153 protein-coding genes, 1 tRNA gene and 5 pseudogenes are annotated in these 171,076 nt (G+C 52.0%); 99 read left to right on the top strand and 60 right to left on the bottom strand.

All coding sequences use genetic code 11. The features are described 5' to 3' along the window. Positions 1–243 precede the first annotated feature (243 nt). The 3 genes from CFI03_RS10945 to CFI03_RS10935 form a co-directional block, all read right to left on the bottom strand. The gene (locus CFI03_RS10945; protein ID WP_248757428.1) at positions 244–951 is read right to left on the bottom strand and encodes a DUF7002 family protein; all 708 of its coding nucleotides are present in this window, start codon (positions 949–951) and stop codon (positions 244–246) included. Between the two features lie 456 nt (positions 952–1,407). Continuing rightward, positions 1,408–2,277: an aldose epimerase family protein gene (locus tag CFI03_RS10940; protein WP_248757427.1), complete on the bottom strand. Its 870-nt coding sequence runs from the start codon at positions 2,275–2,277 to the stop codon at positions 1,408–1,410. 85 nt (positions 2,278–2,362) lie between these two features. Then, entirely contained in the window at positions 2,363–3,541 is a 1,179-nt protein-coding gene (locus CFI03_RS10935) for a peptidylprolyl isomerase (protein ID WP_248757426.1), read from the bottom strand. 204 nt (positions 3,542–3,745) lie between these two features. Here CFI03_RS10935 and CFI03_RS10930 point away from each other — a divergent pair, with 204 nt between their 5' ends. From CFI03_RS10930 to CFI03_RS31320, 7 genes and pseudogenes are all read left to right on the top strand, one after another. Further along, positions 3,746–5,797: a bifunctional diguanylate cyclase/phosphodiesterase gene (locus tag CFI03_RS10930; protein ID WP_248757425.1), complete on the top strand. Its 2,052-nt coding sequence runs from the start codon at positions 3,746–3,748 to the stop codon at positions 5,795–5,797. 25 nt (positions 5,798–5,822) lie between these two features. Next, on the top strand, positions 5,823–7,232 hold the full coding sequence (locus CFI03_RS10925; protein WP_248757424.1) for an HD-GYP domain-containing protein: 1,410 nt from the start codon (positions 5,823–5,825) through the stop codon (positions 7,230–7,232). 111 nt (positions 7,233–7,343) lie between these two features. Continuing rightward, positions 7,344–8,333 carry an L-glyceraldehyde 3-phosphate reductase gene (gene mgrA, locus CFI03_RS10920; RefSeq protein WP_248757423.1) on the top strand — a complete coding sequence of 330 codons (990 nt, stop codon included), beginning with the start codon at positions 7,344–7,346 and terminating at the stop codon, positions 8,331–8,333. Between the two features lie 295 nt (positions 8,334–8,628). Then, a pseudogene (locus CFI03_RS10915) lies at positions 8,629–9,146 on the top strand (GrpB family protein). 984 nt (positions 9,147–10,130) lie between these two features. Then, entirely contained in the window at positions 10,131–13,964 is a 3,834-nt protein-coding gene (locus tag CFI03_RS10910) for a response regulator (RefSeq protein WP_248757421.1), read from the top strand. A 103-nt stretch (positions 13,965–14,067) separates the two neighbouring features. Continuing rightward, positions 14,068–14,790: a response regulator transcription factor gene (locus tag CFI03_RS10905; protein ID WP_248757420.1), complete on the top strand. Its 723-nt coding sequence runs from the start codon at positions 14,068–14,070 to the stop codon at positions 14,788–14,790. Positions 14,791–14,958: 168 nt separating this feature from the next. Further along, positions 14,959–16,245: a putative bifunctional diguanylate cyclase/phosphodiesterase gene (locus CFI03_RS31320; protein ID WP_248757419.1), complete on the top strand. Its 1,287-nt coding sequence runs from the start codon at positions 14,959–14,961 to the stop codon at positions 16,243–16,245. 103 nt (positions 16,246–16,348) lie between these two features. Here CFI03_RS31320 and CFI03_RS10895 read toward each other — a convergent pair whose 3' ends face one another. Then, on the bottom strand, positions 16,349–16,567 hold the full coding sequence (locus CFI03_RS10895; RefSeq protein WP_012772454.1) for a hypothetical protein: 219 nt from the start codon (positions 16,565–16,567) through the stop codon (positions 16,349–16,351). A gap of 113 nt (positions 16,568–16,680) precedes the next feature. Beyond that, entirely contained in the window at positions 16,681–16,875 is a 195-nt protein-coding gene (locus CFI03_RS10890) for a hypothetical protein (protein WP_248757418.1), read from the bottom strand. A 191-nt stretch (positions 16,876–17,066) separates the two neighbouring features. Between CFI03_RS10890 and CFI03_RS10885 the strand changes: the two genes are divergently transcribed. Then, on the top strand, positions 17,067–17,888 hold the full coding sequence (locus CFI03_RS10885) for a serine/threonine protein kinase (RefSeq protein ID WP_248757417.1): 822 nt from the start codon (positions 17,067–17,069) through the stop codon (positions 17,886–17,888). Between the two features lie 70 nt (positions 17,889–17,958). Continuing rightward, a tRNA-Thr gene (locus CFI03_RS10880) sits at positions 17,959–18,030 on the top strand. A gap of 176 nt (positions 18,031–18,206) precedes the next feature. Here CFI03_RS10880 and CFI03_RS10875 read toward each other — a convergent pair. Together CFI03_RS10875 and CFI03_RS10870 are read right to left on the bottom strand one after the other, a co-directional pair. Beyond that, positions 18,207–18,593, bottom strand: coding sequence for a hypothetical protein (locus CFI03_RS10875; RefSeq protein WP_248757416.1), 387 nt, complete (start codon positions 18,591–18,593; stop codon positions 18,207–18,209). 116 nt (positions 18,594–18,709) lie between these two features. Then, positions 18,710–18,943 carry a hypothetical protein gene (locus tag CFI03_RS10870; RefSeq protein WP_248757415.1) on the bottom strand — a complete coding sequence of 78 codons (234 nt, stop codon included), beginning with the start codon at positions 18,941–18,943 and terminating at the stop codon, positions 18,710–18,712. Between the two features lie 645 nt (positions 18,944–19,588). On the opposite strand from CFI03_RS10870, the gene CFI03_RS10865 reads away from it, so the two are divergent. Then, the gene (locus tag CFI03_RS10865) at positions 19,589–20,149 is read left to right on the top strand and encodes a superoxide dismutase family protein (protein WP_248757414.1); all 561 of its coding nucleotides are present in this window, start codon (positions 19,589–19,591) and stop codon (positions 20,147–20,149) included. A gap of 54 nt (positions 20,150–20,203) precedes the next feature. Here CFI03_RS10865 and CFI03_RS10860 read toward each other — a convergent pair whose 3' ends face one another. The 3 genes from CFI03_RS10860 to mscL form a co-directional block, all read right to left on the bottom strand. Further along, positions 20,204–20,470, bottom strand: coding sequence for a phage holin family protein (locus CFI03_RS10860; RefSeq protein WP_248757413.1), 267 nt, complete (start codon positions 20,468–20,470; stop codon positions 20,204–20,206). Positions 20,471–21,232: 762 nt separating this feature from the next. Next, positions 21,233–21,865 carry an NUDIX hydrolase gene (locus CFI03_RS10855; protein ID WP_248757412.1) on the bottom strand — a complete coding sequence of 211 codons (633 nt, stop codon included), beginning with the start codon at positions 21,863–21,865 and terminating at the stop codon, positions 21,233–21,235. A 26-nt stretch (positions 21,866–21,891) separates the two neighbouring features. Beyond that, positions 21,892–22,398: a large conductance mechanosensitive channel protein MscL gene (gene mscL / locus CFI03_RS10850; protein WP_201008977.1), complete on the bottom strand. Its 507-nt coding sequence runs from the start codon at positions 22,396–22,398 to the stop codon at positions 21,892–21,894. 239 nt (positions 22,399–22,637) lie between these two features. On the opposite strand from mscL, the gene CFI03_RS10845 reads away from it, so the two are divergent. After that, a complete protein-coding gene (locus tag CFI03_RS10845) occupies positions 22,638–23,405 on the top strand; it encodes a sporulation protein (protein ID WP_244935802.1) in 768 nt (255 codons plus the stop codon). A 264-nt stretch (positions 23,406–23,669) separates the two neighbouring features. Further along, the gene (locus CFI03_RS10840; RefSeq protein WP_248757411.1) at positions 23,670–24,743 is read left to right on the top strand and encodes an FUSC family protein; all 1,074 of its coding nucleotides are present in this window, start codon (positions 23,670–23,672) and stop codon (positions 24,741–24,743) included. Between the two features lie 758 nt (positions 24,744–25,501). Here CFI03_RS10840 and CFI03_RS10835 read toward each other — a convergent pair. The 5 genes from CFI03_RS10835 to CFI03_RS10815 all read right to left on the bottom strand — a co-directional run bounded on the left by CFI03_RS10835 (position 25,502) and on the right by CFI03_RS10815 (position 29,130). Further along, positions 25,502–25,798, bottom strand: a complete 297-nt coding sequence (locus tag CFI03_RS10835; protein WP_248757410.1) for a transposase — start codon at positions 25,796–25,798, stop codon at positions 25,502–25,504. A 22-nt stretch (positions 25,799–25,820) separates the two neighbouring features. Then, positions 25,821–25,964, bottom strand: coding sequence for a hypothetical protein (locus tag CFI03_RS10830; protein ID WP_164775623.1), 144 nt, complete (start codon positions 25,962–25,964; stop codon positions 25,821–25,823). Positions 25,965–26,059: 95 nt separating this feature from the next. Next, positions 26,060–26,656, bottom strand: coding sequence for a TVP38/TMEM64 family protein (locus CFI03_RS10825; RefSeq protein ID WP_236013613.1), 597 nt, complete (start codon positions 26,654–26,656; stop codon positions 26,060–26,062). Between the two features lie 68 nt (positions 26,657–26,724). Then, on the bottom strand, positions 26,725–27,903 hold the full coding sequence (locus CFI03_RS10820) for an MFS transporter (RefSeq protein ID WP_248757409.1): 1,179 nt from the start codon (positions 27,901–27,903) through the stop codon (positions 26,725–26,727). 30 nt (positions 27,904–27,933) lie between these two features. Continuing rightward, positions 27,934–29,130: a diglucosyl diacylglycerol synthase gene (locus tag CFI03_RS10815; protein ID WP_248757408.1), complete on the bottom strand. Its 1,197-nt coding sequence runs from the start codon at positions 29,128–29,130 to the stop codon at positions 27,934–27,936. A gap of 177 nt (positions 29,131–29,307) precedes the next feature. Between CFI03_RS10815 and CFI03_RS10810 the strand changes: the two genes are divergently transcribed. Then, positions 29,308–30,288: an aldo/keto reductase gene (locus CFI03_RS10810; protein WP_127498870.1), complete on the top strand. Its 981-nt coding sequence runs from the start codon at positions 29,308–29,310 to the stop codon at positions 30,286–30,288. 51 nt (positions 30,289–30,339) lie between these two features. Here CFI03_RS10810 and ilvA read toward each other — a convergent pair whose 3' ends face one another. After that, positions 30,340–31,608, bottom strand: a complete 1,269-nt coding sequence (gene ilvA, locus CFI03_RS10805) for a threonine ammonia-lyase IlvA (protein ID WP_248757407.1) — start codon at positions 31,606–31,608, stop codon at positions 30,340–30,342. A gap of 101 nt (positions 31,609–31,709) precedes the next feature. On the opposite strand from ilvA, the gene CFI03_RS10800 reads away from it, so the two are divergent. The 9 genes from CFI03_RS10800 to CFI03_RS10760 all read left to right on the top strand — a co-directional run bounded on the left by CFI03_RS10800 (position 31,710) and on the right by CFI03_RS10760 (position 44,559). Beyond that, on the top strand, positions 31,710–32,255 hold the full coding sequence (locus tag CFI03_RS10800; protein WP_201008972.1) for a hypothetical protein: 546 nt from the start codon (positions 31,710–31,712) through the stop codon (positions 32,253–32,255). 130 nt (positions 32,256–32,385) lie between these two features. Beyond that, positions 32,386–33,393, top strand: coding sequence for a LacI family DNA-binding transcriptional regulator (locus CFI03_RS10795; protein ID WP_248757406.1), 1,008 nt, complete (start codon positions 32,386–32,388; stop codon positions 33,391–33,393). A 1,602-nt stretch (positions 33,394–34,995) separates the two neighbouring features. After that, positions 34,996–36,036, top strand: a complete 1,041-nt coding sequence (locus CFI03_RS10790; RefSeq protein WP_248757405.1) for a LacI family DNA-binding transcriptional regulator — start codon at positions 34,996–34,998, stop codon at positions 36,034–36,036. 82 nt (positions 36,037–36,118) lie between these two features. Then, positions 36,119–37,030 carry an ABC transporter permease gene (locus CFI03_RS10785; RefSeq protein WP_012772474.1) on the top strand — a complete coding sequence of 304 codons (912 nt, stop codon included), beginning with the start codon at positions 36,119–36,121 and terminating at the stop codon, positions 37,028–37,030. Between the two features lie 13 nt (positions 37,031–37,043). Next, entirely contained in the window at positions 37,044–37,931 is an 888-nt protein-coding gene (locus tag CFI03_RS10780) for a carbohydrate ABC transporter permease (protein WP_248757404.1), read from the top strand. A 60-nt stretch (positions 37,932–37,991) separates the two neighbouring features. Then, positions 37,992–39,590 (top strand): extracellular solute-binding protein, encoded by a 1,599-nt coding sequence (locus CFI03_RS10775; RefSeq protein WP_248757403.1) that lies wholly within the window; start codon positions 37,992–37,994, stop codon positions 39,588–39,590. A 115-nt stretch (positions 39,591–39,705) separates the two neighbouring features. After that, complete coding sequence (locus CFI03_RS10770) at positions 39,706–41,688, top strand: glycoside hydrolase family 2 TIM barrel-domain containing protein (protein WP_248757402.1); 1,983 nt, start codon at positions 39,706–39,708, stop codon at positions 41,686–41,688. Further along, a complete protein-coding gene (locus CFI03_RS10765) occupies positions 41,675–43,135 on the top strand; it encodes a glycoside hydrolase family 30 protein (RefSeq protein WP_248757401.1) in 1,461 nt (486 codons plus the stop codon). Before CFI03_RS10770 ends, CFI03_RS10765 begins: the two co-directional genes overlap by 14 nt. Positions 43,136–43,167: 32 nt before the next feature. Further along, the gene (locus CFI03_RS10760) at positions 43,168–44,559 is read left to right on the top strand and encodes a glycoside hydrolase family 30 protein (protein ID WP_248757400.1); all 1,392 of its coding nucleotides are present in this window, start codon (positions 43,168–43,170) and stop codon (positions 44,557–44,559) included. Between the two features lie 51 nt (positions 44,560–44,610). Here CFI03_RS10760 and CFI03_RS10755 read toward each other — a convergent pair whose 3' ends face one another. Next, entirely contained in the window at positions 44,611–45,591 is a 981-nt protein-coding gene (locus tag CFI03_RS10755; RefSeq protein ID WP_248757399.1) for an oxidoreductase, read from the bottom strand. Positions 45,592–45,789: 198 nt separating this feature from the next. Between CFI03_RS10755 and CFI03_RS10750 the strand changes: the two genes are divergently transcribed. From CFI03_RS10750 to CFI03_RS10720, 7 genes and pseudogenes are all read left to right on the top strand, one after another. After that, positions 45,790–46,695: an AraC family transcriptional regulator gene (locus CFI03_RS10750; protein ID WP_248757398.1), complete on the top strand. Its 906-nt coding sequence runs from the start codon at positions 45,790–45,792 to the stop codon at positions 46,693–46,695. Positions 46,696–47,458: 763 nt separating this feature from the next. Beyond that, positions 47,459–47,608 (top strand): hypothetical protein, encoded by a 150-nt coding sequence (locus CFI03_RS10745; RefSeq protein WP_248757397.1) that lies wholly within the window; start codon positions 47,459–47,461, stop codon positions 47,606–47,608. Positions 47,609–47,650: 42 nt separating this feature from the next. Further along, positions 47,651–48,502 carry a hypothetical protein gene (locus CFI03_RS10740; protein ID WP_248757396.1) on the top strand — a complete coding sequence of 284 codons (852 nt, stop codon included), beginning with the start codon at positions 47,651–47,653 and terminating at the stop codon, positions 48,500–48,502. A 64-nt stretch (positions 48,503–48,566) separates the two neighbouring features. Next, positions 48,567–49,017: pseudogene (locus tag CFI03_RS10735) on the top strand (flavodoxin). Between the two features lie 89 nt (positions 49,018–49,106). Continuing rightward, the gene (locus CFI03_RS10730) at positions 49,107–49,412 is read left to right on the top strand and encodes a hypothetical protein (protein ID WP_248757395.1); all 306 of its coding nucleotides are present in this window, start codon (positions 49,107–49,109) and stop codon (positions 49,410–49,412) included. Positions 49,413–49,613: 201 nt separating this feature from the next. After that, positions 49,614–50,462 (top strand): helix-turn-helix transcriptional regulator, encoded by an 849-nt coding sequence (locus CFI03_RS10725; RefSeq protein WP_127498841.1) that lies wholly within the window; start codon positions 49,614–49,616, stop codon positions 50,460–50,462. A gap of 178 nt (positions 50,463–50,640) precedes the next feature. Then, entirely contained in the window at positions 50,641–51,318 is a 678-nt protein-coding gene (locus CFI03_RS10720) for an SOS response-associated peptidase (RefSeq protein WP_127498839.1), read from the top strand. Positions 51,319–51,825: 507 nt separating this feature from the next. Here CFI03_RS10720 and CFI03_RS10715 read toward each other — a convergent pair. From CFI03_RS10715 to CFI03_RS10705, 3 genes are all read right to left on the bottom strand, one after another. Beyond that, complete coding sequence (locus tag CFI03_RS10715) at positions 51,826–52,809, bottom strand: electron transfer flavoprotein subunit alpha/FixB family protein (RefSeq protein ID WP_248757394.1); 984 nt, start codon at positions 52,807–52,809, stop codon at positions 51,826–51,828. Positions 52,810–53,816: 1,007 nt separating this feature from the next. Beyond that, entirely contained in the window at positions 53,817–54,635 is an 819-nt protein-coding gene (locus CFI03_RS10710) for an electron transfer flavoprotein subunit beta/FixA family protein (RefSeq protein ID WP_248757435.1), read from the bottom strand. A 28-nt stretch (positions 54,636–54,663) separates the two neighbouring features. After that, positions 54,664–54,816: a hypothetical protein gene (locus tag CFI03_RS10705; protein WP_248757393.1), complete on the bottom strand. Its 153-nt coding sequence runs from the start codon at positions 54,814–54,816 to the stop codon at positions 54,664–54,666. A 237-nt stretch (positions 54,817–55,053) separates the two neighbouring features. On the opposite strand from CFI03_RS10705, the gene CFI03_RS10700 reads away from it, so the two are divergent. The 13 genes from CFI03_RS10700 (at position 55,054) to CFI03_RS10640 (ending at position 71,628) form a co-directional block, all read left to right on the top strand. After that, complete coding sequence (locus CFI03_RS10700) at positions 55,054–57,288, top strand: (Fe-S)-binding protein (protein WP_248757392.1); 2,235 nt, start codon at positions 55,054–55,056, stop codon at positions 57,286–57,288. 66 nt (positions 57,289–57,354) lie between these two features. After that, positions 57,355–59,772: a 3-hydroxyacyl-CoA dehydrogenase/enoyl-CoA hydratase family protein gene (locus tag CFI03_RS10695; RefSeq protein ID WP_248757391.1), complete on the top strand. Its 2,418-nt coding sequence runs from the start codon at positions 57,355–57,357 to the stop codon at positions 59,770–59,772. A 741-nt stretch (positions 59,773–60,513) separates the two neighbouring features. Then, positions 60,514–61,725: an acetyl-CoA C-acyltransferase gene (locus tag CFI03_RS10690; protein ID WP_248757390.1), complete on the top strand. Its 1,212-nt coding sequence runs from the start codon at positions 60,514–60,516 to the stop codon at positions 61,723–61,725. Between the two features lie 54 nt (positions 61,726–61,779). Continuing rightward, positions 61,780–63,555, top strand: a complete 1,776-nt coding sequence (locus CFI03_RS10685; RefSeq protein WP_248757389.1) for an acyl-CoA dehydrogenase family protein — start codon at positions 61,780–61,782, stop codon at positions 63,553–63,555. 477 nt (positions 63,556–64,032) lie between these two features. Further along, positions 64,033–65,718: a long-chain-fatty-acid--CoA ligase gene (locus CFI03_RS10680; protein ID WP_248757434.1), complete on the top strand. Its 1,686-nt coding sequence runs from the start codon at positions 64,033–64,035 to the stop codon at positions 65,716–65,718. 26 nt (positions 65,719–65,744) lie between these two features. After that, on the top strand, positions 65,745–66,176 hold the full coding sequence (locus CFI03_RS10675; protein WP_248757388.1) for a PaaI family thioesterase: 432 nt from the start codon (positions 65,745–65,747) through the stop codon (positions 66,174–66,176). A gap of 147 nt (positions 66,177–66,323) precedes the next feature. Beyond that, positions 66,324–66,536, top strand: a complete 213-nt coding sequence (locus CFI03_RS10670; protein ID WP_127495929.1) for a hypothetical protein — start codon at positions 66,324–66,326, stop codon at positions 66,534–66,536. 187 nt (positions 66,537–66,723) lie between these two features. Next, positions 66,724–66,912 carry a hypothetical protein gene (locus CFI03_RS10665; RefSeq protein ID WP_012772497.1) on the top strand — a complete coding sequence of 63 codons (189 nt, stop codon included), beginning with the start codon at positions 66,724–66,726 and terminating at the stop codon, positions 66,910–66,912. Positions 66,913–67,119: 207 nt separating this feature from the next. After that, positions 67,120–67,335: a hypothetical protein gene (locus tag CFI03_RS10660; RefSeq protein ID WP_248757387.1), complete on the top strand. Its 216-nt coding sequence runs from the start codon at positions 67,120–67,122 to the stop codon at positions 67,333–67,335. A gap of 116 nt (positions 67,336–67,451) precedes the next feature. Beyond that, positions 67,452–68,195, top strand: coding sequence for a response regulator transcription factor (locus CFI03_RS10655; RefSeq protein ID WP_248757386.1), 744 nt, complete (start codon positions 67,452–67,454; stop codon positions 68,193–68,195). Then, entirely contained in the window at positions 68,192–69,247 is a 1,056-nt protein-coding gene (locus CFI03_RS10650) for a sensor histidine kinase (protein WP_248757385.1), read from the top strand. The genes CFI03_RS10655 and CFI03_RS10650 overlap by 4 nt, the downstream gene beginning before the upstream one ends. Before the next feature lie 13 nt (positions 69,248–69,260). Next, a complete protein-coding gene (locus CFI03_RS10645) occupies positions 69,261–70,511 on the top strand; it encodes a molybdopterin-dependent oxidoreductase (protein ID WP_132311161.1) in 1,251 nt (416 codons plus the stop codon). 112 nt (positions 70,512–70,623) lie between these two features. Further along, positions 70,624–71,628: a hypothetical protein gene (locus tag CFI03_RS10640; protein WP_248757384.1), complete on the top strand. Its 1,005-nt coding sequence runs from the start codon at positions 70,624–70,626 to the stop codon at positions 71,626–71,628. Positions 71,629–71,687: 59 nt separating this feature from the next. Here the strand turns inward: CFI03_RS10640 and CFI03_RS10635 are convergent, their stop codons facing one another. The 4 genes from CFI03_RS10635 to CFI03_RS10620 form a co-directional block, all read right to left on the bottom strand. After that, positions 71,688–72,368 carry a DUF4386 domain-containing protein gene (locus tag CFI03_RS10635; RefSeq protein ID WP_248757383.1) on the bottom strand — a complete coding sequence of 227 codons (681 nt, stop codon included), beginning with the start codon at positions 72,366–72,368 and terminating at the stop codon, positions 71,688–71,690. A gap of 17 nt (positions 72,369–72,385) precedes the next feature. Then, complete coding sequence (locus tag CFI03_RS10630) at positions 72,386–72,610, bottom strand: helix-turn-helix transcriptional regulator (protein ID WP_248757382.1); 225 nt, start codon at positions 72,608–72,610, stop codon at positions 72,386–72,388. A gap of 1 nt (position 72,611) precedes the next feature. After that, complete coding sequence (locus CFI03_RS10625) at positions 72,612–73,058, bottom strand: hypothetical protein (RefSeq protein ID WP_201008606.1); 447 nt, start codon at positions 73,056–73,058, stop codon at positions 72,612–72,614. A gap of 184 nt (positions 73,059–73,242) precedes the next feature. Next, complete coding sequence (locus CFI03_RS10620; RefSeq protein WP_248757381.1) at positions 73,243–74,106, bottom strand: hypothetical protein; 864 nt, start codon at positions 74,104–74,106, stop codon at positions 73,243–73,245. Positions 74,107–74,291: 185 nt separating this feature from the next. Between CFI03_RS10620 and CFI03_RS10615 the strand changes: the two genes are divergently transcribed. The 3 genes from CFI03_RS10615 (at position 74,292) to CFI03_RS10605 (ending at position 77,977) form a co-directional block, all read left to right on the top strand. After that, positions 74,292–75,128, top strand: coding sequence for a sulfurtransferase (locus CFI03_RS10615; RefSeq protein WP_248757380.1), 837 nt, complete (start codon positions 74,292–74,294; stop codon positions 75,126–75,128). Positions 75,129–75,596: 468 nt separating this feature from the next. Continuing rightward, positions 75,597–76,292, top strand: coding sequence for a hypothetical protein (locus CFI03_RS10610; RefSeq protein ID WP_248757379.1), 696 nt, complete (start codon positions 75,597–75,599; stop codon positions 76,290–76,292). Beyond that, the gene (locus CFI03_RS10605; RefSeq protein WP_248757378.1) at positions 76,292–77,977 is read left to right on the top strand and encodes an ORC-CDC6 family AAA ATPase; all 1,686 of its coding nucleotides are present in this window, start codon (positions 76,292–76,294) and stop codon (positions 77,975–77,977) included. The genes CFI03_RS10610 and CFI03_RS10605 overlap by 1 nt, the downstream gene beginning before the upstream one ends. 341 nt (positions 77,978–78,318) lie before the next feature. Here the strand turns inward: CFI03_RS10605 and CFI03_RS10600 are convergent, their stop codons facing one another. The 3 genes from CFI03_RS10600 to CFI03_RS10590 all read right to left on the bottom strand — a co-directional run bounded on the left by CFI03_RS10600 (position 78,319) and on the right by CFI03_RS10590 (position 80,412). After that, entirely contained in the window at positions 78,319–78,927 is a 609-nt protein-coding gene (locus CFI03_RS10600; RefSeq protein WP_248757377.1) for a zf-HC2 domain-containing protein, read from the bottom strand. Further along, positions 78,928–79,407, bottom strand: a complete 480-nt coding sequence (locus CFI03_RS10595; RefSeq protein ID WP_248757376.1) for an RNA polymerase sigma factor — start codon at positions 79,405–79,407, stop codon at positions 78,928–78,930. It abuts the gene before it with no gap. A gap of 171 nt (positions 79,408–79,578) precedes the next feature. Then, positions 79,579–80,412 (bottom strand): phytanoyl-CoA dioxygenase family protein, encoded by an 834-nt coding sequence (locus CFI03_RS10590; protein ID WP_248757375.1) that lies wholly within the window; start codon positions 80,410–80,412, stop codon positions 79,579–79,581. A 165-nt stretch (positions 80,413–80,577) separates the two neighbouring features. Between CFI03_RS10590 and CFI03_RS10585 the strand changes: the two genes are divergently transcribed. The 3 genes and pseudogenes from CFI03_RS10585 (at position 80,578) to CFI03_RS10575 (ending at position 83,445) form a co-directional block, all read left to right on the top strand. Further along, entirely contained in the window at positions 80,578–81,471 is an 894-nt protein-coding gene (locus CFI03_RS10585; protein WP_248757374.1) for an AraC family transcriptional regulator, read from the top strand. A gap of 145 nt (positions 81,472–81,616) precedes the next feature. Further along, the gene (locus tag CFI03_RS10580) at positions 81,617–82,657 is read left to right on the top strand and encodes an NADH:flavin oxidoreductase (RefSeq protein WP_248757373.1); all 1,041 of its coding nucleotides are present in this window, start codon (positions 81,617–81,619) and stop codon (positions 82,655–82,657) included. Positions 82,658–83,073: 416 nt separating this feature from the next. Then, positions 83,074–83,445: pseudogene (locus tag CFI03_RS10575) on the top strand (winged helix-turn-helix transcriptional regulator). Positions 83,446–83,477: 32 nt separating this feature from the next. Here the strand turns inward: CFI03_RS10575 and CFI03_RS10570 are convergent. Beyond that, the gene (locus CFI03_RS10570; protein WP_248757372.1) at positions 83,478–83,690 is read right to left on the bottom strand and encodes an alpha/beta hydrolase family protein; all 213 of its coding nucleotides are present in this window, start codon (positions 83,688–83,690) and stop codon (positions 83,478–83,480) included. A gap of 14 nt (positions 83,691–83,704) precedes the next feature. Between CFI03_RS10570 and CFI03_RS10565 the strand changes: the two genes are divergently transcribed. Continuing rightward, a complete protein-coding gene (locus CFI03_RS10565; protein WP_248757371.1) occupies positions 83,705–84,469 on the top strand; it encodes an AAC(3) family N-acetyltransferase in 765 nt (254 codons plus the stop codon). A gap of 540 nt (positions 84,470–85,009) precedes the next feature. Here CFI03_RS10565 and CFI03_RS10560 read toward each other — a convergent pair. Further along, positions 85,010–85,768 carry a ThuA domain-containing protein gene (locus CFI03_RS10560; protein ID WP_248757370.1) on the bottom strand — a complete coding sequence of 253 codons (759 nt, stop codon included), beginning with the start codon at positions 85,766–85,768 and terminating at the stop codon, positions 85,010–85,012. Positions 85,769–85,927: 159 nt separating this feature from the next. Between CFI03_RS10560 and CFI03_RS10555 the strand changes: the two genes are divergently transcribed. After that, a complete protein-coding gene (locus CFI03_RS10555; RefSeq protein WP_248757369.1) occupies positions 85,928–87,556 on the top strand; it encodes a GMC oxidoreductase in 1,629 nt (542 codons plus the stop codon). A 66-nt stretch (positions 87,557–87,622) separates the two neighbouring features. On the opposite strand, the gene CFI03_RS10550 is transcribed toward CFI03_RS10555, so the two are convergent. From CFI03_RS10550 to CFI03_RS10525, 6 genes are all read right to left on the bottom strand, one after another. Beyond that, positions 87,623–89,179 carry a GMC oxidoreductase gene (locus CFI03_RS10550; RefSeq protein ID WP_248757433.1) on the bottom strand — a complete coding sequence of 519 codons (1,557 nt, stop codon included), beginning with the start codon at positions 89,177–89,179 and terminating at the stop codon, positions 87,623–87,625. A 96-nt stretch (positions 89,180–89,275) separates the two neighbouring features. Then, complete coding sequence (locus CFI03_RS10545; RefSeq protein WP_248757368.1) at positions 89,276–90,388, bottom strand: GerAB/ArcD/ProY family transporter; 1,113 nt, start codon at positions 90,386–90,388, stop codon at positions 89,276–89,278. Then, positions 90,385–90,630 carry a hypothetical protein gene (locus CFI03_RS10540; RefSeq protein WP_248757367.1) on the bottom strand — a complete coding sequence of 82 codons (246 nt, stop codon included), beginning with the start codon at positions 90,628–90,630 and terminating at the stop codon, positions 90,385–90,387. The genes CFI03_RS10545 and CFI03_RS10540 overlap by 4 nt, the downstream gene beginning before the upstream one ends. A gap of 18 nt (positions 90,631–90,648) precedes the next feature. Further along, on the bottom strand, positions 90,649–91,803 hold the full coding sequence (locus CFI03_RS10535; RefSeq protein ID WP_248757366.1) for a Ger(x)C family spore germination protein: 1,155 nt from the start codon (positions 91,801–91,803) through the stop codon (positions 90,649–90,651). Between the two features lie 18 nt (positions 91,804–91,821). Continuing rightward, positions 91,822–93,417 carry a spore germination protein gene (locus CFI03_RS10530; RefSeq protein WP_248757365.1) on the bottom strand — a complete coding sequence of 532 codons (1,596 nt, stop codon included), beginning with the start codon at positions 93,415–93,417 and terminating at the stop codon, positions 91,822–91,824. A 205-nt stretch (positions 93,418–93,622) separates the two neighbouring features. Next, on the bottom strand, positions 93,623–94,693 hold the full coding sequence (locus CFI03_RS10525) for a YheC/YheD family endospore coat-associated protein (RefSeq protein WP_248757364.1): 1,071 nt from the start codon (positions 94,691–94,693) through the stop codon (positions 93,623–93,625). Between the two features lie 153 nt (positions 94,694–94,846). On the opposite strand from CFI03_RS10525, the gene CFI03_RS10520 reads away from it, so the two are divergent. The 8 genes and pseudogenes from CFI03_RS10520 (at position 94,847) to CFI03_RS10485 (ending at position 103,119) form a co-directional block, all read left to right on the top strand. Next, positions 94,847–96,184 carry a YheC/YheD family endospore coat-associated protein gene (locus tag CFI03_RS10520; protein WP_248757363.1) on the top strand — a complete coding sequence of 446 codons (1,338 nt, stop codon included), beginning with the start codon at positions 94,847–94,849 and terminating at the stop codon, positions 96,182–96,184. Positions 96,185–96,186: 2 nt separating this feature from the next. Next, on the top strand, positions 96,187–97,545 hold the full coding sequence (locus tag CFI03_RS10515) for a YheC/YheD family endospore coat-associated protein (RefSeq protein ID WP_248757362.1): 1,359 nt from the start codon (positions 96,187–96,189) through the stop codon (positions 97,543–97,545). Between the two features lie 147 nt (positions 97,546–97,692). Beyond that, entirely contained in the window at positions 97,693–99,807 is a 2,115-nt protein-coding gene (locus CFI03_RS10510; protein ID WP_248757361.1) for a GMC family oxidoreductase, read from the top strand. Between the two features lie 191 nt (positions 99,808–99,998). Further along, positions 99,999–100,421 (top strand): VOC family protein, encoded by a 423-nt coding sequence (locus tag CFI03_RS10505; RefSeq protein WP_248757360.1) that lies wholly within the window; start codon positions 99,999–100,001, stop codon positions 100,419–100,421. Then, positions 100,421–101,167, top strand: a complete 747-nt coding sequence (locus CFI03_RS10500) for an RNA polymerase sigma factor (RefSeq protein ID WP_248757359.1) — start codon at positions 100,421–100,423, stop codon at positions 101,165–101,167. The genes CFI03_RS10505 and CFI03_RS10500 overlap by 1 nt, the downstream gene beginning before the upstream one ends. A 144-nt stretch (positions 101,168–101,311) precedes the next feature. Next, a pseudogene (locus CFI03_RS10495) lies at positions 101,312–101,422 on the top strand (DinB family protein); the annotation flags it as partial. Between the two features lie 121 nt (positions 101,423–101,543). After that, positions 101,544–101,888 carry a YciI family protein gene (locus tag CFI03_RS10490; protein WP_127495909.1) on the top strand — a complete coding sequence of 115 codons (345 nt, stop codon included), beginning with the start codon at positions 101,544–101,546 and terminating at the stop codon, positions 101,886–101,888. A gap of 10 nt (positions 101,889–101,898) precedes the next feature. Then, complete coding sequence (locus CFI03_RS10485) at positions 101,899–103,119, top strand: RNA polymerase sigma factor (protein ID WP_248757358.1); 1,221 nt, start codon at positions 101,899–101,901, stop codon at positions 103,117–103,119. On the opposite strand, the gene CFI03_RS10480 is transcribed toward CFI03_RS10485, so the two are convergent. Further along, positions 103,116–103,973 (bottom strand): helix-turn-helix domain-containing protein, encoded by an 858-nt coding sequence (locus CFI03_RS10480; RefSeq protein ID WP_248757357.1) that lies wholly within the window; start codon positions 103,971–103,973, stop codon positions 103,116–103,118. The genes CFI03_RS10485 and CFI03_RS10480 overlap by 4 nt on opposite strands. A gap of 83 nt (positions 103,974–104,056) precedes the next feature. Between CFI03_RS10480 and CFI03_RS10475 the strand changes: the two genes are divergently transcribed. From CFI03_RS10475 to CFI03_RS10460, 4 genes are all read left to right on the top strand, one after another. Continuing rightward, complete coding sequence (locus tag CFI03_RS10475; protein WP_248757356.1) at positions 104,057–104,884, top strand: phytanoyl-CoA dioxygenase family protein; 828 nt, start codon at positions 104,057–104,059, stop codon at positions 104,882–104,884. 215 nt (positions 104,885–105,099) lie between these two features. Further along, the gene (locus CFI03_RS10470; protein WP_248757355.1) at positions 105,100–105,669 is read left to right on the top strand and encodes a hypothetical protein; all 570 of its coding nucleotides are present in this window, start codon (positions 105,100–105,102) and stop codon (positions 105,667–105,669) included. Between the two features lie 111 nt (positions 105,670–105,780). Then, on the top strand, positions 105,781–106,668 hold the full coding sequence (locus CFI03_RS10465) for a metallophosphoesterase family protein (RefSeq protein ID WP_248757354.1): 888 nt from the start codon (positions 105,781–105,783) through the stop codon (positions 106,666–106,668). 93 nt (positions 106,669–106,761) lie between these two features. Beyond that, the gene (locus CFI03_RS10460; protein WP_248757353.1) at positions 106,762–107,676 is read left to right on the top strand and encodes an AraC family transcriptional regulator; all 915 of its coding nucleotides are present in this window, start codon (positions 106,762–106,764) and stop codon (positions 107,674–107,676) included. A gap of 44 nt (positions 107,677–107,720) precedes the next feature. On the opposite strand, the gene CFI03_RS10455 is transcribed toward CFI03_RS10460, so the two are convergent. Then, positions 107,721–110,816: an amidase family protein gene (locus tag CFI03_RS10455; protein ID WP_248757352.1), complete on the bottom strand. Its 3,096-nt coding sequence runs from the start codon at positions 110,814–110,816 to the stop codon at positions 107,721–107,723. 248 nt (positions 110,817–111,064) lie between these two features. Beyond that, complete coding sequence (locus CFI03_RS10450) at positions 111,065–111,427, bottom strand: DUF1304 domain-containing protein (protein WP_248757351.1); 363 nt, start codon at positions 111,425–111,427, stop codon at positions 111,065–111,067. Positions 111,428–111,630: 203 nt separating this feature from the next. On the opposite strand from CFI03_RS10450, the gene CFI03_RS10445 reads away from it, so the two are divergent. From CFI03_RS10445 to CFI03_RS10430, 4 genes are all read left to right on the top strand, one after another. Then, positions 111,631–112,599, top strand: coding sequence for an MraY family glycosyltransferase (locus CFI03_RS10445; RefSeq protein ID WP_248757432.1), 969 nt, complete (start codon positions 111,631–111,633; stop codon positions 112,597–112,599). Positions 112,600–112,711: 112 nt separating this feature from the next. Beyond that, a complete protein-coding gene (locus CFI03_RS10440) occupies positions 112,712–113,479 on the top strand; it encodes a DeoR/GlpR family DNA-binding transcription regulator (RefSeq protein WP_248757350.1) in 768 nt (255 codons plus the stop codon). 232 nt (positions 113,480–113,711) lie between these two features. Then, positions 113,712–114,530 (top strand): EamA family transporter, encoded by an 819-nt coding sequence (locus CFI03_RS10435; RefSeq protein WP_248757349.1) that lies wholly within the window; start codon positions 113,712–113,714, stop codon positions 114,528–114,530. Positions 114,531–114,543: 13 nt separating this feature from the next. Then, entirely contained in the window at positions 114,544–115,404 is an 861-nt protein-coding gene (locus CFI03_RS10430) for a metallophosphoesterase family protein (RefSeq protein WP_248757348.1), read from the top strand. Between the two features lie 65 nt (positions 115,405–115,469). Here the strand turns inward: CFI03_RS10430 and CFI03_RS10425 are convergent, their stop codons facing one another. From CFI03_RS10425 to CFI03_RS10415, 3 genes are all read right to left on the bottom strand, one after another. After that, positions 115,470–115,892 (bottom strand): DUF1259 domain-containing protein, encoded by a 423-nt coding sequence (locus CFI03_RS10425; protein ID WP_248757347.1) that lies wholly within the window; start codon positions 115,890–115,892, stop codon positions 115,470–115,472. A 45-nt stretch (positions 115,893–115,937) separates the two neighbouring features. Continuing rightward, positions 115,938–116,357, bottom strand: a complete 420-nt coding sequence (locus tag CFI03_RS10420) for a DUF1259 domain-containing protein (protein ID WP_201008576.1) — start codon at positions 116,355–116,357, stop codon at positions 115,938–115,940. 355 nt (positions 116,358–116,712) lie between these two features. After that, on the bottom strand, positions 116,713–117,675 hold the full coding sequence (locus CFI03_RS10415; RefSeq protein ID WP_248757346.1) for a DMT family transporter: 963 nt from the start codon (positions 117,673–117,675) through the stop codon (positions 116,713–116,715). 147 nt (positions 117,676–117,822) lie between these two features. Here CFI03_RS10415 and CFI03_RS10410 point away from each other — a divergent pair, with 147 nt between their 5' ends. Further along, the gene (locus CFI03_RS10410) at positions 117,823–119,163 is read left to right on the top strand and encodes an aminotransferase-like domain-containing protein (RefSeq protein ID WP_248757345.1); all 1,341 of its coding nucleotides are present in this window, start codon (positions 117,823–117,825) and stop codon (positions 119,161–119,163) included. Between the two features lie 17 nt (positions 119,164–119,180). On the opposite strand, the gene CFI03_RS10405 is transcribed toward CFI03_RS10410, so the two are convergent. Further along, entirely contained in the window at positions 119,181–119,984 is an 804-nt protein-coding gene (locus CFI03_RS10405; protein WP_248757344.1) for a helix-turn-helix domain-containing protein, read from the bottom strand. Between the two features lie 205 nt (positions 119,985–120,189). On the opposite strand from CFI03_RS10405, the gene CFI03_RS10400 reads away from it, so the two are divergent. Continuing rightward, positions 120,190–121,665 (top strand): sulfatase family protein, encoded by a 1,476-nt coding sequence (locus CFI03_RS10400; protein WP_248757343.1) that lies wholly within the window; start codon positions 120,190–120,192, stop codon positions 121,663–121,665. A 131-nt stretch (positions 121,666–121,796) separates the two neighbouring features. On the opposite strand, the gene CFI03_RS10395 is transcribed toward CFI03_RS10400, so the two are convergent. Further along, complete coding sequence (locus tag CFI03_RS10395) at positions 121,797–123,038, bottom strand: mechanosensitive ion channel family protein (RefSeq protein ID WP_248757342.1); 1,242 nt, start codon at positions 123,036–123,038, stop codon at positions 121,797–121,799. A 268-nt stretch (positions 123,039–123,306) separates the two neighbouring features. Here CFI03_RS10395 and CFI03_RS10390 point away from each other — a divergent pair, with 268 nt between their 5' ends. Both CFI03_RS10390 and CFI03_RS10385 read left to right on the top strand, forming a co-directional pair. After that, on the top strand, positions 123,307–124,458 hold the full coding sequence (locus tag CFI03_RS10390) for an enolase C-terminal domain-like protein (RefSeq protein ID WP_248757341.1): 1,152 nt from the start codon (positions 123,307–123,309) through the stop codon (positions 124,456–124,458). Between the two features lie 154 nt (positions 124,459–124,612). Beyond that, positions 124,613–125,542, top strand: a complete 930-nt coding sequence (locus CFI03_RS10385) for an alpha/beta hydrolase (RefSeq protein WP_248757340.1) — start codon at positions 124,613–124,615, stop codon at positions 125,540–125,542. A gap of 15 nt (positions 125,543–125,557) precedes the next feature. On the opposite strand, the gene CFI03_RS10380 is transcribed toward CFI03_RS10385, so the two are convergent. Then, complete coding sequence (locus CFI03_RS10380) at positions 125,558–125,920, bottom strand: winged helix-turn-helix transcriptional regulator (protein WP_012772554.1); 363 nt, start codon at positions 125,918–125,920, stop codon at positions 125,558–125,560. Between the two features lie 148 nt (positions 125,921–126,068). Here CFI03_RS10380 and CFI03_RS10375 point away from each other — a divergent pair, with 148 nt between their 5' ends. Both CFI03_RS10375 and CFI03_RS10370 read left to right on the top strand, forming a co-directional pair. Next, positions 126,069–126,977 carry a helix-turn-helix transcriptional regulator gene (locus tag CFI03_RS10375; RefSeq protein ID WP_248757339.1) on the top strand — a complete coding sequence of 303 codons (909 nt, stop codon included), beginning with the start codon at positions 126,069–126,071 and terminating at the stop codon, positions 126,975–126,977. A 69-nt stretch (positions 126,978–127,046) separates the two neighbouring features. Continuing rightward, complete coding sequence (locus CFI03_RS10370) at positions 127,047–127,565, top strand: DinB family protein (protein WP_248757338.1); 519 nt, start codon at positions 127,047–127,049, stop codon at positions 127,563–127,565. 68 nt (positions 127,566–127,633) lie between these two features. Here CFI03_RS10370 and CFI03_RS10365 read toward each other — a convergent pair whose 3' ends face one another. Further along, the gene (locus CFI03_RS10365; RefSeq protein ID WP_248757431.1) at positions 127,634–128,602 is read right to left on the bottom strand and encodes an NAD(P)-dependent alcohol dehydrogenase; all 969 of its coding nucleotides are present in this window, start codon (positions 128,600–128,602) and stop codon (positions 127,634–127,636) included. Positions 128,603–128,727: 125 nt separating this feature from the next. On the opposite strand from CFI03_RS10365, the gene CFI03_RS31050 reads away from it, so the two are divergent. From CFI03_RS31050 to urtE, 6 genes are all read left to right on the top strand, one after another. Further along, positions 128,728–128,856 (top strand): hypothetical protein, encoded by a 129-nt coding sequence (locus CFI03_RS31050; protein WP_283094485.1) that lies wholly within the window; start codon positions 128,728–128,730, stop codon positions 128,854–128,856. Between the two features lie 332 nt (positions 128,857–129,188). After that, complete coding sequence (gene urtA / locus CFI03_RS10360; protein ID WP_481857669.1) at positions 129,189–130,442, top strand: urea ABC transporter substrate-binding protein; 1,254 nt, start codon at positions 129,189–129,191, stop codon at positions 130,440–130,442. Positions 130,443–130,544: 102 nt separating this feature from the next. Next, complete coding sequence (urtB, locus tag CFI03_RS10355) at positions 130,545–131,450, top strand: urea ABC transporter permease subunit UrtB (RefSeq protein WP_248757337.1); 906 nt, start codon at positions 130,545–130,547, stop codon at positions 131,448–131,450. Between the two features lie 18 nt (positions 131,451–131,468). Further along, positions 131,469–132,563 carry an urea ABC transporter permease subunit UrtC gene (gene urtC, locus CFI03_RS10350; protein WP_248757336.1) on the top strand — a complete coding sequence of 365 codons (1,095 nt, stop codon included), beginning with the start codon at positions 131,469–131,471 and terminating at the stop codon, positions 132,561–132,563. Next, on the top strand, positions 132,535–133,311 hold the full coding sequence (urtD, locus tag CFI03_RS10345; protein ID WP_127495880.1) for an urea ABC transporter ATP-binding protein UrtD: 777 nt from the start codon (positions 132,535–132,537) through the stop codon (positions 133,309–133,311). Before urtC ends, urtD begins: the two co-directional genes overlap by 29 nt. After that, on the top strand, positions 133,289–133,990 hold the full coding sequence (gene urtE, locus CFI03_RS10340; protein WP_248757335.1) for an urea ABC transporter ATP-binding subunit UrtE: 702 nt from the start codon (positions 133,289–133,291) through the stop codon (positions 133,988–133,990). Before urtD ends, urtE begins: the two co-directional genes overlap by 23 nt. Positions 133,991–134,298: 308 nt before the next feature. Here the strand turns inward: urtE and CFI03_RS10335 are convergent, their stop codons facing one another. The 4 genes from CFI03_RS10335 to CFI03_RS10320 all read right to left on the bottom strand — a co-directional run bounded on the left by CFI03_RS10335 (position 134,299) and on the right by CFI03_RS10320 (position 138,391). Next, positions 134,299–134,991, bottom strand: a complete 693-nt coding sequence (locus CFI03_RS10335) for a Dph6-related ATP pyrophosphatase (RefSeq protein ID WP_248757334.1) — start codon at positions 134,989–134,991, stop codon at positions 134,299–134,301. Positions 134,992–135,236: 245 nt separating this feature from the next. After that, positions 135,237–136,088 (bottom strand): carbohydrate ABC transporter permease, encoded by an 852-nt coding sequence (locus tag CFI03_RS10330; protein WP_174806575.1) that lies wholly within the window; start codon positions 136,086–136,088, stop codon positions 135,237–135,239. Positions 136,089–136,103: 15 nt separating this feature from the next. After that, positions 136,104–136,991: a carbohydrate ABC transporter permease gene (locus tag CFI03_RS10325; protein WP_012772565.1), complete on the bottom strand. Its 888-nt coding sequence runs from the start codon at positions 136,989–136,991 to the stop codon at positions 136,104–136,106. A gap of 119 nt (positions 136,992–137,110) precedes the next feature. Then, positions 137,111–138,391, bottom strand: coding sequence for a sugar ABC transporter substrate-binding protein (locus tag CFI03_RS10320; protein ID WP_248757333.1), 1,281 nt, complete (start codon positions 138,389–138,391; stop codon positions 137,111–137,113). Between the two features lie 497 nt (positions 138,392–138,888). Between CFI03_RS10320 and CFI03_RS10315 the strand changes: the two genes are divergently transcribed. The 7 genes from CFI03_RS10315 (at position 138,889) to CFI03_RS10285 (ending at position 148,081) form a co-directional block, all read left to right on the top strand. After that, the gene (locus CFI03_RS10315) at positions 138,889–142,251 is read left to right on the top strand and encodes a GH36-type glycosyl hydrolase domain-containing protein (RefSeq protein WP_248757332.1); all 3,363 of its coding nucleotides are present in this window, start codon (positions 138,889–138,891) and stop codon (positions 142,249–142,251) included. Positions 142,252–142,327: 76 nt separating this feature from the next. Next, entirely contained in the window at positions 142,328–143,320 is a 993-nt protein-coding gene (locus tag CFI03_RS10310) for a LacI family DNA-binding transcriptional regulator (RefSeq protein ID WP_248757331.1), read from the top strand. A gap of 134 nt (positions 143,321–143,454) precedes the next feature. Continuing rightward, the gene (locus tag CFI03_RS10305) at positions 143,455–144,024 is read left to right on the top strand and encodes a YcxB family protein (RefSeq protein ID WP_248757330.1); all 570 of its coding nucleotides are present in this window, start codon (positions 143,455–143,457) and stop codon (positions 144,022–144,024) included. A 141-nt stretch (positions 144,025–144,165) separates the two neighbouring features. Continuing rightward, on the top strand, positions 144,166–145,002 hold the full coding sequence (locus CFI03_RS10300) for an RMD1 family protein (RefSeq protein ID WP_248757329.1): 837 nt from the start codon (positions 144,166–144,168) through the stop codon (positions 145,000–145,002). A 94-nt stretch (positions 145,003–145,096) separates the two neighbouring features. Beyond that, positions 145,097–145,726, top strand: coding sequence for a 2OG-Fe(II) oxygenase (locus CFI03_RS10295; RefSeq protein ID WP_248757328.1), 630 nt, complete (start codon positions 145,097–145,099; stop codon positions 145,724–145,726). Positions 145,727–145,889: 163 nt separating this feature from the next. Further along, positions 145,890–146,342 carry a hypothetical protein gene (locus CFI03_RS10290; RefSeq protein ID WP_248757327.1) on the top strand — a complete coding sequence of 151 codons (453 nt, stop codon included), beginning with the start codon at positions 145,890–145,892 and terminating at the stop codon, positions 146,340–146,342. Between the two features lie 182 nt (positions 146,343–146,524). Continuing rightward, positions 146,525–148,081, top strand: coding sequence for an ABC-F family ATP-binding cassette domain-containing protein (locus CFI03_RS10285; protein WP_248757326.1), 1,557 nt, complete (start codon positions 146,525–146,527; stop codon positions 148,079–148,081). A gap of 25 nt (positions 148,082–148,106) precedes the next feature. Here CFI03_RS10285 and CFI03_RS10280 read toward each other — a convergent pair whose 3' ends face one another. After that, the gene (locus CFI03_RS10280) at positions 148,107–148,655 is read right to left on the bottom strand and encodes a hypothetical protein (protein ID WP_248757325.1); all 549 of its coding nucleotides are present in this window, start codon (positions 148,653–148,655) and stop codon (positions 148,107–148,109) included. Between the two features lie 93 nt (positions 148,656–148,748). Here CFI03_RS10280 and CFI03_RS10275 point away from each other — a divergent pair, with 93 nt between their 5' ends. From CFI03_RS10275 to pheA, 8 genes are all read left to right on the top strand, one after another. Continuing rightward, entirely contained in the window at positions 148,749–149,366 is a 618-nt protein-coding gene (locus CFI03_RS10275; protein ID WP_248757324.1) for a TetR/AcrR family transcriptional regulator, read from the top strand. A gap of 283 nt (positions 149,367–149,649) precedes the next feature. Continuing rightward, positions 149,650–150,789 carry a hypothetical protein gene (locus CFI03_RS10270; RefSeq protein ID WP_248757323.1) on the top strand — a complete coding sequence of 380 codons (1,140 nt, stop codon included), beginning with the start codon at positions 149,650–149,652 and terminating at the stop codon, positions 150,787–150,789. 34 nt (positions 150,790–150,823) lie between these two features. Further along, on the top strand, positions 150,824–152,359 hold the full coding sequence (wsfD, locus tag CFI03_RS10265) for a glycan biosynthesis hexose transferase WsfD (protein ID WP_248757322.1): 1,536 nt from the start codon (positions 150,824–150,826) through the stop codon (positions 152,357–152,359). Further along, entirely contained in the window at positions 152,356–153,924 is a 1,569-nt protein-coding gene (locus CFI03_RS10260; protein WP_248757321.1) for a hypothetical protein, read from the top strand. Before wsfD ends, CFI03_RS10260 begins: the two co-directional genes overlap by 4 nt. Continuing rightward, on the top strand, positions 153,921–155,174 hold the full coding sequence (locus CFI03_RS10255) for a glycosyltransferase family 2 protein (protein ID WP_248757320.1): 1,254 nt from the start codon (positions 153,921–153,923) through the stop codon (positions 155,172–155,174). Before CFI03_RS10260 ends, CFI03_RS10255 begins: the two co-directional genes overlap by 4 nt. An 18-nt stretch (positions 155,175–155,192) precedes the next feature. Further along, complete coding sequence (locus CFI03_RS10250) at positions 155,193–157,265, top strand: cellulose biosynthesis cyclic di-GMP-binding regulatory protein BcsB (protein WP_248757319.1); 2,073 nt, start codon at positions 155,193–155,195, stop codon at positions 157,263–157,265. 5 nt (positions 157,266–157,270) lie between these two features. Further along, positions 157,271–158,122, top strand: a complete 852-nt coding sequence (locus CFI03_RS10245; RefSeq protein ID WP_248757318.1) for a diguanylate cyclase domain-containing protein — start codon at positions 157,271–157,273, stop codon at positions 158,120–158,122. A gap of 97 nt (positions 158,123–158,219) precedes the next feature. Next, positions 158,220–159,044, top strand: a complete 825-nt coding sequence (pheA, locus tag CFI03_RS10240) for a prephenate dehydratase (protein WP_248757317.1) — start codon at positions 158,220–158,222, stop codon at positions 159,042–159,044. 8 nt (positions 159,045–159,052) lie between these two features. On the opposite strand, the gene CFI03_RS10235 is transcribed toward pheA, so the two are convergent. Then, on the bottom strand, positions 159,053–159,640 hold the full coding sequence (locus CFI03_RS10235) for an NAD(P)H-dependent oxidoreductase (RefSeq protein ID WP_248757316.1): 588 nt from the start codon (positions 159,638–159,640) through the stop codon (positions 159,053–159,055). A 129-nt stretch (positions 159,641–159,769) separates the two neighbouring features. On the opposite strand from CFI03_RS10235, the gene CFI03_RS10230 reads away from it, so the two are divergent. Further along, positions 159,770–160,216 (top strand): MarR family winged helix-turn-helix transcriptional regulator, encoded by a 447-nt coding sequence (locus CFI03_RS10230; protein WP_248757315.1) that lies wholly within the window; start codon positions 159,770–159,772, stop codon positions 160,214–160,216. A gap of 38 nt (positions 160,217–160,254) precedes the next feature. After that, positions 160,255–161,358 carry an MBL fold metallo-hydrolase gene (locus CFI03_RS10225; RefSeq protein WP_248757314.1) on the top strand — a complete coding sequence of 368 codons (1,104 nt, stop codon included), beginning with the start codon at positions 160,255–160,257 and terminating at the stop codon, positions 161,356–161,358. Positions 161,359–161,409: 51 nt separating this feature from the next. Here the strand turns inward: CFI03_RS10225 and CFI03_RS10220 are convergent, their stop codons facing one another. From CFI03_RS10220 to CFI03_RS10195, 6 genes are all read right to left on the bottom strand, one after another. After that, positions 161,410–163,128 carry a sulfatase-like hydrolase/transferase gene (locus tag CFI03_RS10220; RefSeq protein ID WP_248757429.1) on the bottom strand — a complete coding sequence of 573 codons (1,719 nt, stop codon included), beginning with the start codon at positions 163,126–163,128 and terminating at the stop codon, positions 161,410–161,412. A gap of 85 nt (positions 163,129–163,213) precedes the next feature. After that, positions 163,214–163,471: a transporter gene (locus CFI03_RS10215; protein WP_248757313.1), complete on the bottom strand. Its 258-nt coding sequence runs from the start codon at positions 163,469–163,471 to the stop codon at positions 163,214–163,216. Positions 163,472–163,631: 160 nt separating this feature from the next. Further along, the gene (locus CFI03_RS10210; protein ID WP_127495858.1) at positions 163,632–164,849 is read right to left on the bottom strand and encodes a cation:proton antiporter; all 1,218 of its coding nucleotides are present in this window, start codon (positions 164,847–164,849) and stop codon (positions 163,632–163,634) included. Between the two features lie 3 nt (positions 164,850–164,852). Next, positions 164,853–165,347 carry a cation:proton antiporter regulatory subunit gene (locus CFI03_RS10205; RefSeq protein WP_127495857.1) on the bottom strand — a complete coding sequence of 165 codons (495 nt, stop codon included), beginning with the start codon at positions 165,345–165,347 and terminating at the stop codon, positions 164,853–164,855. Between the two features lie 107 nt (positions 165,348–165,454). Further along, on the bottom strand, positions 165,455–165,817 hold the full coding sequence (locus tag CFI03_RS10200; protein ID WP_248757312.1) for a hypothetical protein: 363 nt from the start codon (positions 165,815–165,817) through the stop codon (positions 165,455–165,457). Positions 165,818–165,924: 107 nt separating this feature from the next. Next, a complete protein-coding gene (locus tag CFI03_RS10195; protein ID WP_248757311.1) occupies positions 165,925–166,407 on the bottom strand; it encodes an HPP family protein in 483 nt (160 codons plus the stop codon). 120 nt (positions 166,408–166,527) lie between these two features. On the opposite strand from CFI03_RS10195, the gene CFI03_RS10190 reads away from it, so the two are divergent. Continuing rightward, positions 166,528–167,388 carry a LysR family transcriptional regulator gene (locus CFI03_RS10190; RefSeq protein WP_248757310.1) on the top strand — a complete coding sequence of 287 codons (861 nt, stop codon included), beginning with the start codon at positions 166,528–166,530 and terminating at the stop codon, positions 167,386–167,388. Positions 167,389–167,451: 63 nt separating this feature from the next. On the opposite strand, the gene CFI03_RS10185 is transcribed toward CFI03_RS10190, so the two are convergent. Together CFI03_RS10185 and CFI03_RS10180 are read right to left on the bottom strand one after the other, a co-directional pair. Then, entirely contained in the window at positions 167,452–168,225 is a 774-nt protein-coding gene (locus tag CFI03_RS10185) for an SDR family NAD(P)-dependent oxidoreductase (RefSeq protein WP_248757309.1), read from the bottom strand. Between the two features lie 69 nt (positions 168,226–168,294). Then, positions 168,295–168,870 carry a TetR/AcrR family transcriptional regulator gene (locus tag CFI03_RS10180; protein ID WP_248757308.1) on the bottom strand — a complete coding sequence of 192 codons (576 nt, stop codon included), beginning with the start codon at positions 168,868–168,870 and terminating at the stop codon, positions 168,295–168,297. Positions 168,871–169,052: 182 nt separating this feature from the next. On the opposite strand from CFI03_RS10180, the gene CFI03_RS10175 reads away from it, so the two are divergent. From CFI03_RS10175 to CFI03_RS10165, 3 genes are all read left to right on the top strand, one after another. Beyond that, positions 169,053–169,814: a tryptophan-rich sensory protein gene (locus tag CFI03_RS10175; protein ID WP_248757307.1), complete on the top strand. Its 762-nt coding sequence runs from the start codon at positions 169,053–169,055 to the stop codon at positions 169,812–169,814. A gap of 107 nt (positions 169,815–169,921) precedes the next feature. Continuing rightward, the gene (locus CFI03_RS10170) at positions 169,922–170,356 is read left to right on the top strand and encodes a MarR family winged helix-turn-helix transcriptional regulator (protein ID WP_236013546.1); all 435 of its coding nucleotides are present in this window, start codon (positions 169,922–169,924) and stop codon (positions 170,354–170,356) included. Positions 170,357–170,377: 21 nt separating this feature from the next. Then, the gene (locus CFI03_RS10165; RefSeq protein ID WP_248757306.1) at positions 170,378–170,743 is read left to right on the top strand and encodes a VOC family protein; all 366 of its coding nucleotides are present in this window, start codon (positions 170,378–170,380) and stop codon (positions 170,741–170,743) included. Between the two features lie 39 nt (positions 170,744–170,782). On the opposite strand, the pseudogene CFI03_RS10160 reads toward CFI03_RS10165, so the two are convergent. Continuing rightward, a pseudogene (locus CFI03_RS10160) lies at positions 170,783–171,076 on the bottom strand (Kelch repeat-containing protein); the annotation flags it as partial.

Raw genomic sequence — 171,076 nt, 5'->3', positions numbered from 1 at the left:
GAATATAACCGAATTCGTATTCACTCTACGCTTGGCTACAAATCCCCAGTTTCATTCGAAAAACTGTACTACCAGCAGCTCCAAGTTTCATAAATAAGTGTCTACTTAATTGACAGAAGACCAGAATGAGCCGATATTGCTTAGATAAGCCGATTTTACTGTAGCCAATCCAATGTAGCCCGAGCGATGGCCCGATAACATCCCATTTTGTTGGATGAACTCCAATGTAGCTCGCACGCTAAGTTAAACTTCTGTTTCATTAATGGGGAGCAGGTGGTCGAGGGGCTGGTAATTTGGCAGCCATGCCGGAGGCACATGCTCTTGGGTCGGTGCGTAAACGGACCTGAGCAGCCGGGTAATGGAGTGTGCCTGCTCTTCGATAAGAATTTCCTTGATCTCCGAAGGCTTGACGGGGACCGCATGATCCGTTCTGCGTCCAAAATCCGCGAGGGATACGAACATCGCCGGACTCTTCCGGTAGTTGCAGCTCTTCGGAAAACGCGGCGAGCTGCCTGAGTCGTATTTGGACAACCGGACAGACTCCTTGTGCGCGAGGAGCAGCTCGCTTGCCTCGAATTCGAGTACGGCAAATGCTTCGTCTGGTTCTCGCCGCATGTATGTCGTCAGCATCTTGAGGCAATCCCTTTTGGTTGGCCAGAAGAAGATATGCTTGTCTATAAAGTTGCGGAACTCTTCAACCGAGCAGCCCGCTTCCATCATAGCCTCGGGTATGCGAAGATGCGAATTAACCGTAATCGAAGCTCCCTCGTACGATACCTCTTCTCTCGAGGTCCGTCGCTCGCCAGTTGATTCCGGCAGCAGATGTTGACTCGACCAGATCGAGTCGAAATGGGCGATCCCCCGCAAATTACTTGCCCGCGTAAAATGATAAGCCGACCTTCTGCCGCTTGCTTTCGTAATAAGCGCGATCGTTTCCTCTATATCGTTCATGAGCGCCACCTTCTGTTTGAACCATTCTCACGTATTATGAGGCAGAAACGCTCCTGTGTATACCACTTGGCGAGGAGGAGGCATTCCCATGAAGAGAAGGGCTTAACGATGATGGCATCGTTCGTTAAGCCCAGGGAAACGTCCGCAAACGGCGGAACTTAGGCGCGACGGGCCACCTTAACGATGCGCGACATAGTTAAGGTGTCAAAAAAGTAACCTTGTTAGTCCCTTAACGATGCGGCGCATCGTTAAGCAAGGGGAAAATGCCCGCAATTGGCGAAAAAGAGGCGAAACAAGCAAGCTAAACGATGCGCGACATCGTTAAGCTGGAAAAAAAGTAACCTTGCTAGTCCCTTAACGATGCGGCGCATCGTTAAGCCCGGGAAAACGCCGTAAACCGCGCCGAGTGCCCGCCGAACATAAAAAGGCCTTCCCTGAGGGAAGGCCTTCCAAATGTTATCGTTCGCAGCTGATCGTCAGGTTGGCGTTTACCGCCTCGCCGGATTCGAGCATTACGAGCTCTTCCTGGCGGTTCAGTTCGCCGGTCATAGCCATCCATGGCTCGACGCAGACGAATGGCTTGTCCTGCACGGACCACACTTGGACGTATTTGAAAATATCGTCATACGTCATGCGCACGCGAGCGCCACCGCTGACCGGGAACGCGATCTCGCGCTTCTTGGCGCCAAGCAGGGTAACGGATTCCACCATGCCGTCCAGATCCAGCTCGCCGGTGTAAGGCTTCTCAACCATGTCGTTGTAGTCGAGGTAGGTAGTCGCATCGGTCTCGTACGGAAGTTTTTTCGAATCGGCATTGAAGTAAGGGTGGAAGCCGGCGTAGAAAGGCATCGCTTCGCCTTCCGTCAGGTTGCGGTATTGCTGGCGGATATGAAGCTCGCCATTCACCAGCGCATATGTGAAGCTCACTTCGAAATCAAACGGGAAGCTTTGCTTGGTCTCTTCATTACTGCGAAGAACAATGGTAATCGAAGCCTCGCCATCGGTATTGGTGCCGGCAACTTCCCATACGGAGGTGCGGGCTACGCCGTGGTTAGCCATCTCGTACGATTGGCCGTTCCAAGTATAGGTTTTGTTCTCGAGCTGTCCGCAGATCGGGAACAGGATCGGATTGCCGCCGCGGATGTTCGCAGTGGGATGCTCGAACGTTGCTTTGTCCAGGTAGAATACTTCAAGTCCGTTCAGCTGGCAGCCGATAACGATGCCGCCGCGCTCCGGACATACCCGAATGCGGGACGAAGTGCTCTCCTCGATTAGTTCGTAAATCTTAAACGTGTCGGTATAGCTGTTCACTTGAAACTGGCTCATATGGCCCTCCTAAGGATCTGTTTTTCTAAAATCATCATACCATAAATAAGCAAAAAGGCTGTCCTTAAGGGGACAGCCTTTCGATTTATTTCGCTGCGTTAGTCGAAGCGTTGCCAGCCGCCGCACTTGCCTCAGGGCTTGCTGCCGCGCTTGCCGCCGGGGACTCTTCAGCCGCAGCGGGATCAAGCGTATTCGTGATTTTTGCTTTAGCTTTCAGGTCCGCCATCCAGTTGGAGGACAGCTCGCTTACTTTTTGCGTAACCAGCTGGTACTTGATGTCTTCTTTCTTCTCTTCCAGCGTAGGCGTTACAGCTGCTTTCTCATCGGTTTTCTTGATGATGTGGTAGCCGTAGCTTGTCTGAACAATGCCGCTCAGCTCGCCTTTTTTCAGCTTGAATGCCGCGTCTTCGAAAGCGGGCTCCATGGAGCCTTTCCCGAAGAAGTTCAGGTCGCCGCCGTTGTCTTTCGTGCCTGTATCCGTCGATTTCTCTTTCGCCAGAGTCGCGAAGTCTGCGCCGGCTTTCAACTGCTTCAAGATATCTTCCGCTTCTTCCTTCGTAGCTACGAGGATATGCGAAGCGCGGATTTGCTCAGGCGTCGACATGGATGCTTTGTTCTGGTCGTAGTAAGCTTTAATGTCTTCGTCCGTTACTTTAACTTGCGGCTCAAGAATTTTGCGGATTTTCACTTGAACTTCCGCATCTTGACGCAGGCTGTCAACGGTCATGCCGTATTGCGCCAGCGTTTGGTTGAACTCGTCCTCGGAACCGAACGATTTCTTCAGGTTCTCGATTTCTTTGTCTACGTCTGCTTCGGTAACCGTTACTTTCGCGTCTTCCGCTGCTTGGTCGATCAGCTCTTGCGTGATCATGTTGTCCAGCGTCGACTTGCCGCCTTGCTCCACGAGGGAATCATACAGCTTGTCCTTCGAAATTTTAACACCGTTAACCGTTGCAACCGCTTTGTCGCCCGCGCCAAACGGTGGTTTAATCAGAACGATAATAAGCACGATGGCGAGAATCGCGGAAACGGCGATCCAAGCTTTGCCGCCGCTGCGGCCGCCCGCTGCTTGTGCCGGAGTCTCGGAAGTAGGAGCTTGCTTGCGCTCTTCCTCTTCGACCTCTTCGTCTTTCTCGTCTTGAAGGGCATCTACGGCTTGATCGTCTTTGTTGTCATCCTCATAGACGTATTGTTGATTCTCTTGCTCCGCAGCCGTGTCGAGTTCCTCATTTTCTCTTTTGTGCTGCGAGTCCTTGTTTTCCATTGTTAATAAACTCCCTTCAACAAAAAGGCACTATTTTTACAATCTTCACCTACTATAACAAAACAATCGTCCAAAAACCTTAATTCTAAATAAAAATATGTTGCATTCCGTCGCTTTTCGTATAATGGTATATGTATACAAAAATATTAGACTTTAGTCACATCAGACATGTCCGGAGAACTAGTCTCGGAAGGTGGGGGACGTTTGGTCACATTACACGGAGAGTATAACGGCTGGGTTATTCTTCTCTCATTCATCATCGCGTTATTCGTTTCGTACTCTGCCTTGAATCTGGTGTACAAAATCTCGCAGTCCAAAGGAAAGGTGCAGCTGGGCTGGATGCTCGCAGGCGCCTTTGTCATGGGCAGCGGGGTGTGGACCATGCATTTTATCGGGATGATGGCGTTTCATATCGGTATTCCCATTGCCTATAACGTACCCGTTACCCTATTGTCGATTACCGCAAGCATTTGCGCTTCCTACGTCGCCTTCTATTTAACGCTGGCAAAAGAAATTAACCGCCTTAAGCTCCTCGGGGGCGGCTTTATCATGGGGGCGGGAATCGTCGCCATGCATTACACGGGAATGGCCTCCATGCATTCTCCCACAATGTCTATACAATATAACCCAATTATAGTCATATTATCCGCCGTGATCGCCATCTTGGCCTCCTGCGCGGCTCTGTATTTCTTTATCAATTTCAGGGACGGCAGCAAGGCTGCGTGGTCCAAATGGGCGGCGGCTTCGTTAATGGGGCTGGCGGTATGCGGAATGCATTACACCGGAATGGGAGCCGCGTCCTTCTGGTGCGGTGAACCGGCTGCTTCTTCATTAACGGAAGATATCCCGATTAATCTGTTTCTTCTAATAAGCGTCACTTTGGTTACTCTCCTGATTATGCTCGTTACCTGGATTGCCATTTATTTGGATCGTACCGTGCTTGAACGCATGGCCTACAGCGATCCGTTGACCGGACTTTCGAACCGCCATGCGATGAATCGGTATTTCGATCAAAAGCTGGATAAAGCCCGTACGTACGGTTTGCTCTTCCTTGATCTCGATCAGTTCAAAATCATTAATGACACGTTGGGCCATGACGTCGGCGATTTGCTTGTACAGGCTGTGGCCAAGCGGCTTCGTTCCCATGTGAGCGAAGGGGCCCAAACCTTCCGCCTTGGCGGCGACGAATTCTTGTTGGTGACAAGAGGGATGGAGCCTTACGAGGTGGAGCAGCTCGCCAGTCGGATTTTGGAGGACATCCGCAAGCCTTATCTTCTAGAGGGCAATGAACTATATGTCACTGGCAGTATCGGAATCAGCTTGTCTCCGCAGCACGGGAATGAGAGATCGTCGCTCCTGATTGCGGCGGATACCGCGATGTACCAGGCGAAGCGCAGGGGCAAGAACCAATACTGCCTCTACGACGAGCAGATGGAGCGGGAGCTGCTGCGCCGGATGGAGCTGGAGAAGGATCTCCGGCTCGCCTTGCCGAGAGAGCAGTTCGTTGTTCATTATCAGCCCAAGTGGGATGCGGCGGCTAACCGGGCGATCGGCGTAGAAGCGCTCCTGCGCTGGAATCATCCTTTTCTAGGCCGGATTCCTCCGGAGGAATTTATCCCGATCGCGGAGGAGACGGGACTTATCGTTCCGATTACCCGCTGGGTGCTGGGACAAGCCTGCCGGGACTGCTTCGAATGGAATGAAGGCAGAGCGGAACCGCTAAGCGTCTCGGTTAACATGTCCGTCAGCGTGTTCGACAGCAAAAATCTCGAGGATATGGTCATCTCGGCGCTTCTGCATTCCGGACTGGATGCCCGTCTCCTGGAGCTGGAAATTACGGAGACCATTGTAATGCACAATGTCGAGGATGTTATCGAGCAATTGAAGACCATCCGGGAGATGGGCGTTCAGATTTCAATGGATGACTTTGGGGCGGGTTATTCCGCGCTTGGCTCCATCGATCTGATTCCTTTCCAGACGTTAAAGATAGATAAGCTGTACATGCAGCAGAGCGATTCGCCTTCGAAGCGCGCCATTATCCAGACGATTATTATTTTGGCCAAGCAGCTTAATCTGGAGGTAATCGCCGAAGGGGTCGAAACGGAACAGCAAATTGCGTTTCTGCAGTCCGCGGGCTGCAGCATGATGCAGGGCTATTATTTCAGCAAGCCGATGTCGCGCGCTGATCTTGATCTTTGGTTACAGCAGTCGATGGTTATTGATAGAAGTCAAACGTCGCAGAGCTTGATCGGATAACGCATGCCAAGGAGGGCGTCAGATTTTGAACAGTCAGGCGAAAATCTATCTGTATCTTCTTTTATCGCTCGCAGTGCCGCTTATCGTATTTATGGTCCTTCATATGAATCCCGAATGGGATTACCATCTGCATTCTCCTAACGTGCATTTCTACGTGGTTAGCATAGTGTCCGGATTGGCCTTTGCTCTTGCTGTAGCGGTTGGCGTAGCAGCCATCCGGCTTCGAAATTTGAAAATCAGCTTTCTATCGTTGTCCTTCGTCTCATTGGCGGCGTTATTCCTTGTTCATGGGTTATCGACTCCAAGAGAGGCGTATCACACTGCGGCGCTGCCAAGCAATTCGGCTCAAATGAGCATACTGCTGGCGGTGATGTGGCTATGGCTGTCGTCGATGTCCTCGGACCGCCGCGTTATCAGCTGGCTGTCGGCGCATCAGCGCTGGCTGCTCCCGATCTGGACGGTATCGATCGCCGTGATTTGCGCGCTGCTGTGGCTTTTCTCCGACCAAATGTCCTGGCTTCAGATGAAGCAGGGTCCCATCAAATGGACGGCAACCTTGCTTATTGTCGGGTTAAACGGCTGGACGATGTACCGGTATCTGGAGACGTATCTGTCTACAAGATTTCCGCTGCAGCTGGCGATCGTATACAGCTCGGGCTGGATGATTGCCGCTCAGCTCATTAACGTAACGGGCAAAATGTGGATGTTAAGCTGGTGGATCTACCACTTGCTGCTGCTGGCTTCCATCAGCGCCATGATTGTCGGCATTTATTATCAGTACCGCAGCTCCGGCTCCTATACGAAGTCGCTGAAGCAGCTGTTCCAGAACGATCCGAAAGAATGGATTCATGCCTACATGTCGCCGGCGGTTCGCGAGCTGATCCGGACGACGGAAACGCGCGACGCGTATACAGCGGGCCATAATTACCGGGTTGCGCTCTACGCGATACAGCTCGGAGAAGAGCTTGGGCTGAATCCCGACCAGCTTCGGGCTATTGCGCAGGGCGGCATCGTGCATGATATCGGGAAGCTGATCGTTCCGGACAACATCCTGAACAAGCCGGGAAAGCTGACGCCGGAGGAGCGGGAGGTAATCGAAAAACATCCGGTGACCGGGTTCAATCTGTGCCGTCGGTTAGGCTTTATGCAGGAGGAGCTGGCCGTCATCCGTTCCCATCACGAGCGTTGGGACGGAAGCGGCTATCCGGATGCGCTAAGCGGGGACAACATTCCGCTTCTGGCCCGCGTAACGGCTGTTGCGGATGTGTACGATGCCTTAACGTCCTCCCGTTCTTACCGGGCAGCGTTGTCGCATGAAGAAGCGATGGCGATTATTTTGAAGGAGCGGGGAAAGCATTTCGACCCGTTATGCGTGGATGCGCTGATTCGGATCGCGGGCGAGAAGGGCTGGGCCTTTAAAGCTTCGGCAAGCTAATGGTCTGGCGGAAGCCTTAGGCGTATAGCCCTGGTTTATTTCCATAGGCCGCGGGTGTATGATAAAGGGGGTTACATAGAGAGCCTTTTCAGAAGGGATGGATATGAAGTAATGACATACGCAGCAGACAAATCTCGTTATGAAGACATGAAGTACTTCCGCGTCGGCAAAAGCGGCCTCAAACTGCCAGCCGTATCGCTTGGCTTATGGCATAACTTTGGCGGAAACGACCGTCTGGAGAACGGACGCGCCATGATCCACCGCGCTTTCGATCTGGGGATTACCCATTTTGACCTGGCGAACAACTATGGACCGCCTCCGGGCTCCGCTGAGGAAACTTTCGGCAAAGTCCTGAAGCAGGACATGGCGGCTTACCGCGACCAAATGATTATCTCCACTAAAGCAGGCTACTATATGTGGGAAGGCCCTTACGGCGATTGGGGCTCCCGCAAATATCTGGTATCGAGCCTTGACCAAAGCTTGAAACGGATGGACCTGGAGTATGTGGATATTTTCTACCATCACCGTCCGGATCCGGAAACTCCGCTTGAAGAGACAATGGCTGCACTCGACCATATCGTACGTTCGGGTAAAGCGTTGTATGTTGGCCTGTCCAACTACAGTGCTGAGCAGACGGCTCAAGCTTCGGCCATCCTGAAGCAGCTGGGCACGCCATGTCTGATCCATCAGCCTTCTTATTCGATGTTCAATCGTTGGATTGAAGACGGCTTGCAAGACGTGCTTGAGCAAGAAGGCATCGGCTCGATCGTATTCTCGCCGCTGGCCGGCGGCTTGCTGACGAACCGTTACCTCGACGGTATTCCTTCGGATTCGCGTGCGGGTGGACCAAGCGTCTTCTTGAACTCGAACAATATTACCGAAGAAAAGCTCGCTAAAGTTCGCGCCCTGAACGAAATCGCGCAAGGCCGCGGCCAATCGCTGGCGCAAATGGCTCTTGCATGGGTGCTTCGCGGCGGACGCGTAACTTCCGCCCTGATCGGCGCAAGCCGCGTCGAGCAAATCGACGACAACGTTGCCGTGCTCAGCCGTCTCGATTTCTCCGACGATGAGCTGCAGGCGATCGAGAACATTTTGGCGTAGGAATATCTAAGCGAAAGGCTGCCGACTAATCTCGGCAGCCTTTTTTTGAAACATATGCTGCTCATCCTAGGTCGGCGCTTCGCTAACGAACCTGAGTATTCTTATTTGCCTCAGAACAGCTGGTTTTCAAATCTAACGAAACCTGGTAACGCTATTTGGCCGATTTAGGGTTAAAAGAGGCGTTTAGATAGTAAATAACGCTATGAGGTTTCGTTAGAAATTCGTAGCGTACAATTTTGGGCCAATAGCGTTATGTAGTTTCGTTAGCCTGTTTTTTATAAATAGGAGGGATAGCATGGAAGTGCGATTGAGCGATTACAAGGAAGAATGGGCGACGATGTTTCGCGAGGAAGCGGAGTGTCTAACGTCTGTCTTTGATGGAGTGGAAATTCGATTCGAGCATTTCGGGAGCACGGCTGTTCCGGGGATGAAAGCAAAGCCCGTTATCGACATGATGGGAATCGTTGACGATATTAATAGATTGGATTTGTTCAATGACAGGATGGCATCGCTTGGATACGACATAGCAGGCGATTGGGGTATCTCCGGCAGACGGCTGTTCCGCAAAGGCGGAGAGCAGCGCACTCACCATATCCACTTCTACCAATCGGATAGTCCCCAAATCGAACGGCACCTCATCTTCCGCGATTATCTGCTCTCCCACCCGGAGGAAGTTGCCAGATACAGCCGCTTTAAAGAACAGCTGGCCCAGCGATACGAACGAACCAATGAATACAGCCCCGCCAAAAAAGCATTCGTAAGCGAGATGGAACAACTCGCGCCCTCGCCTGGCACTCACAAACAAACGAATAATCTTCTCTTTGTATTGCTCGGGGCGCCTGACATTATTACCGTGCACGTTTTACATTATATTTGCCCATAAATGTCCGTTCTCCGAGAAAACGCTGCACGAAATACACTATATGTGCTCTAACCCACTTTATTTACACCTAAATATTGGAATATCCTGCATTACATACATCCTATTGACCTCTACACCCCTAAACCCCTCATATATCCTGCAAAACGTACAACGTACCGTGGGAGGGGCGTGGTGATGGGCTCGTAGTGTTGCACACGGATGGCGAATGGGAAATTGGGAGTAAATGCTGAGCATAGAAAACTAACTAGTATGGGTTGGGTCTGTTGCGTACGGATGGCAAATGAGAATGGAGAGTGAATGCTGAGCATCAAATACTGACTAGATAAGGCTCGAAGTGTCGCCCACGGAGAGCACGGTAGCGTATGCTGCCTATTAAAGACTAACTAGCATGAGTTCAAAATGCTACGAACGGAGAGCGATTGCAAATAAGGTACTGAATGCTAAGCATCAGAGACTGACTAGTAAGGCTCGAAATGCAAAGCATCGAGAGCGAATTTAACCCAGGGAAGCCCCGCAAAGGGTTTCCCTTTGCTCTTTACTCTGCGTATTACGCAGCCCCGCATTAATGATGCTATTTCTTCGCCCCAGGGGCGAAGAAAAGAAATGCCTGCCACAGGCAGGCAAACCAACAAGGAACGGAGGCGGTTGCCTCCGCCCTCCCAAACGAATCGAAGACGAGTGGAGGGAGATGTTTCTCCTGGAGAGCGGAGCGCCTGCCTTTGCGTACCCTTTGCAACCTTGTCCAATTGTTCAGGCAAAGTGTACGCAACAGCAGCGTAAGGAGAAACATCTCCCGGAGTGAGCCCACGGTTCTACTACGAACGAACTCCATTCAACGACAAATCGTCTATCGATTCCACCCCATCGTGACGATATAATACATGTAGATTTACTCGGGAAGGGGACCGCGCGTCTTGAACAACTTATCATTGCGGACAAAGGGCCTGCTCATCATCGTCTTAATCACCTTCATCCCGCTTGGCATCGCGGGGGTCATTAATTACCTCTCCATCAAGCAGGAAATGATCAATACCGCATCCGATAGAGCGGCCAGCCAACTGAGCGTCAGCGCCAATTATCTGGCTTCCTGGCTGCAGATCAGACGGGCCGAGGTAGTGGTGATGAGCCGCACGGATATCGTCCGTTACGGCACTGAGGCGGAGAAGCTGAAATATTTCAAGGACGAGCTGTATCGCACGGATTATACCTATCATGCGATTGGGTATATCGATCTTAATGGCCGGGCCATCCGTACGAACGGAGATCCGGTTAATATGAGCGGACAAGCCTTTTTCCGCGAAGCCGTGAAGGGCAAGTCGACAATTACGGATCTGTTCCTTCCTTCCTTTGATAACTTGAAGCAGTCCCTTATTGTTATTCCGGTATTTGATCAGAACAACTTTATTAACGGTGTGATATACGCATCGATGCCGATGTCGACGATGTCGCCTTATTTCCTTGTGGATAAAGATCCAAGCTTGGAGTATTGGCTCTATAACGACCGGGGAGTGGTCTTGTTCCATTCGTACTCCACCTCCGCGGGCATTAAGCCGATTCAAGGGCTGCTTAACGGGCAGCCGGGTCTAAGCCTCGAGAAGCTGCTCAAGCCTTCCGGGCAAATCCATATACAGCGCGGGAATATGAAGCATGTGCTCCTGTATATGGACGTAGACAGCGCAGCGCCTTGGCATGCGGCACTCGAAATACCGCAGGCCAGCCTGAATAAAGGTCTGTCCAAAGTATTATGGTGGACCTTTGCCACGATCGCCTTGTCCGAAGTCGTGATTGTTATCCTTTTCTCCATCTATTTCAATATGATCATTAACCGGCTGAAAGGAATCCTGTCCGTTACCAAGCAGGCTGCCGACGGTCAATTCGAAGTGGAGCATCTGTCTCAGGAGCCCGGGGATGAAGTCGGTAAGCTGGCTGAATCGGTTAACGGGATGATGGAGCATCTGAAGGACATGTTTGGACGCCTCGAGGCGATTATCAATCAGAACGAGTACTCTTTTATTTTGCTGGATGAGAATTACCGCGTGAGCTATATGAATCAGGCGGCGGAGAGGCTGATCGGTTATACGACGGACGAGCTGAAGGGTCACGCGACCCCTCTGCTGTTCATGGATTCGGATGAAATCGAGCGCGAAGCGGAGAGGCTGTCGCAGAAGCTGGGCGAACACGTCGAGCCTGGACTCGAAGTATTCCGAATGCTGCGCCAGGTGGATTTCTCCTATGAACGGCAGTGGACGTATGTCCATAAGGACGGGACCAAAATCCCGGTACGTCATTTCTCGAACGGGCTGCGCGATCAGCAGGGCCGTCTGACCGGGGTTCTTGGTATGGCGTACGACATCTCCGAGCATGTAAAAGTGGAGAAATCCCGCAACCTTCTGCTCGATATTATCGGCTCGGCCAAAGACCTGATCGCTTCCATCGACCATAACGGGAAGGTCGCCTACATTAACAAGGCGGGCAAGCGGATGCTGGGTCTGCCGCTGGATTACAAGCCGAAAGACTATAAGAGCTACGTGGAGCCGTCCATGTACCTGTATCTCATAAAAGGCTCCCGGATTGCCATGAAAATGGGCTATTGGGAGGGAGAAGCCGAGCTTCTGACGCAAGCAGGGGACAAGGTGAATGTCTCGCTTGTCATTGTTGCCCATCCATACCGAAATACAGGCGAGCTGTACTTCTCCTGCATCGCGCGCGATATTACGGAGCAGAAGCTTATCCAGGAGGAATTGATTCAAGCGACGCAGGAGGCCGAACAGGCGAATGCGGCCAAGAGCCGCTTCCTGGCGATGGTCAGCCACGAGATCCGTACGCCGCTTAACGGCATTATCGGTCTGTCGCAGCTCATGCGCCGCACCGGATTATCTCCTTCGCAGAAGGATTATATGGACAAGCTTGGCAACTCCTCGGAATCCTTGCTGCGCATTATTAATGACCTGCTCGATTTCTCCAAGATCGAAGCGGGCAAGGTTGAGGTGGAGCGGGTTGCCTTCCAGCCTCAGGAGATGCTTATCCGATTGACGGATCAGCTTAGCGTCTTTATGGGCGGCAAGGAGCAGTTCGAATTTATTTTGGAAGTGCCCGAGCAGTTGCCTACCACCCTCCTGGGCGATCAGATGCGCGTTGAGCAAATTTTGCTGAACCTGTGCATGAATGCCGTCAAGTTTACGGAGCGAGGCCATGTGAAGCTGAGCCTCGAGGTGATGGAGCAGTGCTCTGACGGATTAAAGCTGCAATTTACCGTGGAAGATACCGGTATCGGCATGACGAAAAAACAAATCGACAGGCTCTTTACCCCGTTCACGCAAGCCGACGGCTCAACAACCCGCAAATACGGAGGCACGGGCTTAGGCCTTGTGATTGCGAACGGCCTCGTCAAAATGATGGGCGGGAAAATCCAGGTCGACAGCGAGCCCGGCTTAGGTAGCCGATTCAGCTTTGTCTTATCCTTCCCGGTCCTGTCCTCCATCAGTGAAGAGAAGCTCATTGTCAGCAAGGAACTGGAGGACCAATGCATCTGGGTCGTGGAGGATAGCGACGAGATGCGTCAGCATTGGTGCAGCCTTGCGGAATCCTTCCGCTTGACCCCGGTGGCGTTCTCTTCTTGGGGAAGCGCGAGGGAAAAGCTGCGCCGCATGGGCGCGGGGGCGATGCCTAAGCTGATTATGCTGGACATGGAAATGCCGGATATGTACGGGGCGGAAACCTGGCTGGAATTCCACAAGCAGGCTACGGCCGCAGGGGTGAAGACGATTGCGCTTACGACCTCCTTTGGCCGTGACGAGCTGATGCAAATGCCGGATTCCGGCCGTCCTTATGCGATCCTGACCAAGCCGGTTACCCGGCTGGCGTTATTCCATGCCTTAACGGGAACGCTGGATCAAAGACCGGTTGAGGTGAAGGAGTGGACAATGGCGGCCCGGGAGGCGGCCGTATCCGCGCAGCTTAGGGACAAAATACGGGTTCTCCTTGCCGAAGACAATCATATCAATCAACTGGTAGCCATCGAGCTGCTGAAGGAACGGGGCTTTGAGGTAGGTCTGGCGGAAAACGGACGGGAAGTTCTGGAGAAGCTGGAGCAGGGGAGCTGGCATCTGGTTCTCATGGATATTCATATGCCGGAGATGGACGGAATGGAAGCAACAACGATTATCCGCAATGATCCCCGGTACGAACAACTGCCGATTATAGCGGTAACCGCGAACTCGCTTCGCGCGGATCATGAGCATTATTTGCAGCTTGGCATGAACGGAGTGGTGACGAAGCCTCTGGACCCGGATCAGCTCTACATGGTTATTATGAATCTGCTGAACCACAAGAAATTTCCGGTGCTGCAGCAGCAATCATGGGGTGCTTCGGGCCAATCGGTGCCTGAGCTTGACGGGATTCAGGTTGAGACCGCACTGGCCAGAGTAAGCGGCAAGGTCTCTATTTTGCGCCAAATGCTAGTTCATTTCCTGAAGGATTACGAAGGCTTCGCGGACAAGCTGATCGAGGAGCTGACGAATGGCCAGGCTGCAAACGCGAGACGGATGATCCATACGCTGATGGGAGCCGCCAGCCATTTATCGGCGAATGATGTAGTGCAGGCTGCCGCAAGGCTGAACGAGATTCTGAAGAAAGAGGATGGGGAAGAGGATTGGATGGCGCCGGCCGAATTGCTGAAAAAGGAGCTCGACCGCGTGATAACCGGTCTGCATTATGCATCGATTTCATCATTCGACAGTTTCTCCTAACAATCTTCTAACATTTTATTGTTAACCCTTACAATCGTATTGTATATTAGAGATAGATTTATATTTTTTGACAGAAATCTTCTTTCCCTAAGGGGTGGCGCCGGTGTATAAAGTTTTAGTAATTGAAGATGACGTCATGATGAGGGATATGCTGTCGATGTACTTGTCGGAAGAAGGGTATTCGGTTAGGCAAGCAGGAACGGGTGAAGAAGGCTTGCAGACCGTTCAGGAATTTGCGCCTGATGTTGTCTTGCTTGACCTGATGCTGCCTGATATGGATGGTATGGGGGTTTGCGCCTCTATTCGTGAACGATCGCATGTGCCTATTATGATTTTGTCGATGAAAAGCGAAGTTTCCGAACGCGTTCAGGCCTTAAAGGCCGGAGCGGATGATTATATGTGCAAGCCATTCAGCATGCATGAGATGACGGCTAGGGTGGAAGCTCTGATCCGTCGCTCCCAGTTCAGTGCGGCGGAAGCGGAGGCGGCTAGTGCGGTAGAAGCGGAAGAGGCGGATTTTGCGCCGATTCAGCTGGACGCAGAGCGCAGAATGCTTCTTGTCAGAGGCAAGTTGATCGAGACAACCTTTTCTGAATTCGAGATGATGAAGCTCTTCTTATCCCACCCGGGCAAGGTATTCAGCAGGGAAGAACTGATTAATACGATTAGAGGGTTTGATTCTTTTGTAACGGACAGAGCCATTGACGTACACATCGTTAATCTGCGCAAAAAGATCGAGCAGAACCCGAAAGAGCCCCGTTTAATCCGTACGGTATGGGGCTTTGGTTATAAATATACGACCGACCACAGTCAGGAACATGATTAAGGTAAGCGACCTAAAGATCACCTCCGCTGCAAGGTGATCTTTTTTATACCCACTTGTCCGAATGCTGGCAAATACCTAACATACTTCTAAAGAACAATCCGCAATTTTTCTAATACTTATATGGGACTATAGGATTAACAGTAATGACAAAAGGATGGTGTAGCAATCGTGCATGGGTTAGCCAGTTTACCTGAACGGCAGGAGGCTTATGCTCAGCTGGAGGTAGCTTTAAGCCGCGCGCGGGCATCAGGACAGCGGCTCGTTGTGGCGTTGATTCAGATCGATCGTTTCCATGGTGTGAATGAGGCTAAGGGCTTAGAGGCATGCAACCAGGTACTTGAAAGTATCGGAGGACGGTTAAGTCAAGGGGCGGATACGGCCTTTGTTACCTTGATCAGCGGCGATACTTTTCTAATGGCTAGAGAAATCGGATACTCGCAGGCGGAATGTGCCAACGCGGTGGAAGAAATGAAATATGCAGCGCAATACCCGGTTTCCTATGAGGGTGCGGAATTGAATTTGACGGCAAGCATCGGTACCTGCCTGTTCCCGCAGAACGGACGGACAAGCGAGAGACTGCTCGGGCATGCCGAGACGGCGCTCTTCAAATCGCGGGAGCAGGGCGGCAACCGGATTACGTTTTATAGCGAGGAAGAGACGGCCCAGATGAACCGCTGGCTGGAGGTTGGAGCATTGCTGCGTCCGGCCCTTTATTTGCGTCAGTTCCATCTGAGCTATCAGCCGATCTTCCGCACCGAAGGCGGGCGTCTCCGCGGATTCGAAGCGCTTCTCAGATGGAATCAACCGGAGCTTGGCGCGATTTGGCCGGCGGAATTTATCCCGATTGCCGAGCAGAATGGCTTAATCGTGCCTATTGGCGAGTGGGCGCTGCGCGAAGCCTGCAGGATGCTCGCGGGCATGCAGGAATATGGCCTGAAGGAGCTGGTTATCGCGGTTAATGTGTCGCATGTCCAGCTGCTGGACAGCAGCTTCTGCAGCATGGTTGCTCATGTGCTGGAGGAGGCGGGAATCGAGCCTTCTTGTCTGGAGCTTGAGGTGAAGGAGGATGTTATTCTTCATTTCACCGACAAAACTTTAGCGGTACTGAGTCAGCTGCGCGCATTAGGCGTCAGAATTACGCTGGATAACTTCGGAGAAGGTTATGCCTCGCTTGCGAATCTGAAGCAGCTTCCGGTCAACAGCGTAAAGATTAGCAAATCGTTCATCCGCCAGATTGACGTGCAGAGCGTGGAACGCCATATCGTTGAAGCGATGATCGGGCTATTGCATAAGCTGGAGATCGAGGTTATTGCGGGCGGCGTCGAATACGAGGAGCAATATAAATTGCTGAAGGAATGGAGTTGCGACTTTGTGCAGGGCTTCCTTCTGGGATCTCCGATGCAGCCGGATTTGCTAGACATGTCGATCATCCGGAAGTCGCCGCAAACGGCGTAAATAGTAAACAAGGTAAAATCTAAAAGCCCTGAACGATTCGCGCTTGGCGGATCATTCAGGGCTTTCGTATTTGCCGGGTCATTGGTTTGTTTAGTAGCCGTTGTTAGCTCACTTCAAGATACAGCTTCGTCCCGTCGTTATATTGGAAAATGGCAACATCGCGGACAACCTCGACCTTCGATATACGTTTCCACTTTTTGCGGAAATCGAAGTTGTATTCCATCTCAACCAATTTATGATGAAGTTGTTCAACGGAAGCCGCCTGTTCGTTAACGTAATAAACGGGAACCGAACGGTCTTTGAAGGTGATGATTTTCATCATACCATTCGCACCTCCACTCGTTTTTTTTTCCAGTTTACTAGAAACGTTTTAGCCGCTTATAAAAAGGTCATAAGGTTATTGTTTAGTTTGCTAACATTCTTCTAACAATTCCCTTAGCTGCTGTAGCTGCCATATTTTTTCTTGTAATGGCTGTGACCGTATGGGGGTTGCTTCGGCGGATAATAGTTTCCTTTTTTGTAGTCGCTGCTGCTATGACTGTAATGACCGTTGTGACCGTTGTGTCCATGTTTATTATAATGTTTACCGGTAACGGAGCCGAGGAGTCTTTGCAACAAATGTCTAATCATGGGATAACCTCCTACCTATAATTAAGTCTTTGTTAAGAAATTGAAACAGCTTAGACTTACGGAATAGTACGCAAATCACTCAACGCCGGTTTCATGAAAAACGCCTACTCCGCTCTTCAAGAGGAAACCAAACCTGCTCTTATCCCGTATGCAAAGGGCAAGGAGGGATTCCTATCTGGTGGAAGCAATGGATGAATAATTGGATGGACTATCCGCTGGGACATGGGATGGTCTGGGGCAGGACTTACCGGATCGAGGAATTTCTAGGGATGGGCAGCTATGGTCAAGCTTACCGTTGTACGGATCTGAGGAGCGGAGAAGCCGTTCTGCTGAAGCGGGCAAAACCAAGCAAGCGCGAGACCGGCAGGAGATTGCTGAGGCGGGAGGCCGATATTCTTCAAAAGCTTAATCATCCGCAAATGCCGAAGCGGTTGGACTGGACAGTCCACCGCAGGGAAGAAGCGCTTGTTATGACTTATGTGGAAGGCATTACGGCTGAACAGGCTATTCTGCTTGAGGCGAGAACCTTCACGCAGTTGGAAGCCCTGCGAATCGTAGAAGCTTTATTATCCCCCTTGAAGCATTTGCATGAGAAGGGTTATGTGCATCGGGATGTGCGGATCCCGAACGTTGTATTGAATGAAAAGGGGATTTATTTGATTGATCTAGGCTTGGCCTGCAGGATTGGGGAAGAGAACCCTGACGGCCGGGCCGATTCGGCTCAACCAAGCGGAATCGCGGACAGCTGGGGAGCGGTAAAGTTCCGCATGCGCCAGCCAGACCGGACCAGCGACTTATACGGGCTCGGGCATCTTTTCCTGTTCCTGATGTATGCCGGATATACCCCTCTGGAGGGCGAGAAGGAACGCGGCTGGGAGGAGGAGCTTGCGCTTGAGCCGGAAATCAGGAGCTTCGTTAAGGGGCTTCTTGACGGCAGATGGCAGACGGCGGCTGAATGCGAGCGGGTATTAATGCAGATCCTGGAGCATTATTCCTCGGGAAATAACGAATAAAACAGCAAAATGTCGAATGATTTAAGCGGTTGACTTTTACCCCTAAAATAAGTATCCTAAATATTGTCTCGCTGATGTAGCTCAGGGGTAGAGCAACGCACTCGTAATGCGTAGGCCGGGGGTTCAATTCCCTTCATCAGCATCCTTTTACGAAAAGCCGTTTCACCAACGTTTTGTTAACGTTGAATGTTACGGATGAACATACGGAGGGCTACGCATTCCGCGCAAGTATTCGGACGTGCGTAGCCCCATAATTAGGGGCCTTTCGCGAAATTTGCGGAAGGCTTTTAAGTTATCAAATCAATATATCTCTTACATTCAGATAATTCTGCGATACCAATCTAACAGTGCATTTTTAACTGCGGTTTTAATCTCTTTTTCGATGAAACTTCCTGAGTATATACGGGTCGAATACGAATCAAACACAGCATCGATGTTGATGCGATCTAAACTGGTTGCCGACACCAATAGACCATATACCCTTGAGTTTGCATACGAGATATAAATAGCTCGAGATCTATTCGATTGTATTTCTAAAGTGCGATCAGTATCAACAAATGCTTTAATAACTGGCAACATTTCAGACTTCACTCGTTTTATCACATCGTTTACATCTTCTTGATCCCAGTTGCTTTTGTTCTTTTTCTCTTCTTTCAATTTCTTTAATTGGTCTCGGAAGTCTACGAACTCATCTTCTTTACTCATTAGTGTTACTCTCCTTTCCAAAATGTAATGCCTTGGCAGGGCTGCGTATCTCATGGTAAAAGGGTACGGATTATACTCCGTACCCTTTAAATAGGCACCTACAGAATGGATTTGACTTAACGACGAGATGAATGAATCGAGATTGCTTGAATGCTACGAGGATTAATGAACAAGACTTCATTATCGACCAAGAACAGTGCAGAATTTCCTTCAAATCCAAGGAATGTGGCTTGAATCCCTCGTGGACCAGTGTGGTCAAATACAACGTCTACACGTACCCCTGGAGAGAGACGGAATAGAATGCTTGGAGCTCCACCAAACCCTCCATTAAAACCAGAACCGCAACTCATATTTTTTTCCTCCCTTCGATGATTCTCATACAGAATATGAGAGTTTGTTAGCAAACGACAAGGCTAATCTACTAATGAATGAATGGATTTTGTGAGATTAATAGGGTACGGATCCTATTCCGTAGCCTCAAATTAGGCAATCGCAAGAAGCTAGTGACTTAACAACCGTCTCTGTGATTTCGAGGTGCATGCAACGAGATTGCTTGAATACTACGAGGATTAATGAACAAGACTTCACCATCGACCAAGAACAGTGCAGTATTCCTTTCAAATCCAAGGAATGTGGCATTAATCCCGCGTGGACCAGTGTGGTCAAATACAACGTCTACGCGTACCCCTGGAGAGAGACGGAATAGAATGCTTGGAGCTCCACCAAACCCAGTATTAAACCCACCATTAAAACCACCATTAAAACCACAACCACAACTCATATTTTTAACCTCCTTAAATGAACCTCATATCAAATATGAGAATCTGTTTTTATACTATTCAGACTTACAAGAGTGGTATGGACGACTGACTTAGTCGAAACGCATAAATGAATAGACATATAGATTTATAGAGCAAATTATTTAGGCAACGAATGAATATTTATCCTCTGCCTGGTAAAAGCTAACTTGGAAATTACGCCCCAAGGAGGATAACATGAACAAATCAATGATGCTGTGTTCGCTTGGCTTCCTCGTCGCAAGCTGCGGGTTTTCCAGTGCAGCAATGGCAAGCCAAGGACATGGCCACCACACTCGCAGTCATGTGATGGAAGCAAAAGCAGCTTTTATCGATACGAAAGGCAATCAGATCGGGACTGTCGTATTGACGGAGGAAAAAGACGGCGTGCATCTGAAGCTGGAGGCTAAAGGCCTTACTCCAGGCGTCCATGGCATTCACTTCCATAATGTCGGCAAATGCGAGGCACCGTCCTTCGAATCCGCTGGCTCCCATCTGAATCCGAAGAACAAACAGCATGGCTTTGATAATCCGCAAGGTTTCCATGACGGCGATCTGCCGAATATTACGGTAAACAAAGACGGTACCGTGAAGGCCGAAATTATTTCGAAAAATGTAACGCTCGACACAGAGGCGCCAAACACTCTGCTTCCGGCAGCCGGCACCGCGCTTGTTATTCATGAAAAAGCGGATGACTATAAGACAGACCCATCAGGCAATTCAGGCAGCCGCATAGCCTGCGGCGTAATCCAGCATTAACATGAAAACATGAAAAAGGCACAGCCGTCCTCGCCGGACGGCTGTGCCTTTTTCTCATTTATCTCTTTTTATAAACGTCTGCTTCACCAACTGGCTTCCGTACACGGAAAAGGCTCCGCATAAAATACCCTGCAGTACACTTTCCACATGAAAGCCTAAGATGAGACAGGCACAGAGGATGGCTACCGCCGTAACCGCATACACAATGGTCCAATCCGGCACGACCGGTGTCTGCTTCAGCATATAGCCGATTACCCAGCAGGCTGCCACAACAATCATTAATCGGGGATCGATGAGATTCGTAATATCCTCCCACGACATACCGCCACTTCCTTCGCTCCACGCTTTATCATCGTACTTTATACTATGAATCTATGGAGCGTAATGATAGGGCTTCAGCATATGGCCAATAAATAATGCGCAATGCATGAAGCCCCGAACACAACGGCGGCATAGCGGGCTTTGCCTTTTTATGCTGACCGGGCATTTCCACACTCATTCATCGGCCTATGCATACGATATGTAAGATACGGTACAGGAGGCGAATGACAATGCCGATAATCCCAAACTTCCCTCGGGAATGGATGGAGGAGCATACAGTATGGCATCATCAGCATCATGTGACGCCGGGCACTATACCTCCGGTCGGGTTTGGCGAGCAGTTCTTGCGGTTCCACAGAAATTATATCAATAAGGTGTATAACTGGTTCGACCGTATGGGCTACGACAAAAGGGTCGTTGCCGGCTGGCCGGAAATGCCGGCTGGAATATTACGGGCGCCCTGCATGAACCAGCAGGCTTTATACCGGATTCTTTACAATCCGCGATCATTTCCTTCGCTTGATGAGTTTGGCCGTTTTATAGAGTACAGCGGGGTTCATGGCTGTATCCATGCCACCGCTGCGCGATTGTTTAACAACCCGGAGATCGATAACTTTGACCTCTGCACAAGGCAGACCGAGTTCTACAACATCCATGGGATGGTTGATCAATGGTACCGGAACTGGGAAGCGGCCTGGGGAGTTCGCTCAGACGGCTTTGATAGCAGCGTCAGCAAGCCAGGATTCCCAAGCGGCGTATCGGTTACGTACAATCGCGCAAAGCCCTCATTATCGACGCGTAGTAGCTCGGCTCCCGAGGTACGAATTCAGCAGCTCGGACGGCTCGCGTCGCCTTGGATAGGCCGCCATCAGCCGATGACGCAACACCCTCGCAAATCAGCTCCGGCAATTCTCCCTCGAAAAGCCGGATCAGCAGCTCGACGTCAGCCTCGAATACAGCCGCCACTTCTTCAGCTTGCAGCTTTAAATCGTCTAACGGCAATGAGCACACAAGCGCGAAAACGTCGCTGACTTCGCGGTCGATAAACGGCACGCCTTTTGCTTCGCCGAACATTTCCTTGCGTGCTACGCCAAGGGGAATCAGATCCTCGAAGCGGGCAGCCACGCCTAGCTCCTCTTCGATTTCGCGGACCGCGTCCTGCATCGTCTCGCCGGCAGAGAGGTGGCCGGCTGCCGTAATATCGTAATAGCCGGGATAGGTATCCTTCCCGGCTTGGCGCAGCTGGAACCGCACGAAGCGGCTGTTCTCCTCGCGGCGCGTCAGCCAGCAATGGAAAGACCGGTGCCAATAGCCCAGCGCGTGGGTCTCGGTACGGCTTGCGGTGCCAATAGGGTTAAGCTGTTCGTCATAGATATCGAAGCGTTCTTCTGCCATCGGGACCTCCATCTTTTATCCGGATCCTAGCTGCTTGCTGCCGTTCCTTCCTCCAGCACGGAAGTGCAATGCTTGCAGCGGGTAGCTTTAATCGGAATTTGGGACAAGCAGTACGGACATTCTTTTTCCGTCGGCGCCGCGGGCGCAGCGACTTCTTCGGGTTTCATGCGGCGCAGAATGTTAATCCCTTTAACGAGCAGGAAGATACATACGGCAACGATGAAGAAGTCCAGCAATACGTTAATGAATTGACCGTACGCGATAACGGCTACTCCGTATTTGGTCGCGTCGGCAAGAGTGTGGATGTCGTGCATCGCAATGCCTTCCGGCAAAGGCTTGTCCGAGCCCAAGTTAATGAATAAGTCCTTGAAATCCGCTCCGCCGAGCATACGCCCGATGGGTGGCATAATAATATCGTTGACGAGAGAAGTAACGATTTTGCCGAAGGCGCCGCCGATAATAACACCGACCGCCAGATCGATTACATTCCCTTTAATGGCGAATTCCTTGAACTCCTGAATGATTTTTCTCATATTACAATTCCTCCTACAGTGACAATGGAGCTGATTCTCGCGCAGAAAGCATTCTACTTTCTACTATAACCAAACTCTATGTAATCTACTCTACTATATTAGTCGATCTTGCTCCTGATAGAAAGGGCTGGGGGCCAGGTAGGCTAAATCGCTTCCGGAAAAATGCAACTTCCCTTCCAATGCGCCGTAATAGGCTTAAGCAATATTAATCCAATGATAAGAGCGAAGGGATGGATGACATGTTTAATCGTTTATTGGCCAGTATTGGAATTGGTTCCGCCAAAATCGATACGCTTCTTGAAAAGTCACAATACGTGCCTGGCGAAGAGGTTCGGGGTGTAGTCAATATTCGAGGGGGAAACGCTCCGCAAAACATAGATACCATTCAATTGTCAGTCATGACCGAATACATTCGCGAGAGTAACGACAATAAATTCAGACAGCACGGCGAAATCGGGCGCTATCCTGTGAGTGCGCCGTTTACTCTGGAGGCTGGCGAGACCAAGGAAGTGCCTTTCAGCTTCCGCTTGCCCCATCAAACACCGCTTACGATCGGCAGGGCGCCGGTATGGGTGAAAACCGAGCTCGAGGTGCGCGGCGGCGTGGACCCGGGGGATAACGACCGGATCGATGTTCTGCCTACCGGCGCCATTAACACGGTGTTCCATGCTTTGGATCTTCTTGGCTTCCGGCTGCGCCAAGCGGAATGCGAATATTCCCCGCGGCATGGCGGCGGAATGCCATTCGTGCAGGAATTTGAATTTGTGCCAACCAGCCAGTTCCGGGGCCAGCTTGATGAGCTGGAGGTTATGTTCTATTCGTCCGATCGCGAGCTGGAGCTGCTGCTTCAGGTAGACCGGCGTGCGCGGGGGCTGGGAGGCTTGTTTGCGGAAGCGCTGGACCTGGATGAAACGTTTGTACGCTGCAGATTTACCGAGGAGCAGCTGCAGGCAGGGCCAACCGTCATTGCCCGTCAGCTGTCCGAGTTGATTGCCAGAACGATCTAGCTAAGCTATATGGACGGAATAAGCGATTAATAATCGGGACGGGTCCGAGATGCTTCCGTAGGGGCGTCTCGGACTTTTTTTTGCGTGAATCCGGTAATGGCGGGCGGTTCACGGCGGCCAAAGAACGGAGAGAACGACGCTTGATTTGATTCAGCCTCCAATCCTCTGGTTAATAAGGGGGAAACCTTGGCTATTTTAGCGTTTGTGGCATAATAAAGGGAAGACAAGGAAGGGCGAATCTCGCTCATGAAGGAGAAGTTGGGTATGACGATTGGAGCGCGGGTGCTCAAGACAGGCATGGCAGTCGCACTTGCCATCTACCTGAGCGGAATGTTTGGTTTTGCATCTCCGTTGATTACAACGGTCGCAGCCATTCTGACCATCCAGCCGTCCATTTACCGCTCTTGGCAGCAGGTGCTGGATCAGTTCCAGACCAATCTGCTTGGGGCAGCGATGGCGCTGGCTGCGATGAAGCTGTTCGGGCAAACGCCGATTGCGGTAGGACTTGTATGTATATTAGTTATTCTGGTTAGTATCCGGCTCAGAATGGAGACAACCATCGGCGTTACGCTGGTGACGGTTGTCGCGATTATGGAAGCGCACGGCCAGGTAACCACGGTGGCGCTTGAGCGCTTTCTGATGGTATTGGCGGGGATGGGAGCGGCGTTTACCGTCAACGTGCTTGTCTTCCCGCCGCGGCCGAGAAAGCAGTTCACCGAGCAGGTTCATCACGCTTTCTCGCAGATGTCGCTGCTGCTGCGGACCGCGATCTCGAACGAGATGAAGGAGCAGGTGTACCGCAAGGAGAAAGAGAAGCTGCACAAGACGCTGCGCAAGCTTGAGGATAGCTACAATCTGTTCGAGGAAGAGCGGAAGATACTGGCCCGCACAAAAATCAGCCACGCCCGCCAGCTTCTGGTGTCCAAGCAGATGATCAAGGCGCTGCAGAAGGGTTCGGATTTGCTCGAGGTCGTAGAGGAGCATTACTTCTCCACGCCGAAGGCAGGCGACTGGGCCGCTCGCTTCGACAGTCAGATCGAGGATTTGACGAAGTACCATGAATCGATCGTTCTGAAGATCGAGAACAAGATGAAGCCGAACATGTCCTTGGAGCCTGGAGAAGAGCGGGAGGCACGCCTTGTTGCCGAGCTCACCGACTATGTCCGCGAGGACCCGGACGAGCATAAGCGGCTGATCTTCGTCGCCTCCGCCTTGTTCGAATACGCCTATCACCTGCGGCGACTGGAGAAACTGGTCGACCACATTCAGCGCCCCCACGGCGAGCCCGAAGAGCGCCGCAGCGCCGAAAAAGCCGACGCCGCGGCGGTTCGGGAGTAGGCTGTAGCTGTCTGACTTGCGGGCATTCGAGTGTGGGGCTAAAGTAGCCAAATAAGACGGAAAAACCGTGCTGCAGCCGGTGAACGGATGGTCTGACTGGTGCGAGGCGCGGTGTAAGTGGAAAAAAACGTGTTACAGAGTGCGAACCGCTCGAGTGCGGGGGTTGAGCAGCCAAATAAGACGGAAAAACCGTGCTGCAGCCGGTGAACGGATGGTCCGGCTGGTGCAAGGCGCGAAATAAGAGGGGGAAACCCCAAGGTAAGCTTAAGCGATGCACCACAAATCGCAGCTTAGTTGCGGTCCTAACAATGCGCGACATCGTGCAAAATGGCCCGCGGTTTCGAGCTAGCTTAACGATGTGCCACATCGTTAAGCTCTCAAAAAAGCAGCCTGGGTGCCACCTTAACGATGCACGACATCGTTAAGGATTACAAAAATGGCCCGCGGAAGGCCAAAAGCAGAGTTTCGAGCTAGCTTAACGATGTGCCACATCGTTAAGCCAGCAAAAAAGCAGCTCGGCTGCCACCTTAACGATGCGCGACATCGTTAAGCCCTTGAAAAGGAGCCGGCACTGACCTGTGGCCAGTGGTCGGCGAATTATGCAGCCGACCCAAAAAGACCCCCTCATCCAATGAGGGGGTCTTTGTTGCGTTTTGCCCAGCTGCAACGCAGGGGAAAGGGGTAGAGGGAATGTGTGGAGATACATTCCCGTACCCCCGATCCCAAGCCTCCCCGCCACCGCAGCCGGCAAACGCAACCTAAGAATCCGTCTTATTGCTCCCCTTATGGCGCCGCGGATGCTGCATATGAGCTTCCGGATCATCATCGTCGTCTTTTGCAATCAGACGCGGATCGGTACGGCCCTCGTGGTGATTGTCGAAGTCAAGCTCGACAAGCTCCCATTCGGTATTGCCGATCTGCAGGTCGGCAGGGAATACATCGCCGCGTTCCAGCTTTTCTACGCGGCCGATTTCGTTTTTATAAACACCCGACACCTCGACATGCTCGCCTGACACTGGATCCATTTGATTATGCTGCTGCTCTTGCTCGCTCATGGCCCACTCGTCCTTCCTTCGCTTATAATCCGTGCTTCGGTACCGCTGCTGCATCGGCTTCGGATTGCTTCCGACTAGCTTGCTCTTTGCCTTTGCCGGTACGATCGGCTAATGATTGCGCTTTGCTGGCTTCGACTTGTTTATGGGACGGCCATTCACCTGACATGCTGCCATCCTCCTTTCGGCAGTTAATTCTTTAGAAGTGTGCCACGAAAGGAGGTTATGTATGAGCAACACGGGCCAAGAGGAACAAATTACTGCTTAATTCACATGATAGCGGGATTCGATCTTTTTGCCGCCGAACCACATGACGATAATGACGGCACAGGTTACGAAGATGCGCCAAGGCTCCTCGCGGAAGCTGCCGATATTAAAGCTGATCAGCGAGATGCTTAAGATCATGACTCCCTTGCCGAGCACGGTAGCGAGAACAAAGGTGCGCAACGAAATTTTGCTGAAGCCCGACACAATGTTAATGATCGACGATGGGGAGAACGGGAAGCAGGCCAGCAGAAAAAGCGGCGTAAAGCCTTTTTGATCCACCCATCGGAAGAACCGTTCGGTCTTGGGAAACCTGCGTTCGATTCTCGACTTTACGTTCTTACCCAGCTTGCGGCTGATCAGGAATACGCAGATTGCTCCGATCGACACCCCGACCCAGGAGAGCAGAAAGCCCAGCCACAGTCCGAAAATATTCGCGTTAGCCGCTACAATGACGATCAAGGGAAGGAAAGGCAGGAACGATTCGAGAAGCGGCAGCAGAATGCCGGGCAAAATGCCAAATTGCGAGTAGCTTTCCAGCGTTCGCTGCAAATGCTCAAGGTCCAGGCTTTTCATTTGGACGTACAAATTATTCATGCTCTCCATCACATGCATGTCTGTTACCTACCCCACTTAACCCTAATCGGGAAAAATTTCGTTCTTTCTCATTTGCCGTTCATTTTCGTTGCCGGAATCAGCACATACAACAAGGCAATGAGTCCAAACAGCACGGCGCTTACCCAAATAACCGTGCGAGAGCCAAAGCTTGCAGCGAGTATTCCTCCGGCCAGCGGTCCAATCATGCCACCGAGGCCTTCGACGGTCGACAGCAGTCCCCAGCCGAGGCCTTCCTGTTTGGGAGGCACGTAAGCCGCAAGCAAAGCATTCCATGCCGGAAGAATGGCTGCATAAGACAAACCAAGAATTACGACAATAACTAAACAATACCAAAACGGAAGCCGCCATGCCAACATATAGAGCCCGGCAGCGAAAACGGCAAAGCCGATAATAAGAAACCACTTCTTGCCGCCAAGCTTGTCCGATAACCGGCCCATCGGAATAAGACCGGCTGCCGCACATACGCCCCCTGCCGTAAGCAGCAGGGAATATTGAGCGCCTGCAAGGCCAAGCTCGCGTTCCGCGAAGCTTGGAAGGACGGGAACAAGCATGCTGGCGCCCGCCGTCTGCAGAATCATACCCGGCAGAAGCATTCGCATAGCTTTTATACGTTCCGTTAAGGCAACAAGTTGCCGTTTTAACGGAATGGCTTGAATCTGCTGTCCGCCGGCTTTTGCGCCGTTCATGAAGAAAGCAAGAAACGCCGCAAAGATCGAAAGAATGAGCAGCAGGAAGTACGTGCCGTTAACATAATAGTCGAGCAAAATATTGCATACGATAGGGCCGGCGCCTAGCCCGGTAAGCCAGACGGTGTACAGAAAGCCCATTTGGCTGGCACGCTTATCGCCCGACACCCTTGTCAGGCAGACGATCCAAATCGGCGACATGCCGATGCCGTACAGGGCAGAGGCCAGTATGAACAGCCAGGCTACATTGGCGAACTGAATCAGAAACACGCCGGCGAGCGAGATCAGCAGGCCTGTCCGCACGACAAACCGGATCGAGAACCGGTCGAGCAGATAGCCGATAACCATTTTAAGCAGCGTGTCGGTCAAATAATGCGCGGTAATCGCTATGCCGATAACATCCAGAGATAGGCCTAGAACCTTCGTTCCGTAAATGGGGAGCAGGCTGATCAGCACCGCGCCCCGTACGAACTCCACCAGAAACAAAATCACGGAGATGAGCCGCATCTCCGCTCCGAACCTTATCCCCACATTTTTCACGAGCGGTCAGGCCCCTTTACGATTTCACCCTTAACTATAGCGTTGACCAAATTTTGCATTCCAACCGCATTCCTGCAAAATATGATGGGCAATGCTGCCTGCTGCCGCCTCCTCCGTCTGGAGACGCTGTACAGCTATTTTGCTGCGCTTCAACTGATCGGGATTACGGATAAGCTCTATAATGCTTGCCGCCAGTCCTTCGGGGTTATAACTGATGGTGGCAGCTCCTTTGGATTGCAGATAACGGGCATTCTTTTTCTCTTGGCCGGGAACAGGCCTGTAAAGGAAGAGCGGCAGACCGGCCCATATCGCTTCGGCAAGCGTAACTCCGCCCGGTTTGGACACGAGACAGGTTGCAAGAGACATCAGCTCATGAACCTGATCCACAAAGCCGAACAAATGTAGGCGGTCCGCTGAAGGATGATATCTGAATTGGTCGGCTATTGAAGTTCTCAGCAGGCTATTACGCCCGCAGACAAGCGCAATTTGCGCGCGTGGATGTTGTTCAAGGAGAAGGCGGCATAGCTCATCGCAATCCGGCATGACGCCTTGCGCGCCAGGCATAAGAAGAATGACGGGCTGCTCGGGGTGGAGTCCGTATTTTTCGAATAGCTCAAAGGAAGGAGTAAGGCTGCTCTGAAAGCCTCGCCCAAGCGGTATGCCGGTAACGGATACGCGACCGGGATGAATGCCAAGCGAGCCCAGCTCCTGCTTCAGATCGTCGGTAGCGACAAAATAACGGCCGATACCCGGATGTACCCAGCGGCGGTGCAAATCAAAATCGGTAACTACCGTGTAGGTAGGGATAGTAGCTCCGGGATGGATCGTCTTGCTGAGCCGGCGGCGGTGAAGGGCAGGCAGCGCGAAGAAAGGAAAGGTATGTATCACCGCGTCGGGTTGTTCTTTTTGCAGCAGCTTCTTGATCTTGTCGCGGCCGAAGGAGTGAAGGAAGCCGCCGAACAGGGAGTTATGCTTCATGGGCCGAGTCATATCGTAGACCCAGCCGTACAAATGAGGGATATGCGTATAGCTTTTCAAATACACCCGTCTAGTCATCTCGTTCAGCCAAGGGTGAGACTCGGCCATCAGATCGACCATGACGGTGCGGTTATTGCCCGCCTCTTCCAGCGCGTCGCGGATCGCTTTGGCGGCCTGCAAATGGCCTTCCCCATACGAAGCATACAAAATCAGCACCTTAGGCTGATAGCCGTTATTAGCACGAACCAATAGATGCACACCTCCTGCCGCAAGTATAGCGGAACAATGTCAACGCATTGTGATCATGTTGGTTCCCTCATGTTAATTTTGTATAATGGGACATGTATCCAAAATTTAATCTGAGATTTTCCTTGGGTTGCCGCACGCGCAGCAGGGAAAACTCACAAAGTGGGAGTGAATCGGGAGATGAAGTACACTTATCTGGGCCAATCCGGCCTTCGTGTAAGCCGGCTTTGCTTGGGAACGATGAATTTTGGCGTTGATACGGACGAGAAGGAAGCATTCCGCATTATGGATGCGGCGCTTGACGCAGGCATTAATTTTTTTGATACCGCGAATATTTACGGTTGGGGCGAGAACTCCGGCCGCACGGAAGAAATTATGGGACGCTGGTTCGCGCAAGGCGGAGGACGCCGCGAGAAAACAGTGCTCGCTACCAAAGTATACGGCGACATGCATGATCCTTATGACGGTCCGAACCGCGAAGCAGGTCTTTCCGCCTATAAAATTCGCCGCCATCTGGAAGGTTCGCTGCGCCGTCTCCAAACGGATCATATCGAGCTGTACCAGATGCATCACGTTGACCGCAACGTGAATTGGAACGAGTTGTGGGGGGCTTTCGAGACGGCTGTGCACCAGGGTAAAATCGGCTACGTAGGGTCGAGCAACTTTGCAGGCTGGGATATCGCGGTGGCGCAAGGGGAAGCCAAGGCGAGAGGTGCGCTTGGTCTTGTCTCCGAACAGCATAAATACAATTTGCTTTGCCGTCTCCCTGAGCTGGAAGTGCTTCCGGCTTCGAAGGCGCTTGGTCTTGGCGTTATCCCGTGGAGTCCGCTGGACGGAGGTCTGCTGTCCGGCAGTCACCGCCACGGTGGAGCCGGCCGCAGAAGCGGCGAGAGAAACGAGCGCTTCGCGCAGGTGAAGCCGCAGCTGGACGCTTACGGGGCGTTATGCGATGAGCTGGGAGCGCCGGAGGATCTGGTATCGCTGGCATGGCTGCTCGCGAACCCTGCCGTTACGGCACCGATTATCGGCGTGCGTACGCTGGAGCAATTCGAGCGTTCGCTGCGCGCGGTTGAGCTGACGCTCGACGAGTCTACGCTGAAGCGGATCGACGAGATTTTCCCGGGTCCAGGCGGAGACGCGCCGAAAGCCTACGCTTGGTAAAAGTTCAGCAAGCGGTAAGCCGTCGGCGCGCCGTATAAAGCCTATTATTGATTAGATCAAAAGATTAAAGAGGACAGGGTCTTTGTTCAGCTCGACGAACTGGAAGCCTTTCTTCTGCATCCGCCCGATAAGCGCCGCGTAGTCCTCGCGCTGCTTGAGCTCAATGCCGACAAGGGCCGGCCCATTGTCTTTATTATGCTTCTTCGTATATTCGAATCGGGTAATGTCGTCATTTGGTCCAAGGACATCATCGAGAAATTCTCGGAGCGCTCCTGCTCGCTGTGGAAAGCTAAGCATGAAATAATGCTTCAGTCCTTCATAGATGAGCGAGCGCTCTTTGATTTCCTGCATCCGGTCGACGTCGTTGTTGCCGCCGCTGATGACGCAAACTACCGATTTGCCCGCGATTTCGTCGCGCAGCATGTCGAGTGCGGCAATCGGCAAAGCGCCCGCAGGCTCCGCGACAATCGCGTTCTCGTTGTACAGATCAAGAAGGGTGGTACAGATCTTGCCCTCCGGAATGGTTCGTACGTCATCGAGAAGCTCGCGGCAGATCGAGAAGGTCAGATCGCCGATCCGTTTGACGGCGGCACCGTCCACGAATTTGTCGATGTGCTCAAGCGGCGTCACTTCTCCGGCATCCAAGGAGACGCGAAGCGATGGTGCGCCTTCCGGCTCCACGCCGATAACCTTCGTCTGAGGGGAAACTGTTTTCACGTAAGAAGCAATGCCTGCTACCAGGCCGCCTCCGCCAACGGATGCTAGCACATAGTCCGGCACCGTCTCGGCTGCTTCCATGAGCTCTTGACCAACGGTTCCGTTGCCCGCGATGATCTTTGGATCATCAAACGGATGGATGAAAGCCATGCCGGCGCGTTCGCATTCGGCTACCGCTTCCGCATATGCATCGTCAAACGTATCTCCGGTCAAGATCACTTCGACAAAGTCGCCGCCGAAGAAATTGACTTGATTCACCTTTTGACGAGGCGTCGTGCTTGGCATATAGATTTTGCCTTGTACGCCAAGCGCCTGACAGGAGTATGCCACCCCTTGGGCATGATTGCCTGCGCTTGCGCAGACAACGCCAACGGCAAGACGCTCCGGCGGCAGGGAGCGCATGAGATGGTAAGCGCCGCGGATTTTGAACGAACGGACGATCTGGAGATCCTCGCGCTTCAGGTATACGTTACAGCCATAGCGCTCGGAGAGAACGCGGTTATATTGCAGGGGCGTGCGGGTAATGACATCCTTCAGATGCATTTGCGCATGAACGATATCTTCAAGTCCGATCTTGGAGGAATAGGATGATTGGAATTCCATAATATAAAAGTCACCTCGTTAATAGTCGCGATTCGACAAACACTGATGATTCATTATAGCATTATCTTTGTTGTTATGTAGGCGAAAAGGAGGTAGACAAAATGTTCCGCTGGCTGAAATGGCTGATCGTTATCGTGGTGCTGCTTGCTGCCATTGCCGCAGGCGGGGGCTTGTGGCTCAAATCCTATGTTGCTCCCGACGAAAAGCTCGATTTATCTTATGATCCGGTCTCCATAAAGGATAAAGCGGTTGAGATGGTTGCCAATCTGAAGCCCGAAATCGTTTTGTCGGAATCGGATGTGAACAATCTGATCAAAAGCCAGCTGCAAAGCAGCCCCGCGTCGCTTCCTCCGGATATGACCTTGGACGGTGCGCGTTTTGAGGTGAACGGCGACAGGCTGATTGCTCATCTGAATATGACTTATCGCGATTTTTTGCCGGTAGGCATGCTTGCTACTTACAAAATGAGCTGGCAGGCGCCGAATCTGACTTTCGAGCCCTTGTCTTTGACCGTGAAGAATTATGATCTGGGGAAGGACCGGCTTGACCGGATCGTTGTCCCGATTGAGCTTCCCAGCCTGATTGCGATAGGCAATATGGAGTTCCAGCAGGATCAAATTGTGATCAAGCTGCGGCTTCAGCTGTAAGCCTAGCCTCTGTCCGTATGACAGAGGTTTTCTTTTTGCTCCAAAGGACTATTTATAGCGTGCGGTTGTATTGAACTTGCTAGAATTTACCCATATAATTAGAAAAAACGTTACGGTAAGGGATCATATCGTGGACAAAAAAATAGTGGATGTTGCGAAGCGGGCAGGCGTATCCGCCGCTACGGTATCGCGTGTGCTGAACGAGAGCAGTCTTGTATCGGAGAAAACGAAAATAAAGGTTCTCAAAGCAATCGAGGAGATGGATTACCATCCGAATGCGGCAGCCAAGCATCTGCGTTCCCAGCGGACGATGACGCTAGGCATTATCGTTCCGGATATTAACGTCTCTTATTTCTCCGAGATTATTAAAGGAATTGAGAACAAGGCGTACGCGCATAAATATAAAGTGCTCATTTGCGACTCGGATAACCAAATCGAGAAGGAGTTGGAGTACCTGGGACTCTTGCCGGACAAGACGGTGGACGGCATGATTCTCGTTACACCGCGCGTCAGCGACGATACCATCAACGATTACGTGCAGAAGGGTTATGTCATTGGCGTCGTTGGACGGGCAGTCGTACACGAGAATATACTCAGCTGCAAGACGGATAACGTAAAGTTCTCGCATGAGGCGGTGCGGCATCTGGTTGAGCAGGGTCACCAGCAAATTGCCTACATCGGCGGTTATTCCGATTCCCTCGAGAACTATGAGCGGATGGAAGGCTACATGAAGGCTCTTAAGGAAGGGAAGATTCCGTTCCTGCCTACCTTGATAGACAATGGCGACTTCGAGGAGACCGGGGGTTATCAGGCGTTCAGCCGTCTGCTTGAGCGCAATCAATCGTTTACGGCGGTCTATTGCGCGAATGACGAAATGGCTCTAGGGGTATACCGGGCCTGCCGGGAGAGGGGGATCCGCATTCCGGAGGACATGGCGGTCGTTGGCGTCGACAATAACCGGATCACGGAATATTTGCTGCCGTCCCTCAGCACGGTGGAGCAGCCGAAATACGAGATGGGCGCCCATCTCACCGAGAAGCTGATCGCCCAGATGAACGGAAACGAACAAAGCGCGCAGAAAAAGTACGTGATAGAGTCCAAGCTGATCAAAAGGGAATCATCCAGCTTTAAGCGCTAATAAAGGGAACCGAATAGAGGGTAGGAGAACTTTGGCTGGCTGGCCCGCCATCGTTCTTGAACGTGGAAGCTGCCATTTGGCAGCTTTTTTGTTGTCTGGTTAGAGCTGTAACCTTGCGGGGTCGCAGACGCCCGTTAATGGTGGAGCACTTTAACTAACTAGAGTTACTTGGTTCGTACGCTTTCGTGCCAGCAGGCAGCTGGACCGTTATATATGCTGCCTAAAGTGCAGCGTAAATGCCCATTTCAGGCAGCATGGGTGGAATATGCTGCTCAGAATGCAGGATAATGCGCCTAAATGGGCTCGTTGGAGCTGCTTTTCTCGGATATCCTGCATTCCATGCAGGATATATCGAGTTACCTGATCTAATCGCACCAATATGGTGCATTTCGTGCAACGTAGGCGCGCGGCGGCAATTCAACTATCTCTAGTTACTTGGTTCGACGTGTATGCACTAGCAGGCTGCTGGACCGATCTATATGCTGCCCAAAGTGCAGCGTAAATGCCCATTTCGGGCAGCATGGGCGAAATATGCTGCTCAGAATGCAGGATAATGCGCCTAAATGGGCTCGTTGGGACTACTTTTCTATGATATCCTGCATTCCGTGCAGGATATATCGAGTTACCTGGTGTATTTCCACCAATATGGTGCATTTCATGCAACGTAAGCGCGCGGCGGCACTTTAACTAACTCTAGTTACTTGGTTCGTACGCGTACGTGCCAGCTGGCAGCTGGACCGATCTATATGCTGCCTAAAGTGCAGCGTAAATGCCCATTTTGGGCAGCATGGGTGGAATATGCTGCTCAGAATGCAGGATAATGCGCCTAAATGGGCTCGTTGGAGCTGCTTTTCTCGGATATCCTGCATTCCATGCAGGATATGTCTAGATACTTGGTCTAATCGCACCAATATGATGCATTTCGTGCAACGTAGGCGCGCGGCGTCACTTTAACTAACTAGAGTTACTTGGTTCGTACGCTTTCGTGCCAGCAGGCAGCTGGACCGTTATATATGCTGCCTAAAGTGCAGTGTATATGCCCATTTCGGGCAGCATGGGCGAAATATGCTGCTCAGAATGCAGGATAATGCGCCTAAATGGGCTCGTTAGAGCTGCTTTTCTCAGATATCCTGCATTCCGTGCAGGATATATCGAGCTACCTGGTGTATTTCCACCAATATGGTGCATTTCATGCAACGTAAGCGCGGCGGCACTTCAACTAACTCTAGTTACTTGGCTAAATGGCGCATCAAAAGCTGCCCAGCAGGCTAATTATGCTGGGCTCGTGCATTTTAGCGTACTGCGTGCTGTATCAGGAGTGACATACGCTAGAATGCGTTACGAAATGTAATCGAAACGCAAAAATCAGCGAAACTTAGGCTTATTTTCAGAAAACGAGCGAATTCCCTCTCTACTTTGTTATCGATTTCACAAAGATTTGATTTACGTCAACATCCAAGAAAACAAGAGAAAGCCCATAACTACGCGGTTTATGAGGGTTTTCTAAAAAAATCCGGACAAACTTCGAAAAATGTTATTGAAATCGATTTCAGCACGTGCTAATATCGGTGTATAAAAGTCAGGCAAAAAGAAAGTGATGCAATGAACGAGAGTAAGATCATTGACGTAGCGAATCGCGCAAAAGTGTCCGTAGCCACGGTTTCAAGAGTGTTGAATCGAAGCGAGCTAGTAAGCGAGAAAACGAAGAAGCGGGTGCTCGAGGCCATTCAGGAGATGAATTACACGCCGAATGCCATGGCCAAGAACCTGCGGTCCAGGAAAACAATGAAGATTGGCGTTGTTGTCGCGGACATCGAAGTTTCTTATTTCGCGGAGATCATTAAAGGCATCGAGAATATGGCAAACTCTCTCGATTACAACGTCATTATCTGCGATGCGCAGAACAAGAAGCAGAAGGAGCTCGAATATGTTTCCCTGCTGCAGAACAGAACCGTTGACGCCATGATCTTCGTTACCCCCGAGATGACTAACAAGGAGCTCATCGCTTTGGTGGAGGATGGCTACAGTATTGGCGTAATCGGGAGAAATATCGACCACGAACAAATTCCTTGCGCCTTCACCGATAACGTGAAGATCGCCAGGGACGTTGTGAATCATCTAATCGGGCAGGGGCATGAGAAGATCGCGTTCCTGAGCGGATACGCGGATGCCATCGACAGCTACGAACGTCTTGAAGGTTACATGAAAGCGCTTCGAGACGCAGGGATGCCCTTCGTGCCGGATCTCATCGACAACGGAGATTTCAATGAAGACGGCGGTTACCTCAGCTTTATGAGGCTGCGCGAGAAGAACGATGACTTTACCGCGATTTTTACGGCTAACGACGAGATGGCCTTAGGCGTGTACAAAGCCTGCAAGCAATTATCGATACAGGTACCGCAGCAGCTGGCGATTGTAGGCGTCGATAATATCAGGCTTACGAAGTACATTGTGCCTCGTCTCAGCACGGTTGATCAGCCCAAATACACGATGGGGGCGCTGCTCGCGGAGAAGCTGATTGACCAGATGAACAACAATGAATTCAAGGACAAACGAACCTTCAAGGTCGAGTCCAAGCTGCTGATCCGGGAATCGTCCATGTTCGACAGAAATCCCGTGAAGAGCAGCGAAGCTTCGCAGTAAGGCCTCTTTTTTTGCAGAGGAAAGAAATCGATTACATTTTAAATTCATTCAGCTTATTTTGAAGTCACGGAGGAATGCCGGTATGAAAGGTTTTTTCCAGGAGCTCGTACGGAATCGAATTTTGTTCCTCATGATTGCGCCTGCCTTGTTATTCTTTATTGTCTTTGCCTACGTTCCGATGGTGGGGGTCTACTACGCGTTCACCCGGTTCAGCTTTGACGGCGGGTTGTTCGGGGGAGAGTTCATCGGATTCAAGAACTTCGAATTCCTGTTCAACTCGGGGGTATTGTGGAACCTGACGAAAAATACGGTGCTCTACAACATCGCCTTCATTATTATCAGCAACGTCCTGCAGCTGGCTTGCGCGATTTTCCTAAGCGAGCTGCCGGGTAAATGGTTCAAGAAATCGACGCAGTCCATCATGTTCCTGCCGTTTTTCGTTTCGTTCGTCCTTGTAGGCGCTTTCGTATTTAACCTTTTCTCGAATGCGGGCGTTGTGAACACGATGCTGACGTCGCTTGGTTTGCAGCCTTACGACTTCTACCTGCATACGGCGCCGTGGAAATACATCATCGTCTTCTTCCATGTATGGAAAGGGCTTGGCTACGGTACGGTTATCTATCTGGCGGCGATTATGAGCGTCAGCGATGAGTACCACGAAGCAGCCAAGATCGATGGAGCAAACATCTTCAAGCGGGTTAGGCATATTACGCTTCCTCTGCTTGTGCCAACGTTTATCCTGCTGATCCTGCTCAGCCTCGGCGGCATTCTGAAAGGGCAGTTCGATCTGTTCTATCAAATCATCGGCAACAACGGCATGCTTTACAACTCGACCGACATTATCGATACGTACGTATACCGCTCGCTTGCGGTTAACTTCGATATCGGCATGGGTACGGCAGCCGGTCTTTATCAATCGCTCTTTGGCTTCGTGTTAATTATCTTGGTTAACTATATCATTCGGAAAGTGCAGAAGGACTACGCACTGTTCTAAGGAGGGAATCGACATGAAAATTAAAATGGAAAGAGCAACAATCGTCTTTAACATCATGGGTTACGTGTTGATCACCATCCTGACCGTGCTGTGCCTGCTGCCGTTCCTGCTTATCGTCTCCGGCTCGTTTACGCCGGAGATCCAGATTATATCGAAAGGCTTCAGCCTTATTCCGGAGACCTTCTCCCTGGATGCTTACAAAGCCGCATTCAGTAATCCGAAGCAAATTTTCGACGGCTACAAAGTAACGATCTTTATTACGGTTGTCGGTACGGCAGTTGGCTTGTTCCTGACTTCCATGGCGGGCTTCGTTCTGTCCCGCAAAGATTTCAAATACCGCGATCAGCTGTCGTTCTTCATCTACTTCACGACGCTGTTCAGCGGCGGTCTGATTCCTTGGTACATCCTGATTACGAAGCACCTTGATTTAAAAGATACCTATATGGCGCTTATCGTGCCGACGCTTCTGAGCGCATGGAACATCATTCTCATGAAAAACTTCATGAAGTCGATTCCGGATTCCATCGTTGAATCGGCCAAAATTGACGGCGCGGGCGAATTTACGATCTATCTGAGACTGATCCTGCCGCTTTCCGGTCCCGGTCTTGCCACAATCGGCCTGTTTATGGCGCTTGGCTACTGGAACGACTGGTTCATGGCGAATCTGTTCATTACAAGCGAATCCCATTATCCGCTGCAGTTCCTGCTGTACAAGATTCTCGCAAGCGCAGCCGTCCTGAAGACAAACGTGGCAGGCAACCTGTCTCCTACGTTCCAGCCTCCGGCCGAGACGCTCAAGATGGCCGCAGCCGTTATCGCGACCGGTCCTATCGTATTCTTGTACCCGTTCGTTCAGCGCTTCTTCGTAAAAGGGCTGACGATCGGCGCCGTGAAAGGTTAGAACCGGCCCCAAGGCCGGCTAACATATAGGTTCACTAAATAAAAGGAGGAGTCATCAAGCATGAAAAGAAAGATAAAAACAATGGGCACTGTGCTCGTTTCAACGGCTATTATGGCAAGTATGCTTGCAGCCTGCGGTTCCGACAATAACAACAATTCGAACAAATCCTCGAATGCAAGCGCGAATCCGGGTACGGAAGCAAGCTCGAACACAGGCACGGATGCAAAAACTCCGGACACTTCGAAAAAGGTTCAATTGACTTGGTACCTGCTCGGCGATCCGGCTCCGGATCAGGAGAAAGTTGTTGCGGAATGGAACAAAATGCTTGAGAAAGACTTGAATACGACCGTTAAGCTGAACTTCACGACGTGGACGGACTGGCAGACCAAATATAACCTGCTGCTTGCTTCCGGCGAGAAAGTGGATATGATCTTCGCCTCCTCATGGGCGGACTTTTATAAATTCGCAAACCAAGGCGCCTTTATGCCTCTGAACGACCTCTTGCCAACGTACGCTCCTACAACTTGGAGCAGCGTATCGGAGCAGGACTGGAAGGAAGCTACGGTTAACGACAAAATCTACGCGGTTCCAGCAACTTATCCGGAATACACGCCGGACGGCCTTGTGTACCGTGACGACTGGAGACAAGAGCTTGGTCTTCCGGAGATCAAGGACGTTGACTCCATCGAGGCTTACCTGGAAGGCGTGAAGAAAGCCAAAGGCATCACGCCGATTAACGGCAAAGCTTACAACGAAGTATTCACGATGTTCAAAGCATTCGAAGGCTACCAGCAAATCGGCGGCGACAGCGGCGTAATCGTAGCGAAATCGTATGACACTCCGCGCGACATCGTAGCTTATCCGTTCACTCCGGAGTTTGAAGAGTGGGTGAAGAAGATGAAGACTTGGTCGGAGAAGGGCTTCTGGAAATCCGATACTCTGTCTGATCAAAAAGAAGCCGGCGACGCAATCAAAACCGGTCAAGGTGCCGTGTACTGGCGTAATGCTCCAGGTGCAGGCGGCTTCATCGTAGGTATGGAAAAATCAAATCCGGATATCAAGCTTGGCTACTTCCCGTTCAGCCGTTTCCACAACCTGACGATGCCAACATTGTCGGTTAACAATGCAATGGCTATTCCGAAGAGCGCGCCTAACGCAGAGCGTTCCCTGATGGTTCTCGACAAGCTGCGCAGCGATCCGAAGTACTATGATCTCATGAGCTATGGCCTTGAAGGCACGGACTACTCGATGGATGCAGACGGCAAGCATATCGTTACGCCTCCTGCGGGTGTAGATGCAAAAGACTTCAAAGGCTATGGTATCGCAAGCTGGGGCTACCGCGTGGAATCGATGGAACGCGTGAAGCAAGCCGGCGGCTGGGAAGGCTTCGACGCTCTGCTTGAAGAGTTCAAATCGCAAAGCAAACCAAACATCTTCGCGCAAGTTATCATGGACTATGCTCCTGTGAAATCGCAGCAAGCAGCCGTTAACTCGGTTATTCAGCAATACGGCATGCCTCTGATGATGGGTCTTGTTCCAGACGTGGATAAGGCGCTCGCGACTTACCGCAAGCAGCTGGAAGCAGCCGGCGTGAACGATGTACTGAAATACGTGCAAGAGCAAGCGAACAAATCGTTTGACGCGCAAGGAATAAAATAATAGGTTTTGCATGACCAAGGGGGATGTGTGACCTGTGCGTAAGGGATCGGCGTACGCATTCGTCCTCATCTTCCTTTTTTATTTCACTTCATTAAAGAGAGACAGGAGAGACATCATGCTGAAGACAACCTTAACGCTGGAAAAAGTGAATGGCGTAAATGTCCCGTTTCAGAACGGTATTCCGGTACCTTCCTTCGAGCCTCAGACAAGAGGCAAGATCACGTTGAACGGCGAGTGGCAGAAGCGCCGCCTGTCGATGGATCACGATTTCTCGATGGCGGACCGCAGCGAGAGCTGGCTGACGGAGCTGGAGAGCCGGGAAGGGGAATATGTCCGCGGTACAACAAACGAGCTGTGGCAGCCGCATACCGTTCCTTCGCCGGAGAACAAGCTGAGCGGCTTGCCTGAAACGAATGCGGCGGAGACGTATGAGGACGGCGTCTGGTACCGCAGAGCATTCACCATTGCAAGCAAAAATGAAGGTTATGCTTACACGCTCAAATCGCTTGGCATCAGCTATGTAGCGGATATTTGGATCAACGGGGAATGGGTAGGCTGCCATGAGGGCGGATTTACTCCGTTTGCCTTTGATCTAACGGCCTATTTGCGCACGGGAGACAATGAGATCCGCATCCGAGTCGACAACCCGCCATGGGGAAGCCGGAAGGATACGATTCCGGCCGTAGCGGGAACGGATTTCTTCAATTATACGGGCATTATTCATGATCTCTATATTGAAATCACTCCTCAGGCCGCGATCGTCCGGGCGGATATCGTTCCGCTTGATGTGCACGGCAAGCTGGACGTGAAGGTCGTGCTGCATAACCGCGGCAATGATGCGGTTCAGGTAGGACTGGAAGGCAGTCTGCTCGAGGCAGACCCGGAATCGCCTAACTTCCTGCAATCCCCGCTGGCTTCCTCGCTGATTGGCGTACCGGCCGTAACGGATAAACCGATGCGCACGGAGCTCGCCTTGCAGCCGGATGAAGTGAAGGTTGTGCAATTCGAAGTGACTGTACGGGATCCTAAGCTGTGGTCGGTCTGGCAGCCATATTTGTATGTCGCGACCTTCCGGCTGACAGCGGCAGGATCCGCGACTCTGGCGCAGGACTCGTTCAGCACGCAATTCGGCATTCGGACGGTACGGACGGATAAGACCCGAATTCTGCTCAATGAGCAATCCGTCTTTATGGCCGGCATTGCCCGTCACGAGGAATGGCCGGATACCGGACGCACGGCGGCTTGGGACCGGATTCGCACGGATCTCGAGCAGATCCGCGCACTGAACGTGAATATGGTTAGAACCGGACATTATCCGAACCATGTGTACACGTATCTGCTGCTTGACCGGATGGGCTTTATGGCGATGAGCGAGATTCCGCTCTGGCAGTTCGAGACCGAGCATTACGAAGCGCAGGATGAGAAGCGTCTTGCCGATCAAATGTGGCGCGAGATGGTGTTCTCGCAGTATAACCGTCCGTCCGTGCTTATGTGGAGTACGCAAAACGAATCCAAGGACGTATGGCTTCGCCTCGCTTATAACGAACGCCTTGTCCGTGACTTAAGAGAGAATTACAACGACGGCCGGCTTCTGACGCAAAGCTCTGCCGCCGACCAGCCGGGTCCGCATGATCCGTCGATGGCACCGCTGGATGTAGCCGCCTGGACGATGTACTTTGGTATTTTCCATGGCGGGACGTATTACGAAGGGACACGGCAGTTCCTGGAGGAAGCAAACCGTATCTTCCCGGATAAACCCATCCTTAATACCGAGTTCGGCCATTGGTCCTCCGGCGGCATGGAAGGCGAGCAGGTCCTTACTTATGAAGAAACTCTTCGCGCCTTGATGGAGAAGGGGACCCTGAGTGCGGAGGGAGAGGACAATCCGGACGGCTACGTAGCCGGCATCGACTTCTGGATTATGTACGACTGGTACGTGAACCACAACAACTGGATCGATACGTTTGGCATTATCCATATGGACCGCGGCACGGAGAAGCCGGTTGCACCGCTCATCCGCCGCGATTACGGCGCAATTACCCGTCATAAAGGCGGCTTGGGCCAAAAGCTGGAGGGAGCGGCGAATGAGAAGGTTTAGCACCGTTATGCTTCCCGTCTTGCTGGCAGCATTGCTGGCCACGTCCTGCAGCGGTGGCCATTCAGGCAGCTCAAGCTCTGCTGCCGGGCAGGTTCAGGTGTGGCTGACGACTCCCGACAAGAGCAAGCTGCTGCAGCAGGAGGAAAGCCTGAAGCTGACGAAGGCCAAGGATTCCGAAGAAAATGTCATTACGATCGATGACCGGAAGGTCTACCAGCAGATGGACGGCTTTGGCGCTTCGTTGACGGATTCCTCGGCTTGGCTGATTGCCAATAAGCTGAACGATTCACAGCGGGAAGAACTGATGAATAAGCTGTTCGACCATGAGAAGGGAATTGGCATCAGCTATATGCGCGTTCCGCTTGGGGCATCGGATTTCGCCGTGAAGAACTATACCTTCGACGATATGCCTTCCGGTCAAAACGATCCGGAGCTGAAGAATTTCTCGATTGATCACGATAAGGAGTACATCATTCCGACGCTTCAACAGGCGCTTAAGATCAACCCGGATCTGAAGCTGATGGGTAGCCCATGGAGCGCTCCGGGCTGGATGAAGACAACCGACTCCGTGATCGGGGGCAGCCTGAAGCCGGATGCTTATGAGCCGTTTGCGAATTATTTTGTCAAAATGATTCAGGGCTACGAAGCGGAAGGCGTACCTTTTGACGCGATCACGCTTCAGAACGAGCCTCATTATACGCCGGAGGATTATCCGGGCATGCGGATGGAGCCGGTCGAGCAGGCCGAACTGATCAAGAACTTTGTTGGTCCTGCGTTTGAGAAGAACAACATCAAGTCCAAGATCGTCGTTTGGGATCATAACTGGGATGAGCCGTATTATCCGCTAACCATTCTGAACGATCCGGATGCCTCGAAATACGTAGACGGAACGGCTTTCCACGGCTATGCCGGCGAGGTTGGCAATCAGGCACAGGTGCATGAAGCTTATCCGGATAAAAATCTCTATTTCACCGAAAGCAGCGGCGGGGCTTGGTCAACGGACTTCGGCGGCAACCTGAAATGGGATATGGAGAACCTGATTATCGGCGCAACCCGCAACTGGTCGAAGGTAGTCTTGAAATGGAATCTTGCGCTCGACGAGAATTATGGGCCAACGATCGGCGGCTGCAAGGATTGCATGGGCGTCGTAACGATTAATCAGGGCTCCGGCGATGTGACGTTTAACTCGGAGTACTATTCGTTCGGCCATGCGAGCAAATTCGTGAAATCCGGTGCATACCGCATTGAATCCGGCGAGTCGGTAAGCGGGGAGATCGAGCAGGTCGCCTTCAAAAATCCGGACGGCAGCATCGTACTGGTTGCGCTGAATGCGGCAAGCGAAGACAAAGAATTGAAAGTTAAGCTCGGCGGCAAATCGTTTGCTTACACGATGCCGGCAGGCGCGGTGGCTACGTTTGTATGGCCGGGAACGGCTAATAGCAAATAACAAAACAAAGTGGGATAGAGGAGGAGATGCAATTGTCTGCAATACTCAAAACGGCAGTATCGACAAAAGAAGTTGAAGTATGGCTTAGCTCGGAATTGACCCCGGGGAACACGCGCTGGTTTGAAGGGCCAACGGACCCGGCTTATGCGTTAAGCGGCCAGCCGAAGCTGGCATTAACCGCTCCTTCCGTCTCGGATCAAACGACGATTCTAGTTACGCCTGCACATACGTACCAACAGATGCTGGGTATCGGGACTTCGGTGGAAGAGACAACGATCAACAATCTATTGAAGATGGACGCTGCTTCGCAGGCGAGCTTTATTCAGCAGCTGGCGGACAAGGAGCAGGGTCTGGGCTTTAATCTGTTCCGGATTACGATCGGGACCTCGGATTTCACCGCGCAGCCGTTCTATACGTATAACGATCTTCCCGAGGGAGAGACCGATTTCGAACTGAAGCATTTCAGCGTGCAGAAGGATATCGATCTGTCGATCTTCGAAACGGTACAGAGACTGCTAAAGGCCGTGCCGGATGCAAAAATTTTCGCTTCGCCTTGGAGCCCGCCGGCCTGGATGAAGACTAACGGCGATCTGAAGCGGGGAAGCCTGAAGGAAGGCGCCGAGTACACGGAAGCGCTGGCGAGATATTACCGCATGGCTATTCAGGCATACGGGGAGCATGGCATTCCGGTCTGCGCGATGACGCTGCAAAACGAGCCGCTGCTCGAGACCGACTATCCAAGCTGCTACATGTCGCCTGAACGTCAGCGCGAGCTGGCGCTTGCCCTGAAGCGCGAGTTCGAGGAGCATGGTCTGGCAACGGAGCTTTGGATCTTTGATCACAACTTTGAGGATGCGATGGGTTATGTCACGCCTATACTGAATGATTCGGAAGGCTATGCGGCGGTTGACGGCATCGCGCTCCATGACTATGACGGTTCGCCGGAAGTGATGAGCGAGATTCATGCGGCTTATCCGGAGAAGCCGATTTATTTGACGGAGCGTTCCCTGTGGGGAACGGCCGGCGCAGACCGGATGGCGCAATATTTCCGCAACTATGCCAGCAGCTATAACGCTTGGGTAACGATGCTCGACAGCAAGATCGGCACGCATCAATGGCTGGGGCAGCCCGGCCCAACGATGCTTGTGCAGGATGCGGATGAGCCAAGCCGGTTCTGGCGTACGCCGGAGTTTAACCTGCTTGCGCAATATTCCCGCTTTGTCGAGCGCGGCGCTTACCGGATCGGCAGCACTTACGGGTCGCCGGAGACGGTAACCAATGTGGCGTTCCGCAATCCGGACGGCAAGCTTGTTATGGTCGTTATCAATCAGACGGAAGTGGAACAGCCGTTCCGCGTGCTTTGCGACGGCAAACAGTTCGTTGCGACGCTTCCCGCCGGAACCGTCGGCACGTACCGCTGGTAGGAATATAGAAGAGGCTGTCTCCCATTCATGGAGACAGCCTCTTTTCTTATCTTATTTTAGATCAAGTTTAACACCTGTAAGCTGCTCGCTGAGCTGCCACAAACGGCCGGCGGCAACTTGGTCGGTTGCGCGGGGGCGTATGCCGTGCATTTCGGTCGAGTCGTCGCTTGGCAGCGCGACAGCGATTTCGCAGTCCGCGCAATAGACGCCGCCAATTCCCTCCAGCTTAGGGCTGGTTGCGCACCAGACGCTCGTTGCCGCACCCTGCTCAGGAGTCTTCCGGTTGTTTTCCGGATTGATGATCGGCTTGCCCGACTTGTCGAACATGTCCAAGGAGTCGAGCTGCGCTTGCGACAAGTGGCGCTGCAGATCGGTTGCGATACCGCCCGGATGGACGGAGAAGGCGCGTACGCCATGGCTTTTGCCGATGGAGTCAAGCGCGACCGCGAATAAGGCATTTGCGGTTTTGGATTGTCCGTAAGCCGCCCAGGTATCGTACTCGCGTCTTTCAAAGTTCAAGTCGTTGAAGTCGATACCCGCACGCCGATGAGCGAAAGAGGAGAGCGCAACGACGCGAGCTCCTTCCGCGCGGACAAGTGCTGGCCACAGACGGCATGCAAGCTGGAAATGGCCAAGATGATTGGCCGCGAATTGGGATTCATAGCCCCGTTCGTCGCGCGTCAGCGGCACGGCCATAATGCCCGCATTGTTGACGAGAATATGAAGCTTATCGAATTGGCTAAGGAACCGCTCTGCAAACGCATCGATCGAAGCAGGATTCAGCAGGTCCATTGTATCCAGCAGGACGTCAGGCATGTCGGCGAGAGCGGCTTTCGCCTTCGCCATATCGCGGGCAGGCACGATAACTTTGGCGCCGGCGGAACGGAATGCGCGGACGGTTTCCAATCCGATACCGGCATAGCCGCCTGTGACCATAACGATTTTACCGGTCAAATCGATGCCTTTAATGACTTCGGCGGCAGTTGACGAAGCTCCGAATCCAGAGCCGATAGGTGCTTGCGGGGTTAACATTATATATCTCCTCCAATGGATGGTTGTGGGATCGTAGCTGGTCTAGCTCGAGCTCCTTCATTATGCAACAGCTGAATCGGGAGCCGGTATCACGATCATCTCATAAGCTTGCCTGATCTTATCACTCGCATTTGCTCATGCACCGCTTGTATATTATGATGGGAGCATTAATCGGCAGTTCAAGGAGAAAGATAAGATATGGCTGAATCTACGCTTGAGCTTTATAAGGCAACCGCTGAGCTTATTGATCGTTTTACCGGACAACGAAACGGCGTCCACGAGACTCCGATTTCCTCCCTGTTTTTATTTCGCCAAAATCAACCGATGGAACCCTCGCATGGCGTTCATAGTCGTTCCATTTGTTTTGTCTTTCAAGGAAAGAAGGAAGTGTCGCTTGCAGAGGAGCGTTTTCCTTACAGCCCGGACGAGTACCTTGTGGCTTCCGTCGAGCTGCCGGTGATTAGCCAGATCCTTGAAGCTTCGGCCGATAAACCTTATCTGGCCCTGAAGCTGGAGTTCTCGCCTGAGCAAATTCTGGGCGTTATGAAGGAATCGGGACTACAACCCCGGCCACAGGAGCATGCTAGACGCGGCTTGTTTATCGCCCGGATGGAACGCTCCTTGACGGATGCGACCCATCGGCTCGTGCAACTGCTGGAACGGCCGGATGATATTCCGCTGCTTGCGCCTCTTTTAATAAAAGAGATTCTGTACCGCGTCCTGCAGAGCAAGCATGGGGGCAGCCTGGAGCAGCTGGCAATTGAAGGCGGAGGAGCCTTTCGGATTAAAGAGGTCATCGACCATATAAAGACGAATTACGAGAAATCAATCCGGATCGACGAGCTTGCGGCAATCGCGAGCATGAGCGTTCCCACGCTATATAGGCATTTCAGGGAAGTGACGGCCATGAGCCCGATTCAGTTCCAGAAGCATTTGCGTTTGCAGGCCGCCCGCAGCTTATTATTATCCGAGCCCGTGAACGCCGCCGATGTCGCCTTCCGGGTAGGCTACGAAAGCCCGTCTCAATTCAGCCGGGAATATGCCAGAATGTTCGGCCTAGCGCCGATTCAAGATATCAAACGATTAAGAACGTTCGACGCCTAGCTTCGGCGTGGAACGCAATGACGCCCGGGCGGCCGTAGCCGCCGGGCGTTTTTATTTGTGGGAAGGAAAGCCTCCGCATGCAGCACATCTATATCTATACGTCACCCGTAGACCACCCCGCCAGGCCGCATTTCGCATGTCAGGTGTATAACATATCGCACTCTGCATACAGCGCGCTTACTTGCCGCCCCGCCAGGCCGCATTTCGAATTCCCGCATACAGCACCGCAATATCACTTCGTATGTAGCGCATAACGCGCTATCCCACGACGCGCCGCCGGTACGATATATCACACGCAGGATATTTCGCTTAGATAGGCTCTTTCCGGGGGTTAAAAGGGATATTTACTGCATTTCGTGCAACGTAGAACGGGGAATCGGCTTAAAGGAGTGAAATATGCTGCATAAAGTGCAAGGCGGTGACAAGCCGGTCTGACAAGTTGAACGGAAAATTTGTCAGCAAGACTAATATTTTGGCGGGAGCAGGCATACCTTGTAACATTACGCACATTTGCGAGCGAGAGCAGTCATGCGGGTATGGCATGGCTGCTACTGGTGTCGAATTTCACGCAGCTGACCATGCAATCCAAAGCTTTAGAAGAAGGCGAAGGATTAAGGACTTGGGTACGGTTGACAGTGGCATTGAGAATGGTTATCATGTATGTATCAAAACTGATAATCATTATCAACAATGGGATGGCCAGCAGCTGTACACGCACCACCGGGAAAGAGGTCCGGGCTTCGTGCAAAGGGAGGTTCTAACGTTGGGTTTGTTGTATGAAATGGTCTTGAAGAAGAAAAAGCAAATACATCCGGTCCGTCAGACGGAGAGCGAAGAACGGGAATCGAAGCCGTGGCAGGTCGAGTCCATCATCATTCATAAGGCAGATGAACGGAAAGAACACAACAAGTAAGCCTGCGCGGGCAGGCCTTACATAGCATTGGAGCTGAAAAATGTGAAGGAAAGTCGGTTTAATCAGAATGGTCAGCCGGGGAATACGGCGGATCAGATCAGTCACGAAGGCAAGCCGTGGAACTGGATGCTGTTCCCTTTTTCGTCGGTGCGGGTCAGCCAAGATTCGATCATAGCCGCGTCGGTCGGTTACGGCGTATACGAGATTGACGAGTTCGGAGAGTGGACGAAGCTGGCGGCGGGGCTGCCGCCTCAGGCAAGCGTGAACCGGCTTCAGCTGCAGAGCGGTATTTTGCATGCTTGCACGAGCGAAGGGTTATTCCTGTACGAGGACGAGGAGTGGGTGGACACGGGACTTGCAGTCCCATGCTCCCAATACCGCATCCTGGGCGGAACCGGCTATGCGGCGACCGAATACGGGCTGTGGTCGGAAGTGCGAGGCGAATGGCAAAAGTTTGCCTGCCCGGGCAAAAAGGTATTCGACTTCATGAACCTTCCCCAATATCTCGTTGTTGGCCATGAGAGCGGAATTGCGCTGTATGACCGGTTTATGGACGAATGGGCCGAGTTCGAGCTGAACCGGGCAGTCACAAGCCTTTCGGTATTCCGGGGGCATCTGATTGGAGCAAGCGAGAAGGGAGAGCTGCTGGTCGGGGATAAAAAGGGCCTGTTCGATCGGGTCCGCTTCAGCGGCAAGTTTATTTTCTCCGTTGTATCGATTGGCATTGATACCTACTTGTGCACGGATCATGGTCTGTTCCGGCTCAGCATGATTCAGAACCGGTTCGCGCTTTTGTCCGTAAAGCTTGGCTTTCCGGTAACGGACGTAGAGCTGCGGGATGGCAGATTGTACATGGCGACCTTATTTCAAGGCATTCAATATTTAGATATCTAAACGGGGCTGATATTCCTTCTTAGGAGAGTAGCTGCATTTTTCGCACATTATTCAGGAGGTCTTCATGAAGGTCATTGTGGCGTATGCAAGTTTGACGGGAAATACGAAAGGAGATGGCGGAAGCCATTGCCGCCGGCGCAAGGGAAGCAGGCGCGGAGGTTGTCGTAAGGGATGCATATGATGCGGATGCTTCCGAGATGGACCAGTATGAGGGCATTGCGATTGGCGCCTATACTTGGGGAGACGGCGAGCTGCCCGATGAATTCATAGATTTTTACGAAGCGTTAAGCAATCTGGATTTAAGCGGACGCAAGGCCGTTGTATTTGGCTCCGGGGATTCTTTGTACCCGATCTTCTGCGGGGCGGTGGATACGATTGAAGCGAAGCTGAAGGAGATTGGCGCGGAGCTGGTGCTGCCTGGCCTGAAGGTTGAATTCGATCCGTCCAAGGATCAGATGATCGAGTGCAAGGCGGCTGGCTGGCTGATTGCCGGATCAGTGCCTGCTGTTAAATAGAGCGATGAAGTTCCAGGGAGGCGGCCGGCTGTGGAAGCTGCGGCAAAGAGGACGGTAATTGAGGATTATAAGCTGGAGGAGCTCCTGAGATGTCCGATTACATCGTGCGCAAATACATCGTTGACGAGGAAGAAGAGATCATCGCTTTGTTCCAGCATCTGACGGCGGTTTTTTGCTCAAGCGCCTTTGGGCGGCTGCCATATCGGATTGAAGTGTTGTCCGTCTTAAGCGGCAATCCGCTTATCGTGTATCCCGATAAGAAGTCGCTTGAAAAGTCGCTGGATTATATGAATCTGGCGGTAAGCTTTATGCCGGAAGCATCGCCTGCGACAAGTCGGCTGCGCAAATCGAAAGGGTCCGTGGCCGCCGCTGCCCGTTTCTCGGAGAATGCCTGAGCCCGGTTGAGGAATCGGCCGAAGCTATTATGATGCAACCGGAAAGCCCTATTCTTCTATTAGAAGAATAGGGCTTTTTTTTCATAGACGGGATCTGTCGAAGTTTGTAGACAAATGCCTATGATTTCGGTAACATGGCAATAGCTTTTATGAAGTTTTTGCATACATACACACCATTGAGACAACAAGGAGAGGTTTATTGTGTCGGAGGAATTGCTGCTGACCTTTCGGTCGCCGCCGCTGCCGTTTTTCATAGAATCGAATCGGAGAACCTATCAAGCGGGGGAAGAGCATCCGAACCGGACGAATCTGGGCGTATTTGATCTGCTGTTCGTTCAGCAGGGGGCGCTCTATATCGCGGAGGAGGGCAACCGTTGGACCCTTCAAGCCGGGGATGTGCTTATATTGCGGCCGGATCGTTGGCATCACTCTTTTAAGCCTTGCCAAGAGGAGACCGTTTTTGACTGGGTGCATTTCCAGACGGTTGGAGCTTGGGAGGAAACGGAGGCAAGCCAAGGCTCGCTGCGCGGGGATTATTACACGTATGCCATTCGCCTGCCGAAAAAAATGCATTTATCGTTCCCGGACGAAGCGAAGCTTCTGTTCTCCCAGCTGCATGAAGCGGCGCAAAGCTCCTCGCATGGCGCCTTCTGGGAACGCCAGCAGCGTTTTCTCCATTTGCTGCAGATGCTTGACGAGGGCTGGCGCTCGGATGCGGCGAAGGCCGGGGTATCGGTTGCGGAACGCGCTGCCGCTTATTTGAAAATGAATTACCGCAGCGTCATTACGAATACGATGCTGAGCGAAGCGCTTCAGCTGCATACGAACTACATTACCCGCTGCATGACCGAGGTGTTCGGCTGCACGCCGCAGCAATATTTGCTGTATTACCGTCTCGACCAGGCGAAGCTGCTGCTGATCAAGACGGACTGGCCGATCGCGAGAGTGGCGGAGGAGACGGGATTCCGTCAGACGCCGCATTTTTCCAGGCTTTTTGCAGCGCAGACCGGCATGCCGCCGCTTAAATTCCGCAAACGATTCACGAATTAATGGAAAGGAACGCATAATCATCCTGCGCTTTTGAGAATACTTGGTGAGAAAACCTCTGTAGAGGCTTCTCGAAGATGAGCGACCTCGTTTATGGGTAGGTTTTATCGCCAAATCGAATGTCAGTTTTTCAACTGACATTATGTCTATTGTGGTTAAAAAGCGCTGGGGGTTATTGCACATGATTGAACGTTATTCCATTACCGCGGATGTTGGAGATATGATTGAGGCTTTTAAGGTGGAGCAGTTGATTAACTGCTACACGAACCGGTTTAATGTAGCGCCGACGCAGACGGTGTCCATCGTGATGAACGATCGCTGGGGACTCCGGACGATGCATGACGCTAGATGGGGACTGTTCCCGTTCTGGGCAAAAGATTCCGTTAACGCGGACAGCTCGATGCTGTCGAATAAGCCTTTTCTCGAGCGGATGCTGCGCAAGCAGCGCTGCGTTGTGCCATGCAGCGGATTTTTCGGCTGGCAGAAGGGACAGAAGGAGAAGGATTCGCGGGCGATGCATATCGTGGTGCCGAACCGCAGAGTGTTCGGGATTGCCGGCTTCTTCGACGTATGGCGGAATTACAGTGGGCAAGAGGTGCGCGCTTTTACGATGATTACCGCTCCGGCAACCGGGACGATGTCGCAATGGCAGCCTAACGTGCCGGTCATTATGGACGAAGAGGGGATGGAGGATTGGCTCAATCCCCGCATCTCGGACTTCCGCTCGCTGCGCAAGCATCTGGAGCCGATGGACAGCTACCGCATGAGAGCTTACCCGGTCACCAACGCGGTGAACGATGAGGCTTACGAATCTCCGGACTGCGTCCGGGAGATCCGCCCGGATTTTGCATTGAAATGATTGAAAGGGACTATCCCCTCGCGGGGATAGTCCCTTTTTTGGTTGCCGGCGGTGCACGCCGGGTGACTGGGTAAGGGCGGTAGCCTGGTCTAGCAAGCACAGCCCGGACAGAAAAAGCAGGTCGAGGGGGCGGGAGCCCCGGAAAGTTCGGAAGTTCGGATGCCTGGAAGCCAGGTAAGCTCCGGGAGCCGGGAGCGTAGAACCCGGGAACCCCGGAAACCCGGATAACAGTCTCAAAATATCACGGTAAACTGTGCTAACGAAACTTGGTAACGTTATTGGCCCGATTTAAGCAGTTTGCGGAATCTAACGAAACCTGGTATCGCTATTTGGTGATTTTGAATGGTTTAGAGGGCTAATTAGCCGCAATAGCGATATGTAGTTTCGTTAGAATTGCGCTGGGCTTCTTTTTGACGAAATAAGAATCTGTAGTTTCGTTAGGGGGAGCAAGACCAAGAGGATTAACCGTCCCAATGATTAGCCTGGTTAATGCTTAGAACCATTAAGTTAACCGGATTGCGTTCTGCGGAACTCCTCCGTTAATAGCGGAACAACCTCGAACAGGTCACCGACGATGCCGTAGTCCGCAATGCTGAAGATTGGCGCGTCGGGGTCTTTGTTGATCGCGATAATGACGCGCGATTGGCTCATGCCGGCAAGATGCTGGATGGCACCGCTAATGCCGCAGGCAATATAGAGCTGCGGCGTCACGACCTTGCCGGTCTGGCCGATCTGCAGGGCATAGCCGCAGTAGCCGGCATCGCAAGCGCCGCGCGAGGCGCCAACCGCGCCGCCGAGCACGCCGGCGAGCTCTTGCAGCGGCTCGAAGCCGGCCGAGCTGCGCACGCCTCTGCCGCCGGAGACGACCACGTCGGCCTCGGCGAGATCGATTTGACCGCCGGCGCGGCGCACAAGCGAGCGTACCGCGGTCAGGATTGGCGGCACCGTGAACGGCAGCGCCTGCACGGTGCCTTGGGTCTCGCCGGCCGGCAGGGTCTCGGCCGGCTCGAAGTTGTTCGGGCGGACCGTGACGACCCACGGCCGGCCCGGGGTAAAGCTGCGCCGCTCGAACGCCTTGCCGGCGTAGAGCGGCCGCGTGAACACGCCATCGGTTTCGTCGATGGCGGTCACGTCTGCGACGTGGCCGGCGCCGATCGCCGCGGCCACGCGGGGCGCGAGCTCGCGCCCCACGGCGGTATGGCCGAGCAGCAGCGCGTCCGGCCTTACCGCCTCTATAGCTGCGCGCAAGGCGGCGATGTACGCCTCTGGCGCGAAAGCGCGAAGGGCCGGGTCGTCCGCGACATGGACGACGTCCGCCCCTCGCGCAGCGAGCGCGGCTGCTTCATCGTCCTCGCCGCCGGGAGCCGCGAGGACGGCATGGACCGAGCCGTCCGCACCGGCAAGCCGTCGCGCGGCGCCAAGCGCTTCAAGCGCTACGCGGCGCAGCTTGCCGTCCCGGCATTCGGCGAACACGAGTATCGTTCTTCCCATCTTATTTCCTCCTTTGTTGCAGGTCGAGGCTGCAAATGAAATTTTATCTCCTAAGTTGCTGAAGTAACTTTCTGCTTGGTCGTTGAGGAGGCAATAAGACCCTGAGAGGGCTTTATTGCAATAGGTTGAGTTGCGATTGCATAGGATAAGACCCTCATAGGGTCTTATTTCTGTTGCCGTCAGAGCTTTTCAATGGTTTTCTGGCTTTTACGGTTACGATAAGGCCCCGGCAGGGTCTTATCCAAACTATTAAGTAGATGAAATACTTCGATAAGACCCTGATAGGGCCTTATTAGATACTTTTCAAGATTAGGAGCTGAGAGAAGTTAAGAGCCTTTAGGGCACTTAATCTGCCAGATAATTTAGTTACTTGGCGCGTTAAGGTCCCATAGGGGGCCTTAACAATCAGCGAACGAGCAAAAAGGCGGCCAAGTTGGTGGGTACGCATAAGGTTAAGAGCCCTGAGGGCTCTTAACTAGAAGAATAAGCTAGCTGTGTGGCAAGTTAAGGCTTCTTAGGGACCTTAACAATCGGCGAACGAGCAAAAAAGCGGCCAAGTTGGCGGGTACGCATACAGCTAAGAGCCCTGAGGGCTCTTAACCAACTAAATAAGCGTTCTGTTTGACTCGTTAGGGCCCCTTAGGGACCTTAACAATCGGCGAACGAGCCAAAAAGCCGCCAAGTTGGTGGGGCATAAAGTTAAGGTCCCTGAGGGCTCTTAAGCAGCTAAATAAACTAGTTGTGTGGCTCGTTAAGGCCCCTTAGGGACCTTAACAATTGGCAAACGAGCAAAAGGCGGCCATGTTGGTAGGTGTGTACGCATAAGGTAAAGGTCCTAAGGGCTCTTAACCAGCTAAATAAGATAGTTGAGTGGCACAACGGAGTCCTAAGTCTCCACGTGGGTTGCGCACAGGTTTAAGGTCCACCAGGGATCTTAAACCTGTGCTGCCCACATCTAAGGCAGCGCTCCCCTTAACCGCCTTAACGCTTAACGCCGTTCGGCTGCCTCACTGCGGCAGCTGGCTTTCCGCCTGCAGCAGGCGGACAAGCTCCGCCGCCTGCTCGCCGGGCGACCCGGCGAGGCGCCGGCCGGCTGCGCGCGGCGCCGGCGGAAAAAGCGCCAGGCGCGATGTCCGCGCGCCTTCTTCCTCGCCGCCTGCGGCTGCCGACACCCGGGCGAGCGGCTTCCGCTTCGCCTTCATAATGCCCGGCAGCGACGGATACCGCGGCTCGTTCAGCCCTTGCTGCGCGGTGATCAGCGCTGGCAGCGGGATCACAACCGTCTCCGTGTCGCCCTCGACATCGCGCTCCACGACAGCAAACCTCGCCGCCGACGCTGCGCCCGGCGGCAGCTCGCCGGATGCCTTCGCTTCATCCGGCCCTGCAATGCCAACCTTCACCGCTGATGACGCATGCGGCAGACCAAGCCGCTCCGCGACCTGGAACGCTACGCTCCCGGAGCCGCTGTCGACGGCGAACAAGCCCGCCAGCAGCAGATCCGGCTTAAGCGGCTCGATAACCTTCGCGAGCGCAGCGGCCAGCGCGAAGCTGTCGCCGCTCTCCACGGTAGCCGCGTCGAGCCGGATAGCCTCATCCGCGCCCATCGCAAGCGCGGTCCGCAGCGCTTCCTCCGAGCGGTCGCCGCCGCAGGAGACAACCCGTACCTCGCCGCCATGCGCCTCGCGCTGGCGCAGCGCCTCCTCGAGGGCATATTCGTCATAAGGATTAATGACGAGCTTGGCGTCCGCTTCCGCGACGGCGCCATCCTTTACGATAATTTTTTCTTCCGTATCAAATGTCTGCTTGAGTAGAACGACAATGTTCAGCACTGCAGCAACCTCCTCAGACTATAGTTCATGCTCCATTTTCGCCCGGCTCGCACCACTCTCCGCAGCATGGCCAGGGCCGGCTGCAAGGCTCGGCTAAACCGCTTTCCATCAGTGCTACGATATGAGTCAACTCGGCCAAATAGACCGTCCGCACCGGCGAAAGGGGCGGCATGTTCATGCTTTCGGGCTCATATACTGGAGCACCGCGGTTTTTTTGAAAATGCTGCCCTTCCTAAAGGCCGGCGAAGCCGTTTCACCTTGAATTCCAAGCGTTTATAAGTTTCTCTTGTAAACATGGCTTGAAATTCTTCGGATTGAAACGCGCTCTCCCGCCACGGGAAGGAGCAGCCGTTTCAACTTGTCACAACGCTAAAAAGCTTGTCCGAATCGAGGGCTGCAAAAGGGGGCGTGGCCATTGCTGGAATGGTGGTCGGCAGATGTGGCGACAGCTGCAATCAGGTGGATTTTGTTCGCGGCGGTATTGGGGCTTGCCGCATTCGCTTTTGTTACGGTCGTCTTGCGCAGGGTGGGCTATATCAAGCTTGGCCGGGCGGCTGCCCACGAGGCGATGCCATCGGATGAGCGGAGGGAATTAGCGGGACGTCCCTCGGTAGCGGGACAGGTGCTCGGGCACAGCAAGCTGCTGCGGGATATCCGGAGCGGCGTCATGCATTTCATTTATTTTTACGGTTTTATCATTTTGCAGTTTGGAGCGGCGGACATCATCTGGAAAAAACTCAGCGGTCACCCGATTCCGTTTCCCTTCTACGGCCAGTTCGCCTGGTCGCAGGAGCTGACGGTCTCGCTTGTCCTGCTCGCGGTTCTGTACGGGGCTTTCCGCCGGTATATCGAGCAGCTGCCAAGGCTGAAGCGCGGCTGGAAGCCTTCGCTTGTCCTGTGGTTTATCGGCGGCTTGATGCTGACCGTCCTGCTGACGCTTTCCTTCGAGCGGCTGTCTGGGGATCCGCATGCCGTAGCTGGTCGTTTCGCGCCTGTTTCTTCCGTGCTTGCGGACTGGATCGGGAAGCTTGGCGTGCCTGCAGGCAGCATTGCGTCGGAAGCTGGTTATGAGCTGTTCTGGTGGCTGCATCTTTTGGTGCTGCTCTCTTTCCTTGTGTACGTGCCGCAGTCGAAGCATTTTCACCTGCTGACGGCTCCCGTGAATTTATGGCTTGGGCGCAATGCGCCGGTAGGCCGGCTGGCGCCGCTTAATCTGGAGGATGAGGACGCGGAGTATTTTGGCGCGGGCAAAATCGAGCATTTTACGCAAAAGCAGCTGCTCGACCTGTACGCCTGCGTGGAATGCGGACGCTGCACGAATGTCTGCCCGGCTTCGAATACCGGCAAGCTGCTGTCGCCGATGCATCTCATGACAAAGCTCCGGGATCATCTTACGGAAAAAGGCGCCGCCATTACGTCCAAGTCGCCTTGGGTTCCATCCTTTATGGGCGGGCATGCGGCAGGGGCGCATGTAATGGGCGCGCTGATCCCGTCCTGGGAAGACAGTCCGGAAGGAAGCGTAACCTCCATTATTCCGACCATGACGGCGCAGAAGCAGGCTTGGAATGCTCGGGAAGGAACCAAGCCGGATGAGCTGGAGCTGATCGGCGACGTCATGAGCGAGGAGGAGCTGTGGGCATGCACGACCTGCCGCAACTGCGAGGAGATGTGCCCGGTTGGCAACGAGCATGTCGATAAAATCATCGATATGCGTCGTTATCTCGTGCTGATGGAAGGGCGCCTGCCATCCGACGGTCAGCGCGCGCTGCAAAATATCGAGCGCCAAAGCAATCCATGGGGACTTCCGAGAGCCGAGCGCGCCGCTTGGATCGACGAGTGCGAGAGCCGTACCGGCGTCCGGGTGAAGACGATGCAGGAGATCAAGCGTGCGGGAGCGCCAAAGCCGCATTTTCTGCTGTGGGCAGGTTCCATGGGCTCATACGATACGCGAAGCCGGAAGGTGCTGTACGATCTCGTGCGGCTCCTCGACCAGGCGGGAGTGTCGTTTGCCACGCTTGGGGCAGAGGAGCGGAATTCGGGTGATACCCCGCGCAGGATTGGCAACGAGCTGCTTTTCCAGGAGCTGTGCCGTGAAAATATCGAGACCATCGTCCGTTACGGGATAACGCGTATTGTAACGGCCTGCCCGCATACGCTTAACACCTTCCGCAAGGAGTATCCGGACTTCGGGCTTCCGTCGGACGTCAGGATCGAGCATCATACGGAGCTGCTTGCCCGGTTGCTGAAGGATGGGCGGTTAACGCCCGAGCATCTCGTCAAAGAACGCGTCACCTACCATGATTCCTGCTATCTCGGACGTTATAACGGCATCTACGATGCACCGCGCGAGGTGCTGAAGGCGATTCCGGGCATCGAGATCGAAGAGATGGCGAGGAACCGTGAGAACGGCATGTGCTGCGGAGCGGGCGGCGGCCTGATGTGGATGGAGGAGCAAAGCGGCGTACGCGTTAACCGCGCCAGAGTATCGCAAGCGCTGGAAGTACGGCCTACGGTCATCGGCTCGGCCTGCCCGTATTGCCTGACGATGATGGAAGACGGGCTGAAGCTTCTGGAGGCCGACGAACGGACGGCGGCGCGCGATGTAGCGGAGCTGCTTGCGGCAAGCGTGTTCGGCAAGGAGACGGCTTAACGGTCCGGTAAAAAGACAGCTTATGCTTTCGAAGCAAAAACCAAAGAACCCAGGAGGGACTAATCAATGTCGATGAATCGAACGGGTACGGTGAGGCGCGCGGCCGTTATTGGCTCCGGCGTTATGGGCGCGGGAATTGCCGCGCATCTGGCGAATGCCGGCATGCGCGTGCTGCTGCTCGACGTCGTGCCGCAGGCTTTGCTTCCGGAGGAGGAAAAACGCGGGTTGACGCTGGCTTCCCCGCAGGTGCGCAGCCGCCTTGCGCAAGCTGCCGTTGCCCGTATGGCGAAGGCGCAGCCTGCTCCGCTGTATGAGCCGTCTTTTGCCGGGCGGATTACGGCTGGTAATCTCGAGGATCATCTGGCGGGATTATCCGAGGTGGATTGGATTGTGGAGGCGGTTGTCGAGCGGCTGGATGTGAAGCGAAGCCTATTCCAGCGGATGGAGAGCGTGTGGAGGCCGGGTACGATTGTATCCTCCAACACATCGGGATTATCGGTGGCGGAGATGGTGGAGGGCAGGAGCGACGCTTTCCGGCAGCATTTTGCGGTGACGCATTTTTTCAACCCTCCGCGCTATATGAAGCTGGTTGAGGTTGTTCCGACGAGCGATACCGCTCCCGAGGTTACGGCACTATTGACCGCGTTATGCGAGGAACGGCTTGGCAAAGGCGTTGTCGTGGCGAAGGATACGCCTAACTTTATCGCCAACCGGATCGGCACGTACGGCATGCTGGTGACGCTGGAGGAGGGTCTAAGGTTTGGCCTAACGGTAGAGGAAGCGGATGCGCTGACGGGGCCTGCGATGGGGCGGCCGAAGACGGCAACGTTCCGGATGTTGGACCTGGTCGGCCTCGATACTTTGCTTCACGTTGTCGACAACGTCCGGGAGAAAAGCACCGATGAGGCTGAACGCGAAACGTTTGCAAGGCCTCCGCTATTAGAGCAGTTGGTGGCTTCGGGCCGGCTGGGCGAAAAGAGCGGCGGCGGTTTTTACCGGAAAATTAGGGGGCCGAAGGGCGGAAGCGAGATTGAATCGCTTGATTTGGAATCGCTTGCTTACCGGCCGCGTAGCTCGGTGAAAGGACCAATCATCGATGCGGCCAAGGCGGCAAAAGGCACGGGCGGCAAGGTCCGGGCGCTCATCGGCACGGATCCGAAGCATAAATACGCCCAGTTCGCGTGGCAGACGATTAAGCGCACGCTTCTCTATTCGGCAGCCTTGGTTGGCGTTATTGCCGACTCCATCACGGATATCGATAAAGCGATGAAATGGGGCTTCAGCTGGGAGCTTGGACCGTTCGAGCTGTGGGATGCGCTTGGCTTGGAGAAGTCCGTAGCCCGGATGAAGGCCGAAGGCGATGCGGTGCCGGAATGGGTACTGACATGGATTGCGGAGGGGAACGGCAGCTTTTATAAGGTGCAGGAAGGCAGACGGTTCGTGTACGCCAGCGGGGGCGGAGGGTACGCGGCCGAAGAGCTGTCACCGGATGAGATCTCGCTTGCTGCCCTTAAGGAAGCCGGCAGGACGGTGCTGCGCACCTCGGACGCAAGCCTCATCGATCTTGGCGACGACGTGGTCTGTCTCGAATTCCATTCGCAGAACAATGCCATCGGCGGCGAGATTCTGACGGCTATACGGCGGACGGCCGAGGAGGTCAGCAAAAATTGGCGCGGGCTTGTTATCGCGAACGACGGGCGCAACTTCTGCGTAGGCGCGAACCTGCTGCTTCTCTTGATGGAGGCGCAAAACGGCGAATGGGATGAGGTCGAGGACATCATCCGGATGTTCCAGAGCAGCATGCTGTCGATCAAAAAACTAGACCGTCCCGTCGTCGCCGCGCCTCACCGGATGACGCTTGGCGGAGGCGTCGAGGCCTGCTTGCCGGCTGACCAGATTATTTTCTCGCCGGAGACGTATTTCGGCCTCGTGGAGACCGGGGTAGGACTGATCCCGGCAGGCGGCGGTTCGAAAGAAGCGGCCGTTATGGCTGCGGCAAGGGCAGGGGGCGGCGAAATCCAGCCGCATTTGAACGCTTTGTTCGAGACGGTTGCGATGGCCAAAACGTCCACCAGCGGCTTTGATGTTGGCCGCATCGGGCTGAAGCGCCCGCAGGACCGCGTCATTATGCGGCAGGACGCGCGGATTGCCGAAGCGAAGCGGGCGGTGCTTGAGCTGGACCGGGCGGGCTATACGCCGCAGCCCGAGGCTCGCGTCCGCGTGGCTGGCCGCGAAGGCAAAGCCGTGCTTCGCATGGGCGTGCATGGTCTGCTGCTGGGTGGGCAGATCAGCAAGCATGACGCGCTTATTGGCAATAAGCTCGCGAATGTGATGGCCGGCGGCGATGCCGCGCCGGGAGCGGAGGTCAGCGAGCAGTACTTGCTCGACCTGGAATGCGAAGCATTCCTCAGCCTCTGCGGCGAGCGCAAAACGCAGGACCGCATGAGCCACATGCTCTCCACCGGCAAGCCGCTGCGGAATTAAGCGGAGTGAGGGGGAGGTGAGGACGGGTGCTTGGGCGGCACATGTGCCGGTGTTCTGGGACATTGGTATAGACACAACTCGTAGACCTGTGGCACAGACTCCCCGCTCAGACTGGATTTTATCCAGCATAATGATGCGTTATCGAACTGGGGCCAATCCAACGTAGCTTCTGGCTATCCCAAGTTAAGTCCTTGTGGAATTAGTGTAGGCCAAAATAAGCCCCTGCGAGGGTCTTATCTGCCAAGTTTACTGGTGATCGAAACGGGATAAGACCCTCACAGGGTCTTATGCCCCCGCGAGCAAGCCAAAAGTTACTCGAAAACAAGGGTTGAGCAGCAAATAAGCCCCTGCGAGGGTCTTATCTGCCAAGTTTACTGGTGATCGGAACGGGATAAGACCCTCACAGGGTCTTATGCCCCCGCGAGCAAGCCAAAAGTTACTCGAAAACAAGGGTTGAGCAGCAAATAAGCCCCTGCGAGGGTCTTACCTGCCACGTTAACGGGTGATCGGAACGGGATAAGACCCTCACAGGGTCTTATCCCCCCGCGAGCAAGCCAAAAGTTACTCGAAAACAAAAGTTGAGCAGCAAATAAGCCCCTGCGAGGGTCTTACCTGCCACATTAACTGGTGATCGGTACGAGATAAGACCCTCCCGGGGTCTTACCTTACAAGGCAGCAACTACAAAAGGCTCCGCCCGCCCGACGAGGCGCGGGCGGAGCCAAAAAAGAAGGAGGCGCTTTATGGGAGCAGCGGGCAAATTTGCGGACCATGACCGCGATGCCGTTATCGTATCCGCGGTACGAACCGCGGTGGGCAAGGCGAAGAAGGGGAGTCTGGCGGAGACGAGGGCAGAGGACCTTGGACGGGCCGTGCTGACCGCGGCGGTTGGCCGGGTTCCGGGGCTTGATGCGGCCGACGTCGAGGATGTCATTATCGGCTGTGCCATGCCGGAGGGCGAGCAGGGGCTGAATATGGCGCGAATTATTTCGCTCTATTCGGGCTTCCCGGTTACGACGCCAGCCGTAACGATTAACCGTTTCTGCGCTTCGGGTCTGCAGGCGATCGCTTATGCAGCTGAACGCATACGTCTTGGCGATGCCGACATCCTCGTTGCGGGCGGCGTGGAAAGCATGAGCCATGTGCCGATGACCGGCTTTAAGCTGGCTCCGCATCCGGGCATCGTGGATGCTATGCCGGAGGTGTACATGGGCATGGGTCACACCGCCGAGGAAGTGGCGCGCCGCTATAACGTTACCCGCGCGGCGCAGGATGCTTTTGCCGCGTCCAGTCATCGCAAGGCGGCGGCCGCCATTCAGGAGGGCCGATTCAAAGACGAGATCGTACCGGTGACGGCAACCCGGTCCGACGTGAATGAGTACGGCCGGCCGGTTGAACGCACCTTCACCTTCGACACCGACGAAGGCGTCCGCCCGGATACGACGCCGGAGACACTTGCGCCGCTGAAGCCGTCTTTTGCGAGAGAAGGTACGGTTACGGCCGGCAACTCCTCGCAGATGAGCGACGGCGCAGCCGCGGTTGTGGTGATGAGCCGCGCCAAGGCAAAGGAGCTTGGGCTGACGCCTCTTGCCGCTTTCCGCGCATACCGGGTAGCAGGGGTAGCGCCGGAGGTGATGGGCATCGGCCCAATAGAGGCCATTCCAAAAGCGCTTAAGGCTGCTAACCTGACGGTTGACGATATTGATATTTTTGAGCTGAATGAGGCCTTTGCCGCCCAATGCGTGCCGATTATCGAGCAGCTTGGCATCGATCCTGACCGCGTGAACGTCAACGGCGGGGCGATTGCGCTTGGTCATCCGCTTGGCTGTACGGGGACGAAGCTGTCGGTATCGCTTATTCACGAGCTGAAGAGACGCGGCGGAGGAATCGGAGTTGTTACGATGTGTGTCGGCGGCGGCATGGGAGCTGCAGGGGTGTTTGAGGTATACGCGTAGCACAGAGCGCAAGTGGAGGAAGCAGGAAGGCGAGAGGGAAAGGGGACGTAAAGCATGGGGGAAAACATTCGGTTTGGCGGTCGTTTCGTAATCGAGGATGCTCTGCCGTCCGCTACGGTGACGCCGGAGGATTTCAACGAAGAGCAGAAGATGATGGCGGATGCGGCGCGGCAGTTTGTGGAGGGAGAGATTTTTCCGCTGGATGAGCAGATTGAGGGGCTGGACTATGAGCTGACGGTTAAGCTGATGCGCCAGGCAGGCGAGTTAGGCCTTCTTGGAGCGGATGTGCCTGAAGCCTATGGCGGCCTTGGACTCGACAAAGTAAGCACAACCCTGCTGTCGGAGACGCTTGCCCGCGCCTCCTCTTTCGCGCTGTCTGTTGGCGCGCATACGGGGATCGGCACGCTGCCGATCGTTTTTTTCGGAACAGCCGCACAGAAGCGCAAATACTTACCGAAGCTCGCCACCGGTGAGCTGATCGCCGCCTATTGCTTAACGGAACCGGCCTCCGGTTCGGATGCCTTAGGCGCCAAAACAACGGCAAAGCTGTCGGAGGACGGCAGCCACTATATTCTGAACGGCTCCAAGCTGTACATTACGAACGCGGGCTTTGCGGATGTGTTTATCGTGTACGCGAAGGTGGACGGGGAAGCGTTCAGCGCGTTTATCGTGGAAAAAGGGATGCCGGGCTTCAGCCTTGGGCCGGAGGAGCACAAGATGGGCATTAAAGGCTCGTCGACTCGCCCGTTATTTTTCGAGGATGTCGCGGTGCCGGTGGAGAACGTGCTTGGCGAGATCGGCCAAGGGCATAAAATCGCGTTCAACATCCTGAACATCGGACGGTTCAAGCTGGGAGCGGGCTGTCTTGGCGGGTCCAAAGAAACGATCGAGCTGGCTTCCAAATACGCCAACACGCGCAAGCAGTTCGGCCGCGCCATCTCCTCATACCCGCTTATTGGCGCCAAGCTGGCGGATATGAATATCAGGACCTACGTGCTGGAATCGATGGTATACCGGACCGCGGGCTGGATTGATGCCATGCTGAGCGCGGAGGGTGCTGGGGCGGATGCGCCGGATGCCGGAATGCGGGCGGCAAAAGCGATCAGCGAGTACGCGCTGGAATGCTCGATTAACAAGGTGTTTGCGTCGGAGACGCTGGATTTTGTCGCGGACGAGGGCGTCCAGATTCACGGCGGCTACGGCTATATCAAGGAATACAAGGTGGAGCGTATTTACCGGGATTCGCGGATTAACCGGATTTTCGAAGGGACCAACGAGATTAACCGGATGCTCATTCCGGGGACCTTGCTGAAAAAAGCGATGAAAGGCGAGCTTCCGCTGCTCGAAAAAGCGCAGTCCCTGCAGGCCGAGCTGCTGCAGCCGATGCCGGTTCCGCCGTTTGATGAGCCGCTCAGCCGGGAGGTATACCGCGTATCGCAGGGGAAAAAAGCTTTTCTTGCCGTCGGCGGGCTCGCCGTGCAAAAGCTGGGGTTAAAGCTTGACCAGGAGCAGGAAGTGCTCTGCTCGCTTTCGGATATCATGATTCAGCTGTTCGCTGCCGAAAGCGCGCTGCTCCGGACGCAGAAGCTTGCGCAAAGCGGTGCGGATGCGGTGAACGCGATTCAAATGACGGAAGTGTTCGTGCAGGAGGCGCTGGAGAAGATCGAATCGATCGCGAAGGTTGCTCTGGCGGCATTGGCGAAGGGAGATGCCCTGCAAATGCAGCTGTCGGTCTTGAAGAAGCTGATGCGCGGTCCTCTGCTCGATACGATTGCGGCCAAGCGGGATATTGCCGCACGGGTCATTAACGGGGAGCAATATATTGTGTAGGAGGGGGAACGCCATATGGATAAGGCAGATCCGGAAAACCCGCTTGTACCCGAGGATCGGCAAAAGCCGCCCAATTCCGCACCTAACGAACCGCCACTATCGCCACGGCAGGAGGAAGCCGCAGCCCCGCAGTTCATAGGGGCAGAGCCTCCGGCGGCGGAGCCAGCGGCTCCATCCGCGGAGGCCGAGCCAAGCGGGGAACCTGCCGCAGTGGATATCGCTCCGTCGGCTGAGCCATCAGCAGAAGCCTCTGTCCCAACGGCAGAAGCGGCTCCATCGGCTGGCACCGAGCCGAGCGAAGAAGCTGTCGCAGCCGATGCCGCTCCGGCGGCAGGGCAATCCTCCGAAGCATCGGCTCCGGAGGCATCGCCAGCAGCGGATTCGGCACCGTCCGCCGATACCGAGCCAGGCGATGAGCCGGCTCCCGAGGAAGCCGTTGCCTCCGCGACATCGGAGGAGCCTGAGGCTCCGGTAGAGATTCCGAAGCCGTGGCTGCGGCATTATCCGCTGGAGATCCCGGCTTCCCTGGATTACCCGAATCATGGCATTCCGCAGTTCCTCGTTAATGCCGTGGAGAAATTCCCGGCGAATGAGGCCGTTCATTTTCTGGGCAAATCGCTCACCTACCGCGAACTGTACGACCATACCTGCCGCTTGGCTAACGGTCTGATCTCGCTTGGCGTTAACCGCGGCGACCGGGTGGCGATTATGCTGCCGAACTGTCCGCAGGCGGTGATCTCCTACTACGCCACTCTAATGATTGGCGCCGTTGTGGTCCAGACCAATCCGCTCTACGTGGAGCGGGAGCTGGAGCATCAGCTGAAGGACAGCGGGGCGACAACGATCATTACCGTCGACCTGTTCTATGAGCGCCTGGCCAACGTGCGCGGAGAATTGCCGGCGGCGGGGGCTGTTCCGCAGCTCAAGAACGCCGTCATTACGTCGCTGAAGGACGGACTTCCTTTTCCGAAAAATCTCCTCTACCCGCTCAAGCAGCGCAAAGAAGGCTTCAAAGCGGATATTCCGTACGGCCGTCACGGTGTTGTTTCTTATAAGAAGCTTATTTCCTCGAGTTCTAATCTTCCCGTCCTGACCGACATTCACGGCAGCGATCTCGCCCAGCTTCAATATACCGGAGGTACGACCGGAACACCGAAAGGGGTGATGCTGACGCACCGGAACCTTGTAGCCAATACGATGCAGACCTCGGCCTGGTGCTACAGGGTGAAGGATGGCTACGAAAGATTTCTGGCGGTGCTGCCGTTATTTCACGTATTCGGCTTAACCGTGTTAATGAATTTTTCCATTATGCGCGCTGGCTCACTGGTGCTTCTGCCGCGTTTTGAAACCGAGACTGTGCTCGATACCATCAGCCGGCAGCAGCCAACGCTGTTCCCGGGTGCGCCAACGATGTATGTGGCTTTGATTAATCATAAGAATGCAGTCAGCACCGATCTTTCCTCGATCGAGGCCTGTATCAGCGGATCGGCGGCTCTGCCGCTTGAGGTGCAGGAGCAGTTCGAGAAAATGACCGGCGGCAAGCTGATCGAAGGCTATGGCCTGACGGAAGCTTCGCCGGTAACGCATGCCAACCTGATCTGGGGCAAACGCAAAATCGGCACGATCGGCATGCCTTTTCCCGATACGATAGCCGCGATCTTCAGTCCGGAAGGCAAGCCGCTTCCCGTTCGCGAGGTTGGCGAGCTTGTCATCCGCGGTCCGCAGGTGATGAAGGGATACTGGAACAATCCGGAGGAGAGCGAAATCGTGCTGAGGGATGGCTGGCTGCATACCGGCGACCTCGGCTATATGGACGAAGACGGCTTTTTTACGATTGTAGACCGGATCAAGGATGTCATCATTGCGGGCGGCTTCAATATTTATCCGCGCGAGGTCGAAGAGGTGCTGTATGAGCATCCGGCGGTGATGGAAGCTTCCGTCCTTGGGGTGAAGGATCCGTACCGCGGCGAGACGGTGAAGGCTTTCATTGTGCTTAAAAAAGGCTCCTACGTATCCGCAGCCCAGCTCGACGTCTGGTGCAGGCAGCGGCTTGCCGCGTTTAAGGTGCCGCATCTGTACGAATTCCGGGATTCCCTTCCGAAGACGATGATCGGCAAGGTATTGAGGCGCAAGCTGATGGAAGAGCTGGAGAAGGAGCAATAATAAACGCAAAAGAGGCGGTGATGCGGGTGGCGGAGGATTTTGCCGCGGAGCAGGCGGATATTGAGAGGCATTTGGCGAGGCTGGAGGAGCTTGCCAGCGGAACTTTTTGGAGCGAGCTTGGCTGCGAGGTCGTCTTTGCCCATGCGGAAAAAGCGGCGATCCGGCTGCGCGCGGAGCAGCGTCATTTGAACCTGATTGGCATCGTGCATGGCGGGGTATTGATGTCTATGCTGGATAATGCAATGGGTCTGGTCGTCATGATCGCATGCCGGGAAAAGACGGTAACCGCAGGCCTGAACACGCATTTTCTGGAGAGCGCGAAGAGCGGCAATCTGGTGTGCGAAGCCGAGATCGTGCACCGGATTGGACGGACGATTACCCTGCAGGCAACGGTGAAGGATGAGGAAGATAGATTGATCGCTTGGGGAAGCGGAACCTATCGGATTGTGTCGCGATAACGAATATTTAGTCAATTTGGCCGAGTTGCTGACGGACTATTGGTTCGATATAATATATCCTATATATGGAAGAAAAAAATATAGGCAAATAAACTGAAACCAAATCAGCTTTCGGCCGATAAATATAAGAAGAGAGGAGGCGGAAGCATGGTCGATGGATGGATTACCGCGGTCGTTTTGATATTTGGGATAGCAGTTGCACTAATTGGCGTATTTGCCTATTTACGAATGTTTAACAGGAACGAGACGCACCATTCATCCATGGACGTTCCGCCTCCGTCAATTCCCCCGCAAGCCGCTCCGCCAAAGGCCGAAGAGCCTCCGGCGAAGCCGCCCCGGGAGAACGAAGGCACGGGTTAGATTAACATTTGTTTATTTTACAATCCTGCCTGAAATGTTATAATAGTAAGAAAAATGCAAACATTGTGACTCATTGACCATGGAGTTGCCTGCACTGAAATGGGGGGTAATTTGCGGCGTAACTGCCGCATCCGTTCTCGGATTTGTTGTTTAGGACGACCATCCAACGTATAGGGGAGGAGATTTCATGGCGAAGCATAGCCAGAATGAGGTCAAGGAAAGCCTGAAGGAACTCACGAGAATTTTTCAGCCAAAGGATCCGCGCAAGTTCGTTAAGGACTATATCCGGAAGTACAGGATAACGGGCGGATACGAGGATGAATTAACAATTTTAGTGGAAGACGAGATGGGTAAGATCAACTCCTCGGTCAGTTGAGCGCATACGAAATGGCTTTGCATCTGTGTGATACAGGTGCAAAGCCTTTTTTGTGTTGAGAAAGTGCGACGGTGGGCTGTAATTCTTTTGTAAGGATTTGATAATGCTTTTGCAAGAGCTCCGTTCTTCAATGGTTAGCTTTGTCCGGTAAGCTAGGAGTCGTGAAGAGCCAGATGATACTCATAGGCTCGGAAGGAGCGATGGACAATGAAGAAACCAGTTTGGGCAATTGTCGTGCTGGGAGTCGTGCTGCTGTTAAGCGCATGCAATGCAGACAATAACAAGGACAAAATGAACAATAAGCCGGCAACGGAGATGGGCGACGACAAGTCGATGAACGATGACAAGATGATGAACGATGACAAGATGATGAACGATGACAAGATGATGAACGACGACAAGTCGATGAGCGACAGCAAATAAAGTTCGTGGCGCGCTATCCCTCTGCCGGCGGCAGGGGGTTGTTCTTTCTTCCGGTACAGTCGTAACCGTTATAAACAAGCCGTATAATAGAAGCATCACGGACGGGAGGGCAGCGGATGGGAGCAAGTATAATAGTAGCGGACGATGAGAGGAATATTACGGATGTGTGCCGGCGGTATTTGGAGCGGGAAGGCCATGAGGTGCGGGTAGCGGAAAATGGGGAAGAAGCGATCCGCCTATGGAAAGAACATCGCCCTGACCTGCTGGTGCTGGATTTAATGATGCCGAAGGTTGACGGACTTGAGGTTTGCGATGTCATCCGGCAGATTGACGATACCCCCATAATCATGCTGACGGCCCGTGGCGAGGAGGCGGACCGGCTGCTTGGCCTCACGATGGGCGCTGACGATTATATGACGAAGCCGTTCAGTCCAAGAGAGCTTGTGCTTCGAATCCATAATATTTTGCGGCGAGCGGGCTGGAGAAGCGATGCTTTGTCTTCCGGAGAATGGGATACGGAAAAACCTCCGGAGGAAGCATCGGGTCAAGCGATTTATCTCGAAGGCCTGTCGATCTACCCGCAGGAGAGAAGGGTTTCCGTTCTGGAATCCGATGTGGAGCTAACGGTGAAGGAATTCGATCTACTGCATCTGCTGGCGATGTATCCCGGCAAGGTGTTCTCGCGCAGCCAGCTGCTTAATCAGGTATGGGATATTGCCTACGACGGCGATACGACAACCGTAACCGTGCATGTTCGGCGCCTGCGTGAGAAAATCGAGCCTAACCCGTCCGATCCGCGCTGGATCAAAACGGTATGGGGAATCGGCTACAAGCTGGATCCCAAGGGGAGTCCGGGATGAAGCTACGAACTTATCTCTTGCTCGCCAATACGATTAGCATCGCATTTATTATTGTGCTTCTTCTTATATTTTTCCAATACATGCTGGTCACGCGGGAGCAGCTGATATGGCTTTGTATCGCTGCGATAGGCGCGGGAACGGTATCCGGGCTTATCTTCTTCCTTCTGATTCGTCCGCTTGAAGCTTCGGTACGCCGGGTTGGGGAAGGTGCTGCCCGCATTGCCGCCGGCGAACTGCAGACAAGGGTGGAGCCTGCTGGCCTGAAGGAATTCAAGCAGCTGGCGGATCAATTCAACCGGATGGGCGTAAGCTTGGAGCAGAGCTTCCTGCAGGTTCGCGCGGCCGAGTCCGCCCAGCGGGAGCTGGTGGCCAATATGGCTCATGACCTGCGTACGCCTCTGGCTTCCATGCAATCCTATGCGGAAGCGCTGGAGGATAGGGTTCTTGAAGACGAAGCGGAATACCGTCGTTATCTGTCTACGATCCGTTCGGAGACGATGCGGCTAAGCGAGCTTATTCAGGATTTGTTCGAGCTTTCCACACTGGATGCGGGAGCGCAGGATAAAGAGTGGAGTCACACGGCTGTTGTGGAGGATGCGCTTCTTGAGCTGCACCCGCGCTTCTCGCTTCAGCTTGAGGCGATGGGACAGCAGCTTCGCGTTCGTCTGCCGGAGCGTTCGCTGCGGGTGAACATGAAAGCCCGGCATCTCCAGCGCGTCCTGCAAAATTTGATCGAGAACGCCGTTCGTTACTCGCCTCGCGGCGGCATTATCCTCATTGAGGCTGATGAGCTAGAGGGCGGTGTGATCCGGTTAGCGGTGACCGACGAAGGAGTCGGGATTGCGGAAGGCGAGCGGGAGCGGATCTTTGACCGCTTCTACCGGACGGATCGCTCCCGCAGCCGCGAAGGCGGCGGTTCGGGTCTTGGGCTGTCGATTGCCAAACGGCTGGTGGAGCAATACGGGGGCTCTATTGGAGTCGAGCAGCCGGACGGTCAAGGCAGTCGATTCTGGTTCACGGTTCACGAAGGGAAGAAGACGTCTCATTTATGAAAGGAGGACGAGGATGGGAGATTTTCTGAAATGGGTACGCAAGGGGTTTGGCCGGAAGCTTACCCTCCTGCATGCTTGGAACGGCTGGATTGTGGTCGTGCTGGCTTTGTCCGGGATCATGCTGGTGATGAATTACTGGCGCGGCGTGCTTGGGGAAGGAAGGGTGTGGCTGAAGGAGCTGCACATTATCGTCGGCTTGTTGTCCCTTGTTCCGGTCGTATTCTATCTCTTGCTCGCGGCCAAGCACTGGAAGCAGCTGAGAGGTAAAGGCTGGCAGAAGTTTAATGTTTTTGTCGTGCTTGGCCTGCTTGTCGGATGGCTCATCTCGGGCGTGCTGCTCTGGCAGTTCCGCGCCGTAGGGCCGTGGTGGTCGAACCATGCGCTGACTGTACATGATCTCTTAACCTGGATTGGCTTGCCTTATATTATTTACCATTCCATTACCAGGACGAAATGGCTCAAGGAGCCGAACCGGCGAACGGTGCGCACGGAGCGTGAACAGAAAACGGTGGACGTACCGATTCATCCCGCGGCAAGTCCGCAGTCGTACTTGTCCCGGCGTTCATTTGTAAAATGGGCGGTTGGAGGCGGTATTGCGATTGCGGTTGGACCGTCTTTTCTGAAGTGGACCGTCAATACGCTTGGCGTCAGCCTCGGGAGTCCCTCTTACGAGGAGATTGTGACAAGGGATGGCAATCAGCTCGCACCTCTGCCGCAGCCCATGCCAGCCTCCGCGCCTCCTATAGGCGGGGGAGCCAAAGGAGACTTCCGGATCTATTCCGTGACGCCGATTCCGTCCTTCTCCAATGAGACCTGGTCCTTCACCATAGACGGGCTGGTCGATAAGCCCATGACATGGAACTGGGAGCAATTCGTGAAGCTGACGCGCAAGGTTCAGGTGAGCGATTTTCACTGCGTGACGGGCTGGTCCGTGTACAAGAATACGTGGGAAGGCATTCCGCTGAAGCAGTTTCTGCAGGAGGCCGGGGTTAAAACAAACGCGAAAACGGTGAAGTTCTACTCAGGCGATGGCGTATACACCGATGCGCTCACCCTCGAGCAGGCGCAGATGGACGACATTATGGTCGCGATGCTGCATGACGGCAATCTGATCCCAAGCGAGCTCGGCGGCCCGGTCCGGCTGATCGTGCCGAAGATGTACGCGTACAAGTCGGTGAAATGGCTTAACCGGATCGAGCTGATCGACAAGGATCATATCGGCTATTGGGAAGAGCGCGGTTATGATATTGATGCTTGGGTGTAAAATAGACGCTTTCCTCAGGAACAAACAACGTGCCGAGACAGGTTCCTACCCAATACACTGTTAACCATAGACTGATCCCAGATCAGGTCATATAGCAGGAGGGATGGAGGCAGTGCCAAGAGCAAAAAGACTTACCATCGAGGAGCGGGTCAGCAGGCTGGAGAGGCCGATTACGGCAAGCCGGATTGCTCCCAGAGCAATAACCGCCACGAAGCTGGCGCGAAATGCAGTAACCCCAGGCAAACTATCTTCAGATGTCATTCCCGCTTTGATTGCCGACCCGAGTTTTAACCGGTCTATTGCCTCTGCCTTGCCTGAGGTGCTCGCAACGCCTGCTTTTGACAGGGTTGTCCGTACGGTGCTGCCGCAAGTGATCGAGCATCCCGTATTCGATAACGCGGTCCGTTCCGTACTGCCCGGAATTGTGTCTAGTCCGGCGTTTGTACAGGCGATACAGGCCGCGAATATCGTAGGAGCTGAGGGAACGGCATCCCCCGATGTTACCGGTTTACAGAGAGAAGCGATACAGCGGGATATACAAGGAGCGCAAGGAGTCCAGGGCGCCCAAGGTGCGCAAGGTGCTCAAGGAGCACAAGGCGTGCAAGGTGTTCAGGGGCCGGCCGGGGCGCAAGGAGTGGCTGGAGCAGAGGGAACGCAGGGAGCCCCAGGCGTATCCGGACCTTTAAGCATGACAGCTATCCGCTTCTCCGGCAGCCGCGAACAGATCGATCTGGTGAACAACCAGGCCACGGTAGAGCTGGTCTTAACGCCAATCGTTCTACTGGCTGACCAGCTTGTGAAGCTGGAGGCTTTTGCGAATGCGAGCTTTACGGGAGTGCAAAGCTATTCGGTTAACGGCGTTCTCTCCAGAAACCCGGCAGACGTTATTGCTGCCGATAACGAGGCGATAACGCAGCAGGGAAATCAGGCGGATTTCTCCCAAGTATCCGCGACTAGCGCTCTCACCTGGGTAGACAGTCCGGGCCCGGGGACGTATACGTATTCTTTTACCGTAACGGCTTCTGCCTCCTCCCAGCAACAGGCTGCCGTGGGCTCGATCAATACCCGGGGCTTAACGGCTACGGTTATTAACACGGTTACGAGTGAGACTTTTTAAATCGTAAAGGCCGGATTTCCTTGGTGGAATTCCGGCCTTTTTGGCATACGCGCAGCTCTTCAGAGCGCCGCTTTGTTAAAACCTTTCGCAATCAGCCAAACGGCCAGGATCATCTCGTTTGCCGCTACCGGCAGGGAGAGGAGACCGCCCCAGACCGACAGCTGAGAGAATACGCCAAACATTTCGAACAGCGAGGCGCTAAACACGAGTACGGCGCCGGTCATGCCAAGGATCGGAATGAAGCGGGGGACAAGCCCGGATTTGTAGAAAATGTAACTGTACAGCATCGTATTAATGCCGAGCAAGAAGTTAGGGCCAAGCATGAAGGTCCAGTCATGCACTGCCAGGAACAACGTTCCGGCAGCTTCGTAAGAAGCGGGATCGGGAGCGCCAGCGGAGACATATTGCCGGCTTAAGGTGACGAGGGACAGCATGCCGACTATACCAACTGTGATAACGACGGCCTCGAGCAGTCGGAAGCACACATGGCCGAGTGCGATGCTTTCGTTATATTTTTTCAGAAAAGGATACATCGTGACCGCGGTGCCAACGGCTGATGCGACAAGGATTAACTCCATTAATGCTCCGAGAATCACTTTATCAGCGTGCGCGGAGCCGTTCGTCAGGTAATTCGCGTGGTTAAGAATAGGGCCGTAGAACAGGAGCCCCAATACGGATGCTACGGCTGCGAGTATAAACAGGGTGCCGGTTACTTTAGGCGTTTTGGTTATGGAAACCATGTGTTGCCTCCTCATATTTATTGGCTCGTATCTTCCCCGTAGAAGAAGATCTCTTCGATTGGCAGTCCAAAAGCGTGTGAAATCCGGAAGGCTAGCTCGAGGGACGGGGAGTAGTTGCCTTTTTCCAATGCGACTATCGTTTGTCTCGTGACGCCGACCTTGTCAGCCAATTGCTGCTGTGTCATCTCGTTAAGATTAAATCGTAATTTGCGGATGTGGTTGCCGACAAGATTTTTAGCCATGTTAAACTCCTTTCCGGTAGTGGTACAGCTTCGTGATCGAACCGGTAACGTCCGACAGGAACCCGGAGGCAATCAGAATGAGGAACATTAGGTTCAGCGGCTGATCGGTAGCAAGAGACACCATAGCAAGCAGAAAACCGAGTATGAATAGGAAAAAAGAGTTCCGGTGTGCTTTCAACTCAATGAGTTTATCCAGCTCGTCGGCAAAGGCTGGTTCTTTCTCCCCGGTAGTGATCCGGAAGATGATATTGAAAATAATGCTGATCACAATATGCGCGATAATAGATACCAGCGTAAGGACCAACACGAAGGAGCCCCAGTAACGGATGCTTTCCTCAAGCGCCATTCCTTCCTCCGGGTACTGCGCGTACTTATACAGGCAATAGACGGCAAAAATAAGCACGGCGCTAATTAACGTGGTAATGCTTTTCTTCTCCTGATAGGTCAAGCGTTGTACCTCCTTGAATGGTAAAATAAGTTAAGTTCTATATACAAAATGTAATCTAAACTATACTCAATGTCAAGTTAACTTTACATGAATGGCAGGCCTATTTTTTCAGACGAAAAAAAGCCCTCCCACGCATAAAGCTTGGCGCTGGAGAGCCTTTGGATAAGGATTTATAAGATTCGGATTAGTAACGATCCATAATCAATTGGGTTTTCAGCGAATCCTGGGCAAGGAACCAGCCTTTGTTCTGCAGGTAAGTGACCAGCTCATCATGCTTGGCGGAAGCGGTTGTTGCGCTGTTTGTCTTGAAGGAAGCCTCAACGACATATTCCGTGCCAGTGCCTGCGGCGTTCTTAATAGGCCATACTTCGATGTACAGTTGCATACCGCTCCAAGTACCGATGGAACGTTTGGCGAGCACCGGACCGAAGTAACGGGAAGCTTGAAGCTTGTTCGTGCCCCAGTCGTTAGACAGCCAGTCATTGAATTTATCCGGCACGTTGTTAATCATCAGGCTGCGGGCGTCGCTGATCGACGGGAGATCCATGCCGCTGTAGCCGGACTTGCTGCCGCTTTTGCTGCGGGTGATGCTGAGCGTTTTCTTCTGATAACCCCATTCCACTTGGGCTTCGTAGTTCGTATCGCCGGAATTAAAACCATCGTTGTTCGCTTGCGTCAGCGCCGCGTTAATATCGTTATTGTTAATGGTGTAACGCTTCTTGTAGGATAATTCGAAGTTGTCTTCACCTTCCGTCTTGCGGATGCGGGTGCTCCAGCCGTTGTTGTAGATGTCTTTCGCGTTGGTATCAAGGAAGGCCACGTTCATCTTCGTTACCGTAGTTGGCATCGAGAAGGCGCTCAAGACCGAGCTGGTCAGCTTGAAATCCGAACCAAGCGTTGTGCTTGGATCCATCAGTAGCTTAACCTCGTAATCCGGAACCATGTTGCTTGCCGCATGCGCCTCGGAAGGGGCGATGCCGGCTTCGGTAACGAGCGCAGCACCCAATGCGATAATGACCGCTGCCGTACCGATGAAACGTTTGAACATAAATTCATCTCCTTTGATAAAATGTTGGAATAATGATTCCGAAGAAGATAATATCTATGAATTATTTGCGCATGATTATGCTTGTATGCAATATTTGTAAACGGAGATTCTAAGGGTTAGAAGATAGGGGCCGGAATCATGTATAATGCTCGTATAGCATACATAAGAAAGGCGGTTATTCCTTCATGAACAATATCGTATCGTTGAAATGGCTTCTTGCCCGCTTATATGAGACAGACCTCGTTATCGTCGACTGCCGGTTCCAGCTTGGCAAGCCGGACTTCGGCCGCGAGGCTTATGAAGCCTCCCACATTGCAGGTGCGGTGTATCTGGATTTGGAAAAGGACCTGTCCGCTCCAATCGACGAGCATGGCGGACGCCATCCGCTGCCTGATATTACGGATCTGACTATTGCGCTCAGCAAGGTTGGCATCAGCAACGAAACCCGCGTTGTCGCATACGACGACCAAGGCGGAGCATACGCTTCCCGTCTATGGTGGCTGCTGAAATACTTGGGCCATGAGCAAGTGTTCGTGCTGGACGAAGGCTTTACCGCTTGGCAAAATGCCGGCTTCCCGGTGAACGCGGAGCAGAAGACGCTTGTACCTGCGCGTTACCTTGCAACGGTGCAGCACAACATGCTGATTGAGATGGATGAAGTGAAAGAGAAGCTCGGCGCTGAGCATATCACGCTGATCGACTCCCGCGACGGCGCGCGTTACCGCGGCGAGGTTGAGCCACTCGATAAGAAGGCTGGCCATATCCCAGGCGCCATCAACCGTCTGTGGTCCGAAGGCAAAGGGGAAGACGGCAAGTGGAAAAACGCCGACGAGCAGGCAGCAAGATTCGAAGATCTGCCGAAGGATCAGGAGACGATCGTCTACTGCGGTTCCGGCGTAACGGCATGTCCGAACGTGCTGGCTTTGCAGGAAGCGGGCTTTACGAAGGTAAGGCTGTATGCGGGGAGTTGGAGTGATTGGATCTCCTATGAGGGGAATCCGATTGAGGTTGGGGAAGAGTAAGGGCTTCGCAGAATGTAAATTGTAAATACATCGCCAGGAAACTTATACGTCTTGGCGATGTATTTTTTTATGCTTGGAAGTCAAGATAGAGTCAACAATTAGTTTCAGAAAATGGTTGCATCTTGATTCTTCAAAATGCATTCTCATACTTTTTGTTTTATAACTTTTTCAACTTTCTAAGAACAAGGATGCATTGAATCAACAAATGAAGATTATACGGGGCAAGTCAACGAGAAGTCTAAATTAAAAATTGAAGTTTAATCACACTTATTTTTATTCTTAATAAATGGGAATGCAAACGGCATTGAAGATTTACACTCATCTTTAATGCCGTGTTTATGTGATTAAACATTACTTTATTTGTGTAAATTACTCTGAACTGTATGGAAAAATTTTTAGTAATTGTAGTGGATAAATTAAAATGATAAAATATTCCTATTGATATTTGACATATAGGAGAACTTGATAATGCAAGTTAATATTCGAGATTTAATGATACAATCGTCAGGGGCATTATCTGAAAATGCTTTAATGTCATTTAATGATAACTCTGATATATTTTCTGAAATGATGTTAGCGCTAGAAATGCTTAATCACTGGGAAATGAATTTAATTGATATAGAGCAGAATGTTGTATTAAAAGAAGTATGTTATGACATGTTGTCATCTTTGTACATATCTGCCCAAGGAATGTATAGAAATGCCTATATATGTCTAAGAAGTGCGCTCGAGCTTGGTTTAAGCTTCATTTATTTTGTTGATAGAAACTATGAATATTTATTGTGGAAGGTCAATGATTACGATATGAGATGGTCAACACTAAAGGACGAGAACACCGGTGTACTGTCTAAAAAATATCTTTCATTATTTTTAGGGGAGTATGATGTACAAGAACTTGTAGAAAGCGTTAAAGCTGCCTATAGAATGTGTTCTGAGTATGTTCATGGTAAGTTTCAATATATGCACACCATGGAGGGGGAAAAGATTCTATACCAACATGAAAAATTTGTTACTTGGTCTAGTATGTTTCTGGAAGTTGCCAAAATAATGAATACCTTGCTAGTAATACGATTTCAAAATGTTGCAAATAACTTTAGTGAAGATAAAAAGTTAAGTTTAAAGGAAATGCTCGTTGACTATCAACTTGGGGGTATAGTGATCTAATGTCTAGTTATAATTATGATGAAGAGTTTATATTCCGAACTGAAGATATAAAATCAAAAGATTTAGCAAACATATTTGTTGAGACCAAAATGGACAGGGATAATTTGAATTACCTCAAGGGAAAATCACCTGTGTTATTAGAAGGTAGTCGTGGAACTGGCAAAACAATGCTTTTGAGAGTTGCAGAAAAAGAATTAGATGATGATTTTGAATCTAAAAGAGAACTCGCTGTGTTTGTTAGCTTTAGTAAGGCAATTTTTGTGGATGCTACAAATGAAATAACCCATTTTAGAAACTGGATGTTTTCAAAGATATTGTTTGCACTTAAAAGAAAATTAGAAAAGAAGGGAGTTGCCTTAAGCAATTCCGGAATACTAGGGAAATATTTTACGTTCGTTGTAAACAAGGACGAGATAATCAAAAAACTTGATGAATTTATATATATACTAGAAAACTCGTGGCATAGTAAATCAAAAGGGGACTTTGACCAAATAAGTAGTTTATTTGGTGTGGAACCTGGTAGAGTGGGAGTTCTAAAAGAAACAGATTATTTTAAAGCGCTTGTAGAAGATATTTGCGAAGGCTGCGAAATTAGCCGAATTGTACTATTATTTGATGAGGCTTGTCATAATTTAATTCCTCTCCAACAACGAGAATTTTTCACGATGTTCAGAGACTTAAGGTGCCCATACATTAGTTGTAAAGCAGCAGTTTATCCAGGAATAACATCATATGGAACTTTCCAATCTTTTCATGATGCAATTGTTCAAAAAGTAGAGAGGGATATAACAAGTGATGATTACCTTATTAAAATGAGAGAAATGGTAAAGAATCAAGTGGATTCTCAAGTATACAAAATATTTGAGCAAAATGGTGAGAATTTCAACACGTTAATTTATGCAGCTTCTGGAAATCCAAGATTATTACTGAAAAGCCTATTTATTGCAAGTGAGGATTTGAAAAGTCTTAAAACTAATACAGTAAATTCTACAATTAAAAACTTTTATAGGACTAACATTTGGAATGAGCATACAAAACTGGGTGAAACGTATAATGGGCACAAAAAACTCATTGATTGGGGTAGATGGTTTGTTGAGAACAAAGTGCTTTCGGAAACTTTGATAAAGAATGATAAAAGAGTTATAGAAGAAAAGAACCAACAAACTATATATTTTGCAATTCATAGGGACGCACCGGAAGTTATAAAGCAGGCGGTAAGAATTTTACAGTATTCTGGGATAGTATCATTGCATACAGAAGGTACAAAAGTACGAACCGAGGTCTATGACAGATATCAGATAAACTTTGGTGTTGTGTTAGCATCCGAATCAAAAAGCACACCAATAAATAGATATAAAGAAATAATAACTGGATTATCAGTAAAGATATATACTGAATATGGAATTAATTCTCCGGCATACGAGAATACAGAGTCTTTAAGAGATATTAGTACAGAATTTGACTCTGCAGCTGTATTGAAAAGTCTTCTAAGTGCTTCTATAGATAATTTAGATATTACAAATTTCCAGTGTCAGACACTTAAAGACGCAGGATTTAATACGCTTGAAGATATTTTAAATGCAGACGAGAAGGATCTTCAAAGGGCATATTTAATTGGTCCAGTAAAATCCAGAAAAATATTTAATACAGCTTTTAACGCAACAATTGAATATATTTCAGGATAACTATACAGTACGAGTGGGTTCATAAGTTATACTTTTTTGCTTTTTAAATTGAATCGTTATGAGCCTTACTATTTCAGTTGTAGCGATTGGATCTCCTATGAGTGGAATTCGGCTGAGGTTGGGAAAGAGTAAGGGCGGAAGATGAATAACAGTATGTGAGGATCAGTACAGAGCAGGGCGAGGTGGGTGCCGCTGCTCTGTTTTTTTATAAGTTGGAGTACACTCCATGGAAGACTACAGCAATTTTTGCAAGGAATGATATGTAGTATTGAATTTCTGGCGGTTAGGATGTTGAAATAATCGATGGTATTCCCTTGCACCCTCCTATACACATAGAGGCACTAATTGTCATAGTTATCTGAAGTAAAAACAATGTCGCCGTCTCCTAACCGGAGAATGACTTTATAATCACGCTTGTTGAAGCTGTCAATTGTGCTACCAAACATAAAGGAATTATTATCGCCTTCCAGGATCGGTGAAGGTAGTAATTCATGAGGCTTTACAAGTACACCAACAACGGGCTTGATGCCATTGCTGTCTTTCTCACCATAAATCGGCTCTGTTTTTACAAGCAAGGCTTTACCGTTTGTAAGTTCCATATTTATTCGCCACGTGTCCCCCACAACACTGGTTGTATAAATGAGATCTGCCTTGCGGACAGGGGAGCCAATGGCGAAGAAGTAAGTAAACAGAGCAAATATCAACACGAGCACTGTAAATCCCGTAATCAATTTCTTTGTTGTTCTTTTTCTTACCTTCTTTAGAAAATTAATTTCCGTCTTTTCTACATGTAAATCCGAGTTCTCTATTGAAGCGGACAGCTTAGCATGTAGTGCACGGCATACTCCACATTCTTGCAAGTGTTGCTGGATATCATGCTCGGATTCCGTACTAAGCAAGCCGTCTATATAACTTGGCAAAAGGTCTTGGACAATATGGCATTTGATCATTTACAATACCTCCATTATTTTTTGTTTTGCCCGGTAGAAAGTGACCCGTGCCCAGTTTTCAGTTTTGCCAAGAATCTCACCTATTTCTGCGAAGGAAAATTCACCCGATATACGCATATGTACGATCTCTCGCATAGGTTCACTCAATTGGTGAATAGCTCGATACAAATCCATTTTGTTGCTTTGGAACAGGTGAGCTTCCTCTGGTGACATATTCGGCGAAGGGATATTCTCGTATAGCTCTTGGGTTGGATGCCTTTTTCTTTTTGCAAGTTCCTGATACCATACGTGCTTGGCGATCTGGCAGAGCCAAACACTTATTTTACAGGAGCTGTTATAGGTTTGAATTGAGTACACAGCGCGGTAAAATGTTTCCTCCGTTAATTCTTCAGCCAAATCTTCATCATGGGTTAGACTAAGTAAATATCGGTAGACACTTTTTGCATAATTTCTATAGATTTCCTCTATATCTTCCGCCACTTTCTCACTCCCTTCGACTATATATCCGATAAATTAACAGTTCGTTACAGTTAATTCTATTTTTATTTTTCTTAATAGTATACATGTTCACTCATCGTTGAGCCTTCACCCCTTACTGCCCGGACAACACAAAAAAAGCCGCGCTATCCGCGCGGCTCCCACCTAAAACCGTTAAACCTGTACCCCTTGTTTCCGGTACACCTCCGGGAAATGATCGCCCACGAGTAGCTCGCCCGGCTTTACGTTCACGTAGGAGAGCATGACGTGCTCGCCTACAGGCTCGTAGCGGGTGTGGCCCGGCATGTAGTGCACGGCGATGGCGCGGCGCTTCATCTCGGAGCGGTTGTGCGGGCTGCCGTGCCAAGTCAGGCAGTGGTGGTATCCCACTTGGCCTTTCTTGATCTCGAACGGCACGGCATTGACGACCGCGTTGTTCGGCAGCATCTCCGGCTGTTTATGGTACGGCATGAAGTCCGGCGTGTTCGCCAGATAACGCTGGTGATTGCCCCACTTGTGGCTGCCTGGCACCATCCACATGCAGCCGTTCTCGATCACGGCGTCGTCAAGCGCGACCCATGCGCTGACGAGATCGGCAGGCTGGATGATCGGCCATAGCGGATGATCCTGGTGCCAGTTCGTAGGACCGCCCGTAATCGGCGGCTTATATTGCACTTGGTCATGCCAGATGCGAAGCGAATTGGAATGGCACAGCTGCGCCACTTCCTCGCAGATAACCGAATGCGCGGCATGCTGGAGGAAACGATCGCTGGCTAGCCAGATATTAACGATCTGGACGACACTCTCGCTTGTAATCATTTTCATATTGTCATAGGGGGAATCCGAATCCAGCATGTTGCGATTCAAGACAGGCTTATTGACGGTCTCGCCGTTCATTACCTTATCCAGCTCCTCGCGAAGCTCCTCTACCTGGTCGTCGCTTAACACAACCCCGCCTTTTAGAAAACCGTTGTTTTCAAACTCCGCGATTTGTGCTTGACTTAACATAACAACTCCTCCTTAATAGTCAATCGAAAAATCAATCGAACTTGCGTTATGGCTTGATGTGCTAAGCATAGCGGAGTTTGCAAGCGGTGTATTTACAGATACGAAACAGGTCTTTGCACTTTTCAAATATCCTTGATCATTCCTGCCATGAGGTGATTTCGCCGTATGATCCAAGACCCGCCGCATTCCTATCCGGATATCGTCCTGGGCTCTATCGATGATCTGCAGCCAACGGTTAACTTTGCGAGTCGGGCTGAAGTGCCCGCCGCCGAGCAATGGGGGCCTCGCATCATCCCGGACTATCAGTTATTCTGCCTGCTCTCGGGCGAAGCGGAAATATGTATCGGCCAGGAGCAGTATACGCTGGCAGCAGGAGACAGCGCGCTGTACGGACCCCATTGTCCGCACCGAATTATCGCACGAACGGGTGCTGTCTTCATCGGTGTTCATTTTGCTTACCGGCAGTCATCGCCGGAGCCTGTCCATCCCGCATTCTCGATTGAAGCCTGCAGCGAGGAGAAGCTTCAAGCCAGTATTCGTCCCAGCTACAAGCTTGAGCTCCCAAGCAAAGAGCTGCTGGAGCTGCCGCCTTTTTTCACCAAGCCTGACCTCAAGCCGATCCTGATGCGGATTGTAAAAGAATACATGAACGAGCAGCCGGGCTACCGCATCGTGCTGCGATCATTAATGACAGAACTGATCACTGCCATCGTTCGCAGTCAGTTGACGACGCGGCCGAGTTCGCCGGAGCAGGACAAGATTGATCCTGCGCTCCAGGCGATCAATGAGCAGCCGGAGAAGAACTGGACCGTAAATGAGCTTGCAGCGCTATGCGGCTATCACGTCATTTATTTCTCATCGCTGTTTCGCAAATGCACCGGAGATAGCCCGAAGCAATATCTTATCAACGAACGTATCCGTAAAGCGAAATATTACCTGCTGAGCGGCGAGAAGATGGATGTGATCGCGGAGCGGCTTGGTTACGCCAGCGTCCATTATTTCTCCCGCAATTTTAAAGAGGAGACGGGTCTAACACCAACGGAATTCAAAAATGGATAGTCCAAACTCGATGCATCGATTACCGACGTTACGGTATCCTATGTTATTCTAGAACTATATCGATTGGATCTCCTAACGAGAATCCGATTACGCTTGTCGGTTTGCTAGTTTTAATAGATTCAACTTTTGATCGGGGGTAAAAACATTGTCAACTTCTACAGCCGTACAATCCTTGTTCCGTCCGTTTACTCTTGGGCAGCTTACACTGGCCAATCGCATTGTGATGGCGCCTATGACCCGCGCTATGTCTCCGAATGGGGTGCCTGGAGCGGATGTTGCCGCTTATTACCGCCGGAGAGCCGAGAATAATGTTGGCCTTATCATAACCGAAGGAACGGTGGTGAATCATCCGGATTCCTCAAACTCTAAGGATGTGCCTCACTTTTACGGTGAAGAAGCTTTAAAAGGCTGGGCTAACGTCGCAGCCGAGGTTCATGCCGCAGGAGGCAAAATTATGCCGCAAATCTGGCATATGGGAACGAAGAAGCAAGTGAATGACTATACCGAAGCCGAGATTACCGCTATCGTCCAAGCATTCGCCGACGCGGCCTTTGAAGCTAAGCGGATCGGCTTCGACGGCATAGAGCTCCACGGCGCGCACGGCTATCTGATCGACCAGTTCTTCTGGGAAAAGAGCAACCAGCGTACGGACCGTTACGGGGGCAGTCTGCTAGCCCGCACCCGATTCGCCGAAGAGGTCATCCGGGCTTGCCGCGAAGCTGTTGGGCCGGATTTCCCGATTGTGCTGCGAATTTCGCAGTGGAAAGAAAGGGAATACACCGTGAAGCTGGCTTATAATCCTGAAGAGCTGGAGCAATTTCTACAACCGCTGGTGGATGCAGAGGTGGATATTTTCCATTGCTCGACCCGCCGGTACTGGGAGCCTGAATTTGCCGGATCGGATTTGAATCTTGCGGGCTGGGTGAAACGGATCACCGGCAAACCGACGATTACCGTCGGCTCGGTTGGGCTCGATAGTGATTTCATGACCTTCTTCACAGAAGGAAAAAGCTCTGCCAATACAGGAATTGATGGGCTTGTGCAAAAGCTCGAAAATGATGAATTTGATCTGGTGGCGATCGGCAGGGCACTGCTGGTTGATCCGGCATGGGCCAGCAAAATCCGTGAAGGTAAATTGACTGAATTGGTGCCGTTCACGCCTGAAGCGCTGAAGACACTATTCTAAAAGAAGCGTATGTTGTAATCCGGAGCAGATTCTGCAGCTGGAGTGATTGGATCTCCTGCAGTGAGAATCCGATTGCGGTGGGGGAAGAGAAGAAGAATTAAGCGGTAATATAGTGTGTAGGAAAGGGTACATCGCGCATGTGGCGATGTACCCTTTCTGCTGTATTTAAACGTACCGAAGTCAACAATTAGAGTTAAAGATGAATCGCACCGGTCGTAGCACAAGCAGTTCAAAAATTTTTGTGTTGGAATGGGTAGAGGAGTTTTAAAGAGATCCACGACGGGTGTGCGATCGTTGAATAAAGCGTGTCAAAATGAGCTCTGAATTTGAACGTTTGGCTGGCATTCCCTCTTTGCGAGGAATACAATAGTTTCCATAATAGCCTAAGAAGGTTTTAATGTGGAGGGGTGGACTACATGAGCGAATTCGGCATATCCGACGGAGCGGAGTCGCCTTGCCATTATCGCAGAGCGTTGGAAGTCGTTTCTAGCAAATGGACCGTTCTCGTGTTCTACGAGCTGGAATTCGGTAAGAGAAGGTACAGCGACCTGAAGAAAAGGGTAGAAGGCGTAACGCAGAAAATGTTAACCTGAACCATGCGGCAGCTGGAGCGGGACGGCCTTGTCTCTCGCCATGTACATCCTACCGTTCTTCCCACTGTCGAATATGAGCTGACTCCATTAGGCTTAACATTAATCGCGCCAATGCGGGCCTTACATGAATGGACCGATGCCCACTATGATTCCGTCCTGCAAGCTAGAATGGTGTTCGACCAAGGGAACGTATAATTTTATAGCGGATATTCTTATAGCGCATCCCATTATACATGCCCCTGAAGCTCATTGTTGATTAGCAAGTATACATCATTACCATCCTCGAACACATCGGTCAAGGCATAGAACGTATGAATCATGCCCGGGTAGCGCTTCAGCTTCACCGGGATGCCATTGCTGATGCTGCAAATCAGCATTGCCGCCAGGGAAAAAGACTTGTCGTCATTAATAAGGGCGGGCTGTGATATTATTGGGGCCAAGGAGGGGGAAGATCATGCACACGGTAAAGAGCTTAGTGAAGCAATTAGAGAAGCTGGGCATTGATAGAAAAGGGACGTTGTTGGTCCATTCTTCAATGAAAAATATCGGGCTGGTTGAGGGGGGCGCTGACACAGTCTTAGACGCTTTTACACAGTACATGAAGGCTGGGCTATTGGTATTACCGACCCATACGTGGTCGTACATCCATGCAGATAATCCGAGATTTTACGTTGCTCAATCACCTTCCTGCGTCGGGATTCTTCCTGAACTTTTTCGAAAACGGTCCGGTGTAGTGCGTTCGCTCCATCCGACTCATTCGGTGGCAGCATTAGGTCGGGATGCAATAGAGTTCACAAAGGATGATCATCGTTTCAATACTCCATGTGCTAGAGAATCCGCCTGGGGGAAGCTGCTCGATCGAAGAGCGACCATACTGTTAGTTGGGGTCGATTTAAGGCGTAACACCTTTATTCATGGAGTCGAAGAGTGGGTGGACATACCAGGCAGGTTAACGAATCACGAAGAGATGCTGTACACGATATTACCCGATGGAACAGAAATCCCTGTACCTTCCCGCCGACATTGTGGATTGCCGTGGTCGGAACATTTTTGGAAAGTAGATAAGATCCTTGTAAGGAAAGGTGCGATGTATAAGGGGCAGCTTGGTGATGCCGAGGTAAGGGTCTGTGATGCGGCTGCGGTGGCGAAAGTGATAACTAAAATGCTCAGGGACAATCCGGATTTATTTTCGGATAATAATCCCTTGGATCATAAATGAAATTAAGCACCTCATAAAATACAACCACCCTTAAGCGCCAATAGAATTGGACGCTTAAGGGTATTTTTATACTCACACGTTATTTGAGAACTCTTTCTGGAGCCTCCTCGAAAGTAAGCTTAACAGGTGCGATTGTACCATCCTCGTTGAATATCATTCTGTCTATGCAGGTAACTCGGTGATTGGCATCCGTTTCTTCAAGAGGTCTCCGGTGGTAGACGATCCAATATTCGTCCGTTCCCGATATATGAAGAAATACGTGGTGACCTGCGCCGGTTGCCACGTCCTCCTGCTTTGCGAGCACGACGCAGATTAGCAGCTTAAAAGAACGAAGGAATCTAGTGCTTGCAAATTAACTCTCCCCTTTTAATGGTTGGTTTTGTTTCAGCTTTAGCAATGCTGCCTTCATTTATATGATTAGGCTCATCTCAGCATACCTAAAAATGATATAGATTTAATTAAGATCTAAGAGAGGTCAAAATAAATACATCGCCACGGAGCTTAGAAGCCCTGGCGATTTATTTTTTTATGAGCCGCTTCTTACCGGAACGGTACGTGCGGCGGCACATTGCCGTAAGTTGGCTGCACCCCGTGGGCTGTCGCCGCCCAGCGCACCGCATTGGCGATCACGTGCAGCACCTGTGCGTTGTAATAGGTCGGATAGGCTTGATCACCCGGCCTGAAGTAAAAAATTTTGCCCCGTCCGCGAAAGAACGAGCAGCCGCTCCGAAATACTTCCCCGCCCTGAAACCAGCTGATGAAGACGAGCTCGTCGGGAGCAGGAATGTCGAAGAATTCACCGTACATTTCCTCCGGCGCAAGATCGATGTACTGGCCGATCCCTTCCGTAATGGGATGGGCGGGATTGACGACCCACAGCACCTCGCGCTCCGCGTCGCTTCGCCATTTAAGATCGCATGTCGTACCCATCAGCTTCTGAAAAATCTTCGATCGATGCCCGGAATGGAGGACGATTAGTCCCATCCCGTTCAACACTCGCGCCTGAATCCGGTTCACGACAGCGTCCGAAACCTGATCATGCGCCAGATGCCCCCACCAGATCAGGACGTCCGTCTCGTTCAACGCTTGTTCCGTCAAGCCATGCTCCGGCTGGTCCAGGGTAGCGGTCCGAAGCAGAAACCCGTAGGCCCCGATACCGTGGGCAATCGCCATGTGTATGCCGTGAGGATAATTACGGGCGACGGGCGGTTCCGTTCGCTCTTGAATAAACTCGTTCCAAATCGTCACGCGGATGGGCCGCTTCCCGTAAGCCATGCCGTTTCCGGCCGTTCCTTGCATCGCTAGGTTCCTCCCCATAGTGTTCTCGTTCCGGTTTTCCTCGATATCACTCCAGACATAACCAACACTGGCTTTTCATACCTTTTAAGGATAGGAATGCGAAAGGAAAGGCTGGTGGATCGTTTGAGAATATGCGTTGGAGGCTCCGGGGAAACGCTCATGTCGATTTCGTCCCGATATGGAATCGGTCTCGGTCAGTTAAAAGCGCTGAATCCCCAAATTCCTTCCGCCGACATAAGTATTGAAGGACTCATTGTCAACCTTCCCCTACAGCGCCAATCGGCAGGTGCCTCTGCAGAGAGCCGGGTTGTCGCCCCATTTTGCCCGCCTGTGCCGCAGTCCCAATTCTTCAGTACATGGATTCCCGTTACGACGGCGGAAAAGATGGCCAAGCAGGAATACGATGTCCTTGTTATCGGTACCGGAGCCGGAGGCGGCGCCTCCATATGGCGTCTGTGCGAGCAGTTGGCAGGCAGCGGCAAGCGGATCGGAGTCGTGGAACGGGGAGATCTGTTCTTGCCCACCAATGTATCGAATATTCCGACGATGAACGGCGCCAACTTCCGGTTATACGCGCCTCCGGAAATGAAAATGATTGGCAACAGGCTCCCGGAATACGCCGGAGCCAAGGTCGTTTACGCGCTTGGAGGGAGAACGCTATTCTGGGGTGCGGTTACTCCACGCATGCCGCTATCCGAGCTTGCTAAATGGCCGGTACCGATTGAAGAAATGGACTTGTATTATAAAATAGCCGAGCAAGTCATGAACGTAACGACCTCGTACACGCAGGACTCTTCCATCACGGAAGTGTTGCTGAATCGATTATGGGCACACGGCTATCCTGAAGCAGACAAGCTTCCGATTGCCGCGGATCTCGCGCAGACGAGCTATGGGAAGCTGCACTCCAATGTGCTGTTCAGCTCCATTACATTTCTTGCCAGGGCGCTTAGCAGGCGTCCTTTCGATCTGGCCGTCAACACGCCGGCCGTGGAAGTCGTGACGGATAAAGGAAAAGTGGCCGGCGTCAAGGTGATGACGCTGGACAAAGGTCCGTTCATGATCCGGTCTAAGCATGTTATCGTATCGGCCAGCGCCCTTCAGACGCCCCGCATCCTGCTCAATTCGGGCATACCGGGACGGTCGATCGGCCATTATTTGACCAATCACTCGTATCTGGTCGCGACCGCCAGCGTCAGCACCAAAGGCTTCGACGATCCGGTTGGGGCACTCGGAATCATCATACCGCAAACGGAAGGCCGGCCATATCAGCTGCAGCTGCAGGGACCAGAGCAATATTTCAACTACCATTTCGACCATAAGCCGATCAAGACCGAATGGGGCATCAGCTTCTTTTACGCATCAGGCCTGGTGGAGTCCCGTTACGAGAATTATGTCTATATAGAGCCGGGCAATCGGGATGAGTACGGCTTGCCGGAAATCCAGGTGAAATTCGCATACAGTTCCAAGGACGAAGCCGTCGTGCAGGAGATGTATGCCGCTATGCAGCGGGCTGCCGAGCGCATGCAGGTCGATATAGCCACGTTGGATGGCACTCCAGCCATTTGCTTCTTCACGCCGGGCACCGATTATCACGAAAGCGGCACCTGTCGGATGGGTGTCGATCCGGACACGTCGGCAACCAACCTCTACGGGGAAATTCACGGTGTATCCGGGCTTTTTATAGCCGATAACAGCGTTCTCCCAACGATCGGAGCTGCCAATCCGACATTATCGACCGTAGCGTTGGCGATCCGGACGGCAGACCATATCGTCAGGCGTTTGGGATAAAGCTGCTTTCAGCATATTCAGCTTCCGTTAGCTGGGAGTCTGTAACCATTGTTGTTAATTTTCAGGTCAGGGGCGGCTAGCGGAGCCGGGAACCTGGCCGTCAAATCGGGCAATGATATCCGCCGTGCGAATGGCGAGGGCAATTGTTGTCAGTGTCTGATTCTCGGCTCCGGTGTCCGGCAGCGCGCTGTTATCCGCCACGAACAGGCCGGAGATGCCGCGGACTTGACAGTACCGGTCGGCTGCGGAGGTGGAAGGGTCGTCTCCGATTCGACATGTGCCCGCATCATGATGCAAGTCCCCAAGCGGCGTCAAGCATATGGCCGGCCGGTTATTCCGTGGAGCCAAACGTATGCCTGCCGCCGCGGCCATATGCCGGATTCCGTTCGCCATTTGGCCGACTACGTTCCAATCGGCCGGTGTTAACGAGAAATGCACCTTGATTTCCGGAATGCCGTATTCGTCTGTTTTGCCGGGATTGAGCTCGATCCGGTTCTCATAACGGGATTGAACCTTTCCATACCCTAACATATCGACGTCTGTTTCCGTTTCCAACGGCCTTTCTACAGCAACAGGGTACCAGTAAAAGGCTTCCGGTCCTGTAAGCAGGACAGAGTATGGCCGTTCCGTCGTTTGCGGGATTGCGATATTGAGAGGACCGGGGGGAGAAGGAAAGCCGGCTGTGTTGACTCTTCCCGTCGCCTGCACGAACGTTTGATTCGTCAAAAAATGACCAAGCGCCTGATTTCGAATGCCTGAATAAAGCAGCAGGCGGGGCGTTTCGAACGTGCTCGCGCATACGACGACCGTCCTGGCTCGGAGTGTATAGGATTCTTTATCCGGCGTCATGACATGGACCCCGGCAACTTTGCCTTGATCTTGGAGGATTTGTACGGCTCGTGCATTGATCGCCAGATCGAATGGCCTCGTATTCAGCGCTCTGGCCATTAATGAAATGGAGCTGGTGAACATATCGGTATGAATGCGTCCGAATGATTGCGGCTCGATATCGGCGGCGATTGGCAGCGGAGACGCTTTGGAGAATCCGCGCATCCAGAGCCGCTCGAGCAGGATATTCGTAAATGAAGAGCCTTGAGCGAAGGAGGGGGTGACGTGCATCACCTGCTCCGCTATGCCGTAATAGCTTTCCAGTTCATTTACCGGAATGGGCCATTTCGCCAGATCCCACTCGTTCATCCGCGGCGTGAACGTGTACCAGAACAGCGTTCTTCCCCCTAGCGCGAAGAGCTGCCGGGCTCCCGGATAATCCGGGTTCGAGCCGGGCAACGGCTTGGAGAGATGAGTGAAATAGCTGACCAGGCGCTCCTGATTCATTGTCGGCAAGTTCCGCGCATGCATCTGCAGCTCCTGATTTCCCCGCTCAATAATACCGATCCGCTTCCGCTGTCTTTTCCAATGCTCGCATAGTCGCCACAAAACGGCACCTCCGCCGGCACCGGAGCCTATGATGAGGACATCGTAATCGGTCTGAGCCATTTCCTCTAGAGGCGTGAGTGGGATCCAGTTAGACAGCTCCGGCACAGGTCCGGTTGGACAAACGGGGAGTGGTTCTGGCGGCGCGGCAGCCGCAGTGAACATCCTTTTTGGTTCATTGTCACGCATTCTCAAACTGATCACTTCCTAACCGGATTATCCGATGGGAGTTGGATTAAACCAACTCATCTATATTCCACCGATCCGGATATAATGACAAAGTGGCTAAGAAGAATGCTGGGGCTCACTGAAAAGCTCCTTGACGGCAGAAACCCCTGCGATGATTAGAAGCGGAAGCACATAGACAACGGCAACCCAAAGCGGATGCACGATAAAGACCAGCTCCTCCCATCGTTTGGCGTTACTCGGCATCGTTAAGGCCAGCAAGAAGACCGCAAGACAGATCGGATTGGTCAGCAGACGGTCGTTTTTCAGCTTGAACAGCTCGGTTATGATGAGCTGAATCGCAAAAAGCGTAATCGCCGCCTTCATCAGAGAACCGGCTATCAAGGCCAACCCTATAACGGCTTCGACCCGCTCGATGATATCGCCGACCTCGATCATTTGCGCGATGACAAATACGGAGAACCTCTTCTCCGTAGCCATCGGTCCGAGCTCCATAATCGTACAAAGGGTCGAGATGATCAAGGTGGCTGCGTTCGCCAGCAGGGCCCAGAAGAGGGCCTTCTTAAGTGGCTTCGTCTGTTTCGCACGCGAAAAAGGCAGCAGCATGGCGAACAGAACCACCTCTCCATACGGGAATCCAGCTGTTAAATAGGCTCCGAGCAGCGTAGGTTTAATGCCTACCGGAAAAACCGGACGCAGAAACTCCGGGTGATATTGCGGAATCAGGAGGAGCAGCACAATGGCCCAAAACCCCATGACGAACACGATTAATATACTGAACATCCGGGCCATTGATTCGATGCCTGACCGCAAGAGCAGCGCGGCAAGAAAGTAGAGCATCCCCATGAATATGTAGTTCGGTGTCTCGGGCAGCATCATGCTGGTCATAAAAGCCGAAACGTCGATAATGATGCCGGATGCCATATGCAGCGCCATGGTCAGCATGGCGCAGGCCAGGATTACGGTAGGCCAGCGGCCGATCGTCTTGTTGCTTATGGCGATTAACGTCAATCCGGGATTCTTGTCATGCAAATAAAAAATGATGAGGAGCAGCAGGGCGCCGAAGGAAGCCGAAATGAGGATTGACAGCCATGCCGCATTAAATGCCATTGAAATGAGCGGACCCGGGATAACGATCTTGGCTGATCCGGTTACATATGCGAAATATAATACCGCCATTTGTGAAATGCTGATCGTCTCAAGTTTCTTCATATCGGCTTCACGGTAAGAAACTCAACGATCATTCTGGCCGGACGGGTCAAGGTGAGATCGACAAGGGCATGGATATCAGGCAGTTCCGGTTTAATAAGATAATCGACGCTAAGATATAGCGAAATCACGATAATCCCGAAATAGATCATCTTGGAGCGAACCTGAGCATCGCTTAGATTATGGATATCCGTGCCAAGCGTAAGGACGTAGCTTATTATCAGAACCATTATTTTCTCCAGCATCCGTATCCTCCTCCTTGATTACTTGGCGCTGACCGGTTTCCCCACTGTCGTTAACGTATGGGTAATATCGGCCGTAACCTCGATTTCAAAATCGGCATCCGCGTAACGTTCGCGCCATGTTTCTTTCCACTCTTTCCATACTTTCGTATGGTTGCGGTAGAGCGTATTGCCTAGCCCGATCACGTCGATTTGCCGTTCCTGCGTGAACCGTATCGTTTCCATCAGCTGTTTTTCCATCTCCTCCTTCAATCTTTGCTGGAAATGGATCTCGTCTTCGCGCTTGTCCAATCTGCTGCACTTCAACTCGCTAATGTTACCGATGATCAGAACCTTCACGTTCACTTTAAGTTTGTCCGGATTCAGAACGGGAGTAATTTTCGTCCGTGTATTGTGCGTTTCAACCGCTTCAACCTTCGGCTTCTTATTATTGTCGGAGCGTTCGCAAGGAAGTCGCAGAGCCCCGTGCTTGAATTGATTCGTGAGCATAAGAATATTCTCGGTTTGGTTGCCGGTAAGCGTCCCGATCATCTTGCCGTCCTTAATCATGGCAGCGCCCGGCAGGATTACGCCTTCTTTCCGTTCTATTGCGTACGGAAGGATGATGTCGGGAACCTGGCTTTTTAGGGCCTGTGCCAACTGAAGCAGGCTGACAGCAGGAACTTTCCCCGATTCGCGGAGTCCTATTTCCTGCATCCGCTTCATTTGGTGAGTGACGGTTTGTTCGATCAGAGGTTTAATCTCAAGATACTTGCTTGCATTCCCCTTTGAGATCACCACTTTCGTGCTCATACGCGTTTCATGATCGCGGTAAAACTCATCGAGAAGCGAAAGAAGCGGTGTTTTACCGGCCGTTTCATCATCGATAATAATGACCCGAATATGGCTCCACTGGGCTTTCCGTCCAAGATGAAGCGTAATGTCGCGAACGGCATCAAATACGGACTCGCTTTTGGTTTCAATATTGACATAAGGCTCGGCCTGTTTGCCTCCTTGAGCGCCGGCCTTTTGCCCCGGTTTATAGATCTGGACAGCAAGCTTGATTTTGTCCGACTTGATCTGGTCAATGGCGGCTCCAAGAACAAAAGCTTTCTCCGGTAATTCGGCTCTATTCCAACATCCGGTAATTATCATTGTGGCAAGCCAAAGCATAATAAGCTGCTGCAGCCATTTCATTAAGCCATCATTCCTTTGCTATTCGGAATGTTGCGGCGCCGATCTGGAAGCCCGTTTGCGTCGAGGCGAGCGGTCCATGTACTTGATCGGCGCGCGGATGAACGTATCAAGCAGCTGGTGAGGACTGAACGGCTGCAGCGCGCCCAGAAAGGGCTGTCCCAATGAACGCAGCGTCACCATATGCCATAAGATCACCAAAAGCCCAAACAATAGCCCAAATCCTCCAAACGATGCCGAAAGCGCCATTAATGGGAATCTAAGGATCCGCAAAGCAATCGCCATGTTATACTGTGGAATCGCGAATGAGGCAATTCCCGTCAACGCAACGATAATGACCATCATCGGGGAAGCGAGTCCGGCGTTGATGGCTGCCTCGCCGATGACGAGGGCGCCAACGATGCTGACGGCGGAACCGACGGGGCGGGGAAGCCGGATTCCGGCTTCGCGAAGCAGCTCGAAAAAAAATTCCATGATCAGCGCTTCAACGAATGCCGGGAACGGAATGCCTTCGCGGGAATCTAATATCGTCAGCAGCAGCACTGTAGGAATCATTTCGGAATGAAATGTCGTCACGGCGATGTAAATGCTAGGCAGCGTCAAAGCCATGAAGAACGCGAGGACGCGAAGCCAGCGGATTAAACTCGAATAGACGGTGCGCTGATAATAATCTTCGCTCGACTGCAGCAGCTCTATAAACAGCCCTGGACAAATGAGCATGGTTCCGGTTCCCTGTACCAGCACGACGATTTTGCCGTCAAGCAATGCGGCGACAGCCACGTCCGGACGCTCTGTTACGCGAAACTGGGGAAATGGCGAATACATCGAATCTTGGATTAATTCCTCGACATAGGATGTCTCCAGCACTTCCATCGATTTCGTTGCTTCCATGCGTTCTCTGAATTCGGCCAGCATTTCCGGGTCGACGCTTCCCTCCAGATAGCAGTACGCGATCTTCGTCCGGGTCTCGCCGCCCGAGTTTAACGTTTCCAGCTTAAACAACGGACTTTTCAAGCGGATCCGAAGCAAACCGATGTTTATATTCATATTCTCGACCGTGCTTTCCCGCGGTCCTTGAACGGACGGTTCACTAATCGGCTCGGTGATCTGCCTGGTCTCCAGTCCTGAAGCCTGGAACACGATCGCTTTGTCCCAGCCTTCAAAAAAAATGACTAGATTCCCGTCCAGAATATGATCCACGAGCGTGTCGAAATCATTTTCCAGACTCGCCGACTCGGCAGAAACAACATCATCTTCGAAATATTGAATGATGCTTTCCGTTGTCACTTCCGTCCCTGGACCGACCTCGTGAGTTACCAGGTCTTGGAGCACGGATTTCATATAATTGAGCTTCTTTTTCTGGACGATGGTGCCGAAGTAGACGGATAACGCCTGCCGCGACATATTCGGACCAAATTTCCAAGCCCAATAACTCAAGTCGCTGCAGCTCTTGAAGACCTCTTCCAGCAGCTGGCGATTAACTTCAAGCTGCTTGGATATCGGCTTCGCCGGCTGAGCGGTTTGATTTGGTTGTTGTAACTGTGTTTCACGACTTACAGCGTCTCCGGTTTGATTCGTTGTTATATCGCTAGTGTTGCTGTCTGAAATATTTGGCATATAGATCACCACCTGGTGTTATTATGCAATCAATGGAAATAAGTATGCATTCGAGGCGTGCCGGCGCGTCAGGGGATTACGTTTACTGGAGGCGGACTGTCTACGATATCTGCGATCTATGGCATACATAGAATAAGAAAAGAGCCGGGAAGGGATTATTTCCAAGGCTCTTCTTGTTTGATCATTAATATTCCGGAAATGTCATTTATCGCCTTCGCCGTACTTTTCCTCCCGATAGCCTTCTATGCAAGAAGCCCGCATAATAAATCGGAAGCTGCAGGCTTTGTTTGAACACTTTTGGAGATGCGGCCCGCTTAAACACCTCTTTGCCGGGTATGGCGTTAGCCTCGATGATCCAGATATGGGACTGACGGTCAATTCCGAAATCGAGGCCAAGCTCGACCAGCCGTTTTTGCAAGGATCGTTCCAGCTGCGTGGCTATTTCAAAGGCTAACTCCCGAAGCTTTTGCTCCAGTCTTAATGCCCGCGTATGGCCGAATTGTTTGCTTAAGAAAGAGATAATCTCCTTCGCGCTGCCTTCAGTAGCTAGATTTGAAGTAATATTGCCCGCTTTCCCTAGCCGTACCCCCATCCCGGTCAGATGCCATTGTCCAAGTTCATTCTTCTGAATGAGTACGCGGATATCGTAGACTCTGTTGGCAGCATCCGTTATATCCACCCATTTCTGAACGAGATAATTCCGTTTGCTGCGCAGCTGGGCAAGCTTCCTCTGTAAACCCTCTTTAGATAAGGGTAGTCTCTGCTTTTTATTTTCCTCTATCACATATTTCCCGTTCCTATAGGACAGCTTCAATATCCCCGTTCCTTTATGGGTGCCAAGAGGTTTGATAATAACTTTGTTATATTTATGCAGCATCGTATGCACGGCTTGATTATGGCTTAACAGCAGAGTAGGGATGAGATAGGGGCGAAGCCTGCTGTTTACCGAGAGATGTTTATGGATGCTCCATTTATCGTTACCCAGCCAATCCCCCGCAAAAGGAATGCCGATGTTCTCTTTCACTTGTCTGGCTTCCCTCAGCATTCGGCCGCTATAGATGCCCCGATCATAGATGATAGAAGGATACGGGGACTTCGGCTCATAGCGCCAGTGATTATTCTCATAGACCCATCCGGCAACGGTTCGATTTCTCCGGTCGACATGATTAGGCTTAAACAATAATAACCTGTCAAACCCGGCCGCCCGAATGGCCTTGGCCTGCCATTTAAAAACGCCTGTGTTCATCCGATCCCACATGATTCCGAGAGTTGCCACGAATAAAGCCTCCCCTCCTTGATCTAATCACAGTGTATGAATGAAGGGGGGAAAGGACACAGGGCCCAATTATGATTAACAAAGTAACACTGCGGAACGCGAATAATAGACTAATGAATAGCTGATTTCTTAGGGGAGGAAAGGATTCTAACCATGATCAAGATACGCAGTCGTTCCTCTCTGCCTTCCGATACAGTCCTGGTTGCCCCGGCATTCCTGAAGAATTGGAGTTTATCCCAAAATCAAAGTCTCCTTCTCCAATTCGGCATTACGACCCATCCGATTAAATTGATGACCTCAGAGAAGGTGCCTCAAGGCCAAATGCTCGTCTCTCATGCCTGCGTGAATACATTAAAGATACCGGCAGAGGGACAATTACAAGTCCGTAAGGACGGAAATAGGCTAATCGTCGGTCCTTATATCGGTATTCTTGTTGATAAAATAAAAGGCAGTCTGCCCTTTAAGAATCTACTCCATTACGCGAAGACACACCGTAACGTGAAAGGGGCGCTGCTGGCTTTTTCACCGGAAGCCGTTAATCTTCGGACAAAGACGATTCACGGGTTTATGTATTCACCTGCAAAGAAGACCTGGATCTACGGTCAATACCGATATCCTTCGTCCATTATTAACAAGTCGTTAACCGGTACACCGTTAATGACCCATTTTCAAAACAGCCTGGGAAAAACAGTCTTTAATAATTTTCGGCTGGATAAATGGAGCATGCACAAGCTCCTCTCCCGGAGCGGAAGCATCAGAGCCCATCTGCCCAGAACCATTCTATATCAGAGTCCGCAGGACATTGCCCGAATGCTTGAGCAAAGCGACGAGGTCTATATGAAGCCGGTTCAAGGATCATTCGGGAGCCATATTCTCAAGCTGTCCAAACAAAATCATAAAATCGCGGTTACGCATAAAGGCTCATTGAGGAAGGTTTTTCGCAATGTGCAGGAGCTGAGTCAATTCCTTCGGAAACAAAATCATCATTCCGGGTATTTGATTCAAGACAGAATAAAGCTGGTCTCCTCCAAAGAGCGTCTCATCGATTTCCGGTTAATCCTGGTGAAAGACGGGCAAGGAAATTGGCAGCGGATGGGGATTATCGCAAGGCAAGGACCCCGGAGGTCCATTGTCAGCAACATATCCAAAGGCGGAACAGCCATGGAGGGGAAACGGGCGCTTCGAAGGATTCTGCATAAGGGAGAAGCCGAAGCTGGAGCTGTCTGTCGCAGGATGGAAAAGATCGCTCGGAATATCGCTAAGCAGCTGGTGTCATCGGGCTATCATGCCGCAAATTTGGGCTTTGACTTTGCTCTTGATACACGGAATAAATTGTGGATTATCGAGGTTAATCATAACGACCCCAATCATACGATCGCTTTGGACGCAGGGGAGACGCAAATGTTCCATCGGACGATTAGGGCCAATATGCAGTATGCCAAAAAACTAGCCGGCTTCGGCACAAGCCATCCGTTGAAAGGAAGGCCGTAATCATGGCGATGCGTGTTAAAAAGCTGAATCATGCGGAGAAAGACAGCTTACTCGTAAACCAAGCTTTTTTGCGGAAATTCGCAGGCAGGCCGTCCACCGTCAAGGTGCATTTCGGGGCATGGAACAGACAACTAAAGGTGAGAGTATCTCAAAGCCTGCCAAGCGATACAATCGGTATTTCATCGCAATCGCTGGGGGGATACAGCCTTCCGCCTTTGAAATATAAAGTGTTGGTCAAAGGGAATAACGTTCACATCGGTCCCGTGCTAGGGATCGTCGCGTTTAAACCCGGGGCTGCTATTACAATGGAGAAAATAAAAAAATACAATGATTACTTACGTCCCTATTCTTCGATACAGGGCTTAATCTATATTTGCCGGGCGGATGATATTTCCTTGCAAGCGAGGAAGATTCGAGGCTACTATTATTCTCCGGAAGGCGCGAAGTCCAAGTGGACTCTGGGCACTTTTCCGTATCCATCCGCTTTATATAGAAGAGCAGCATTGAATCCGCCTACTTACAAAGCCCTCAAACGGGTGCTTGGCCCGCGTCTGTTTAACGGTTATTTCCTTGGCGATCATTTCAACAAATGGAAGCTATGGAGATGGCTTTCTCCGCATCCGGCGATCCGCAAGCATTTGCCCCATACGAAAAAGCTGCAGAGCCGTAAGGATCTGGATGAAATGTTGGCCCGGTATAATGCCGTTTATCTGAAACCCACGATGGAATCTATGGCCAGGGGAATTATAAAAGCGGTTCGCAAAGGGGACGGCTATCAGTTCATTTACCCCGAAAATAACAAAAAGGCCAGTCCTTATCGAATTGTATCCAAAGGGTCTACGGAAGTTGCCGGTTTTCTAGCCAATCTCCTGCGGGAGCATCAGTATATCGTGCAGCAAGGGATCGAAATGAAACGACAAGGCAGCAGAGGCATCGACTTCAGAGTCATTATGCAGAAAAACGAACAGCTGCAGTGGTCCTGTACCGGCGTCATTGCAAGGTTCGGCAAGAAAAACGGCATTGTTACGAACTTTACCTCCGCCGGCTTTGCAAGCAAAGGTTTAAATGCGCTGCAAGGCACCTATGGGTATAGCCGAAGCCGGTCGCAGCTGACGCAAAACCGAATGATAGAGATCTGCACCAAGGCCTGCAAAATATTCGATTCCAAAGGCGGAAATTACGCCGATATTGGCGTCGATGTCATGGTGGATAAGAACGGTCATATTTATGTGCTCGAAGTGAACATTCTGCCCGATCATCATCTCGCTTTGTATGCCAAGCAAAGGGATCTCTACCTTAAGCAGGTTGCTAAGCCGTTGCTGTATGCCAACGCACTAGTCGGCTTCAAAGCCTCCAAATAATGCAAGAGCGCGGTAGATCATACCGTTGCTCTTTTTTTATGCGGCGAAGTCACTAGGAGGTCGAAAATGATAGGGAAAACTTTTTTGCAAATTACTAGCCTGACAGCTTATGATAAAAGTAGCTAGAAACAGGGAGGGATTAGGAAAATGAGTCAAGATCAATTGCATTTAGATGCTCTTTTGAAAGCGGTTACGGACCGGTTGATTCCAGCGGATGACTGGCAGTCGGCAAGCGATGCGGGAGTCTTAACCTATTTGGAGCGTTATGCCGGGCAAGACGCTGCAGCCTGGGCAAAGGTGATTGAACCCGGGCTCCGCTCTTTGCAAGAGGAAGCCAAGAGGCTTCATGGGAAGCCGTTTTCCGAATTGCCTGCCGGTGAGCAAGATCAACTGCTGCAAGAAGCGGAATCTGATGCCTACCGGGATTGGCCTGTTTCGTCGAAGCTATTTTTCGATACGTTATTGAATCTAACAGCTGAAGGTTATTACGGAACTCCGGAAGCTGGAGGGAATAGAGAAGGAAAGTCGTGGGAGATGATAGGCTTTCGTCCGGGCCCCGCGGCAGAGGCGATAACGCCAGCTCCGGAGGCAGACTTCCCGCATAAAACGCTGGAGCAGCTGCGCGACCGATACGATGCGGTAGTAATCGGGGCCGGTGCCGGGGGCTCGGTTGCTGCCGCTGTCCTGGCCGAGTCCGGCATGCAGGTGCTTGTTGTCGAGCGCGGAAGCTGGCTGAAATACGATCAGGTTGGCAGGGATCACCTGCGGAATCACCGGATCAGCAAATACGGGCATAACACGGGTCCGGATGTGGAAGGCAACCCCCGCACGTTTGCCATGGCGGACGGCAGCGAGCGAATAACGCTGCCTATTGATGGCGATTACCACAATAATGCAATGACGGTTGGCGGAGGAACGAGGGTTTACGGGGCGCAGGCGTGGCGGTTTCATACGGAAGACTTCCGTATGGCAAGCCGTTACGGAATACCGGAAGGCAGCTCGCTCGCCGACTGGCCGATCACTTACGAGGATCTTGAGCCTTATTACCAGCGCGCGGAATGGGAGGTTGGCGTATCCGGCGACGGTGGTGCCCATCCCGGCAGAGGCAAGCGTTACGGTCCTTATCCTATGCCGGCAATGCCTATGACGCTGGAAGCCGAACGGTTAGCCCGTGCCGCACAAAAGCTAGGCTGGCACTCCGGCGCCGTACCGCTTCTTATTAACTCCGTTGAAAGGGATGGCCGGCAGGCTTGCGGCAGATGCGGTCAATGCGTGGGTTTTGCCTGCCCGACAAACAGCAAGAACGGCGGGCATAACACGATGCTGGTAAGAGCGATAGCGACGGGGAATTGCGATCTGATCTGCGATGCTTTTGCCGAGTACATAGATACCGATGGAGGAAAACATGCGACCGGAGTCCGTCTCGTGCAGGAATGGAACGGTTCGGTCCAACGTCGGCAAATTCAGGCAGGCCATGTGGTTGTTGCCGCGGGAGCGATCGAGAGCGCGCGGCTCCTGCTTAACTCCGCAAGTAATTCAGAGCCGGACGGAATCGGCAACCGGTATGGACAAGTCGGCAGAAACCTGCAGGGTCATGTGTATTCCGGCGCTTACGGGATTTTTGACGAGGTAGTTCAAGACGGCCTTGGTCCAGGGGTCAGCATAGCGACTTTCAACACGGAACATAGCCATTTGGGGATTATCGGCGGGGGGCTGCTCGCCAACGAGTTCACCCGGCTGCCTCTTATCCATTGGTATCGGGCGCTTTCGCCGAATGCGGCGAGATGGGGGTTAAAGGGCAAGGAAACGATGCGCGATACCTTCCTGCGAACGAGCCAGATTCAGGGGCCCATTCAGGAGATTCCTAACCCGGAATCCAGGGTGCAGCTGTCGAAGTCGGTGAAGGATCGTTTCGGCATACCTGTTGCGTTCCTGTCCGGCAGCGTTCACCCCGAGTCCCTTCGAGCTGCGGCTGTGCTGGGAGGGCAGGCAGAAAAGTGGCTGTGGGCAGCCGGGGCGCGTGAAGTGTGGCAGACGAAGCCGGGCGGCGGCTTAAGCGCAGGACAGCATCAGGCGGGTACACTTCGCATGGGGAACGATCCCGAGACATCCGTCACCGATCCGTCCGGCCGCGTGCACGGTTACGACAATCTGTGGGTGAGCGATGGGTCCGTTCACGTGACGAACGGCGGCGTTAATCCGGTGCTGACGATTATGGCGTTGGCCTTCCGCACGGCGGATAACCTGGTGAAGCTGAGCTAGAGGCCGGACGTCCGAGCCGTGTAAAAGCCGTTCGCACATATGATTGGGCTGTAACAGGCTGCGTGTGCAGCAGTTTGTTGCGGCCCTTTTATGTGGAAAAAATAAATCGGACGCTTTTTGCTTACCCGTATCTTTTTATGGATTTTTATCGTTAATAGTTTGAAAATTAGGATAAAGGAGCTGACTGATCTATGGAAAAAATCGTCGCATTTGTATCCGGCATATTTATTCCGGTAACCGATATTGGGCGTTCAGCGGAATGGTACATTCGAATGTTCGGTGTGGAAGCGATTGAAAGGACCGATTATAGAGTCGGACTTGCGTTCCCTAACAGTCAAACATTGGTGTTGTTATGGAAAGTGGAAAAACCGCAGCCGGTCCAATTTGATTCGGGTAAAGCTATGATGCCCTATTACAATTTCACTTCTTACGATATAAACCTTTCGTATGAACAGCTTAAGGCCAAGGGGGCGAGGCTAAGCGAAATCCACGAAGAGGATGGATACCGGTTTTTTGAAGCTTTTGATCCCGATGAGAATCCCTTAAGCGTCGTGGAAGAGACGGGGCAGACGCCGTATTTTACTCACAAAGACAACTTAAGGAATCAGCGATAGTGCCGCAAGGGAATCATTCGGACTCAGGCTACGAGATGTTTGCGGTAATGACGTTACCGCTGCAAAACGATCTGAGAAGGTATTGTCTGGCTAAGTCCGGCTCGGCTTGGGATGCCGATGATCTGCTGCAGGAATCGCTTATTAAAGCCTATCGTTGGCATACTCGCTTTCCGGAGAGGGAGATTACGAAGCCATTTCTGTTTCGAATTGCCTCCAACGCATGGATAGATATTTGCCGCAGCCGTAAATTGCAGCCGCAAGCCGGGCAGCTCGATGCGCATCAAATCGCTTCCTATGATGAATGGAGCAGGTGGGATGTGCGTGAGGCGCTTGAACTGTTATCCGATCGGCTAGAACCAAGGCAAGTCGTTCTTGTTTTGCTGATCGACGTGTTCCACTTTACCGCGAAGGAAACGGGACAACTGTTCGGACAATCCGAGGGTTCGGTGAAGGCTGCTCTGAAGCGGGCGAGGACGAGGCTGAGGACGGCGGTTGAGCGACATCCTGAATTTTGGGATGATTCGGTGATTACGACTCCGCGCCGCGGGCTTAGCATGGAGGTATTCGAAGCGTTGGTGGACGGTTTTCGCCGTGCGGATCCCTACGCGATATTCCTTTCGTACCAGAGGATGATAAACGATGGCGCTGCGGTGGACCGGATTCAATTGCGCGGAATTATCCTTTATTTTACGATCATCGACCCAGATGGCAATGAATTGACGATAACGGAGAAGTTGAAAGGGTAAGACAAACCGTATCATTCGAAATCCAAGGAGTGACTGCGTTGTTGGAAATACTGCGGCAGCAATACGATTGGATCAGCTCCGTTAGACAATCCCCAAAAATTACATCAGGTGCTTCCCGATTTTGGGCGCGGAACGATTATTCGAACCCATGTGGAGACACATGAGTTTCATCACAAGGGTCAAATCGTATCGATGGCAAGATATTTGGGCTTCCCTCCTCCAGCCGATGATCGTTTGGGCGGGCTTTTCGTCTGAATAACAATAGGAAAATTTGCAATTATGACGAAATTATTTTACAGGACTTGTAGAAATCCGCATTCCGAAATCGACATAAAGATGTAAGTCAAATAAGTGATCGATGAGAGGAGCTTGAAGCATGCATTTTACGCTGATGTTTTTTGAAAGTACGGAGGATTTCGCCGCTCGCAAGGACCCTGAGAAACAACAGGAGTATTTGGCAGGCTGGTCGCATTATGTTCATGCGCTGCGTGATTCCGGGGTTGTTGTTACCGGGTTTGGCCTGCATGCGCCAGATACGGCTGCGACGTTACGGCGAAATGACGGAACCATTTTTGTACAGGACGGCCCCTTTACCGAAACGAAAGAACAGCTTGGCGGATTATTCGTTATCGACGTGCCTGACTTGGATGCGGCGCTGGAGTGGGCGGCCCGCGCTCCCGTGAACGCCGTGGAAGTAAGACAAAATCTCCCGGCTATGTAACAGGAGCGAGATGGATACTTATCGGACAATCGAAAATACCGTTCGCGACTCTTATGGCCGCATCCTTTCCTATCTAGCCGCTAACTGGCGTGATCTGGAGGCGGTTGAAGATGCGCTTGCGGATGCCCTCGTCACCGCTTTGGAATCGTGGCCGAAGAAGGGGATTCCGGACAAACCGGAGGCTTGGCTGCTTATGGTGGCTAAGCGGCGTCTTATGGACCGCCTCCGTCGTGAGCGCGTTTCCGAAAAAGCCTATTCGGCTCTGATCGCCATGTCGGAGGAAGCGGAGCATATGGATTCCGCAGCCTTTCCTGATGACCGGCTGAAAATGCTGTTCTTGTGCTCGCATCCCGAGATCGATCCGTCGATTCACACGCCGTTAATGCTGCAGCTCGTGCTTGGCATCGACGCATCCCGCATCGCGTCCGCATTCGTAGTGAAGCCCTCCACGATGGGTCAGCGGCTTACGCGCGCCAAGGCAAAAATTCGAAGCGACCGTCTGACCTTCACCATGCCTGACGTTGAAGAATGGCCAAAACGCTTGGATGCCGTGCTGGATGCCATCTATGCGGCGTATGGCAGCGGTTGGGATGATCTTGCGGGAGTCGATTCGAGACGCAGAGGGTTAGTGGATGAGGCCATTTATTTGGGAAAACTCCTTGCCGCTTATATGCCGGATGAACCCGAAGCGCAGGGGCTTCTTGCGCTCATGCTGCATTGCGAAGCGCGGCAAAGAGCCCGCCGCGACGATTCAGGACACTACATTCCGCTAAGCGAGCAGGATACATCGCGCTGGTCCGCCCCGTTGATAACGGAGGCAGAAAAATGTCTGCATAAAGCCGCGCGATCCGGCCGAATTGGACGATTTCAGCTGATGGCCGCTATTCAGTCCGTTCATGCCCAGCGGGCAAGGACCGGACGTACGGAATGGAAGGAAATTGCCTTGCTATATGAGGGGTTAAGCCAACTGAGCCCAACTCTCGGGATTCTGGTAGGACGCGCGGCTGCTGTTGCGGAGGCATACGGTCCAAAGGAAGGATTGGCTCTTCTAGAAGCGATACCTCAAGCGAACAGGGACAGCTACCAGCCTTATTGGGCGCTGTCCGCCCATTTGCTCAGGTTAACGGAGAATCTTGAGGAAGCACGGACAGCTTACAGCCGCGCGATTGGCCTTTGCGAGGACCGTTCCGTAAAACAGTTCCTGCATCAACGCGCAATGGAGATCTGTTAATCCGCAAACGGTGCACCCTGCCGGTAAGCCCGGGGAGACAGGCCGTATCTTTTCTTAAACAGCTTGGAGAAATAAAATTCATCATAGAACTGCAGGGCGGCGGCAATTTCTTTCACCGATGCTTGGGTTGTCTCGAGCGATGTCTTGGCCGCGGCCAGCTTCAGCTCCTGCATGTATTGGTTGGGGGACATACCCGTTCTCTCGCGGAAGCGGGTGAAGAAGGCAGTGCGCGACAAGCCGCTTTGCCGAATCCATTCCTCTGTCGGGAAGGGCTGTCCAATCGTTTGGTGCATGCGGTACAAAATATCGTCTAATTCGGGATGTCTGCCGGAGCGGTCGGCATTCCGTTCCCTGGCGAATAGCAGCAGAAGCTCCTGCATGGCCAGATGGGAGTCGTAAGCATAGCCGGCAGGCTTCATAATGAGATTGTTAATCAGCCGCTCGTTTATTCGGGCGGCTTCCGCCATTTTGGCGGTGGATACGGGAATGCCTACAGGAAGGTTTAATCCCAAGGCCATGTCCAGCGAATCGAATTCCAGAAAATAAAACTTCCAATTCCCATTGAGACATCGGTATGCGGTCGGGATATCCGGCGGTACGATTATATAGGTTCCGGCATCCAGTTCATGCTGCTCGCTTCCCAGCGTAATTACGCCTTTGCCTTCCCAGGTAGCGAATAAGCCGGGGGAAGAGAAGCCGGCGGGTTTGGCGACTTGATAAGCGTTGTTCGCTTGTACCTTCCATATTAACTGAAACCGGCAGGGAGGCGGAAGCGGATGCTCTTCAAGCTCGTAGGGGATATTCATAAAGGACATGGCAAGCCTTCCTTTCGAGAATTTAGTACGATTATACATGTTTTCGCAAATGACCTCCATGGTATAGATAGAGGGTCCGGCTCTACAATGAAGCTACTATCCGATTAAGGAGTGGTTGGTGGATGCTGCTAAAAGTAGGAAGCCGGGAGCTAGAGCTTGGAGGGCCTCATTTAACGGAACTGAGAGATTCGAATGAGCTATTGCATGATGCTGACGCATTAAGGGAGCGGCTTGCGGAGGACGGTTATTTGCTGCTTCGGGACTTTCATAATCGAGAGCAAGTGTTGAAGGCGCGCCATGCCATCCTGGAGAAAATGGACAAGATGGGCAAGCTGGACCGGGATACGCTGCTGGAGGAAGGCGTAATGGCCGACGGCAGCAAAACTATTTTCATGGGAGGCACTAACGAAGATTTGCCGGAACTGCTCAGCGTGCTGAATGGCGAGCATATAATGGGCTTTTTTGACGAGCTGCTGGGGGAACGATCGCTGACGTACCATTACAAGTGGCTTCGCGCCGTTGGACAAGGAGATTTTACCGGTGCGCATTACGATATTGTGTATATGGGGCGCGGCACGCATAACCTCTACACCGTATGGTCGCCTCTTGGCGATATCGATTACGCCATGGGAGGTCTTGCGATTTGCCTGGATTCCCACCATTTCGAGGAGCTGAAGAAGTCTTACGGCTCCAAGGATTCGGACCGCGATCCCGGCATCGGGCACTATACGGATGATCCGCTAGCCATTACGGAGAAATTTGGAGGCAAATGGGCTACGGCCGAGTATCGCGCGGGGGATGTATTGATTTTTGGCATGTTCCTCATGCATTGCTCGCTAGCCAATACGACGAACCAATATCGGCTCAGCGTGGATACGCGGTACCAGTCGAGCTTGGAAAAGGTTGACGAACGGTGGAGCGGCAAGAAGCCGCGCGGCCACTTTAAATAGAAAGCACCTGATAAAAACATCGCCGTGCAGCCAAAGGCTCCGGCGATGTTTTTTTGCGCTGCGAAAGAAACAAGGGTTTCATCAGTCCTTGTAAGAATTATAGATAAGATCAATTTAGTAAATATTTTACATAAAAAAATAGAGTGCGCGGTCACATTCTTGGATTTGGGGTTGTTATACAGGCATCGGGGCCCCGAACCGGGAAAGGAGTTCATATGGACGTTAACGAATCTATGGAGCCGCTTAGCGCGGAACGAATTGAGAAACTCGTCAAAGCCGTGCAAGCCGGACAAGTCGAACCGTATCGCGCGATTGTGCTGCATTTTCAGAGAAGGCTTCAGGTAGCGGATGCCAAGCTTACAAAGGTGGAATTGTCTCCTTACCTTGGTCACCCGAATGTTTTAGAACCCGAAAAGTGGGTGGAAGCCAGCGAGTCCAGATCGGGTTATCCTTATGCGTACTATAAATTCAAACCGGACGACCAGGCATACATGGAAGATGCCGTCCTTAGTCTGACTTATCGGAAAGGGGATTCGACGTTTAGGCTTAGCGGCACTTATGGTGAATTTACATCGGTAACCGTCTTCGATAAGAACCCTTCGGCTGAACGCATTCACGAGGTTTCAGGTATACCTATCTATCATACCAATGGTCAAGATACGCCTTATCTAACCTGGCTTGAGCCGGTTGGCGACGGAGAATTAATGTACTGGCTTAATAGTAATGCGGATCTAAAGCAGCAATTGAAATTCGCGGAAGCGGTTATTAAGGCCGCTAAACATTAGGGTGGTTGCTGAATTAATGCTGGAGCAGAGCATTATTTTTCAAGGAATATTATGGGTTAATGGATAAGTAATAAGAGGGAAGAACAATATCTTCATTAGGAGGCTTATGCGATGGGAAGGCAATTGGCATTTCGCGAGGACGGAACATTTAAGATCATTCAGTTTACGGATATTCACGTGTATGACGGTCTAGGGGAAGCGGATATCCGTTCACTTGCGCTAATCAAGAACCTGATTGAATCCGAGAAGCCGGATCTGATTGTTTTCACGGGAGACGTTATTTATGCCGACAATGAAACAGGCGATCTAAGAGGGGGATTCCGGAAAACGGTGCAGATCGCCGACCAATCCGGTATTCCGTTCGCCGTTATTTACGGCAATCACGATGCGGAAAGAAATGTAAAGAAACCGGAGCTGCAAAAGATTTTATCCGAATACGGCAATTGCATTAGCGAGGCCGGTCCGGAGGATATCGGCGGCATAGGCAATTATACGGCAACGGTCAAAAGCTCTTCGTCGGACAGCGATGCCGCCGTTCTTTATTTCATGGATTCGGGCGAATATGCGGATGCAAGCATCGGCGGATACGCATGGATTCAGCCTAGTCAGGTTCAATGGTACAGAGAACAGTCCTGCCAGCTTGCCGAGAAAAATAACGCCGTGCTGCCTGGCCTTGCCTTCCTTCATATCCCTCTTCCCGAATACAACGAAGTATGGGAATCCGGCGGGGCAGAAGGTACAAAAGGAGAGCAAGTGTGCTGCTCCAAGGTCAACAGCGGTTTGTTCGCCGCCCTGTTGGAAAGAGGAGATGTGATGGGGGTATTTGCGGGGCATGATCATAATAATGATTATATCGGTACGCTTCATGGCATCACGCTTGCATATGGACGCGCTACCGGCTACAACACTTACGGCGATTTGAAGCGCGGCGCCAGAATCATTACCCTCATTGAGGGAGAGCGCCGGTTCGATACTTCTATTAAAGAAGATGCAATCTGATGGTTAAAAAGGACAATCTGTCATTTTATTGCATGAATTGTCAGGCTGCTTGAACATCGCGGTGTTATGCTCCTTACGAAAGGAGGGATCGAGATGGATTGGCTTCAGCGCATGAATCTGGCTATCGAATACATTGAAGATAACCTGGAGCACGAAATCAATTACGAACAGATAGCTAGAATTGCCTTATGCTCCGTCTATCAATTTCAGCGTATGTTTTCGTTTGTGCTTGAGATGCCTTTATCCGAATATATAAGGCGAAGACGGCTGACGCTTGCAGCTTTTGATTTGCAAGACAGGAAGAACAAAGTAACGGATATCGCCTTGAAATACGGTTATGAAACGCCTGAATCCTTCTCTCGGGCATTCCAGAATCTGCACGGACTGACGCCTACTGCGGCCCGGCAGGCGGGTAGACCGTTGAAAGCATACCCTCGTCTCTCCTTTCAAATTATTCTCAAGGGAGTTGCCGAGATGAATTATCGAATTGAGGAACGGGAAGCTTTTCAAGTGTATGGACTGGAAGATATATACGGCATGGACAATATCGCGAATCAAGACGGAGTAACGATCCCGGAAGTCTGGCAAAACATTTCAAAGAATGGCGAGTTTGACCGGCTGTTTCATTCCTTAGCCGGAGATTGGCGGGCTGAAGGCCATTTCGGCACAGAGCTTGGAGAGGTCTTTGCATTTGATTCCTACAGGTTCACAAGCAATACCACTTTTCCTTATTTAATCGGATGTTATAAATCAGCTGGAAGCAGGATAGACGGGTATACGGTTATTAATGTTCCGGCATCTACTTGGGCGGTATTCTCCACATTAAATGATGGAAACGGGAGCGGGAATTACGATTTGCGTTCGCTTAAAAACCGTATATTCTCCGAATGGCTGCAAACGTCCAAGTACACGATCATGGATGGAGGCAACTTCGAGATGTACTGCACTCATCAGGGTGGTGACGAGTATTGTGAATTATGGTATCGAATCGAGGAAAAGAAAGAATAAAGAAACGGACGGACGCTTGCTGGCGTCCGTCCGTTTCTGTGTTATTAGCTTTGAAGAACCCGGGTAATCATGGTTGCGAATTCCGCTCTGGTTATTGCGGAGTCGGGGCGGAAGGTGCCGTCGGCATACCCGGTAACGATCTTGTTGGCCATAAGGGCTTCTATATAGGTATGCGCCCAATTGCCTGCCTGCACATCAGAGAAGGCAGTGGTGCTGCTGCCGCTGAGCTGGAAGGCTCTGGCTACGAGGGCGGCCATTTCTGCCCGGTTAAGCTTATCGTCCGGGCGGAATTTCCCGTCGGCATAACCGTTCATGAGTCCGGACTTCTGAGCGGCTCCGATGTAGCCGGCAGCCCAATGCGTGCTAGGCACGTCCGAGAAGCTGCTTGCCTGCGATTGAAGTCCAAGCTGTATCGCCAGCACCTTTAAGGCCTCTGCACGAGTAATCCCAAGGTCCGGGCGGAAGGTCCCGTCCGGGTAACCGGCCAATAATCCCTTCTTGACCAGGAAGTCGATGCTTGCCTTCGCCCAATGTCCTTCTGTGTCGGCGAACGAAACAGGATCCTCGCCCGGTGTTTCATTGCCTCCCGGAGGCGTTCCGTTATTATTGCCCGGAGGCGTTGTTGTTGGCGGCATTGTTGGCGGCGTATAGCTCAGCGCTGGCGCGAAGGCGGTTACGCTACGAGCTAAAGTATGCTGCTCCAGGGCGTAGCCCATGGCCAGAACGTTCGCGTCATCCCACGCTTTGCCGACCAACTGCATGGAAATCGAATAGCCATTCGGGTTCTTGCCTACGGGTACTACGACCGTCGGCAGTCCAACGTTGGAGGTAAGTACGCCGGTGCCTCTGTCTGAGCTTAGCTGAGCGGCGGCACTGTCGTTGTTATACATATCGCTGATAAAGCCTGCATACACAACGCTGTCCACATCGTATTGATCCATCCAGTCCGCGATAATCTTCTTGTAGTTCGTTCTGTAAGCGAGGTACGCCTGTACTTGGCTTTCGGTCATTCGCGGACGTACCTGCAAGCTTGATTGATTGTATAAGAGCAGCTTTGGCGAGGCGAGCAGCTCGTCGCCCGTGGCGTAAGGGAAATCCGGGTTAAGCTCGATGTAGCGTGCCCAGCCCTCGGAGCCGGCATTGCCCGCGGGTCTTGTGCCGCCTCCCGGAGGCGCGCTCATCTCCACCATGGTAGCTCCTGCATCCACCAGGTCTTCGAAGTGCTGCATGACAGCTTGTCCCGTGCCGTCGTCGGCGTATGAGGACACGAACGAAGAAGGAATATAGCCGATTCGCTTGCCTTGCAGGGCGTTGCGGTCTAGAGCCTTCGTCCAGTCGCTAGGTTTTTTGGCATCTGCCTCTTGCGTCAGCATATCCTGCGGGTCGGTGCCGGTTGTTGCGTTAAGGATATAAGAGAGGTCGGTGACGGTACGGGCAATAGGTCCGGCATAGTCCTGTCCCCATGTCAGCGGCATTACGCCGCGCGTGCTTGCCATGCCGTCCGTTCCGCGGAAGGCTGCCAGGCTGGCGCCCGTAGACGGCGCGTACAGCGATACGCCGGTCTGCGTGCCCATGGCAGCTGCCGCAAAGCTTGCAGCGACAGATACTGCGGGGCCTCCGCTGGAACCAAACGAAGTTTTGGATGGATAGAGCGCATTCCAGGTTTGCATCCAGCCGCTTTCGCTAAAGCTTCCGCTGTTGGCAAACTCCGATGTGTTAGCTTTGCCGATGATGATGGCTCCTGCTTCTCTCAGCTTCTGAATCTGGTAAGCGTCCGATTTAGGCTGCCAGCCTTCCAACGCTTTGGAGCCGCCGGTGGTTGGCATATCCTTGGTATCATAGATATCCTTGACGGCAATCGGAATGCCAAGCAATTGGCCTGTCTTGCCTTCTTTGCGAGCCTGATCCGCTGCCTTGGCCTGTTGAATGGCCGTTTCAGAGACGTGAAGGAAGGAGTGGAAGCCGAGCTGTCCGAGATCATAAGCGTTAATACGATCCAGATAAGCTCTTGTGATCGCTTCGGAGGTCGTGATGCCTTTCTCCATATCGGACTGCATTTGCTCAATGCTTTTGTTAATGACATCGTAATTGGAGGTCGTTACGGCAGGAGCTGCAGCAGGAGCTGCCGGAATGTCGAGACGCATGACATCCGCGCAAGCGGCAGCATCAAATCCAGGGAGACTGGACAGATCCCAGTTGCTGAGCGTACATACTTCCGCGGGGGTTAAGTGGGTGAGATCGGGATTTTCCGTCATTTGATCGAGCGAATCCGCGGCTTGGGTTAGTCCGGTCTCGCCTGTTTCTCCGGCAAGAACGTATCTGGCCAGCGATTTGGTATGGCCGGGTTCGATTGTGAGCTTATGAATGAAGCCGTAGAAGTTCGCATCATTGCCGGAGGTTGCCAGCGGGGTGGTGAAAGGGTTCTGCTGCTGATCGCCGGTGCCTTGCAGCGCTCCTTCAAACGGAGCGGGGGAACCAAGAATGACGCCGATTGGGCGGTCTGCTGCTCTGCTTGTGCCTATTAAAGCCCATGAATCGTCTGCTGCGATGGCTGTGTCGCCGTTAGAGGTCGTTTTTACGGCCCCGTAATTTTGGCCGGTGCCGTAGCCGAGCGATCCGCCGAAGGATACATTGACGGTTACGGGAGCGTTGGTTGTGTTGGTGAAGGTATCGAAGAAACGAACGCTATTGCTTGCGCTGTTCAGGTAAACATCGCGTGTAATGAGGACGTCGCCAAGATTGACGGACTGCGTAGTGTCGAAGGTGTCGCTGCCGTCGAATTCAAGCCCGAAGCCTCTCATTAATTGACCGTTCATCCGGGGCGACGGCGAGGTGGATACCTGGACGAAAATATTGCCAAACCCTTGTATAGGCGTGTTGCTCGCTCTGCGGATGCTGCCTGTGTCCAGGTTAGGCGCGAATGAATCGTGAATCTCCCAATCTATTCCGCCTGCGGATGTCAGTTTAGTTAACGCATAGGCGTTATTGGATGGAATAACTCCCGCGAAAACCATGGAAAGCGCGAGGGTTGCCGCGATAGCGTACTTTTTGCCCCAAGCGCGTTTCGATCCCCGGGGAGTCTCGCGATCGGAGGTAGATTGTCGTTTGTCTTGCGATTGATGACTTTTGCTTTTGAACAATTTTATGCAACTCCTTCCATATGAACTCGATAGAGATTCTATCACCATGTTAATAGAGCGTCAATTATTCTGACGCAGATTCATATAAAAGTAAAATTTTTAAATAAATCATATATATTCTCTGTAAAGTTTGTTATGTATTCTTACATTATATTTACTGTAACCTTATTATAAAGAGTAAGAAATCAAGATAAAAAATGGCCGCGGAGATAGACTCCGCAGCCATTTTTATTCCTCTTGGAAAAATACTAGGTTAAAAGCACGGCGATCAGCGCGATTAATGCCGGCAGACCTTGAACGAGAAGAATCGAACGTTTTGCCGTAAGGCCTCCGTAGACCGCCGCAACAAGTACGCAGATCAGGAAAAATAGCTGGATCTGATGCCCTGTGGAGGCATCCGGATGAACAAGCCCCCAGAACAGACCCGCGGCCAAGAAGCCGTTGTACAGTCCTTGGTTGGCGGCAAGCGACTTAGTTGCTTCCGCAAATGCCTTGTCGGTTCCGAAGGCTTTCCTCGCTCTTGGACTCGTCCACAGAAACATCTCGAGGATCAGGATATACACATGTTCAATCGCAACAATCGCCGTTAGGATGACGGAGACAATAAGCATAGGAATCGGACGCTCCTTTTTGGATAAATTGCATGCAATTTGTTCGACATGATTATACATGAAAAGTTCTTATGATATAACCCTGCTATTTATAAAAAAGCATTCTCTTAATTTCCAGCGTCAGTCGACAGTCAGTAAATCATCAGTCGACACCATTCGTGCTAAATATATAATGAGAGATAAGGTATATTTATATATTGGTGGTGATTACAATTTTATACGTTGCTGCTTTTTTGCTTTCCTTTATAACGGTACTCGTGTTGATTCCTCCACTCAGCCGGCTTGCGTTTAAGATTGATTTTGTAGACAGGCCCAGGAAGGACGTCGAGCGCAAGCTGCACCGGAAGCCGATTCCGCTGACGGCCGGTTACGCGATTTTTATAGGCTTTTTTATCGCTTACCTGGCTGTGGTCCGGGACTTCTCCATGCAGACAGGAGCGATCTTTCTAGGCGGCCTATTGCTGCTGGCGATCGGTACGGTTGACGATTGGTATAAGACGAAGGGCAAGGATTTTCCTGCGCTGCCGAAGCTGATCGTCCAACTCTCCGCCGCTGTATTGGTGTACGCTTCGGGTGTTGTGTTTACCGGTTTTGTTAACCCGTTCTCCGGCCATTACGTGGAGCTTCCCGTCCTTTTGCAATTTGTTCTAACAACGCTTTGGATCTTTGGGGTGACGACGGTCATCAACTTCTCGGACGGTCTGGACGGGCTGGCGGGAGGGCTCTCTGCCATCTCCGCAATGACCCTGTTTATCGTAGCTCTTGCCATGGGGCAGTCGAACTCTGCGAATATGGCGATTATTCTAGTAGGCATAACGTTGGCGTATTTAAGATTCAACAAACCTCCGGCCAAAATATTCATGGGCGACGCGGGGGCGACTTTTCTCGGATTTATGCTTGCCGTTATTTCGCTAGACGGAGCTTTCAAGCAAGCTACGGCACTCTCTATTTTTATCCCGATTCTCGCCTTGGGGGTTCCGATCTTCGATAATCTGTACGTAATGCTGAAACGCTTCCTGCAAGGGAAGGCCATCTACCAGGCTGACGCAAGCCAGGCGCATTACCGTCTGCTGCGGGCGGGGCTTAATCATAAGCAGGCTCTCATGGTATTGTGTTTAATGGGTACATGCCTGGGCTTGTCCTCTATTATTCTGATGCTGGTAGAAATATAAAGTCTAAGGCCGGACACCCGTTTAGGGTTTCCGGCCTTTTTTTGTTAGGTGTGTTTTTGTGGTATTCTAGAAGGAATAGCGTATTGAAGTCCGCATTATTGGGGGAGTATCCATGCTTATACATGACCGACATCAACAAATCATACAGCTGCTTCATGAATCTCAATCGGTCAAGACGGCTGATTTAATCGCGAGATTCGGCGTCTCGTTCGAGACGATCCGAAGAGATATGGAGTATCTGGAGCAGGAAGGTTTCTTGAAACGGGTTCATGGTGGGGCGACCTTGCCTCAGGCTGACTACCGGAAAGAGCTTCCCTTCACCGTGAGGGAGACGAAGAGACATCCCGAGAAACGCGAGCTGGCCCAGACGGCTCTTCGTTTTGTGGAAGAGGGGCAATCCTTGTTCCTGGACGTGAGCACGACGAATACGGAGTTCGCCAAGGCCTTGGCTGCCCGTTTCGAACGGTTAACGATATTAACCAATTCCTTTCCGATTGCTTCGATTCTTATGGCTAAGCCTCAGTTTACGATTATTTTTGTCGGCGGGGTCGTGCGTAATTCGGAACAATGCGCGGTTGGGGATTATGCCGAGTCGTTTGTTTCCCAGTTCCATGCCGACCTGTTCTTCATGAGCATGAGCGGCATCTCCCTGACCGAAGGGCTGACGGATTACGGAATTAGCGAGATTCAATTGAAAAAGAGGATGCTGGAGCGGACGAGGCGGGTTATCGTGCTTGCGGACAGCAGCAAGTTTGATGTCGTATCGCTTACGCCGGTATGCGGACTGGATAAGATTGAGCGTATTGTTACGGACTCCGGGCTGAGCCCGGATATCCTTGAGCGATACAAGGAAGCCGGAATTACTGTTGAATGCAAATAGAAGATAAGATACAAGAAGAGCCTTCCCGGAAGGTTCTTTTTTTTTGTTTTGCCGTGGTTGCTCCTTTTTTAACCCCGATAGAGATTTTCTTAATTGACAGGGTGAAAGGCTCATGCTAACATTTGCGTAAAGTTGTATTTATGTGTGTTTTTGTGTGTTGTTTGAGTAGGTGTTGGATTTGTGAGGAGGGGTCATTATTTCGCTTGCCGTACTGCTTGTATTAGGATCCGGCGTGGCTCATGCCATCTGGAATATGCTCACGAAGAAGAGCGGGAATAAGCAATTGTTTTTGTTCATGATCTATATACCTGCCACCCTATTGCTTCTACCGGAATTTATCGCGGAGATCGTCTCCGTCCAAGTACCGTTGTCCGGATATGTTTTATTGGTACTGTCTCTGCTGATTCAGGCAGGGTATGCGTACTTCTTGTCTCGCACCTTAACTTTAGGCGACTTGTCCCAGGTGTACCCGATGATGAGAGGGATCGCTACCTTCCTGCTGCCTCTTTGCGGGGTTATCTTCCTGAACGAACGGCTGTCCCTTTGGGGCTGGCTGGGTCTCGGATTAATTGCTCTAGGCTTCTTTCTGTTAAGCGGGTTTTACCGGAGGAAGCAGCGGTTTCAAGCCTCGGGGAAAGTATTGTTGTCGATCGTAGCCGTAGGCTTCTGCACAATGGCCTATGTCATGGTAGACAAAGTGAACCTGCAGCATTTTTCGCCGATTGTGCTATTAGAGATATCGAATATCGGATTTATGCTGGGGCTTGTCCCGTTTATCCGCTTCAGGGAAGTGGGCTGGGTTAAGCAGATAAGGGAAAACGGCAGGCTGCTTGCGGCGGGATCCATTTTGTCTCCGGGCTCTTACCTGCTGTTCTTGTTCGCCATGAGCATGTCGCAGCTGACTTACGTGGCACCGCTTCGGGAGATCGGGACCGTCTGCGGGACCTTTATGGGCGTATGGCTGCTCAAGGAAGGAAAAGGCGCTTTGCGGTTAGCATCCGCCAGCATCATTTTCGCCGGTATTCTGCTTGTGGGAATATTGGGAATATAGGGAGGGTCTGAGAATGGGGAATGAAGAGGGTAAAGGGAAGGCGCGGCTTCAGTTTCAGGTTATTACCGATACGCATGTGAGAACGGATCCCGGACATACGCATAATGGCAATTTGGCGCGTGCGCTCGAGGATATGAAACGGGAAGCGCCAGGCAGCCACGGTATTATGCATATAGGAGATATTACCGACCATGGGCATGCGGAAGAGTATGAAGAATTTCGTAAAATATGGCGGGAGCATGGAGAAGGGCTGCCAGCCGCTTATTTTGCTTCCGGCAATCATGATGTCGGCGGGGGAGAATGGCCTTCGCGCCTGGGAGCTTATCTGAATGCCACGGAGATGGGCGGACCGTATCATGCTCACATGGTGGAAGGTTACTCTTTTATCTTCCTTGGGACCGAGCAGGGGCTGGACCTATTCTCGTTCCTGTCGGAGACGCAGCTGACCTGGTTGGATGGCAAATTAGAGGAGAGCAAGAGTCTGAATCATCCTGCCTTCGTGTTCCTGCATCAGCCGCTTAAGGATACGGTTGCCGGCTCCTACGAGTCGCAGAAGTGGTACGGCGTTACCCAAGATGAACAGCTCAAGGAAGTGTTGTCCAGACATAGGCATGCCATTCTGTTTACCGGGCATACGCATTGGGAGCTGGAAGCGCCGCATACCCTGTACGACGATGAACAATTGCCCCGCATGTTTAACGCGGCATCCGTTGCCTACCTCTGGACGGATGAAGACGAGCATAAGGACGGAAGCCAAGGGTTGTTCGTGGAGGTATACGAGAATCGGATCGTAGTCCGGGGGCGGGATTTTGCCGCGGGCAAGTGGCTGGAGAAGGTCCATTATGAGTGGGAGATTCCGAGTCATCGGTTATAGCTATGTAACAAAGGGATATCGCCGTAGATGCGATTACCCTTTTTTTTATTGAACGAGGCTAATTATTAACCCAAGAAAGCGATCGAACGTTTTACTTTTTTCGCGAATTCAATGGGATTATCAATGGATTCCCAGTGCACGTACATGAGACGCGGATTCTCGAACAACCAGTGATTATGAACCGCCGTAACTTTTATCCCGTTCTTCCGAAGATTTGTGAGCAAGCGATTGACCTGGTTTTGGAAAAGAGCTGTTTCTCCCAGACAGAGTGCTCGTCCGGAACTGTCCAATGACTCAAACGAGAACAATTGATAACGAACGAGAGGGGACGCGGTGCGTTTTCCTAAAATAGTGGCTTTTATAATTCTGTTTCTTGAAACGAAACAAACCGGACCTTTCGTAATTTCATGCTCTGTCCCGCCCAAAATGGAGGAGAAGCGGTTGCATAATTTTTTAAATTGCGGACTTGCCTTTACAGGTTGCGCCATTTACAGATCATCCTTTCATGTCTAAAAATAAAAAATACTCGAACATTAGCCGAGGAATGCGATAGATGCCTTGGTTTTTTTGGCAAACTCTACGGGATTCATATTAGCTTCCCAGTGCATATACATTAAGCGCGGGTTCTCGTTAAGCCAGTGATTATGAAGAGAAGTTACTTTGATTCCGCGTTTACGAAGATTCGACATCAATCGATTAACCTGACTTTGATGCACGGCAGTCTCGCCTAAACAAAGCGCGCGGCCCGAAGCGCTTAGAGATTCGAACGAGAACATTTGCATCTGAACCAAAGGCGAGCGGGTTCTTCTGCCCAAAATGGTCTCTTTCAAGTTCGTCATCCTCGTGACAAAACAAACCGGACCTGCTTCAATCTCCGATTCACCTCCCAGGATTTTTGAGAATTGGGTGCACAATCTTGCGAATTGCGGACTTACTTTTACTTTTTGCGCCATATAAATCCTCCTTTAATTGTTACTGGTGTAATCTATGACGAATCTAGTAAATCGAGTTGTGCGGAATGACTAGATTTAAGAAAATGTCCCTTTGGCGCTCCCGGTCATTCCCTTATACCTGCAAAACGTCATTCGCTAACATTGGCGGAGTTCGATTTATGATCTAGACCAAAGAAAGGACCAGAAATGCTCACGCTTTGGTGCGCATTCCTGGTCCTTCTCTTTCGGATCAAATAAGTTATTGTTATTCTGTTTGATAACCGTTCCAAACCATCGTCTTCTCAACCGGAAATCGCGAGGATGCACGCGCCGGAATCGCATAACAATCGATAATAGCGGTTCATGGCATTTATATTCAACTCCTTGAATGGTTTATAGCGTTTAGTTTCTTGCTGTTCTCATGTCCGGCTGTCTTTTTCCGGCCAAGTCGATTTGTGCCGATAACCCCGGCAATAATCAGCACCGAGCCGATCAGATGATAGATCGTTACTTCTTCTCCAAGGAACAACGCACCGGCCGTCATCGACACGATGGTAGCGAGATTGGCGAATACGCTCATTCTCGACGCCTCCATCCTGGACAAAATGTAATTGGAGGTTAGCGCCGTTAACAGGGAGGATACGATTCCCAGAAAGATAAGCGATGCCATAAAGGTGCCGCTCGCCAGAGGTGCGAATATATGGGAAAGGGTCCCGGCTGAGGCATGGCTGGTGAATGCCGTAACCGTAAAGAAAACAAAGCCGATGCCCATCATCAAATAAGTGATTTCCGCCGGTCTGAACTGCCTGGATAACGAGCGGGCCAGAACGGTATAGCCGGCAAAAGCGAAGCAGGTCAAGAGCAACAGCGAAATGCCAAGCAGATTAGACAGATCAATGCTGCTGCCTTTCATGACAAAGATAAACACTACCCCAAACACCGACAGGAGGATCGACAGCTTCTGCAGAACGGTTGTGGTTTCTTTTAGAAACAGAGAGGCAATCATCATCGTAACGGCTGGCGTGAACGCATACAGGATGCCGCCTTCCGCCGAGCTGGCATGCTGCAGCCCATAGGCCTGAAGCGTAAAGAAACCAAGCGGGTACATGGATGCCAGCAGCAGCACTTTGCGGAGCGGCTTGCCGCGGTAGGAAAGCTTCATCCAGCCGAATAACACGGGAATGGACATCACCAGGAACGATGAGGCAAAACGAAAAGCCAGCGTATCAAGCGGACTGGCATAATCCAATGCGGTCTTGGCAAACAAAAAAGATAATCCGATAATAACCGCGTTAAGCACGGCGAGGAAATAGGGAAGCCTCATTTCCTTGTGACCCATGTTGCATCATCCTCTCAGAGCTTACGGCAGCGTGTTCGCGAACGTTTTTAACCGTTGATTTGAAGATACGGGATATTGGTTAACCACACAACACCGTTTTACCCTAACTGTATCGATACAGTTGGGCTGAAGCGCATGGAGGACAGAATGAAAAAATACGCTTTGATCCTATCCGATATGGAAGAGAAAATCCGGCAGGGAAAATACCGTCCCGGCCAAAAGCTGCCCTCCGTCCGCAGTGCCGCGGAAGCCTACGGATGCAGCATCAGCACCATTACGAGAGCTTATGCGGAGCTGGAAAAGCGCCACATTATTTATTCGGTGCCGCAAAGCGGGTACTACGTCGTTGTGAAGCCCGGCGATTGGCGCGATGAGCGGGACAGCAGCATGATTTATTTCGCGACGGTCCTGCCGGACCTGGATGCTTTTCCTTATTTGGATTTCCAGCATTGTCTCAACAAAGCGATCGATATTTACAAGTACGACCTGTTTACTTACGGCGACCCGCTGGGACTGGAGTCCTTCCGTCACACGCTGGTTTCGCATTTGGCGAGTGACCAGGTCTTCACGAAAGCCGAGAGGATTTGCATCACCTCCGGCGCGCAGCAGGCGCTGGAAATACTGGCGAAGATGCCGTTCCCAAACGGCAGGGAAGCGGTGCTCGTGGAGCAGCCCAGCTATGACCGGTATTTGCGGTTTCTGGCGACGGAGAACATTCCGGTGCATGGCATCGCCCGAACGGCTGCCGGCATCGATCTTCTGGAGCTGGAGCGTTGGTTCAAGAGCGGCAGCATCAAATTCTTTTATACGATGTCGAGGTATCATAATCCGCTTGGCACTTCCTATAACGCCGAGGAACGGAGAGCAATTGCCAAGCTGGCCGGCAAATACGGCGTCTACATTCTGGAAGACGATTATATGGCCGATCTCGGGGCAGACCGGCAGTCCGACCCGATTTACGCTTCCGACGGGGGCGAGTATGTTATTTACGTAAAAAGCTTCTCCAAGATTATTTTCCCTGGCCTAAGGTTAGGTGCGATCGTCTTGCCGGAACGGCTGCTTAAGACCTTTTATGCCTATAAAATATACCCCGACACCTCGCTGCTCTCCCAGGCGGCGCTTGAGGTGTATATCAAGAACGGCATGTATGAAAGGCATAAGCATAAGATAGCGGGCTTGTACGCGGCTAGAATGCTGGCTTTGAACGAATCGGTGAATCGGCATAACGAGCCGGGATTAATGGAGGTGCCGGATATCCGTTCGGGAATTTACACGCATTTCAAGCTGAAGCAGACGGTGAACGTAGAGCAGCTCTTGAAGCGTCTTGCGGAGAGAAACGTCAGCGTCGTGTCCGGCAAGGGGTTCTACATGTCCAATTATCTGGATAAAGAGAAATTTCTGCGAATCAGCATTTCCCAGACCGGGGCTGAGCAGATTGAGGAAGGAATCCGAATCATTACGGAAGAGGTGCGTAAGGGAAGCTGGTGAGCGGGGGGAGGCCCTGCTTAAGGGAATAGCAGAGGCGGTTCCTCCGTTCTGCCGCGGGTAATAAATTCGGACGGCGACAGGCCGACATGCTTCTTGAACATCCGAAAAAAATACGATGGATCGTAGTAGCCCAAGTATTGAGCGATATCCGCAACGGTCATGTCGGAGTGGAGCAGCAGACGGCAGGCTTCATGCAGGCGCAGCTGATGCATATAGCGGATGGGGGATTGGCCGAATACTTCCTTGAACAGAGCGGTGGTGTAATTCGGCGAACGATGAATAAGCTCCCCAAGCTGCTCGATTTCCACATGCTCGCGATAATGGTCCAGCAAATACTGCTTCACCAGCTGCGCGTAGAACATCTTGGCGGGAGTTACCTCCGGCTTCTCCAGCTCTCTTGCAAGCAGACCGATAAGCTCCTGCGTTAGTCCGAGGCCAATATAGGAGCGAAAGCTGCGGCCGCCCCTCATCTCTTCGAACAGCTTGATGAATCTGCGCTGCAAGTAATGGAGGTTGGACAGCCGGAAGCGAATAAATTCGCCCCGGTCAAGAAACGGGATACCCAGCTTGCTCCCGGGCTCCGTCGTTATCAAAACCGTATATTTCTGGTGAGGAAAGCCGGGGATGGTATCTCCGCTGCGAAGCGTGGATTGCGGGATGTACAGAAAATCTCCCCGTTCGGCAATAATCTCCTGCCCATTAATGGTGTATTTCACTTTACCGTCCGTAACCAGAACAAGGACATGATAGCCGAGCTTCTCGCTTTGGGTGCGCCAATTCGGAATGCGGTCGTCGAAATTTACGCTTAACAGCTGCAGCATGGGATCCCCGTCCTTTGCAGTGATTCTTATCAAATACTAGCAAAACTACCGATTCGGGTAAATGGCCGCTGAGAACTTCGCCCCTCATCATATCGTTGAAATGTACATGGACAGGATGGAATGTACGTCGACCTGACCGGAGCTCCAAACCTATAATACGGGTACAGCCATCATGGCAAACGGATTAAGGGAGTGGAGCAACAGTATGAGAATTTTGCTGCTGGATTTGGATTCGACGAGGCCGGATCATCTGGGGTGCTACGGTTACCCCCGCCAAACATCTCCGAATATTGACCGGATCGCCGCCCAGGGCGTCCGCTTCGATAATTACTATACCTCCGATGCGCCTTGCTTCCCGTCGCGAACGGCTTTAATGACCGGGCGCTTCGGCATTCATAACGGAGTTGTCGGACATGGCGGGTCTGCGGCAGACGTTCGACATGAAGGCGCGTCACGGGATTTTCGCGACAGGCTTGCCTCCGAAAGCTTCCCGGCATTGTTCAGGCAGGCGGGAATGCGTACTGCGCTTGTCAGCCCGTTTGGGGAGCGGCATTCCGCATGGACCTTTTATGCCGGCTTTAACGAGATCTACAATACGGGCAAAGGCGGAATGGAGTCCGCGGAGGAGGTAACCCCCGTTGTCCTGGACTGGATTGACCGGAATGCGGAGCAGGATAACTGGATGCTGTACGTCAACTATTGGGATCCGCATACCCCGTACCGGGCACCGGAATCGTTCGGCAATCCGTTTAAGGAGGATCCGCTGCCGGAGTGGATTACGGACGAGGTGCTTGATAAGCATATGCGCAAGGTAGGGCCGCATAGCGCCAGCGAAATCAATATGTACGACAACGCAACGTCGCCGAATTATCCGAGACATCCGGGAGATATCCGCAGCCGGGATGATCTGAGGCGCATGGTGGATGGCTACGATTGCGGCGTCCGCTTCATGGATGAGAACATCGGCCAATTATTTGCCTTGCTTGAGAAAAAGGGCGTCATGGAGGAGCTCGTCATCATTATTACGGCCGATCATGGCGAGAACATGGGCGAGCTTGGGATATACGGGGAGCATGGCACGGCCGATCAGGGAACCTGCCGGATTCCGATGATTATTCGCTGGCCGGGCATGCAGGAGGGAATCGTCGATAAAGGCCTTCATTACCATTTGGATCTGCCGCCAACGGTAGCCGAGCTCCTCGGACGGAAGCCTATGCCAAGCTGGGACGGGTCGAGCTACGCGAAGGTGCTGCAGTCCGGCGAAGAGGCGGGACGAGAATATTTGGTTGTGTCGCAATGCGCGCATGTATGCCAGCGCAGCGTGCGGTTCGGCGATTGGCTGTACATCCGCACGTATCATGACGGCTACCATCTGTTCGACAAGGAAATGCTGTTCCATATTGCGGAGGACCCTCATGAGCAGATCAATCTTGCCGCGGAGCGGCCGGACCTGTGCAGGGAAGCGGTCTATTGGCTGAACGATTGGCATGACCGGATGATGGCTTCGATGCCTTACGACACGGATCCGCTGTGGACGGTCATGAAAGAGGGAGGTCCATATCATGCGAAGGGATCGCTCCCGCGCTACCTCGAGCGGCTTGAGCAGACGGGACGCGGTGATGCCGTGCCGGAGCTGATTCGCAGGCATCCTCGTGAATTTGAGGGGAAGGATAGGCTATAAAGCGAAAGAGACCAACTCATCCGTCAACATTTGTTGACGACGGGCTGGTCTCTTTTTGTCTGCCATCGGTTACGTTGGAGTTTATCCACTAGAATTAGAGAATTTAGTCTTTGGAGCTTCAATTTGAGCGGTTAATAAGCCCCGACCTTCGGCAAACTCTTGAAGTCTTGACCGGACGGGTTCTGGAAGACATGAAGACCAAACTCCGGCGCAACGGCCAGAATATGATCGAAGATATCCGATTGAACGCCTTCGTATACAGCCCAGTTAATATCATTCGTGAAGGCGTAAATTTCGAGAGGCAGTCCATTCTCCGCGGGGGCGAGCTGTCTGACGATCCTCGTCATGCCTTTATGAATCTTGGGATGCTGCTCCACATACCGCTCGACATAAGCCCGGAACACGCCGATATTCGTCATGGCTCTGCCGTTCACCGAGACGGTAGGGTCAATCTCGTTTTCCAGGTTGTAATGCATGATTTCTTTTTCCTTATCCAGGATATATTCGCTCAGGAGATGAATCTTTTTGAATTTCCCGATCATTTCGGGCGTGCAGAATCCGATGCTGTTCATATCGATGTACACGGCCCGTTTAATGCGCCGGCCGCCGGCATCCTGCATGCCTCTCCAGTTCTTGAACGAGTCCGAAATAAGGGCATACGAAGGGATGGTGGTAATCGTCTTATCGAAGTTCTGCACCTTGACGGTATGCAGCGAAATGTCAATGATGTCTCCGTCCGCTCCGTATTTGGGCATTTCAATCCAATCGCCTACCTGGACCATATCGTTCGTTGACAATTGAATGCCTGCAACCAGGCCAAGCAGCGAATCCTTAAAGATGAGCAGCATGACGGCAGACAAGGCGCCAATACCGCTGATAAGAATAACAGGGCTTTCGCCAATCAGGTTCGAGATGGCCAGAATGCCGCCAATAATGAACAGAAAGATTTTGACTACCTGAACGTATCCTTTGATGGGACGGCTCCGGGAAATATCGTAAGTTCTATAAATATCGTTAACCGCGTTTAGGAAAGCATCCAGCACCAACAGAACCACGATAATAAGATAGATCGTAATTCCCTTCAGAATAAGAGAATGGTAGGCTGAGAAGCTAAACGAGAAATAGTAAAGGATAATGGCCGGAACGATATGGGACAGCTTATGAAACACTTTGCGATCCAGTAAATAATTGTCCCAATGGTACCGGTTGTTCCGGATGTAATGGCTGACGATGCGCAGCACAACCTTTTTGGTTATAAAGTTGGCGGCTATGCTCACGATTCCCGCGATAATAACGATCGCAATAGTAGCCAGATAGACAGACAAGTTAGTGCTAACTCCTATTTCAACAAGCAAATCTTTAATGTAATTCATTACTCCTCCTTCAAATCCATAGAGCCCCTGGGGGCTTTTCTATTTTAAGATGGTACTGAAAGCCGGGCTTCCCGTCAACCTGCAGGCATGCTTGCAAAATAATACAAATTATCGGTTCCTCCCTGCATTCATGCCGCCCTGTCCTTATTGATAGGATAGTGGAAAATTTTAATATAATGAATATATTTTATTTTGACATATTTGTTGCGGTCGTAATATATTGGATGAAGTTGGAACTATTTCTTTAATTAATAGGAGTGAAACGACGATGAATCTATCTCTTATTCAGCCTGAATGGAAAGTAGAAAAGATCGAGGTTGCAACTCTTGCGGGCGAGCGCGCGCGAAACGCGGGTTCAAACGGCAGGCTTGGCAATCACGGCAAGCATTGCTCGGTCCGTATCGCCCGCCTTACGATTGACGGGGAGACGGGGTATGGTCACACGGGATCGATGACGGAGGAGCTCGCGGAAGCCGCTCTAGGAATGAGGCTAATAGATCTGTTTGACGCAAGCGGCAAAATTGTTGAACCTTACCGCATTCCGCTCGAATACCCGATTCTGGACTGGCTTGGGCGCAGATTGAATACCCCCGTGTATGAATTGGTGTCCGCGGTTAACCGTGCGCCGGGATCTCCGCTAGTCGTACCTTGCTATGATACCTCTCTCTATTTTGACGACTTGCACTTGGCGAATGAGCGGGATGCGGTCGCGCTGCTGAAAGAAGAGGCTGCCCAAGGCTTCTCCAAAGGTCACCGCAACTTCAAGATTAAAGTTGGCCGCGGCGGCAGACATATGCCTGTGCTGGAGGGGACGAAGCGGGACATCGCCATTATTCACGGCGTCGCCGAGATTGCCGGACCCGAAGGGAAGATTATGATTGATGCCAACAACGCGTATAATCTCAATCTGACTAAGGAAGTGCTGGCAGCCGTCCAAGACGTGAATCTGCATTGGATTGAAGAAGCTTTCCACGAGGACGATGCCTTGTATGCCGACCTGAAGGCCTGGCTCCGGGAACGCGGGCAGAATGTGCTTATAGCCGACGGAGAAGGACTTGCGTCTCCTCATCTCGTGAGCTGGGCGAAAAAAGGCCTGGTTGACGTGCTCCAGTACGATGTGATTTATCCGGGCTTTACGCATTGGCTGGAACTTGGCGCGGAGCTTGACCAGGCTGGACTGCGGTCGGCGCCGCATTGCTACGGCAATGCATACGGCATTTATGCGCTTGGGCATATTGCGGCAGCGATTAACAACTTTGAATTTGTCGAATACGACGATATCGCGATAGAAGGAATGGACACGTCCGCATACCGGGTAGAGGACGGCAAGTTTTATGTACCGGCCAAAGCGGGCTTTGGCCTCGAATTTGACGGGGAGCTGTTTGCAAGGCAGGTTCTGGCAAACGGCTGGAGCCGTTAGTCCTATAACCCATAAGATCAGTGCCGCCAGCTTTTTGCGGTGCTGGTCTTTTTTTGTAAGTAAGCCACTTTAAAGTGCCGTCTTACGGCTTCGGAGAAAATGGAATAAGGTTATCTCATGGAACTTCCAAATTCAAGGAAAGAAGGAATGGAACATGAAGATGCCTGAAGCAACAAAACGATTTTTGGAGGATATCGCGGGTTTCCCGCCGCTGCACTTGCTGTCGCCTGAGGAAATCAGAAAGGTTGTTGTGGCTAACGCCATCTCCGATCGCGTTGAACTGGCCGGGACGGAGGATATTACGCTGGAGGGGCCGCATGGTCCGCTTCCCGTAAGAATTTATCGTCCTTCCAATCGTTCCGAGCTGCCGGCGATTGTGTTCTTCCATGGGGGAGGATTCGTGTTTAACCGAATGGAGCATTATGATCCGATGTGCGGCAAGCTTGCCGCTGCCACTGGTCATGCGATAATCTCCGTCGATTATCGCTTGGCGCCGGAGCATAAGTTTCCAGTACCCGTAGATGAAGCCGTCTATGCGACGGAGTGGGTGTACCAACAGGCTGCCTCGCTAGGTCTGGATCCGGCGAGAATCGCGGTAGCCGGAGAAAGCGTCGGGGGAAACCTGGCCGCCGTTGTGGCACAGCGGGCCGTAAACAGGGGAACGTTCTCCGTTGCGGCTCAGATTCTGCTATGCCCTTTGACGGACTGGGCGGGTGATTATGCCTCGAAGCATGTATACGGCGAGGGATATTTCCTCGATTCGGCCCTGCTGGAATATTGCGCGGGACATTATTTGAACTCCGATGTCGACCGCACGAACCCGCTCGCTTCGCCGCTCTATGGAGATACCGCAGGCGTGGCGCCGGCAATCGTAGTGACGGCGGAATACGATCCTTTGCGAGATGAAGGGGAGCAATACAGCCAGAGGCTTATCGCAAGCGGGGTGGAGGTGACGCATAAGCGTTATGCCGGTATGATTCATTTGTTTTATGCCCTGACTGATGTGTTTGAGGACGGAAACGATGTATATGCGTTAATTAATCGGGTGCTTGGAAGATTGGATAGGGGGACGATTGCTAGTTGAGTTACTCGTCATGTCTTAAGAAGTGATGGCGTCGAAAGCTTTTCTTGCTCTTAACACGGAATCGTAATGGGCGTCCGTCCATTGATGCAGAATCCGCATCGGGCCAATCAAGGTTTGGCCAAGAGGCGTCAGCTCGTACTCTACGGTAGGCGGAACGGTTGGATGAACATACCGCACGACAAGTCCGTCCCTCTCCAGCTGGCGCAGCGTCTGGGTGAGCATCTTTTGCGTGACGCCCTCGACCCGTCTTTTCAGATCGCTGTACCGCCTTTTGCCCGATTCCAGCTCGTAAAAAACAAGCACCGTCCATTTGCTTGAGACAATTTCCAAGGCGCGTCTGTAATGGCAGGGAGACTCCATCTCTTCGAATTCGTTCATACGATCCACTCCTGTCTGTCGGAATAAGGTCATGACGATTGACAAAGCGTATATCCTGTAATATATTGATTCCCTCTTCGTATGGAAACACCTGTTAGCGATTATTTAAGAATATATAAACGAAAGAACGGACGGGTGGTCGATACCCATGAAGCTGGAGCGTTTGATCTCCATAATCTATAAGCTGCTGAATCACGATGTGCTGCCGGCCAATGCGCTGGCTGAGGAGTTCCAGGTATCCCAAAGAACGATTTACCGGGATATCGACGTCATCTGCGCGGCGGGCTTTCCGGTTGTCTCGTATCAGGGGAACAAGGGCGGCTTTGGCATGATGGAAGGCTTCAAAATGGATAAAAGCCTGCTTGGCTCTTATGACGTAAATGCCCTGGTTACGGTGCTTAAAGGACTTGCGACCGTTTTCGAAGACGAGCGGGCGCAAGGGACGATCGAGAGACTGCAAACCGTTGGAACCGAGCAGCGGACTCCAAGTCTAGCCGTAGATTTCGAGACGCGCAGAACGGATCCCGAGACGCTGCCTTTACTGCGCGCGGCGATTACGGAGCGCAAAGTGATCCGGTTCGACTACATTAACGCGAAGAATGAACGGACCACCCGCGAGCTGGAGCCGGTCAGGCTTCACTTCAAGTACGGCAGCTGGTATATTTACGGCTATTGCTTGGCGCGCTGCGATTATCGGGAGTTCCGGTTATCCCGCATGGTGGAGGCGTTCCGGACGGAGCGTTGCTTTGAACCTCATCGGGAGGTGCCGGAGGAGGCAGGCCCTTTTGTCGGGGATTTGAGTCTGGTTGAGGATGTCGTGGTTAAGGTAGGGCCTGAAGCCTTGGCGGATGCGATGGATCAATTCGGCTACGTCCCGAAAACCTTTCATTCCGATGGCAGCATGACGATGCGGATTCCCGTCTATAAGCCGGCTGAGGCAACCTGGCTGTGGTCGATCCTGCTTGGCTTTGGCAGCGGCGCGGAGGTGCTTGAGCCCTTGGAGCTTCGGGCCGTCATGAAAGAACAGCTTCAAAATACGCTGAACCTTTATGAGTAGTATGACACACTGTTGTCATACTACTTTTTTTATAATGGCTACATAACCAGTTAAAAGGAGTCGATGATCATGAAAAATTATCCGGCGGAAATGTTGAACTATCACTTTTGGGCAAGCCAAACGATCCTGGGGAGAATCAAGGAGCTGCCGCCCGCTGTGCTGCATCAGGAGGTAAACAGCTCGTATCCAACGCTTGCTCATGCCCTTAACCATATTTATGCGGTAGATAAAATGTGGTATTTGGTGCTGACGGGTATGGAGATGGGGGCGGCGCTGCAGGAATGCATGCCGTTAAGCGGCCGTATTTTGGAGACGGTCGACGAATACATGCAGCTCTTTGCCGAGCTGGCGAACCAATACAAGGAGTGGCTCGGAAACGGGCTGGATACGGAACAAGTTATTACGCTTAACAATCCCTATGCCGGAGTCCGCGAGACAAGTCTAGCTGAGATTATGCTGCATGCGGCTAATCACGGGTCCTATCACCGGGGTAATGTATCAACAATGCTGCGCCAGCTGGGTTATGCCTCCACGATGACCGACTACGCTCTATACTGGTATCTACAGCCTGTATCTGCTGCTCTGTAGTACCTTGCGACAAACCGGAATCGCCTATCTATCCGAGCTTAACGGCTTGGAGATAGGCGATTCTCCGTTTAACCGCGAACCTGAAGGATGACATTTCCTTTCTTGCGTCCGGTCTCGACATACCGGTGTGCCTCGATCGTTTGTTCCAGCGGATAGCGCCGGTCGATGACGGGTTTGATTTTTCCTGCCTCGAAGAGCTCTTTGAGAAAAGCCAAATTCTCTTTCTTCTGCTTGAGTCCGGCAGCGGTAAAGATTGCCTTCTTGCCGCGGGACCTCGAAGTCCACAGCATGGACAGCATAGCCCCGCCGTTGGGGACGGTAGAAAGATAGATGCCCTGCGGCGTAAGGGAGCCTTTGCACTCTGAGTAAGTACGCTTCCCTACCGCATCGAAAATAACGTCATACGTCTGATCGCCCCGCGTGAAATCCTCCTTGGTATAATCGATAACCGTGTCCGCCCCCAAAGACTTCGCCAGTTCAAAGTTGCGGCTGCTGCATACGCCGGTCACTTCGGCCCCGTAGTACTTGGCAAGCTGCAGGGCGTAAGCGCCAACCGCCCCGGATGCGCCGTTAATAAGCACTTTTTGCCCCGCTTGAACGTTGGCGTGATCCCGAAGAAAGATTAAGGCTGTTAAAGCTCCGTCGCATAGACCTGCGGCTTCATCGTAAGCCGCATTGGTTGGTTTAAGAAATACCGGCTGATCCTCGGGTAAACAGAAGTATTCCGCATAAGTTCCGAAGCGATGGGGGCTAATGCCGAATACCTGATCGCCTTTCTTGAACAAGGTTACATCCTTGCCAACCGAATCAACCTCGCCGGCAAACTCGACGCCGAGAATCGGATGCTTGGGGTTTCGAAGTCCATAGAGAAAACGGATGAAAAAAGGATCCGCTCTCCGGAAGGAGCAGTCGGAGGGGGTTACGACGGCAGCATATACTTTTATCCGTATTTCTTGCTCCTTAGGAGCGGGGATCTCTACATCCTTGAATTGAAGAACCTCCGGTGTTCCGTATTTCGCGCATACGATCGCTTTAATAAAAACTCCCCCTTAGCTGTTTTTACCAATTTATGCATAATGTAAATTAAACTATTCATAATGTCAAGTTAACTTTACACAAATGGGCGTATCTCATTCCTAAATAGTTAATTGCAGATGGGCCGATGGCGGATGTCATCGAAATTGAATGGCTGCTTATAGGGACGGGGGTGCTTATGCTGGTGCTGACCGCGTTCTTTGTTGGCAATAAACGGTTAATTGAAGCGGGTAAGCCTGTCCAGCAGGCGGGATAGAGGATTTGGTTAAAAAAGATGACTTCCTTAGGATGAGGAAGTCATCTTTTTTATGACCGACGGAAGAAGCTAAACCTTATATATTACATGTATTGTTAATTTAATGATATAAAGTACATGGAAATTGGTGAGCCAAGGTGAGGATTTTGTAGAAATATATCAAAAAATGTCCTTATAAAACCAATTAATGAGACGAATTTCCTCATTTTCTAATTTTAATGTCATGTATATTGACGTGAAGATTTGAGCGCCCCTATAATGAGGTTGCGAACAATGGTAACACATTCCAATTAAATGTTCGTAATTAGAAAGAAGAACTGGGGAGTGGAGAGATGAAAAAGAAATGGTTTTATCAGACAGGGGTTGTAGCGGTAGCGCTGAGCATGCTGCTGGCTGCCTGCGGCAACAACAATGAAAAACCGGCATCCACGACAACCGAGAGCAGTTCGGCAGAAGCTTCGGGAGATACGATTAAAGTAGGGGTCCTGCATTCCTTGAGCGGTACGATGGCGATTAGCGAAGTATCCGTTCGCGATGCGGAAATGATGGCGATTGAAGAAATTAACGCGGCAGGCGGCGTGCTTGGCAAGAAGATCGAAGCAATCCAGGAGGATGGCGCATCCGACTGGCCGACTTTCGCCGAGAAGGCGCGCAAGCTGCTCTCCGAAGATAAAGTCGCAACGGTATTCGGAGGATGGACGTCCTCCAGCCGCAAAGCGATGAAGCCGGTGTTCGAGGAGCTTAACGGACTGCTCTGGTACCCGGTCCAATACGAAGGTCTCGAGGCTTCCCCTAACATCTTCTATACGGGCGCTACAACGAACCAGCAGATCGTTCCGGCCGTTGACTGGCTGCTTGAGAATCGCGGCAAGAAGTTCTATCTGCTTGGCTCGGACTACGTCTTCCCCCGTACGGCAAACCTGATCATCAAAGAGCAATTGAAGGCAAAAGGCGGCGAAATGGTCGGAGAAGAATATACGCCGCTTGGCCATACCGACTACAGCACGATTATAAGCAAGATCAAAGAAGCAAAGCCGGACGTTGTGTTTAACACGCTTAACGGCGACAGCAACGTAGCCTTCTTCAAGCAGCTGAAGGATGCGGGCATTACGTCTAAGGATATTACGACGCTGTCCGTATCGGTAGCGGAAGAGGAAATCCGAGGCATCGGCGTAGACGTGCTGCAAGGGCATCTGGCGGCATGGAACTACTATCAAACAACGGATACGCCGGCGAACAAGACGTTTGTCGAGAATTATAAAAAGAAATACGGCGAAGACCGCGTGACGGCTGACCCGATTGAAGCGGGCTACACCGCGGTATACCTGTGGAAGGCTGCGGTGGAGAAGGCAGGCTCGACCGACGTGGATAAAGTCAGAGCCGCGGCGAAGGATCTCGAATGGGATGCTCCGGAAGGCAAAGTGAAAATTGACGGCGAGAACCAGCATATTTACAAAACGGTTCGGATCGGCGAGGTGCAATCGGACGGACAGTTCAAAGAGCTGTGGAACTCCGGAGATGCCGTAATGCCGGATCCGTTCCTGAAAGGCTATGACTGGGCGGCAAGCATCAAGCCGACAGACTAACCGGCAGAAGTAGGCTGAACAGCAAGGATGAAGGGGGAGTATTCGACAGATTTATGGTTCGGATACTCTCCTTTTGTATAACCCCGAAGGAGTTGAAGGCATATGGAGGTCATTACCCTGCAGCTGTTTAACGGGCTGAGCGTCAGCTCGATCCTGCTGCTGATTGCGCTTGGCCTGGCCATTACGTTTGGACTGATGAAGGTCATCAATATGGCCCATGGCGAGCTCATTATGATTGGTGCTTACTCCACGTACTTGACGCAAAATATGTTTAAAGACTATTTGCCGAAGTCGATGTTCGATTGGTATTTCGTCCTCGCGATACCGGTCAGCTTCCTGATCGCCTTTGTATTTGGTCTAATCCTTGAGATGAGCCTGATCCGCTTTCTGTATGGCCGGCCGCTCGACAGCCTGCTCGCCACCTGGGGTGTTGGCCTCGTGCTGCAGCAGCTTGCGAGATCGATCTTTGGTGCGCCAAACGTTGCGGTGACGAGTCCAACCTGGCTGGATGGCGGGGTTAACTTCCTTGGCGCGGTCCTTCCTTATAAAAGGCTGTTTATCATTGGGCTTGTTATCGTTACGCTGCTTGCGATGTACTTCTATATTTACCGCAGCCTGGAAGGACGCCGGATGCGGGCGGTTATGCAAAACCGCGATATGGCGGCATGCCTTGGGGTATCCACCCGCCGCGTTGACGCGATGACCTTTGCGATTGGTTCGGGAATTGCCGGTATCGCCGGCTGCGCGCTGACGCTGATTGGTCCGATTGGGCCGTCGCTTGGCACTTATTATATTGTCGATGCGTTTATGGTGGTTGTGCTTGGCGGAGTCGGCAAGCTGGTGGGCACCGTGCTTGGTGCGCTCGGAATTGGCGTCTTTAACACGATGTTCGAATATTGGACGAATGCATCGCTTGGCAAAGTGCTCGTGTTCCTCTGCATCGTTGCTTTCCTGCAATGGAGGCCGATGGGATTCGTCGCCATGCGTTCGCGTTCGCTTGATTCATAGAGAGAGGTGGGGAATCAAATGTTGACGATGCAAAAACTTTCTCCCCGGCGTTTATGGCTGCTTGCCTGTTATGTCGCTGCTGCCGCTGCGCTGTTCTCGGCTCCGCTCTATTTAAGCGACTTCCGATTAAACTTGCTTGCGAAGTTCCTGGCGTTTGCCATTGTTGCGCTTGGTCTGGATCTGATCTGGGGCTATACCGGTATTCTAAGCCTGGGGCACGGTATCTTTTTTGGACTTGGCGCCTATGCGATGGCGATGTATCTGAAGCTTGAGGCAAGCGGCGGGAAGCTGCCGGACTTTATGGGCTGGAGCGGATTAAGCGAGCTGCCGATCTTCTGGAAGCCGTTCGGGAGCTTTGGCTTTGCGGTGCTGATGGGAATCCTCATACCTGCTGCGTTGGCACTGTTCTTGGGGTATTTCACCTTCCGCAACCGGATTCGCGGCGTGTACTTCACTATTCTTACGCAGGCTCTCGTTATTATTACGACAACGCTGCTTGTCGGACAGCAGGCCTATACGGGAGGAACTAACGGCGTTACGGGCTTTAGCAAAATATTAGGCGAGCCGATTGCTTCGCCGGATACGAAGCGGATGCTGTATTGGGTGACGGCAGCCGTGCTGGTGGCGGTGTTTATCCTATGCCGTTATGTGGTGAAAAGCCGGTTCGGCAAGGTGCTTCGCGCGATCCGGGACGGGGAGAACCGGGTCCGGTTCATCGGGTACAATCCGGCCGTCTACCAGATGGTTGTGTTTACGATGTCGGCGGCTATCGCCGGTATCGCGGGAATGCTGTTTGTGCTGCATGTCGGCATAATCTCGCCTTCCATGATGGGAATTGTGCCTTCGATTGAGATGGTACTGTGGGTTGCGATCGGCGGCCGCGGAACCTTGATCGGCGCCGTGCTTGGAGCGGTGCTGATGAACTGGGCGAAAAGCGAATTCAGCACTACGTATCCGCAAGGCTGGACGTATTTCCTTGGCGGCGTGTTTATTCTGGTTGTTGTGTTCCTGCCTAACGGGGTGGCGGGTCTTGCCGCCAAGCTGAAGTTCCGCAAGAAGAAAGAGGAGAGGAGTGAGCCGGAGCATGAGCGAGTCGAGTATCCTGCAATGTAATGAGGTGACGGTAGCCTTTGACGGCTTCAAGGCGATTCAGGGAATGAGCCTGCATTTGCGGAAAGGGGAGCTCCGTTTCCTCATTGGGCCCAACGGTGCCGGCAAAACGACGATGCTGGACGTGATCTGCGGCAAAGTGAAACCAACGGCGGGGACGGTTACCTTCAAGCAGTCCATCGATATCGCGAAGAAAAAAGAACATCAGATTGCCGAGCTTGGCATCGGCCGCAAGTTCCAGGCGCCGTCGATTTTTCCGTCGATGACAGTGTTTGAGAATCTCGAGATCGCCATGCGCCAGAAGCGCGGCGTATTTACGGTGCTGTTCGCCCGGATGAAGGCGGAGGAGCGGGAACGGATCGAGCGGCAGCTTGAGATGATTGGGCTTCAGGATAAGGCGGATTGGCGGGCAGGCGGCTTATCGCATGGCGAGAAGCAATGGCTGGAGATTGGCATGATGCTGCTGCAGGAGCCGGAGGTGCTGTTGCTGGATGAGCCGGTAGCGGGCATGACGGATAAGGAAACGGACAAGACGGGCGAGCTGCTGATCGAGATCGCCCGTCAACGCTCGATTGTGGTTGTGGAGCATGACATGGAGTTTGTCCGCAACTTCGCAAGCAAGGTGACGGTTATGCATGAAGGAAAGCTGCTGAAGGAAGGCTCGATGGAAGAAGTGCAGGGGGATGATCGAGTGGCGGAAGTATATCTCGGGAAAAGGAGGGATGCGGATGCTAGCCGTTCAACAGCTTGAAGCGGGATACGGGGAAAGCGTGATTTTGCGTGATGTAACACTGAGAGTGGAACCGGGGCAGGTCGTCTGCCTGCTCGGGCGCAACGGCGTTGGGAAGACAACGCTGATGAAAAGCATCATGGGACTGCTCAGGGCGCGGAAAGGAACCGTTGCCTACAACGGACATGAGCTGACGAAGGCCGCGCCGGGGCGCCGCGCGAAGAGCGGAATCGGCTATGTACCGCAAGGGCGCGAGATCTTCGGGCAGTTAACCGTATACGAGAATATATTGGTTGGCCTTGAGGCCGCGCGCGAGAAGGTGGCGGTCCGCTCTATTCCGGAGGAAGCGATCGCCAAGTTCCCGGTGCTGCCCACAATGTATAACCGGCGCGGCGGGGACCTGAGCGGCGGACAGCAGCAGCAGCTGGCGTTCGCGCGGGCGCTCGCGTCAAAGCCGGATCTGCTGCTGCTCGATGAGCCATGCGAAGGCATTCAGCCCTCCATCGTAGACGATATCCGGGATGTCATCCGCTCCATCAAGGTGGACGGCAAGACATCGATTCTGCTCGTCGAGCAGAGCCTCGATTTCGTGAAAAGCGTCGGCGACTACTTCTACGTGCTGGATAAGGGGGCAATTGCCTGGGAAGGCGGCCTGGAGGAGTTAAGCGACGAAGTGATTAAGAAGTATTTGACGGTGTGAGCGGGCGGAATGGGCTGGAGCGGCTGCAGCTGTAAGGAAGGAAGGTCTAGCAGGCTGTAGGCTCTAGGCTGCAGGCTAGCTTGCTAGCTGGGGTGCGTTGCACGAAATGCAGGATATTTGCCCAAATCGGACGGTTTTGGCGAATTGGTTGCATAAAATGCATGATATTTCGCCAATTTGGGTCTAATTGGTCCCGTTTTTTCTAATATCCTGCACTTCGTGCAGGATATTTTCCTTTCACGCGCTAAATCGCATGATTATACTGCATTTTGTACAACGTAGGCGAACTGCTGCGCTTCGAGTAATCCCTAAGCCTCTATCAGCTCCAAAGGTAAAAAAGCATATTCGCCGTTCATAACTATGCTGCATTTGCGAACAGGGATAGGATGCTGGAACAGAGGGCCGTCGATGACGGTGGTATGGAATTCCCCGCCTTCTCCGCAAGGGTCAATGCCGCGGGCCAGCAGCTCCCGTATGTAGTCGTGAGTCAATACGCGCCCCAAATCCTCTTCCTTCATCCCTAACGATAAATTGACCGTGACAACAACGGAGATGAATCCGAGATTAACAAACTCCTCAACAGCCTCTAGGTGATCCATTTGCCATAGCGGCATCCCCAGCTTTAGGCCGGCGATTTGGGTGACCTTGTCATGCCAGCAATCTTGGACAGGCATATCCAAGTCTCCTGTGACTAACGCTTCGGCGCCTTCATGCTTGGCCTGTTTCAGTAGAGCTATAAATTCCTTTTCGTAATCCTCCCAGCTTGCGGCCGCTGTATACACGGGTAAACCGATGGATTCCGCTTGGGCGCGGATAAGCTTCGGGGGCATGCCGTGAGATCTGGAGCGTTTCCCTTCCTCCTCCATCATGACGATAAGCCCAATCGGCTCTCCAACCTGCATGGACTTATACAGGGCAAGGGTGCTGTCTTTTCCTCCGCTAAACGAAGCTATGAATTTATGCCCGTGGGCACCGTTTTTCCAGTTCACCGTTTCTTTCATTCCATAGATCTCCTTCCATTCCTGCTTAGTGAATTGTAACATGATTTGCCGTCCCGGGCCGCATAGGTACGTTGGATTTCCTTCAATGAAATCGGGATAAAAGGAGAGATTCCGAGGCTGCGTTGGATATGCTGTACGAAATCCAATGTAACTCGCCATGCAGCATTCATCGAATCAAAAAAAGGGTTATCCCGGTCATGTTATGACTCGTCGGATAACCCTTTTTTAAACGCAAGCTAACGTACCTACTTCATCCCCGAGATCGAGAAGTTCTCGATGATATGTCTTTGGAAGATGATAAAGATGACGATAATCGGGATGACCATAAAGGTGGAGCCGGCCATCTGAAGCGCGAAGTTGCCGCCGTATTGTCCTTTGAGCAAGGTCAGGCCAACGGACAAGGTGTACAGCTTCTCGTCGTTCGCGATGATGAGCGGCCAGATAAAGCTGTTCCAGCCGGCGATAAAAGCGAGAATGCCCTGTACCGCAAGAATAGGCTTCGAGATCGGAAGCACGATCTGCATGAAGGTACGGAATTCGCTTGCGCCGTCCAAGCGCGTAGCTTCGAGCAGCTCATCCGGAATCGTCTGCATGAACTGGCGGAACAGGAAGATGCCGAAGGCGCCGACCAGACCCGGCAGGATAATACCCGCCATCGTATTGGTCAAGTGCATTTCGTTCAGAATCAGATAGATTGGAATCATCGTTACCTGACCGGGAATCATCATGGTAGCCAGTACGAGATAGAAGAGGGCGCTGCCGCCCTTGAATTTATATTTCGCGAACCCGAAGCCGGCCATGGCGTTCAGGAACAGGCCAACAAATGAGAATACGACGATGATCAGCGTGTTTTTCAAGTAAACGCCAAAGTTCATTTCGGTGAACAGGTGTCTGAAGTTATCAAACGTCGCATCTACGGGCAGGAAGGTAGGCGGGATATTCTGCATCTCCGCTTCCGACTTGAAGGCGGAGAGGATCATCCATATAAAAGGCAGGATGACCAGGATTCCGCCTATGGTGAGCAGCGCGCCAAGGGCCCATTTCAGCGCCAGGTCGTTCTTGGCTGCGCCGGATCCAGATTTTGCATGTGCGCTCATTTGTTCACCTCCTAATTATAGATCCGTATCTTTGCCCTGCAGCTTGAACTGCAAAAGCGTGATGAGAATGATTGCGAAGAACAGGACGAACGAACCGGCAGCCGAGTAGCCGAAGTGGCTGAGCTGGAAACCGTTGTGATAGATAAACAAAGCCACGGAGGTCGTGCTGTCCAGCGGACCGCCATCCGTCATAATAAACGGCTCTTCGAAGAATTGAAGCCAGCCGATCATCGTCGTAATGGACACGAAGAAGATCGCGAAACGAAGCATCGGAATCGTAATGTACATCAACTGCCGGAAGTTGCCGGCACCGTCGAGCTGAGCCGCTTCGTAATAAGACTTCGGAATGCCTTGCAGCGCCGCGATAAAGATGATCATGTTCAGACCAATCCCGCGCCATGCGCCCATGATAATGAGCGAGATTTTCGCCATGATCGGATCCTGAAGCCAAGGTACGGCTGGCAGATTAACGGCATCAAGCAAATAGTTCAGCAAGCCAAAGATAGGGTTATACAACAATGTCCATACAACCGCGACCGCAACCACGTTCGTAACGGAAGGCATGTAGTAAATGACGCGGAAGGCGTTAAAGATCCGGTTGCCTCCGAAGTTAACGATAATAGCAATGAGAAGGGAGCCGATCAGAATAAGCGGCACACCGATAACGACGTAAAACAATGTATTTAAGATGGACTTGCCGAACACGGGATCAGCCAATACGTCCACATAATTGTCGAGTCCAACGAATGAAATATTCGACCAGTCGGCAAGACCGGCAAGGTCCATGTTCGTAAAGCTGATAACAAGAGCGACGACAATCGGTAACAATGAAAACAATATTAGTAAAATAAGCGCGGGAGCGATAAAGAAATAAGGCGCTTTGCTCTGAGAATATCCTTTCATCCATGCTTCCTTTCCTTTGCGCTTCTACCGCAAAAATTAATGGCAAAACATAACCGGCAGCGTTTCTGTTTAGGTTCAGAAGTGCTGCCGGTGCTTGCTTGCATTCCAAGTTGCTGCTGTTACTTGCTCAGAATATCGGTAGCTTTCTTGTTAAAGCTGTTCATTTCGTCTTGCGTCTTCGATTGGCCGCGGTAGATCTTCTCGAACGAGTTCAGTGCTTCTTGGGCAACTTGCTCCCAAGGCTTGAGGAGCGGCATTGGCTCGGAGCTCTTCATTTGCTCGCCGATTACTTTCAGATTAGGATCGCTGGTCAGAGCTGGATCTTCCCATGCTTTCTTCGTGGAAGGCAATGCGTTTGCAAGCTCAAGCCATTTGAGCTGGGTTTCAGGCTTGCTCATGTAAGCAAGGAATTTCATCGCTTCTTCTTTATGGTCGGTATATTGGAAGACGGACAGGTTGGAGCCGCCTAGTGCCGAGATGTTGTTTTCTTTTGCAGGAAGAACCGCAGTAGCCCATTTGCCTTTCAGTTCGGGAGCTTGATCGTTAATCAGCTTAATCATCCAAGGACCGCTGATGAACATTGGCAGGATGCCGTCGCCTTTGAAGCCGGCTACGATGTCGATGCCCAGGTCAAGCGGAGCGTCGCCGTCTTTGAAGAAGCTGTTCAGGTAGTCAACCGCTTCTACGAATTTCGGCTCGTTGAACAGCGGCTTGTTGCCCTCGATCAGCTTGGAGCCGTTCTGGCGAGCGAACATGAACATAAGAGTCTGTTCTTTTACGTCAAGGCTGATGCCGTATTTGCCCGTGCCGCGTGCCTTCAGCTTGTCCGCCGCTTCTTTCAGCTCATCCCAAGTTTTAGGCGCTTGGTCGTAGCCGACTTCCTTCAACAGATCCGTGCGGTAGTAAAGAACGCGGGTATCGATATACCAAGGTACGCCTACGGTTTTGCCGTCGTATTTCGTTGTATTCAAGGAACCGTCATAGAAGTTGCTGTCCGCAAGCTCCGGGTAGTTAGCGATATCGGAGGACAGGTCCATCAATGCGCCGGCGTTAGCGAACTCCGGAATCCATGTTGTACCCATTTGCACAACGTCCGGACCTTTTTTCGACGCGACAGCCGTCAGCAGCTTGTCATGCGCCGTGTCCCATGGAAGCGGCTGAACATTGATTTTGATGTCCGGATTTTCGGCTTCGAATTGCTCGGCGATTTTCGGAAGGGATTTGGCTTCTTCGCCCATGCCCCATACATTAAGAGTAACTTTGCCTTTGCTGCCTTTGCCCGTGCTGCCTTGATCCGCGGTGCTGTTGTTGTCTGCTTTATTTCCGCCGCAAGCGGATAGAATGCCCATGAGCAGAACGGAGCCTGCGAGCGTAGCGGTAAGAGATTTTTTGAATGTCATAATAAAAACAAGACCTCCCCATGTTGTCGGTTGTTAAAAAATAGTATGCAGTGGCAATGCTTCAATTATTCGGCTTTGCGTCAGGTTAGCGCTTCGCCGTCGTATTCGCTTTTTGAGTCAATCCTCTGTTCGAGAATCGTTTCGATAGCGCCCGATTCCCTCCTTCTCAGATGTTCTGTAGGACAATTCCCTGCGTTTAATTCTAGGTTAATTCGTTGTAGAAACGTTTCAACGACATTATAGATCAGAGCATAAGCGCTTTCAAGTATTATTTTTTTACACGTTGGAATTAATAGAAACGTTTCTATTTGTCCTTTTTACAAGGTTGACGACCCAAAATTATTTGATTATAATCCTGTTCTAGGTATTATCGAAACGTTTCTATGGTTGATTTTGACTTCATCGGTGTGAAGAATATAACGCGAATAGGCAATCCTACACGTAACCATTTCGGCTATAACATGAGGTTGGACAAATGGGGAGGCATAATTGAAATAATGGAGACAGCAAAAAGTACGATCCGTTTGGAAAACGGGGAACTGGCATTCGAATTCTGGAGCAGCGGCGATTTGTTTGTTGCCCGGTCCGGAGAAACGATGCTGAATCAGGTCATGACGCATCCGGTTGACGGATCCATGAACAACCTTTATCTGCGCAAGCATACAGAGGAAGGGATCCGCTTCGAACCGCTGCTTGGCATCCGCTCATCCAGCCGTTTGACGAAAGCCGGCGATAAGCTGGTCTGGGATGGAGCGGCATTTGGCGGCGAATTGCAATACAAGGTTTCTTTTGCCTTAACGAAGCATGGCATTTGGTTCTGGGACGTAACCGTTCAAGGCAGCGATGCATCGATTGACGTTGTCTACGGACAGGATCTGGGTCTTGGGGATACCGGAGCTGTCCGGACGAACGAGGCGTATATCTCTCAATACGTTGACCATAAGGTATTCCGGGACGAGCAGCTTGGTTATGCGCTGTGCTTCCGGCAAAACCAGCCGATGGGAGGCGCTTTCCCTTATATGCAGCATGGTTCGCTGACGGGAGCGGCAGGCTATTCGACGGACGGCTTCCAATTCTTCGGCTTAAGCCACAAAGAGACCGATGTGCCGGAAGCTCTGCTGAAGCCTGCGCTGGCGAATGAGATCTATCAATATGAGTTCACGTACGCAGCCCTTCAAACTCCGAAGAAGCAGGTTCAAGGCGAGGCCCGCTTCGTATTCTACGGACTGTTCAAGAAGGATCATCCTTCGGCGATTGAGAAGCTGGAATATTTCGAGGAAGTGCTGGAGGCTTGGAAGCAGATAGAGTCCGCCGACAAGACGCAGCAAGCTGAGTCGGAAGAGACTTACCCGAAGGTTGTCGTTTCGTCTGCGATCGGATCGCCGCTTCGTACATTGTCTATGGATCCCGAAGAGATCAAGTCGATGTACCCGATCCGGGAGCAGGAAGAATTCCAGGACGGTCAGCTTCTATCCTTCTTCACGGAAACGCATGAGCATGTGGTGCTTAAGGAGAAGGAGCTGCTTGTCGAGCGTCCGCATGGCCACATCCTGATGTCCGGCGGCAACGACCGCATGACGGATAACGTGATGACGACGACTTCTTATATGTACGGGATTTTCAACTCGCAGCTTCTGGCGGGCAATACGAATTTCCATAAAATGATAACCAATGCGCGTAATGCGCTTAACGTGCTCAAGACTTCCGGTCAGCGTATTTACGTTGAAGTTGACGGCGTTTATCGCTTGCTTGCGATGCCTTCGATGTTCGAGATGGGCTTCAACTATGCGAAATGGTTCTATAAGACGGCGGACGATACGCTTGTCATCACGAACTACACAACGGTGGATTCGCCGGAGGTCCGCCTGGAGCTTCGCTCGCAGAAAGGGCTCGGCTACCGGTTTAGAGTAACGAATCAGGTGTCGATGAACAATAACGAATACGAGCTGCCTTACTCCATGGAGGAGAAGGACGGCATGCTGATCTTTAAGGCGGACAGCCAGTCGCAAAGCACGAAGGTGTTCCCGAACCTGCAATACCGTATGCGCGTAGACGGTGCGGCGGTAACCGCTCTGGACGAGAGCGCTCTTGCCGAAGGCTTAACGCCGGGTGCGGCATCGCTTGTTGTTCTTGAGCTTGCGGCAACTTCGGCTTGGACCCTTACGGTGCAAGGGCTGCTGCAAGGCGAAGAACTGCCGTTCGAAGAAAAGCAGGCGGCAAGAGAGAGCGAGCGCTATAGAGCCTTTTTGCGTCAGGTGATGAACGGCTTCCGGCTGTCCCATGACGGAGCTGCGAAGGCTGAGCTTGTCAAAATGAACTCGCTCGCATGGTGGTATACGCATAATATGCTCGTCCACTATTCGGTGCCGCATGGCCTCGAGCAATACGGAGGAGCGGCTTGGGGTACGCGCGACGTATGCCAAGGGCCGGCGGAATATTTCCTGTCCACGCATAAGTACGAGCAAGTGGCGGAAATTCTGAAGACCGTTTACTCGCATCAATACGAAGATGAAGGCAACTGGCCGCAATGGTTTATGTTCGACCGTTATTACCGGATCCAGCAGGAAGAGAGCCATGGCGATATTATCGTATGGCCGCTGAAGGTGCTCGGCGATTATCTGGCCGCGACCAAGGATTACGGCATTCTGGAGCAGCGCGTTCCTTACTCGATCCGCCATACGGGCGAATTCACGGAACAATCCGCAACCTTGCTTGATCATGCAATCAAGGAGATCGACTACATTAAAGAGCATTTCCTGCATGGCACGCATCTGTCCTCCTACGGCGACGGAGACTGGGACGACACGCTGCAGCCGGCAAATGCACAGCTCAAAAAATATATGATCAGCAGCTGGACGGTTTCGCTGACTTATCAGGTTATCGCGCAATTCGGCCGCGTGCTGGAAACCTTTGATTCCGCGCTTGCCGAGGAGCTTGCGCAGCTTGCCGCGGGCATTCAGACGGACTTTAACCGCTACATGCTGGCGGAAGAGGTTATTCCAGGCTTCGTCTATATGGAGAAGCCGGAGGAAGCGAAGCTGATGCTGCATCCGACAGACACGACTACGGGTATTCAATACCGTCTGCTTCCGATGACGCGCAGCATGATCAGCGAGCTCCTGACGGAAGAACAGGCGGAAGCTCACTACCGCATTATCAAAGAGAAGCTGTACTGTCCGGACGGCGTGCGTCTGATGAACCGGCCTGCGAATTACGCGGGCGGCGTCAGCGTAAACTTCAAGCGCGCGGAACAGGCCGCTAACTTCGGACGGGAAATTGGCCTGCAGTACGTCCATGCGCATATCCGTTTCGTAGAGGCGATGGCGAAGCTGGGCAAGACCGACGAAGTATGGAAGGGACTCTTGACCATCAACCCGGTTGGTCTTCGCGACGTTGTGCCAAACGCCGAGCTGCGTCAAAGCAACTCCTACTTCAGCAGCTCCGACGGCAAGTTCATGAACCGTTACGATGCTCAGGAGCGCTTCGGCGAGCTTCGCGATGGCAGCGTGCAGGTGAAGGGCGGATGGCGTATTTATTCGAGCGGCCCGGGAATCTACATGAACCAGCTGATCTCGAATGCCCTCGGGATTCGTCAGCTCGGCTGCGATCTTGTTGTCGATCCGGTATTGCCGGAGAAGCTGGACGGACTGACGTTTGATTTTGGATGGAACGGCAAGCCGGTTACGTTTGTTTATCGTCTTGGCGGAGGAACGCGCGTAAACCGCATCCTCATTAACGGACGGGAAACGGAGTTTACCTATACGGATAACCGTTACCGCGATGGCGGCGTGCGTATTGCGGAAGAACAGCTGACTGCAAGTCTGCGCCCTGAAGGCAACCGCGTTGAAATATTTATGTAATCGGAAGGACTGGTGGTATCTTGGTGCCGCCAGTCCTTGTGTTATAGTAGAATAAGGACAAGGAGGAGTGGGAACTGTGGTCAGCATTAAAGACATCGCCAGACAAGCGGGCGTTTCAATATCGACCGTATCTTACGCGTTAAACGGTAATCCGAAAGTAACGGAAGAAACAACGGCCAGAATATTGGCGGTTGCCAGTGAATTGAACTATGTCCCGAATGCTGCCGCGCGATCGCTCAAGCGGAGAGAAACGAAAATCATCGGGGTATTTCTGACCGATTTCAGCGGGGCGTTCTATGGAGACCTCCTTCAAGGGATGAAGGAAGTGCTGTCGGTTAAAGGCTATGATCTGATCGTCTGCAGCGGCAAGCAGTCGCACCGCATGCTTCCGGAGAGATTGATCGACGGAGCGATTATCCTCGACGAGACATTCGACAGCAAGGAGCTGGCCAGCTACGCGGAACGAGGGCATAAGCTGGTCGTGCTGGACCGGGAGCTGAACCATGCGAACGTTAACCAGGTGCTGCTCGACAATAAAGCCGGAGCGGCGCTGGCGATCGAATACTTGCTGGAGCAAGGACACCGGAAGCTGTATGCCATAACGGGGCCAAGAGGCTCGTTTGACTCCAGGCAGCGCTTGGCGGCGGCCACCCAGGTGGTAGAGCGTGCAAGCGATGCTTCGCTTACTGTTATTGAAGGCGATTTCAACAAGTCCTCGGGCGAGCATGCCGCGGCAAGATTAGTCGCGGACGGCATTATCGGCTCTACAGGCGAACCGGCGGCGATATTCTGCTTCAACGACGAGATGGCGATCGGGATGTGCCATTACCTGCAAAGGAATCATCCGGATATTGTCATCGGCAGGGACCTGCATCTGATCGGCTTTGATAATCTGGAGCTGGCTTCCTTCATGCATCCTCGCCTCGCTACCATCGATTATTCCAAGCGCAAGTGGGGAGCTATTGCAGCGGAGCAGCTTCTTAAGATCATCTGCGGACAAGAGGTCGAGCAGGAGCGGATCTATGTCTCTCTTATTCGGGGCGGGACGGTAGGTTCGGTTACTCCTTGACGAATCCTTATATGGTACGAAAGATCAGAAATCCTCGCCGGATGATTTCTGGTCTTTTTTTTCTATACATAGGTAGTATGGCATGGTATAGTCGAATTTGAATATTATGGAAAATACTATGCGGAGGGAAAATCATGCAAGGATCTATTTCGGTCACTCTTACCAAAGAAGATTTGGTACAGCTGCAGCTATCCTATCTATTTAAGAAACCTTATCCCTATCTCCTTGGTTTTTTGTACCTCATCTCTATTTTGGATATCGTGCTGGCTATTGCGGAGAAGGACCTCTCCAGCTTAAATCCTTTTATGGTTTTCATCTTTATTTTCGTGCCTCTGTTGGCTTTCTTCCTTATAAAGGCCCACAAGAATAACCTTAAGAATAGATTGGTAAACGAAGAGAGGCAGTACACATGGTCGGACGAGGGAGTGGTTTTGGAGAGCGACTCGCTGACTGTGAGAATGCAGTGGACGGACTTTACCGGTCTATTCGCTACCAAATCGGCCATTTATTTAATGGTCAACGGCGTAACCGCCCATATCTTTCCCCGCAGGTGCTTTACGGACGAGCAGTGGAGCGAATTCGGGCACACGGTCCGCGGTCGCATCAAGCAAAAGAAGAAATTAAGAGGTGTAAGGAATCTGCTCATCTATGTGTTTATCTTCATTGTAACCGTCGGCATTATTCAATATTTCAATGTGAGCTAGTTCATAAGCGGAAAAGGCCGGGATCCCACTTGAGGATTCCGGCTTTTTTGTTAGGGAGCGGAATGGGTTATAAGAAATAAGGACAGGGAATAATGTGATAATACGCCTAAAATTTCAGTTTGACTGAAAAGAGTGATAGAAATGAAGGAAATGACCTTTAAAGCTTTTGCCATCACGAATGAAATTGATCTGAATCAGATTGCGATCCATTGCGGAATTCCTAAGAAATACACCTGGGAGCAGCCTTTAATGTTGAAAGGGGAAGTGCTTGCGGCCATCCTTAAGCATCCGGTAGCCGATTCGCAGCAGGTACTGGTTTTTTCCTTCGGCAGTATTGTTTTCGTTAATCATTCACGCCCTGAAGATATAAAGGTTTTTTTGGGATACCTCCAATCCTTCGAGCCGGATATTGATATTTTGAATGCGGACAGATATACCGATGACTACAGACTTCATTACGGAGAGTTCGAGACGTTCGAGCTGACCGATGAGTATGTGGAAGTGCCCGAATACGAGGTTTTCCATCCTGAGCTTATTTCTACGGTGCTTGCGAAGTCGGTTGCGCTTGAGAAAGTAGAGGAGCAGCTCGGGAAAATTCATGACAAGCTGGAAACCATGATTGAGCGGCTGGAAAAAGGAAAGCTGAGAATCGGCAATAAAGAGCTGGCCAGGACAACGGCTATCATCTTGCGTTACGAGTACAACACCCTTGGCTATATCATGATTTTGGATAAGCCCGATATTACGTGGAGCAGCAGCCAAGCCGGTGAGTTTTACGACAGCATGCTGGAGTTTTTCGAACTGAATGACCGCTATAAAATATTAAAAAGCAAAACAGAGTTTCTTCATCATATCATGGAAGGCTTCTCAACAATCAGCCATTCCATACGCGGATTGTTCGTTGAATGGATTATCGTAATCCTCATTGTCATAGAGGTTACTCTGACGGTCCTGCAAATTGCCGGAGTATTGCCATAAAGGGATTTCCTCTTTGAACGGAGAATTACTAATCGACTGACTAGATGCAGAATCGAATACGTCCTCAGTATTCTATATTGGAGGAACTAAAGCGATGACCATTAAAGAGCAGACGATCGTAACGTCTTCAGGGAATAAGATCTTAACCAAGGACAAAGAGATTCGTATTGTTGGGAAGCTGGATGAACCGCTTATTTTGATCCTGGATAATGTATTAAGCTGGGCGGAATGCGATTTATTGATCGACTTGGCTACGGCTAGAATGCAGCGGGCCAAAATCGGGAGCTCTCACGATGTCAGCGAGGTCAGAACCAGCAGCAGCATGTTTTTTGAGGAAGGCGAAAATGAGTGTATCGGTCAAGTAGAAGCCCGGGTTGCTGAGCTCATGAATATCCCGGTCTCCCATGCGGAGCCGCTGCAGGTGCTGCGGTATCAGCCCGGAGAACAGTATCATCCTCATTTCGACTATTTCACGCCTGGCAGCAATATGAACAATCGGATCAGCACGTTGGTCATGTATTTGAATGACGTGGAAGAAGGCGGCGAGACGTATTTCCCTTCTCTTCATTTTTCGGTAACGCCCAAGAAAGGCAGCGCGGTCTACTTTGAATATTTTTATAACGATACCCGCTTGAACGAGTTAACGCTGCATGCAGGTCATCCCGTAGCAGCCGGGGAGAAATGGGTAGCAACCCAATGGATGAGAAGACAAAGATATCGCTAAGTTTATAATAGTAAAAGAGCCGGAAATCCGCTGAGGATTCCGGCTCTTCTTATGATTGGAACAGGTATGGATCCGTGCATCCGTCTGTATGAAATGCTTCCCGAATAAAATGGAAACCCGAGGATACGCTAATGATAGTTGTTGAGAAGAAAGGAGCGTTAAGATGAAAATAGCAGGTGCTAGGAAGATGGTAGGTCTGATGGCGTTTATGTTTATATTGGCGTCAACCTCGGCGCATGCGGCTCCTCAGACGATCCCAATGCTTCAGTCGGCGACGCAATTGTCCCAGAATCAACTTCAAATCACGTATGACCGGACGGTTGATCAGGCTAAAGGCGTTAATCCGTCTAACTATTGGATACAGAGCACAACCGAAGCGATACCGTCCGGTATTGCCACATTGGGCAAAAATGACGCGGTAGGGCCGCAGAATGCCCTGACGGCTAATCGGGTCACGATTCAACCGGTGGACGCGCAGAACAAGAGCTTCATACTCACGTTTATGCAGCCGATTACCAAGGGGATGTCGTACAAGCTTATTATATGTTACGTTACCATCCCCGGAGATCCGCCTTATTCGGGAGATAATGGTTCTGCTATGTTTGTCGGGCGGTAGAAAAAGAGGATGCAAAAAAGCTTCGCCAATGCGCGAGGCTTTTTTATTTGTCGCCTAATGATTGGTCATATTCATATAACTTTACGTATTATAAACTGGAATAGAATGTTTTATGGTACAATGACGAATCGAGAGAATGTCGGGTTTAACGGTAGCGTATAAAGGAATGGAGATAAAAGAGAATGAGTTTGTTAACAGTGGAGCAGTTATCGCATACGTTTGGCGATCGGGTATTGTTTAAGGACGTGAACTTCCGGTTGCTTGAAGGGGAGCATATCGGTCTGGTTGGCGCGAACGGTACGGGGAAATCGACGCTTATGAATATTTTGACGGGTAAGCTATTGAAGGACGAAGGCAGGGTGGAATGGACGCCCCGGGTCCGTTACGGTTATCTGGACCAGCATACGAAGCTTGAAGCGGGGAAGACGATTCGCGATGTGCTCAAGGACGCGTTCCTGCCGCTGCTTGAATTGGAGGAGGAGCTTAACGATATTGCCGCGCAGATGGGCGATGCCGATCCGGATACGCTGGAGCAGCTGCTAGTACGGATGGGAGAAATCCAAGAGGAGCTCGAAATCGGCGATTTCTATTTGATCGACGTGAAGGTCGACGAGATGGCGAATGGTCTGGGGCTCAATGCGATTGGTCTTGATCGTGACGTTACGGCGCTTAGCGGCGGACAACGGACGAAGGTTCTGCTTGCCAAGCTGCTGCTGGAGAAGCCGGGCGTCTTATTGCTTGATGAGCCTACCAACTATTTGGATGAAGAGCATATTATCTGGCTGACGAATTATTTGAAGAATTATCCTCACGCCTTTGTTCTTATTTCTCATGAGACCGGCTTTATGAACCAGGTGGTTAACGTCATTTACCATCTTGAATTTACGAGGCTGACGCGTTACACCGCCAACTATGAGAAGTTCCTGGAGATGGCCGAGCTGAACAAAGCGCAGCATATCGACGCCTACGCGAAGCAGCAGGATTATATTAAGAAGCAAGAAGAGTTTATTCAGAAAAACAAGGCTCGCGCATCTACCTCAGGGCGTGCGAAAAGCCGCGAGAAGCAGCTGGGCCGCATCGATCTCATCGATAAGCCGGAGGAAGCCGCGAAGCCAACCTTTAACTTCAAGGAGTCCAGAACAAGCGGCAAGACCGTATTCGAAGCGCAGGGAATGGTTATCGGCTACAACAAACCCCTTCTTCCCAAGATGGATATGGTTATTGAGCGCGGCGATAAGATTGCGATCGTAGGCTGCAACGGCGTGGGTAAATCCACTCTCTTGAAATCGATTCTTGGCGTTATTCCGCCGCTGGACGGCAAGACCTACCTAGGCGATTATTTATCGCCTGCGTACTTTGAGCAGGAAGCGAAGGCGCCGACGATGACTCCGCTGGAGGATGTATGGGATGAGTTTTCCTTCATGAACCAGCATGAGGTTCGCGCAGCGCTTGCCCGCTGCGGACTCAAGAACGAGCATATTACCCGCCCGCTTAACCAGCTCAGCGGGGGAGAGCAGGCGAAGGTTCGCTTGTGCAAGCTGATGATGCGGGAGAGCAACTGGATCCTGTTCGACGAACCGACGAACCATTTGGACATCGTGGCCAAGGCGGAATTGAAGCGTGCGCTGAAAGCCTACAAGGGTACGATCGTTCTCGTCTCTCACGAGCCTGATTTCTATGAGGATTGGGCAACGAAAACATGGGATGTGGAAGCCTGGGCTATGCAGAGCCAGAGATAAGATAATAGCAAAGAAAGAGCATAGCTTAATCGCTATGCTCTTTCTTTGCTTTGCGCGGCCATAACGTGTAACTAAAGCTCATCAGGAAATCGATAGCGAGGACAATGGACCACATCTGAATGAGCGATCGAAGGCTTGCCGTCCGGGTCTCATCGCCGATCCATGCAATAATGCCAAGCAGCAAAGCGCATCCGATGCCCCAGGCAAGAAGATGGAGGAGCCATCCTTTTCGCTCATTCCGCGCATGCTCCGCGCCATGCTTAACCTTTGGTTCAGGAGGGGGACCTCCGGCGAACCGGTGAGCAAAGCGGATATCCGCCCAGCGGATCATCCGGCTGCCGAACGCAATTGAGATGCCGATATAAATGGCGGCGAGGCCATGAATGAAGCTGGCTTCTCCGCCTTGATGCAAGTCGTATGCGGTGGCTGCAAGCAGAACTAAATCTACAACCGGTGTGCAGGCAAGCAGAACAGCGCCTAATGTCTTGCGGCGCAGAAGGTATCGGCATGCCAGACCCGCAAGCACAAACACCCAGAACGCAATTTCACAGCCGATAATGACAGAGACGACCATAGAGGTATGAATCCGCTCCTTTTTTAGCACAATTGTATTATTAAGATTATAACACAGTTGTGCTAAAAAAGGACGGAGGATTATAATAGAGCCATGCCTAAAATTGTCGATCATCAAATACGCAAGGAACAATTGGCGGAGGCAGCCTGGAAGGTGATCCGCCGGGAAGGCTTGGACAAGCTTTCCGTACGCCGTGTAGCCGATGAAGCGGGCCTATCGCTTGGTTCGCTGAGGCATTATTTCGAGACGCAAGCCGAGCTGCTGACCTTCTCCATGCGGCTGTTGTCGAAGCGTGTGAATGAACGCATCCGGAAGCTGAGCTATACCGTTGATATGCGGCGCAATATGGAGATGGTTATCGCCGAGCTGCTGCCACTGGACGAGGAGCGTACGGCGGAGGCGGAGCTGTGGCTTTCTTATGTCGGGAAGACGATTTCCGACCCAGCTATTCGCGAGCTTAGTCTTGAAGTGCATGACGAGCTGTATGCCGGCTTTCGGCAAATGCTCGATACTTTGATTAACCTTAATCTGGCCAAGGACGGAATTGACCCCGGAGAGGAGACGAAACTGCTGCACGCCCTTGTGGATGGTTTGGTGGTGCATCGGGTCATGGTTCCGGAGCGGATTGATACCGGAGAGATGGAGCGTATGGTCTCCCGTCATTTGGACCGGATCTTCAGAAGCTCTTCCCAAGATAAAAGCGGAAATTAGATCCCTGACGGGACTGGTTTCCGCTTTTTTCCTTTGTTGTTTTATCATTTGAAATAGACCGCAAGTCTGAAAAAAATGAGAGCGTTTAACCCGGCCAAAGCTCAAAATTTAGTCAAAAATTCTCATATTTTAGCAACATTTATCGGTTATCCTTGAATAAAGTCCTTTTTTGACGCGTAACATGAAACTTCCTTTAATTGCTACTCGTCTCGGGATTAAAGCAAAAGGTATGATATTTAAGATGGGGATAGAGTAACAGATTTTAGGCATGGGGTTGAAGACCGTGAACAAGCGATGGGGTTTTGCGGCCGCTTTGATTGTCATCCTGCTGGCCGTGTATTGGGTTTATAGCAGCAAGGACGGCGGGGTGGAAGGCAGCAAAGACAGTGTTGCCCTGCCCTCGAAATATGGCGATACGCCTCAGCTGACCCCGCATCGTGAGCAACTGCAGCAATTTATTGATCAGAAGCTTACGGGAGAGGCCGGCATCTACACGAATTATAAGGAAACGGATGAGGCAGCGGAGACCGCTACCGGTCATGAGACGCTAAGCGAGTCGGCCGGTCTGCTGATGCGTTATTACGCGCTTACCGGGCAGCGGGAAGCGTTTGATGCCGCATGGTCGCGGGCTAGAGTGACGCTGGCAGCGGATTATGGCTTCAGCTATCGCTATAGTCCTCTTCACGATAAAAAATATACCGTTAATGCCGTTGTCGACGATCTGCGGATCATTCGCGCATTATACGAGGCCGAGACGGCTTTTGGCAATGACGGCAACTATGGCCGGGAGGCCGCTCATTACGGCGGACTCGTCTATGAACACAATGTCCAAGGGGACAAGCTTTACGATTTCTACGACGGTACCTATGGAACAACTAACGATTTCCTAACCTTATGCTATGCCGATTTTCGGTCCATCCGGCTGCTGGAGGTTCCGTCCAAGGATAAACGGGCATTGGAAGACAACCTGCTTACAATCGTCTCGGGAGGGTATTTATCCGATAAGTTCCCTTTTTACGAAACCCGTTATGATTACGAATCAGGCAAGTACGGCGACCATGAAGGGGAAATCAGTACCATTGAGTCTCTTCTGACGGTGTTGTCGCTCGCCGAGATTGATCAGGAGCGTCCCGCCAGCATTACGTATCTCAAGAAGGCAGTGGAAGCGGGAACGCTGTACGGACGTTACGGCCGGGACGGCAAGCCGGTGACGGATATTCAATCGACGGCCGCTTACGCGATCGCCGCGATGATTGGCTCGACGATTGGAGATCAAGTGCTTTACCGGAACAGCGTGAAACGCATGGAGCAATACCGCGTGGACGATCAAGCAAGCCCGATTGCCGGAAGCTTCGGGAATCCGGCAACGGAAGAAGTCTATTCGTTCGATAATTTGACGGCTTTATTGGCTTATGCCTATTAAGACTTCATAGAACGCGCAAGGAAAGGGGCATGGCATGAATAAGCTGCGGCGAATAAAGCTCGTACAAACGATAATCGTATGGCAAAAATACATATCTCCGGCCTCGCTGGCGGCGTTTGGCGTTGCGCTTATTTTGCTGATCGAGCTCTTTATTCCGCCTTATATCGGAATGGCGGACAATGGGGATTATTACCGGATTCTATATAGCAACGGCCTGTACTTCAATGCGCCGGATTATACGAGCCAGACACTCGGATATTTTGTCAAAAATTTCGGAATTTTCCAATACTACAACGAGAATAGCGCCCTGCTGTATTCCTCTCAAACGCTATTCGTTCGTCTAGCGCTTACGATCAGCGAATGGTTTGGTTATAACCGTCAGTTCGATATCCGGATTCAGGCGGCGCTTTACGGCGTGCTGTATGTAGGGGCGGTTTACCTGCTAGTGAAGGCAGCCGCATGGAAGGCTTCGCGCCGTGCGGGCTACGGACTGGCGCTTGGCGCTGTTTTTGTATTCGGGGATATCGGATACCTCGCGTATTTCAACTCTTTCTATAGCGAAAGCGTCGTTCTGATCATGCTGATGTATTTGTTCAGCGCGGGGATGCTGCTGTACCAGCGCCAGTACAACGACTATTTCCTGCTGTTCCTTTTTGGAGCTAGCGCAATGATCCTTACGACAAGCAAGCAGCAGAATGCGCCGATTGGCCTAATTGTCGCCATGGTGGCGGTACTGTTTGTCTTCCTGAAGCGGGATAGGATCTTCCGTACGCTCGCCGGAATGCAGGCGGTTGTCCTGCTGCTTACTGCGGTAGGCACCTATGTCCTCATTCCGGAGCAGTTCGTCAACATTAACAAGTACCACGCCATGACGAGGGGCGTATTGATGACAGCGGATAATCCGGAGCAAGCACTCGATTTCTTCGGGATCGACAGGCAGTTCGCGGTGCTTACCGGCGCCATTTATTATGACCAATTCTCTCCAATTCCAGTCGAATCGGAAGAGATGCAGACGCAATTTTTGGATAAGTATGGCTTCCCCTCCATCGCCAGGTATTATCTGACCCATCCCGATTCGGCCGGGAGAATATTCGAGACGGCGGCCCGCAATGCCTTTTCTAACCGAACCAAGCTCGGGAATTACGAGAAGTCGGCGGACAAGCCGTTCGGCAAGCGTACGCTGGCCTTTTCCGGGTACAGCTATCTGAAAGAATGGGCTGCACCGAAGACTTCCGGGTTTGTAGTCATATGGATGATTGTCATTGCGGGACTGTACGCCGCATCCTTCTACCGGGCCGTGAAGGAGCGGGCGCTTCGGCGAACGCTTCGGCTGTCGATGATTCTCATGATGATGCTGGCGGGACTATGCGCAATGGCGGTTTCGGTTATCGGCGCCGGGGACGCGGACCTCGCCAAGCATGAGTTTTTATTTGCGGTGGCGTTTGATCTCGTGACCTTCTGGGTTATTGCCGACTGCGTATGCCGCCGCTTATGGGGGCCTAACGCGAAGAAAAATGCGGGCGAAGAAGACCCCGAACCATCCGCGTTGTTACAGGGGGGACAGCAATGAGAAGACGGAGAGGAATCAAGCTGTGGCTGCTCGTCATGCTCTGTCTCTCTTTGCCGGCGGCGGTGCTGATTCCGGCTCCGGCAGCGGCTGCGCAGGATTCAGCGAAAGCTGCCCGGGTGCTGCTCGTCTATGACAGCCTGGGAGTGGATACTCCTGCGGCAGGCAATATAGAGGCCTTGCAGCGGCTGCTGCTCTCCTTGGGAGCGACGGTGACGACGGTTGCTTCGGATGCTTATAAGCCCGAAATGGCCAAAGATAATGCGAAGCTGATTACCGTATGCAATACGGAGGATTTATGCGGATCCATTACGCATGGCATGACGGGTTTTACGGGAGAATGGCTGCATATCGGGGCTAATCCGCCGGAGGTCCTTCGCGGGAAGCTGGCTCTGAAGACCGAAACGGCAAGCAGGCAGTCCTTAAAGCTGTCGGTAAACGGGCTCTCCGAGGATCATATCTTCGTTGATCGTCTTGCCTATATTACGGAAGGGAAAGGCGAGACTTACGGGCAGATAACCTCTTCGGAGGGAGCGATCCGGACGCCATTTGCCGTATCGGCCGGCGGTTATGCATACGTATCGTATTTTCAATCGGGCAACCTGAGCGAATTGGCAGTCGCGTATGTTCTGCGGACCTGGCTTAAGGCGGGTGCTCCGACGCAATCTTATCTGCTTATTGGCGGCATCACGCCTTTTATCGATTTGGACAAGCTGGAGGCGTTGTCGGAACAGCTGTACAATGCCGGAATTCCGTTCCTGGTCAGCGTAAGTCCGTTGTTTCAAAATACCGATTATCCGGCAATGCAGCGATATGTGGCCGCTCTGCAAGCCGTGCAGGCTCATAACGGCAGCGTGCTCGTGCAAGTGCCGACGCCAACGTCGGCGGGGCAGGATCCCTCTATTCTGAAGGCGCAGATGGACGGCTTTCTGAATCATCTGGCCGATGCGGGTATTGCCCCGCTCGGGATGACGGGAGATATGAAGCGGGCCCAGGGGAAGGAAGAGCGCGAAGCGGGCTTTGCGTTCTCGGATACGACCATCCTGTTCGCCAATGAATCAGGGAGGGCATCCGGGCAAACGGAGGCGGTACAGCCCTTTGCCGCATCCCCGTATATGATGCCTGCCAAGGTGCTGCTCCGGATCAGCCGCGAGAACAAGATCTGGCCAGCGTTTCCGGTAAATCTGGCCGTTACCTTTGACTGGTTCGAGAGCGATGCCAGTCAGGAAGAAGCCGTTCGCGAGGCTGCCGGCAGCTGGCTGCCGTTTGCGGACTTCAAGTCGGAGACGCATAGCCTCAGCAGCAGCGCGCACAAGGCCGAGTCTCGCAGCGGAGCGCTTCTTCTGGATGGCAAGCCGGCCGATCTGCAGGATCAGGCCGAACCGGAAGAGCAAGCGCCCGTCGTCTCGCAGCCGGAACAAAAGGTCACTTTTCATGCTTTATTTTCGGTGCAGAACCGGATCCTGATTGTCCTTATTATTACAACCTTGATGCTGTTCGCCGTATTCCTCTTGATCGGATACCGGTTATATAAGAAAAAATACTACAAGTCGGGAGGCGGCCTATGACGATACCGGATATATTAATGGTCATATGCGTGCTGTGCATCTGGTCCCTGCTGCTCGTTAATATCGCGCTGATTATCGCCGGCTACTTCTACTATATAAAGCTGGAGAGCGAGAAGCCGCCCGAGCTTCTGCCGGGAGAAGAGCCCTTCGTGTCGATTATGGTACCGGCCCATAACGAGGGCAAGGTTATCGTCAAAACGGTAGAGTCGCTGCTTGCGCTCGATTATCCGCATGACCGTTACGAGATTATCGTCATTAACGATAATTCCTCGGATAACAGCAGCGTGCTGCTGGGTCAGCTTCAGGAGAAATACAAGGGACGCAATCTCATTATCATCAATACCGATAACATAACCGGGGGTAAAGGCAAGTCCAATGCGCTTAACATCGGCTTCACCCGCAGCAAAGGCGAGCTTATCGCCATCTATGATGCCGATAATACGCCGGAGCGGACAGCCCTTCGTTACCTGGTAGCCGAAATCGTGAACGACGCCAAGCTTGGTGCGGTTATCGGCAAGTTCCGGACGCGCAACCGGGACCAAAACCTGCTTACCCGGTTTATTAATATCGAGACGTTATCGTTCCAATGGATGGCCCAAGCCGGCAGGTGGAAGCTGTTCAAGCTGTGCACGATTCCGGGCACCAACTTCATCATGCGCCGCCATATCATTGAGGCTATCGGAGGCTGGGATACGAAAGCGATCGCGGAGGATACCGAGATCAGCTTCCGGATCTACATGATGGGTTACCGGATCAAGTTCCAGCCGAAGTCGGTTACCTGGGAGCAGGAGCCCCAGACGCTGAAGGTATGGTTCAAACAGCGGACGCGCTGGGCGAAGGGGAATATTTACGTGATCGTCAAAAACGTCCCGCTGCTCTTCCGGCCGGAAGCGCGCCGAATCCGCTTCGACATTCTTTATTTTCTGGCTATTTATTTCTTGCTTGTCACCTCGCTCTTAACGTCGGACGCTTTGCTCATTCTGCATGCGCTGGGTTACGTGCATACCACGATTGAGGGACTAAGCTTCTACTTATGGATACTGGCCATTACCTTGTTCGTGGTAGGGACGTTCATCACGCTTATCACGGAAAAAGGCGAAATGCACCCTTCGAATCTCGTCATTATTCTGCTTATGTACGTTACTTACTGTCAGCTGTGGATGCTTGTTGCCGCCAATGGCATGTTTCAATATTTGAAGGACGTGATTTTTAAACGCGAGGCCAAATGGTACAAGACAGAACGGTTTTGACCGAAAGGAAGTGAATTTATGAGAAAAGCCGGATTTACGGCAGGGGTCATCGCGCTGATTATAGCGCTGCTGGTCCCGGGCACGGGGACGCTATCCGCAGCGCCCGGGGTACAGAAGACTTACGAAACGCCTATGTCGGAAACCTCGCTTCTTGGCACCAATGCCTATGCGCAGCAGTTCTTTCAGGTGCCGGATTACTGGAACGTGGAGAGTGCCACTTTCAGGCTGGACTATAAAGTCTCCCAGCTTACCCTTAACGATTTATCGGTGGTTACGCTTAAGCTCAACGGCAAGCCGTTCTACACGTTAAAGCCCGGCACCGAGACGAATCAAAAGGTTACCCGGTCAATCGGACTCCCGCTTGAGTATTTGAAGAGCGGCGTTAACGAGCTGACCATTGAAGGCGTTATTCAGACGCGCAACAATTCGGATCAGATGTGCGTGCCTTCGCAGGACCAGGGCAGCTGGCTGCAAATCTTCGACAGCTCGGGCGTCGACGTGAAATATTCGGCCAAGCCGGTCGGTGCGAGCATCAGCGATTTCAACCGCCATTTCCTGGGCCTGGATACCATTCAGGATGGACAAGCCGGCGTCTTCGTGCCGGAGGAAGTCGATTTGAACGAGACGGAGGCTGCCGTCTATGCGTTGTCCGGATTAACGGGCGTAAGCCAGGACGCCTCGCATCCCATTCCGCTCCTGCCGTATCAGACAAGCAACCTGCAGGGGAAAACGATTCGTATTCTGGTAGCCCTGTCACAGCATCTTCCGGCAGACATTCGCTCGAAGCTGAGCGAATCCGCGCTGCAGGATAAAGCGCTGATTCAATTGATCCAGAGCGATACATCCTCCTTGCTTGTTGTAACGTCCGATAATGCGGACATGCTGAAAAAGGCAGGACGTTTTATCGGCAACCCGGCTTTGATGGGGCAATTGCAAGGAGCATCTAAGCTAGTCGACGAATCGACGGAGGTAAATACGCCGGCGCAAAGCATCAGCCGGTATTTCCCGCTGACGGATTCCGGCGATAAGCTGACCGGCCCGTCGCACCGGGAGAAAAGCTACTACATTACGCTGCCAAGCAACCGCTCTATTGCGGAAGCGAGCAAGCTGAGCCTGGATTTCCGTTATGCGACAAATCTGGACTTTGACCGTTCGATGGTGACGGTGCTGGTGAACAACGTTCCGATCGGAAGCAAGAAGCTGTCCGCCGAGCTTGCGGGCGGCGATAATCTCGAGCTGACCATTCCGAAGAACCTTGGGATCTCGGGCAACTTCACGATCACGACGGCGTTTGACCTGGAGATCAAAAATGCGGTATGTACCGGCAACCAGGACCAGATGCCATGGGCATTTGTCTCCAAGGACTCCGTGCTCCAGCTGAACACGAAGGACCGTACGGACATGCTGTTCAACAACTATCCTTATCCGTTCCTTCGGGACGGCAGCTTTAACCGGGTAGCCGTTGTTCTGCCGCAAACCCAAGACAACTACACGTATGCGGCCCTCTCCAATGTGTTTAACCTGATGGGGCAGTTCGCTGCCTCCAACACGGGCGAAATCCGTTTTTACAAGGACGATGTCAAGGAAAGCGAGCTGAAGGACCGGCAGATTATCGCGATTGGTTCCTATGCGGATAACCGGTACATCCGGGAGAACAACGATAAGCTGTATTTCCAATACGACAAGCAAGGCGAAGGCTTCTTGTCCAATGAGAAGATAAGCATCGAAGAAGGCTACGGCAAGCGGATCGGAACGCTGCAGCTAATCGACTCGCCATACGGCAAAGGGCATGGCTTCCTGGTTATTACGGGCAGCAGCTCCGAATACGTCTACCTGGCGTCGAAGCTGGTCGGGAACGCCGGCAGCCTGTACAAGATTTTCGGCGACGGAGCCATGGTAGACAAGGACGGCGAGGTGCATGCCTTCCGCTTCAAGAAGGAAGCGGTGTCTGAAGCGCCGGCCGTTGTTACGCAGGTGCTGGAACGCGGCGACGTGGTAAGCTTTATGATCGCGTTTATGCTTGTGCTTGCACTGGTGCTAGTGTCGCTTGTGCTTCTCGTCCGCAAGCACCGGAAGAAGAGAAGGGGGTAGGAAGCATGAGGCGTAACACAAGCTTGTTGTCGGACGGCGGCTTTCTGCTGCTGTTCATCGCGTGCTTTGTCTGCATCGTGTTTACGGCGCGTGATCCTAATCTTTATCTGCACAACATTATTTTCTTGAACGTCGCGTTTCTGATCGCGATTGTCACTTATTTCACGACGATCACGACCGGGCTCATCCTGAATATCGCGTTTGTGTTCGGCTACGGTACGTTCACGATCTACCAGACCGTCGTGCAAGGAGGCGTGGTGACCAGCCAAAGCTATTTCTGGCTGATCATGACGCCGGTATTCACTGCGATTACCTGGATGTTCACGCTGGCAAGCAAGCAGCTGCAGGCGGAGAACGAAGCGCTGCAGAAAAAGAATGCTTCGCTCGCCACGATGGATGAGAGCACCAATCTGAAAAACATGCTGTCCTTCCAGAAGGACACGACGGTATTCATGGCGTTGTCCGACCGGTATAAGATTCCGCTGACGCTGCTCGTTCTGAACGTAAAGTACTGGAACGAGCTGAGACGGATGATTGGCGAGGAGCAGCTCAACGCAGCCGTCTATAACATTACGGCGATCAGCCAGACCAGCATACGGGCGAACGATTCGCTCTACATGCTGAGCCAGGAGAATCCGACCTGGGGCCTTCTGCTGTTCACGGACAGGGACGGAGCCGATATTGTCATGAACCGGCTCCGCAGCAGGCTGGCGGAGATTAACGAATCGGAGAGGTCAACCAGCAACCGCTTCGAGCTCAACCTGAAGATGGGGGCTTACGAGTACAACCGGGAAGAAACGCCAACTCCTCTGGAGTGGATTACCCGGGCGCGCAAGGAATTGGAGTACGACGTATAATGGCATGAATCCGAACAGGCAGATGCGTAAATTCGCATGCTGCCTGTTTTTCTATTAATATGAAGATAGATATGAGATCGATTAAAGGAGCTTGAACATGAACAAAGTGGCTTATTTGGGACCTAACGGCACCTTCTCCGAAGAGGCGGCCTTGAAGTTTTTCGAAGGAACGGATACGGAGTGGGTTATGCTGAGCTCGATTCCCGACGTTCTGGAGGCGGTCAGCCGGGATGAGGTAGACAAATGCATGGTGCCGATCGAGAACTCCATCGCGGGTAATATTCATATGACCATCGACGGTCTGCTGTTATACAACTTGAGGATAGAGGCCGATGTCGTCTTTAAGGTATCGCTCCATTTGATCGGAAATCCCGGCAGCTCGATGAGCGATATCCATACGGTAAGATCCATCATGCCCGCCATTAATCAATGCCGTCGGTTCATTAAGGAGCATGCCCTGAAGCTTGAGTATGCGGACAGCACGGCTCACGCAGCCTTGTCGGTCAAGGAATCCGGTGATGCCGGAACGGCCGCGATCGGATCGGCTTCGGTTGCCGAGAAGTATGGCCTGCAGATTCTGGAGAGCGGCGTGCAGGACCATTCCGCGAATCATACCCGTTTTATCGTGGTCAGCAAGAAGCCTAACGAGGATACGGGGCAAAAGAAAACGATGATGCTGATTACTCCTAGCGAAGAGTATCCGGGCGTATTGTCTTCGATTCTGAACGTGTTCTCCGCGCTTGCGATCAACCTCTCTTGGATTGAATCGCGGCCAACCGGCCGCAAGCTTGGCGAGTACAGGTTCCTGATCGAGACGGAAGCCGGGGGCAATGAGCAGCGTATGGATAAAGCGATTAAAATTATCGAAACCTTTGGTCATGACGTTCATGTCCTGGGCAGCTACGCAACGACAATCCTGTAGGATTCGAATTACTGCGCAACGGTCTTGAAATAGCGATAAATCCGTTCAAGCTTCTGCTCTTGCTTTCCTTGCTTTTTCTCCATGCCGCCGAATTCGAAGAACTTCACTTTCTTGATGCCGACATAGCTGAAGAGGGCTTTCCGCATAAGCACCTTATGAGCATTATTGAGCCAGAACAGCGGATAAAAGGAAGGTCCTTTCATGGTGGAGATGCATACGACCGATTTGCCCTTCAAGAGGCCTTCGGGAAGGAGCTTTCCATTATCGCGGTATGCGAAGTTTGAAGCAAACATTCGGTCAATGTAACCAAGCAGCATCGCCGGCGGCCGGCCCCACCAGATCGGGTAGACAAGCACGATTTTCTCGGCCCAGAGCAGCTGCTGGCGATGCCTGTCGAGCTCCGGGTCGGCATGCATATCCCGCCTGCGCTTATTCTCGTTAAACACAAGCAGCGGATCGAACGATTCGGCATAAAGGTCAAGCACCTGTATCTCTTCGACTTGATTGTTCTCTTGCAGGCCCTGGATCGTTTTCTGCAGGAAGGAATAGCTGAGGCTGTTATGGTTCGGATGCGTGTAAATAATAAGGGTTTTCATCGGACACCTTCTTTGTTATCATTTGATAAGAAGTTATCACGCAACGTAATTTGTTGTCAATAGATAATTATTATTTGACAACAAAAAGGATGATTTCAGCCCAGCCCGGTTATAAGGAGATGGTCCAACATGGATGCCAAGGATAAACTATTCGGGCAGATGGTGTCCCACATCGCAGCTTCCCACCAATTGCATTACGATATGACGAAGGGAATGCCGATGGATGATATCACGCCTCTGCAATACGAAATAATGGAATTTCTGACGGTGAAACAGCCGATTACATTAAGCGAAATCAGCGACTGCAAAGGCATCTCGATGCCGAACACGAGCCGTGAGATCCGCAAGCTGACGGAGAAAGGGCTCTGCGAGAAGATTGAGGATCGGGAGGACCGGAGGAAGCAGTACATCCGGCTGTCCACGCTTGGCGAAGAGAAAATGGGAATGGCCTTCGGCCATATGAGACAGCTGTTCCTGCAGCAAATCGAGCATGTGCCGGAGGCGGATTTGGCCCGGATTTCAGAGGCGCTTGAAGTGCTTGGCAGGACGATCTTTCGCGAGAACGCGAATTCATGAAGTCCGATACTGATAAAAGCTAAGAGGTGATAGTCATCATGGCCATATTTATCTTTATTGCTATCGTCATCATTCTTCTTGTTGTATTGTTCTTTGGCATTTATCCGGTGTTTGGCGGCAAGCCGGGCGAGCAGACGTTGGCGCGCATGAAGCGATCCCCTCATTATTCAAACGGCAAGTTTGAGAATGTGCTGCCTTCGGAGATGTCCATGTCGCTGCGCGAGAACCTTGGACTTCTCGCGGAATTTATCCGGGGCAATAAGCTGGCTTCGCCGGAGAACGATTTAGCCGTTATGCCTTTGCATCCGCAGTCGCTGAAGGACAAGGCTGCCGGACAAGCCAAGGTAACCTGGTTTGGGCATTCGGCATTGCTGCTGGAGCTGGACGGCAAAAAGCTGCTGCTCGATCCGATGCTGGGGCGGGCTCCGTCGCCCGTTCCGTGGATCGGGGGCAAACGGTTCAGCAGCCGCCTGCCGATTGAAATCGAGGAGCTGCCTGCCATCGATGCCGTATTGCTGTCGCATGATCATTACGACCATTTGGACTACGGCTCCATTAAACGTCTGAAGGATAAGGTAGGCCGCTTTTTTGTTCCGCTTGGCGTTGCCGCCCATCTCGAGCGCTGGGGCGTTACCCCGGACAAGATTGAGGAATTTCATTGGTGGGAGGAAACCGTCTGGGAAGGGATCCATATGGCCTGCACGCCTGCCCGCCACTTCTCGGGGCGGGGATTAACGGGCCGGAACGGTACCTTATGGTGCTCCTGGGTCTTGCATGGCCGGGATGCTCGGATCTTCTTCAGCGGGGACAGCGGTTACGGGCCGCATTTCCGGCAGATTGGGGAGCAATACGGCCCATTCGACCTTACGTTAATGGAATGCGGTCAATACGATAACCGTTGGGCAGCCATTCATATGCTGCCGGAGGAATCCGTGCAGGCCCATCTGGACGTAAAAGGCGATGTCATGATCCCTATTCATTGGGGAGCCTTCCGGCTTGCGATGCATGATTGGCGGGATCCGGCGGAACGTGCCCTCAAGAAGGCGAGGGAGCTTCGCGCCAAGCTGGCCACCCCGCGGATAGGAGAGCCCGTCATGATCGGAACGGGAACCTATCCTTCCGACGAATGGTGGCGCTCGTAACCATAAGCAAGACCGTGTTCCATTGCGAGGAGGGACACGGTCTTTTTTTAGTTAATTTCTGTTCGGAGTCAGCCGTTTCCGGCTGCGCTGCTCCGTTAATAGTTTCAACATCAGAGCAAATTCTTCCGAAAAGGATGCCGAGTAAGCGGGATGGGCGAGATTGCGCGTCTCAAGAGGGTCGCCCGACAGCGAATACAGCTCGTATTCTTCCGGTACCGGCACTGTTCGAACCCGCGCGGCCCAAGCTATTTCCGTATCGTCCTGCCCGCTCTTAACGGGCACATAGGTAACATCCCTGATTCCGGGCTCGCTCCAGAATTGGGGGTTATCATAATAGCGCGAGAGCTTCCAATATTCTTTGCGCCCGTTCCGGTAGAGCGGCGCGATAACGGTCTCTATATGATTGGGCTGGGACACGGAGGGATAAGGCATGCCCAAAGGGCTGATCTGATGCTGGCCCCGCATAATATCGTCGTCGGTCATGAAATAAACGGGAGTCTCGGGTTCCGGCTGCATGGACATCGCTCCGGCCAAATTCCGGCCGACAAGCGGCCGTGCTTCGCTAAACCGGCTGTCCAGCCTACCCCGTATTTCATCGCCGTCGACGCCTGCCAGCCCCAGAAGGGTGGGGATCAGATCCAGATGGCTGGTCAGGGAGTGGACCGAACGAGGCTCGGGAAACCGCTTTTTATTGCAGACCAGAAGGGGGACCCGGAGAACCTCTTCATAGGCGCAGTACATCTTCTGATGAAGCCCTCCGTGCGAGCCAAGCAAGTCTCCGTGATCGGAGGTGAGGATGATAACGGTATCTTCGAAAAAGGACGTTTTGGCGAGCGCTTCGACTACTTTGCGAAGCTGCTCGTCGGCATTTTTCTGAAGCTGATAATAGAGCTTGCGGTAGAAGGGCTCGTTCGTAATGGGCTGCAGGGCAGCCGGATATAAATCGCGATAACTCGCCTGACAGCGCGGCTTCGTATGTAGGTTCTCGTGACGGGTTGGAGGCGGATTAATATCCGGCACCGGGCCGACATCGAACCGGAATGCGGGGATTCTGGCCGTCAGGTCGCCGTACAGCGTAATATCATGCGGATTAACGAGAGAGGTCACGATAAGCCAAGGCGATTCATCGTTACCGCCAAGCTTGTTTTGTTCCAGAGCCTCAATCAGCCGGACCGTCTCCGCCGCGTAAAACGCATCCCTCCCGCTGGCTCCGCTCCCCGCCGACGACCCGGAATCCCGGGGATTCCGGCCATGCGGCTCGGGTCCAATCCAGCTGGAGAACCCAAACGCCTCCAGTCTGTCCGCATCCTCGTACAAGTCCTGATTATGGTCCGGGTACCCAGTAGCCGGATTGTAGCTTGGAAGCCCTTGCTGGGTACCCGGGACGATAATATCCTCATACGACAAATGCCATTTGCCTTTATAATACGTCCGGTAGCCGGCTTCCCGGAAATAATCGCCCATCGTTGGCACCGTATTCCGGTCCAGCCAGAACATATCCGAATCGGCTGCCTGCTTGGCGATTCCGTTCGTTTGAGTAACGCCATGCAGGGAAGGGTAATGACCGGTGAACAGCGTTGTGCGGCTAGGCGCGCATGCCGCGCTCCCGATGTAATGCCTGTGAAACTCAAGTCCGTTATCTCGAAGCCATTGCTGCGTGACGAGATTTTGTTCGCGCCAAACCCGGGTATCCTTATCCTCGTAAAGGGGAGGGTAACGCATCTCGTCCACGAGAAGGAGCAGAATATTAGGCCTTTCCGCTTCCGCCATAGCCATAGGAGCAACACCTCTCCAGCATTCGTTATTGCTACAACGTATGCGGCCCCGGAGCTGCCTAGAATGAAGCGGGTTCTTCTTAAAATAGGGTAGGTATAGGAGGACAGGAAACCGCTTCAACAAGTCTGGGGTCTATGCCGTAATAGAGCCACGTATAGCCATTCCATCTAAAGCCCGATATTCCGAAGGATTCAACGCTTGTTGGATAATACCAGAACTGCTCGCCGTTACGAAGCCAAACATAGGTATAATTATTTATGCAGTCGATGACGTAGGAAACAGCAGGCTTTGGAGGGACATAGGGTGGAGGGGCTTGTAAAAATTGTCTTATCGTCATGCTTGTTCCTCTCCTTATCGCTGAGTGACTGTCTACTTCGTACTTATGTTACGTAGGTTCATGTTCCATCGCTTGTATAAAAGCCTACTTCCGTGCGCCAAAATCATGCGCGAGAAAGCCGTGCTCCAAGTTGGAACACGGCTTTCTCGCTGTGTCTATTTTATTTCGAATGCGACGTACTTGTCTGCTTGCGGTCCCACCGGAACAGTCGGTTCAACAGATGATATATGAGCTTGTTTTCTTTCGTAAGGAGCGGCCCCAGGATAGCCAGAATCAGGACATACAGGGCGGCAAACGGCTGAATGACAGCCATCAGGGCGCCGGCTTTCGCCATATTCGCCATAATGATGGAGAACTCTCCGCGCGATACGATGGTCAATCCGATATTAACCGAGGCTTTGGGGGACAAGCCCGCGCTTCGTCCGGCAAGCATGCCTGCCGTCAGGTTGCCGATCAGCGTAACGGCCACGGCAGCCAGCGACAGCCACACGGCACCGCCTAAGGCTGTTGGATCGATCGTTAAGCCAAAGCTGAAAAAGAAGACGGCGCCGAAGAAATCCCGGAAGGGGAGGATCAGCTTCTCAATGCGCTTCATATGCTCGGTCTCGGCAAGCACAAGGCCGAACAGTAAAGCTCCAATCGCTTCGGCGACATGGATCGTTTCGGAGAGACCCGCCACCAGGAACAGCCCGGCGAAGATGACAAGAGCAAACAGCTCGTTGGACCGGATATTGAGGAGCTTATTCAGCATAGGTGCCGCTTTGCGGCCAAGGGTAAGAAGCGCAAGCATAAAGACCAGGGCGATAACCGTGGATAAAATAATGCCGCCAATCGAGGTTGAACCGCTTAAGATGAGGCCGGACAGAATGGAAATATAGACAGCCAGGAATACATCCTCGAACATGATAATGCCAAGAATCATCTCCGTCTCCGGATTGGCCGTGCGCTTTAAGTCAACCAATACCTTGGCGACAATGGCGCTTGAGGATATCGTGGTAATCCCGGCAATAACAAGCGTCTCCTGAAACGGAAAGCCGCTCAGCCAACCGAACAGGAGGCCTAGAGTGAAGTTAATGGCGATATAGATCGTGCCGCCGACCGCGATCGAGCGGCCCGATTTGATCAGACGTCCAACGGAGAACTCCAGTCCGAGATAGAAGAGCAGGAACAGGACGCCTAGCCTGCCCATAAACTCGATGAGCGGAGCGCTCTCAATGAAACGGAAGTCGAAATGCCAGAATTCCACCGAGTGGGGACCAACGGCCATTCCGATCAGAATATAGAACGGAATGACGGAAAAACGGATTTTTGCCGACAGCAAACCAGCCACTGCGATTAACGCAATCGCGAGGCCAACCTCGAGTATGATGTGATCCATCCATTAATCACATCCATTCATGAGGATTTTTTTCAATTCTTTATGCTGAGCGCGTTCGCCGGCAACGACAATCGTATGATCGGCAGCCAGAACAACCTCTGGACCGGGATTAATCTGCTTCGCATGATTGGCGGCGAGCAGAGCGATAACGGTTGTTCCCGTATTTTTGCGGATGTTAAGCTCTCCGATTGTCTTTCCGATGCAGGCATAGTGGGACTCGAGTTTGTACCACTCGATAATAAGCTCGTCGAGAGCGACCTCGATGGTCTCCAGCATTTTGGGTTTATACGTCATCCCGCCGATCATGGCGGCAGCCATGCGGGCTTCGTCGTCATCAAGCGTGATCATGGAGATGCTGCTCTCCGGATTTTCGTGGTGGAAGTGATAGCATTCTCTGCGGCCGTCGTTGTGCACGATAATAACCAGCTGGTCGCCGCTGCGGGTATTCATCTGAAATTTTCGCCCGATGCCGGGCAGATCGATTTCACGGATATTCATAAGGGAAGTACCTCCTCGAGTATGATCGAAATTCTATTCCTCTGTTTAAATGGACAGCACAAATCAGACCTCCGCAAATACAAGAACGGAAGAGAGTTGGATGGTCCTTAAACGATGGGATAGGAAGTCGTCAGCTTGAGGGGCATGAGCAGGCGTTTGAGCCGCTCCAGGAATAAGAAGGGGAGTAAGAAAACGCGCTTCGCCAAGAAAAACCGGCGGGGGTAGCTGACCCAGCTGTAGATAACAGCCAGCAGCGCAAGCATGGCAAAAAGCTTGGTGGCAGGAGAGATCGTTACGCGCTTAATGGCCTTCATGCTGTTCGGCAGGCTGTGCTCGATATGCGTGCGGCTGGATTTCGATACGTCGAAATGGCCGTTGCCAAGCATCATCGTTGGCATGCTGAACAGAGCAAAGGCGCCAAGCAGGAAGAGAAGCAGCGTCAGACGACCGGTGAAACGGTATGTTTTCATGAATGACGCCCCCCTTAACGAATAGATTCTGCTTTGCCTTTACCAAGCTAATGCGTGAAGCAGGCTTTACATGTTTTACGCGATTACCGCATAAGAGGTTTCAGCCATTATTTGGAATTAACGCTCGCTTCTTTGGGCTGCTGAGTTCGAGAAGGTTGTTGAATAAACCGGTATGCGGCGCTTATCCCGACCAGAAGCAAGGCTCCGGCGAGTACGGGCGTAAGCAGGAAGGACCAGCCTGCTCCGGCCAGAATCACGACCAGCGGATCCGCGCCTGCCGGCGGATGAAGGGTCTTCGTTACTTGCATAAGCACGATCGACAGCGCAACCGCAGCAGCCATGGTCCAGGCATGCTGGCCAAATACATGCAGAAATGCCAGCCCGGTGATTGTGCTGATCACATGGCCTCCGACCACATTGCGGGGTTTTGCCAGCGGACTGTCCGGAAGGGCGAATACGATGACGCAGGAGGCACCGAACGGGGCCATTAACAGTGCCAGCCCTGTCGCGTGTTCAAACAGGAATAAGAGCAGGACGGCGGCGAAAGCGCCTATGGCCGGCCATAAGAAGCGGATTAAACGGTTAATCATGAAGCACCAGCTCTCCTTTACGATCGATTGCTTCGATGGTATCATGTGCTTAATCATTTGAAAAATGAATATATATGATCAATATCATTTCGAAATAAAATATCTGAAAGGCGGGATATCGTGCTGGATCAATGGGACGGAAGATCGCTCCGTACTTTCCTGACGGTAATGGAGGAGAAGAACTTCAGCCGGGCAGCCGATAAATTGGGTTACGTGCAGTCTACCGTGACGACTCATATCGCGCAGCTGGAGAAGGCAAGCGGCAAGAAGCTGTTTGACCGGCTGCCAAGAGGAGTTGAGCCTACGGAAGCAGGGGCAGCGCTAGCCCGGTTTGCAAGGCAATTTGCTGCTCTAAGCGAGGCGCTGGAAGAGGATTTGCTACGCACGGAGCAGCCGCGAGGGGTGCTGAAGGTCCGTGCTCTAGAGGCGTATTGCGTGACAAGACTGCCCGAGCTGCTTGCTTCTTACGCCGAGCATTACCCCGAGGTTGAACTGCGGCTCTCGACCGGCTTTATGGAAGACATGTGCGGCAGGGTCCTTGAGCAGAAGGATGATCTGGGCCTTGTTCCCCGTGACCCCGGGCATGACGGTCTCGAATTTGTCCCGCTGGCCATTGAGGAATTGGTATGGGTGGGGGCGCCGGAAGGCAGGGGAGGCGGAAAGCAGGTATATATCAGCTACGGGAATGCCTGCCTATACCACGAGCTTGGGGAATCGTCTCTCCGCGAAGCGGGATATGCCTTGCATGACCGCAGAAGCTTCCCAAGCGTGGAATTGATTAAACGTATGGTTCAGTCGGGCTTTGGGATATCGTTATTGCCGAAGGTAAACGTAGAGGAGGAGCTGCGGGCAGGGAAGCTGATCGCACTCGATTTCCCTGTGCCGGAACCCGTTCATCAGGGATTTATCCATCTGAAGGGGAAGCAGCTTCGTCCGGCTGCGGCGGCCTTTATGGACTGGGTGCGTGCGGGCCTGGCTTAAATGGAAAAAGCCGTCCCCGGGAAGGCAGTGCCTTCATCGGAAGCGGCTTTTTGGGCAAGAATGTTATTGACGGTAGATAGGAGCGCCTAACGGAGCTCCATCGGCACCGCCGTCTACTTGAAGCTGGGCAGCCTGAACGAAGGAGGATTCGTCCGAAGCGAGGAAGAGCACGGCATTGGCAATCTCGTCAGGCTCGCCAAGCCGGTTAAGCGGAATAGAGCGGGAGAGACCGGCTTCCAGCTTCGCTATTTGCTCCGGCTCGGTAGCTTTCCAGATCGGGGTTTTCGTAGCACCCGGCACAACAGTGTTCACGCGGATGCCGCGCGGAGACAGCTCGGAGGCGAATACTCTGGCCATGCTCGTAACGGCCCCTTTGCTCGCGGCGTAAGCCGCCCGGGTTACTCCGCCCGTAGTGGCAAGCACCGAGCCGACGAGAATAACGGAGGCGCCTGCTTGCAAATGCGGTACTGCGGCCTGCACCGTGAAGAAGACGCCGGTTACGTTTACCTTCAGAATCTGTTCGAAGTCTTCCAGCTTCGTATCGCCAAGCGGAGTGCCGCCGGAAATACCCGCATTCGCGAAGACGATGTCCAGCTTGCCGAAGCGTTCGATTGCTGCCGCTACCGCTTTTTCCGAGCCAGCAGGATCCGCCGCTTCCGCCTGTACGGCAACGGCATTTTCCGCGCCAAGCTCATTTACCGCAGCCGTTAAAGATTCATGATTGCGTCCCGTTATGACTACCTTTGCGCCTTCCTGAACAAACCGTTTCGCTGTTGCCAGCCCGATACCGCTGTTGCCGCCCGTAATTAAAGCTACTTTACCGTTTAGTCTTGCCATTGTAATCACTGCTCCTTTTTATTTTATCTCTTATTTTGAGAATGATCGTTCTAAAATATTCAAAAAAATTTAGTCTAAAATAGACATCGTTGTAGCAATAACCTGTTGTAATTTCTCTGTATGGTTTTGCGTCTTTACCATAACCCGCAGCCCGATAAGCGCATTGTTGAGGTAAGGGGCTAGCAGCTCCGGCTCTAGCGAGGCTGACAGCTCCCCGGCTTGTTGGCCTTTTATAATCAGCTTGCGAAAAAGCTCTTCCGTGCCTGCCCAGCCTTGGTTAACGCAGGATTCAAGCTCGGGATCGTGCATGGCCAGCTCCACGGCGGTATTAACCATCAGGCAGCCTCTTGGCCGTTCCTCACTCTGAGCGATAGCGGCCTCCATGACGGAAAGGATGGCGGCTTTTGCGGACAGGGAGGACTGTGCCCGTTGTTCAATGGAGCTCCAGACGGTGTCGCTGTAGCGTTTTAAGGCCATTAAATATAAGGCATGTTTATCTCCAAACGTATCGTAAATGCTTCTTCTGTGAATGCCCATATGCTCAACGAGATCCTGCATGGAGGTCTTCTCGTAGCCTTGCGTCCAGAACAGCTTCATTGCCTTCAGCAGGACGGCATCTACGTCAAATTCTTTGCTTCTGGCCAAATGTTCACTGCCTCCTTTCTGAACACAGCTTATCATATTGAGAACGATCGGTAAAGAATTATTTTTTACTGATCGTTCTCAAAAGGGTGTGGAGGCGCTAAACAGGCAAATTCGATTAATAATACGACGGGATGTCCAATAATATAGTGTATATTCATTTTTGCTGAAGCGGGTGATGTGGAATGAAGCTTATTCTGCGTTGGTTAAACGCTGCTGGGCTAGTCCTCGTACTTATTATGAATTATCTCGCAGAAACTATCCCAATTGGAGGCCAAACGACAGGTGAGATTGCAGCGCAGTATCCCGTTCTGATTCAACCTGCCGGGTATGCATTTGGAATATGGACGGTTATATACGCCTTGCTCATTGGTTTTGTAATGTTTTCCTTTACGGCAAAGGGCAAGGCTAGTTCGGCCATAAACGCAATCGGAATATATTTTTTCCTAAGCTGTTTGTTTAATGCGGCATGGCTAGTTCTCTGGCATCTTGAGAAGCTGGCAAGCAGCGTAACGATCATGTTTGCATTGCTGTTGGCTCTGATTCTTATTTATACGGGCGTCCGGCAGAAAACCATTCGTTCCTTGACGCGAGCCGAACAGCTGTTGGTGCTGCTGCCTTTCAGCTTGTATCTTGGATGGATCTGCGTGGCTAGCATCGTGAACGTATCCGTGGCTCTTTACGCTTCCGATTGGAACCGATTGGGCCTGTCTGAAGAGGCATGGACCGTAATCATGCTGCTTGTTGCGGCGCTGCTCTGTATATGGGTCGGAGGAAATTATCGCGACGGGGCTTTTATGGCGGTGTTTGTCTGGGCTTTTGTGGCTATAGGAGTCAACAATGGAGGGAAGCATCCCGTTATTGCGTGGACGGCCTATTTACTGGCCTCACTGATTGCTGTGCTTGCTCTATATACGCTGTTTCGAGGTAGACGGAAGAGGCTGTAAAAGGCTTCTTCCTATTTTTATAAAATTAGTTGCAATAACATCCTAATTAACGTATGATGTAAATAAAATAGTTGCAATAACATTCTATTGGCAAGGAGGATATTAAATTGAACGGACAATCCGAATCTCATGGCCAATATATTTCGGCGATTTACCGCCATATGCAAGTGCTGATCTCGGCTGAACTAGCTCCATATCGGATTGGGAGCGGGCAGTATATATTTCTGATGGCAATAGCGAACGCGCAGCCGGCCACGCAGAAAGGATTGAGTGAGAAGCTTTTTATTGATAAGACCACAACGGCAAAAGCGATCGCTAAGCTAGAGGCTGAGGGTTACGTGCGGAGAGAGCCGGATCCTTCGGATAACCGTTACCATCTGCTTTACTTGACGAAAGAGGGGCAAGAAGTAGTCCCTCACGTCCAAGAGGCTTTAAATCGGGTAAAGAGCAAAACCAGAAAAGGAATAAGCGATGAGGAGTACGGCTTATTGTTAACGCTGTTGAAGAACGTGTTACACAATTTGACCGATCAAGTCAATTAGAATTGGGGAGGATGAATAGCTATGCTTGCTCAACCCTTTATCGCGGTGGAGAACTGTAAAGAGGAAATCCGGTATTATCAAAAGGTGTTTGGCGGCGAGGTCGTTATTCTGCGACAGCAGGGCGATACCGTTCTGAATGCGGATCTGCTTGTGGAGGGAACAACGATAAAATTCGCGGATATTCGAGCTGCAAAGCCGCTTATGAAAGGCGACTATGTCAGGGTGTTCCTTAAGATTGACGCGGAAGAAGCATTCCGTCGCATCTACGGGGAGTTTGCAAAAAGCGGAACCGTTCATACGGAAATGTATGAAGCCCCGTTTAACGGTTTGCTGGCAATCGTGAACGACCGGAACGGCGTATGCTGGGTGCTGTCTTATTATAGATAGGAAACAACGGTGCAGGATAATTCCTGCACCGTTTGTTTTTTAGCCACCGAAACCTTGAGGGATAATAACCCCATTGCAACCACCTTCGTATGGACAGGTTGGATCGGTAATAGGTATATCAATATCGCCAGTACCATCGCCTGGCTGTTCGCAAGAACCGTCGCCTGGCTGCTCGCCAGAGCCGTCGCCTGGCTGTTCGCCAGAGCCGTCGCCTGGCTGTTCGCCAGAGCCGTCGCCTGGCTGCTCGCCAGAGCCGTCGCCTGGCTGTTCGCCAGAGCCGTCGCCTGGCTGCTCGCCAGAGCCGTCGCCTGGCTGCTCGCCAGAGCCGTCGCC

Source organism: Paenibacillus sp. ATY16, assembly GCF_003399985.2.
GTDB lineage: Bacteria > Bacillota > Bacilli > Paenibacillales > Paenibacillaceae > Pristimantibacillus > Pristimantibacillus glycanilyticus.
The sequence above is the reverse complement of the archived record's forward strand: the minus strand, read 5'-3'. Positions and strand labels throughout refer to the sequence as shown.

What these genes read in the sequence shown, in the direction of transcription:
- CFI03_RS10235 (WP_248757316.1), bottom strand. Translation starts at nt 159,640, where the DNA reads ATGAAAACCCTTATTATTTACACGCATCCGAACCATAACAGCCTCAGC.
- CFI03_RS10545 (WP_248757368.1), bottom strand. Translation starts at nt 90,388, where the DNA reads ATGAAGAAACTTGAGACGATCAGCATTTCACAAATGGCGGTATTATAT.
- CFI03_RS10810 (WP_127498870.1), top strand. Translation starts at nt 29,308, where the DNA reads ATGAAGTACACTTATCTGGGCCAATCCGGCCTTCGTGTAAGCCGGCTT.
- CFI03_RS10630 (WP_248757382.1), bottom strand. Translation starts at nt 72,610, where the DNA reads ATGGCTAAAAATCTTGTCGGCAACCACATCCGCAAATTACGATTTAAT.
- urtB (WP_248757337.1), top strand. Translation starts at nt 130,545, where the DNA reads ATGGAGGTCATTACCCTGCAGCTGTTTAACGGGCTGAGCGTCAGCTCG.
- CFI03_RS10590 (WP_248757375.1), bottom strand. Translation starts at nt 80,412, where the DNA reads ATGTTAAGTCAAGCACAAATCGCGGAGTTTGAAAACAACGGTTTTCTA.
- CFI03_RS10300 (WP_248757329.1), top strand. Translation starts at nt 144,166, where the DNA reads ATGAAGGAAATGACCTTTAAAGCTTTTGCCATCACGAATGAAATTGAT.
- CFI03_RS10555 (WP_248757369.1), top strand. Translation starts at nt 85,928, where the DNA reads ATGTCGATTTCGTCCCGATATGGAATCGGTCTCGGTCAGTTAAAAGCG.
- CFI03_RS10750 (WP_248757398.1), top strand. Translation starts at nt 45,790, where the DNA reads ATGGCTGAATCTACGCTTGAGCTTTATAAGGCAACCGCTGAGCTTATT.
- CFI03_RS10875 (WP_248757416.1), bottom strand. Translation starts at nt 18,593, where the DNA reads ATGAGTAAAGAAGATGAGTTCGTAGACTTCCGAGACCAATTAAAGAAA.
- CFI03_RS10220 (WP_248757429.1), bottom strand. Translation starts at nt 163,128, where the DNA reads ATGGCGGAAGCGGAAAGGCCTAATATTCTGCTCCTTCTCGTGGACGAG.
- CFI03_RS10515 (WP_248757362.1), top strand. Translation starts at nt 96,187, where the DNA reads ATGGCGATGCGTGTTAAAAAGCTGAATCATGCGGAGAAAGACAGCTTA.
- CFI03_RS10615 (WP_248757380.1), top strand. Translation starts at nt 74,292, where the DNA reads ATGAACAATATCGTATCGTTGAAATGGCTTCTTGCCCGCTTATATGAG.
- CFI03_RS10660 (WP_248757387.1), top strand. Translation starts at nt 67,120, where the DNA reads ATGAAGAAACCAGTTTGGGCAATTGTCGTGCTGGGAGTCGTGCTGCTG.
- CFI03_RS10200 (WP_248757312.1), bottom strand. Translation starts at nt 165,817, where the DNA reads ATGAAAACATACCGTTTCACCGGTCGTCTGACGCTGCTTCTCTTCCTG.
- CFI03_RS10285 (WP_248757326.1), top strand. Translation starts at nt 146,525, where the DNA reads ATGAGTTTGTTAACAGTGGAGCAGTTATCGCATACGTTTGGCGATCGG.
- CFI03_RS10790 (WP_248757405.1), top strand. Translation starts at nt 34,996, where the DNA reads ATGAACGAGAGTAAGATCATTGACGTAGCGAATCGCGCAAAAGTGTCC.
- CFI03_RS10475 (WP_248757356.1), top strand. Translation starts at nt 104,057, where the DNA reads ATGCTGCTAAAAGTAGGAAGCCGGGAGCTAGAGCTTGGAGGGCCTCAT.
- CFI03_RS10715 (WP_248757394.1), bottom strand. Translation starts at nt 52,809, where the DNA reads ATGGGAAGAACGATACTCGTGTTCGCCGAATGCCGGGACGGCAAGCTG.
- mgrA (WP_248757423.1), top strand. Translation starts at nt 7,344, where the DNA reads ATGACATACGCAGCAGACAAATCTCGTTATGAAGACATGAAGTACTTC.
- CFI03_RS10945 (WP_248757428.1), bottom strand. Translation starts at nt 951, where the DNA reads ATGAACGATATAGAGGAAACGATCGCGCTTATTACGAAAGCAAGCGGC.
- CFI03_RS10260 (WP_248757321.1), top strand. Translation starts at nt 152,356, where the DNA reads ATGAGAAGACGGAGAGGAATCAAGCTGTGGCTGCTCGTCATGCTCTGT.
- CFI03_RS10890 (WP_248757418.1), bottom strand. Translation starts at nt 16,875, where the DNA reads ATGATTAGACATTTGTTGCAAAGACTCCTCGGCTCCGTTACCGGTAAA.
- CFI03_RS10490 (WP_127495909.1), top strand. Translation starts at nt 101,544, where the DNA reads ATGCATTTTACGCTGATGTTTTTTGAAAGTACGGAGGATTTCGCCGCT.
- CFI03_RS10685 (WP_248757389.1), top strand. Translation starts at nt 61,780, where the DNA reads ATGGGGGAAAACATTCGGTTTGGCGGTCGTTTCGTAATCGAGGATGCT.
- CFI03_RS10315 (WP_248757332.1), top strand. Translation starts at nt 138,889, where the DNA reads ATGGAGACAGCAAAAAGTACGATCCGTTTGGAAAACGGGGAACTGGCA.
- CFI03_RS10215 (WP_248757313.1), bottom strand. Translation starts at nt 163,471, where the DNA reads ATGACGATAAGACAATTTTTACAAGCCCCTCCACCCTATGTCCCTCCA.
- CFI03_RS10895 (WP_012772454.1), bottom strand. Translation starts at nt 16,567, where the DNA reads ATGATGAAAATCATCACCTTCAAAGACCGTTCGGTTCCCGTTTATTAC.
- CFI03_RS10440 (WP_248757350.1), top strand. Translation starts at nt 112,712, where the DNA reads ATGCTTATACATGACCGACATCAACAAATCATACAGCTGCTTCATGAA.
- CFI03_RS10845 (WP_244935802.1), top strand. Translation starts at nt 22,638, where the DNA reads ATGTTTAATCGTTTATTGGCCAGTATTGGAATTGGTTCCGCCAAAATC.
- pheA (WP_248757317.1), top strand. Translation starts at nt 158,220, where the DNA reads ATGAACAAAGTGGCTTATTTGGGACCTAACGGCACCTTCTCCGAAGAG.
- CFI03_RS10785 (WP_012772474.1), top strand. Translation starts at nt 36,119, where the DNA reads ATGAAAGGTTTTTTCCAGGAGCTCGTACGGAATCGAATTTTGTTCCTC.
- CFI03_RS10185 (WP_248757309.1), bottom strand. Translation starts at nt 168,225, where the DNA reads ATGGCAAGACTAAACGGTAAAGTAGCTTTAATTACGGGCGGCAACAGC.
- CFI03_RS10395 (WP_248757342.1), bottom strand. Translation starts at nt 123,038, where the DNA reads ATGAATTACATTAAAGATTTGCTTGTTGAAATAGGAGTTAGCACTAAC.
- CFI03_RS10280 (WP_248757325.1), bottom strand. Translation starts at nt 148,655, where the DNA reads ATGGTCGTCTCTGTCATTATCGGCTGTGAAATTGCGTTCTGGGTGTTT.
- CFI03_RS10225 (WP_248757314.1), top strand. Translation starts at nt 160,255, where the DNA reads ATGGCCATATTTATCTTTATTGCTATCGTCATCATTCTTCTTGTTGTA.
- CFI03_RS10650 (WP_248757385.1), top strand. Translation starts at nt 68,192, where the DNA reads ATGAAGCTACGAACTTATCTCTTGCTCGCCAATACGATTAGCATCGCA.
- CFI03_RS10370 (WP_248757338.1), top strand. Translation starts at nt 127,047, where the DNA reads ATGAAAAATTATCCGGCGGAAATGTTGAACTATCACTTTTGGGCAAGC.
- CFI03_RS10290 (WP_248757327.1), top strand. Translation starts at nt 145,890, where the DNA reads ATGAAAATAGCAGGTGCTAGGAAGATGGTAGGTCTGATGGCGTTTATG.
- ilvA (WP_248757407.1), bottom strand. Translation starts at nt 31,608, where the DNA reads ATGGAATTCCAATCATCCTATTCCTCCAAGATCGGACTTGAAGATATC.
- CFI03_RS10885 (WP_248757417.1), top strand. Translation starts at nt 17,067, where the DNA reads ATGAATAATTGGATGGACTATCCGCTGGGACATGGGATGGTCTGGGGC.
- CFI03_RS10755 (WP_248757399.1), bottom strand. Translation starts at nt 45,591, where the DNA reads ATGTTAACCCCGCAAGCACCTATCGGCTCTGGATTCGGAGCTTCGTCA.
- CFI03_RS10855 (WP_248757412.1), bottom strand. Translation starts at nt 21,865, where the DNA reads ATGGCAGAAGAACGCTTCGATATCTATGACGAACAGCTTAACCCTATT.
- CFI03_RS10295 (WP_248757328.1), top strand. Translation starts at nt 145,097, where the DNA reads ATGACCATTAAAGAGCAGACGATCGTAACGTCTTCAGGGAATAAGATC.
- CFI03_RS10410 (WP_248757345.1), top strand. Translation starts at nt 117,823, where the DNA reads ATGAAAAAATACGCTTTGATCCTATCCGATATGGAAGAGAAAATCCGG.
- CFI03_RS10210 (WP_127495858.1), bottom strand. Translation starts at nt 164,849, where the DNA reads ATGGATCACATCATACTCGAGGTTGGCCTCGCGATTGCGTTAATCGCA.
- CFI03_RS10175 (WP_248757307.1), top strand. Translation starts at nt 169,053, where the DNA reads ATGAAGCTTATTCTGCGTTGGTTAAACGCTGCTGGGCTAGTCCTCGTA.
- CFI03_RS10390 (WP_248757341.1), top strand. Translation starts at nt 123,307, where the DNA reads ATGAATCTATCTCTTATTCAGCCTGAATGGAAAGTAGAAAAGATCGAG.
- CFI03_RS10245 (WP_248757318.1), top strand. Translation starts at nt 157,271, where the DNA reads ATGAGGCGTAACACAAGCTTGTTGTCGGACGGCGGCTTTCTGCTGCTG.
- CFI03_RS10665 (WP_012772497.1), top strand. Translation starts at nt 66,724, where the DNA reads ATGGCGAAGCATAGCCAGAATGAGGTCAAGGAAAGCCTGAAGGAACTC.
- CFI03_RS10480 (WP_248757357.1), bottom strand. Translation starts at nt 103,973, where the DNA reads ATGTATAATCGTACTAAATTCTCGAAAGGAAGGCTTGCCATGTCCTTT.
- CFI03_RS31050 (WP_283094485.1), top strand. Translation starts at nt 128,728, where the DNA reads ATGGCGGATGTCATCGAAATTGAATGGCTGCTTATAGGGACGGGGGTG.
- CFI03_RS10165 (WP_248757306.1), top strand. Translation starts at nt 170,378, where the DNA reads ATGCTTGCTCAACCCTTTATCGCGGTGGAGAACTGTAAAGAGGAAATC.
- urtC (WP_248757336.1), top strand. Translation starts at nt 131,469, where the DNA reads ATGTTGACGATGCAAAAACTTTCTCCCCGGCGTTTATGGCTGCTTGCC.
- CFI03_RS10415 (WP_248757346.1), bottom strand. Translation starts at nt 117,675, where the DNA reads ATGGGTCACAAGGAAATGAGGCTTCCCTATTTCCTCGCCGTGCTTAAC.
- mscL (WP_201008977.1), bottom strand. Translation starts at nt 22,398, where the DNA reads ATGAGAAAAATCATTCAGGAGTTCAAGGAATTCGCCATTAAAGGGAAT.
- CFI03_RS10605 (WP_248757378.1), top strand. Translation starts at nt 76,292, where the DNA reads ATGTCTAGTTATAATTATGATGAAGAGTTTATATTCCGAACTGAAGAT.
- CFI03_RS10600 (WP_248757377.1), bottom strand. Translation starts at nt 78,927, where the DNA reads ATGATCAAATGCCATATTGTCCAAGACCTTTTGCCAAGTTATATAGAC.
- CFI03_RS10940 (WP_248757427.1), bottom strand. Translation starts at nt 2,277, where the DNA reads ATGAGCCAGTTTCAAGTGAACAGCTATACCGACACGTTTAAGATTTAC.
- CFI03_RS10485 (WP_248757358.1), top strand. Translation starts at nt 101,899, where the DNA reads ATGGATACTTATCGGACAATCGAAAATACCGTTCGCGACTCTTATGGC.
- CFI03_RS10690 (WP_248757390.1), top strand. Translation starts at nt 60,514, where the DNA reads ATGGGAGCAGCGGGCAAATTTGCGGACCATGACCGCGATGCCGTTATC.
- CFI03_RS10870 (WP_248757415.1), bottom strand. Translation starts at nt 18,943, where the DNA reads ATGAGTTGCGGTTCTGGTTTTAATGGAGGGTTTGGTGGAGCTCCAAGC.
- CFI03_RS10770 (WP_248757402.1), top strand. Translation starts at nt 39,706, where the DNA reads ATGCTGAAGACAACCTTAACGCTGGAAAAAGTGAATGGCGTAAATGTC.
- CFI03_RS10335 (WP_248757334.1), bottom strand. Translation starts at nt 134,991, where the DNA reads ATGAAAGAAACGGTGAACTGGAAAAACGGTGCCCACGGGCATAAATTC.
- CFI03_RS10610 (WP_248757379.1), top strand. Translation starts at nt 75,597, where the DNA reads ATGCAAGTTAATATTCGAGATTTAATGATACAATCGTCAGGGGCATTA.
- CFI03_RS10830 (WP_164775623.1), bottom strand. Translation starts at nt 25,964, where the DNA reads ATGTCAGGTGAATGGCCGTCCCATAAACAAGTCGAAGCCAGCAAAGCG.
- CFI03_RS10835 (WP_248757410.1), bottom strand. Translation starts at nt 25,798, where the DNA reads ATGAGCGAGCAAGAGCAGCAGCATAATCAAATGGATCCAGTGTCAGGC.
- CFI03_RS10535 (WP_248757366.1), bottom strand. Translation starts at nt 91,803, where the DNA reads ATGAAATGGCTGCAGCAGCTTATTATGCTTTGGCTTGCCACAATGATA.
- CFI03_RS10205 (WP_127495857.1), bottom strand. Translation starts at nt 165,347, where the DNA reads ATGAATATCCGTGAAATCGATCTGCCCGGCATCGGGCGAAAATTTCAG.
- CFI03_RS10705 (WP_248757393.1), bottom strand. Translation starts at nt 54,816, where the DNA reads ATGAACATGCCGCCCCTTTCGCCGGTGCGGACGGTCTATTTGGCCGAG.
- CFI03_RS10565 (WP_248757371.1), top strand. Translation starts at nt 83,705, where the DNA reads ATGCACACGGTAAAGAGCTTAGTGAAGCAATTAGAGAAGCTGGGCATT.
- CFI03_RS10380 (WP_012772554.1), bottom strand. Translation starts at nt 125,920, where the DNA reads ATGAACGAATTCGAAGAGATGGAGTCTCCCTGCCATTACAGACGCGCC.
- CFI03_RS10405 (WP_248757344.1), bottom strand. Translation starts at nt 119,984, where the DNA reads ATGCTGCAGCTGTTAAGCGTAAATTTCGACGACCGCATTCCGAATTGG.
- CFI03_RS10720 (WP_127498839.1), top strand. Translation starts at nt 50,641, where the DNA reads ATGATTGAACGTTATTCCATTACCGCGGATGTTGGAGATATGATTGAG.
- wsfD (WP_248757322.1), top strand. Translation starts at nt 150,824, where the DNA reads ATGAATAAGCTGCGGCGAATAAAGCTCGTACAAACGATAATCGTATGG.
- CFI03_RS10540 (WP_248757367.1), bottom strand. Translation starts at nt 90,630, where the DNA reads ATGCTGGAGAAAATAATGGTTCTGATAATAAGCTACGTCCTTACGCTT.
- urtE (WP_248757335.1), top strand. Translation starts at nt 133,289, where the DNA reads ATGCTAGCCGTTCAACAGCTTGAAGCGGGATACGGGGAAAGCGTGATT.
- CFI03_RS10275 (WP_248757324.1), top strand. Translation starts at nt 148,749, where the DNA reads ATGCCTAAAATTGTCGATCATCAAATACGCAAGGAACAATTGGCGGAG.
- CFI03_RS10585 (WP_248757374.1), top strand. Translation starts at nt 80,578, where the DNA reads ATGATCCAAGACCCGCCGCATTCCTATCCGGATATCGTCCTGGGCTCT.
- CFI03_RS10510 (WP_248757361.1), top strand. Translation starts at nt 97,693, where the DNA reads ATGAGTCAAGATCAATTGCATTTAGATGCTCTTTTGAAAGCGGTTACG.
- CFI03_RS10505 (WP_248757360.1), top strand. Translation starts at nt 99,999, where the DNA reads ATGGAAAAAATCGTCGCATTTGTATCCGGCATATTTATTCCGGTAACC.
- CFI03_RS10320 (WP_248757333.1), bottom strand. Translation starts at nt 138,391, where the DNA reads ATGACATTCAAAAAATCTCTTACCGCTACGCTCGCAGGCTCCGTTCTG.
- CFI03_RS10655 (WP_248757386.1), top strand. Translation starts at nt 67,452, where the DNA reads ATGGGAGCAAGTATAATAGTAGCGGACGATGAGAGGAATATTACGGAT.
- CFI03_RS10865 (WP_248757414.1), top strand. Translation starts at nt 19,589, where the DNA reads ATGAACAAATCAATGATGCTGTGTTCGCTTGGCTTCCTCGTCGCAAGC.
- CFI03_RS10935 (WP_248757426.1), bottom strand. Translation starts at nt 3,541, where the DNA reads ATGGAAAACAAGGACTCGCAGCACAAAAGAGAAAATGAGGAACTCGAC.
- CFI03_RS10730 (WP_248757395.1), top strand. Translation starts at nt 49,107, where the DNA reads ATGTCCGATTACATCGTGCGCAAATACATCGTTGACGAGGAAGAAGAG.
- CFI03_RS10305 (WP_248757330.1), top strand. Translation starts at nt 143,455, where the DNA reads ATGCAAGGATCTATTTCGGTCACTCTTACCAAAGAAGATTTGGTACAG.
- CFI03_RS10450 (WP_248757351.1), bottom strand. Translation starts at nt 111,427, where the DNA reads ATGCTTATTGTCTCCGTCATCCTAACGGCGATTGTTGCGATTGAACAT.
- CFI03_RS10255 (WP_248757320.1), top strand. Translation starts at nt 153,921, where the DNA reads ATGACGATACCGGATATATTAATGGTCATATGCGTGCTGTGCATCTGG.
- CFI03_RS10550 (WP_248757433.1), bottom strand. Translation starts at nt 89,179, where the DNA reads ATGCGTGACAATGAACCAAAAAGGATGTTCACTGCGGCTGCCGCGCCG.
- CFI03_RS10635 (WP_248757383.1), bottom strand. Translation starts at nt 72,368, where the DNA reads ATGGTTTCCATAACCAAAACGCCTAAAGTAACCGGCACCCTGTTTATA.
- CFI03_RS10695 (WP_248757391.1), top strand. Translation starts at nt 57,355, where the DNA reads ATGTCGATGAATCGAACGGGTACGGTGAGGCGCGCGGCCGTTATTGGC.
- CFI03_RS10670 (WP_127495929.1), top strand. Translation starts at nt 66,324, where the DNA reads ATGGTCGATGGATGGATTACCGCGGTCGTTTTGATATTTGGGATAGCA.
- CFI03_RS10250 (WP_248757319.1), top strand. Translation starts at nt 155,193, where the DNA reads ATGAGAAAAGCCGGATTTACGGCAGGGGTCATCGCGCTGATTATAGCG.
- CFI03_RS10425 (WP_248757347.1), bottom strand. Translation starts at nt 115,892, where the DNA reads ATGGCGCAACCTGTAAAGGCAAGTCCGCAATTTAAAAAATTATGCAAC.
- urtD (WP_127495880.1), top strand. Translation starts at nt 132,535, where the DNA reads ATGAGCGAGTCGAGTATCCTGCAATGTAATGAGGTGACGGTAGCCTTT.
- CFI03_RS10375 (WP_248757339.1), top strand. Translation starts at nt 126,069, where the DNA reads ATGAAGCTGGAGCGTTTGATCTCCATAATCTATAAGCTGCTGAATCAC.
- CFI03_RS10860 (WP_248757413.1), bottom strand. Translation starts at nt 20,470, where the DNA reads ATGTCGTGGGAGGATATTACGAATCTCATCGATCCCCGATTAATGATT.
- CFI03_RS10775 (WP_248757403.1), top strand. Translation starts at nt 37,992, where the DNA reads ATGAAAAGAAAGATAAAAACAATGGGCACTGTGCTCGTTTCAACGGCT.
- urtA (WP_481857669.1), top strand. Translation starts at nt 129,189, where the DNA reads ATGAAAAAGAAATGGTTTTATCAGACAGGGGTTGTAGCGGTAGCGCTG.
- CFI03_RS10825 (WP_236013613.1), bottom strand. Translation starts at nt 26,656, where the DNA reads ATGAATAATTTGTACGTCCAAATGAAAAGCCTGGACCTTGAGCATTTG.
- CFI03_RS10465 (WP_248757354.1), top strand. Translation starts at nt 105,781, where the DNA reads ATGGGAAGGCAATTGGCATTTCGCGAGGACGGAACATTTAAGATCATT.
- CFI03_RS10195 (WP_248757311.1), bottom strand. Translation starts at nt 166,407, where the DNA reads ATGATTAACCGTTTAATCCGCTTCTTATGGCCGGCCATAGGCGCTTTC.
- CFI03_RS10460 (WP_248757353.1), top strand. Translation starts at nt 106,762, where the DNA reads ATGGATTGGCTTCAGCGCATGAATCTGGCTATCGAATACATTGAAGAT.
- CFI03_RS10330 (WP_174806575.1), bottom strand. Translation starts at nt 136,088, where the DNA reads ATGAGCGCACATGCAAAATCTGGATCCGGCGCAGCCAAGAACGACCTG.
- CFI03_RS10800 (WP_201008972.1), top strand. Translation starts at nt 31,710, where the DNA reads ATGTTCCGCTGGCTGAAATGGCTGATCGTTATCGTGGTGCTGCTTGCT.
- CFI03_RS10645 (WP_132311161.1), top strand. Translation starts at nt 69,261, where the DNA reads ATGGGAGATTTTCTGAAATGGGTACGCAAGGGGTTTGGCCGGAAGCTT.
- CFI03_RS10470 (WP_248757355.1), top strand. Translation starts at nt 105,100, where the DNA reads ATGGACGTTAACGAATCTATGGAGCCGCTTAGCGCGGAACGAATTGAG.
- CFI03_RS10325 (WP_012772565.1), bottom strand. Translation starts at nt 136,991, where the DNA reads ATGAAAGGATATTCTCAGAGCAAAGCGCCTTATTTCTTTATCGCTCCC.
- CFI03_RS10560 (WP_248757370.1), bottom strand. Translation starts at nt 85,768, where the DNA reads ATGCAAGGAACGGCCGGAAACGGCATGGCTTACGGGAAGCGGCCCATC.
- CFI03_RS10530 (WP_248757365.1), bottom strand. Translation starts at nt 93,417, where the DNA reads ATGCCAAATATTTCAGACAGCAACACTAGCGATATAACAACGAATCAA.
- CFI03_RS10400 (WP_248757343.1), top strand. Translation starts at nt 120,190, where the DNA reads ATGAGAATTTTGCTGCTGGATTTGGATTCGACGAGGCCGGATCATCTG.
- CFI03_RS10230 (WP_248757315.1), top strand. Translation starts at nt 159,770, where the DNA reads ATGGATGCCAAGGATAAACTATTCGGGCAGATGGTGTCCCACATCGCA.
- CFI03_RS10620 (WP_248757381.1), bottom strand. Translation starts at nt 74,106, where the DNA reads ATGTTCAAACGTTTCATCGGTACGGCAGCGGTCATTATCGCATTGGGT.
- CFI03_RS10840 (WP_248757411.1), top strand. Translation starts at nt 23,670, where the DNA reads ATGACGATTGGAGCGCGGGTGCTCAAGACAGGCATGGCAGTCGCACTT.
- CFI03_RS10765 (WP_248757401.1), top strand. Translation starts at nt 41,675, where the DNA reads ATGAGAAGGTTTAGCACCGTTATGCTTCCCGTCTTGCTGGCAGCATTG.
- CFI03_RS10430 (WP_248757348.1), top strand. Translation starts at nt 114,544, where the DNA reads ATGGGGAATGAAGAGGGTAAAGGGAAGGCGCGGCTTCAGTTTCAGGTT.
- CFI03_RS10420 (WP_201008576.1), bottom strand. Translation starts at nt 116,357, where the DNA reads ATGGCGCAAAAAGTAAAAGTAAGTCCGCAATTCGCAAGATTGTGCACC.
- CFI03_RS10520 (WP_248757363.1), top strand. Translation starts at nt 94,847, where the DNA reads ATGATCAAGATACGCAGTCGTTCCTCTCTGCCTTCCGATACAGTCCTG.
- CFI03_RS10780 (WP_248757404.1), top strand. Translation starts at nt 37,044, where the DNA reads ATGAAAATTAAAATGGAAAGAGCAACAATCGTCTTTAACATCATGGGT.
- CFI03_RS10385 (WP_248757340.1), top strand. Translation starts at nt 124,613, where the DNA reads ATGAAGATGCCTGAAGCAACAAAACGATTTTTGGAGGATATCGCGGGT.